Raw genomic sequence first — 223,471 nt, forward strand, 5'->3', positions numbered from 1 at the left:
TCACGAACTGTCGCGACTGGTTCCCCGCGAGACCGGGGAGCATGGGAAAACCCGTCCCGGGCCACGACGTCGCAGTCATCGATCCGGACAGCGGCGACCCCGTCGAACCGGGAGAAATCGGGGAAATAGCCGTTCGACGGGGCGACGATCCCGTGATCTTCGAATCGTACTGGAACGCGCCCGAGAAGACGGCGGCGGTGACCCTCGAAGACGGCCCGGGCGGCGGTGTCTGGCACCGCACCGGCGATCTGGCCGAGCGGGACTCCGCCGAGGAAACCTCGGCTGATCCCCGAGAAGCGACGAGCGCTTCTCGGGACGAGGACGGCTACATCTGGTTCGTCTCGCGCGATGACGACCTCATCATCACGAGCGGCTACCGCGTCGCGCCCCGGGAGGTCGAGGAGGCGATCCTCGAGCACGCGGCCGTCGAACAGGTCGGCGTCGTCGGGATCCCCGACGAAACCCGCGGCGAGATCATCAAAGCGGTCGTCCAGCCGGTCGCGGGGGAGACGGGATCGGACGAGTTACGGACTGAGATCCGCGATCACGTCCGTGAAACGGTCGCGGCGTACGAGTACCCGCGCGAAATCGAATTCGTCGACGAACTACCGACGACCACGACGGGGAAAATTCGGCGGACGGAACTGATCTGAGTCGCTCCTCGAGTGTCGTGCCGGGTCGGCGCGTCTTATTCGCTGTCGGGCGAGTAGTTCGGCGCTTCGTCGGTGATCACGACGTCGTGAGCGTGGCTCTCGGCCTGTCCGGCCGGGGAGACGCGGACGAACTCGGAGCGCTCCTTGAAGTCGGGAATCGTCTCCGCGCCCACGTAGCCCATGCCCGACTGCATGCCGCCCGCGAGCTGGTGGAGTTCGGACTTGAGAGTGCCCTTGTACGGCGTCGCCGCCTCGACGCCCTCGGGGACGTACTCGTCTTCCTCCTCGGGCTCGTCCTTGAGGTATCGGTCGCCGTCGCCGGACTTCATCGCGCCGACCGAGCCCATGCCGCGGTACTGCTTGTACTTCTTGCCGTTCATCGTGACGACGCGGCCCGGTGCCTCGTCGGTGCCGGCGAAGTAGGAGCCGAGCATGACCGCGTCCGCGCCGGCGGCGACCGCCTTGATCGCGTCGCCGGAGTACCGAATACCGCCGTCCGCGATCACCGGCACGTCGTGTTCGGCGGCGACGTCCGCGACCTGTGCGACGGCCGTGATCTGGGGCATGCCGGAGCCGGAGACGATGCGCGTGGTGCAGATCGATCCCGGGCCGATGCCGACCTTGAGACCGTCCGCGAAGTCGACGAGGTCCTCGGCGGCCTCTCGAGTGCCGATGTTACCCACGACGACGTCCGCGTCGACGGACTCCTTGATCTCGCGAGCGCCCTCGATGACGTTCAGATTGTGCGCGTGTGCGGTGTCGATGAAGAGAACGTCCGCGCCGGCCTCGTCGGCGGCCTCGGCGCGCTCTTGCTCGAACGGGCTGACGGCGACGCCACAGCGCAGCCGGCCGTCCTCGTCGCGGACGGCCTCTTTGTACTCGCGGCGCTGGAGGATGCCCTGCATCGTGACCAGTCCCACGAGGAGGTTCTCGTCGTCGACGACCGGAACGCGCTCGATCTTGTGGTCGTACATCAACTCGAACGCGTCGCGCGAGTCGACGTTCTCGGGGGCCGTGATGACCTCGTCGGTCATCGCTTCGGTGACCGGGTCGTCCTCGTTGACCTCGAGGTGGGGCCGGATGTCGGTGCTCGAGATGATCCCCAGGACTTCGCCGTTGGTGTTGACGACGGGTGCGCCGCCGACGCCCTGCCGGGCCATCAGCTCGTCGACCTCGCGGACGGACATCTCGGGGTCGGCGGTAACGACCGAATCCAGCGGGATGATGAGTTCGTCGGCGCTCTTGACGCGGCCGATCTCCTCGACCATCCCGTCGATGTTCATGTTCCGGTGGAGGACGCCGAGGCCGCCGTGGCGGGCCATCGCAATCGCCATGTCGCTCTCGGTGACGGTGTCCATCGCCGCCGAGAGGATGGGGACGGAGACCTCGACGTTTTTCGAGACGCGGGACGTGAGGTCTGCGTCGTCGGGTTCGACGCGGCTCTCCTTGGGACGGAGAAGGACGTCATCGAACGTTAGCGCTTCCGGTACCTGCAGTTTCGAAGAATAGGGCTCGTGCTCTGGAACGTCGTTCGCCATGTAAACCGTCCGGACCCCCGGGCAAAAAGCGTTGCGAGATATATCCGGGTGTCAACGGTTGTCGAGGCTGTCAACGGGCGATTCGTCCGGCCGCGCTGGGAGCCCCGTCGGTCTCGATTCGGGTCCGATCGACCGCCGTGCGGTCGCTTCCGGCTCGTCGTCCGTGCTCGTCCTCGAGCCGGCGGCGTCCCCGCGACCGTTTCCGATTGTATGAGAGTCTCCCCAGGTGCCAGTTCTCGAGCGGACCACCGCGGCGAGTGCCCACATCCGGACCAGATCTGTGCATTTCCGTTCAGATCTGCCCGCTACTGACGGAACGCTACCGAGTCGTGAAATGCAGTCCCACGCAACGTTTATTGACAGTCCTCCCATCTATCCGGGTATGTTCGCTGTGAGTGCAGCCACCGCCCGAACCGCAGGCCGGACGAGTTCCGACTCCGTCGCCACGCAGTTCGGGAATTTTACAGGCAAACTCACAGCACGAGGCCCCAAACCCGACGCGATCGACTGGTGTGCGGACCGGTCGGTACGGGACCGCCCCGAATATCGCCCACAGGCCTCGGGTCACGGCCATCGGCCCTGACCGATGAGTACGTCACGACATCCGGTCGCGCTCCAGATGGAGCGCATCGTCGGCGGTGACGCCAAGCTCCTCGCGCTGGTGATGATGCTGCCGTTAGTCGACGGCGTCTTCCCCGCGTTGATTCTGGCCGGAGCGCTCAACGAGCCGCTGGACGCGATTCAGGTCGGACTGCTGATCTTCGGCGGGAGCGCCACCGTCGCGGTGATTCTGGCGGACATGAACGGCACGCCCCGCGAACAGGCGACCGTCGTCCTGCTCGTCGGGATCCCGCTGATACTGCTCGCGGCGGTCCAGGCCGCGTTCGCGCCGGCGATCGGCAGCGTCCTCGACGACGCCATCATCACCCGATTCGCGGCGCTGGTCATCCTCGCCATCGCGGCCAAGACCGCCAGCGCGACGATCGGCGAGTACCTCCCCAACCCCGTCGTCATCATCGGACTGGGGCTGGTCGCGAGCGTCGACCCCTCCGGAGCGACGTTCTCGGTGATGACCGATCCCGTCCTCGTGGCCAACGCGACGCTGGCCGCGGCCGTCGGGGTCGGCTTCGCGCTGACCATCGCGCTGACCGGGCCGTATCTGCGGGAGTACATGGACATCGACCGGTTCCGCTTCGGCAGCGCCGTCGCGCTCGGCCTGCTGCCGCTGTCCCTGCTCGGGATGGCCTTCGGACAGGCCCCGCTGGCCGCCCTGATCGTCGCCGCCCTGTTCGCCGTCGACTTCCCGTTCCGGGGCTCCGACGACGCCGACTCGAGCACCGATTCGGGCGCCGACGCGACCGACGCGGCCGCCCAGATGGGTGCGGTGACCGACGGCGGTGACGGGCAGGACTCGAGCGAGTCGTCGGCCACGGAGCGCGAGGACGAACCGAACGCGTATCCAGGCGACGACGGGACGGACACCGCGGGGCGGGCCCCGTGGCTGTAGTGCGATTCCGGTCTGAATCGAAACCACTTTACGGTGCATGGCCCAACGGAGACTCGAGGGGTCGTGGCCAAGCCAGGCATGGCGGCTGACTCCAGAGGCAACGCGCCCGGGACGACACTCCAGACTGATATACTGATCGGGCACCTGATCAGTGCTCGTGTGATGACCCTCTGGAGTTCCGAGGCGCACCGGAGATATCAGTAGATCGGGGGTTCAAATCCCTCCGACCCCACTTCCTCATCGATTGATTCATAACCCATAGACAGGGGTGGGTTTCTTATAACTGAACCCCTGCGTCAGGTCTGATATTTCAGTCGTGGAGGTTACGGTGGTCAGCTCTGTCTGGCAGTTCTGCTGTAGGTAGGATGGTGAAAGTGATGAAAATACCCAATTAATTTATATGTATTGCTAAGTCATCGTCCACGCAGCGACTCGCTTGACCTCGCTTTCGGCGATTTCGGGCCCGCCGTCGTCGCTCGAGGGAGCAGACCAGGACCAATCAGCTTCGTCGTTCGTATGCGGTTCGAAGTCGGCCGGCGGGATACCTTTCAGCGGCCGCGGGTCGACGTCTTTCAGTTTGCCGCCGGTGATCCGCTCGGCGATGAGTGCCTTCCCCTTGTCGTTGCGATCGGGCTTCTTGAGGATCGTACCGACACGCCACAGGAGCGGATGAATGGAACTCTCGTCGTGGCCGATATAGACGAGTGCACCGTTGTACTTACGAATCTTGAACACGAGCGGCCCCATCAGCTTCCGGACCTTCTGTCCGTCTGCGCCGGTCCCGCTCGCGTTCGTCGAGAACTCGTTGCCGATGGCACTGTCTATATAAGGAAAACCGCGCGACTGAGAGACGATGGAGGTTCGGTATTGGCTGTGAAATCACTATCCATAGCCTGACACAACGAGACACTGTTTCATGAGCGGTGAAAATTCAGCTGTCTCAGCTCACTTCTAACAATGAGTGACTATCAACACTATCTTTATGACTCGCAGCAGATGGTAACGAGCCATTCTATACCGGAATTGCTTAACTAGACAGTGCCTTGCTGACTTATCTAACGATTTGATAGACCTTCCCAGAGAGTAACCTGAAAATAGAAAGCGGCAGTATAGCGTACTATCGTGGGGTCTGACAAGCCGTGATGGGAAGAAGACCGCCTTCGAGAACTATACGTCGAATAGGAAATGTCGTTGGCCGGTATCACCACGGAGGCAGCTGCCAACACGCGAGCAAAAAACGGCGAGTCAGACTGCGGTCCCCTGAAATTAGAATGGTCCCGGACGACTTGCAGCGGTGTTCACGAGGTCCTCGGCCGCTCTCACAGCGCCGTCACCACCACTATGCCCGCCGAGAACAGCCGCATAGTATGCGTTCTCACCGGGGGCAAGCCTGAGACCGCTGACCGCATAGCTGAGATAATTTTCGTCATCACGTTCCGTAATCGCCAGTTCAGGCGCAGTCGCCCCATTCAGTTGGCCATACACCAGTCCCTGCTCATCGTCAAACAGCGTCACGAAGGGTGTCTCATCCCGAAGGGGGAACGTTCGCCACCGACCGACCTCCGTGAACGCGAGCGTTCCACTCCCACTGACGTGGAACTGTGGCGTGGTTACTGGCTCTGCAAGTTCAAGAAAAGCGGCCGGGCGCCAGCCGCGATGAATATTGGCCGGTGGTTGATTCATCACCACTCGGTCAGACCCAGTATTTTCGAGCGTTGTCTCGATAATCACGAACGGATCATCGGGATAGAGCTTCACTACCTGTGTGATTCTGACGACACGACGCTCATCGAACGAAAAGACCCGGTCAAGCAGATAGCCATCCCAATTCGACGCTGACCGCGGTTGTGTGACGGTTGTACGATCGTGTTCGAGGACTTCGTCATCAGGGGCGACTGATCTGATTCGTGCCGAACGGTCGCCGAGTAACTCTCTGTCAGCGTCGTCCAACCTGAACGACGAGAGGTACACACGTGAATCGCGATCCCGCTGATCGAACGTCACGGTGACTTCCGGATTCGAGATAATCGCAATCTCACCATCGTCACTCGGGGGCTCTTCTTCATCGGTGTCATCGGTGTCCGGTTCCTCGTCTGCAATCGTTAGCGACCCGCCATTATACCAGTCTGTCACCGTTTCTCCAATTGGAATCGTGACGGTTTCGGACGCTACATCGCTGCCGCCGAAATATTGGCTGTTAATCGTGATGTCTGCTTCGTACTCGTCTTCGGAGTCTGGGTTGAGAGCGCCTGAATAGACGATCGCAAGCTGATCGCCTTCCTCGAGCGTGGGCTGGTCCCCAAGAATCGTCCCAAAACAGTTCTGTCGAAGCTCGAGGGTCCCTGTTTCTGGGAGTCCAGTGTCGAATTCTTCGTCAACGACCAGTGGTGGGTGGGTTCCGCCGCGGTCAATACCAAGTTCGAGACTTCTGCCCTTAACGTTCTCCACGTCAAATCCCGAGCCAAACGGCAGATCCACGAACGGCCCATAGCAACTGGTTGTCGGCCCTCGTAAGAAGACATTGCGCTTATGCATAATCCAGAAACTTTCCCACTCACGCCCAGCAAGATTCGAGCCCACCTCGAAGAGGACGGCGTGTTGTGAGCTGGCGCCCGGTGTATTAGGGTCGACACCAATCGTCGCCTGTGCATGTTGCAGCGCGTCTGCAGCTTCATCGCCCGGTTCCTCTTGGAGTGTGGGTCGTGTTGCACCGCTAGGGTCTGAGAGGACTGTGACACCACCGCCAGCCGCTAATCTGCGTAACATCGTTCGTCTTGTAGTGTGATCCTCCGTAGCGTATCTCTGGGCCATCTGTCTGTTGTGTCAGTCTCAGTGTGGTCGGTAGTCGGGGTTGGTCTCGAACGCCAGTCTCCCGACTGCTGTCTGCTGGTTTGATACCCGGGTAGTCTGTCGGCTCCAGACAGCTTTGTCCTATCCGCCTTCGCCCCACGAGGCGATCAAAGTCTTCCTATTGTGGTATGTTATCACCTGCCATATCGAGAACTTCACCAATTCCACCTATCAAACTTTTTGTTCTACTAACATGCTGACGGTCACTGAGAGCAACGAGTCACACAGGTCCCACCCGAGTCAAAAGAGAGGCCTCCTGCAGTTCCACTGGTCCGCGAGCGACTGTGGATTTCGCTCGTGCTTTCCGGTTCACTGACACCTGTTAGAACTCGGCACTGTCTAGTTCAGCACCTCCTCGACTGGTGTTCGGCCATTAAGCACTTGATTCGGCCGGTCGTGGTTGTAGTAGTGTTTAAACCGTCTCAACCAGTAGCGAGCGCTGGCTGGACTGCCCCGGAAGAACGAGTGAAAGCGGTCAATCCGCACTGAGACCCTCCGACCCCACCTTCTCCTCAAACGGACCCAAACCCGCATACGTGAGAGTGTTACTTATAACGAACATCCCCTCCCCCGTCATTGAGTCTTCAGTAGTTCAGGTTCTGATCGCTGGAGGAATACTGACTGATGAGGGCTTACAGCGCAGGTGTTAGTGCTCGAGAAGGGAGGCACGCTCGCGCCAGAGCAGCATGACACCCATCCCGAATACGATCGATTCCCCGAAGAGCACAGCGTAATCGGTGGGAGTCCAGCCGTTCCACCACATGTAGCACCCAGCCACTGTCAATCCGAAGCCAATGGCTATTAGCAATTGCTTATCCATGTCTGGTCGAGAGGCCGGCTCATTTTACTATTCTTTCGGCGTCCAGGAACACGAGAGAGACGGGCAGTGATCAATCAGACGGTCGCGATGAGTCGCTGCGAGAACGCAGCGGCACGTCGTCGCGTCTATCCAGCGACGCCGAATGCTCGTTCCAACAGTAATGGCAATAAATAATCGAGCACACATGTGCCGTCTCGAGACCGATCATCGGTCGCGACGAACCACGGGCCGGGGACACTGCGTCCTCACTCGTTCTCGCACACTACTTTGTTCTCCGTGACTGATACAGTAATATTTATCAACGCATTCGATAGTTGTGTGCACGAATATGTCATCAGTTCATAGCAGTACGGAGACCCGCCACTACGCGCCGACAGTCAACGTCTCGAAAGTTGCGGGGATCGCGACCGCGCTCGTCGCGGTAAACATCCTGTTGATACTGGCGGGCAGTTACACGCCGCTCGCGGACCTCGGACTCGTTCTCTTCTCGAACTACTTCATCGGAATCGGCACCTTCGCCGCCACGATCGGTGGCGGCTTCTGGGTGTCGAACAAGGGCATCGAAGCGGGGAACGTCCCGATCGCGGGCGCCGGCGTCACGCTGATCCAGTTCGGCTATACGCTTCTCGGCTCCGCGATCCTCGTGCTTGTACCGTCCGCGCTTCAGGTTCCGGCCCTCGCCATCACGACGGTCATCACGGGGCTCCTCACGGCCGGTATCGTGGTCGTCGTCTACCGCACCGACCGATCGTTCGCGCGCTGGCAGACCTATTCCAGAGGCCTGTTCATCGCCGGATTCGCCGCGGGTGCCGTCGGGTTCTTCCTCAATCCTATGCTCATGGTCTTCGCCTCCGTCCTGTTTTTCCTCGGGTTCGTCGCGGATCTGGCGTACGAGATCTGGGCCGTCAAGGAGAGCAGGTACGCGAGTCCGATCCGGAACGCCATCGGCATCTACGTCGCCGTGATGGGCGTCTTCATCCACATCCTGCGGTTGGTGCTGTACGTCCTCTCGCTGCTCAATAACTAACTCGGCAGTCACTCTCCTCGAGCGGGTCTTCCCGCCGTCGACTTCGACGCCGTTCCGACGAGCGAGTCGCGGTCGCTTCGCGACAGTTCGGGCAGCGATGCGTTTCGGTCCGGTATCGGTGAGGTGGCTACTGCCTCCGAACGAGACGGGTACGGTGAGCTAAGTCTTAGCGGAGCGAGCAGATTCGCGGCGGCCGAGACCGAGCGGCTTCGAGACGGCGCAGTCGCTCGTGGGCGGCTCGACCGAACACGCGTTTCAGGTCCACTCCCTGTCGATATCGTTGAACTCGTGCCAGACGGCGACCAGCGACAGCAGGAAGAGTCCGACGAGGGCGGCAAGCCCGACGGTTCGCATCCAGCCGCCCATTCCGGCCACGACGAAGCCGCCGAACCACGCGACGATCAGGCTTCCGAGGCCGACGACCGCGATAATCAGGATCAGGAGGCGATCAGTGAATTCACTCATACGCGGCCGTTCACACGTGACTCCGATAAGCGGCCAGCCTGAATGAGCCAGACCGACGCGGTCAGTGCGGCACGGGAGACCGAAGACGATCAGTCGTCGCTCTCGAGTGACGGTGCGGACTCGGCTTCGCTGACTGCGGGGACGGTAAACGAGAACGTCGCGCCCTCGCCGACGACGGAGTCGACCCAGAGATCGCCGCCGTGGCGCTCGACGATGCGCTCACAGAGCGCGAGCCCGATACCGGTCCCGTCGTACTCTTCGCGGCCGTGGAGGCGCTGGAACACCTCGAAGATCCGGTCCTGTTCCTCGGGCGCGATCCCGATCCCGTCGTCGCGAATCGAAACGACCCACTCGTCGCCGTCACGGTCTGCCGAGACGTGGACCGCTGGGGGGTCGTCGCCGCTGTAGGTGATCGCGTTCGAGAGCAGGTTCTGGAACACCTGGCGCAACTGGTCCGCGTCGCCCTCGACGCGCGGCAGTTCGTCCGCGGTAACCGTCGCATCGGTCTCCTCGATCTGGAGCCACAGATCCTCGAGGACGTCCTCGAAGACCGCCTCGAGCGCCACGGGCTCGAGCGGATCGCCGCGGGTCTCGACCCGCGAGTACTCGAGGAGGGCGTCGATCATGTCCCGCATGCGCTCGGCCCCGTCGACGGCGTAGGCGATGAACTCCTTGCCGTCCGCATCGAGGGCGTCGCCGTACCGCCGTTCGATCAACTGGAGGTAGCTCGAGACCATCCGCAGCGGTTCCTGGAGGTCGTGGGAGGCGGCGTAGGCGAACTGCTCTAACCGCTCGTTCGATTCCTCTAACTTCGCGACGAGTTCCTCGAGTCGCCGTTCGCGTTCGACCTGCTCGGTGACGTCCTGGACCAAGCTCAGGCCGGCGGCGGTCTCGCCCGCGGCGGTCCGGAGCGGTGCGGCCCACACGCGCCAGTTTCGGCCGCCGAACTCGGTCGTAGTGCTGCCGGTCTCGCCGTCCTCGACGGCGGCCCGAAACAGCGGCTCGAGATCGGCGACCGTTTTCTCGGGAAAGACGGCCGGCATCCGGCTCCCCTCGAGGCGGTCCGCGCCGGGGAGTCCATCGCCGAGGACCGCGCCCCGCGTCAGCGTGTACCGGAGGTTCTCGTCGTAGACGCCGACCGCGCCGTTCGGGAAGTTCTCCGCGAGGGTTCGGTACCGCCGCTCGGATCGCTCGAGGGCGCGTTCGCGCTCCGTGCGCTCGGTGATGTCTTCGGCGATACCGACGATTCGGGTGACGTCGCGGTCGTCGTCGTGAACCAGCGCTGCGCGAGCGCGTAGCCAGCGTACCTCGCCGTCGGGCGTGACGATCCGGAACTCCTCGTCGAACCCGTCCTCGGACAGGTCCTCGTAGGCCGTCATGACGCGCTCGCGGTCGTCCGGATGGATGCCCTCGACGAACGCGAGCGCGTCGTCGTACAAGTCGTCGCGATCGCGTCCGAAGATCTCCTCGTAGGCGGGGTTGACGTAGAGGATCTCCCGCGGCTCGGGCATCGTGATCCAGACGATGTCCTCGAGGTTGTCGGCGAGCATCCGGAACCGCGCTTCGCTCTCGCGGAGGTCACGTTCGATCCGTTTGCGGTCGGTGATGTCCTGGACCATGACCATGCCCGCGAAGATCTCGCCGTCGTCGTTTCGGACGGGGAGAGTGTGGGCCCACACGTCGCGACCGAAGGCTCGATACTCGAACGTGTTCGACTCGCCCTCGAACGCCGCTTGGAAGTGGGGCTCGATCTCCGCGACGAGGTCGGCCGGATACCGGTCGGCGAGGGTGGAGCCGACCACCTCCTCTTCGTCCCCGATATCGAGGTCGTCGAACGCCTCGCCGCCGGCGACGATGTACTCGAGGTCCTCGTCGTACAGGCCGACCGCACCGTCCGGGAAGTGGTCGATCAGCGTCCGGTAGCGCTGCTCCGATTCCTCGAGCCTGCGTCGCTGTTCCTTCCGGTCTGTGATATCGCGGACGACGCCGATCTGTTTCGTGTCCCCGTCTCCGGCCCGAAGCGTCGCGAAGGTCCCCTCCGTGGGAACCCGTTCCCCGTCCGCTCGCTCGATCATCGCCTCCATGGTCGGGTTCGCCTCACCGTCCATCGCCGCCCGCCGGGCCGCGGACCGTTCGACCGTTGCTTCGTCGACGACGAGCGAAGCGTGTTCGCCGACGAGTTCCTCGCGGGAGTAGCCGGTCAGGTCCGCGTAGGCGTCGTTGACCATCGTAAACCGACCGTCCTCGTCTTTGACGTAGATGCCGTCGTTGATCGTCTCGACGATCGCTTCGTACTTGGCCAACTCTCGCTCCCGTTCCTTTCGGTCCGTGATCTCGCGGGCAACGGCCATCCCGGCCGAGACGTCGCCGCGCTCGTCCGTGATCGGAACCGTCCGAACGAGCCACACTCGATCGTCGAACTCGAGTTCGACCGACCGCTCCGCTCCCTCGAGTGCCGCCCGGAAGGCGGGCTCGAGCGCGTCGGCGGTGTCGTCGGGCACGACGTCTCGGACGTATCTGCCCTCGATGTCTGCCGGATCGACGGGGAGGGCCGCGAACCCCTGCCCGGCGGCCAGCGTGTACTCGAGGTCGTGATCGAACAGCGTGACGATTCCGTTTGGGTAGGACTCCGCGAGCGTGCGGTAGCGTCGCTCCGATTCCGCGAGGTCGCGTTCGCGCTCCTTGCGGTCGGTCACGTCCTGAACGATGCCGTCGAAGTACACCTCCCCGTCTTCCTCGGTTCGGATCGCGGTCACGGAGATCCAGATCGACTCGCCGTCGAGCGTCTCCTGTTTCAGTTCCACGTCTCGAACGATCCCGTCCCGTGAGAGTCGCCGACTGAGTTCCCGGCGCCGGGACGGCTCCGGATACAGGTCGCTGACGGCGTGCGTTTCTAACTCGTCGGGGGAGTCGGCGTCGAATATCTCCGCCAGGGCGTCGTTGCTCTCGACGAACTCACCGTCCGGACCGGGCGTGTTTCGGTAGACTCCGACGGGGAGGTTTTCGACGATCCGCTCGTATCGCTCGAGTTTCCGTTCGCGCTCCGTCCGTTCGGTGATGTCGCGGACGAGACCGAGGACGCCGCGGTGCTCACCGTCGACTGCGAACGACTCCAGTCGCAGTTCACACGCGAGCCGTTCGCCGATCGCCGTTCGAACGGTCGTCTCGAGGGTCGTGACGCCATCGGCCTCGCGGCAGTCACGGAGCGCATCGCGAAACTCGTCGCCGTCGGCGTCGACGAGTACCGACGCGTGTTCGCCGAGTAGATCGCCGCGATCGTATCCCAATCGGTCGAGGAGGACGTCGTTGATCGCGACGACGCGGCCGTCGGTATCGAGCTGGTAGAGACCGTCGTCGAGGAGGTCGGTGAGCGTCCGATACCGCTGGAGCGTCACCGCTTCGTCGCCGTCCTCGAGAACGGTCGTTCCAGTCACTGCGCCCCGGTCACTCATGGGAGGGGCAATGTCTCTTCACTCGCATAAACCTCCCGACGCTCGCGGGATCCGCTCTCTCCGACGAGGGCCCGGACGAACGGTTCGGTCTCGGATCCGAACCCGGTCGACGCGTCTCTCGAGGCCAGTGAAGTTACCAGATGGGAGATACGATCGACGCCCTGATATAGGTGGCGCTCACTACGATTCGAGTATGAGCCGAACACGACCCGCGGACAGTTCGTCGGTGTTAGTCGAACGAACGGCCGGGCTGTCGGCGGCACTGGGCGCGTTCGTCATGGTATCGACGGCCGTCTTCACGATCACGGGAACGCTGGGCATTCACAACGTCCTCGTCGGTGCGCTGGTCGCGGTCCTCGCGTCGGTCCACGCGTATCGAACCGGCGAGCAGCGGTCGCCGAGTATCGTCCTTGCGGCGATCCTCGCGATACTCGGTATCTGGATCGCGATCGCGCCGACGGTCGCGTTCGGCGTCGACCGGACGCTGGTGCTCGGGCTCAACGGCGTCGCCGGCGCACTCATCGCGGTTCTGTCGCTTGCCGGCGTCTACGGCACCGTCAAGACGTCGAACGCGAATACGACCGCCGCGTAACGTCGCTCCCGCTTTCGTTCCGATTCCGTTCCGTTTCCGTTTTTCGCGTCGTCTCCTCGTCATCGCGTAGCGCCCGCACCGGTACCCGTTCGAGCGACCGTTCGCCCGCCAAGCGTGCCTAAACGACGAAGAAGACGCCGATCGCGACGAGAATGAAAGCGGCTTTCAGACAGACGTTGACGACGATCACTTTCGCCCCGAACTCTGCCCCCCAGATGCCGAACTGGAACGGGATCGAGCGCTTGACCGTCCCGATCGTCAGCGAGACGAGGCTGCCGACCAGCAGCGTAATCACTGCCTCGTCCGGGGTCAGCACGTCGCCGATCAGGGGCGCGACGGTGATCGCACCGGTCGTCGGATCCACCAGCGAGACGAGGATCACCGGCACCGCTGCGCCCGGCAGCCCCAGCAGGCCGGCGATCGGCTCGAGGAGTGCCCCCGGGTCGTCGATTCCGACCGACGCGAACCCGGCGAGGATCCGCTCCGAGCGGGCGAGCGCGACGAAGACCAGCGAGTAGACCACTGCCAGTCGGGGGACGATCGATCGCAGGCGCTCGAGGGTGCTCTCTCCCGCGGTTCGGAACTTCTCTCGGTTCGTTCGGTCTTCCTCGTCGGGCGCATCGGGCTCGACGACGCTGCGGTCGTACTCGTAGCCCCGTAGGAGGAGGGAACCGGCGAGCAGACCGACGAGCGTGATCGCGAGCGAGATGCCGGCGCGAGCGCCGACGTACATGAGGCCGACCTGCAGCCCCAGGATCGGCACGAGGACGGGGCCGTAGTAGGTGAAGATGTGCTGGACGAAGCCGAAGAACGTGTTGATGACCACGGCGATCAGCGTGGCGCGGTCGTCGAGGAGCGCTTCCTCGCGGAACTCCGCGAGCATCCCGTAGCCCGCCGTCACCGAGACCGTGTTCGTGAGGACGGCGGTCCCGACCTCCGGCGGCAGGTTCGCGGGCTCCGTGAGGTAGCGGCCCGCGCGGGCGATGACCGCGACGAGTCCGTACTCGACGGCGAGGTTCGCGAGTCCGACGCCCGCGCCGATCAGGAGCGCGATCGTCAGCACGCGCGGGAGCGCCTCCTCGAGCAGCACGGAGAGGATCGACTGCACGGCGACCCGTTCGCATTCCTGAGAGAAATGGTCGTCGAAGCGCCCGACGGAAACGGACCGCCGCGGCGAGCCACGTTCGTATCAAAACTCGAAACGGTCGGGTGGCTTTTCCCGCTTCCGGTCGACGGGACGGCCATGAGCGACAGCGATGTCCACGTAGCTGCACTCTGTGGCAGCCTCCGCGCGGAGAGTCACACGCGGACCGCCCTCGAGGGCGTCCTCGCCGCCGCCGAGCAGGCCGGCGCGACCACCGAGTTACTCGATCTCCGCGAGTACGAGTTGCCGATCTTCGACGCGGACCGCGACCGCGAAGACGCGGGCGACGCCGAGCAGCTGGCGGCTCGCGTCCGTGCGGCCGACACGATCATCCTCGGTTCGCCGATGTACCACGGCTCCTACGCCTCGCCGCTCAAGACGGCGATCGACTACTGCGGGTTCGACGAGTTCGCGGACGAGACCGTCGGGCTGCTGGCGGTCTCGGGCGGGGCCTTCCCCGTGACGACCTTAGAGCACATGCGCTCGGTCTGTCGGGCGCTGAACGCGTGGGTGATCCCCCACGAGGCGGCGATTCCGAACGCGAGCGCCGCCTTCGAGGACGGCGAGTTCGTCGATCCGAAACTCGAGAAACGGGTGCGGACGCTGGGCCGGCGAGCGGTCCAGTACGCGTCGATCGAGCCGGATCCGGACTCCTTCGAGAGCGATCAGAACGTGGGTGCACAGGGGAAGTGATCGCTTCGGCGGTACCGGAGAGCTGACTCAGGGATCGAGAATCCGCTGGAATCGGTGCTGGTGGGCGAGAAAGGCCACGAATCCGAAGACGAGGACGCCGATATGCAGGGCGACGATCTCGACGACGACCGTCGTGAACCCGAGCGAGAGCGGCGGCGACGAGAGCACCCAGTCGGTGAACCAGGTCGTCGCGAGCAGGGCCGATGCGCCGGCGGCCATCAACAGCCCCGAAATCGCTGCCGTGACCGTCGTCCCGTCGTTCGATCGCTTCGCTCGCAGTCGAAACACGCGTCGCTCGAGGACGAACTGTGCAGTGAGGACGCCCGCGAGAACGGTCGTTCCGACGACGACACCAATGCTTCCGCCGATCAGTTCGGCGACGAGCAGCCAGAGGACCCAGCCCGTCGTTAGCACGACCGCCGCACCGAGCCGGTGGGGTTCCAAGAGGTCGCCGAGGTCGCTGACCGTCGCACCGAAGACTCCCGCTCTGAGCAGCGACCCACAGAAGAGGATTCCGAGTCCCGCGAGTGCGGTCGATGTCGTCCGCGAGCCGACGACGAGGCCGAACCAGAGCCCGACGCCGACCGTCTCGACGGCCGCGGCCGAGAGCGCGGCGGTGACGCCGACGACGCGCCGTCGCGTCGTTCGGCCGAGCACCTCTGGCTGGCGGATGACACTCATACTGTGCCTCCTTTCGGTCGGATCCCTTTCGTTATGGAAGGCGTTCTCTCGATCGAGCCGCGAACGGCTGCGCCGATGCGATCTTATACCACGGGTAGATCCCGATTTATCGATCGCGACAGCGCCCCGCCCGAGAAGGCGGTCATCGTCACGGACCGCCGACCGCTGAGACTCGGCGCGCGTCCGCGGCGGCGCGGCGAGTTCACGTTCCGAAATCGGTCGCTCCGCGATCAGTCGTCGGTTGAAAACCCAACCGGCCGCAATCCGTCCCGTGAGACCTGTCATTCGGATCATTACTACGAGTCGCGGTTTTCGGTCGAGATCGCCGGTCGCTCGCAGACGGCCGGTCTGTCCGGTAGTAGACGGTAGTTATACGCCGCGTCGCGGCGATTAATTTTCGAATAATCCGCGTCGAGGTCGGATCGCTATCGGAAACGGTGAATAGAACTATGTACGGTGGTGTGGTCGTGGCGGATTATGCCCGAGATGGAACAACAAGACAAAACGTTGTCCGAGCTCATCGTCAAGGAAGCAGTCAACAGAGGAATGGAGTCGCCGATGCGCGAGTCGATCCTCGAGGCCGTCGAGGAGGCGGAGGGCTCCCGCTCCGGCGGTCGGCTCCCGCTCGCGGGGGCGCTGTTCGGCCTCGGCGCGGCCGTCGGCTTTCTGGTGGGACGGCAGTCGCCCGAACTCGAGGAGTCGCCGATCGAGGACTTGGAGGAGCCGGAGATTATCGAAGACGTCATGGAAACGGCGGAGGAAACGACCGAGACGACACCCGAAATGACCAGTGAATCCGAGGAGACCGAAGGCGGATCCGGCTCGCGACTACCGAAACTCCTTCTGGCAGTCGGTGCCGTCGTGGGGGCCGTGGTCCTCCGCCGTCGCCTCTCGTCCGGCGAGGAAGAGGAGTGGGAACCGATCGAGGAGTTCGAACCGGCGACGAGCGGAGAGAGCGACGAGGAGGAGGCGGAGGAGGCCGAAGCCGAAGAGACGGACGAAGAAACCGAGGAGTGAGCGATCCCCGTCCGTCGGTTCCCGTGACCGCGACCGTGTTCGGACCGATTCTCTCCGTTTTCGCGTCCCCGCAGTGTACGCACCGACGCGACGGCCGCTCGTCTCCGTACTGACGGCCTCGAGTCGCCGCCCTGACGAAGGAGATAAGGGAGCCACGCCGACAGTGTGAGCCAATGGAGACGACCCACCGCGTGTTCGTCGGTGACTCTCGCGATCTCTCGGCGGTCGACGACGAATCCGTCGAACTCGTCGTGACCTCCCCGCCGTATCCGATGATCGAAATGTGGGACGACCTCTTTACGGAGCTCGATCCCGCAATCGGCGACGCGCTGGCGGCCGGGGACGGCTACGACGCCTTTGAAGCGATGCACGCCCAGCTCGAGCGCGTCTGGGACGAACTCGAGCGCGTCCTGGTCGACGGCGGGATCGCTTGTATCAACGTCGGCGACGCGACCCGGTCGGTCGACGGGAGCTTCCGGGTCTACCCGAATCACGCGCGCGTGCTCGAGTCGTTCGAGGAGCGAGGGTTCGAGCCGCTCCCGGACGTGCTCTGGCGCAAGCCGGCCAACAGCGCGGCCAAGTTCATGGGGAGCGGGATGATCCCGCCCAACGCCTACGTCACGCTGGAGCACGAGTACATTCTGGTGTTCCGCAAGGGAGCCGAGAGCCGTGAGTTCGAGCCCCGTGCGGATCGACGCTACGAGGCCGCCTACTTCTGGGAGGAACGCAACCGCTGGTTCACGGACGTCTGGACCGACGTGACCGGCGAGCTACAGTCGATCGACGAGCCGGCCGACGACGAACTCCGCGAGCGGTCGGCGGCCTACCCGCTCGAGATTCCCTATCGCCTGATCTGTATGTACTCGGCCTACGGTGACACCGTCCTCGACCCGTTCTGGGGCACGGGGACGACGACGCTGGCAGCGATGTGCGCCGGTCGGAGCTCGGTCGGGTCCGAACTCGAGGACGCCTTCCTCGACGTGTTCGACGACGGTGTCGACGAGGTCCCGGCGCTGTCGCGCTCGGTCGGACGCGCGCGCCTCGAGCGCCATCGGGAGTTCGTCGAGCACCGACGCGACGAGGGGAAGGGGTTCGAGTACGAGGCCGACTACTACGAGACGCCGGTCGTCACCAAGATGGAACGCGGCATCCGACTGCGCGAGGTGAGTGCGGTCGACGAAATCGACGACGGTTACCGAGTCGACCACGCGCCGCTCGCCCTCGAGTGAGTCGGACCGCGGCACTCGGTTCCCGCGTCGGTTCGGCGCGCGAGACCGGCGTTCCGATCGCCGGCTGAAATCGACGCGAACTTTTTACCCGTTCCCGCCTACCCAGCAGTATGGCCCGCGGTCTCGAGGACGCCGAGACGACCCAGGTACGCGCCCTCGCCGTCGGTTCGTCCGAGTGGATCCGGACGGCGACGGCGGGGCTCGCCGACGAGTCAGTCACCGTGACGGACTCGGTCTCGACCGTCTCCGACCTCAGCGACGAACGGCTCGACACGGCCGACTGCGTCCTGACCGACGACCGGGACGTTCTCGGCGTCGTCGACGAGACGTATCCGGTCGTCTACGCCGTCGATCCGGCCCGAAACGAGTCGATCGACGACCTTCGCGGCGATCCCGAGGTGATCGCCAAGACGACGATCCAGGAGCCGCGGCTCCTGGCTCAGCGGCTTCAGCGGGCCGTCGAGTTCGCTGCGATGCAGCGATCGACGACCCGGCAGACGGAGTGGTACCAGACACTGATCGAACACTCGTCGGACCTCCTGCTCGTCGTCGACGCTAACGGTGAGATCACGTACATCAGTCCGGCAGTCGAGCGCGTCGGGGGATTCGATCCGGACGATCTCTGCGGAACCGACATCCTCGAGTACGTCCATCCCGACGACAGTCAGTCGGTGGCCGACTCGTTCGACGCCATCTGTGAGGCCGACTGCGGAACGACGCGGACCATCGAGTACACGTGTCGACACTCCGATGGCTACTGGTACGTCCACGAGGCCGTGCTGACGAACCGACTCGAGGACGGGATCGTCGACGGCGTCGTCGCATCGATTCAGGATATCACCGAGCACCACCGCATCGAACAGGAGTTGGACGAGTCGTTCAAACGAGTCACCGACGCGTTTTACGCCCTCGACGCGGACTGGCGCTTTACGTACGTCAACGACCGTGCGCTCGAGCAACTCGATGTCACCCGACCCGATCTGCTCGGCCAACGGATTCTCGACGTGTTCCCGGAGATGAAGGGAACGGTGTTCCAGCGGGAGGCGATCGAGGCGATGGAGCGACAGGAGCCCCGAACGGCCGAAGGGTATCTCGAGCGCTACGACGCCTGGATCGAGGCTCGCATCTATCCGTCGCCGTCGGGCATCTCCGTCTACTGGCAGGACGTGACCGAGCGCGTCGAACGCGAGCGGGACCTGGCCGACCGGACGGAGCGCTTGCAGACGTTAGTCGAGAACGCCCCGGTCGTCCTGTTCGTCCTCGACGACGAGGGAACCTTCACGCTCTCGGAGGGCCGCGGCCTCGCGAACCTCGGCTTCGATTCCGACGAGATCACCGGTCGGTCGGTCTTCGACGTGTTAGCGGACTACCCCGACGCCCGCGCGGACGCGAGAGCGGCCCTCGAGGGGGAGACTGTCCACTCGCAGCGGCTGCTCGGGGACCGAGTCTTCGAAGCGTGGTATCGGCCGATTTCGGACGAGAACGGGGCCATCGATCGGGTTATCGGCGTCGCGAACGACGTCACCGAACGGGTTCGGTATCAGGAGGCGCTCAACGCGTTACACGAGGCGACCACCCACCTATTGACCGTCGAATCGAAAGCGGACGCCTGCGAGTACATCGTCGACGTCGCGACCGACGTGCTGGATATAGACAGCGTCCTCTACCGGTTCGACGACCGGGAGAACGAACTCGTTCCGGCGGCGCATTCGCCGGCCCTCGAGTCGACGCTCGGCTCCCCGCCGCGGCTCCGGCCGAACGACGGCATCGCCTGGGAGACGTTCGTCACCGGTGAATCGGCCGTCTACGACGATATCGGCAACGAGGCCGCCCTCTCTGACGAGTCGACGGCCGCTCGGAGCGGCCTCTACGTCCCGCTGGGAGAGCATGGGGTTCTGGTCGCCCTCTCGACCGATGCGGGCGAGTACGACGAGGACACCATCGAGCTCGCCCGGCTGTTCGCGGCGACAGCGGAAGCCGCGCTCGATCGAATCGGCCGGACCCGCCGGCTGCACGACCGCGAGCGCGAACTCGAGCGACAGAATCGAAACCTCGAGCGGCTCAACGACGCCAACGAGGTCCGCCAGGATATCGAGCAACTCCTCCTGCTAGCCGACTCCCGGACCGAGATCGAGCGCGGTGTTCCCGAGCGCCTCGCCGACCTCGAGTCGTGTTCGCTGGCCTGGATCGGCGAACCGGACCCCAGCGGGAACGAACTCCGGTCGCGGTCTCGCGCCGGGTCCGACCGGGGCTATCTCGACGCGGTGACAGTGACGACGGTCGACGAGTCGGCCGCCGAACCGACGGGACGGGCGGCTCGCACGCGAGACCCGGTCTACGTCGATAACGTCGCCGAGTCGGTCCACGACGGCGAGTGGCGAGGCGATGCGCTGTCGCGAAACTTCCAGTCCGTGTACGCAGTCCCGCTCGTCTACGACGGGTTCCTCTACGGCGTCCTGTCGATCTACGGCGAGGAACGAGACGCGTTCGACGAGGCGCTTCGGTCGATGCTGGCGGAACTCGGCGAAACGATCGCCTACGCGGTCGACGCCGTCAAACGGAAGAACGCGCTCGTGGACGACGACTACACCGAAGTCGAACTCGAGGTCGCGGCCGACGCGACCCTCTGTCGGCTCGCGGACGTCCTCGACGGATCGCTCACGTACGAGGGCGCGACGAGGCGGGCGGACGGGTCACAGATCGTGTTCGTCGCTGCCGAGGGACCGACGGACGAGTCCGTCGCGACCATCGACCATGGGACGATCGACGGAATCGCCGCGGTGTCGACGATCGCCGAACACGACGGCGAGACGCTCCTCCAGGTGCGGCTGACCGAGCCCTTCCTCGGGCCCATCGTCGAGACCCACGGGGCGCGGTTACGAGCGTTCGGCGCGGACCCCTCGGGCGGTCGCGCACTCATCGACGTCCCGGACACCGCCGAGGTCCGCGACGTCCTCTCCGATATCGCCCGGAGCGGCCCGGCGGTGTCGATGGTCGCCCGACGCGAACAGCCCACGGAGGGGCCGCCGGCACTCGGCGGCCCCGCGCGCACTGCCTTGCTCGAGCGGTTCACCGATCGACAGCGCGAAGTCGTTCAGACGGCCTACCACGGGGGGTTCTTCGAGTGGCCGCGACGGGCGAACGGCGAGGAAATCGCGTCGTCGCTCGATATCTCCGCGCCCGCGTTTCACAAACACGTCCGGTCTGCGGAGCGGAAGCTCTTCGCGGCGCTGTTCGATGGGGCGACCGCTACGGACGTTAACTGATTAACCATCCGTTCTAGTGACCGTTATACAGTTAACGATTAGGCTCTTTGCAACCACCCGTGAACGGAGGAGTAGCTTCCCACGGACGTACTGGGGGTACGTACAATCAATGACAGAGATGAGTTCACGATCGCCGTCACCCGCGATGGGAGATCACTACGCCGTGCAGTACGATCGACTCGACGACGAACCGCTGAGCGTTGCCGTAGCGGACGCCGTCGCAACATTCCGGAACGAAGCCGTCACCGAACTCGAGCCGCTCCATTACTCGATCAACGCCGACGCGCTCGAGCGGCTGTTCGAACCGCGAGCGGACGGACTTCGGTCCGGCGGGTCGGTAACGTTCGAGTACAGTAACTGTCTGGTGACGGTCACTGCAGACGGCGAGATCCGCGTCGAATCGGCCTGAGGATCGGCTTCTCGATATCGGCCTGCAATACGGTTACTGTTCCGCTTTTTGGGACGCTCCCGGAGAGCCAGTTCCGAGGACGGCATCCCACAAACGTAAGCGGGTTGGCATCGAACCGGTATCCATGACCACTCGACTCCTCGTCCCGACCGATGGGAGCGACGCCGCGACGGCGGCGCTGGAGCACGCGCTGGATATCGCCGCCGACCGGGACGCGACGGTCCACTTGCTCTACGTCGCGGACACGAACGAGCCGAGTCTGACCCGGCTCGGCACCGAGGTCGTCGACGTCCTCGAGCGGGAGGGCGACGAAATCCTCGACGACGCCGCCGCGATGGCGGCGGATCGGGACGTATCCGTCACGACGGACGTCGTTCAGGGGGACCCGCGAACCGTGATCGCCGATTACGCCACCGCCGATGAGTTCGATCTCGTCGTGATGGGCGCCCACGGGCGACGCGGCATCAGCGAATACGTCCTCGGCAGCACCACGGACTGCGTCGTCAACCAGTGTTCGGTCCCCGTGGTGACCGTTCGTGCGGCCGAGGACGCGACGCGGACGTATCCCTACGCCGACGTGCTCGTTCCGACGGACGGGAGCGATCACGCGGGAGCGGCGCTGGAGCTGGGAGCGACGATCGCCGACCGACACGACGCGACGTTACATCTGCTGTCCGTCGTCGACGAACTCCCGGAGGTGTTCGACGCGGAGTCGACACAGCTCCCCGAGCAACTCGAGGAGAACGTCCAGGCGGTCCTCGACGAGGCCGAGGCGACCGCCCGGCGAGCGGGCGTCGACGATATCAGGACCACCATTCGAGCCGGCTCGGTCTCGCGGGAGATCACGTCGTACACCGACGAGGAGGGGATCGACCTCGTAGTGATGGGGACCCACGGTCACACCGGCCTCGATCGCCACCTCCTCGGGAGCTTCACCGAGCGCGTGATCCGGACGTCATCGGTCCCCGTCCTCACCACGAGAGCGGCCGACGTAGACGACTGAACGGACAGGTAGACGGCTCTCGCCGACCCGACTGGTCGATGAACGCGACTGTCAGGAACTGCAAACGACGAACAATGCTACCTCGGACGGCGGGAGAGTAGGTAGTGAGATGATTGCCCGATCACGCGCCTCGCTCGCTCGCGCCGGCTCGCTCCTCTCGCGAAATCGGCTCCGAGTCGCGTTTCTCGTCGTAATCGTCCTCTCGGCGGCCGTGGTCGCCAATGCGTCCACGAACAGCCTCTCGACGGCGTCGGCCGAGGACGTTCCGGACGCACCGCCGACGGAGAATCACACGGTCGTGACCGAGTCGGGTCGTGCCGGGACGATCACTGCCTACGCCCCCGACGGTGAGGTACTCTATTACAACAACACGCGGACGAAGTATTTCGACGTCGATCCCGTCGAGGGAGAGCCGCTGACCGTCGAGTACACCGCGACGGACACGATTCACTCCGAGGGACCGACCTGTTCCGATCCGCCGTGTGCGCTGAACGTCATCGAACGCGCGAACCTCTCGACCGGCGAGGTCGAGGTGGTCTACGAGCGCTACGACTACAAGGAGACCGCCGGCGAGTGGCACGACGCGGATCGCATCAACGAGACCCACGTCGTCGTCGCGGACATCGTCGCAGATCAGGTGTTCGTCGTGAACACCGAGACCGAAGTCGTCGAGTGGCTCTGGGACGCCCAGAGCGACTTCCCCGTCGAGGGCGGCGGCGCGTACCCCGGCGACTGGGCGCACATCAACGACGTCGAGTACATCGAGGACGGCGAGATGGAGGGCCGAATCATGGCCAGCCTGCGCAATCAGGATCAGGTCGTCTTCCTCGACCGACAGGAGGGGTTACTCGAGGACTGGACGCTCGGCGCGGAAGACGAGTACGACATCCAATACGAACAGCACAATCCCGATTACATTCCCGAGAGCCGGGGCGGGCCGGCCGTCGTCGTCGCGGACTCCGAGAACGGCCGCGTTCAGGAGTTCCAGCGCGAGGACGGCGCGTGGACCCGCAGCTGGGAGTGGTCCGACGACCGGATGCAGTGGCCGCGAGACGCCGACCGGCTGCCGAACGGGAACACGCTCGTCACCGACACGCACGGCAACCGCGTTATGGAGATCAACGAGTCCGGCGATATCGTCTGGCAGGTCGAATCCACGCTCCCCTACGAGGCCGAACGCCTCGAGACCGGTGACGAGAGCGCGGGCGGGCACAGTGCCCGGGAACTCGGCCTCGAGTCGCGGACGGCGGCCGAGAGCGACGACGAGGGCGGGGACCTGTTCGGGTTCGACCCGCTCGGATTCGTCGGTGATCTCATCCAGTCGATTCTGCCCCACCGAATCTACAACGGGCTCCTCTTCGCGACGCCGGTCTGGATCGGTCCGTCGGAGTTCGCGGCGATCGCCATCGCGCTCCTGACGGGACTGCTCTGGGCCGGTCTGGAATTCAAGTGGCAGCTCCGGGACGCCGGGGTCAGGTTCCGACTGCCCGTCTATCGGGAGGGCGGGGACTGAATTCGACGGCCGGCGTCGGAGCGTCCTTTCGGTGGTCTCGTCCGACCGTTCGCTGCGGGATGAACGGTACGTGCAGGAGGCACACGTATCGCGGATTTCGGACGACTCCCTTCCCGACGAGATGACCAAGGCGGCCTCGATAGGGGCGCTAGTAGCGATATGCACACCTCAATAGCTCTCCTAGGAAGGTATTTCAGCCGATTCAGTCGTTCTTCGGGTATGGGCCAACCGATGGAGCGAGCAGCGGGGAGAGAGCGGAAATCGGGACGCACCGCGACCGGTACCGATCGCGCCGTGCTGGGCGACCGACGACGGGCGTGTATCCTCTCTCACCTCGTGAATATGGAGGAATCGACGGCGGAACGGTCGGAGTTAGCGGAGGAAGTGCGTCGCGATGAGCTGAAGAATCCCGACGAGAGCGAGCAGCCGACCAGAGAATCGATCGAAATCGACCTGCATCACAACCAGCTACCGCGTCTCGAAGACGCGGGATTTATCGAGTATCACCGCCGTCAGGGGACGGTCCGGTACGATGGATTGCCTGATCAGCGGCTACTCGAACGCACCTCCCTCGAGGGGATCTCACACTGATCGTCACACGATGGCCACGTTCGCCACGTTCGATACGCACGTCTACTCCGGTCATTTCGTCCGTCTCTCTCGAGAAATCGCGGCTGACTCGCGTTCTCCGAGCTCTCAGGCGCGTTTTCGACGCTTTCAGACGAGGAGATGGCCGCCGAGCAGGTAGAGGGCGGCGAGGATCGACTGGAACGACAGCGAGCCGACCGCCGACAGCACGAGAAACGAGCGGCGGTCCATCTCCGACAGGCCGGCGGGGACAGTGAGCAGCCCCCGGACGACCAGCATCGTATTGCTCACCGCCACGGCAAGTGAGCCCCAGCGGTCGAACCAGCCGTCGAAGCGCTCGAGTCGCGACTCGGTGATCGGAAACCAGCGCTTCCGGAGGACGTACTCCCGACCGGCCCGTCTGACGAGCCAGAACAGGAGGAGCTGTCCGACCGTCGTCCCGACGACCGCGAGGGCGACGATCGCGACCGCCTCGGCGACCGACGAACCGATCAGCGCCAGCGCGGCCGGCACGACGAGTTCGCTCGGCATGAATCGCAACAGCATCGCTCCCTCGAGGACGCAGATCCCGAACAACACGGCGAAGCCGACCTCGGACGTGAACAGCGACTCGAGCCAGGGCGGCGTCTCTGTGAGTTGGAGCGGGACCATCGATGATCGATTCGTCTCGAAGGTGACTCCGTTCGGCGACTGAAATCGTGGGCTTGCAGGTGCAGCACGCGTAAGTACCCGCGCTCGCAGATTCGCTCGAGCGACGATTGCGGCGGGGAGTCGGTGACCGAATCTCTGCGGGCCACAAGCTATATTTTACTCTTCGCCGAGTGTCGAACCAATGGAGGGAGGGCGGATTCTCTTTCTGACGGTAGCGTTCGCGACACACGCTGTCGTCGGCGTCGCGCTCGCTCGCGGATTCACCGGCGTCGGTCCGCGAACGGGAGCGTGGCTGGGGATCGTCTTTGGGCTCCTCCCGGACGCGGACTTCCTCTTTCCGGCCGACTGGGGGTGGCCGTTCGTTCACCGCGGGCTCACGCACTCGCCGCTGTTCGCGCTGACGGTCGTCGCGGGCGTGTACGCAGTGGCGGTCGGGACGGCTGGCAGACGAGGACGCCGATATGCAGGCGTTCGTCGAACGCGGGCAACCGCGCTCGCCGCAGCGGTGGCGATCGGGTCCCACCTCCTCATCGACTCGCTGTCGCCGATGGGAATCCAGTGGCTGTTCCCGATCAGGACGGCGTGGAGTCCCGGCCTCGACGTCCACGGCGTGATCGCGACGACCCTGCTCTGGTCGGTCTCGCTGGCTATTCTCGCGCGGCGGACGGACGATCTGGACGGCGTCAGCGAGTGGGCTCGAGACGATGACTCCGCTCGTCACCCGTCGAAGTAATACGTCGGCTGCGTTCGACGCTCGAACCGGCGGCGTCACGGGAGCGGCCGATAGACCGCCACCAGTAACGCCCCTGTCAACGCCGTCGAGCCGGCGAGCAGGAACACCCGATTGACCCGCTCGTTCTTCGATTTGAACCAGTCGAGGGTCACGTGGACCCGCGAGACGGGCGCGAACGGGCTGATCCCCATCGGCGTTACGACGTCCCCCGCGAGGTGGGCGAGGATGCCGCAGGTCCCCACGACGAATCCGAAATCGAAACCGAACCCGCCACCGGAGCCGAAACTCGAGCGGGCGACGAGCGCCGTCCCGGCACCGGCCACCAGTCCGATCAGGAGGGCGAACCAGACGGTGTGGGTCGGTCCGCGGTGCTCGATCCACGGGAGCCCCTGATCGAAGTCGGGGAGGGTCGCTGCGGCGAGCGCGAGGACCGCACCCCAGAGGGCCGCCTCGAACGAGTAGCCGGCGCTGACGAGCGGGACGAAGGGAGCGTACAGGAGTGCGTTGAATCCGGCGTGGCCGTCTCGGTACATCGCGTTCGGGTAGTCGTTCGCGTTCGGGTGGCTGGCGGGTTAACTGCTCGGGATCGAGGGCACCTGCTCGGACCGGCCCGCCTCACTTGACGGTCCGAATGCCGAACGCCGACACGGACGCACCGCCGATGAGGATCGGCATCCAGTAGACCGCGCCTCTGAAGAGCAGGACGGCCGCCGTGACGGCCGATGCCGCGACCCCCGTCGTCGGGACGAGCAGCGTGACGAACGCCGCCTCGATCCCGCCGAGTCCGCCCGGGAGCGGGGCCGCACCGGCGATGTTCGCGAGCGGAATCGCGAACAGGAGAACGTACACCGGGACGCTGTACCCCAGCGCGGCGAACGCCGCCAGCAGCGCCGCGGTCTGGAAGAGCCAGCCGCACAGCGAGAGGCCGATGATCGCGCCGAGCCGCCACCGGTTCGTCGCGATCCGCTCGATGTTCTCGAAGAACCGGCCCATTCGGTCCGCGAGGTCGTCCTCGAGCGTCTCCGAATCGAATCGCTCGAGGCCGAGTCGACCGATGCGGGGCGCGATGATGGCCGGGAGCCGCTCGATGATCGCGTCCCGGTACCGCCAGACGAGCCCCATCGCGAGCAAGATTGCGCTGATCAGCACGACGGCCGATCCGACGGCCGTCTCGAGGCGGTCGCCGATGGCGGCGGTGGTCGCGTAGTAGCCGACGCCGACGAAGACGAGCGAGATCGAGGGGATGACGTTGAGGACGTCGACGCTCGCGATCCCGACGAGTCCGGTCTCGTAGCGCGAGTCGGAGACCTTCGAGATGAGCAGCGCCGCGATCGGTTCGCCGCCGGCCTGACCGAACGGGGTGACGTTGTTGGCGAAGACGGCCCCGGCGTAGACGAAAAACGACTTGACGAGCGGAATTTCGACGCCGAGCGTGGCGAGGACGGTTCGGAGCATCAGGCTCCAGGCGGCCAGCCAGCAGAGTGCCAGACCGAACGTCACCGCGACGAGAGAGAGGTCGGCCGAGAGCAACGAGTCGAGAATCGGGCGCGCACCGACGATGAAGAAGAGGACGGCGAGGACCGCGATCGCTCCGAAGCCACCGATAAGAAACGCGCGCCGGTTTCGCTCGTCCATGGCTGGTATGAATCGTCAGGCGACTTGAAACGTCTGATTGCTATCAGCACCGACCGTCGAGCGGATATCGCTGTCGACTCGCCGTCGGCCGATAGCTCTGCCCCTTGCGGTCGAATCGGGAACTGGGCGAGTGGGGACCGTTCACACCGACGAACCCGATACTGCGGTCTCGAGGCGAGGGATCGAAGCCGACCGCTGAGTCCGATCGATAACCGATTTCGACCGTCGAACCCGGATCAATGATCCACTACGACAGTGTGTAGTCGGTTTCCGCCGTGTACCCGCTCCATAACAAATTGCGGACCGTCCGAGTAACGCAGTAGTTCCATGACCGAGCTCGCGCTCCCGGCAGCGCCGTCGCTACGCTTCGACGACGATACGCATTCGCGGTCGACGGCTCGCGGAAGCACGGCGGGCCGGCGGCGAGACGAGACGGCTCCGTCGAACGTCCTCTTCGTCGTCCTGGACACGGTCCGGAAGGATCACCTCGGACCGTACGGGTACGACCGGGAGACGACGCCCGCCCTCTCCCGGTTCGCCGAGGAAGCGACCGTCTTCGAATCGGCGGTCGCGCCCGCGCCGTGGACGCTGCCGGTCCACGCCTCGCTGTTCACCGGCCTCTATCCGAGCCAGCACGGGGCCGATCAGGGGAGTCCGTACCTCGACGACGTCACGACCCTCGCGTCGGTCCTGTCGGCCGCGGGGTACGATACGGCGTGTTACTCCTCGAACGCCTGGATCACCCCCTACACCAGCCTCACCGACGGCTTCGGCGAGCACGACTCGTTTTTCGAGGCCCTCCCTCGAGACGTGCTCTCCGGGCCGCTGGCGAGCGCGTGGCAGGCCGTCAACGACAACGACTACCTCCGCGAGATGGCGTCGCGGCTCGTCAGACTCGGGGCGATGGCACACGAGCGACTGGCCAGCGGCGAGGGAGCCGACACGAAGACGCCGTCGGTCATCGATCGGACGAGGTCCTTCGTCGACGACAGCGAGAGCGACCGCGGCTGGTTCGCGTTCGTGAACCTGATGGACGCCCACTTGCCCTACTATCCGCCCGACGAGTACCGCGAGGCGTTCGCTCCCGGCGTCGACCCGGACGCCGTCTGCCAGAACTCGAAGGAGTACAACGCCGGCGTCCGGGACATCGACGACGAGGAGTGGGACGACATTCGGGGGCTGTACGACGCCGAAATCGCCCACATGGACGCCGAACTCGGTCGCTTGTTCGACTGGCTGCGCGCGACCGACCAGTGGGACGAGACGACCGTCGTCGTCTGTGCGGACCACGGTGAACTCCACGGCGAGCACGACCTCTACGGCCACGAGTTCGCGCTCTACGACGAACTGATCAACGTCCCGCTGCTGGTGAAACACCCCGACCTCGAGGCCGGGCGGCGAGACGATCTCGTCGAGTTGCTCGACCTCTATCACACGACCCTGGACGCGCTGGCCGTCGATCCCGACGCCGCGGTCGGGACGGGGACGGAGAACGGACCCGTCGCCCGCGACCCGACGCGCTCGCTACTCTCGAGCGAGTACAGGGCCTTCGACGGGGTCGCGGAGCCGGATCCCGGTCAACGGGCCGTTCTGGGTGGCAGTGACGAGACCGATTACGCGTTCGTGGAGTACGCCCAGCCGGTCATCGAACTCCACCACCTGGAGCAGAAGGCCAGCGAGGCCGGGACCACGCTCCCGGCGGATCACCGGGCCTACTCGCGGCTCCGGGCCGCCCGCAGCACCGACGCCAAGTACGTCCGTGCAGATCTCGTCGCGGACGAAGGGTACCGGCTCGACGACGATCCGCGCGAGGAGTCAGCGATCGATCCGGCGGACGACGACGTCGTGGCCGCGACCGAACGGGCGCTCGCCCGGTTCGAGGACACCGTCGGCGGCGCGTGGGACGATCCGAGCGAGACGGCCGCCGACGACGCGGACGCCTTAGCCGAAGCCGACGAGGCGACTCAGGATCGGTTGCGCGAACTCGGCTATCTCGAGTGAGTCACCGCATCGACCCGCTGGCGGAAACGGGCGCCAGAGCGGATAGATCCGGTCGATCGGGGCGGTGACGGTGACTTTCAAGAACCAATAAGAATACAGGGGTCGAATCGAAAGGTAGCCCAACGAATGGACGACCAGCACTTCCTCGAGTCGGAGTGGGACTACTGTCTGGTGCTGGATGCGTGCCGGTACGACGTGTTCAGCGACGTGTACGACGAGTACCTCGACGGGACCTTAGAGAAGCGCTGGAGTACGGGGTCCTCGACGCCGGAGTGGGCGTATCGGACCTTTACCGGCGAGCACGATATCGCGTACTTCTCGGGGAACCCCTTCATCAACGATCTCGGCATTCCGCTGAACGAACTCAAGTGGGGAGCGAGTTGCGACTACGAGTGGTCGGCGTCCGACCACATCAGCGATGTCTTCGACGTCTGGAAGTCCGGCTGGGACGACGATCTCGGAACGGTGCCGCCCGAGAGTCTGGCGGAGGCGTTCCGAAACAATCCCGAGGCCGTCGAGGGAGCCGAGCGGACGGTGATTCACTACATGCAGCCCCACGCTCCCTATCTCTCTCGCGGAAAGGGCCAGAAGCTCAAGCAGATCCAGAAGGGGATCCGCAAACAGGAGGAGGCCGAAAAGGGCACCGATGGCGGTGACGACGGCGGTGCGCTCTCGTCGCTGGGCGACTCGATCCGGCCGAAAGTCGAAAACACGCTCGAGGGCAGCGAACTCGCCCAGAAGGCGGGACTTTGGCTCGAACTCGATCCGGCCGATCTCGTCAAGAACGGGACGCGAGAGGCAGCGCTGGAACTGTACGAGGAGAACCTCCGGATCGCACTCGAGTCCGTCGCCGATCTGGTCGAGGAGTTGGACGGTCGCGTCGTCGTGACCGCCGATCACGGGGAGGCGTTCGGCGAGGAGGGCGTCTGGGAACACCACATCGAAACGCACATCCCGGCGCTCATGGAGGTACCGTGGCTCGAAGTCGCGTAGCTCCCGCGCGTTCGGATGGAGACGGCGTGTGCCGGTCCGAACCGGGACGCTCGAGCATCGGGCGGTAACCACAGTCGGTCAGGGACTCCGCCATGAAGATCAGCCACTACTTCGAGTTCGAGGACCACGTCACCGGCGGGATTCACGAGTCCGTCGTCCACCAGCGGAAGATGCTGGACCGACTTGATGTGGAGTATACCGTCGAGCCGACGCTCGACGCCGACGTGTTCCACTGCAATCTCATGGGGCCGCGGTCCGTCTGGTACGCGACGCGGGCCCGTTCTCGAGGCGTGCCCGTCGTCGCGAACACGCACGTGACCGCGGAGGACTTCGGGGACAGTTTCCGGTTTACCAACGCCCTCGCGAAACCGCTGCGGCCCTACCTCCGGTGGGCTTACGGGCTGGCCGACGCCCTGGTCTGCCCGTCGGAATACAACCGACGGCTGATCGAAACCTATACCGACGCGCCGACGACGGTCATCTCGAACGGCGTCGACCGCGAGAAACTCGAGGGGTTCGAGTCGCTCGAGGCCGAGTACCGCGAGCGGTACGATCTCAGCCCGCCGACCGTCTTCCTCGTCGGCCACGTTATCAAGCGCAAGGGCCTCGAGACGTTCGTCGAACTGGCACGCCGACTGCCGGAGCTTGACTTCGCGTGGTTCGGCCCGTTGGACCTCTCTCTGAAGGGGCGGGAGACGACGGCGCTGATCGAGGACTCCCCGGACAACTGTACGTTCACCGGCTTCGTCGACGACATCCGCGGTGCGTACGCGGCGGGCGACATCTTCTGTTTCCCCACGCACGAGGAAAACGAGGGGATCGCGCTCTTGGAGGCGATGACCGCCGGCAAACCCCTCCTCGTCCGAGACATCGAGACGTTCTCGTGGCTCGAGGACGGCGAGGACTGCCTGAAGGTGGCCGACTCCGGCGTTCGCGGGTTCGTGGACGCACTGGAGCGACTCAGAGAGCCGACACTCCGGAACCGGCTCGGAACGAACGCGGCCCGTCGGAGCGAGGAATTCTCGCTGTCGACGGTCGCGAACCGATATCAGTCGCTGTACGAGGAGGTGGCCTGAATGAAAATCGGATTCTTTACGGACAGTTATTTCCCCGAGATAGACGGCGTAACGTATACGATCAAGCTCTGGCGCGAGGAGTTAGAACGGAAAGGCCACGAGGTATACGTCGTTTATCCCGACGGCGACTACGAGCCCGGCGATCGCGAGTACCCCGTCAGCTCGCTGCCGAACCCGTTCTACGCCGGCTATCGGATCCCGCTCACCAGACGCACGTCGACGCTTCCCGAACTCGACGTCGTCCACTGTCACGGCCCCGCACCCATCGGCATTCTCGGCCGGTACTACGCCTGGAAACACGACCTCCCGACGATATACACGCATCACACGCCCCTCGAGGAGTACTTCCACCAGAGCATCAAGCTCGAGTCGGTCGCGGGACTGCTCTCGAAGCTGTACGTCCCCTGCGAGAACGCCTTCCTCCGGAGTTTCGACGTCGTGACCGCCTCGACGGAGCGGATCGAGCGCGACGTCGAACACGTCCAGTTGCCGGTCGGGATCGACATGGACTTCTTCCAGTCGACCGAGGAGGACTGGTATCCCGACCGGACGGTGATCGGCTACAGCGGCCGGCTCAGCATGGAGAAAAACGTCAACGAGATCCTCCGGGCCGCCGAGGAGCTGCCGGAGTACGACTTCGTCATCGTCGGCGAGGGCCCCTACCGCGACTCCCTCGAACGGAACGCACCGGACAACGTCGAACTCCGCGATTTCCTCCCCCGCGAGGAGCTCCCGATCTTCTACTCCTCGATCGACGCCTTCGTCACCGCCTCGACCGCCGACACCCTCGGGCTCTCGACGCTCGAGGCCAACGCCTGTGGAACCCCCGTCGCGGCCACCGACGCGCCGCCGTTCGACCGGACGATCGGTCCCGACAACGGCGAACGGTTCGCGTACGGCGACCTCGACTCGATGGTCGAGGCCATCGAGACCTGTCTGTCGACCGACCGCGAGACCAGAGCGGCCGTCGAACGCTACTCGGTCGAGTACACGATGACGCACCTCGAACAGTTGTATCACAACGTGCCGCTCTCGAAGGACGAGGCCGCGACGGACGTCGAGAGCCCGTGGCGGTTCTCCGAAGAAGAGCGGAGCTGAACCGATTCCCGACGACAGCTGCGTCCGGCCAGTTCGATGGCCCTCACCGGAACGTCACCGTCGCTCGGAAGACCGCGCCAGAGAAGCGACGCACCGGCTGTGCCGGCCCGCCGCAGCTACGAGGGCGCTGGCCGACGTATATTCGTCGCACTTCGTCGTGGTATCGAGTAACCCATGTCCCGACGGAACTCCGCGTTCGATCCGACGCACGTCTTGGTCGTGACCGGCGATCAGGCGGCCGAGATTCGCGCGACGAACGCCGCACTCGATGCGGTTCTCGATCACGCGGACACCGTCGGCATCTGGATCGAGGAAGCGCAGTTGGACGACGACCACCCGGCCCTCGTCGCGTCCCTGTGCGACGCGTTCACTCGCGTGAACGGTGAACGACCGCGTCCCGATCACTTCACGGGAACCGTCGACGACGTCAGGAGCAGCCTCTCGGAGTTACTGTCGACGACTTCCTTCCACCGATTCGTCTCGCTCACGCGTCTGGACGCGTCTCGAGACGGCTGCCGACTGTTCACCTACGTTCCGGACCATCGCACCTTCGAGGTGGATGCGTCCGTCAGTCCCGGTCTCGACGCTGCGATTCGCGCCAGTATCGAAACCGAATCCGCAGCACTTCTTCCGGCCGGAACGCTCGCCGACTGGGACGCTGACGGCCGACACTACGAGCTCTCGCCGCCGCACCTCTGTCTCGAGGGCGACGGCTGCCACGCGCTGACGAACGTATCCGGCGTCGACCTCAACGACGAACGCCGCGAGATACGCCTCGAGTGGGAGACCGATTCGGATTCGATCGTCTCCAAAGTAATCACCAAACTCGGCCCCGAGAGACCGAGTCGGTTTCGGTTCGATTCGGCCGACCGGTACGAAGACGTCGCGAGCGCGTTCGACGAACTCAGCACCGAACTCGAGTGGTAGCACTCGCGTTCGTCGGTCCGGCAGATGCCCGATGTACACCCGCGGAGCCGCGCGCGGTCCGACCGTCTCCCTCCGCGCCGCTGATTGGGCTCCGTCGTAGTGTTCCTCACGCCCGGCCGACCGGTCGGAAACGGAGAATTTCACGAACAGCGCCCCTGACGAGGGAGACGAGAAGGCCTATAACCGATACGGGCGGGGTGCCAGATAGCTCATCGAACGGGACCGACCCGTCCGTTTCCACGATGTCAACTCGAACACTCATCGCCGGGGGTGACCGGCTATCGATCGACGAACGCTGATCGCGCTGGGGGCGTTGGCTCTCGTCCTCGTCGCACTGGTCTTCGGTTCGACGGCGGCCCCCTCGTCATCTTCCGCTGACCCCGAAATCGATCGACAGGACCAACTGGTGGCCGTCGACGAGGATTCGTCGCTGTGGCCGTACACGAGCCGCACGACGGGGTTCGAGGAGCGCACGCTCGCGATCAACGTCGTTGTCGCCGGCGATCCGGCGGAGACGCGTCGCCACCTCGAGGAGCGGAGCCGCGGCGAGTGGAACGAGACCGCGCCGGAACAGGAGGACGTCAGCGCACCGGGTGACGACGAGGCCGTCGGCACGGCGACGGCGTGGGGCAGCGCCGACGGTTCGACCCGGTATGTCTACGTCGCGACCGACGACGATCCGACCGGCGGGGTGTGGCTCGACGAGAGCTACCAGTTACACGACGGCGACTACCTCGGCTCCCGTCACCATATCCGGGCCTACGCGTCCCCCGACGAGGACGACGAGTGGACGGCGATTCAGGCCCATCGGGAACACTGGGACTGGTTTCGGCTCAGCCACACGGTCAGCGGCGTCGAGGACTCACAGCGACACGTCGAACGCGAGTTCATGGACCGCCGCTACGTGTCCGCCGTCTCGCGCGACCATTTGGGGAACGATCGCGGCTTCGATTCCGACGGCTGGGTGACGACCATCGATCTCGACGGCGACGACGACCCGCCGTTTCGTCTCGCGATCGCGGGACTCCTTCCGGGTGCGATGCTCGCGGGCCGCGTCGCGACGCGGACCGCTCCTCGAGCGCTCGGGTCCCCGCGGGTCCGGCACGCGCTCCTGTTGGCCGGGTCGCTGATCGGCCTCTCGCTGTTCGTCCGGTTCGGCGCGATCGCCGTCGAGGCGCGACTCGGCGATCTCGATCCGCGGATCGTCGCGGGCGCGTTCTACCCGCTGATCGCCGTCGGACTGCCGACCTGTACGTACTACTTCGCGCGCCCGCTCGACCGGCCGACGGCCTTCGCCGCCGGCGCGGTCGGCTTCGCGACGGCGATCCTGCTCGATTACACCCTGCTCGGCGTGACGCGGCTGCCCGTCAACGCCGTCGTCCATCGGTTCTCGACGGCGATCGCGCTCGGCTTCATCGCCGTCGGCGCGTCGCACGCGGAACGGATCGATCCGGACGATCACGGCTTCGTCCGAATGGGGGCGCTGCTCTGGGGCGTGACGCTCCTCGTACCGCTGCTTCGGTTCCTGTAGCGCCGCTCCGATCGGGATCACTCGAAATCACTCGAAATCGTCCGGACTCACGTAGGGGCGCGACCACGGCGTCGTCGCCTGCGTGTAGCCGACGACGCCCACGAACGTGACGGCGTAGCACAGCCACCGCGGCACGCCGAATCCCTGGATCCAGAGCGTCATCACCAGCGCCCAGGCCACCAGCACCGCCGTATCGCGGCAGATCCGCTCTCCGTTGTGTCGACAGTACGCGAACAAGCGGCGGCGTCGCGACTCGAGGACCGGTCGATCGTCCCGCTCGACCTCGGGTTCGTCCCCGATATCCGTTACGAGGTGATCGGTCTCCGTGCGACTCACTGCTGTGGCAGTGGTTCGGGAGCGGTCGAATACGCCTTTCGGTTCGTCGGACCTCGGAGACAGCACGCTCTCGTCACCGAACCTGTCTTTCACGGTACAGCCCCGTCCGAGAATTGAACCAGAACGACCTCCATACGGGACGCCCTCTCTCCGCACGTGATGGAATACATCGAACGCCTGCTCGTCGTCGGACTGGTCGCGCTCCTGCTGGTCGGTGCCGTCGGACCGGCCGCCGCTCACGAGAGCCAGACTGTCGCCGGGAACGACGTGACCTTCGGCGGCGCGGACGAACCGCTGATCACCGGCGAGCGGATGTGGCTCGAGTTCGAGATCGTCGACGCGGAGTCGGGCGAACCGGTCGAGAACCTGTCCGAGAACCTGACCGTCTCGGTCCAAACTGGCGACCACGAGAAGCGAGCTCTCGAGGTCAGTGAAAAACACGGCGAACCGGTCGTGTACGAAGCGCCGGTCGTCTTCACCGACGCGGGCGACTACGTCGTCCACTTGGAAGGGACCATCGACGGGGAAGACGTGCACACGCACTTCGAGAAGACGGTTCACGACCGGTCCGACCTCGAGTATCCCGCTGACGACTCCCAGTCCAGCGTCGACGGCGACGAGTCACAGTCCGACGAGAACGAAACGCAGGCGGCCGGCCTCGTATCGGGCACCACCGTCGCCGTTGCCGTCGGTGCAGTCGGGCTCGCCACGGCGGGCGTGACGATGCTCCTGCGCCGACGATAACGCCGACGCGGCCCGTCCGTCCGCGGCGTCTGTCAGTGCTGCTTCGAACCCCGGCCGGCGGGCGGTCGACGGTCTGGTAGCGTCCGTGCACAGTCAGTTAGCAATTATATGAGTCGCTCCACTCTAGTACCGATATGAGCGATCCGTTCGTCGTCGTCGGCGGTGACGCGGCGGGAATGTCCGCGGCGAGCAAGGCCAGACGCGACGATCCCGACCGCGATATCGTCGTCTTCGAGAAGGGCGAGTGGGTGTCCTATGGCGCGTGCGGGCTCCCCTACTACGTCAAAGGGGAGATTCAGTCGCTCGAGGACCTCGTCTCGGTCACGCCCGAGGAGTTCCGCGAGGAGCGCGACATCGATCTCCGGACGGGCCACGAGGTCGTCGAGATCGACACCGACGAGCGGACGGTCACCGCCGAGGGCGACTCCGGACGTGTCGTCCAGCCGTACGGCCACCTGCTGATCGCGACGGGTTCGGAGGCCGTGGTCCCGCCGATCGACGGTACCGACCGCGAGGGCGTGTACACGCTCGGCTCGATGAGCGACGGGAAGGAACTGCGCGAGTACGTCGCCCGCGCCCGCGACGGCGAGGACCTCCAGCAGCCCGATCGGGGGCCGGCCTGTCGGTATCTCGAGGACTGTACCGGTCCAGTCGCGGTCGTCGGCGGCGGCTACATCGGCATCGAGATGGCCGAGGCCCTCGCGGCGAACGGGTTCGAGGTGAACCTCTTCCAGCGCGGCGACCGCGTCCTGAAAGGGTTCAGCGACGAAACGAGCGAGTACGTCGCCGATCACCTCCGAGAGGAGGACGTCGCGCTCCATCTCGATGCCGAGGTCCGGGAACTGTCGGGCGGAGAGCGGGTCGAGGCGGTCGTCACGGCCGACGGCCGAATCGAGGTCGAGATGGTGCTGATCGGAACCGGCGTTCGGCCTCGAACGGAGCTCGCCGAGGCGGCCGGGATCGAACTCGGCGAAACCGGGGCGATCGCGACCGACGCCTATCGCGAGACGAGCGCGCCCGACGTCTACGCGGCGGGCGACTGCGCCGAGGCCACCCACGTCGTCACGGGCGAGCCGGCGTACGTTCCGCTGGCGCTGACCGCCAATCGACACGGCCGCGCGGTCGGACAGACGGTCACCGGGACCCCGACCGAGGGCGGCGATATTGCCGGTACGGCGGCGGTCAAGGCCTTCGACGTCGAAGCCGCCCGAACCGGCATTCTGGACCCCGACGAGGCCCGCGCGGCCGGGTTCGATCCGGTGACCGAGACAGTGACGGCGAAATCGCGGGCGGGTTACTACCCCGACGGCGGGAACGTGACGATCACGCTGACCGCCGACCGCGACTCCGAGCGCGTCCTCGGCGCGAGCCTCGTCAGCGAGTACGGCGAGGGTGCAGTCCACCGCAGTCACGCGATCGTCGCCGCGCTTTCGGAGGGGGCCACCGTCGCAGACCTGGAGAACTACGATCTCGCGTACGCGCCGCCGTTCAATACCACGTGGGATCCGATCCTGGTCGCCGCAAAGGTGCTCGCCGAATCGGTACGGGAGACCGAGTCCGATCCGTGACCGCCTCGCTATCCGACCGCCGACGGCGCTCGAGGGGAGCGACGAGACGGGATCGGGAACTACCAAGTAGCTCTCCGACGACGGATCAAACCCTCATGACTGCCGACGACATCGAACCGCTCGCGGAGGTCGATCGACCGTGACCGACGGTCGTCTGTCACGCGCCAAGACACGGATCGGGGACCGTCTCGAGGGGCTTCGCTGGTGGGTTGCCTTACGAGTCGGCGGCGCGCCGCGATGTGCAGAGTGCGGCGACGAGGCGGCGTGGATCGCCGAAGCGGAGGCAGAACCGCGCTGTTTCAAGCACATTCCGAGCGAGGGAATGGACGCGATCCGGGATGTCGAACCCGAGGATTGCTTCACCGATTGGGACGAGGCGTCCGCCGACGCCTGATCGCGCTCAGGGCCTCCTCGAGGTGAACGCCGTCGCGACGGCGTCGACGTTCGTCCGGTCGGCTCCGAAGGACCATTCGCGACCGGCGTCGATGGGATTCGACCGACCCGACAGTAACGACGCAACCGATTCACACACTGATCGCACAGCCATCGTGCGATCGGGAGCGCAGTGACTATCAGTGGATCCTGTCGCCAGGCGCTACGCTCGGCTCGAGGTACCGCACTCTCGATCCGTGCCATTCGTGCCGTGGACTGCTCGCCGAAGACACGGCGGGATTCGACCACTCGACGGTCCGATGGCTGTTCTGAACGCCGTTACCGGTAGTTTCGAAATGGCTGGCTCGAGCCATTAATTCAAAACATTAATTATAGGATGATTGTAACTCTGTGAGGAATGCAACGACGAACGCTGTTAGCGGGGGGCGGGACCGTACTCTCGGCGCTGGTCGCTGGCTGTGCGGCCGACGAGATCGAGAATATCGATGGTGGGACGCGCGATAACCCGAGTGAAAGCGACGGAGAGTTTCTCGGATCGGCAGATCTGGAAATCGTCGATCACGAGATGGTCCTCGACGAGGAGGGATACGGTACGGACGTCTACGTAGAGGCGACGGTCGAAAACAACGGTTCGACCCCGAGTGGAGACGTCGATCTCCGGGTCGATTGGTACGATTCTGATGGGAATTATCTCGACAACGATACGGCCCAATTGACGTCACTCGGAGACGGCGAACGGTGGGTGGCCCGCGTGTACAACCTCCTCACGGACGAGGCGGATATCGACGACTACGAACTCGAGGGCGAATTCAGTGAAGACGCCTACGAGCCGACCGATGAGTTGTCCCTCGTCGGGAGTTCGATGAACGTCGTGGACGAGGAGTTCGGAGATGGCGAGTTGAACGTTCGGGGAGAGGTCAGCAACGACAGCGATGCCGCACAGAGTTATGTCGAGGCCGTCGCGAAGATATACGACGACGACGGGAACGTCTTGGGCGACGACCGGACGAACATCACCGACCTTCCCGGCGGGGAGACGTGGGCGTTCACCATCGACTACTTCTCGCGAGACGTGGACAATCGCGCCGGCGAGGCCGCCGATCACGAGATCCTGATCAAAGACTCGCCGTGGTAACGGCCGTACTGCCGGTTTAATCGCGGTCTCGATCGGGTCATCCCGTTCTGTCGCTCTCTCGACTCGAGATATGGATGGAAAGCATGCTCGGGTGGGCTCCGAACCGCGGAAATACTCGCTTCGCTCGTCTTTCCCGCCTTGCGTCGCTCACGGAAGACCGCCGGGTTCGGAGCGGATCGGACATGCTTCTCGGCATTGTCACTCGTCTTCGACTCGTGACGTTCGTGAGAAGCATGCCCGGGGAGGGATCCACACCCGATCTTTACATGCCCATACTTATAGTATAAGTTATGACCTCGAATCCGGGCCAGTCGATCAAACGCCTCCGAGAGCGGATCGACGAGATCCAGGACATGAGCGAGGCCGACGCTGAGGCCCTTCGCCGTATGTCCGATCGAATCCGCATCCTCGGCCCATCGAAGTACAGCGACTTCGCTCACGAAAAGTACCTCATGCGAGCAGTGAAGATGGCTCAGGAGGTCGGTGGTCTCGCCGACGCTCTCGAGGACCGCGATGCCGCCGAACGTCTCGTCGCCTGGATCAACACCGAGAAGGCCAACTCGCCGGAGACCAACAAAGACTACCGCGTCACCCTCCGGCAGTTCGGGAAACTCGCTAGCGACGACGACGTTGACGAAATCCCCGAGAGCCTCGAGTGGGTCCCAGGCGGCTATCCCAGCAACTACGATCCCGCACCGGACCCCGGCGACATGCTCCGCTGGGAAGAGGACATCCTCCCGATGATCGATGCCTGTTCGAACCTCCGCGATCGCGCGCTGATCGCGCTGGCCTGGGACCTCGGCCCGCGGCCGTACGAACTGTTCGACCTCACGCCGAAGCAGATCTCCGACCACAAGTACGGGCTCCAGGTCACTGTCGACGGTAAGCAGGGGCGGCGATCGCCCGTCCTGATCCCGTCGGTCCCCTACGTCAACCGATGGCTTGAGATCCATCCCGGCAGTGGGAGTGATCCGCTCTGGTGCAGGCTCAACGGTGGCGGGGAGATCACGAACAACCGCGTCCGCGACATCCTGAAAGAGAAGGCCCGAAAGGCTGGCGTCGATCGGCCGGTTACGCCCTCGAACTTCCGGAAGTCCTCGGCGTCGCACCTCGCAAGTCAGGGAATCTCCCAAGCTCACCTCGAGGACCATCACGGCTGGACGCGTGGTTCGGACATCGCTGCACGCTACGTCTCGGTATTCGCCGACGCGAACGATCGCGAAATCGCGAAGGCTCACGGGATCGACGTCCAGGAGGACGAGCACGACGACCTCGCACCGCTCGCGTGTCCCCGATGCGACCGGGAGACGCCCCGCGAAAACGATGTCTGTGTCTGGTGTGGGCAGGCTCTCTCCCAGCGGGCGATCGACGAGGAAGACGAGCTCGAGCGCCGGTGGATGGAAAGTGCCGGTGAGGTCGCCGAACTCGAGGACCTCACCCTCGATGACATCATGGAGGCGAAGGACGCCGTTGACGACAACGCGGCGCTTCGACAGCTGCTCCTCGGCGACGACTGAAGACGACGCCAGCATCTACTTGTCACCTCCGTCGACAAGTTCGAGGACGCGCTCGATATCGTCCGAAATAGGGAGGTCGGCCTCGGCGATCCGTTCGAACAGGTCCTGCTTTTCTTCGACAGTCTCTCTCGCTTCGGTCTCGGGATCGGAGGTTTTGCTCTGACTCATAGGTCGGTCACCTGGGATCGGATGTACTGCTGTTCAGTTCGTGAACGGTCCTCCAACGGGATGCAGGTCACGAGTCGCCCGTTGGGCTCGGCCAGCAGGATCATCTCCGTGACCTCGTGGAGCCGCGCACACTCTGCTGGCGGCTTCGCGCTAGGGTAGTCGACCGGAATGGCCTCGAGCCACGCGATCTGTGGGTTCAGCTGCGGCCGGTCTGACCGTTTGGACCACTGCTCTGGGAAGTGCTCGTCGACGAAGATCTCCTCGTAGCGTGGCGTCGGCGTCACGTCGACGTCGGTCTCGACGACGCTCATGGGAACATCACCACGAGTGCGAAGGCGACGCCGAGAGTGAGCGCGCAAGCGGTCGCGAACGCGAGCAACCCGGTCGGGGTCAGCTGACCGCGATCGCCCCCACCACACTCGCGTGTGAAATCGTCTGCCACGGGCCCGCGGACGGACGTACTCCCGCGTCCTGTGTCAGCGACCATCCGGATGTCGCTGTTCTTCGCGACGCGGTGGAGGACCGACGCCCGCCAGGCGTTGCCGGTCGCCGCCCGCAGCGCCGCCTTGGCCTGCGGGTTATCGACCTCGTCCTGGAGCGCCTTGAGCTCCGAGCAGATGTCGTCGATCGTCTCGACGATCTCGCGCTCGCCAACCAGGAGGCCGCCGTCCGCAGCCTCGGTGATCGTCACGCGGCGCTCGATCGAACTGCCGTCGTCGACGGCCTCGCCACAGAACGGGCAGTAGTTGGCGGCGGCCGTGAACTGCTTCTCGCAGTCCTTACAGGTCCGCTCGTAGCTCATGGCGACCCACCTCGGTTGAGGTCAACGTCGTCGCGATCGTGGACCTCTTCGCAGACGCCACACGAGATGCCGTCGACGCCACGTTCGTTCTTGATCGCAGAGTGACCGCACGGGAGCAGTCCGTCGCGATCGGTTCCCTCGAGGACGTCGTGGATCTGCTGGTAGGCGTCGGGTTTGGTCTCCCAGAGACAGCGGGGCTTCTTCCACTTCGAAGAGGTAACCCGCTTGACGGACGTAACGATCTCCTTGTTCTCGAGACCGATGAGCTGGTTCGCGAGTTCGTCTGGGATCTGCTCGGCTAACCAGTGTTCACCAGGCTCTGGGAGCTCTGCGAGCAGGGTGGCGTTCCGGCGGATGAACGGCAACTGGTTATCGGGTGCGTTGCCGCGAGGGACACCTCCGGCACTCATGCCGCCTCACCCTCCGTGGTCGCGACCTCGGGCTCGGCGGCCTCGTCGTCCTGCGCTGCTTTCTTCTTCGCGATCAGCGTGTTGCACTTCCCGACGAGGATCTGTCGGGTGATCTCGTGCTCTTCGTGCTCGACGCGGACGATCTCTCGAAGCCGGTCGACCTCGGCGCGGGCCAGTAGCCCGTGCCACGAGAGGAGGTCCTCGTTGTCGACCGCGCGGGCGATCGCCGCTTCGACGTCGTCCTTGCTGACACCGTCGAGCTTCCGTCCGTGGTGGACAAGGTTCCCTCGAGAGCCCCAGCGGGAGTCCGTCCCGGCGGGATACTCGTGAACGTTCTCGAGCACCCACTGGTCGACGTCGACGGAGCCGCCGTCGGCTCGAAGCTCGCTCGCCGTCGCGAACTCGCCACCGTCGGGGACGGTCTCGTCCTTGTCGGCCTCGAGGGCGGCCTCGCAGTCGTCGCAGGTGTGCTCGTCGCCGAGCCGTCGCGGATCGTCGCGAACATCGGTAACTGGCGTCTCAAGGATCTCCCCGCACGCGGAGACGTGACGCGTCCCCTCGAAGCACATCGAGGCGTGCCAGTCGCCGTTGAGGTCCTGGATCCAGCAGACGATACCCGCGTCAGCGTCGAAGTGATCCGACGGCAGGCCGAGGCGATCCTCGAGCTCGTCCATCTTGCACTGCTGGCAGAGGTAGTCGCGGTTGCCGCAGGTCGGACAGCTACTCATCGTCATCACCCGCCGGTTCGGCGATCAGGAGGTCGTCGTCACCGTCGTCGACGAGGATCAGGTCAGGATCGGCCGTGAACGAGTCCGCGACCGAGCGATCGACCTTCCCGATGACGTCGTAGTAGACGGTCATGCTTCCGCCCCACTCTCCTCGAGCGTCACCTGTTCGGCCTCCTGCTCCTCGTCGACTTCGACGTCGTCGGCGAACGTCGCGATCGGGAGGATCTCCTCGTCGACGAACCGACCGAGTTCCTCCGGCGGCATCTCGGCGGGTTCCCAGATCGCGAGGTAGCCGCTGGCGTAGATGACCAGCCGGATGTGGGTCTCGTGCCAGAACGTCGTCAGCGCGACGCCGACGTCGGCGTTCACGGCTTTGGATTTGAGCGCGCCGTGGCCCCACTCGATCGAGACGTCGTCGAGGTTGGACTCATGGGTGGCCATCTCGACGGTCCACTCACGATTGGCGTCGCGCTGGTTGCGCACGAACTCCCAGGGCTTGAGTCGGACCGGCGCGATCTCCGGGCCGGCGAACCGCGAGAAGTCGTTGAACGGCCAGTCGGGCTCGTGATCGAGATCGCTCGAGTGCGTTCGCTCGGCGAGGATCCAGCCCTCGCCGTCGACGTCGGCGACCCACTCGCTTGCGACTCGGCGGGTGACCTTGCGAGTCTCGGTCTCGATCTCGTGGCCGTCCAGGAGGACGCGCTCTTCCTCCTGGGGGACTTCGCCGGCGACGAGTCCTGACTGGATCGTCAGGTCGTCACCGAGGTAGGTCTGGGTCTCCTCGACCTCGAGAGCGCGTCCCGTCTGATCATGGTGAGACTCGAGGGGATCGGCGGCGGGTTCGGCGAGGAACGCGAGCTGACCAGCGATCATCGGCCGTTATCTCCGTCGAACCCGATCGCGACAACGTGGTTGCTCGCGATCCACTCGTCATCGCCGTCGCCGGTCGCGAGGTAGCGGTGTGCGCCGAGCATCGGACCGCCCTCGAGTAAGTCGGGCGTCTCCGCGCGGGCTTCGGCGTCGTCGAACTGCTGGGCGATCTCGAGGTGGCGGACGAGCATGGCCGCCTCGTCGACCTTGCCATCCTCGAGGCGCTCGAGGGAGCCGCGGACAGCTCCGGGCAGGGTCGTGTTGGTACTATCTGATCCGTCAGCGTTTTCGTCGTGGTCTCTGTTTGTAGTCATGGCTGCAGATAGTGCGGGAGGTGATCTCCTCCCGCGTGGTCTCTGTTTGTAGCCCGCGGACAGCCGGAGCGCGATAGTTGGTACCTGGCGCGCTCCGGCGGTGGCCGCGAGTAACTGATCCTCTGTTGAACCCGATACACACTAAAAGTGATCCGCGTCGTTTCGAAACAGCCGCGTCGCGGAGTAATTGGCTGCTACCGGTGGTACTGTCCGGTGTAGCCGCCGCATTACGATGTCCATGTACCGCGTCTGTGATCATGCGTATCAGGGTTTGTTGCGGGCCGGGTGCTGGTGACACCCGGCTCATTCTTGTTTAATTCGTAGCCTGTGCTCCGTCGACCGAGTCATCGTTTGCTTGGCCTGATCGGCGGTCTTGACGCTCGAGATATTCCTCGATCGCCTCTCGGATGATCTCTGAGCGGCTCACCGAGTTGCCTGGTTCGCTACGCTCGTAGGCAATTTCGTCGACGTCCTCGATCATTTCGTCCGGGATGCTTACCCCTGGAGATGCCATCATCACCATGTTACCAGCGTACCAGCATAAAGGTTTGGTAGCTCACCAGACTGTTTAGACCACTAGCATTTATGGTACCAAGCTACCAATCCGGTAGTATGGCAAATACTGGGATTACTGTTCCCGACGAGCTGCTCGAGGACTTCGACGACAAAGTCTTCGAGATGAAGGCCGAGGGAGAGATCGATCGCGATGCTTCGAGGAGCGAGGTTATTCGCACCCTCATGGAGGAGTGGGTAGAGGGAAACTCGACGTCCGATTCGACGGCAACGATGGCGACAGCTAACTAATTCGGACCTGTGAAGTCAGAATTTGGCTAAAGTGTATCGGACAAGATCACTAGGTTAACTACTTTTCAAGCTTGTGATTGACACGCGTTATGGCACCTCGCTCAGATTTATATATGAGTCTGTAGCACAATAGTCTATGTCAGAGGGGGAGGCGATAAGTCTCAAAGTTGTTGAAGAAGTAGCTGACCGGGAAGAAATAGACCCGGCAGAACTTCAGCCACCACTACACACCGTGATTGATACAGAGGCTCTAGATACCTTATTTCGATCTACACCCACTACAGCCAGGGGAGACGGAACAATCGAATTTGAATACCGGGGCTACAAGATCCAAGTTGATGGTTCTGGAGAAGTGCAGATAGGCGAACAACTTTCGTTCACTGAGCGATCCGAGCCGTGCACACAGCGGGCTAAAGACACGGTCAACGACTAGTCTGACGGCTGTTTTGGTAGATCATCCGGGGGCCAACCTTCTAATTCCTCAGCAGCGTCAAACAGCTGGATTACATCACCGTCATCGATGAGTGATATGCTGTTCTCATCCCAGTTAACGTCAATAACGCCCTTCTCTTGTAGCATCGGAAAATGGGTATGAACCAATCGGACATGTGCACGCTCAACGTGGGTATCACTAATTTTCTCGGGAGAGACTTGATGTCTCCTAATGGCTACCTGCTGCGAAATTTCCTCTACACTGGCCACTTCATCCTGTTCTAATAACTCTTGGAGTACAAGTTGGCGATCGGCGCTGGCGAGAATACGAAATGCCTCTATCTGGTTCATTTCCACTTGTACTTGGAACCATGGGTCTAGTGATGAAAACTACGTGGTCTAATCATGATGGTATACTTGCGAACACCGAGTGTTCGATTAAGACAGTCCTCGATTCAGTAAGTACGTGTGCATATTGACTGTCATCTCTGCTCTACACATGGCTGAACATAGTCGAGGTACCACGTCATTCAAAGATGACTGTGAACAATCTCACAGCGCAACTGGTGGGTCAAGAATGGGGTCTGCGTCAATAATGGCTGACAGCTGGGGTTGCAACTGATCAAACTGGAGAGTTGGCTCCACCAGTTGGCGTTCCTGATCGTATTCAACAAGCGATTGGTCTTCTAACTTCGGGATATGCACGTGGTGCAGTTCCACCTGAATCTGCATCGATTCTTCTTTGGAAATCTCTCTCAGCGGTGTGTGGTGATTGTGTTTAATGATTGCCTTCGTGAGATCGTTCACCGTTAGCGACCGCTTCTCACTTGCGAGTACTGCAAGGATGATGCGACGGTGTTGATCTTGACACAATTCGAGAAGCGTATCGAACTCGGTAGCAGGCCCAACCATGGATGGATAAATAAGCCCCTTGCGGAAGAGGAGAAGGGCTGTATAGTACTACTTTCGACAGTGGCGTCTAGATCTTCCGGGTTGATGAATTAGTCTTTATCCTCGTCTGGATGGCTGATCGTCAACGTACTGGTAATGAGATTGTTGTATGCGGCGCGGAATCGGTTTGAAAGTGTCTGTTGAGCAACCCCCATTTGTTCCGCCAGTTCCCTCATCGTTACTGCGCGTGGAACCTCATAGTAGCCTGCTTCGAGCGCAGTTACCAGTGTCTCCCGTTGCGTCGGCGTGAGATCGTACTGGGCGCTCGCCATCGGTTGTTCCTGTTCTTGGGTTCGATTAAGTTCGAATGAAATACTATTCTCATTACAGTATTTTTGAAATTCCGAGAGAGCGTCCTGACTGTCGAATCGAATTCGCAATTCCCAGTCTTCCGCTTTGCCGATTGCTTGCATGAGTGTCGCGCCGAGTTCAACGTATGCATAGATGAGGGTCTCGACGTTTGCCGTCCACTCGGCCCGATACAATCTCGCACCCTCTACTTCGTCGATAACAGCGATGTTTGTCACGGATTCATCGTCCTGAAACGCATCTTCGAACTCTGTGTGATCACCACCGCTCACCCAGAAATAAGGCATAATCCGATCTTCCATCGTCGCCACGACCTGTTCGATCTCGACGATCATCTGCGGAGCAGCTGTGAGTGCGTGGTTCAGTGCGAAATCGTCTGATTTGACGGAAAACTCGGCGATAATACTCATACCGCTGGTTGGTGGTCAAGCACAATAAGTCACAATCAGAATATCGTGTTCCTGTGCTATCCATATGGAGTGTTCAGTCCATCACCTATACTTGCCGTGAGTTGTACGGGTATTTCTGAATAAAGAAAACGTGCTACTATCTACTGATAGGCTAAGGAGTCGCCGTAGATGCAGCACCGGTTAGTCTTCTCGTATAACTGCCAACCGAAACTGCTCAAACGATCGAATGAGCTCAACGAACTCACTGGGATCAACCGGCTTTTCGAGGACTGCATCTTCGTCCGCATCATGATCAAGATCACGCGATTCAATCAGGTCTTCATCCATCCCCGTCAGGACGATCACTGTTGTCTGATCCAGTTCGGGGTGATGTTTGATTTCGTGTAGAACATCTTCACCGTCCACTTTCGGCAGTTTCAGATCGAGCAGCACAATATCCGGTCGAGAAGCGTCCTCGTACTCTCCTCGTTGATTAATGAAGTCGAGTGCTTCTTGGCCATCAGTAACGGTGGTAAGTGTGTTTCCGATATTGCCGTCTGAGAAGGCTTCTTCGATGAGGCGAATATCACCGGGATTGTCTTCTACTAGCAGTATGACCGCCTCCGATGACCCATCTCCCATCTTATAATGGTCTGAGTTAGCGGGGTATAAGAGATCCGGCGGGGTGAGTCGTAGACAAGTTGCTGTAGTGAAGTCCATAAGATTCGGCATCTGAATACCGCGTTTTACCGAGTCAATTACCCCAGTTCCACAGCCTCTCGAGGGTTGAACTCGACAGGTGCTTCTAATTCCGGATCGACCGCTTCGTACCGCTTCGCGTTCGTTTCGCCAGGCATTCTGATCAAGCTGTAGTCGGCCATTTTGTCAAGATAGTTCCAGGCCTGCCGCCAACTCACAGGATTGATTCCCTGCCCTTCGAAGATCTCGCTTTTGAATTGCCAGTAGGTCGTTTTCATCTCGCTCCCGGAGATCGGCCCGATCACGCGCACGAGCTCGTAGAGCCGCTGGTGAGGCAGTGGCAGCGACCGGAGGTTCGCCTTCCGGATCTTCCGCTTTGCTCGCTCGAAGGCATCCGCGACGTCCTCGTCGTGGAAGTGATCGTGCTTCCGCTCGAGGGCCAGCTCCGCAGCGGACAATACCGACTTGATCGCCCACCGTGCAACACCACCGGTCTCGTCGGCGATCCATTCAAGGTCACCGTTCCGAGTTGGGTCGCCCTCGAGGCCGTGCTCGACGCGGGGCTGGAGAATGTCGACGAGTTCGTCGACGCCGTACTTCCGAAACTCGATTTGAGAGTCACCACGGAAGTGAGACCGGAAGTCACGATCGACGCGGTTGAGCCACTCGACCTGCTGGTGGGCGATCGCGACCACGGAGACGCCGTCGACGGCGAACAGATCCTCGAGGACGTCCAGGTCAGGGATGACGTCGGCCTCGTCGAGTACGAGCACGTAGGGGCCATCGCCGACGGCTGTCGCGAGTCCGTCGACGAGCTCGTCACGGGGCTGGTTGCGATGCACTACCCCACTATTGGAGTGTTCGGTGACCGCTTCGTGGATGATCCCGTTGCGAGTCTTCCCTGAGCACTCGACGACAGTTGACTCGAGCCCCCACTGCTGCTGGAGTTTGCGAAGCATCCACCTGGCCGACGCGGTCTTCCCGACGCCGCTCGGGCCATGGATTAGCACGTCTTCCGCTCGCCGGCCGTATCCCGTCGGCTTGAGCGCCCTCGAGAGCGCGTTTAACTCCGTATTCCGATGGAGGATGGGGGTAGGGTAGTCATCTCTGAAGACGTACCGAGACTCAATCATAACGGACCGTTTCGATGGGTGTCATAAAAGCCGTAATGGGCGGCGTTTCGAAACACCAGTCGTTGATCACAATGGCGAGAAGATAATTCACGCAGTATATCAGGTATGCCCAAACATTACTACCTCGGAGCCATTAGTAATGAATAATGATCAAGGATGGGGCAAGACAACCACGATTCCAACGGTAGCAACCTTTCCCTTGACGCATGCCTCGAGTTACTGGCAAACCGGCAGCGCCGGGCAATTATCGAGTTTTTCCTTGATTCAGAGACAGACCATGTCCCGATAGATGAGCTCATTTCCACAATTTTGGACGAGGAAGTAAGCGCTACAGGAGAGCGTCCTGGCCACGATTCTGTTGCAGCCACATTGTACCATGTCCATTTGCCGAAATTTACTGATGCTGGTATTTTGGAATATGACACCCGAAACCTCGATGTTCGATATCATGGAGATGATCGGGTTGAAAAATTGTACGAAGCAATTCAAGAGTTCGAGTGAGAAGCCACTGACCTAATACAATATACATAATTAATATTATAATAATAAAATGTTTTATAGATATCGGCCATCCACGATGATTATGGACTGCGTCAACACTTGTTCACAAGAGAGTTCAGTAGTTGTTGATATAATACAAACTGTTTCCTCTAAGGAGGATTGTGATCCCAGCGAGCTACCCCCGCTGAATGACTCAATTGATTCTGATGCGCTCGGTCGTCTTGCCACGGCGGATACGACTATTCACTTCACGTATTGCGGACACGAGATAACAATCGAAAACAGCGAGGTGACTGTTGCAACATGAGTTCCCATAAACAGTGATCTCGATATCGTCAACAGTGGGTTCTACTCCATGATCGGACCAGGAACGCGCCCTGAGGTTGGACCGTCGTGATCGCGCAATCAGCGCTGGCCAGCGTCCAGAGAACGCTCGGCGAGACGCGGTCTTCCCGACGCCGCTCGGACCGTGGATTAACACGTCCTCCGCTCGCCGGCCGTATCCGGTCGGCTTGAACGCCCTCAGGAGCGCGTTTAACTCCGTATTCCGGTGGAGGATGGGGTAGGGTAGTCATCTCTGAAGACGTACCGGGACTCAATCATAACAGACCCTTTCGATGGGTGTCATAAAAGCCGTAATGGGCAGCGTTTCGAAACAGCTGAGGAAGTCATAGAACGTTCCCACGCCACCTCTCTGCAACTACCCGACGAACGGTAAATACAGGTGAAGTACTTAGCGCAGGTGAATTGCATAGTAACACTGAGTCCGACATTTTATATTGGTTTCATAGCAAACCCACGGGAGAACATTATAGTGTTCCCCGGAGTGAAGTGGATATGCGGATTGTCCTAAACCAGTCAACGGAAACGATCCATAAACCGTCACATCACACCACTTTTCAGCCGACAGCCTGTGGCGCACTCAGACATGTCTCAGACGACCATATTTATGTGACTACCGAGGAAGAGATCGAGGCCAATCACAAGATGGATCATTGTGGGCGTTGCTTTGAGGATGCAGGTGGATATTAGCAGAAAGTCGTACTCAAGCCGCTGGTTGAAGTAGAAGATACTCGCCTCTCTCAACGGTGATGTGAAAGTTACTGAAGACGAATTTGACTGTCCCATCCTGCTGTGACTTACACAGGTCATCCAACATGTCTGGATCTATTGTCTCATATAATGGGGTTAAATTGCAAGGATCGCACTCTTTTAGTGAACTTACAGCACGAATAGTCGCTATACTCACTGATTCTCCTTCCGGAATTTCATACTCTACTATCACATGATCTTCCGGGAGTGAGTGTGGACTGTCCGGGGGCATATTCTGAGTTACTCGGATAATCCTTACACCTGAAGTGGGGTGGTCCTGTCGGGTGCGCTCGCAGGCGTATCGGTCCAAACCACCGGCTACAATCCCTGTGAGTGGATTTTTCTTTTCACTTGAGAGTCTCATCTGGGGGTGTGATCCATCCCGGCTTACTCTGTACTGTCCACCAAGTGCTACGATAACTCCTTCGCCTAAACTGAGCGACCACTACCGTCGCAAATCGAGCCGAATCTCGTGGTGCATTCGCGTTGTATATTCAGCACGGCTCTGCCAACATCTCCGATAGCTAATAGAAATACCAGCGTTAGACACGCACCTGTACTTGCCAGTCAGCACACTGTATGGATATTCCCATTTCACAGATATTATCGCACTTTCCTGATCATTAATCACAAAGAGATTTTTCTCCAACTCATTTAGAACTAAGATCGTTGGTAATTTTGTAAGTTAGAGCCAAAATTCCAAGAATAATTCCGCTCCCTATGCCTAATAAAAACGGCGATTTTTTAGGAACAGAGGCATATATTTCTACTCTCTCCATCGTCACATTGGGTTGGACTACTGACACAGCCCCATATATTCCTCTGAACTATATTGTTATCCAATAAGTATTGTTAATATATCGCTGTGTGAACACATAGGAATTCTATTATATCCAACTTATCTTCTATAGTGAGCATGGTTTTGACCAAGGCTTGAATGAGTTCAGTGTGTCCTGAAAATTCGCCTAAAGAGGCGTTTTCAGATTATACTACACTACCACACCCTGTCTGGATGTATCGGTTGGCTCACCGGAATAGGGGTGAAAACAACTCCATGAGACTAGTTCTATGACACCTCCACAGCTGCGAAAACAGGAATGGACTACTCGCCGATCGCGACGCCGTCCGCACACTCGAGGGCGACGTCCTCGACGCGTTCGCACCCGGTCTCACGCCACTGGCAGCCGTTCCACTCGAGGGTCACCCGCAACCAGCCACCGTCGGACCGTGGCCGGAACGAGACCTTCCGCGGCGGGCCGCCGGTCGGTCGGTGTCGGATGTCAATCGCGCCGTCAGTCATTGCCGTCCTCCAGGGACTCGGCGATCGCTCGGCAGCGCTCGGCGACCTTCTCCTCGGTCAGTGGTCGATCGAAGTGGAGCGTCATCGCGACCTCGTCACCGCTGGCCGCCATCTACTCGAGCACCTCCTCGGCGCGGACCTCAAGCGCATCGCGCAACTCGTCGGCCGCGGTGTCGGTGTGGCGGGCGATATCGCCTTCGAGATCGTCACCGTACCGGTGGGTAATATTCAGTTCGTGGAGGCAGTGGGCGATCGTCCCGAACGTCTCGTCTGAGACCAACTGCTCGGCCTGGGTGCCATTCGGATCCTCGCCGTTCGTGAACTCGTCGGCGTACGTCCCAGCCGCCTCGCGGATCTGTGAGAGTTGCGCCATCACTCGCTCACCTCGCTGTCGTCGCGATCGTGGATCGGATTCTCAAGCACCAGCTTCGACCGCGGGTAGGGGTACCGCTGGAGCCCGTCGACGTCTTTCGTCGTCCGATCGAGGAACTCGACCTGGTAGACGTCCTCGTCAGGGTCGCAGTCGTTGTACTCCGCGACTGTCTCGTCACTGTTGGGCAACGAGTACTCGCTGGCAGTGTTGCTGCTCAAGCGGACGACGAGCATCTTCGGCCCATCCGATTCGCCGCGTTCGCTGACGTGGTCACCGACGTGCAACAGTGGACGGTCGCGTTCCTCCTGGAGCTTTGCAGGCTGGTTGACCGTCGACGCATGACCGTTCTCCTCGCCACTACCGTCGGCTCGGAGATCGGGCCCGGCGACCGCCTCGGCGATCTGGCGCTGGCGGATGTCCTCCTGGCCCTCGCGCTCGAGCTGATCGCCGCGGAGACTCTCGTGCTTCTTGCTCGCCGCCATCGTTAGAGTTCCTCCTCAAGGATGTCCTGCGCTTCGTCGGCCGCCGAGACCGGACGTTCGGCCCACCCGCCACACTCCTCGTCGACGAACTGGATCCAGCGGCGGAGATCGTCACCGCCGGCACCGTTCGAGGCGAGCACGATGCCCTCCACGTGGAGGATTGGCTCTCGCAGCGAGAACACCGGTACGCCACCGGAGTCGTCCCGATCGGCCTCGTCCTTCGTGACGACGATGCGCTCGAGCTTGCGGTCGACGTGGTGATGGCGCCCGCGGTTGTCTTCGCCGATGTAGCCGTAGTTCCACGAGCGGCGCTCGAGGACGACGTCGTCGGTCTGTGCCTGTCCGTCAGTCGTAACGGTTTCATCCGTTGGCTGTTGTACGCTCATATGCTGGTTTCCTTCCAGCACGGGAGGTCGGTGCTGTAACACCGGCCTCAGAGTTTTCCGAGGCATCCCGTGCTCATCCTATAGTAGTACACTTGCGCTTGTAAAGATTGCGGTTGTCAATAGCGGTCGTAGATGGACGGCCGAAACTATTTCCCGAGACGCCGTCGAACGTTGCACTTGTAAATGGCGGTGAGAAACCAGAGTGGTGTGACTCTTACACCCGACGACCTGAACGATCTCGACAAGCAAATCGTCGAGTACCTCGCCACAGAGGGCCGTGCGTCACCGACGCTGTTCATGCGCGCAGAGGATATCGACACCTCGAGACAGTGGGTCTCGAGCCGATTTACCCGGCTGGCCGAACACGAACACATCCAGGACCTCTACGAGACTGGGATCTACGAACTCGTCGAGGATCCTCGAGAGGGCAGCGATGACTGACTCCGAGACCTCGGACAGCGTCCGGACGTGGTCGTGCCCGTCGCCCGATGACTGCGACTTCACTGCCGGCGGCGCGGCTGAACTGGCCGATCACGTCAACACCGAGCACGCCGGCGAGTACCACCGAGACGACTGGCCGGATACCTCTGTTGCCCAGGAAGAACAAGATCTGGACGAAGACGACAGCGACGAATCGACCGACGAATAGATAGGGCCGTTATCGGCCATTTTGGACGGTAACAGGGCTGTATTCCTGCTATCGATCCAACAGAACTAATTGGTTACAGTACTGAGATGCTGATGGCGAGGGGTGGGGGATCCGGCCGAAACATCCACTACCAGATCGCTCCGAGACATACCTCTCGCCACTCCTGAGATCGGCCCACTGAACGTCCGTTGGCCCGGTTTCAGGCCCCACCCAATTGACACACCACTTGAGGGATGGAGGTTCCGACGTTGGCCTCTGGCCGGCGCTTCTGAAGATCACTCTGCCTTTCTCCAAAATCGATCAGTATTGCTGGGGTCGATGGCTTTATCACCTTTAACTCAAAATCTCTCCTGTCCGGGTAACTCACATCCAAAACTCACATCCAAGTTGGTAGCACAACTTTCACCAACCCGGACACTTCCTAATTGAGATTAGCAGCGGATAGTTGCTATACCACACTATGTTGAGGTTCCCACATAGGATGATACGGCCTCTTCTTCAAGAGCAAAAAACGATAGGCAGCAGTAACTGGCTTAGTTATCTTGTTTGTGGTTAGTTCTATCTGATCTATCTTCGAGGAGTTCCGGCATCCATGCGGCAAATCCATGGTCACGTCCGTTGGTCCACATTGCCGTTTCTTCTTTAACACCTGGAAGGTCACTGTTTTCAACGCCACTCACAAGGGCTGCTTGCTTGTCCACCAGTACCAACTGACCTGGCCACTTCTGCCCGACCTTCTGTGTCTCTTGCAAACTCTCTGTCACTATGATGGAGGCATCTGGAATAGCCTGCTGAACACGGTTTTGCACTGAGCTAGACGGTACTTCTACGATAACTGTGATATCACGATCACAGGCTGCTGCCAATCGGTCAAGAGTGGCCTGCTCAAACATCGTTTCATCAGCAATGATAAAATGGACGTGCTCGTCTGCGTTGTCAATAAGATCAACTAGCCGGTCCGTCACGTGGCCAGCATCGGCGATTGCCCAGACACCTTTCTCCTCCTGCGTCTTGGTCGACTCAACTCGGTCTAAGGCCGCATCTGCCGCTTCAATACTGGAATTATAGTCTTCACGTAGTCTATCAAATGCTTGTTCTTTCGAAATAGCCCGGAACTCCCGCGGTTCGGATTGCTGTATGTCCACTAGCCCACGCCGATGGAGTCGATCAACTGTATCATAAACCCTTGACCGGGGAATATCTGAAATCTGACTTATTTCCTTTGCAGTTCCCTGTGCAATACGAGTAAGCGCAACAAAACATCTCGCTTCGTACTCGGTTAACCCTAACTGCTCTAATGCTGAGATAGCAGGTTCTTCGTTGGACATGAACGACCAAGTGCCCTCAAACAGTTAACCCATTGGTGAACCCGTTCTGACTTCGGAGGACATCTTGGCGTTGATTTCAAAGTCTGTTTTCGAAACCATCTCTAAATACCTATGTGGACTAAACGGAAGGCCAATCCCAGTTCAGATATAATGGAATGTAATTACCATAAGTAATCCTTATATCACACCTGCGTTTTATGGTACATGATACCAAACTAAGACTATGCTTCTGCAAGAACATCAATCGACACGACAGGACTTACCCGGGTGATGTCGATCTCCAATAGAAACGAAGGGTGTGGGAGCGTGTGACAGGACTTGACCACCAGGCCCTTCACTGTCAACATTTATGTTGTGTTACTTAATTCTGGGTTCGTCCTACATCAAGCGATAGGTGAGTTATTTAGACCGAATACGATATTCTGATCGGAACTACCTGCAAAGAAGGACAGCGGTTTCCTATGTCGGTGTACTGACTGAGCATGTACTACGAGATTCTTTAAGATAGTATAAGGCACAGACAGAGATAGTCTTCAAAGTCCACACTGGTAATTATTAGCACAGAGGCCGTTTACTAAGTGTATATATGGCAACAATCGCTAAGTTCCAAATCCCCGCTAGTGATACAGCGCTCGGAGCTACATTTGAAGATATCCCCTCACTCGTCTGTGAAATGGAACAGGCGATCGCAATAGACGATTTTGGAATTTGGTTAAGCGGAGCAGACATCTCAGCAATTAACTCTGCGCTTGAGGCAGATTCGACTGTTACTGTACATTCGGTCATCAGAAGTGCCGATGAGAGTTGGCTATACAATATCAGATTCTCAGATGAAATCATAGGCATGATCTCTCTCATCGTTGAAGAGGGAGGAACAGCACTCAAAGCGAGAGCAAAAAATGGAAGATGGACTGTCGAGTTACGTTTTCCTACTCGAGAGGATGTCAGTCAAGTCTATGAGCAGTTGAGAGGGCGTGATGTTCAGGTCGATGTTGTACAAATCCAGCCATTCTCAAAGGACACTGCTGATGAGATTAGATTGACTCCCGCACAGTCTGAAGCCCTCCTTGCTGCGATCCAACATGGCTACTTTGAGATACCACGTGAAATATCACAGGAGGAACTTGCAACTGAACTTGAAATATCGCACCAAGCACTTTCTGAACGATTTCGTCGTGGATTCCGTACACTCGCTACTACAGAAATCAAAACCGCTGAAAAAGATAGACAGCAATCTATAGGTTCTATTTATTAACAATGTATACACTGGATAGACTATAGCTCGTAGCGTTAGGGTGCTTGTCCTACATCTAACGATCAGAATGTCTGGTTGAGGTTGTGAGTGAGACGGCTGAGGGCGAGTTCAGGGAATTGCTTCCACCAATGCTGAGAATAGGGGCGCATCGTATTTCCGTTTGAGACGAGAGCCCATCGTCTCGTTCTGACCTTCGTCGCTAAATTCGGGATCGGGGAGTGTACTCAGAGATGGTTTCTTCGAGGAAAGCCACAAAAACGCCCGGATGGGCACAGGGTAACGGCCGCCGGGCGGTGGGACAAGATGAGATCGAGGTGGATGTTGGTTGGATCGTCCATGTCGCGCAGAGAACGCGACAGTGAATATGTTCGCCGGATCCCTTATCAACCCCTCCCGATTCCAGCATACTCGGAATCGGCACCTACTAATCTCTAAATCCTATTTGCGACACTCCTTAGATCTCATTCTCAGCCGAAGGGGGATTGGGAAAGGTTGCCTCCGGAAGGGGAGAGGAATGGGGGGATCGGAGGCAGTTGGTTGTTTTTGGGTATTGCTATTAACTATTTTGGGTAGTGTTGATTGCCCAATAGGTTGATAGCATATTGGTTCCAAGACGCAGTTGGCGAGGGATGGGGAGATCCGGTCGTCTATCCGCTACCAGATCCGCTCCGAGACATACCTCTCGCCATACCTGAGATCGGTTCATCAAACGCCATGATATCCAGATTTCAGGCCCACCCTGATTGACACACCACCTGAGGGGATGGGGTTCCGACGTCGGCCTCTGGCCGGCGCTTCTCGAGATACCAAATTACGTTGGAGACACCGGTATCAGTATACCGACGATATGTAGAAGTACGGCAGGGCGCCACATCATCACCTGCGCCATACACGCACACTGCTCTGCCAGCGTACCTTCATAACCCACCCAACACCCTATCTTTTACGAGCAGCTGTATCCAGTAGCGCCGAGCTTGATGTTTATATACGAAGCCGCGGCCAACGCCAGCGATGCTCTCTGACCGACAGCAAGACCTCCTGGTCGCCGTCGCATTGACCGAGTTCAGCATTCACTACGAGCAAGCTGATCCCGAACTCTCGAGAGAAGCCTGGCAGCTGGCCGCGGATCACCTCGTCGATCACGATGTCGAGCCCGCCGAGGTCGTCGCCACAGTTTAGATTTCACCCCATATTTCTATATTTACAATTTGTATATGAATGCTACATACTGATGTTTTCTATAAATATATTAGAAGTCAACCTTTATACTCGTTCAGTCTAACCTGTCGGTATGGAAGACTTAGAAGGAAAGCTACAGTCAATAGGTGCTACCAGAGTGTTTTTGGCCATCCTTTTGGCTGCAGCTGTCGGACTAGCGGCGGTCGGTCTTCCGGCCGTCTATGGGGGAACGACAACAACTGCTCAGGCACACGCTTCGTCTGAACCCTCCCCCTACGTCGAATCGTACGAAGATATTTCTCAAGCAGAGTTGGCACAAGAAGAGTCGGGACTCGACCCAGCCGACGATGTATATCTCCGTGACGATGGCAGTGCGGTCCTTCACTATCAAAACGACTCTGATGTCAACCGGGTCGAGGTAGGAATGGACGCGAGCGAGGGCCTCATGCGGATGCTTGTTGTCGACGATATTGAGAATGAAAGTGAGGAGTTAGAGAAGGCGAACTTCTCGGCAGTCCTCGATAATAATGGCTTCTCCAGTGAGGGGTCGTTCATTATGAAGCAACCGGACGAACTCGACGATCTCGAGGTTGATGTGTCCGGCCAGATCACTGACGAGACAAATCAATTCAACGCGAGTGCGAGTGGCTCATTCCAGAGCGAGGCTACAAGTACATCCGCAGCCGCCACAGAAGGGAAGATCACAGCCACTGCAGATCGGCTAGAAACGAGCGGACAGATCTCCGTTGACGGTGCAACTAGCGGCACTTCGACTGAGAAGGGTACATCATTAGCAGTCTCACTGACCGATACAGAGGAAGGATACACAGCCGATGTTCAGCAAGAACGTACGGTCTACAATTGGTCGGCCAGTCAGTGGGACACTCGTGAACAGGCAAAACAGACGCTCAATCAACAGTATGGCGCTCTCGCTGCGGATCTTGGTGGCACAAGCGAGATCACAATTTCGAACTATGACTTCGAAGAACAGAGTTCAGGTCAATACCGACTCAATATCGAGTTTACCGTCGAATACATCGGTATTGATGACGGGATCGAACAGCAGTTGACCGACCAATTAGTGAACGATCCCGAAACCGATCTGAGCCAATCAGAGGCCGAAAAGATTGCGACTAGCGTTACTGATCTCGAGATCGAAACCTTCGAATTCGCCCTAAGCGAGAATAGCAGTTCGATGGATGCCGGTTGGAACATCGCCCTTGCGAACTATGACGAACTCACGCTCGCGATGGTTGATTTAGCCGAAGCAAGTTCCACGGGCACCGAGACATCGCAAAGTGACCTCGAGAATGCTCGGACAGCTATCGAAGCACAACAGGCAGCAGATCTCGAGTGGACTCTCGAATGGGATACAGCTGCCGAACAGACGTTGAACCAGGGAATACAATTTGACGCCGAAATCACGAGTACTACCGAAAACTGGGGTGCATATATTGACGAGCTCCAGGCTAACGATATTGAGACCCCGAAAAACATTGACTTCGAGCTAACTGCTAATACCGACGGAGAGAACCTCTCAGTTGATGCACAGTTTGATGTCGAAGCTAAAGATTTGGCCAGCCAGTCCATTAAGTCGTTAGCAACGTCTGTCCAGAGTGGACCAACGAGTACGACCGGATCCTCGAGCGCTAACGAGTTTATAACCGCATTGTCTGAATCCGAACTCGAGGTTGCTCGCATCGATGCGAACATCGGTAACGGTGAGGTGCGTGTCGAAGGTGGGGCGAAGTTCGAGAACATGAGCAAGATGATGGATTCCCTTAGTGGAGCGCTCCCTATTGGGGGGGTAGCGACAGAACAAGGTGATGATTCCGTATCGATGTACGTCTACGTCGACGATATGGGCGACATTGACACCGAGTCGGCGACAAAATCGGACCTTGAGCACCTCAGTGTGGTTAATTCTGAAACGACCATTCATGAGGCTGGTAAATGGGACAAAGACTTCCCCCAGCCAGCTTCCGATGAAATAAGAGAGTACCTGAATGTGGAGAACGAAAGTAGCGACAGTGATGGTGGAGAGCAAAATAGCGGTGCTGATCTTCCCTATACAAATGAAAGCGGTATCGTTGATGAAGATGGATTCAACGCTGCTGTCAGCGATTTCCTGAGTGGTGAACTCAAAGGCGATTACAACTTCAATGAACTCGTCTCGGCATACCTCTCGGGTGAACCACTAGAATAATACCGCATATATCTATCAATAATTTTCTAACCGGCTTCTCCTCTAATTGTGAGCACTAAAGCCAGCAGGACTGAGTCAAAGGTTTATATCAGAAGCCGCGGCTAACGTCGGCGATGCTATCCAACCGACAGCGAGACCTCCTGGTCGCCGTCGCACTGACCGAGTTCAGCGTCCACTACGAAGCCGCTGATCCCGAACTCTCGGAAGAAGCCTGGCAGCTGGCCGCCGATCGCCTCGTTGAGCACGATGTCGAGCCCGCCGAAGCGGTCGGGGAACTCGAGATTGGATGAGGGTGTCATAGAATAGTTCGCACGCCCCTCCGCGACTACTGATGAACGGTAAGTACAGGTGAAGGCGTTACCAGAGTAGCTATTGATCTATCCAATGGCTGTTAAAAATCGCGTGCTAAATACAGAGGATAGATTCAGAGCAGTGGCTCCCGTCAGCGGTGTCCTAAGGAGATCCTCACCTGACGCGAGACAGGGGCTGGATTCCGGAAGGAGAGCAACCCGCTATCTCGTGATATCCAATCCACGACCGGTTCCGGACCCGGTCAATACACGATGAATTTTTCCTACCCGAGATGCATTACCGGTCATATGAGCGATCAAGCCGGTACTACAGAGGGCGGGTTTTGGGCGGACGCTACCGGCGAGCGCGCGCTCGATCGTTACTCGAAGCTGGTCAATATGGTAGACGACGGGATCTACCAACTCGATGCCGAGGGGCGGTTCGTCGCTGTCAACGACACCATTGTCGAGGTTACCGGCTACTCCCGGGAGGAGCTTCTCAACGAGTACGCGTCGCTTGTGCTCGCCGACGAGGACGTCAGTCGTCTCCAGCGCGAAATCGACCGACGGCTCACCGACGACGACCGCCGGGACGATCCGATCGAATTCACGGCCCGGACAGCTGACGGCGACGCGATCCCGTGTGAACTGGAGTTACACCTACTCGTCGAGGACGGCGCGTTTCAGGGGTCCATAGGAGTCGTACGCGACATCACCGAACGCAGGCAGGTAGAACGCGACCTCCAACAGGAACGTGATCTCCTCGAGGGGGTCGTGGAAACCAGCCCCGTGGGGATCGCGGTTGTCGACGCCGACGGCAAGGTAACGTTCGCCAACGAGCACGCCGAGGAAATTTACGGTCGCTCTCGCGACGAACTCAGCCAGTTCTCCCACGACGACCCTCGCTTGGACCTCGTCGACGAGAACAGCGAGCCAGTCGAGAGGGGGGAAATGCCGTTCGACCGCGTAGTCACACAGGAAGAGGCGATACACGATCAGATCCTCGGCCTTCGCAGACCCTCTAGTGACCGCGTCTGGGTGTCAGTCAACGGCGCCCCGCAATGGAACGAAGACGATGAACTCGAACGGGCCGTGTTCGCCTTCGAGGATGTCACCGAGCAACGGGAGAACGAACGCGAGCTTGAAAAGAGCGAGCGGCGGTACCGGACGCTCATTGAAAACTTCCCGAACGGAGCGGTGGGTATGTTCGATGAGAACATGCGGTACACCGCCGTTGGCGGACAGCTCCTGAAAAGTCTCGATATAGAGCCGGAGGACCGAATCGGGAGCACTATCCACGAACTCCATCCGGACGTCCTCGTCGAACAGATCGAGCCGTACTTCGCGGGGGCACTCGATGGAGAAGCCGATTCCTTCGAGATCGAGTTCGGGGGCCGACACCTCCACGCGCACGCTCTCCCCGTCAGAGACGCCACAGACGAGGTATTCGCCGGCATGGTCGTCGTCAGGGACGTCACCGAGCGCAAAGAATACAAACGCGAGATCGAGCGGCACAACGAACAACTCGAGACCATGTTCGAGGTGCTCCCGGTCGGTGTCGTCGTCGCAGAGGCCGACGGGCAGATCGTCGAGGCCAACGAGAACGCACACGACATCTGGGGCGGGGACGTATTCGACGCAGATTCTGTCGCCGAGTACGAACAGTACCCAGTGAGATGGGCCGAATCGGGTGACCGGGTCGAGCCTGAGGAGATGACCCTGGCTCGCGTGATCAACGGCGAAGAGGTGGGCGAACCCGAAATCTTCGAGATCGAGACTGCTGATGGCGAGCGCCGCCTCGTCGAAGCGGAGGGCATGCCGATCCGAGACGAGAACGGCGAGGTAGATCGCGGCGTCATCACCTTGAGCGACGTCACCGAGCGCATGGAGGCCCAGCGCCAACTCGAGGAATCTGAACGTCTCTACCGAACGCTCGCCGAGCACTTCCCGAACGGTGTCGTTGGCGTCTACGACCACGACCTTCGGTACACGCTGGCGGCGGGCGAGAAGGCCGGCGACCCAGCGCCCAGCGCAGAGGAGGGCCTGGGGACGCGAATGCCGGATCTCTACCCCGACGACGCCGTGGCCGACCTCGAACCGCTGTTCCGGGCCGCTATCGAGGACGGCGAAAGCGGGAGTATTGAAACCCAGGTTGTCGGTCGGCACTGGCGAGTGTGGGCCATGCCGCTACGGGACGGTGACGGCGATATCTTCGCCGGTCTGAGCTTCGCCCAAGATATCACCGAGCGCAAGCAGCGTGAACGCGAACTCGAACGGACGCTCGGCTTACTCGAGCGGACCGAGCGTATCGCGGACGTCGGCGGGTGGGAGATCGACCCGAAGACCCAGGACGTGTTCTGGACCGACAACATCTTCGAACTGCTAGAGGTGCCCGGCGACGAGGAACCGCCGCTGGACGAGGCGCTGGACATGTACCACGAGGAGGACAGGCCGCGGGTCGAGGCGGCCATCGAGGACGCGCTCGCCTCTGGCAATCCCTTCGACATCGAGGTACGGCTCCGGACCGCGGCCAGCAGTGAGGTGCGCTGGCTCCGGCTACAGGGAGTCCCGGAAACTGCCGACGGCGAGGTCGTCTCGTTCCGCGGTGCGGCCCAGGACATCACCGAGCGCAAACAGCGCGAACAACAACTCGAAAAGCTGATCGAGAGACTCGAAGAATCGAATGAGCGCCTCGAACAGTTCGCCTACGCCGCATCGCACGACCTGCAAGAACCCCTGCGGATGGTGTCGAGCTACCTGCAGCTGATCGAACAGCGCTACGGGGACGCCCTTGACGAGGACGGCGAGGAATTCCTCGAGTTCGCGGTTGACGGCGCGGATCGGATGCGCAACATGATCGAGGGACTCCTCCAGTACTCCCGAGTCGAGACACAGGGCGACGACTTCGCGCCCGTCGATCTGGACGATGTTATCGCAGACGTCCACAACGATCTCCAGGTCCGGATCGAGGAGAACGACGCCGAGATAACCGCCGACGCGTTACCCGTCGTGGAGGGGGACGGCGGACAGTTACGCCAGGTGTTCCAGAACCTGCTTGACAACGCCATCGAGTATAGCAGCGACGGACCGCCCCGGGTTAATATCTCGGCCGAACGAAACGAGGGCCAGTGGGTTGTCTCGGTTAGCGACGAGGGGATCGGTATCGACCCATCCGACACCGACCGCGTCTTCGAGGTGTTCCAGAGCCTCCACGCGAATGACGAGCACACGGGGACGGGAATCGGCCTCGCGCTGTGCGAGCGCATCATCGAGCGCCACGGTGGCGAGATATGGGTCGAGTCCGAGCCCGGCGAGGGAGCGACGTTTTCCTTTACACTCCCTGCGGCGAGTGACCAGAAGAGATAGGTTCGCTTTACCACCCGGTTTAATTTATTGGTTTGATACCGCCCACAGTGATGTGTACGCGCCCTGTACTCCGTACACTCCTGTGGACTTAGTCCGTATCTGATAGAATCCTCGTTGGTCAGTGCGCACACCTACGTATCGGTTGGTTCTCCGAAATCGGAATGAAAACAGCTCCATGAGAATCGTACTATGACACCCTCATTGGATAGCTATCGCTAAGCGTCAAATCACCTTGAAAAGACCTCAAAAGGCCGCCCGGATGGGCGCAGGGGGATGGCCGCCGGACGGTATGGACAAGATCGGGATGGGTTGGGTGCTGGTTGGATCGTGTCGCGCGGTGGGGAACGCGACAGTGAATATGTTCACCCTGACCCATATCAACCCCGCTCCGATTCCAAGTATGTTGGAATCGTCCTCTTTCTGTAGCGAGGATCCTCTCCCTTCCAAGAGTGGCTCGCGAAGAACAGCGCCGACCTCGAGTTCATCTGGCCAGAGCGGTTTATCTTTCTTTGATTTTCTCCCTACTACACCATATCCAATGATTCCCCACTCTGTGTTATCGCTAAATTCGCGGTCTGTCCGAAAAAGGACAACATCTCCGATCGATAATTCGTCATACCGGGCTTCTAGACCTTCTCGCATTCCCCACAAGTTATGGCGATAGGCTGTGAGCCAATTCTCGGGATTTCCCATTGCTTGTTTGAACGTCAGATTCGCATTAGCGGTAGACAACATCTGTCCACCGGTAGAATCAGCTCTATCTGACATTATACTAGTCCGAGAAGCAGACAATGGTGATTAGTTTTCCGACACATGCTTGCATGCCCCTAAGGGGGCAGGGCAATTGCGCGGCGCGCAGAGCGCGCGCCGCGCTAGCGAAAAGTCAGACTGGCCGATTCGAGACGGTACAACGGTGCTGCTCCAGCAGTAGGAGAGGATAGGACCTCGATAGCGAGTGTTGTCGAGTCCGCTTAGGAGGGAAGAGAATAGACTATGGCCGAGCGGTAAGTACAGGGACCGCATGTACCGCAATGACTATCGATCTCTCTGAAATCAATCAAAAACGCGGTACAAGACTTAGAGAATGTATTTATCACAGGAACAAATTTTCCCCAACCTAATTCAAATGAACCCACTGTTAGATAACTGGATATTCGGAGCGTGCTTCGTGCGTTCGAACGCCTGGGAAATCTCCTTCGCGGACTACGTGGGCGACCTGCGTAGTACGCGTTTGAATCTGGTAGTAGGTTAGCTAAGCATGAGCGGTCCCATTGAGAGAGTCTGTTTGGCGAGCGTCGCGAGCCGCAGGATGTAGGATGTGAACAGGAGAAATGGCAGCACTGAGATGGCAAACGCGGCGCTAACAACCCAGAGAACGCTCTCGATGCCGAGGAACGTGCCGGTGAACGTTGCCAGATCGACGAAGACGACCATCCCCCCAGAGACGGTGAGTGCAATCACTGCGGCATACAGGATGGCTCGTGAGAGTTTTACCAGCGCCCACTGGATGTAGAGATCCTTGATGTATTCGCGGACCACCCCGTACATCGTGAGCGCCTCGAGCAAATTTCTGAACGCGCTTCGTTCCTCGTCGGTGAGGGAATCTTCGTACTCCATCCCGAGCCGGCGAACGTCGTGCATCTTCCGATCGTAGTTGTAATCGAGCGCGGGCGATACGACGCCGAAGGTGCCGAAATCCGTGTCTTCGAGGAGGTTGCGTGCGTGATCGGCGTTCTCCAACAGGTCGGTGACGTACTCGTCCACTTTCTCGTAGACCTCCTTGTTTTCAGTCTCGGAGAGCGTGTCTCGCAGTGTCTTTGCTCGCTGTTCGCTCGTTTCGATAAGCGCATGGAGGTAGGCCGCTGGGTCGCCGGGTGTCGTCATCCCGAGGAGGCTGTCGGTGTTCTGGCGGAAATCCATCGTCGTGTCCATCCGACTACGCTGGCTCCCGAGCGAACCGATCTCCTGGGAGAGGACGAGCTGATTGATCGAGACGACGAGCGTCGTTCCCGTGATGATCGCGCCGACGAGACCGGCGAATACCGTCTCGACCATGTCGCTCGACTGCATGGTCGAGTGCAACGATACCGGCTTCATCACGCCCCAGATCATAAACACGAGGAAGATCAGGAAAGCGAGCCCACCGGCGACGACCCACCGGTTGGCCCCGATCAGCAACCAGAACCAGTACTTGTTGACGTCCGTCCGCTCACGTAACGTGTTGTCCGTCGAGAGGTCATTCATGAGAAACTGGACGTTTGAACAGCAGTAGTTTCGTGCCGCCACCGTCGTAGCTGATCGTCTCTGCGAGTTCCCAGCCCTCTGCACCGAGGCGGTTGAGTTCGTCTGTTGGATCGACTGTCTCTCGCTTGGTCAATCCCTTTGGCGGTTCGAGTGTCTTGTATTCCCATTGCTGGTGCATTTCGGTACCCATGAGTTGATATCAGCACTCACGGTGATGACTCTGCTGACAGGCTGTTTCTCGTCGTGTAATGATTGAGAACGGAGCGGTGTGCTCATGCATTGTCGTCTATACTGCCTGGGGTTGTACGCCGACAGAATCCGAATTCCCGAATATGCACACGAGACGCGACTCGTCATGTGCATATCTCGAGTCGATCTCGTTTGAGACGGTATTCTTCTATGGATAGTAGACACGTTTCTCCGATTTGGGGCCGAAATAGCCCGCTCAGTGAGTCGAAAAAGCTAGGATTTCGGGGGTCGTGTGTACGAGTATACGAATCAGAACCGACAGTGACTATGCGTACCGCCGAGACGCCATCGAACGCGCAGCCGACTTCTACGACTGTAACAAGACGAAAGCCGTGGTGAGTGCTTGTGACGACGTTCCGAAGGTCGACGCACTCGTGCTCGGTAGTACTATTTCTGATTGAGATCCAGAGCAGCAATCAGCCTTTTGAACTATCAGCCGAGATGGGTAGTTATGGAATGCCCCTCATGTGGGGACGAAATAGAAGAGGGCAGCGAGTTCTGTCGCTTCTGTGGCGAGGAACTACCTGCGGTCCCCGATGATTTCGACTTGAAGACCGAACTTCAGTCGATGGATGATTACGAGTTCGAACACTTCGTCGCCGGTCTCTGGGAAAAGATGGGCTGGGATTGCGAGGTTTCGACAGCGTCGAACGACAAGGGAATCGACGTCCGAGCTCGAAAAACGGACCCATATGAACAAAAAGCACTGATTCAGGCGAAGCGCTATGGTGAGGGCAACAAGGTCGGTAGTCCCGATATCCAGCAGTACTCGAGCCTCAAGCATCAGGAACCCAACGTCGACAAAGTGATCATGGTGACGACGTCGTCGTACTCGAGAAACGCCGAGGAGTTAGCTAGCGACCTCAACGTAAAGCTGATTGGTGGTGACGATCTCGTTGACCTGGTTGATCAAGAAGGGGCCGAGGAACTGATCTCTGAGTATATCGATATTGAAACCGAGATTCCCGAACCGGATATCGAAGAGGAGAACGATAGTGCTGTACTGGAAGATAGTCAAAGAACAAGACCGACAGCGCCATCTGGGTTAGAAACAGAGACAACCGCGACTCATACGGACAATAGTGATGTGCAGCTACCGGAAACCATCTGGTTAAAGGGTATTATCGGCTGTACAATCGGATTATGGATCGCAGGTATGGGGATGGGAACACTTCCGACAATAGTTGTCGATCCATTGTTATTCATCAGTTGGATTGGACTTCCAATCTGTCTCTATAAGGATTCACAAGCGACCCTCAAAGCTACGGAATGGCCACAGCGGCGGAAGTACTATATCGGAATTGCTGTTCTACCAGGCTTTGGCCTCTTTATTGGCCCGGTATATCTGCTTGTTCGGTACGCAGTACACAAGGGATACAGTAGCAGTCAACAGACTATATCCCGCAATACAACTGCTAAAAAAGATAGTACTTCCGACAGAAAGAGTACGTCGACGGATCTCAGTGGTGTCGCTGCTAGATTAGGAGTTAACCATTATACAGATGCGACCGACCATGTAAAGAAGTTTAAACGTGAGGGCAAACATGACGCTGCTGAGGAGCTACTACTTTGGTGTATAGACCAGGCAGAAGCTGAAGCAAGAGCAAAGAATTACTCGACACCACCGAAGTGGTACTACGAACACCTTGGAATTATTTACCGAAAAGATGGTCGCTATGAGGATGAGCGTGCCCTTCTTGAGCGGTATATGTCTGTCTGCAGTAGTCTTGGTGGTGAGCCCCGGAAGGAACTCGTCGACCGACTTGAGCGCTCACAGGAGATGGCGGCGAAGTAGCAAACCCCAGCGACGACAGTATTGTCACGAATTTAGACATCTATATTGATATGAATCAACGGAAGCTACTCCTCGGAACCGGCACAACACTCTCGTAGCATTTCAAGTCACCACCGTCGATCACTTCATTTCGACCTTACAAGGGTTCGTCTGAAACCATATCGGAATTCCGGCTCTGAAGCCACTATTGGATGCTTACACAAATTGATCTCCGTCGACCCTGAATAGTCTAACTAGCCCAGGGGGTCGATGATTGGCCCCTTTAGTGGCGATGATGATAGGACGACGATGAGGACAAACTGACGGAGACATCGTCGACGATCGAGACGAAGTGCAGCGTTGATCACGACCAGCGTCGCGGCGACGCGAGCAGCGGGACGTCGTCACCCAGCCCTCGAGCAGCGGTCTCCCCTTGATCTACGAGCGTAACAATATCACCGATGGACGGGCAGGACCTCGAACACGTTATCGGCGTAATCACAGTTCCAGAAACAGTACTCGATACCGAAGACTGAGATAATCAACCTAAGATGGGATCACAGGCCAGGTGGCTCTGATAGGATAGCGTATTTACAATCGTGCTTTTGATCTCCAAGGATGAATCAGGCGAATAGAATAGGATCCTCGAGTTCATAGAAAATGAAGAAGTACATACAGGGACGCATCTAGCCAGAAAAATAGTCAATACGCTACTCTACCTTGGTCAAGATACGGTGACACCTGAATGGAGGAGACTAAACTAAGTGAGTTTGAGGAATTGAACCGACCGAAAATAGATCAGCATCAGGTCGGCTTCAAGATTGGAAAGCGTAGTGTTCCAAATGATGCCCCAGACCGGTGGGGAGATGATTTTGCGCTTGTCGCAGCGGATGTTCTACCGCGGATGCGCCCTGGACCACGCCTAGATTACCGTGCGGAAGTAGCTTATCGCTTCCAGAAACATGATCATGAGCCTCCGAAACGCCGGAAAGGAAAACGATACCGGACGGAAGCAGAATCTCGTCTCGATCGGGCCTTCACTAAGGTTGCAGAAGAGTATGACAAGACCGAACCTACAATTCGAGAGGCTTGCACACGTCCATATGAGGAGGATTCACCCACTGAAGAGTTCCGCCAACATTGTATTACGATCATGGATCGGCTTTCTTCTGGCCAATAGCCCTGAGACACACTGAATTATCACAGTAATCACGCCTGACCTATCTCCCCGCTCGTAACGCCGATATTCTTATCACGAAACCGTCCAGTAGGGCTGATATGAATCGACGAGCGCTGTTGGTGGGATCCGGAGCCGCGGTCTCGACGACCGTCGCCGGATGTGCGAGCGATCAGACCAAAGACGAAACCGGGAGTGGGAACGGCAACAGCAGCGAGGACGACGGTGGCTTCGAGCATACTGGCATCGAACCAGGACCGCCGAAGATCGATGACGTCGGCCTCGTTAGCGAATGGGAGGAATACGGCGATCTCACGAGCAACGCGATCGAGACCGGAACGCTGGATGCGAATCAAGTCGTCGTAGCATTCCGGTACAACGTCTATTCCCACGATGGCGAGGTCCAGTACACGACACAGGCCAAACTCTACGGACCTGACGGCAGCCGCGTTGACCGATCTTCCCGAGAAATCGAGGAGCTGACTGGGGAGGACGGGTGGATGAAGCCCGAGGTGGCAGCTCGTTTCCAACCAGAAGACGACTGGTCGGCTGGCGAGTACGAGGCCGAGATCATCATGCGCGACGAGATCCTCGACGAAGTTGGCGACCCGGGAACGGGAACCTTCGAACTCGAGTAGGGGCTCACTTCTCCGCGAGTTCCAGACCAACTCGCCAGCGGTAGTCCTGATAACCGCCGTGTGAGAGCGACCAGCCCTGCACGAAGTACTGTCCCGGCTCGATACTCGCCCCCGTCGGCGCTGTGATCGTTACAGTCTGCTTGCCGTCGCTGGAGTCCTCGAGACGATCCGGGCCGTCGGGGACCATCCGCTCGACGATCGCGTCAGGTACAGTCCCCGTATCTGCGAGCAACGCTGCCTGCTCGTCGGTCAGCCGTAGCGGGAGCGTGGTGGTCCCGCCTGATGTCGTCCCGGAGCGTGAGATCTGCCCGACCTGCCTGTCCTCGAGGGCGACCGTGCCGCGATCGGTGTCGATCGACCAGGACTCACCAGCCTCGTCGACGGGATCGAACATCGGGTCGCGATCAGAGAGCCGATGGAACGTCAGCGTGAGCTCAAAACGATCGGCAGCAACCTGCTCTTCCTCGTAGCTATTGACGTACCACTCCGATCCAGCTTGGAATGGGGGCTGCTCCGAGTCAGGTGCCTCGACGATCGTCGGAGAGTCACGGCCGGCGGAGTCGATCGCGCGGAACTGGCCGCCGTAGCCGATCTGGATGCCGAGGTCGCCGGCACGGTCGTACTGCCGCCAGTGGCCAATGTCGTCACGTGTCGCCTCAAACGACAGCGAGAGTGTTTTTGGCGTAAGCTCGGGCTCGGTCGCTTGGATCATCCGGCGACCGATCGCCCAGCCGGCGAAGTCGAATCGGACGATCGCGCTGCCAGTGCCGGTCGCCACGACCGTGCGATCGGACGTCGCAGTTCGCGAGACCGTCGCGCCGCCGGTGCCGGACGCCAACAGAGACCGATCCGCCGTAGCTGTCCGCGAGATCGTCGCACTTCCGGTCCCACTGGCCGTTGTCGATCGCGCGCCCGTCCACTCGCGTGAGACGGTCGCCGAGCCTGATCCGGTGGCGGTGACCGTCCGGTCGAACCGAACTAAGATGCTGGTCGAATCGCTATCGTCGTTGCTCGAGGTGGTCGCAGTCTTCGATCCGTGGTCACCGACTTCGGTCGGCCACTCGAGGATGATCGTCGTCGACGTGCTCGCATCCAGGCTGACCGTTTGCGAGTCCTCGAGTGTCCCCCCGATCTCGAGCGTGATCTCTTGCTCGCCGGCCTTCCCGCCTTGGTTATCGATCTGCGTGTCGACCGTCAGCGTCTCGGTCTCGTCGATAGGACTGTTCGTCGACGAGATCGTGACGACGAAGTCCGCCGATGGTGCGTTGTGGACGTAGGTGTTGAGGTCCGATGCACCGGTATAGGCGATGTTATCGGTTCCTGGGGCCCAGGTGACTGAGTTGACGTAGGCGTAGCTTCCGCTTGCTTCAGTGAGTGTCACATCCAGCGTCCAATCGCTCGTCAGATGGACGTAGGTGTTGCTATCGTAGGAGCCGTACGCGAGATAGCTCGCATCTGGGGACCAAGCCACCGAAGTGACTCTACCCGTCGCCTGGGAGAGAGGACTGTTGGCTATCGGCGACCAGTCGCTTGTCGCGTGGATGTAGACGTTTTCATCATCTGACCCGTACGCGACATAATTCGCGTTTGGTTCCCAATCAATACTACGGACGATCCCAGTCGCCGCAGAGAGGGGGCTATCAGCTATTGGCAACCAGTCGTTCGTCGTGTGGACGTGAACGCTGTTCCCGCTAGTACCATATGAGATATAACTACTATCCGCCGACCAGGCGACCGTGTAGACACTATTTCCAGCTTGGGAGAGTGGGCTGTTGCCTATCGGCGACCAGTCGCTCGTAGCATGGATGTAGACGTTATTGTCAGCTGACCCGTATGCAATGTAATTTCCGTCTGGTGACCAGTCCACTCCATAGACGTTACTTCCAGCTTGCGACAGCGTCTGTGAAAGCCCCCAATCAGAGACAGAATGGATGTAGACGTTATCGTCACGTGATGCGTATGCAATATATGAACTGTCGGGAGCCCAGCCGATATCTTCGATAGAGCTGCCTGCCGCCGACAGGGTCGTCGCCAGCGACCAGTCACTCGTCGAGTGGACGTAGACGTTTCCGTCGTACTCCCCATATGCGAGGTAGGACCCGTTCGGGGACCAAGAGGTCGCGTAGCTCGTGCTGTTCGCCTCGGAAAGCGTCTGCGAGAGGGACCAGTCGGTCGACCCATGGCCGAATCGCAATCGAACGCCCGGACTCTCCCACGGCCCCTCTGGATCGGTCGTCTTGACTCGAACGGATGTCGTCACTGACTGCTGATCCCGGAGGTTCAGCGTCGTTGAGCCAATCTCGAGTAGCTGGCCTTTGACCGCCTCGACAGGCGGTTCATCCATGTCCGAGACCAGAAACTCGACTGCCGTGTCGCTGGCGTCGTCTGCGAGATCCCAGCGGTTGCTATCGAAGATATTCTCGGCAGCATGGTCCGGTAACTTGTCCCAGTTGGGATGCTGCTCGAGGACCCAGTCGCCGAACGCGGTCCGATCGAATCGCAGGTCAGCATCGAAGATGAGGCCGTCCTCGGCAGCTTCGACGAACTCGTAGTGTTCAGTGGCGACCTCGAAGATGAACGTGTTGCGTGGCTCTCCATCACTGGTGTCCAGAAACGTCTCCGTGTGCTGGTTGCCGGGATCAACGAGATCCTCCGGATTCTCGAGCATGGATCTACTGCGTCGGTAGTTCGACGGTGTAGGTCACTGTCCCTTCGTCGGTATCCGAGCCGATCGTGACGGCTGCAGCCTGCAGCGATCCGTTGATCTCACCTTGGAGTGGCCCGTCGTGCATCGTTGTCGTCGACGAGGAACTCAGATGTAGTTCAGCACGCTCAAGCGTGACCGGAGCCGCGATATCGCTGTCCGACCCCGAGAGTGTGATCGTGAGATCAGTCGGGTTCGCACTCGCGTCGCCCCAGCTGGCGCGACTGTCGTTGTGGATATCGATACGAGTCTCCTCGTTGCCTGCATCGTCGATCAGTGCGACGTGTGTCCAGCCGTTCATCGATGTGATGTACTGTCTGAGGTCGGTGAATCCTGCTGCGTTGAAGTTTGACATGGGTCTATCTCTGGGTTAGTTCGTACGTCCTCTGCGGAACAGCTCCGACGAGAGGATGAGGTTCAGTTCGCCTCGGTCAGCGGGTTCGGCCGTGATTGTATTCGATCCCGCTTGGAGTTCCCCAGTGAGGTCGACCGTCTCGTCCCAGCTTGAGGTATCGTCGCCGGCGATCGTCGCCACCGAGGTCCCGTTGACCGTGATCGTGACGTCCGACGGATAATATTCTGTATTCTCAAAAGTCGTCGTCACGCCAGGCTTGAACGCCGCCTCGCTCGACGTCGTATCTTCGTTGACACCGCCGTTAGTCGTTGTACTGTCGACACCGTGGACGTGCTGGCCATCGGCCCAGTAGCCTGCCGCGACTGCAACGTCGAGCGATCCGTATTCGGATGTGAAGTTCGTCTGCGCCTCTAACGAGTAGCTATCGCCGTTCGCGTTCTCAGGGGCCTCGAGCGCCGGGAACGGGACGGGCGCCTCGGTGATCTCACGTGCACGGATGCCGTCGGAGTCTGGATAGTAGTCGTCCGACGAATCGTTCTTTAGACGGATGGAGAGGCTTCGAATCCCCATTCCGCTGGGACTATTCGTCGGTGTCAGCGCGCAGACAACCGCCACCTCGGACGTATCAACCCCGAACGAACCGCTGGTTGGGACGCTCCCGATAGTCGACCAGTTGTCGTCGAGTGTCTGTGGCGAACTGTAGCCAGCCCGGCCAGTCGCGACAACCGTCTGGTAGTCGCTGTTGTTCGAACTGGTCGTGTCGACACCGTGTGCATGGCGCCAGCTGAACGCGTGCTCGTGACCGACGCTTTCGACCGGCGACCGCCATGCGCGGCCCTGAACCGTCAGCTCGACGCGTTGCTCGTCGACGATATCGTCTGGCCACGCTGGGATCTCGAGCGTCTGGGGCGTGCCACTTTCTGCTGGATTCCACCCACTCGTGGCTTGGGATCGGTCGACAAAGCCCTGATACCCGCGGTTGAACTTCTGGAGGTCCGTGTTGCGCTTCGCGTCGCCTTGGTTCGACGATCGCGTCCGGGAGCGGTTCGACAGTGTGACCTCCTGGACGCGACCCTGCTCGTCCCAGCGCGTCGTCAGCGAGACAACGCGGAGCGAGCGGGAGACGTTCTCCTCGGGGTAGTCGACCGAGACCGAGTCGCCGAGCTCGAGGTCAACGCCGAAGACAGTCGCCTGGACCTCGATCGCCCGCGGCTCACCATCGTACTCATCGACCTGGGTCTGGGCCAGTTGCTGGAGTCGGTCCTGGTCGATGATCTCCTTGTCCTCGACGCGCCGCCAGACAGGGCGCTTGCCGGCAGAGTAGTCGGAGACGACCGCCTCTGCCATCCGCTGGTCCGGACCGTCCTGCGCACCGAGTGCGAGGACGTGCGTGACCTCCTCGCGGATGTCGAGAGTCTTGGTGAACCCGTCGCCGATGTTGCTTTCGGCGGGTCCGAGGACGACGCCGCCGCGATCACTCCCGCGCCGGTCGAGGTAGTCGACCGTCCAGTCGGGGTTGTACCGGATCTCCGCGCCGGTGGCCTTCCGCTGGTCACGGATCTGCTTGCTCCTCGAGGCGTGGCTCGCCGAGTAGGAGATCGCCGAGGCGACCGTCTCGACTGTTCCGGCCGACAGCGTGTCGACCGCCGTGATCGCGTCGGAGACGATCGTACTGTCGGCGACGTTCTGATACGTCAGGTTCGCCGGCGTCGGCTCAGCATCGTTGGCGTCGGTCTCCGGACTCGAGAGTTGGACCGAGACCGTCCCGGCCTCGCTCCGCGAGTCCTCGAAGCGACCGCCGAAGACATCGACGCCGTCGACGTCGAGGAACAGTCGGTCGTTTCGCTCGTCGAGGTCGGCCTCGACGTCGTTCCAGTCCGAGCGATATACCGTCGCTTCGGCTCGTGCCTGTTCGTCTAGATCTTCGGTCCGCGACGCCCGGATGGCGTCGAGTTCCGAGACTGTGCCGTCGGTGTGTTCGATTCGTAGTGTGAGCATCTCTAAGAATTAGCGTTCGACTGCCCGCCACCGATCCTCGTCGCGGAACTCGACCTCGGTGCCGGCCTCGGCGGCGACTTCTCCGAGTCGGTGCCGGATCGACCGGAGCTCCGCGATCAGGTCGTCAGTCCGGTCGGCCGACTGGAGCGCCTTCTCCATGTTGCTCCCAACGTCGCCGACTGCGAGCGCGTTGCCCCGTTGGACGTCGGCAGTCTGGTCCTGGGAGAGAACCATCTCTGGTGCGTGGAGCTTTGCCCAGCCGGTCTTTTCGATCATCCCGCCGGTTGAGAGGCCGTATCCGGGGCCAGTGCCATCGTCACCGGAAATGTGATCGTCGCGAGATGGGCCAGAGTTGCCCGACCGCTCATCCTCTTCGCGAGGATCGTCGAGTCCATAACCGGGGCTGGTCCCATCATTCCCCTCGAGGTGGTCGTCTCTATCTGGCCCTTCTGTCCCCGTGCCACCTGTGATGTTTTCGTCAGGGTCGTCAAGGTCGACCGTCCCGTCGTCATCGTCGTCGCTTCCACTGCTACCACCATCGCCAGGGCTTGGCCAGTCGATGTCGAGGTTTCCGTTAAACGCTTTCTTGACGATCTCAGGGGGCTCGGGCCAGTCGATATTGACCTCGAGAGCCTCGGTGATCGCATCGGAGATCGTCTGGAACGCAGACTTGACCTTCTCCTTCGCAGTGCTTTTGACCCACGTTGCCAGGCCGTTGAGCTTCGCTTTTGCATCACCGATGAGTGAGTCCTCCCCAGTTCCAGTGAGGTAGGCGATGCTGTTCTTGATGCCTTCGGTGACCGTCTCAAACGCACCCGCTATCAGGGATTTCCCCGTTTGCTTGAGCCACGAGACGGAATCGTTTATCATGTCCTTGACGATACTATTCCCGATGAGCCAGTTGTAGACTGCTAAGAATGGCGCTTTGATCGCACTGGCGATAAGACCGAGAGCGCCGTTGAGAAGGCTAACTGCGGGGCCTTTGAGCCACTCAGCGATTTCGTTAAACGTCCGTTGAAGGAACCCGGCGATCGAGTTCCAGGCCCCTCTCCAGTCTCCCGATAGGAGATCGAGGAAGACGTTGACTGCCGTCAAGAACGCATCCAGCTTGATCGTATAGAGTGTTTCAAGAGTGCCGAAAACACCCCGCAGAAGCGTGATTATATCGTTCCCAAACAGTTCCCACGCTCCTTGGATGGTGTTCAGCGTCGGCCTGATCACATATCTCCAGAGGGTGTTGAAGGCGGTCCGTGCGTTCGCGACGATCCCGTCTGGTCCCGACAGATGCTGCTGCCAGAGATCAGACGCATTGCGGATATATGGCTGGATCCCACTGTCGAACGCCACCGAAACGAAATCAGTGATGATCTCTTCGACAAGGCCGAGCGACTCTTCGACCTCTGTCTGGATCGACGAGAACGTCTCTGAGAAATCACTGTCGGCGTCAGTGAGCGGGCCAACAAGTTGGTTTTTGACTGCCTCGTCGAACGTCCCCAGAACGCCCGTGACAGCGGAGATCTCGAGCTCACTTGTCTCGCGAATCTCGCTGAACGACGTCTTGACGATGGTCTCGACAGACCCGAAGGTAGTCCGGGCCGTCCGCTCTATCTCATCTCCATGCGTTTTCCAGATGCGTCCAGTCGACCGGAGAGCGCTCTTGACACCGCTTTCGACAGCACCGGCCCTGTCGGCGGCGATACTCGAGACTTCTCCGTAGCCGCTCTCGACAGCACCCAGAACATCATCGCCGTGCGTGGTCCACAGCTCCGTCGCACCCTCGACAGCTTCGGTGACCGTGCCGTCGAGTATCTCGGCGATCGCCCCGGCGCCCTCCTGGAACGCTTCCGATCCAGTGACGAACTCGTTGATCGACTCGACAGCGCCGGTGATCAGATCGATCACGCTGGCAAGCGGCGGCAGCAGTGTGTTGAGGAGGATCGTCCCCATCTTCGTGATCGGGGGGATCGCGTTGACCACCGCAGCGCCGAACGTCTTGAGTTCCGGCGCGAGCTCACGCGTGACCTGAAGCATCCCCTCGAAGGCGCTGCCACCGTTGTCGGTGAGGTAGCCGATGAGGTTGCGCAGCGGCGGCAGTGCGTTCCGTGCGAGATCCATCATCGCCCCCGCCACCTGCGGGATGACGTCCATCGCGAGATCGCCGTACTCGACCATCGCATCCCGGAACTGGTCGACCGGCCCGATCGCCTCGAGGATCCGCTCGACGAGCGTCGGGAGCGCCTCGACGGCGTCGACGAGCAGCGGACCGAAGACGTTACCCAGCGGCTGGATCAGTTCCCTGATCTCCGTCTTCGCCTCGCCGAACGCCGTCTTGAGTTCCTCCATGTGCGTGACGGCGCCGACCGCGGCGAGGCCGCCGAAGGCAGCTGCGAGACTCCCGACCCCTGCGGCCAGCGTGCCGGCGACGGCGATCAACGGGAAGATCGTCGTCGACAGCGCTGCGAGTGCGGCCGTCGTCCCAGTGGTGACTGCGCCGAGCGTGAGGAGCGCACCCGAGAGCGTCCCAGTCGAAACCGTGAGACCGCCGAACCGGACGCCCGCGGACGTCGCTGCACGACCAGCGCTGGACATCTCGTCTTCGACCTCATCGGCTCGGCTCTGCAGGACCTGGAGTGCACTCGAGGTGTCGATCGCCTGATCTCCGAGCCGCTCCGAGCTCTGACGGGCTGTTTCGACAGACGAGACGTAGTCGGAACTGTCGGCCGTTACTTCGGCGTGTAATGGGTTAGCTGGCATAAATCTCTGAAAATAGATCCGACGTCGATCAGGCGGTCACACCGAGATCGTCGAACATCTCACGTCTGGCCTGCTGCTGGCCGCGCTGGAGATCACGCTTCCGTGACGACATCCGAGTTCCGGTGCGCTGCTGAGACTGCTGGGACTGGCGTTCGCGGACGATGTACCCCAACTGGAGACGGGCCAGTTCCTGCTGGCTGTACTGGCTGATGTCCATGAACGTCAGCCCGCACTCGGCATGCAACCACGCGTCAAAACTCGCGCGGAGCTCCGCCCGGCTCAGGCCTGATTTCCCTCGGTCGCTCCCTGGGCCGCTTCCTCGAGGGCCTCGACGAAGACGTCAGGGTCGCCGGCGTCGAACAGCGTCGCCAGCACGGCGTTGCCCAGGGCGTCAGTGACGGCCGGGCGGACGTCGTCCCAGGAGTCGGCGCCGAAGTCTTCGGGCTCGTGGACGGCGAACTCGTCGAGTAGTTCGGCGGTCAGCTCATCGGAGAGTTCCTCGGGTTCGTCCTCGAGCCGTTTCGTCCACTCGTTACGCTGGCCAGTTGTCGCGGGATAGATCTCGACCTCGTACGCCTGGTCGTGGATCTCGACCGTCTCCGTGGTGGCGAGGAGTTCGCCATCGCTATCTCGCTCGTGTGACGCTTCCGTGATCGACGGGGTAGTGTCTTGGTCAGTCATGGGTTAGTTCGCGGAGAGGCTGATCGCCGGGTCTCCGCTCGCAGAGAACGTCTCGCTGATCGATGCGACGGCCTGGTCGGCTTCGACGGTACGGCTGGCGGAATCAGTCTCCGTCGTGTTGTGGAACGTGACCGTTCCACCGGACAGTTCGTGTTCGATATTCTTCTGGACCTTCTGCAGCGCCTCCATCATCGACTTATGGCTGATGTACGGACCAGCCGCGTCGGCGTCGACGCTGGCGGCGCGGTTACCAGCGTCGAGCGCTGGTGCTCGCGTGGTCTGCAACGCCTGGGTATTGATGTTGTTCTCGACCGTCCAGGACGCCGAGTTGATCCGAGCGCGGACGGGCTCGCCGGCAGGACGTTCGAAGCGATCGCCGACGAAGAACTCGAAGCTCGAGCCGATTGCACTTGCGTGACTGCCGGCACCGAGTGCGGGAACACCACGGTCGCCGTCGACGGGTTGGTCATCATCCGAGTACTCGAGACCGCCGGTGATCTCGCAGAGCGTCGTCCCAGATCCGTCCGAGACGGTGACGTCTCCTTCGGGGTTGTCTGCCAGCCAGATTGCGTCGATGTCCTCGAAGGTCGAAGTGGTCGTGACAGCCGTGTCGCCCGTAAGCGAGATCGTTTCGGTTGTAGCGGCTCCTTCGTCCTCGATGGTGATCTCCATCGTGTCGTTCGCCGAGGTGGAGACGATATCGAGGGTCGTCCCTGCGCTCGGCTGGTGGATCTTGTACGACCGCGCCTTCCGCGCGGTCAGTGAGAGTTCCATCAGGATCGGCTGGTCCCCACTCGGATCGAGCGTGGCGGAGGCCGAGTCGACGCCAGCGCCACGGACGACGGAGTACTCGCGGACGCCAGCGCCGTCGTTGCCGCCGCCGTACTCGCGACGTCCCACACAGAGGAGCGTTCCGAGCAGTTCGTTGAAGTCGTCGCGAAGGATCCCGTACGCCGATGCATCGACTGGATTTCCGGACCCGTCGACGGGGAACTGCTGGAGATCGTAGCCGACGGTCGCCGACGGTTCCTCCGGGCCCCGGTTGTGGTCGACCGCGTCGGCAGTCCCGACGGAGTCTTGCCGAGCGACCGTCACACCGGGGTCCATTTCGAACGTCCGGATGACGTCGCTGAACAGATTGTATTCGGGATCGGTTGGTACTGCGCCGGGCGAGGGTTCCGCAACCCACTCGTAGCGCCCGGGTAGCTGGCCAGACTCGCTGGTCGTGCCGCTTTGTGATTCGCTTAGACTCATTCGTTATCTGTCTCTGTTGGGCTGATGTCGTCGTAGTGCTCCACGAGCCGCTCGCCGACCTCCTGGACGACGTTCGCCTTGCCGCCCGCCGAGAACTCGACGCCCGGCGGGTCGTAGTGGTCGTCCATGAGATCGGCGTCGTAGAGACTCCGGAGCTGCTGGTTGTCTGTCTGGATCCACATGGTTGGTCAGAAGTGAGAGGCGGTCACGGCAGCCGAGACCACGAGTAGATCACCACGCACTGCTCGATCATCACCGACGGCGTCGCATCGTAGTCGTTCGGGGCATCCGCGCCCCGGTAGCTGCCGAGTCCGTTGAACTCGGTGTCGGTGTGGGTGGCGTTCCGGAGGCAGACGTCCTCGACCTCGTTGATGAGTTCGTCAACGAGGTCCTCGGCGTCGACCGGATCGTACTGGCTGGAGTCGCCAGTGTAGCCCTCGCCGTGTGCTTCCGCACGTGCCGTGACGAGCAGCTGGCCCGACCGATCCTGTCCGGGCCCGTTCGTAGTCACGAAGTTGTAGCCCGTGCCACCGGGCGCGGTTTCGTTGGTCCGCTGGACCGTAATCGATGGGTAGGTCTCGCCGACGTCCTCGAAGGACTCGCCGATCGCGACGAACGCCTCGTTTCCAGGGTCGGCGGAGGGATCGTAGCCGACAGCGCCCGCTGGCTCCCAGTCGGGGAGCAGTGCATCGTCGATGAAGACCTGTTCGGCGCTTTCGGAGAGTCGTGTCTTTGTCATCGGTTAAACCTCCACGGCCTCGAGTTCGAGCGTGCCGTTGTGCTGGTCGACGACTGTCTGTAACTCGTACATCGTCTGGTCAGCAGCGTCCAGAATGCGAACCGGGGCGCTGGTTTCCTCACCCCAGCCGGTCCACTGCTGACCGGTGTCGTCCCGGACGCGCACGATGACGTCGATCTCCGATGTCGTCCCCGAACGGTCCCGGTCACTGTCCGCCGACGGCGAGTCGACACGGGCGTCGTACGCCGCGTTGGGGAGATCGGGGTAGGACACGCTCCAGCCGTCGCCCTGGTCATAGGAGACCGAGGGTTCGTACACCTCGATCGTCGTGTTGTGGAGCGTGCTCGAGTGGACGCGACGGAGCGCGTTCTTGACGGTGTCTCGGGTCATTCGAAGTCCTCCGGATTGAGATCGACGTTGGCCTGTGCCGCCACATCCGCCTGCCCCTTCAGTTCGCTTTCTGACCGGACAGTGGCCACGCTGGCCCGCATCGCGTTCGTATCAATCAGACCTTTTTCTTTGATGATCTGTTTTACTCGCCGCTCGAGGGCGAACGCTACCGTCTTGACGAGTTCCTTCGGGCCGTCGATCTGCGACACCGTCTTCTTCGTGTTGTCTCGAACGAACGCTGAGAGATCCTGCTCGGCCTCTGCCAACGCTGGCCGGAAGAAGGGCTTTGGATCCATCTTCGAGGTGCCGTATTCCAAGTAGACGGCATAATTCACCGCAGACCCGACGTGCCACTTCCCGCCGTCACCAGCCCACTTATCACGCTCCTCACGGAGCTGGCGCTGGTGCTCCTCGAGGCCTTTGATATCGAAATCGAAGCTGGTCATGACGAGAACACGAAGTGGTCTCCTGACTCGCCGTCTTCACCGCCGCCAAGCTGGCCAGTCGGATCGAGATCCTGCGCGCGCTGGCCGTGGGTCGTTGCGTCCAGCCCCTTGCCAGTCTTGCCGGCGAAACTCACGTTGCCGTCGCTCTCACCGGCGCTATCGACCTGCCGTTCTGGGCCGGTTGCGACACCGTGTGCGGCCAGTCGAGTCACGACCAGGTCCTTGAGCGAGTCGTCGATGGACTCGTTGCCGATCACTGCCTCGTACTCGGCCGTGGCCTCCTCGATGAACGCCTGGATGTCGCTGTCAGAGAGGTCCGTGGACTCGAGAACGCGCTTGACGTCAGATGGGTCTGGCATGGATTATGGGCCCTCCCGAGACAAGATGTCTCATCAGTTCTCGAGGTGTTCCTCGATCGCGTCAGTCGCACCGTCGCGATCCTGGCCCGAGGCCTCGGCCTCGAGCACGGCTTGGAGTTCGTCTTCCGAGAACTCCTGGTCTTCGAGTTCCGTTTCGAGTTCGGCGATCGTGTACTCGGTAGGGTCGACCGGGAGGTCGGTGGGTTCCGTCTCGGTAGATTCTGCTCCCTGACCCTCGACGGGTCCTGCGTACTCGAGGTTCACATACCGGTCGGCGAGCCGGGTTGCGACACCTTCGTCCTCGACGATCGCCGCACCACCGTCGAACGATAGCTCCCCGTCAGGGAGTTCTCCCAGCGTGAGAGTCCCGTCGTAGTCCTCGTTGTGAGTCGTCTGCACCTCATGATACACCATGAGTCAGGTCACCCCTGAACGCGGACAGCGGCCTCGCTGCGCTTGGTCGTCCAGCCGTAGGCGGCCTTGATCTTCATCTTGATGGCGTCGGCGTCGAAGTCGGTCTTCTGGTCGGTGTCGACCGGCTGCCACTCGCCCTCGAAGCCGAACTCGTCGGAGTCGACGATGATTGCGTCGTTGCCACCGATCGAGACGTTGTTCGAGAACATGAACCGGATGCCAGCGAACTCGCCGAGTTCGCCGTTCTGGACAGCCTCGTCACCGAGATCCGTCCCACGATCAGCCAAGTAGTTCACCAGCGACTCCTTGCCAGACGGGCCGACCAGCGCCATATCGGCGGTGAAGCCGTCTTCACCGCGGTTGGAGAGTTCGGTCGCGCCGGCGTTGATGTCCTGGAAGCTCAGCGTCCCGTCGCCATCGCCGACTGCGCTGCCGGTTGGTGCAGCGGCGTCGAGGACCGAGAACGCGGCCCGGTCGAGCTTCTTGGACATGTTCTTCGCGTGGCCTTCGGTGTGGTCCTGGACGAGGTCGAACACGTTGTCGTTGATGTCCTCCTCGGGGATCTTCGACCCCTTCTTGAAGATCCGTCGAGAGACCACGGGACGACCGTACTCTTCACGGTCGTAGGTGACGTCCGCGCCGGGCTCGACCTCTTCGGGCAGGCCGAGTTCCTCAGCTGGGACTGGGATCTCGTACTCTTCGCCGGCGCCGTCAGGCACCGTCTCGTCCATGAAGAACTCACGGACGACGGTCTGTGCTTCGACGCGTTCCGCAGCGACTTCGCGGACGGTCGTCGGGTCAACGATCTGATTGACGTTAGGGAGTGCCATTTGTTATCTCTGTAGAATGTTGGTAGTCAGTTACCGCTCGATCTCACACGTCGACGTGAGCGTAGCCCGACGGGATGTCCGGGATCCCGCTCGGCGCTGCGCCCTCGGCGTACATCGTCATGATGCCCTTAGCCGAGGAGCCGCTGGCGAGCTGGCCTTCGGTTCCAGACGAGCCCAGTTCGACGCCAGCGCCGACACCGGCAGCGACGTTTGCGACGACGGGACCACTGTAGGTGACCTTGACAGTGTCACCTGCCTCGTAGCCATCGCCGTTGTTGTAGCCGACGACGCCGTAGACGACCGGGTCATTCGTCCCGTCAGCCGTGACAAGTTCGCCGTTGGCGTCGAGTGCGACGGCGTCGCCAGCTGAGAGTGCCTCAGCAGCGGTGCGCGTCTCCGTGTGCTGGGCGTCGCCCTTGTGGGACTGCCCGGGGTTCAGACTCATGCTCCACCTCCAGTGATGTCCTCGAGTTCAGCACGCACACGTTCCTCCTCCTTCTCCGCGAGTGCGCCATCCTTGTCCTCGAGATCGTCGAGACGCGCCTCGAGTTCGGCCTTGCGCTCCTGGTCGGCCGCCGAGAGGTTCGCCTCGACGTCGGATCCGCCACCCGATCGGACGACCGGGGTTGATTCCCCGTCGTCGCCGAAGTCGGCCTCGTCGACCTTCTCGGACAGTTCGGCCAGCGTGTACCGTTCTGCTAGTTCGTCCTCGTCGAAGACGGTGTCCGCCTCCGCGAGCGCAGCCGCGTACTGCTCTCGGGCGGCCTCGTTCTGCTCACGAAGGTCTTCAGCCTCGTCTTCGAGTTCAGCGATCTCGTCTTCTTTCTCCTCGAGTTCGTCCTCCTTCGCTGCGAGGTCTGCTTCGAGGGACTCGATCTCTTCCTCTTTCTCGTCGACGCGCTCGAGGAGCGCCTCAACATTGGGGTTGTCGTCGTTGTTGTCGTCAGTCATAGTTGACTCTGTAGAATCGTCGCCCAGGACCTCGCCCGACGGGTCATCGGGCCCGGGCACATCCGCAGTCGCCGCCAGCACTGCACCAGCGTCGAGATCATCTGCCAGCGCCGCCATCTCCGCCTCTTCGTCATCGACCGAGAGCTTCTCCGGATCGATCGGCGGCGTCCGAAACGCATCGTTCAGCGCCCGGAGTTTCTCGTACAGCTCTTCGCGGGACGCTCTCCCACGAGGGCCGACACTGTAGGCCGCAGCGACGTTGCCCCGGCGCAGGTAGCCGTCCGAATCGACTACCGGGTACGACGAGGCCGATTTCGTGTCGCCGTCGAACAGAAAGTACTGCTCGAAGTCGTCCGTCGGGAGTTCACTCTTGTCGAGCTTCCCGTCCCGCGTTCCGCGGAACCGGACGCCGCCGGCGGACTGGTAGGAGTTGAGTGCTGCCTCGACGTCGACGTCCTCGCCGTCGATGGCCGCCTCGAGATCGCTCGCGGAGAGCGCTGCGACAGCCGGATTGCCGTCCGCCGATCCGGGCGCCGTGTAGTTCGCCTCACTGGCCCCTTTCTCGGTCGTCGCGAGACCCGTGTACTCGTAGTCCCGCATGATCGCCGCGCCCGTCTGCGTATGCTCGTCGACCTTGCTGGGGTTGCCCGCCTCGATCGAGACCTCGCGACGTCCCGAAGACAGCTCCTCGGCGATCGTCGAATCGTCAAGGCCGGCCTCGTAGACGACGCCGAGCCCCGGCTGGTACGCCGACCGGAGGACTTCACCGACCTCTTCGCGCTCCCCGTCACCGTGGACCTTGTAGACGGTCTGGCCCTCGAGGGAGGGTGCCGCTTTCTTGAGTTCGCGGGCTGGCCAGTACTTCGAGCCGTTGAGACCGCGGGTGAGCTCGTCCTCTCCGTGTGCGACGCCGTGAACGATGTGGTCGTACTCTTCGTCATCACTATCAGCGAGGTGGGCGATTCGACTCGGGGTGGTTGCTGTCGTAGACATGTTATGTGATCACCGGTTGGATGGTACAACGGCAGTTGGGGTGGGCCGGCGGACGGATCGGGTACTCGCCAGCAAGGTAGTCCGGGTCATCCGAGCCGGGCTCGAACTCGAAGGTCCCCGACCGCATCTCGTCGATCGTGTACTCGCGACCGTCGAGACTCGAGCAGATCGGACAGACATCATCGTCACCAGCGTCTGCCCACTCGCCGTGGCGAACCGTATCTGCACCAGCACGCTCGTACCGGTCGAGCGTTGCCTCCGTGTGCGAGTTGATGACCTCGGTTCGGGCGAGTGTGTTTAGCCGAGACCGGGTCTCCGACTCGAGTTTCTCATCGAGACGCCGCGCCATCGTGCGCGGGTTCTCGCCCGCTTCAAGGCCATCGGCGAGCTCCTCGCGCACCGTTTGCGCCATCTCATCCGTGATGTCCTCGAGGTTCGAGAACGCCCGCCGGTAGAGATCGCGGAGTTGGCGCTGCGGAACGGGCAGTTGGATGATCGCTTCGATCTCCTGAGCGTCGACGTCCGCACCCTCCTGTTGGAGGCGACCGGTGGCCTGCTGCCACGCCCGCAGATAGCCCGACCGCAGGAACTCGCCCGTCCAGTGTTCACCAGCCTTGATCTCTTCGAGCGGAACGGGATCCAGAACCTCGTCCTCGAGGACGGTCCGGAACCACTCCACGAACCGGTCAGTGAGCTCGTCTGGAGAGACTCGCGGGAAGTTCTCGCGTTCCTCCGCGAGCTCACCTTCGTCTTGGCGTTCGGCGAGGTGAAGTGCATCGTTCTCCGCGACGGTCGCCTCAACGAGATCCCGGACAGTCGCCGACCGGTCTTGGACAGCCTCGAGGAACTGTTCCTCGATATCCTCGACCCCCGACGGCTGTGCGAGCTGTGCTGTCGACGCCGGCTGACTGCAGCACGCCGCCAGTCCCGTCGGGTTCGGTGTGGCACTCATGTGTTCTCCCCGTCGCCGTTGTCCTGGTCATCAACGACGTCGACGAACGTCTCCCGAACGCGGGGATCTGCCTCGTCCAGCGCTGCCATCTCTGCTTCCGTCCCGTCCCCAAGGATCTCGTCGGCGTCCATGTCCAGCAGCGTCCCAACGATCTTGCGCTGCGGGAGGATCACATCGGCCCCGCCCCTCGTCCCCGCTGCTTCCGAGAGGCCCGTCATGAGCGTCTTGAACGCCTCGGGGTCGAACTCCTCATCGCGGAGTGGCGACGATGTTTCCTCCGGCCGGAGCCGGAGCTTCGGCGTGACGTCGAGTTCTTTGTCAGCGTGGGCGTCGCCGAGGAGGAACTCCTTAGCCTTCAGCCGGAGCACCGTCTCGAAATCCGACTCGAGCCGCCGACGCTCGCGTTTGACATCCTCGCAGTAGTCGGCCCGCTGCTCGGTCGTGATGTCGCGGTTGATGTCGCCTGCAAACCCGACACGGTAGAGTGGCGTCGGCATGGCTGCCAGCACGAACTCGATTTCCTGCTGGATCGTGCTGACCGCGTCGGGGACTGAGCCCTCGATCTCCTTGATCTCGACCGGGACGTTCGTCCCCGAGACGGTCTCAGGGCTGTTGATGTCGAGATCGTTGCGGAGCTTCTTGGCGACCTCTTCGTCGTTCGTCTCGACCTTCGCGATGATGTTCGCGAACGCCGTGTTGAGGATCGCCTGATCGATGTGCTCGAGCTTGTTGTAGACGGCCTGGGCCCGATCGACCACAGGAGCGGAATCGGGACGACCGAACAGCTCGCCCGTATCAGCGTCGTACGGTGATACCGTGACGTCGTCAAGTGCGAACGGGATCTCGTCACGCTCATCGGTGCCGTAGACGTCGTCGAACTGGGCGAGTGCAGCCGTCTTGCCAGCTGGCGTCTTCGGTGCGGTCTCTCGCCCATGGTCAGAGAGGTCCTGGACGGCGACGGACTCGAACTCGTTCGGGTTATCGTCGGGCCGGAGGACGATCCCCTTCCCCTCCCGGGTGTAGGCCGTCATCGTCTCAGCCTTGATCGGACGGAGTGCGAGGATACGGTCCCGCTTCCGAGGGTCGTCGTACGCGTGCTCGACGACGGCCGTCCCGCGGCGACCACGGCGGTCCTTGATCACGGCCTCGAGCAGATCAGAGATGTCGGCATCGAAGTCCCAGCCGTCGACGTAGCAGTTGGCGAGCCACATCTCCAGCGCTGCATCGAGATCCTCCCCACGGTAGGCTTCGTTCGGGTAGTCCGAGGAGACCGTCGGGACGTCCACGTTGTCTGACTCCGTGTCGATCACGACCGAGGCGCCGGGTTCGGTGACGTCGCTCGCGAAGTTCTGGATCGGGACCCGAATCAGCGGGTTCTCGCGGTAGGCGTCCCGCCACTTCTTGATCTCTTCTCGGTCGGGCTCGTCACTGTGCTCGCGCCGTCCGATGACGATCGGCCGTTCGTCTCGAGCCTGAGGGCTCGGATCGCCGTCCTGTGATGGCGCGAGGAGTGCCCGCGCCGCAGCGCCGAACCGTTCTCGAACCGTCGTTGATGTGTCTTCTATCATATGTGTTAGAACACCACCGCGTTATCCGCTGAGAACTCGTCCGGGGTGCATTCGGCCGCCCACGCTGCCATCATCGCACCGTCGAGCAGGTCCGGCGATCGGCCGAGTCGCTCCTTGACAGCGTCCTTTGAGTTGACCGTCACGACCTCGGCGCCGTTCTCGCCACGGCTGCCGAGTGTGCGAGTATCGAACTCGATGCTCCGAGCGCCGGCAACCAGCTCCTCGCGAAGATCACCGTCACTGTACGCGAGCTCGTCGGGAAGCTTCCGACCAACCGCAGCGAGCGCCTCCGCCCGTTGGGACTTGTAGTTGATCAACCCGTACGGATTGTCGTCCTCAGTCCCGTCCGTCAGCGGTTTCTTGTCGGAACCGAAGCGGTAGAGGTTCGGGAGACGATCGTCGAGATAGTCGGCCAACCCGGACCCCTCACCGACGGCGTCAATGGCAACTGCGTGGTGACGGTCGCCACCGAGGCGAGAGTCGGCCATGAGCTCATCTTCCTGCGTCGGGTAGTCCGTGCCTCGAGAGGTGTAGCGAACTGTCCAGTTCCCAGTTGACCAGAGCGTGATGAGGACAGTGCGATCGCCCGACCGGGCCACGTCGATCCCGCTGCCAAGTGGATACCCGCGACCGGCGGTGATCGCCGTGTCGTAGGCCTCTTTCGCATCGGCTGCATCGTAGGGACGATGCTTGCTGGCGGTATCTGGTGGCATGACGCCAGCACGCCGGCGATACCAGCGCGTGTCGAGATCGTCGCGACGCTCGTGTGCAGTACGGGCCTTCTCGAGGCCGGGCCAGTCCTCGCCGTTGAAGCTCTTCCAGTCGTCCTGGATCTTCCCGAGCGTCGCGAGACCGTCGATCATTGGGCCGTCGACGGCGCCGGTCTCGACCTGGACGTTGTGGCTCTCGAACGAGGAGAGCTGAACAGTCTTCCACGTTGGATCGTCCATCAGATCCGAGGTGATGTTCGTCTCGTCGACGGGCGGGTTCGAGATCGCGATGAGTCGGTCCCGATCGTCCGTGACCAGGCTCGTCATCGCGTCGATGACGTCCCCATCGATCGCCTTCTTGTCGGCCTCCTCGATGATCCCAAGCGTGTACGCAGTGTGGACACCCTCGAGCTCGCCAGCGTCCTCCGGGCTGGCGGCCTCGAAGTAGTGCTCGGGCTCGCCATCGATCTCGATTCGTGGGGGTTGCTGTTTGTACTCCCCAGGGAGGCCAACGCCCTGCAGCGCGTTGTCGTGGAGCGCCTCGATCGGCTTGCAGAACGTCCGCTTGAGCTTCGCGTACGTTCCACTGGTACCGAACGCGATGGCAGGGTACTTCGTGAGCAGCCAGATGTTGACGATCGCCGCGAGGATGTAGGACTTCCCGAGACCGTTTGCGGTAACGACGACGACCTTCTCGTTGTTGACGAGCGTCCGGCAGATGCGTTGCTGGGCCCTGGTCACGGTGACGCCGAGGTAGTCCTCGATCGCATCCTCGAGCCACGTCTCGTCGCCACGCTGGGCACGGCGAGCATAGTGCTCGGGTGGCTGTACCGACGGTCTACTGGCGTCGGGACTGGATAGTGTACTACTCATCGTCCTCACCGTAGGCAGATTTCAAACTCTCGAGAAGCGCACCCTCGAGGTCGGTGTTCAGGTTGATGTCGGTCTCGTAGATGCCGAGGACATCCGCCTTCTCGCGGAGGTGCTCCGCTGCTTCCTGACGAGCGTAACTCCGGCCGACGCGATCGGGCTGATCACGCCGGAGACCGACGACTGCTTTCCGGTACTCGGGTCGGCGACCGCGCTCGGCGCCGGCGGGGTACGTCTCCCCCGGCTCGATGTGCCGGATGTCGTCGGTGAACGCGATCGGGACATCACGTTCACTTGCCCACTCGGGCCGCCGATCGTCGTCAGTCGGGATCTGCTCCCAGTCGGAGACACGGAGCTCGTCATCGCCCTCGTAGACCTCCATCTTCGGGACCATCGCGATGACCGGCTCGTCGTCGACGGCGAGTTCGTCGTGATCCTCGAGGGCCTGCTGGTACAGTTCCTCGAAGCGCTCGGCCGCTTGGAGCCGGACGTTCGCGTTCCGTTCCTCAATCGCCTGGATGACCTCCTCCTTTGGCTTCTCGTTGAGGTAGTCCCTGATCGTCGAGAGAGTGTAGTCACCGATCCCCTCGCGTTCGAAGCGGTCTCGAATCTCGTTTGGAGAGAGGTTGTCGAGATAGTGCCACTTGAGGGCGAGGTTCACACGGCGGTCACGGTTGGACATGAGGGTAAGAGTGTCGCGCAGCGTCGCGGTGGGACTTATACTTTAAGTACGAATTGCGGTGCCCGGACCGCTGCTCAGATCGGTTGGTGATTATGTGTCAGTTCCTCGAGTTAGACGTCTCGGGAACACAGTACTGGAGGAGGAATTCAGGCATGGTCAGTCGGCCTCCTGTGGATCCTCGTCGACGACGTCCTGAGCGGCCTCGCCGATCTCCTCGACACTGCGTTGGATGTCGTCGGCGAAGATCCAGACGAGTGTGACGCTCAGAGAATACGCTGCCCAGGACAGCGTCGGGCCGCCGGCGACAACCGTTTCGACAGTCTTGGTCAGGCCGAGCAGCGGGAGCGTCGGGCTCGAGGCGAGTTGCGTCGTCAGGCGCTTTACGCGCTGGCGAGTCTGTCCGCCGATCGAGAGCATGGTTACTCCTTGCCGTCGCGCCGGCTGCGCATCTCTTCGAATTCGACGAAGTCCTCGCGGACCAGCCACCACTCAACGACCTTCGGGCCGCTGATGATGACTGCCGCGATTAGAAGTGCGAGGACAGGTTCGGCACCTTCGGCGATCGCGTATCCTGCGAGGGCGAGAGCCCCTAAGGAGACGACCTGATCGAGTACTCTCCACATTTTTACTGAAATCCCCCAGGCCGCTCGGCAGGCGTGATCGACCTTCCGGTTGTGTTCTCGAAGCGATTCCCTGTATCGTGACTCAGACTTTTGCGTAGACATGACATCTCTCATCGGAGTTTCTCGAAGGCGACGATCGCCACGCCGACGCCGACGAACCACCAGGGCTCGCGGCGGATCGTTCTCCGGGCGATCGGCGACCAGATCAGCGCCAGTCCGAAGGCAGCCCCGAGGATCGCGCCGTGGGCCTCGTTGATCGTGACGTCGTCGAGCAGCGGCAGTCGAACGAGTGTCCGGTCACCGGCTCGGAGGCGGTCCTCGAGGGTTGCTGGCTGCATAGTGTGGAAAAGACGTCCGTGATCGGAGTCGAACCGATCCCGCACTCGAGTGGTGTGTCAATCGTATCCTGCCGTGTACCCCCACCAAAGGAACATGACAAGAGACGCGAGCACGGCCCGCCTACAGGACGGACACGTCGTGAAAGCAGTGCGCCGGGTCCCGTGGTGACGCGGGAAGCCTTCCCGGCCTGATCCCGGCGCGGTCGGGGCGGCCCGTTGCCGAGCGATAATCGCGGGATGGTACCCGCCCCGAAGCGAGGAGGTCAGCGGGAGCGATGACAGTCCCCTTCGGCCCGACGCAGTGGGGAGTGGGAAGCGCCGGGCCACATCGGGGACGTCATCGAGGTCGGACAGATGCTCGGCCGGTCGAGATCGTAGTGCCGTCGGCGTCGACGACGATCTCCGAGTGCTGGTTCGCCCAGGTCGGTGTCCATCTGACTTCGTCGACGACGCCCTCGAGGCGACGGCCGGCGAAGCGGACCTCGACCGGGACGCCCTCGTCGATCGGGTGGACCGTCATGGGACGACCTCGAGTTCGGTCGGTTTGACGCCTTCACCGATGTCGCCGCCAAACGCCCGGTTGTAGACTGTCGCAACGCGTTCGCGGATCTCGCCACCGACGAAGCGGCCGTCGCCGTAGCAGTCGTTGACGCACTTCGGGAGTGAGCCCCGGAGCGCGTCATACCACTGCAGTTGGCCACCGCAGTTCGGACAGACCTGATCGGCGTGGGCGTGCATCCAGTCGGTAGGCTCATCCTCCCGATCGAGGCGCTCGGCCAGCGCGAACCAGACCCACTCGTCGCGAGTACTGGATTCGCCGTCGGCCTCTGCTTTGAGCTTCCGGAGGTGGGTGGCGACGCGTCGGTACAGTTGGGCGACGCGGTCCTCGTCGATCCACCGCGTTCCGAAGTGCCGTTCGTGGCACTCCCGGAAGCGACTCATCAGCGCGATCTTGCTCGAGCATCGCGAGCCGGTTGTGAGGATGTACGAGTCATCGCCGTAGGCGTTGTCACCGGTCGAGTAGCGGAGTTCTTGGCCGTCCTCGGTGACGATTGTATCCTCCGAGAGCGACGCACCGGACTCTGGACAGAAGGCGTGTGTACCGTGCATAAGAAGACACTCTCCGCTGGTGGCCCCCGGTTCACCCGCCCCGATGGCGTCCCCAGTTTGGGCTTGCTATCAGGTATGGTTACAGATCAACTTAAGTGAACAGATAGATCGCTGCTTTTCCGGAATTATCCGTGGATAGTCACGTGATTTCTCTTATTAGGTGGATTTGACCGACTGTTCCTAAACCTCTATCTAAGTGTCTATTCTAGCATCTTTCAGAACTGTATATTGCACTGTAATTATCAAACCAGATTAAAGAGTCTGTAGTCAAGACCACTGCCATGGCTCGGCTCAAGGATCAGATCAAAGATCTACTGACTATTGACTATGAAAGAAGGGTGAAAGAATTGATTATATTCACTGATGTTTGGGATGTTGGCTTCATATTATTGGGATTAGCAATAATTTCGGCCATGTTTATTACCCCCGTTGTTACTGCTCAAAGAGTCCTTGTTATCGTGACTATGGGATATTCATTTCTGGTATTCAATCAAATGAAGCAGGAGCGATTTACAAATGAATATCCAGGTACCCTTTCTGTTAGGCCTCATTTCGGATTAGATGATGATAGGAATGATTTCCGTTTTGGAATGAAAAACTTCGGTAACGGCCCCGCCATCAATCTCAGAGGTTGTGTTATTGCACGAGAGGAAAACGGGGAAGATGCTCTTGATATTTGGAGAGATAATAAGAGTGAGTTCATTTGGACATTCTCATCAAGAGATCACCATCTCAGTTTGCTAGAGGGTGAACTCTTACCGCTGACAACAACTGCAGAAAATTTTCCCGAAAATCAAATTGATCTCATTAACGACATTTGGAATAGCGATGGGGAGATAAAAGAAATATATGATGGGAAACAACTCGAATTTCATTATACATTCGAGTCTAATAGGGGAATAGAGTATCCACAAGACTGGTATCAGCCTTCAAAAATGGATATGGAGACCGTGATTTCGAAATCATCGGATCCAAGAATAGTGGAATTTGAAGAGATGGATAACCGGTGTAAGTCGAAGAGAACCCTCGAAATTGGGCAATGATTTCTTTCGATACACTACTGTTCCGTGCGTCTATATTGTCCCTTTCTCGCGTCATGAGGGTGCGTCTCGATCTCGATAACACCCTTGTCTTCAAGTAGCCGACCAGAGTCTCGGATCGACTTCTTTGAGAGACCAGTGCAGTCGACGATCTCCTCAACGGTCATTGGTCTGTCCTCAAGGGCGAGGTAGACGAGTCGGGCAGCGGGCGGTTCATCGGCGACGTCTTTCGGGAGTTGTTCAGGCATCGGGATCACCTCGCTCGAAGTCGATCGCGACGACGCCGTTGGCCTCGAGGATCGTCATGTCCAGGCGGAGCGCGTCCGACCGGCAGATGTACGCGCTCCGATCGGCGCCGTCGATGACCGTGATCATGTCGTCGAACGGCCGGAACTCTTCGTGACCGTCGGGACTCAGCGAGTGCGCCTCGAGCTCGACCCAGCCCCGCGGGATCTCTCGGGCCATGTCGATCGAGATGACGAGGACGCCATCGCGAGGCTCGTTGCCCAGCTGCTCGAAGCGGTCGCGTGCCTCCTCGAGTGTCTCGATCGAGGCCGGACCGTCGACGGTCGCGACGTCGTCGTGCTCGAGGGCGTTTTGCCAGACCTCGAGGGTGTCTTCGAAGACGCTCATGCCGTCTCACCTCGGACTGCGCCACGGACCTTTCGCGAATCGGCCTTCGAGCAGTCGAAGCAGAGCATGTTGTGCGGATGATCGTGGCCGCGATCGACCGCGTAGAGTTCCCGTTCGACGGCTGTGGGATCGAACGTTTCACCGCAGTAGGTGACGCCAAGAAGGCTCTCGACGCAGTAGCCGTTGTGACCGTTATCGAGGTTCACCACGTAGCCGGTCGTCACGAGTTGTCACCCCCTTCGCTTCGCGTAGAGTTCTCAGACTGTGAGAGTGGCTGATCAGTTCTTAGGTCAACTGAACGCAGAGCGGTATATTCAGAAATTGTTGTTGTACAAACAATTACTTCCAATTGGTTCTGGTACGCTTTACCGGCCCCACAAAACAGGAGTTTCACTCCACCTTCACTCTCAGGGGCCGGAAGCGTATTTCGTGACCAGCTATCCCTTAAATTGGGATACTGGTACGTTTTCCAATCGTGGTAGTTGATTAGACTGCTGAAGTCACTCATCGGTTGGGCCACCCCCATCGTGTTCAGTGCCCGGTTGTAGTGATCGAATTCCAATGTCTGTATAAAGGTGCTGTGTATACAGCACCTCTCCACAACCGGATCCAGCCCCTCTCGTAGAGTAGCGGTCATCAACCGTTTCACTGACCCAACCACGTGACGGTTCGATGACCGCCGTTCCTTCATCACTAACAGTGCATTCAGTACCCGTCTGTAGTGATCGCTCTCTTCTATCAAATTTAGGACGGATATTAGGACGATGTGCCCCTTTTTCCGACCGAGTCCCCTGACTAGAGACGCGGCTGCCGGCTCTTTGGCCCAACCACAGTCCGGTAGTCCGCATCCATTCATTATTCCTACCGTGATCAGTCTCTGTGCCGCGTGACCGGACGAATTTGGATATCTCGTAAATGTTTGATGACCGAGCCTCCCAGTTATACGGCTGGATTCCCTGGATGACTCTGTGGGAGCGTAAACCGGGGTTGGGACGGTGATACAACTCCCACGCTAATTTAGGAACACCATTTCGTTCAGTACCGCCCGTGTACTTACCGCTCATCGTCGTCACCTCGCAGATGGTCGACCCGTTGATTCGCGATGTTGAGTCGGAGCGCCCCGCTGCGTGTCGTCCGTTCCGATCGGTCATGGTACTCGCGGATTTTACGCTCGAGGTCGTCCGCGTCGTCGACCCCTAAGTAGCGTCGCTCGTGTTCGCCCGAGTCGTCGACGAACCGGAAGAGGTCGTCCCGAGACGTGGCCGCCGCGATCGCCGACCGGACTCGGTTGGGGTGTTCGTCCGGGTAGTTCCAGGAGACGCTCGCAACGACTGGGGCTTCGTGGATCAGCGGGGGTTGGACGCCACCCGTGTTGTGCTTGACGTAGCCGACGACCGAGTCGTAGATCTCCTTCGCTGTGGCATCCGTGTCCTGCTTACTCATCGTCGATCGCCTCCGTTTTCAGTTCGTGTTCGCGTTCATCGATCGCCTCGAGGACGATGTCCCGACCGCCGAACTCGCGGATCTCCACGGCCCGGTACGCCGAGAGTAGGCCCTGGTCCTGGATGCCGCGGATCCGAGCCACCGGGAGGTAGTGCTCCGACGACGAGAGGAACCGGGCAGGATCCTTGCCCATGTCCGCGGCGATGTTCGGATACTGCGGCCGGTCCGAGAGCGCCGCCTGTTTCGGGACGCTCATGTTTTCTTGACCACTCCGTTGACGACATAGATCTCGCCACGAGCCTCGAGCTGATCGGTGACGTCCTCGACGAACTCCCGGTCGGCGTCCATCGCTTCCGTGACCGCATCGATCAGTTCCGTTCGTTCGCTGTTACTCTCCTCGAGCCGCGAGAGGAGAGCGTTCCGTGCATCGCGTGTCTGTGTTGGTACGTTCATCCCAGATTGGTTGGTTCGACAGATGCAGGTTCGCCAAGGGACTTGTTGGCCGCAAATCGGCGGCCAAGATCAGCAATCGCGACGCTTCGCGACGCTTCAGCCGATTTACCCTCAGCTAACCGTTTGTTACTTACACAACTACACTTGTACTGGACAACAGCGAAATTTAGGGAGGTGGGATCCCGCTGTGGAAGAAAATCATCCCTGATCCCCTCCTGCTCTGTTGTCACCAACAAGTCGCTTGGCGAGATCGTCTCGCTCCAAGTTGGCTTCGACGGCACGGGCGAGTGACTTCGAGATGTCCGATCTCGATACCGTCAGCGCTTGTGTCCCGTCTTTCGTGGTTTCGCGGAAGCACGGCCATTCCTCGCCAAGATCTGCCCAACCGTCTTTGACGGTCTGCCACTTGAGCTCGGTCTCTGGGCGGGCCATCTCTCTGACCTGGGTCGTCGTGATGGGGCGGTCTCGTGCAGGCCCACCCATCGCGGCCCGACGAACCAATTCGTTCCGCGTGAGTCGCTTTGCTCGTTCGACCTTCGACTCGCCGTCGGGATCGTGCCCAGCGCTCGCGACAACCATCGCTTGCTCGGCGATCGCCTCGAGCTCGTCAACGCGTTCGCGAAGCTGTTCGTTCTCGGCCTCGAGTTCGGCGATCCGCTCTTCGTGGTCTTCGGTCGTCGCCTCAAGGTCAACGATGTCCTCGAACAGGTGATCGACGCGGTCCTTGAGCTTCCCGAGGAACTCCCGAGCCTCTTCCGGAGAGTGAGGAATCGCGCTCATGCGACCACCCCCAGCTGCTCTGCCGCCGCATCGAGGTCCTCAAGAGAGATCGAGCCGAAGCCAGCGTCGAACGCTTCCCACAGAGCGGCGTTGGTCAGTTCCTCGAGGTCGTCGCGATCGTCGACGTCGTACCGCTCAGCACAGACGTCGGCGGTTACTTCGGGCTCGAGACGGACCGTCGCCTCGTCGAGACGCTCTTCCCAGACCGCTTCAGACATGGCGAAACACCTCGTGAGCGTCGAAGATCAGGCGACAGTATGGACACTCCCGACGGGATGGCTCGTGTTCGAGCCGTGTCGGCTCGCCGAGGATCCGACCGCACTCCGGACACGTCGGGAGCTGGTCGAAGTAGTCACTCTCGGCGCTCACGCTCCGACACCTCCGCTATTCGATGATAAATCAGATGACGCTGTAGAAACTGGAACTGATGTCTTCGGGGCTTCTACGCCGTTAGTCTGCGGTATAGACTGCCCACTACAGGGGGTTCTTACGTGGGCATGTAAAGAATTTGATGAGTGCCCGGGGAGGGCTCCGAACCCTCGATCTCCGCATGTCCCAGGTTCGAGGCTCGGCAGTCCTCGAGGGACACGGAGGCTTCCAAGGCGAAACCGCACCGAATCTCTGAACCCTATGAGTGCGGCGCTATGTCCAGCTAAGCCACCCGGGCTCGATTACGAGTAGTGGGGTGTGTTTCTTTAAGCTTTGTATTCGGAGTCGCCGTGCAACGCGGACCCACGGATTTATCACATGGTATTACGAAATCGGCTGCATGAGCGTTCCCGGTATCGTCCAGTCTACTCTCGATGGCGAGGAGATCGCGGCGCGCGTCTCTCTTGGCAGCGACGACGAGCTCTTCATCACTCCCACGAGGACGATCGTCTATCGCGCCGACGGACTCCTGAGCGACGAATCGGCAGACGAATTCCCTCACGATGCCGACCGGCTGACCATCTCCGAGGGCCGACGCAAGACGAAGTTCACGCTCGAGTACGCCCTCGACGGCGAGCGGTCCTTCACCGTGCCCGGCGGAAAGACCGACGATGTGCTCCACCCCGTTCTCGCCGGCGTGTTGACCGGGAACGGGATCACCGATCCGGGCGAGACGGTCGTCAAGACCTACCGATTCAGCGAGTTGACGCTCATCATCACGAGCGATCGACTCGTCAAGCACATCGGCGGTGCGGTCTGGGACGGGGATTACGAGGAGTATCACTTCGGTGACGTGACCAATCTGGACTTCGAGGACGGGAGCGTCGCCACGCAGATCGTCCTCACCGCCGACGGTCGACCGCAGCGGATCAAGGCACCGAACGAGCAGGCGAACGACCTCCGGGAACGGCTCAAGCGGGCGCTGTTCGACTACCACGACGTCGGCTCGCTCGAGGAACTCAACGAGGCGGTCGGCGAGGACGAGGAATCGACGGCCAGTGAGGGGGCGGTCGACTTCGGCGGCGGCGTGGATCCGCTCGATGCTGACCCACCGGAACCCGATGATCACGACGTGAGCACCGAGCCGACGACCGGGACGGGATCGACCGATCCGCTCGCGAGCGATAGCAGGGACGATACCGCGACCGCCGATACCGGTTCGGCGACGGCGAGAGCCGCCGGGAGCGATAGTCAATCGACCCAGTCGACGTCGGGGGCGGCGTCGGCGACCGACGATCGCGCACCCGATCGCGACGGCACGGCGGACGTCGCGGAGGCAGAGACGGGATCGGTTTTCGAGGCCGCCGATACGAATGCGTCGCCCGCTGGCGATGCCGTCGCGGCGGACTCCGAACCAGACGGGGCGACGGTCACGGCCGAGACCGATCCCGAACTCCTCGAGCGACTCGACGCGCTCGAGGCCGCGGTCGACCGCCAGAGCGAACTCATCGAGCGACAACAGCAGACGATCGAGCAGTTGATCGCGGAACTCCGGCAGGGTCGGTAACGCTAGCCGTCCCGGCCGGTCACTTTTCGAATACACGAGGAGCCGAAGGGGCCGAGTTCGCCGGCCTCGAGATCGATGAAGTGGCCCGTCGAGAGCCCGGAGCCACAGCGTCGACAGGAGAACTCGCCTTCCTTCGTGATGACGTCCCGCTCGAAGCGGACGTACCGGCGACTCTTCGGCCGGATGATCCCGTCGTCGCGCTCGATGATCCCGCGGAGTTCGGCCTCGTCGAGGATCGTCCGCGTCACCGTCGGATCGGACGTGACCGTCTCGATCCGGTCGACGGCGTCGGCGAGCGAGAGCGATTCGTGCTCGAGGCGAGCGAGCAGCGCCAGGCCGAGCGCGACGCGGTCGTCGTCGGCCTCGAGGACGGGGTCGCCGTCGGATCCGTCGCCTCCGTTCCGATCACCGTCGTGAGCCATCGGTCTGTGCTGTCGGCTCGGTGCGAATAAACGTTGTCGCTCTCGCGGTCGATCGAGGTGACTCCGAGAGAAAAGAACGCCGACGGCCGTTCCCACGCCGTGGGAATCCGCCGGCCGTTGATACCTTCGCTCCACTCCTATCCAAGCGAAGGCATCACACGGCCGGAGCATGACTCCGGCGGAGAGAGACCAATGAGTCAGACGACCGTCGATACGGCTGCCGAGGGATCGACCCGGAACGGAGAGCGCGAGATCACCCCCGAGCGGCGGGGGTCGGAGTGTCCGGAATGTACAGGCTCGATCCGCCGCGACGAGGAACACGGCGAACGAGCGTGTACGGAGTGCGGGCTCGTCCTCGACGCGGACGCGATCGATTACGGCCCCGAGTGGCGGCACCTCGACGACGACGGAGAGGACCGACGACGGGTCGGTCCGCCGATGTCGTCGATCAGACACGATAAGGGTCTGAGTACGACGATCGGCTGGCGAGACGAGGACGCGTACGGCAACCGGGTTTCGGAACGTAAGCGCGAACGGCTCCAGCGGTTGCGGACCTGGAACGAGCGGTTCACCTCGAAGAACGCACAGGAACGGAACCTGAAGCAGGCCTTCGGCGAGATCGAACGCATGGCGTCGGCGCTCGGCCTGCCGGAGCCGTGTCGCGAAACCGCCGGCGTCCTGTACCGTCGCGCCGTCGAGGAGGAGCTACTTCCCGGACGATCGATCGAGGCGATGGCGACCGCCTGTCTGTACGCGGCCGCTCGGCGACACGGCACCCCCCGAACGCTCGTCGCATTCGAATCGGTGAGCCGCGTCGAGAAGCTCCCAGTCCAGCGCGCGTATCGGTATCTCTCGAGCGAGCTCGGATTACGGATCGAACCCGCCGATCCGATTCACTACCTCCCCCAGTACGTGTCGGCGCTCGCGGTCAGCGACGACGCCGAGCGGCTGGCTCGGGAGATCCTCGAGGCGGCCAAGGCCCGCGACCTCCACAGCGGGCGGAGTCCGGCCGGGCTGGCGGCGGCGGCGATCTACGGTGCGGCGCGGCTGACGAACGAACGAGTCACGCAGGCGACCGTCGGCGAGGAGACCGGCGTCAGTTCGGTGACGGTCAGGAACCGGTATCGAGAGCTCTTGGACGCCTACGAAGAGGTTCGGGACCGTAGATGAGCCGCGAGGAACTCGAACGGTCGATTCTCGAGGTGCTCGCCGACGAGGGTCCGTCCTACGTCGTCGATCTCGCCGCGGCGATCGACGAACACCCGGTCGCGGTCGATCACGCCTGCGAACGGCTCCGCGATGAGGAAGCGGTTCGATCGATCGGCTGCCGGCGGTACGAGGTCACTGCCGCCGGGAATCGACGACTCGACGTGCGACCGGCGACCGGCGGCGCAGATAGCCGGCCGGAGACGGAAGGACGGATCTGATATCACCGCGACTGCGGGCGGCAGTAGTCAGGATACGTATACCGGTCGTCGTGTTCCAGTGGATCGCCGTGTCGCCGTCCGATCGGACGGAATCCCGCCGTGAGATTTGTTTTCGTTCGATTCCGGTCCGAGCTCAGTCCTCGTAGCCGGCGTACTCCATGAGGTCGGCGAAGACGTCGGTGTCCATCGCATCGCGGTAGACGATGCCGTTGACCATTCCGCCGGGATAGGACTCCCCGTTCATCGCGTGACTGACCTTGTGGCAGTGCATGAGGTAGATGCCGGGGTCGGCATTGGCCTCGAACTCGACGGTGTGCCGTTCCGCGGGCGCGATGTTCGTGACGTCCTGTTCGTACTGGGCCGCCTCGGGGATCTGCCCGCCGTCTTTCTCGACGAGGCGGAACCGGTGGTTGTGCGTGTGCATCGGGTGGGACATGTAGCCCGCGTTGACCATGTGAAGGCGGACGGTGTCGCCGTGGTCGACGATGATCGGCGATCCCTCTTCGGGGTGGAGCGTCCGCGGGAGGCTCTTCCCGTTGATCGTGAACACGTCGGGGTTGCGGTTGCGAGGACTGTAGTCGACGTCTTCGCCCGCGATCTGCCGGTTCACGCGGGAGTCCCAGTCCTTTAGGGTGAAGAAATACTCCTTGTCCGCGGGCTCGTATCCCTTTGGATCGACGCGGAAGATGCCGTACATCCCCATGTCGATGTGTCGGTGGGTCTGGTAGTGACAGTGGTAGAGGTGGGTCCCCGGGACGTTCGCCGGAATCGTGTAGGTGTGTTTCTCGCCGGGGTTGACCGTGATGCCCGTCGTCGTGGGCACGCCGTCGTTCTCCCAGGTCTTCTGTGCGCCGTGGAAGTGCAGCGTGTGGGGGTGGTCGTTGCCCGTGTTGTCGAGCGTCACCTCGATATCGTTGCCCTCGGTCGTCCGGAGGATCGGCCCGGGAACGCTCGGTTGTCCGTCGTCTGCCTTGAACGCCCAGACCTGCGGGAGTTCCACCGGACCGCCCATCGAATCCATCGGATGGACGGCGTGCTGGGCCGTCACCGACTGCAGCGTCACGCTGCCGCCCTGCTCGTCGACCTGGACGACCTCCGGAGCGCTCGTCCACGGGAGTTCGGGTTCCGACGAGTCCGACGCCCCCTCGGACGACTCAGCCGGCTGCGTGTCCTGCTTGGTTCCCTGACTCGTACAACCGGCCAGGCCGGTCAGTGCCGCTACCCCGCCGGTCGCAGCAACGAATTCGCGTCGCGATAGCCCCAGTCCGGGAGCGCCGATTCGATCACTCATGACAACTGGTCCTAAGAAGAGCCGACGTATAACGGGGCGAGCCGGTTCTTACGAATCGGGAAGTCCCGAGAACATGTTCTCCGTTACTACTTAAACGACCCCGCATGCGACCACTGACAGCGAGGCTCAAACGGGGCGGATTCCGATGCGAGAATCGACGGCGTCTATCGGTATGGTTCACATCGAGGACACTATACCCGGTCGGTGTAGCGGTACTCTCTCGAGACCGTGTCCGGGTAATGAACTCGAGTATGCCCGTGCCAGCCCGACATTGGCTCCCCGAACCGGTTCGTCCTCAGGTACAAGTCCGCGACCCGTCTCCATTTCGGTATGCCCGACGTCACGTCCATCGACGGTCTCGAGGAAGCGCCCCACGCCGAGGTGTTCGAAGAACACAGCCCCCGAACGGTCCGCTTGCAACTCGCGGCGGACGAGCGCGTTCCCGAACACCGCCATCCGGAGTCGAACGTCGTTCTATACGTCCACAGCGGTGCCATCGAACTCACGCTCGGCGACGAGGTCTACGATCTCGAGCCGGGGGACGTCGTTCAGTTCGACGGCGATCAGGACGTCTCTCCCTACGCGGTCGACGACAGTACGGCGCTGGTCGTCTTCGCGCCGAAAGAAGCGTCGTAGCGCGCCGGCCGATCAGCCCACCGTCGTCGCGACGCCTTTCGTCTGCCGGTAATCGCTCGCGAGCACCGCCTCAAGCTTCGAGACGATGGCGTCGCGGTCGCCGTCGACCCACTCGACCGGTTCCTGAATCGGGACTACCATGAATCCCCGCCCGCGGATGTCGCGGGCGTGGAGCGACGCCATGTCGAGGTCGAACCGACGGCGTTGGGTCGTGTACTCCCGGAGGACGTGATCGGTCGCGCGAGCGCCGACCGGCAGCAGGATGTGAGCGTTGATCGCCCGGAGTTCGGCGTCGAAGAAGCGCTCGAGGTCGGCGTACTCCTCGTCGGTCGGTGACCGTCCCGCCGGGAGCGCGCACATGTGAACGTAGCTCCAGAAGCAGTTCTCGAGGACGGGCCCGTCCTGCGGTCCGCTCGCGAAGCCGAGTTCACGAAAGACCGCTTGGATCCCGAGTCCGTCTTCGGTTTCGGTGAACGGAACGCCGGTGGTTTCGCCGCCGTGGACGCCGGGATAGTCGCCGACAACGTGGAAGTCGGCGTTGGCGTCACCGTAGCCGAAGACGGCCGCCCGGTCGCCGGGGTCGGAGCGGTCGAACGGCGGTCGCAGCCCGAACGGATTACTCGTCCTGTCGGTGACGTTTTGCACGCACGGAGGGAAGCGATCCGTGATCAAAACTCCGACGGTCGCGGCGGACCGACCGGAGCGTCCCGTCCTCGCTTCGCTCGGCCGGTCGTTCGGGGCAGTGAAGTGAATGGCGGTGGGTTTATAATTCACCTCGCAGTTCATGTTACACATGTATCAGGTGGGGCACTACGGTGGTGCACTCCTGGCGTACGCGCCGGTCGGCACCGCCGTTTCACTGGTGGGTCACGCGGAGGTCGCGATCGTCAGCGGCCTCGTCTGCGTGGGTCTGTCGACGCTTCCCGACTGCGATCACCGACTGCCGCTGATCGACCACCGCGGTCCGACCCACACGGCCCCGTTCGCGCTGCTCGTCGGTGCCGGACTCGCCGCCCTGGCCGCCGTCCTCGTCGATGCCCCCTCCGCGTTCGCCGACGCGGGCTTCGTCTCCCTCGCGTTTCTCGTCGGCGTCGTCTCGATCGGCTCCCACCTCCTCGTCGACGCACTGACGCCGATGGGAATCCGGCCGTTCTGGCCGCTCTCGCGCCGGCGCTACTCCGCCGACCTGACGACGGCGGCGAACCCGATCGCCAACTACGGGCTGTTCGGTCTCGGTCTCGTCGCTGTCCTCACCGGGACCGCGCTCGTCGTCACGCTCGGCTGAGTCTCACCTGCGAGTTCGGCCGAATCGAATCTCGGCGGCCCGGCGCTACCGCGAGAGCGCGTCGGCCGTCCCGCTCGAGGCACTTTCGCCGCGAGTGAGCGCGAGTCCGGCGACGAACGTCACGAAGAGCGCGGCGGCGGCCACGAGATAGGGGACCTCGAGCGCCGGGTTGACCGCCTGACGGCCGAAAAAGAGGACACCGATTACGAGCGGCGGTGCCGCGAGCAACGGCGCGAGGGCACGACCGGTAAAGCGACGGCGACCGACCATCGTCGCGACGATGGCCGCACCCAACAGCGTCAGCGTTACGCCGTACTGTGCCATCTGCATCGTCGGCGAGTACGTGGAGATTTCGGAGCCGACGACCGGACTGAGGACGACGTGTGCGGGCAGCGCGACGATTCCGAGCGCGAGCGCGCCAGTGACGTGCGTTCCCGTCAGTCGCGGTGCCCAGACCAGAACGGTGGCGACGAGGAACAGCGTGAAGATGAGGACGGCCGTCCAGAAGTGCAGCGAGAGGATGTTCATCGTGTACTGCTGGACGGTTTCGCGGCCGAGCGCGACCTGAATCGGTGTCAGCACCATCCCGAGGACGACCAGTCCGGCGATGCGGCGGTCGACGTCGGGCAGTCGCCAGGCCGCGAGCGCGGAGCCGATGATAGCGAAGCCGGCGAACATCGCCACGAAGCGGTGGAACCACTCGTAGAAACTCGGCAGACTCCCCGGCAACAAGTTGTACGGCCCGGCGTCGCACTGCGGCCAGTTGGCCTCACAGGCCAGCCCGGAGCCCGTCGCCTTCGCCGCGATACCGAGCAAGATCGTCGCCGCGACCAGGATGAGCGTCGCACTCAGTAGGTGGGGAAAACCGAACCGATCGATCAGCGACCGAAACCTCGAGTCGGGCGTGTGATTATCGTACGACACGGGCGTTCTGTCGGAGGTTGGGACGGCCCGTACTTATGTTGACCGAGTTATGCAGTGTGACGGGAATCGCGACCTCGTCGCCCTCGCGGACGGTCGTATCGCAGGCAGTGCTCGAGTGACGGGTGGCCCAGAGAAAAAATACCACACGAGGCGGGTGCGTGTCTCTATTCGACGATGAAGCCGCTCGCCAGTTCCAGGACCTCCGAGCGGGATCGCGGCTGGTCGAAGGCCATCGGGAAGCCGATTTCGCCGTTCAGTTCCCGCAGGAACGAGGCGTGTCGTGCCTCGACGCTGTGGATGCTGAGCGCCGGTGGGACGAGTTCGACCGTTTCGATATACGGTGCCGCCCCGGCGTACGCCGAGACGCCGACGTCCTCGAGCGTGGCGGCAGTGGCGATGAACTCCGCCGGGTCTTGCACGGCCGTTCCGAAGTCGAACTCCGGACTCTGGACCGGGTCCCCGCCCAGCGACTCTATCGTCTGTCGGAGGGTTTCCACGTGCGTTATTTCGTGGTCTCGAACGACGCGGAGCCGGTTCATGACCTGATCCTGAATCGGCCCCCACCCCTCGAACTGCTGTTCGAGGGCCGCCTCGTCGATGTTGCGAATGCCGCGCGTGTAGAACACCGCTTCCAGGTACTCCAGCGTGAGCGCGTAATTGAGGATCTCAATGTCGTTTTCGAATTCGTTAGGGACCGCTTCAGGCGGTGCATCCGCCGGCTCGTCTCGGACTGCATCGTCGTCGGTTCCGTCGTGTTGATCGCCGCCCGCCGCCGCGGTTCCGACGGCACCCGTTGCCAATGCTCCGGCGAGCCCACCGAGGACGGGTCGCCGACCGAGGTCGAATCGATCTGAATTGTCGTCAGTCATATTGTGGGTAGTACCCGTCTCCGACTTCCGCGAATCAGCGCTAAACATCGGGGAATCGTTTCGGTGTCCAACGTACACTTTCGTATTCAGATTTATTTTCCCGTTAGGCAGAGTATTTATGTGGAGTGAATGGGAGAAATAGGCCGTCTCGGGTCCGCTGAGATCCCCTCTATCTTGCGGAGGTCGTGGCGACGTGACCGTCTGAAAGTTGTCCGTACTCTGGTCAGTCGGATGGGTGACACTTGTAGCGAAGCGATAGGACCCCTGTAGACCGGCTGAAGGGCCAGTTCGTCACGATTCGGAGGACGGTACCGACTGCGCGATGAGCGGTGAGTCGAACCCATCGGTGCCACGCGAGTTCGAAACGACCGCGAGTAAGAGAGACGTACGGCCGCCGAACCGATCCCGGCAGACGGTCGATCACGGACGTTCCCCTCGATAGTCACGACGATCGACGACTCGGCGTTCGCCGCTTTCAAGACCCGCCCTCGCCAGCACCTGACATGGACAAACGCGAGCGACTCGAGGCCACCCTCGAGTCTCACGATCTCGATTCGGTCTGGTTCGCCCGGCCGAACTCGTTTGCGTGGCTCACCGGCGGGAATAGCGTCATCGACCGCGAGAGCGAGACCGGCGTCGCTGCGGTGGGGTACGACGGCGACGACGTGACCCTCGTGACGAACTCTATCGAAGCCGACCGCATCGTCACGGAGGAACTTCCCGACCTCGAGGCGAGCGAGGTCTCGGTGGAGCAGTTCCCCTGGTACGCGTCGTCGCTGGCCGAGGCTGTCGCCGACTCCGTCGGGAGCGACGAGCGAGCCGCCGCCGATATTGACGTCCCCGGCCTCGAGCGCGTCGATCCGACGCCGTTGCGCCAGCCGCTGACCGAGTGCGATCGCGAGCGGTACCGCGAGCTCGGCGAACAGACGGCGGCCGCCGTCGAGTCCGTCTGTCGGGAACTACAGTCCGGCGATACGGAACACGAGGTCGCGTCGGCGCTGCGGATCGCCCTCTCCGCTCGAGAGATCGAGGCCCCCGTCGTGCTCGTCGGCGGCTCGGAGCGGGTCCAGCAATATCGCCACTACACCCCGACCGAGGCCGAACTCGGCGACTACGCGCTCGTCTCCGTCACCGCCGAGCGGGCCGGCCTCCACGCGAGCTGTACCCGGACCGTCGCGTTCGATCCCCCGTCGTGGCTGACGGAGCGCCACGAGGCTGCGGCTCGCGTCGAAACGACGGCGCTCGCGGCGACGCGAGCCGCGGCCGCGAACGGCGACGACGGGGGCGACAGCGCCGGAACCGCCGGCGACGTCTTCGCCGCCGTCCAGGACGCCTACGGCGCGGTCGGCTACGAGGGCGAGTGGGAGAACCACCATCAGGGCGGTGCGGCCGGGTTCGCCGGGCGAGAGTGGATCGCCACGCCGGGCCACGACGCGCCGGTCGAAGCGCCGATGGCCTACGCGTGGAACCCGACGGTACAGGGCGCGAAAAGCGAAGATACGGTGCTCGTCACTGACGACGACAGCGAGGTGCTGACGACCACGGGGCGCTGGCCGACGACGACCGTCGACGCGGTCGAGTACGATCTCGAGCTCGAGCGACACGGTATCCTCGAACTCGACGAGTGACGAAAACGGACGACTGACGCGGCCTACTCGTCGTCCGGTCGCGCGTCGGAATCGTCGCCGTCGCCGTCCGCTTCCTCCTCGTCGACCGTATCGATCTGCATGTCGTCCTCGAACTCGATGACGTCGGCGTCGTCGTCGGTGTCGGGCTCCTCGTCCGGTTTGGATTCGTCGCCCCTCGTCGGTGCCGTGTCGTCGACGGTGATCTTGACCGGTTCGACGTCGTCGTCGAACTCGGTGCTGGGCTCGCGTTCGGCCTCGCGGTCGAGGACCCGATCGAGCGTGAAGATGGTGTTCAGTTCCCGCTGGACCTGATCGACGACGCCGCCGACGAGGTCACTGGGCTGGATCGCCGTGTACTCGTAGGGGTTGTTTCCGGCACCCTCGTTCGCCCGTTTCTCTCGGGTGACGCGCTCCTCCTCGTGGAGTTCCGCGAGCGCCTCGCGGACGGTGCTGGGATAGAGGCCGGTCCCCTTCGCGACCTCCTCGGAGGTGCTGCCGGGGTTCGCCAACAGGTACACGTAGATCTTCGCGCGGGTCTCCGTGTCCAGGATCCATGAGAGCAGGTCGACGATCCGCTGGTCGAGCTCCTCGACGGTCGGGCTGCGACCCACGGTGTCCCCGTCGTGGTCGACGAACTCGTCCGGTCCCTCGAGCGATTCGTCTCGATCGTCCGTACCGTCGACCGGGCCCTCGTCAGTGTCATCGGAACTCATGTGTCTACTCGTACAGGATGAGGCCTCGAGCGGAGTTAAACCTTTGTGGGGTGGTGACGGTATCGGAGCGATCGACTCGGTCGATCGAGGACGGTCGGTGAGAATCAGCGTTCGTGTTCCAAGCGCAGCGATTCGCACAGCGCGTCGGGCCCCTCGTCCTCGAGCAGGCGGCGCTGTCGATCCGCGCCGCTCTCCCGCTCGTAGACGTCTCTGATGCCGTCGATGCCCAACCGCTCGCACTCCCGGTCGACGAGTTCGCCGAGGTCGACGGTTCCCTCGAGGTCGCGGTCAATGAACGAGGCGTTCTGACCGTAGCGGATGGCCCGCCACTTGTTCTCGTCGAGCAGTTCCCGGCGGTGGCGGTGGCCGTTCGTACCGTCCTCGTACGCCTCCGCGAGGGCCTCGACGAGCGCGTGAGCGTACTCGACGAACGCGAGCACGATCTCGGGGTCCGCCTGGCCGTCCGGGGTGCGGAGTTCGACGGTACCGTGGGCCGTGTGCGGGCGGACGTCGTACCAGAGTTCGCCGCGGTCGTTGATCGACTCGGTCTCGAGCATCCGCCGCTCGAACCGGTCGAACGCCTCGAAGTCCTCGAAGTAGGTCGGCATGCCTGTGTTCGGCAGCGCCTCGAAGATCTTCGCGCGGGCGGACTGGAGGCCCGTGTCGAACCCGTTCCAGTACGGCGAGTTCGCCGACAGCGCGAGCATGATCGGTACGTACCACCGCAGTTCGTTGGCGATCCAGACCGCCTTGTCGGCGTCGTCGACGCCGACGTGAACGTGGACCCCCGCGGTCGTGTTCCGGTGCTGGGGGTACTGAATGCGGTCGAGTTGCGAGCGGTACCGGGGTTTCTCCGCGTGCTCGAGTTCGCGCCACTTCGCGAGCGGGTGGAGGCCGGCGGCGGCGATGTGGTAGCCGTGAGCCTCGGCGTGCTCGACCAGCGCCTTCCGGATCTCGAGCAGCGAGTCGCGGGCGTCGTCGGGAGTCTCGATCAGCGGCGTCTGGGTCTCGATGACGAACTTGAACAGTTCGTGGTCCAGGCGGCCCTCGAGGATCTCGGGGGGGTCGTGTTCGTAGACGAGTTCGTCGGTCCCGCTGGTGGGGCGACCGTCGTCGTCGACGACGAAACACTCCTCCTCGATCCCCAGCGTACCCATGCGCGTAAACGATTCTCGCGACCCGCGTTCCATCGTGACGTGCTTTCGTCGCCGATAGTAAATACGGTTTGGAGTCGGAACCGCTCGTCCGAACCCCGGATCGATTGCCGTTCGCGGACGATCCGGCCGGTTATGCGGGCGTCTACCGGACACTGCGTCTCGAAACCCGTTCGTACTGACGAGCGCTCGACACAGTCTATTTCCCGCTGGGTCCGTACTCGCGTTCGGTATCTCTGACGTCGAACGGGAGCGTTCGGCCGCGGCGATCGGTTTCGGAATCGCGACATCGGATACCCCTCACGCGGCGGGGGACACGATTAGCGCCCGAGTCTCGAGCGGTCCGCGGCTCTTTCACCCGGCACGGCTTCGTCTTCGTCGGCACCCTTTCGACTCCCGGATTCGATCGGTTCGAGTTCGCGAAATACGCCGGTGTCGTCACGCCATCCGTCTCTACAGTCGTGTCGGTCTCCGGTGCTCCTCTGAGCGACCGCTCGAGAGTCGGCCGACCGATCGGTGTCGCGATTCCCGTCGCGCGACGCCGCCGATCCCGATTTCGCCCCTGCCGCGACAGTCATCGCGATACTCTGTTCGACCGAGGCCGACTCGATCGTTCCTATGTATGCCATATTATAATCACAATCCGGTTGTACCACCCACGAAAGATAATCGAGAATTCGGCGGTCGGAGGGCGAGATACGAACGGCTGTAAACGCTGTACCGCGGATCGATGGGTATTTTCCGACGGAGCCGACAATCCAAGATAGCCGCGAAATGGACGCACAAATCATCGAACTTCTGAAACGGGACGGTCCCCTCCACACGGGGACCATCGCCGAACGAACCGATGCTCACCCCTACCGGATCGAACAGTGTTGTACGCGCCTGTTCCGACGGGGATACGTTACGACCGAGAGCTGTGGAGTGTATCGACTCACGCCGAGCGGTCGTCGGTATCTGGGAGCCGGCGGTTCCCCGAGTCCGGCCGATTGATCGCCCGCCGGACCGGGAGCGTCCCGCGAGGAGATCGGAGACCCAGTTGTCGAGCGGTCGTGGATAACGACACCGACGGATTACTTCAGTCGCGCGACGATCTCGGGGTGGTCCGCGGCGGTCATCGGACCCCACGTCGGTGGCGTTCAGGACGCGACCGTTTCGGACTCGGGCTCGAGGCCCGCCTCGTCCTCGCGGAGCTTGAACTTCTGGATCTTGCCGCTGGGGTTCTTGGGGAGTTCGTCGACGAAGTAGTAGGTTCGGGGCCGCTTGAAGTCGGCGAGCCGGTCGCTCTCGAGGACGAACGAGTCGAGGTCGGTCGCGTCGACGTCCTCGCCGGCGACGACGTAGGCGACGACCTGTTCGCCCCACTCGTCGTCGGGTTCGCCGACGACGGCCGCCTCTTCGACGGCGTCGTGTGCGAACAGCGCGTCCTCGACCTCGGCGGGGTAGACGTTCTCGCCGCCGGAGACGATCATGTCGTCCTTCCGGTCGACGACGTAGAGGTAGCCGTCGTCGTCGCGGTAGCCCAGATCGCCCGTGTAGTACCAGGTCGTCCCGTCGGCCTCGCGCAGCGACTCCGCGGTCGCCTCGGGACGGTTCCAGTACTCCCGCATCGTACACGGGCTGGCGAGCAGGATTTCGCCGATCTCACCGTCCTCGACCTCCCGGTCCGGCTCCGCGTCGGGTTCGACGATGCGAAGGCGGTGATTGAGTCCGGGCAGTCCGGCCGATCCCTGTTTCGGGAGCTGGTCGGCCGCCGACTGGAAGACGGCGGCGGGCCCGAGTTCGGTCATCCCGTACGCCTGGACGTAGTCCTCGCAGAGGTGTTCCATGCAGTTCTCGAGTACCTGTTCGGGCATCGGGGCCGCGCCGTAGAGTCCGAGCCGGAGCGAGGAGACGTCGGCGGCCGACTCGGCGGCGGTCATCGAGAGCGCGTTCCAGGCCGTCGGAGCCGCGAAGAGGACCGTCACGCCGTGGTCCTCGACCGCCTCAAGCACCGCCTCGGGTTCGAACTCGTGATGGATGACGTTCGCCGCGCCGCGATGGACTCGCGCGAACAGGTTACAGTGGAGTTCGGCGCAGTGATACAGCGGCATCATCGACAGCCCGACGTCGTCGCGGGTGAGGTTCATCTCCGCGATACACAGGAGGTTGTGTTCCACCATGTTCCGGTGCTCGTGGACGACCCCCTTCGGCCGGCCCGTCGTCCCCGACGTGTATATGAAGGCGTACACGTCGTCCTCGTCGACGCGAACGTCCGGTCGGTCGGCCGAGCCCGACTCGAGCAGCTCGTAGAATCCCGTCGCGTACTCGGGTCCCTCCTCGCGGTCGTCGTCGATATAGACGTACTCCGAGACTGTCTCGAGGCTCGGGCGGGCCCCCTCGACCGCCTCCCGCGTGTCGGACTCGAAGAGCACCATCTTGGCCTCGGCGTCGTTGACGATGTACTCGATCTCGCCCGACGGCAACCGGAAGTTCAGCGGGGTGAAGACGGCACCGATCTTCGCGCACGCGTAGACGGTGAGCGCCATCTCCGACCCGTTGTACAGCACCGTCGCGACCCTGTCTCCCGTCTCGATGCCGGCCTCGAGCAGGGCGTTGGCCAGCCGATTCACCCGCTCGTCGAACTCGGCGTAGGTCCACCGCTGGTCCTTGCGCGGATAGATTATCGCGTCGCGCTCGGGATGGCGATCGACCGTCCCCTCGAGGGTGTCGCCTATCGTGGGATGTTCTGACATACCGCGACAATCTACTACGGAGTAGTTTATATTTGTTATTGGACCAATTACCGTTCGCCATTGCGGCTCGACGGAATACTGTCGGTGTGTTCGACTCGGCGATGGACGCGAGCGGTGCCCCGAACCGTGTTTCGACGCCGACTGTGGGGAGCCACCGCTCGAGCCCCTCCGAACGACGCGATCTATCGAGCGGCGACGCAGCGTCCGGTTCGCCACGACTTGCTCTCCGCGACCGATCCGAAGGTGCTGTTACGTCGGATCGACGGCGACCACGTCCTCCGTGGAGTTGAAGTGGACGCGTCGCTCCGCGTCGACGGTGAGACTCACGCGCGCGAGTTCGAAGTTCTCCGGGCGTTCGACACGGACGACCGAGTGTCGCGCGGTGAGATCGTCCGTCCGTTCGTACGGCGTCGTGTGACACCCGTGGAGACGGACGCCGCGGTCGGTCGCCTCCGCGCGCTTCCAGTGGTGGGTGACCGATCCCGAGCCGTAGCCGGACTCGACGACGAGCAGGACATTCTCCGCGAAGTCGATCGCGTCGATAGGTTCTTCGGGTTCCTCGCCGCTGCCGTCGCCGCCGTCGTCGCCACCGAGTTCGAAGACCTCGCGGACCTCCGCCGCGCTCGTGAGGGCGCGAACGGCGTACGCGTCGGTCTCGGCGTCGACGTTCGATAGCAAGAGATCGGCCCGCGGAGCCGACACCATCTGGAACTCGAGGTCGGAGTCCGCCGACATGTTCTCACAGAGAGACAGTTGGTTCCACTCGTCGCGGTCGTTGGGTTGCTCCTTGATCTCGTACGGCGGCTCGTCCACGCGAGGGTCTTCGGGAATCGCGGTCGTCGGTTCCGAATCGCCGTTGCCGTTCCCGTTCCCATTTCCGCTCTCGCTCTCGTCATCGGCCTGGAGACAGCCGGCCGATGCGATCGTTGTGAGAGCGGTGCCGGCGAGGAACCGTCGTCGATCGATTCTCATCCCTTCTTCCCTACAGCGGGATTTTGTAAAGTTCTTCTAGTGGGTGAAAGACGCACTTGAGCTACGGAGCCGCCGCGATTCCTCGTTTCCGGACGGGACAGTGTGCTCGACCGCCGTCCCCGTCGTACGAGTCCCGACTCCGGGACGTCCTGACGCCGCGCTCTCTCGGCTGTCACGGGGTCGATCGACGCTCTCGAGAGTTCCACTGGTGGACACCTCACACGCCGGTACCGTCTCGAACGCTACTGGGCTCGGTGACTCCCTCGAGACGCTCCCTCAGAAGAACGATATTACGCTACTGATGGTGGTCGGAATAGCTCTCTTACCCCGTGCGTCCGTTACGGCGAATTCGGATGTTTCTAGTCTCGAAACGCTCGAACGAAACTCCCGATTTTTGTCGAACTGTGACGGGACCATCGATGGGTATGATGCCACGTACAAGAACCGTCGGCGTCGCAGTCATCGCGGCGCTCGTCCTCCTCTCGGGGGCGAGCATCGCGTTCGCCGCGACCGACGCCGGAACGGCCCAAGACAACGAGACGGAGAACGAAACGGCGACAGTGACGTTCGAGAACCAGACGTCGAACGGGACGGCGGTCGTAGTCAATAACACGACGCTACCCGAGGGCGGCTTCGCCGTCATCCACGCGGCCGTACCCGTCGACGGGGACAACATGACGGATAACGCCACCGACGACGAGAACGGAGACAACGCGACGGCGGACGAGAACGAGACCGTCACCAACATGTCCGAGGAGTACGAGGCCGGTGAAGTTCTGGGTAACTCCACCCACTTAGAGTCCGGCGACCACGAAAACGTGACCGTCGAACTCAACAAGTCCCTCGAGGAGAGCCAAGTCCTGATCGCGATGGCCCATCAGGACACCAACGACAATCAGACGTACGACTTCCCCGAGGCCGACGACCCGTATATCACTGACGGCGAGCCAGTGATCGACGACGCGCTGATCACGCTCGAGGACGAGATGAACGAGACGGCCGCGAACGAGACGATGGATGACGATATGGAGGACAACGAGTCGGAGCCGTAGCGACCGCTGTCCGCTTTTTCTACCAGTTCGTGCGTCTCGAGTGATCGTCTCAGGTGATCCGCTCGCCATCGTCGGCGACCGCGAGCGCGCAGTCGTCACAGAGCCACCAGCCGATCAGCGGATCGCATTCGGGGATCACCGTTCCGCAGTCGGGACACCGCGGGGGCTCCGTACTTCGGCCCCTCGTCATCCGTCGTTGATTTCTCGAGTCGGTGTGCCGTCGGTGCGGTCGACAATGATGAGTCCGCAGGCATCGGCGAGGTATTCGATGCGCGCCCGTAGGAGAGCCCAGCCGGCGTCGGTGGTCTCGTACACACGGCCCCGAGATTCTAATTGTCTCGACTCATTGAGTGGGTGATTTTGACCCTACACTGGAGACCCGTGTCTGCTCGCTCGAGAAGAGATCCGTTTCAAATAGTGGATAGCCGAGATATGCACACGGGAGTTCACATCTCGTGTGCATATTCGAGGATCAGATTCTGTCGGTGTACGACCCCAGGCAGTTGAGCCAGAGTGGCACTTCACCACCTTCTATTCACAGAGTGATTAGCCGAACGCCCTGATAACTACACGTGCGGACATACCGCTGAGTTACCTTGTCAGCAATCCTCACAACCGAGTGTTTATACTGTGCTAAACGCGCATGGCACACATGACCGGGAGCGGCACTGTCGAACGGATTTTTATCGCACCTGAAGCCGAAGCGGAGATGGAAGAACAGACCGGTGTTGAAGCAGTTGCTGGAAAGGGACTCCGAGGTGATCGCTACTTTAGCGAGATAGAGACGGGAACCTTCGTCGAGTGGGTGCCAGATGAGGAACGCCACGATGGGTACGATCTCACGTTGATTGAGCAAGAGGCTGTCACAGCAATCGAACGTGAAGCGGGAATCGAACTCGCACCGGGAGAACACCGACGAAACATCGAAACCCGTGATGTCGCACTCAATCATCTCGTTGGGCAACGATTCCGCGTCGGTGACGCCATCTGTCGAGGGGATCGGCTGTGTGAACCGTGTAATCATCTTCAGCGCATCACTCAGGACGGCGTATTGCAGGCACTCACTCACCGAGGTGGGCTCCGAGCGGACATTCTCGAAGATGGGATGATTCGCCCCGGAGATGTCATCGAACCGCTCGAATAATCTGCACTCGCACGTTTAGAAATAGTTAGTACTCCCGCTTGCGGCTGCTAGATCTGGTGGACAATCGACCCGCTTGCGGATCGAGACGGTCGAGAGGAAAGGGGAACGTGCGTCTACGGTAGCGCCTTCCGGAGGTCCTCGCAGAGGTCATCGGCGTCTTCGAGGCCAACGGATACCCGGACCAACGTCTCGGGAATCTCCGCTGACTCCTCACTACGACTGAACTCGTCGGGGATCATTAGTGACGGGACCTCAACAAGGCTCTCGATCCCACCGAGACTAGCTCCCGGCGTGAATACCTCAAGCCCCTCGATGAACGCCTCAAGTTCAATGAGTGTGCCGTCAAACTCGAAGGACAGCATCCCGCTGTACCCCGACATCTGCTCACTCGCAAGCTCGTGTTGCGGGTGGCTCTCAAGACCCGGATAGTGGACACGAGCGACCCGATCGTGGCTCTCGAGGAACCGGGCAACCGCCATCGCGTTCTTCTCGTGATGTTCCATCCGCGCGGGCAGCGTCTTGATGCCTCGGGCAACGAGATAGCAGTCGAACGGCGAAAGCATATTCCCAAGCCCAACCCGCTGCGCGAACGCTAATTGCTCGAAAACCCCACTGTCGTCGGTGATAACGGCACCGCCGATCGAGTCGGAGTGTCCGTTGAGATACTTGGTGGTGCTGTGAACGACCACATCAGCACCCAGTTCGAGTGGGGATTGGTAGTACGGACTCGCAAAGGTACTGTCCACGCCGAACAGAGCATCATGGTCATCGGCGATGTCGGCTATCGTTTGGATATCACACAACCTAATCAAGGGGTTTGACGGTGTTTCTGCCCAGATCAAGTCAGTGTCCGCGTTGACTGCATCGGCGACGTTGTCGGGGTCACGGGCGTCAACAAAGTCAATGTCAACGCCAAGATGTCCGGCCATGTGTTCGGTGAGCAGTTTTTCGGTTCCGCTATAGGTGGTGTCCGAGGAGACGACGTGGCCTCCCGGGGGGACCAGCGATAGCATCGTCGTCGATGTGGCGGCCATCCCGGAGGCGAACGCCAATCCATGCTCACCGCCTTCGAGGCGGGCTAACTGCGCTTCGAGGGCTGCCCGTGTCGGATTGCTCTCGCGCGAATAGTCGTGTTCATTGGCATCCTCCCCGCTGGCCCACTCGAACGTAGTCGAAAGGTGGATCGGCGGGACGACGTCGTTCGTTCCATTTCTGTGAGGATGCGTTTCGGTTTCAGCTGCGCCGACTGCGATGGTTGCGAATCGATTCCTGTCGGACTGGCTATTGTGTCGTGTCATCAGAGACTCACCATGAGATCCACTCGAACCCAATTTAGAGGGGTGTTCATAGGAATGTTCTCAGTTGCGAAGAATAGGTGTGAAGTTCCCGGCGAGAGTGGTCAGAAACCCAGATCCCACTTAGTGAATGTTGAAGATTCTTGTTGACGTGCTGGACTCAGGTGCTGATCAATGACGACTGAGGCGACGGGAAGAATACTCGCCATATGATGTTGGGCCGCAACAGCGCTGTGGGCGGCTGCTCTAACCGGAGCACACGGTTGAAGGCCTCACTCAATACTTTGTCGGAGTGAGCCTGGCGGGTGAGACGCCCCATGTACCAGCCGAACAGATCGGTGCCGGGGGGCTTTGGGCCGGTCGTCTGCGGATAAGCAAAATCGGACCCGACCCCCAATCTCCAGACGGTGTTGATGACCTCGGCCGTCCGCTCGAAGAATCGGGGGCCGAGGTTCTTACCTCCGCCATCGGCGAGGCAATGATGGAGAACCAGAGCATCGAGTGCTGCAACCGACATCCCTTGTCCGTAGACCGGATTGAAGCTAGCGAGTGCATCACCGGTAACGACTAAGCCACTCGGGAATTCGTCGAGTTGCTCGTAGTGTCGCCAGCGACTCGTCGGGTACGGATAATGGTGAATTTCATCGGAGACCCACGATTGGGATTTCACTAACTCACCCAATTCGTCCATAGGAAGGCTCTCAGCGAACTCGACGAACTCCTCTTCGTCTGTCGGGGCGACGTCACCGTGGACGCCGATCATAATCACGTCCCAGCGGTTCCCCTCAATGGGATTGATTGCACTTCCCCTCGTGCGAGGTGCGCGGGGAAAGGCAGCGAACCCCCGACGGTCATCCGGTGGTCGCTCGATCTGAATTGAACTGTAAGTCAGGTCAACCTCTACCTCGTCGACGGGCGGCGCTTCGTAGCCGTGATCATTCAGCCACTGTGGCGTACGGCTCGTCCGGCCGGTGGCATCGACAACGAGATCAGCGGTGAGCGTCGTCTCCGCGTCGTGCTCATCACGGAACGTCACGCCAGTTACTGTCGTTTCGCTATCATCGAGGAGATAATTGACGAACTGGCATCCATCTCGCAAGGAAACGTTCTCAATTCGAGTTATGTGCCAGCGCACCACCCATTCGAGGAGGGCCCGGCTCGAACCGTACATCGGGAGTCGGCTCTCCGGAGTGGCGGCGAACCCTCCCTTCTCATACGACTTCATTTCGGTGCTGCCATCGATCAACAGGCCGCCTTCCGAGAGTAGTTTTTCGCCGAAGCCGGGAAAGAAGTCCTCTAAAGTGGCTCGCCCTGCCTCTTGCATGAGGTGTGGATGACTCGTTTGGGGCGCTCCGTCGCGTGTAATCGGTTCGTCGGACAGCGAATCACGCTCGATGACCACCACTTCTTCGAATCCATCGGCGAGCACTCGGGCCGCACAAAGGCCGGCCATACTCCCACCGACCACTACCGCTCGGTCGCCGATGGACGAAACCTGCTCTGGGTCGTACCGATCTACAGTTGCGAGGGTCATAGATTGAGCTCTCCGTTTTGGGTATCCTTATCGTCACGTCTAACGATGCTTTCACGGTCTGCGTCGAGGGCGGTGTTATGGAACTCTTCATGTTCCTCGACGGCATAATGATAGGCTTTGAACTTCTCTACTTCAATATCGATCGGCACCGATGCGTCCATGATCTCCTTCACAGTTATGAGTGAGGACCGACGGTGAACGTGTGTTTGGCCTAACTCATTGTGGTGTTTATAAGTACCGTTCGTCAATGACGATAGTATGCCGAATGAGTCTGTCCTGCGCCCGGCGAAGGCGTTCAGAAACTGATGGTGCGGATACGCCGAGTTCAGCTCCGATCTCCTCTAAGGAGCCAGTTCGAGGAATTTCGAAATAGCCTGCTTCATGGGCAGCAAGCAACGTTTCGCGCTGCTTTTGCGTGAGTCCATATCTGTCGTCGGCCTCGGGTGGGGCTTCGAATATCTGGTCCAACTGCAACTCAATATCGTACTTTTCACATGCGCCGTGGAATTCGGCGAGTGTCTCACGGTCGGCAAATCGGGCATGGGATCGGAACCCCGTCGGCGTGATCGTCGTATTGATTGGGACGATCTCCAATTGAACGAACTCAGTGTAGCTGGTTGGCGATTGGTCAGATAACTCCACGCGATAGAGACGTCGATTCCCTCTCGTTCCGAGAATACTGTACGTCGCCACCATCGCTTCGTCAAGCGCCGTTTCCAGTGTATCGAATGTCTCGCTTTCTGCCCAGAAAATGACTACCAGCCGGCTGTGCTCGGAGGCCAGAATATCCTCAACTCGAAGAACTGAGTCTGAAGCAGTAGCGGCAACCGTTGTTAGCGGGATTTCCTCTGAGAACAGCTCGAACTTGACATCGAGAGTCATTGGTATTCGAGAGAAGAGCAAGCCTCTTCAGTTATAAAAGTGCCTGCGTGATACGAGATGTTCGATTCATGCGACACAAGCATCCGCGACCGTTATGTTCGAATGGGTCGTCGGGCTTTAGCTTCATTTATTACGGTTATTTCCGGTCTCTTCCGCGAGTGGGACTGTAAATGAGAACGTTGTTCCCTCACCGGGGCTGGACTCAACCCCGATCTCCCCGCCATGACGCTCAACGATCCTACGACAGAAGGCAAGCCCGATTCCCGTGCCAGAAGTGTTCGCCGACGATTTCTGATTCTTCGTAACCCTTGATTCGTTCGGCCCCCTCGTTCCAGCTAATGACGGTGCCGTCGGAATCAAGCATGAAGATGGCGTAGTCTTCGACCGCATCGACGAAGGCGGTGAACTCTTCTCGATCGGGCTGTCGACCGACTGCCGTGCTCCCATCTGTACGCCATCAGACCCGTGTCGCACTGTCGATCTGTTTCGACCGCAATTTATCGCGCTCTGCAAGTTTCGTTAAAACGTTCCGTGCGGTAGGACGAGGACAGTCCAGCGTAGTAGCAACTTCGTCGGCAGTAACTGGCGTGCATGGGTGGTCCACCTGTGTAAAAAGTTCCCAGACATCCTCCCGAGTTACATCCGGTGTTGACCCAGCCATAGCGTCTAGCATGAGGGAGAATCTACAAATGGTTGGTGTTCGCAAAGACCCACATTCCGTTCCATTCGCATGCGGTACTTACCGCTCGGCCATAGCCTAACCACTCCCTCCTAAGTGGATTCGACAACACTCATTATCGAGGACCCATCCTCTCCTACTGGTGGAGCAGCACCGTTGTACCGTCTTGAATCGGCCGACCTGACTTTTCGCTAGCGCGGCGCGCAGAGCGCGCGCCGCGCAATTGCCTTGCCCCCTTAGGGGCACCACAGATTGCGTGCGATCGCGCCGATAATTATTGCAATTACTACATCCGATCGGCCCAGTGCACCCAGACCGAATTGTGGTGAATCTCGATCAAAGCGGCCGCGCGATGATCCCGAGATGGTCCGCATGATAGCTCTCGAGCCGTCGCGTCTCCACAATCTCGTACCCCTCCTCCAGTTCCTCTCGAACGTCCTCGAACACGGCAGTCGGTTCTCGAGTCACGTCCTCACTCCGCGCCTTCACAGCCAGTAATAGCCGCCCGTCGTCGGCCAGGAACTGCCGGTTCTCGAGCGCTACGCGGGCCTGCCCGCGGGTCGCCACGTCTTGGACGATCACGTCCACGTCCGACTCCACGACGTGGGCGTAGCTCTCTGGCTTCCGGGCGTCTTTCAGCAGCGGAAAGAGCCGCTCGCGGCTCTCGGCGGCCTCGAGCAGGTCTCGGACCGGCCGCGCGGCGAACTCGACGGCATAGGTCGGGCCAGCGAAATCCGCGACGTGGCTCACCGTCGTCCCGCTCGCGGCACCCAGATAGAGCACGGTTTCACCGCCCGCGAGCCCGGTGTTCATCCCCAGCTCGAGCATCGCGCCGAGCTTGGATCGGTTCGGGTTCCAGGCGCGCCATTCGCCGTCCGTCGGCTCGCCGTAGACGGGCTCGCCTCGAGTCGCGAGTCGCTCGGTCCCGTCGAATTCGCGGCGCTCGACACCTGCGGGAAGGGCCTCACTCATCGGCGGCACCTCCGTCGGTCGCGGTGTCGTCGTCCGTCGTCCGGGCCTGAATCGTCTCGATCCGCTCGGCCAGTTCCGCCTCGAGTTCGGGCTTTACCTCCCCCGAGTAGTGATCGACGCGGGCGGCGATAGCGAGTTTGCCCGCCACCGCACGCGCCGCGGAGCCCCGGTTCTCGGGGTGGGTCCCCCGCACCGCGTCGTGCGTGTAGATGATCCCGTGTTTGGGCGACGGCGCGTGTCCCCGCAGGTGGGCGAACAGCGCGTCTTCCGCGCCCAGCACCTGCACCGTCCCACTGGGTTTCTTCGCGAGGTCCTCCAGGCCGCCGGCCAGCGCGATCAGCCGGGCCGCGAGGACGGGCTCGGCCAGCGTCGAGAGGTTCGGCGCGACGGTCGGGGTCTGGCGTTCGACGAACTCTCGCAGGTCGTCGGCCTCGTCGGCGAGGTCGGCGACCCGTTCCGCGAGCGACCGGATCGCGGGCTCCTCGAGTCCGTCGTCGGTCTCTCCGCGTGCGATCGCTCTGGCGTACGCCACGCCGGTCCCCGCCTCGGGATCGACGGTCCCGGCCCACTCCGCGAGCCGCTCGGCGAGTTCGTTGGCCGTCCGATTACAGTCGTCCATCGCCCGGATCGCGTGGACCAGTTGTCGGTCGTCGGCCCGCTCGCGTTCGGTCACCGCCGCTCGAGTCGCCGCGGTCGTCGCCTCGCGGAGGGCGTCGTAGTACGCGTCCTCGTCGTCGGCGAACCCCGACTCGACCGCGCGGGCGGGCCAGTCGTCCGGCTCGGCGGCCCGTCCCGTTCGGATCGACTCGGCGGCTCCGTCGGTGTCGCCCGATTCCACGTCCGCAAACCAGCCCGATTTCGCGGGGTCGGTCCCGTCGCTCATTGTCTGGCGTTTGTCCCCCGGCTTGTATATGCGTTCCCGAAGCGGTCTTCCCGGTCTCGAGACAGCGCAGCTATTCCTTCGGGCGGTCATCCGTCAGTAGCGCTTGCTCGACGAGCGCGTCCGTCGCCCGTCGGATGCGCTGGGACAGCGCGCTGTCGCTGATCTCGACGGTGTCGGCGAGTTCGGTGAGCGTCGCCCGTCGCGGGACCTCGAAATACCCCTCTCGATACGCCGTCAGCAACGCGTCGCGCTGTTCGGCCGAAAGCGTCGGTTCTTCATCCGGAAGCGTGGGATTATAGATGTGACGCAGCGTCACGGGAATGTCGTTCTCGGTCAGCGCCACGTTGAACGCCGACAACTCCTCGTGAGACGAAAAGCGCAACCGGAAGTCCCAGGTGTCGGCGGTTCCGGTGGCCTCGAGAACTTTCGCACGCGCGTCGATGAGCGCCTGGATGAGGCCGTTGATGTCCGGCCCCCAGTGGACCTCGAACAGCGTCCGGTCCTCGGCGGACGTGAGCTGCTCGACCGTCTCCGTCTCGGAATGCTCGCGCAACATCGTCTCGATCTCGGACGGATCGTCGCCGGAGATCCAGAACAGCGGGATAATAGCCTCCTGAAGCGGGACGATTCGCTCGAGTTCGATTTCGAGCTCCGGAACGTTGTCCAAGACGCGGCCGAGCGGGAACGCGTCCGCCGGAACGGTGATATCGGCGATGACGGTCATCGGTTCGTCTCCTGCCGGCACATCACACTGATCATGGTATTGTGACGGTATCGCCTTTCGAGGCCGAACACCAAAACGCTCCGGGCGCGATCGTCGCCGTTCGATCTCGAAGTGCGCCCCGCTCGTCCGTGGCTCTTCGAAGTTCGACACCGCAGCCGGCGGGTAGCGACGTTCGAATCGACACTGAAGGCAACCCTTGTGGCCGTGCCCGATATACGTTCTCCGGAGAGGAGACCCATGACGACGCCAACCGAACCAACGACGGCAGACGCGATGGGTACTGCCGAACGCGTTCCGAGAGAACAACTCGGAGAACGGATCCGAAACGTCGACCGAGACTGGAGCACGCAACGGGAGCGAGACCGATCGGCGAACGGTCCGTCGCGAGTCCTAGTCCCGTTCGACGCCTCCGAACCCGCTTGCAGCGCGCTCGAGTACGCCTTCGAGCTGTTTCCGGACGTCGATGTCACCGCGTTACTGATCGTCGAGGATTCGACGATCGCCTACATTCCGGACCTGTCGACCGGCCCGTACGCGGGTACCGAGCGCGACCTCCTCGAGGGCGTTCCGACGGAACTCGAGCGCGCGATCGAAATCGCCGAGAGCCGCGACGAACGCCTCCGAACGGCGGGACGGGTCGGACCGCCGACCCAGGGGATTCTCGAGTACCTGGAGCGCGAATCCGTCGATCACGTCGTCATCGGAAGTCACTGCCGGTCCGGCCTCGCTCGGGTCCTCCGGGGTAGCGTCGCCGAGAGCGTCGTCCGTCGCTCGCCGGTACCGGTCACCGTGATCCGATCCGGATCCGAGTGGGGTGACTGACCGTGCCGACTGTGACCTGCAGTGAGGGAATCCACCGTCGAGAACGGACGGAGATCGAGTCGACGCGTGTCGAATCGGCGACCCGCGAGGTGGACCGATGGAAGTGACCGAGGAACGGCAGAAAGGCGTCGCGATCTGCGGACGCTGTCGGAGGGTCTACTCCGTGTGGATCCGTCCCGACGGTCGGGTGTATCCGATCAGTTCGCACAACGGCTGTTCGTGCGACGAGCGCAACAGACGGATCGTCGACGACGTGTAACCGAGCGTCGCCTGGAATGCCGAACTGGGTCGGTCACACGCCGAAGGTCGCCCGCAGCATGTCGCGAGTTCCGGGACCCAGGCCGACGGCGACGACGGTGATCATGAGCAGGATGGCGTAGCGGGGGCTGTCCTCGAAGACCGTCTCGTCGAAGATCCAGATGACGAAGACGGCGGCGGCGACTTTCACGAGCAGGAACGGCCAGGCCGAACCGGTAACGGCGACGATATTGGCCGGTAGTACGTCCGCCGTTGTGTTCGCGATCGCCCGATTGATCGGGTGTTTCGGGACGAGGTTGGCCGGCAGTCCGAGGTTCGTCGCCCAGTCGAGTCCGATGACGTTCGCGACCCCGTCGACCGCATGGGCCCAGATGACGACGATCCCCATCGACTCGGTACCGCGGTTCAGTTCGGGGGCGAAGCGCTCGAGTGCGACCCACGTGATCGCCGTCGTGAGCGTTGCACCGACGAGGATCACGAGCGGAATAAGCGGGTGGAAATCCGCGTAGGGTTCCGTCGCGGCGACGTACGCCAGATATGCGATCGTGATCGTCAGCGCGGCCGTCCCGATGCCAGCCAGCGGGTACTCGTAACCCGAGACGTAGTCGTTGCGATCGAGCCAGATAGAGAATACCACTGCAAAGAGGGCGATGAAGAAGACGGTAAAGTAGATCAGCGGGCTGATGATGAACCCGGACCACGGTAGCTGGATGGCCATCTCGCCGGTCGTTTCGAAGGCCGTCGCGTTGACGTCCTCGACGACCCGCAGTGCGCCGCCGAAGAGCATGAACGGGAACAGAGCGAAAAAGCCCGCGCGATAGCGTTCGATCTCGAGGCGGCGAATGAGAAAGATGATCCCGACCAGCAACAGGACTAGCGTCGGGATATAGCCGGCGTAGGAGACGAACGTGTAGCCGGGCTCGGCGGTCGGTCCAGCACCGGAGCCGGCCTCGCTGCAGGGTATCTCCTCGCCGCCGGCCCAGGCGACACAGGTCCAACTGTGGGCGTCCGCGACGACTGGCCCCCAGAAGTACTGCCAGATGAACTCGACGTACACCCGCTGGGGGAACAGGACCGCACCGAGGACCACTGCGGCGGCGAGCGTCGCGACGGTCGCGGCCCAGACACGCTCGGCCCCGAACCGGTCGATGAAGTCGTCCATACCCGAATCCGATAGTGGTGGCCGCTTACCGTTTCCGGTTTCAACGCGCGGGACTATCCCGTTGACTGACCGCGAATCGCAGTCTCTCAGCCGTCGATCTCGCGGGCGGCAGCGAGTAACTCGTCGTGAATCCCGCCGTTCGAGGCCACCAAGCCGGTACTGTCGTGTCGCCACCGATCTCCCTCGAGGTCGGTGACGACCCCGCCGGCCGCGCGGACCAGCTGCACGCCGGCGACGGTGTCCCACGGGTTCGCCCGTAGGTTCGTCATCGTCCCCTCGAGCGCGCCGGCGGCGACCATCGCGAGCTCGAGCTGGGCGCAGCCGTACCGCCGCATGTCGCCGAATCGCTCGACGACCGCGCGGGTGGCCGCGGCGTACTGGTCGCGCTGGTCGAAGTCCCACCAGAAGGTCGGACAGACGGTGGCGGCCTCGGGGTCGGTTCGGTCGCTGACGGAGAGCGGCTCGTCGTTGCGATACGCGCCGTCCGGGCCGACGCGGTACGTGTCCGAAAGGGCGGGACAATCCGTTGCAGCGCCGACCGGCTCGCCGTCCACGACGGCCGCGACGGCGGTACCGAAGGCACGGGATTCGTTGACGTAGTTGTTCGTGCCGTCGATGGGGTCGACGATCCAGGCCGGTCCCGTCGCCGGGACCTCCTTTAGGGCGTCCTCCTCTTCGCCGACGATCGGATCGTCCGGGAACTCCGTCCGGATGGTCTCGATGACGGTCTCCTGTGCGTCTCGATCGACCTGCGTCACGACGTCGGTCTTCCCGTCTTTCTCTTCGACTGTGAGGTCGGTTCGAAACGAGTCCGCGGCGACGGCAGCGCCCTCGGCGGCTGCGAGCGCCGCGAGGGCGGCTCGATCGCGATCTGCTGTCTCGTCGTTCATACCTCGCCTTCGGCGGCGGGGACTGAAAAGAGATCGTCTCGTTCGCGTCGGTCGGTCTTCGGATAGATATCGAACGATATCGGATTCGATTCGAGAGATATGTTAGTATCCGGACGTTCGTGTGAAAACAAATTCAATTTTGCCATAATATACTTGTATCGGTACTCTCCATCTCGACTGTATGTTTCTCCGCCCTTCCGGGACCGGACGGCGAGTGCGGGCCGGTCTCGTTCTCGGTTTGCTCTTGTTCGTCGTCTGCGGTCTCATCGCGACGCCGGTCTCGACTGCTCCGGGTCCTGCCGTCAGTGAGGAACCGCCCACCGGTACCGCCGCTGAGAGCGGTATTTCGATCGATTCCGCGCTCGAGAGCGACACCGACTCGGAGACCGTCGACGTAATCGTTCGCCTCTCGGAAGCGAACGTCGCCGCGGCAGCGACGCGCGAGCGGACGACGGCCCGCCTCAAGCGACACGCCGAGCGGACGCAGGGACCGGTCGTGTCCTACGCGCGGTCGACCGAGGGCGTGACGGTTCGCAATCGGTTCTGGGTGACCAACGCCGTCCTGCTGTCGGTCGATACCAACCGCGTCGACCTTGAGTCGTTCGGTCGCTTCGACGAGGTCTCGACGCTGCACACGAACTTCGAAGTGGAAGTCGACGGAGCGGCGGCGACCGGGACGGCGGGGACGGGTTCGAACGGTAGTTCGTCGACCGAATCGACGACGACGAGGGCGACCGGGACGACCGACGGTCTCGACCAGATCAACGCTCCCGCGGTCTGGGACGAGTACGAAACGAACGGGACCGGCGCGAAAGTCGCGGTGCTCGATACGGGAGTCGACGCGGCCCATCCCGATATCGATCTCTACACCACTGATCCGTCGGACCCCACGTATCCCGGCGGGTGGGTCGAGTTCGATAGTGACGGAAACGTGGTGCCCGGTTCGACGCCGCGGGACTTCGGCGATCACGGCACCCACGTTAGCGGTACGGCCGCGGGCGGAGCCGCCAGTGGAACACATATCGGCGTCGCCCCCGGTGCCGATCTGATTCACGGGGCAGTCTTCACGGACTGCGATACGACGTGTCACGGGACGTACTCGCAGCTCTTGGAAGGGATGCAGTGGGCGATCGATCGGGACGCCGACGTCGTGAGCATGAGCCTGGGCGTCAGGGATTACGAGGAGCGATTCATCGAGCCGGTTCGAAACGCCCAAGCGGCGGGCACGGTCGTCGTATCGTCCGTCGGGAACAGCGGTGAGGGGACGAGCGGCTCCCCGGCGAACGTCTACGAAACGTTCGCGATCGGCGCGTCGACCCGATCCGGCGACATCGCGGAGTTCTCGGGCGGCGAGACCATCGTGACGGACGACGCCTGGTCCTCGCGGCCAGCCGACTGGCCGGACGCGTACACGGTCCCCGACGTCGCCGCGCCCGGGCTATGGGTCAACAGTTCGGCACCGAACGGCGGCTACCAGCGCAAGTCCGGAACGAGCATGGCAGCGCCCCACGTCGCGGGATCCGTCGCGTTGCTGCGATCGGTCGACGGGGAGTTGCGGCCCGGCGAGATCACGACCGCGCTCGAGGAGACGGCTCGAAAGCCGGACGGGGCGGACCCCGGACAGGACACCCGGTACGGCCACGGAATCGTCGACGTGAAAGGGGCGGCCGATGCGATCTCGACAGCGACGGTTACCGGAACCGTGACCGGCGGGGACGGCGACCCTATCGACGGCGCTACCGTCTCGGTCGACGGCGGCAGATGGACCGCGACGACCGACGGGAACGGACACTACGAACTGCGGGTCGCTCCCGGCGACCGGACGGTGACCGTCGCGGCTGCCAGCCACTATACGACCACTGAGACGCTCGAACTGTCTCGGAACGAGTCGGTGACCCGCGACGTATCGCTGGTTCCCACTGACTTCGTCGAGGGTCTCGCCGAGCAGGACCGTCCCAATCCCATCGAAGCCAATGGCTCCGTGACGACGACGTTCGACGTTACGGGGATCGATGCGCTCACAATAACGCCGACCGAGAACGCGACGATCGAGCCCGACGCACTCGAGTTCGCGGTCGACGGGACGCGCTTCGGGCCGAACGAGACCGTCACGTTCGAGCCGGCGGTCACTGACGACCGGTTTACCGTCACGACTCGCGTCGCGGCCGACCGGAACGGAACGCTCGAGTTCGACTACGAGTTCGGCCGCAGCGGGGAAACGCAGACGGTCAGTCCGGGCCCCACCCGGGTCGTCCCGGAATTCTACGACGTCGGCGTCGTCGCCGATCCCGGCGATGCCGCTGCCGAACGACTGCGGGCCGACCTCACTGACGAGTTACCGATCGCGTACCGGCCGACCCGAATCAATACCACCGACGCCGTGACCGCCGCCGAGTCCGGCGAATACGACGTCTTCGTCGCCCTCGAGCTGCCTGCAAACGGCGGCAATCGCACTACTCGGACGACTCGCGCGAACCTGACCGAGGCGTTCGTCGACGCGACGGCGGCGAACGACACCGGCGTGCTCTATCTCGGTGACGGCGTCGGCGACGACGCGCTGGCTCGACTCGCGACCGACACGTCCGTTGTCGACCGTCTCGAGACGCCGGGTCACGACGGACCGGACGAGGTGGTCCTCGAGCGGAATCACCCGCTCTTCGACGGCGTCGCGTTCCGTACCGACGCCGTCGCCGTGCGGGAGAACGCGACGAACCGAACGTGGTTCGACGCGGGCGAGACGCGGACGCTCGCGTCGGCGACCGACGACGGTGTCCTCGCCGACGGGACGGCTCTCGCGATCGACAGGCCCGACGACCGAATCGCGCTCGGCGTCACGCCGCAGACGGGACGGCTGACCGATGACGGACGGAGGATCGTGACTAACGCGGTCGAGTATCTCGGAGCGGGGCGATTCCACGTGCGCGACGACCTCGAGACGTACGGCGTCAGCAACGGATCCGCGGAGACGGCGACGTTCGCCGTCCCCGAGACGGGGACCGTCACCGTCGCTCTCGCTAACGGGACGACCGTCGAGTCAGCGAACGTCTCCCTCGCGGTGAACGGCAGCGATGTCGCTCCGGGCGACGAGATCGCGGTCGACCGAGACGCGGTCGCAGAGGGGATCGCGGTCGACGTGACCGTCGCCGACGGCGTGACCGGGACCGTCCGGCTCGCGGCCACCTTCGAGAACGAGACCGTGACGACGTCGCCGACCCGATTCGAGCGCGAGCCGCCGGCACGATACGCGGGAACCGTCGCCGTCAACGGCAAGCCGGCGCGGGACGGCCTCACCGTCCGGGCCGCGCACAACGGGACCGTCGTCGCGGAAACGGCGACGGAGAGCGGCCGGTTCGGTGTTCCGACCGCGGACGGTGGCGGTGGTGCATTCGAGGTGAACGCGTCGACCGTGCCGGAGAACGCGACGCTGACCCTTGCACTCGAGAACGCGACGACGAACGCGTCACCGACGTGGTCCGCTGGCGGGGAAACGAGAACGGACCTCGCTCTCGCGTACGACGACCCGTTCGATCGGACGACCGTCTCCGCCCATCGATGGACGTCGACCGGAGCGGCGAGTCCCGTCTCGATCGCGTTCGACGGCGAGACGGCGCAGTACTTCACCGATCGAACGTGGCTCGGTGAGTACGAGACCGTTCCCGCGGACCGCTGGAACGCGACTCGCACCTACGGGCCTGCCGACGAGGGCGTCGTTACGGTGAGCGCGCAGCTCACGGACCTGGCCGGCGAGACTCGAACGATATCGACGCGGACTCTCGTCATCGACGGCGAGATCGCATCGATCGACGGCCGGATCGGTCTCTCCGCGAGCGAGGGGACGCAGACCGACGGGAACGAGACCGACCTCGACGGCTCGGTCCTCCTGACGCCGGCCCACGGCAACTGGACCGATCGGCGATCGGTCGAGAACGGGACGTTCGAAGCCGCGACCGAGGCTACCGCGTTCACGCATGCCGTCTTCCTCGAGGCGTCGGGCGACTACCCGCGATATCGAACGCTCTTCGATCGCACGGTCGACGACAACGAGACCGTCGTCACCGAACTCGCCGAGGGCCACGAACTCGAGGTCGAGGTGACGAACTCGAGCGGTGTCGGCATTCCGAACGCGTCGGTCGCGGTCACCCCGGTCGGCGCGGCCGAGCGGGAGACGGCGGTCGTCACGCGTGAGACGACGACCGACGAATCGGGGCAGTGGACGGGTCCGAACGGTGACGGTCTGGGTGCGACGGTCGACGGACCGGTGACGGTCACGGTTACGCCGCCCGACGACGCCGGCTACGCCGAGGAACCGTCCGTCCGGACACTCACTGTCGACGAGCCGAGGACCGCCTCGTTCGAGTTGGCGGACCGAGCCGACGGTGATCGCGCCGGCGGCGACAACGAGAGTAGCGACGACGATACTGACAACGGGAGCGGCGATAGAGAGAGGAGCGCTGACGATGGGAGTACCGGTGGCAGTGGCAGTGGAGCGAGTAGCGGTGGAGGCGGTGGCAGCAGTGCGAGCGGTGGTAGTAGTGGCGGCGGAGCGAGTAGCGGCGGTAGCGGTAGCAGTGGTGGTGGTAGCATCGGTGGCGGGAGCGCCGCTCCCAGTGAGGACGGCGACCCGGCGAGCGATGAAATGCGGTTCACGTCGACGACGGGCGACGACGGCCGTGCACTGCTCGAGGCCAGCGGATCCCGGCGCAACCGCTCGGCCGAGACGTCGCTCACCGGCGTCGACGCGGACGGCGTCGCGTTCGAGCGTGTCGCGATCGTTCCGGCGACGAATCGGTCGAGCTACGCGTTCGCCCTGCGCCCCGGCCACCGCGGCAACGTCTCCCACCGCGACGGTGCGGTGGCCTACGCCGACTTCGACCACGACGACATCGCGGCGACGATCGGCTCGCTGACGATCGAGTTCACCGTCGCCGACGAGGCGATTCCGGACGGCACGGCCCCAGAGGACGTCGTCGTCGCGGCGTCCCGTGACGGGAGCTGGCGTGCGGTCGAGACGACCTACGACGCCGAAACGGGGACGCACTCTGCGACCGTTTCGGGTCTGCCTGCACTCGCGATCGGCGTCGACGGCGCTTCGCCCGAGTTCGCGGTCGTCGACTCGAGCCTCGAGCCGACCGAGACGCGAGCCGGGAGCCCGGTGGCGATCGAGGCGACGGTCGAGAACGTCGGTGCCGTCGCCGGGACCGACGACGTCACGATCGCCGCCGACGGTGCTCCCCTCGTCACCGAGCGGGTCGGTCTCGGTCCCGGAGAGCGGGAGACGATCGCAGTCGAAGCGACGTTCGACGCGTCCGCGACCATTACGGCGGCCGGATCGACGCTGGGGAACGTGACCGTCACCGACGACGCGGTCGCTGACGAACCGACGACCGGCGAGGGCACCTCCAACGACTCGACGGCCGACGGCTCCGCGACTGATAGCGCGGCGACGGACGAGGCGAGCGAGGAGTCGACGGCCGACAGCGTGGCGGCGGACGACTCGAGTTCCGCGTCCGACGACATTCCCGGCTTCGGCGGCCTCGTCGCCGTCAGTGCCATCGCGACGGTCCTGTTCGTCCGCGCTCGGTTCTCGGACTTCGACCGGTAACCGGTCGCGAATCGGCTGGGGAGACGTGGTAATTCCCCGTCGTCAGTGTCAGCCGGACACTCGTCGTCGTTCCCCTCCGTGACTATTCGATTGAGCCCGAGCCCCGACCTAGTCGGTTCGATCGCGCTCGATGAGCACGGGCGGCACCGAACAGCCACAGGGACTGGCCGATGCCGTCATGGGCCCGGAGACGGTGACGAAGCCGACCGGGTTGCCACAGCGCGGACAGTCGGGCGGCGACCACGAGTCGTCGCAGCCGTCGTCGTTCGCGTCGGGGTCGCTACGCATCCCGACCACGACTCGCTCTCCGCCGTGACGCCGAAATCGAAGCCGACGCTGGTCGTGTCGTACGATTCTGCGCTCGTGCGGGACGTTTATATCTCGGTAAAATGAACGTAATCATGGCAACCGAATCCCTGAGTGGGTTTGGAAGCCAGTCTCGGGTGTTCCCGCACCCGGGGCATTCGCGTGCTGCCCTCATTCTGAAGACCGACTTCCAGTCTAACAGTTGATCTATTGTCCCGTATATCTACTGCCGACTTCGCGGAGAATACCGACTCATACGTGAGAACGATCAGATGTCCGTGAGTCAGTGGCGCGTGCATACGAATCACGCGCCCACGCATTGACGAGCCAGTCGCTGATCGCAGTGGGACGGCATCAGAAGTTTGCGAGGGCAAGACGCTCCGTCTTGCCGCGCACTGTGGTCAGTGCGAGGGGAGGGGATCGAACCCACGAACTCCTACGAGAGCGGATCTTGAGTCCGCCGCCGTTGACCGCTTGGCTACCCTCGCACGCAGTTGCAGCTGAGGCTCTCATCGCGGTTAAATCGTCCGATTCCCATCTCGAGTCAGCCCTCGTGCGTCGGTCTGACGCGTCACCGACGGATGCAATCCATTATTCGAGCCACCGTCCTCGAGATCGGTCACGGCTCGTATCGCCGGACCAGTTCCGCGACGAACCAGAGTTTCAGTCCCATCGTCGCCGCGGTCGCGACGATCGTCGCGATCGGCCGCCGTTCGTACACGACGGAGACGTTGTACGCGAAGACGGGGAGCTGAACGAGGTTCAGCACCTGCGGGAAGCCGAGCCCGAAAAACGAGTTTCCCCGCTCGCTCCCTGCCGTTCGGCGCGGACGACGATGGACATCCAGTTGTCCGACGTCGACTCGGGTTCTGGAAACAGCAGTGGATTGACGAGGAGAAACAGTCCCGTTAGTGCGACCAGTCGCCACCGCCGGGCGAAGCCGGCGGCGATCAACACCGGATACGCGAGCAGCCGAGTCCACTCGCTCTTCGGGTTCGAATGCCGGTCCCAGACCGCGTCGGTAGCATATCTGCCTCTCGGCGGCCCCGCAGCAAAGCGATTCGGCTCCCGCACGAATGGCCGACGGCGCTCGAGCGCTCGGGGCGACGGGCCGGACTCGAGGCGATCAGGCCGTCTGATTCTCGAGGTCGGCCGCCGTGTACCGCCGATCACAGTTCAGACACTGGTAACCGCCCTCGATGTGGCCGTAGAGGCGTTCCCCGCAGTGCTGACAGCGGCCGTAAGGGTGAGCCATCTAGGCTGTATGACGGACTGAAACGGCATAAATTGGGTGCCTACAAACGATAGGGAGCGCATAACCGACGGAATTACCCGCGCGACGACCCTTCCCTCGGTTATGAACGATCACCCGCGACTCCGTCGTCGAGCCGCCGTCGGGAATCCGATGGGGCGGACCCCGTCCGCGGGTCGCTGGGACCACGCCGCGCTGTGCCGGGCGACCGTCCGCAGCGTTCGGCCGTTCGACGACGGCGCGGTCCGCGAGTCAGACGACCGTTTCGAGACGGATCGCTCGAGCGTCACTGATCCCTGCGAGCGTCACAGTGCCCATGGATGAGCATACCCGGGACCACACCGTCGGTCCGCCGACTTCGGGGAACCCGACCGGCTGGTGTCGAGAGCGAGCCGAATCGAACGGGTGGAACCACGGAACGCTTCGTCGAGCCGTGGTTCACGGCGTTGCGCTCTTCAATTCCGGTGCGTTCCACGAATCGCACGATTGCTTCGAAGCGGAATGGTATAACTACGGGCGCGGAACCACGGAGAGCGCGTTTCTGCACGGAATGGTGCAGGTCGCGGCGGGAGCCTACAAACACTTCGATTTCGAGAACGACGACGGGATGCGGAGCCTCTTCGAGACGGCGCGACAGTACCTACGGGACGTTCCGGACGACTACTACGGGATCGACGTCCGCGACGTCCGAACGACGATCACGAACGCACTGAACGATCCGACAGCGGTGCACGGCTGGCAGATCGAACTCGATGGAAACCGACCGGAAGCCACGGAGATCGATTTCGAGTACGTCCGAGCGCTCGAGTGAACGCCGACGGTCAGCGCGCGACTAGACGGTGAAGCCGAAGTTGAAGTCGTCCTGCCACTGTGACCGTTCGCCCTGGAATTTCGTCTCCCCGCGGTGGCGGTTGCCGACCCACAGGACGTTCTCGAGCGTCGTGCCGGCGTCGCTCATCACGAGCCCGTCGAAGAGCGAACTCTCGATGTTGTGAGCCCGACCGCTCTCGCCGAACCGAAGACTCGCGCCGTCCGGCTCTATCTGACTGTTCTGTAAGACGAGTCGATCGACGTCAGTGTCCGTTCGACGGCGGGTGCCAACCACTCGGACCATCGACGAGGAGTACGCCGACCGACTTGAGAACTGAGCGGACCGCGTCGTGATACGTCACGGCTGACAGGTCCGTCCCGATCGGGTCGCCGACGCCGCCCATAGTGGGTGACGTTGGCACGGTCGTAGTCGATTGATCACGACCGCTGACCGTTCGGTGCTGTGAGAGACCGAATCGCCTTTCACGCCGCGGCCCAACTATCACGTAATGAGAGTCGCACAGCTCGGGTCGGGAACGCCGGAGGTCGCAGTCGTCGCGGGCGTCCACGGGGACGAACCCTGTGGCGTCCGTGCCGTCGAGCGATTACTCGACGAACGCCCGACCGTCAATCGTCCCGTCAAGCTCATCGTCGCCAACGAGGCGGCGCTGGAACGACAGGTTCGCTTTCTCGACGAGGATCTCAATCGCGCGTTCCCTGGCGATCCAGACGCCAAGACGCACGAAGGACGGCTCGCGGCCGAACTCGTCTCGGAACTCGAGGGCTGTCTGACCTTCTCGATGCACTCCACGCAGAGCCACGCCGACCCCTTCGCGATCGTCAACGGGGTCAGCGAGACGGCGAAGGAAATCGTCCCGCAACTGCCCGTGGCAGCGATGGTCGAGACGAGCAACTTCGCGGAGGGACGGCTCTTCTCCGCCGTCGACACCGTCGAAGTCGAGTGTGGTCTGCAGGGCTCGGAGACGGCTGCCCAAAACGCCGACCGACTGACTCGCGCCTTCCTCACCGCAGTCGGCGCGTTACCCGGCGATACCGTCCACCGCGAACTCCCCGTCTATCGGCTCACCGACGTCATTCGGAAGGGGCAGGCCGATACCTACGAGGTCTTCGTCGAGAACTTCACGGAAGTCGAGGCGGGGGCTCCGTTCGCCGCCGCCGACGGCGACGAACAGGTCGCCGACGAACCGTTCTACCCCGTCCTCATGTCCTCGAACGGCTATCGAGACGTCTTCGGCTACGCCGCGGAGAAACTCGACGTCCTCGAGACGCCGACTGCAGCGGACTGACGGTTCGTCCCTGCGGTCTGACTCCCTCTTCCGTTTCCCGCGTGACCCCAGTTGCGGTCCGCTGTCGACGCACCCGGACTCGGGAGTGTGGATGACACAAGGCATATCCCCACCACCGCCGTACCAAGGGATATGGAGTTCCCACCGAACCAGGGTCTCGACCAGGAGGAAGTCAACGAGCAGGTCACCGAAGCCATCGAAGAGAACGAGGTCGTCCTCTTCATGAAGGGAACCGAGCTCATGCCCCAGTGTGGCTACTCCCGCAAGGCGCTCGGCCTGATCGACCAGTACCGCGACGACTACGAGACCGTCGACGTCCTCGAGTCGCTCGACGAGTTCCGGGCGGCGCTCAACGAGGAGAGCGGCTGGGAGACTATCCCACAGACGTTCGTCGACGGCGAGTTCGTCGGCGGCTCCGACATTCTCGAGGAACTCGAGGAACGCGACGAACTCGAAGCGAAACTCACCGACGAATAGTCGTCGCGACTGCGACATTAATTTATCTTCGTTGATATTTCACGGATTTAATAGCAGGTCATATAAGTCACGCGCTCGTACTAACGGATCACGACTATCGCCGTACACACCTTCCCACAATGTCAACAGAGGAATCCAGACACGTTTATCGGCTGCATTCGACGCTCGAACTGCCCCTCGAAGACCTTCGCGACCACATCGATGATGCGACCTTCCCCGAGGGAATCACCGACGTCGAGATCACACGGCGAAACAATACGTTGATCCTCAAAGCCGTCGCCGAGGATCAGTCAGTTAGCAAGTATACGCCGACGGCACAGCTCAAGGCCAGCGTTACCGAAAACCGGGTCTACGAGGAGGACCCCGACGAGCGCCGCCAGAAGTCCTTCAGTTGGGACGAGGAAGAGGAAGAAGAGATCGAGTCCGAACTCGTCGAGTTCGCCGCGTTCAAGGGCGACCGCGAGACCGTCCTCCAGAACTCGCTGTTGCAGTACCAGATGTTCCTCGTCCTCTGTGGAATCGCGGAAGCCGCCGAGAAAGGAACCCTGACGGCGATCTCGGATCGCGGCGGAGACCTCGAGGCGACCCGGATCGTCGACGGCGAACCCCGGCCGGCCGACATCGAAGTCGTCGAAGGCCCGCGCGACCACGGCTCGGGTCAGGGCGGCGTCAACTGGCGGGACAACAAGTTCATCACTGACTGAACGTCCCGAGAACGAACGGTCGACCGAGAGACGCTTCGACGAGGAGCGGCTGCCCTTCTGAGCCGCTATCGATTCGAGACAGTCTCCGCCAGGCCGAATGGGGTATTTGCTTCTCGCAGCCGTACGGGTAGTGCCGTGAAATCTCTCACCAGTCGACGGCGATTCCTGACGGTTGCAGCCGTCGGCGCGACGGCGGGATTCGCCGGGTCCGCATCGCGCTCGGCCGCCACACGCCCCCAGTCGTCCGCTGCTATCGACCGCCTGCCGGAGACGGTCGGTCTCGAGACAGTGATCGACGGACTCGAGTCGCCACTGGCCGTCGAATTCGCCGCCGCGGGCGATCGACGATACGTTGCGGAGCGAGACGGTCGTATTTACGTTCACGAGGCTGACGGGCTCCGCGACGATCCGTTTCTCGACTTGCGCGAGACGGTCGTGACCGATGGCGAACGGGGACTACTGGGCCTGACGTTGCATCCCGACTTCGCCGAGAATCGCCGGCTGTTCGTCCACTACAGCGCTCCGCGCCGATCGGGAACGCCGGCAGACTTCGACCACACGGGAGTGATCGCGACGTTCGAGGCGAGCGACGACGGCGAGCGGGCGAAACGGGACTCCGAACGCGTCGTTCTCGAGATTCCGCAACCGACGAACTACCACAACGGCGGTGACATGGCGTTCGGACCGGACGGCTATTTTCACGTCGGCATCGGTGCCGGCGGAGGCGGTGGCGGTGGCGGGCAGGACGTGACTCGAGATTTCTTGGGGAGTGTCCTGCGTCTCGATGTCGACGAGCGAACGGCCGAACAGGGGTACGCCGTCCCGGACACTAATCCACTGGTCGGTCGAACGGGACTCGACGAGTACTACGCGTGGGGCTTTCGGAACCCCTGGCGGTTATCGTTCGACGACGGCGACCTGTTCGTCGCGGACGTCGGCGAGAACGACTACGAGGAAGTTAACCTCGTGGAGAAGGGCGGGAACTACGGCTGGAACATCAAGGAGGGAACGCACTGCTATACCGAAGCCGATTGTCCCGACGAGACGCCCGAGCGGGTCCGAGGTGGGGAACCGCTCCGAGATCCGATCATCGAGTATCCGCGCGAGGCCGCGGAAACGGGTGTGAGCGGCGTTTCAGTCATCGGTGGCTACGTGTACAGGGGTACTGCACTGTCGGCGCTGAACGACGCCTATGTCTTCGGCGATTTCCTGGCAGCGGGACGGTTGTTCGCCGCCACCCGCCCCGAGGACGGGAACGGACTGTGGCCAACCACCGTCCTCGAGATCGACGACGGGGTACGACTCGAGCGCATCCTCTCGTTCGGTCGTGACGACGACGGAGAGGTGTACGTACTCGGAACGAGCGGCGACGGTGGTGGCCTCTACCGCGTGGTCCCCGCTGCGTGACCACCGCGCCGTCTTCCCGGATGACCGTTCGAGCACATCCGCGGAGACCGCCCGGCGATAGACGTTTGTAATCTCGATAGCGAACGTCGACTATGGACCAGCCGGGACCGTACGCGCTCCTCGGCCGCCTCGCCGTGGCAGCCTTCGTGATGATCGCACCGACGCTTTGCTTTCTGGGACTGGTCAGGGGACTCGAGCGGTTACGCGACGACGATATCATCAACGAGTGGGCCCAGCGGCGAGGCGGAGAGGGCCCTCACGACGATATCGACCACGACGTCCTCGCCGTGCTGGCGGACGAGATGGGCGTCGAGGCCGCCGACTCGTCGACGGTTCGGTGCCCCGCGTGCGGAGCGCCGAATCGGCCGAGCATGACGTACTGTCACGGCTGTCAGAACCGGTTGTCGTCGTGAGATCTGGCTTCCCAGTCGCTCGGCCGGCGGAGCGTACCGTCACTCGAGCCGGTCTTCCCACTCCGCGGTGGTCATCGACTCGCCGGTGACGCCGTCGGGGCCCTGCGCCGCGAGCAGCGCGGCGGCGTCGTCCATCACGTCGGGTTGCAGGATCTCCGCGCGCTCGTCCTCGGGGAGGTGGTCCCAGATCTGTGTGTTGACTCGCCCGCCGGGATCGATCGCGTTGACGTTGATTCCTTCATCTTCGACCTCGAGCGCGACCGCTCGGGTGAACCCCTCGAGGCCCCACTTCGACGTGACGTACGGCGCGGCGTTGGGGACCGCATACCTGCCGAGCCCCGAGGAGACGTTGAGGACGTTGCCCGAGTCCCGATCGGCCTCTACCATCGCCTCGAGCACCCGCTTCGTGAACAGATAGACGCCTTTGATGTTGATCTCCATGACGCGGTCCCACTCGTCCTCGTCCGTCTCGAGGAGAGAACCGCGGTCGTCGCCGAAGTGTTCCCCCGGAACGCCGGCGTTGTTGATCAGCGCGTCGGGGGTCCCGAAGCGATCGATCGTCGACCGGACGACGTCGTCGACGGCGTCGGCGTCGCGAACGTCCGCCGGCGCGACCAGCGTCTCGCCGTCGGCCTCGTCGGCGACGGCCGCGAGGGCGTCCTCGCTTCGGGCTACGAGGACGACGTTCGCACCGCGTTCCGAGAGGTGCAGCGCCATCGAACGGCCCAGTCCCTTGCTCGCGCCGGTCACGATGACGGTCTCGTCGCGTAGATCAGTCATACGAGCCACCCTTTCGGAGCCATCGAGTAATACGTTCGCTAGCCGGCCGACCGTGCCGATCGAATCGAGGCTCGGTGACCGGTCGGTCGCGTCCGCCTCAATCGCTACTGATCGGTCGAGCCCGCCGGACATCCCGCTCGAGGCGCTCGGCGTGCTCGAGTCGGAGTCGGCGCGCCTCTGCGGCGGTAACGGTCCCCTGACCGCCGATCTCGTGCGTTATCGGCTCGTAGGCCGCCACGTCGAACCCCATCCGCTCGAGATAGGCCCGGACGTCGTCCGACGCCAATCCCTCCCGGATCGCGGCGTTGACGTACTCGATGACGGCGTTGAACTCCGGCAGAACGATCTCGTCGTCGGTCACGCGTCCGGTTTCGCCCTCGATGCGAACGTCGGCCTCGCAGAGGCGCTCGACGGTCTCGGCGATCCGATCGGCCAGTCCGACGACCTGACTCGGGAGGGCCGTGTCGGGCGAGCGCCACTCGACGGTCGAAAACGTCTCCCGGAGCTGCACGGGCGTCCAGACGGCGCTCTCGGGATCGAAGTTCGACTGGATCGTCGCCCGGTCGACGCCCGCGTCGATCGCCGCCGTCACGAAGTCCTCGTATCGCCGCTCGAGTCGACGGGTCCACTCGTCGACGTCGTCGGCGTAGGGCCAGAGCCGGCCCTGATGGGGGACGCCGTCGTAGGCCATCCAGCGGTACAGCTTCGATCGCGCGCCGACGGCCAAGTTCCGACCCCGAAAGTACGGCGAGGAGTTGACCAGTGCCAGCGCCGGATCGAGCGCGATGAGGGCGTTCAACTGGTCGATCTCGCGACCCGGTTGCTGTTCGACGTGGATGTGGGTTCCCGCACAGTGGCGAACGTACTCGAAGTCTTCGCCGATGACCTGCTCCTGGACGCGCGTCCTGTCGCTGGCGCGATCCCTGACCTCGTCGTGATTGACCGGTGTCGCGAGCGGGACGAGTCCCCTGTTGAGCTCCTCGGCTCGCTCCAGGACGCTCTCGATCCGATCGAAGAGTTCCTCGCGGAGCTCCGCCGTCGTCTCACAGGGCGTCGTTTTGATCTCGAGCAGTGGTTCGACGAACTCCCGTTCGGCTCCCGGTGACGCCTCGACGAGCGCTCCTGGCTCGACCAGTCGCCCCTCGTCGTCGATGACCCAGTACTCGACTTCGATGCTCCGCCGTATCGGTTCAGATTCGTGTGTTGACACGGTTTCCTCGGTCGCGGGGTAGACGCAGGCGGTCCGCTCGTCCGCCGATCGTTATCGCCGCTCCGTTCTTTGATACTCGTTCACACTCCACTCTCTCGAGATCCGATAAGAGCGTTTCGCGACCGGAAATATTCGCGTCCACCCATTCGGAGCGGGCTCGAGGGGCCGAACGATGCAGATCGTCGCCGGTATGAGTGCGAAAATTGCCGGAACCTCCGACGCTTCGTCCCGCCGTTATGCGGGCAGGAGTTCCGCTGCCCGGCGAGGGCGATGCGATACGTGCTATCCGCTGTAGATGCGGTGTGACACCCGAACTGATCCGACGACGCTGGGTCCGTGATGCCGACAGGCCTTTCCGCCGACCCAAAGGATTTACACCTCCTAATTATATCTAATTACGAGATGGCCGAGAACTTTCCCGACTACGTAGACGTCGATTATTCCGACGGCGAAGGCGAAGACCCCGCCGACTATCCGCACATCCAGGACAAGATCGAGAAGGCGATCGAGGTCACCCGCGAGGGCTTAGAGGAGTACGAGAACCCGGCGGTCATGTGGACCGGCGGCAAGGACTCGACGCTCACTCTCTACTTCATCAAGGAGGTCGCCGACCGCTTCGATCTCGAGGTGCCCCCCGCGGTCTTCATCGACCACTACCAGCACTTCGACGAGATCCACGACTTCGTCGACCACTGGGCCGACGAGTGGGACCTCGAGGTCATCTACGCGCGCAACGAGGACGTCGGCGAGTACGTCGACGAACACGGTCTCGAGCCCGGCGACGACATCGACATCTCGGAGCTCTCCGAACACAACCAGCACCACGTCGAGGACATCCTCGAGTACGAGGAAGACGAGTTCCCGTTCCTGCTGGACACCTACGTCGGCAACCACCTGCTGAAGACGGTCGCCCTCAACGACGCGCTCGAGGAGTACGACATCGACGGCGTCATCTCCGGCGTCCGCTGGGACGAACAGGAGGCCCGCGCCGACGAGACGTTCTTCTCGCCGCGTCACGACCCCGACATCTACCCGCCCCACGACCGCATCCAGCCCATCCTGCAGTTCGACGAGGCCGCCGTCTGGGAGGCCTTCTGGAACTTCGTGGTGCCGGACACGGTCGAGAACTTCCCCGAGGAGGGCTACGTCCCCGAGGCCGACGACGACCTTCCCGAGGGCGTCGAGCAGTCCGACGTCCCGATCTCGCCGAAGTACTTCGCCGGCTTCCGCTCGCTCGGCAGTGAGATCAGCACCGAAAAGAACACCGAGGACCCCGCTTGGCTGCAGGACCTCGAGGGAACGACCGAGCGCGCCGGCCGCGCCCAGGACAAGGAGGACCTGATGGAGCGACTGCGCGATCTGGGTTACATGTAGGCCGACCGCCGTCGACTGCCGTCTCGTATACGAACGATCGATTGTTTCGATTGGATCCGCTCGAGGATCAGTAGCGGTGACTCGGTGCTGACTTTCGTTGCGATGCTATTCTATTCCGTCAGTCCGTGGGGTTCCGATAGCCGATACCGAGCGCTCAGTCCGTTTCTACCGGCCCGCCGCGCGGTACTCGCCGTGTTTGACGCCGAGTACGAGCATGATCAGCCCGAACGCGATCATCGACGGCGCGACCATCGTCAGCACGGTCCCTGTGCCCATCATCGGTGCGGCGAGCAACCCGCCGACGCCGAGTGCGATCACGACGAGAAACGCCACTGCCGTCTTCGCGAGGTCGAACTTCATATGCGGTCGTTAGGAGGGGAACTCCTAATGGTACCGGGAATCGGCAGTCCGTTCACGACCGTTGGTCGGAAAAGAAACGTCGGCTATTCCGAGGGTCGAACGAGGTTCGCCAGCGTGACGACGCTCCCGAGGAACCAGCCCACCGGGAACGAAAGTCCGAACCACATTCCGGCGTAGGCGGCTCCCTCGAGGGTGAAGGCACTGCGGAGGGAGTCGTTCAGGCCGCCGACGAACAACACGTTGTCGAGCACCCAGACGGCGAGGTCGTAGCTGGGATCGAGGACGTAGGGATGTAGCGACGGCGTCACGAGCGCGGCGACGACGGGCGGGAGGAACAGCGCCGTCATCGCGAACGGGTACGCGAGGGCGACCGTGGTTCCGCGGCCGCCGAACTTCGAGCACGTCGCCGCGAGGGCGGTCGAGACCGTCGCGACGCCGCTCGCGGCCGCGACCGCGAGGACCGCGTCGAGGGGGATCTCGACCTGTTCCATGTAGGACATCGCACCCCAGGCGACCGTCAGCAGTCCCCAGCCGAGCAGTGCGATGCCCGTAACGCCGACGATGCCGAGACGGGTCCGCGTCGAGTCGAGTTTCGCCGCGTAGTAGCGGGTTCCGAGGCCGATGACAGTAAGCGGATAGAGGACGAGCAAGCCGATGACGCCGAGGACGCTCCAACTGTGATAGCTGATCTTCTGAGGGAGCGTCTCGGGTTCCCACTTGCCCATGACGGAGTGGCCGCGGCCACGCTGCCGGGGGAAGACGATCTCCATCCAGGCCCCGTGTAACCGCCGAACGTCGGCTCTCACCGCACCGACGAGCCCACCACCGCCACCGCTTCGCGAGCGGGTAGACATACGCGAGCCAAAAAGCCGATGTACCGTAAACTTTCCTGCTTTTTCTTCGCCGTCGACAGGTCCGTTGATCCCCGTTCAGGTTCGTCTCTCGCGCCGAATAGAGTCGTCGGCCGGGCTCGAGCCGACGCCGCGGTTCGGTCCGGGAAGCACTCTCGCCGATCAGTTCCAGGGCGCGAAGCCGGGATCGATTTCGCGACTCGTCTCGTCGATCGCGTCGATCCGGTTGATATCCTCGCGGTCGAGATCCACCGTCAGCGACTCCCAGTTATCGCTGATGTGCACTTCACCGGTCGCTTTCGGAATCGCGGTGACGCCCTTCTCGCGCGCCCAGGCGAGACTGACCTGTGCCTCGCTGGCGTCGTGTTTCTCCGCGACCGTCTGAATTTCCGGCTGCTGGAAGACCTGTCCGCGCGCCAGCGGCGAGTAGCCCACGACCTCGATATCGTAGTTCTCACAGGCTTCTCGGATCTCTTCCTGTGGCAGCAGCGGATGTAACTCGACCTGGTTCGCGAAGATCGGCGCGTCACAGACGTCGACGGCCTCCTCGAGGTGTTCGGGCTGGAAGTTGCTCACCCCGACGTTCTCGATCAGGCCCTCGTCGGAGAGCTCCGAGAAGGCCGACAGCGTCTCCTCGGCGTCGTACTCCCCGGACGGCCAGTGGACGTACAGCAGGTCGACGGAGTCGACACCGAGGCGATCGAGACTGTCTCGAGTCGTCTCGAGGACGTCGTCGTGGGCGAGATTGGAGTACCAGACCTTGGTCGCGAGGAAGACGTCCTCGCGATCGACGTCGGCCCGTGCGATGCCCTCGCCGACGGCCGCCTCGTTGTCGTAGGCTTGGGCGGTGTCGATGTGTCGATAGCCCGTCTCGAGCGCCGTTCGGACGCTCTCGGCGCATTGCTCGGCGTCGTCGTTCTGCCAGGTACCGAGCCCGAGCATCGGCATGCCGTTTGCGGTCGGACACGTTCCGGGCGCAACAGTTTCGGCGTCTTCCGTTCCCATGTTCGGGGCAAGGGACAGAACGCGAAAAGGAGTTGCGTTTGCAGTAGCGCATTCCGGAACAACGGCGAGCGAATCGGTGGCGGGCTCACAGTGACGTCGAGCCGCTCGCGATGAAACTCGTCGGCTGCGAACGCGACGCGGATTCGCGTCGCTCCGAACGAGAGTAAAACATTTCAGGTATTACAAGAAAGAAATGGCGTGGACAGAGATACGGGTCGCGTCGTCCTGATCGCCCTCCTGTGCTGTCTCGCCGTCGTGCTCGCGGCGGCGACGTTACCGTCGATGGTCGAGAACGGTGGGGGCGGCGGCGGGTTCGGCGGTGCCGACGGCGGCGGCAGCGATACCGACGAACCGGACGACCCCTCCGATGTCGACGCCAATCCCGAGATGGACAGCGCCCTCAACGTCTCGGGGCTGTGCGTCGCGTTCCTCGACTCGGAGTTGGGGTTCCTCGGACTCGTTTTCGGGGCGGTCGGCGTCGCCGCGCTGGCGACGCGGTCGTACGATGCCAGACTGACGATCATGCTCTCGATCGCGTTGCTCCCGCTCGTCGTGCTCGTCTTCGCCGTCCTCACCGGCGGCTGTGGGACACTGGCCATCGAGCCGCCGGCTCCCCCGGCCGATGTGCAGCCCCCTACGTCAGAGAACGAATCCAGCGGCCCGCTCGGCGGCGACGGCGACGGGCCAGTTTCCGGGCCGACCCTGCCCTCGCTGCTCGTGCTGACTGTCCTGTTGGTGACGATCGTCGGGGCGTTCGCGGCGCTGTTTTACGGCGGCGACGGCGAGAGTCGAGACACGGCGGAATCGGCCGCTGAACCGGACGACACCGTTCGACGGGACGCTCTCGGCCGCGCGGCCGGGCAGGCCGCCGACCGGCTCGAGTCGGGCGACGACTTCGAGAACGACATCTATCGGGCGTGGCGCGAGATGACGGAGCCGCTCGCGGTCGACCGTCCCGACTCGAGCACCCCTGGAGAGTTCGCGGCCGCGGCGCGGGACGCGGGGCTGGATCCGTCCCACGTCGACGAGTTGCGGACGATGTTCGAGGACGTCCGCTACGGCGACCGCCCCGTCACGGACGACCGCGAGCGCCGCGCCGTCGAGCTACTGCGGCGGATCGAAGCGGCCTACGGAGACGACCACGACCTCGAGAACGGAGACACACGATGAACGACTCCCTATGAACAAGTACGCAATAGTCGGCGTCGGCCTGGTCCTAATCGGCCTGGCGTTCGTGGCAGTCCCGGAACTGACCGCTCCCTTCGGCCTCGGCGAGTCGATCGTGTCCGTGGTCGGCGTGATCGCGCTCTTGCAGGGGCTTCGAACGGTACAGGCTCGCCGACACACCGACGTTACGCAGACCGAACTCCCGGCCCCAGAACGGCCACAGGAGCTGCTGACCCCCGGCGAGGAGATCGACGCGGCGATCGAATCGGGACGCGTAGCGTACAGTCGAGAGGGGAAACAACTCCGTGAGCGGCTCGAGCGGGCCGCCACCGACGCGCTGGTGCTCGAGAGGGGCCTGACCGAGGACGAGGCTCGAGCGGCGCTCGAAAACGGGACCTGGACGGACGACCCGCTGGCGGCGGCGCAGTTCACGACGACCATCCCCGATTGGGCGCCGTGGCACGTTCGGTTTCGAGAGACGGTACGTCGCGACCGCCCCCGCCGCGCCGGACGTGCCGCAGCCGAAATCGCCCGAATTGCGGAGGTGACCGACGACGAATGACGGGACGTGACGACGACGGACGATCGACTGACGCCCGAAACGAGCGATTCGATGGCGGCGAGGCCGCCGCTATCGATACCGATACTCGTTCCGAAACCGGTACCGACGCCGGCACCGGTCGTCCAGACGACGGTCCCGAATCCGACACCGACGCCGTTACTAGCCACGACACTGACGCTGGGTCTGGTTCCGACACTGACGTCGATACCGAACCCGGAACCGACGGCGATACCGCGGACGCCGAGGATTCGGTCGTCGTCGACTCGAGTACCCACGAGACGAACCGCTTGGCCGGCATCGCCGCCGTCGCCTCGCTGTTCGGTGGCGTCGGCGCAATCGTCACGTCGCCGGCGCTGTTGCTGGCGTCGGTCGTCGGCATCGCGTACGCGGCCTACGCTCGAGTCGGTCGGCCGCCGACCCCGACGCTCTCGATCGCACGCGAACTCGAGGACGGCGACCTCGAACCGGGCGAGTCCGTTCGCGTGACGGTGCGCGTCCGCAACGACGGGGACGAGATCCTCCCGGATCTCCGTTTCGTCGACGGCGTCCCGGCGGAACTCGTTGTCACCGACGAATCCCCGAGACACGGGACCGCACTCCGGCCGGGCGAGACGGAGACGTTCTCCTACGCGGTGACCGCTCGACAGGGCGCCCATGCGTTCGAACCGGTGTCCGTCGTCGCGCGAGGGTTCACCGGTGCCGTCGAGCGAGTCCAGCGGATCCGCGTCGACACCGAACTCCGCTGTCCGCCCGCCGAGACGGAGACCGCCCTCCCGTTGCGGTCGCTGACGCTGCCGCTGACCGGTCGCGTCGAGACCGACGTCGGCGGCGAGGGCCTCGAGTTCCACGCGACGAGGGAGTACCGCCGCGGCGACCCCCTCTCGCGGATCGACTGGAACCGCCGGGCTCGCGGCGAGGATCTCGCGACGATAACGTTTCGCGAGGAGCGGTCGGCGACGGTGATGCTCGCCGTGGATACGCGCACGGACGCGTACCGTCGGCCCGACGAAACGGGCCGCAACGCGGTCGATCGCGGCATCGAGGCGGCCATCGCCGTACTCGACGCGCTGGACGCGGGCGGAAACAGCGTCGGTCTCGCCAGTTTCGGGCCGCACCAGCGGTGGCTGTCGCCGGGGTCGGGCCCCGACCATCGGGCGAGGGCCCGCCAACTGCTCGCGACCGATCCGGCGTTCGGGCTGTCCCCGCCGGAGTCGTCGAAATCGATGCTGTACGTCCAGCGTCAGCGGTTCCGATCGCGGATGCCGTCCGATTCGCAGGTGGTCCTCTTCACGCCGCTGTGTGACGACGACGTCGTTCGCATCGCGCAGTTGCTCGAGGCCGACGGCCATCTCGTGACGGTCGTCAGTCCCGATCCGACGGGGCGGGAGACGCCCGGCGAACGACTCGCGGCGGTCGAGCGAACGGTCCGCGTCTCGACGCTCAGAGGGGCGGGCATCAGGGTCGTCGACTGGCCGGCGGACGAATCGCTGGCGGCGACGCTCGAGCGCAGCCGACGGCGGTGGTCGGCGTGAGCGCCGACGTCGACGCGGTCGATCCCGACCACCGGCCCGCGATCCTGACCGGTGGGCTCTCGATCGTCGCGTTGTTCCTCGGAGTGATCTCGAGCGCCCTCTACTCCCCGTTCGTGCTCGCTGGCGGTACCGCCGCGCTGCTGATCGTCGGTGCCGGACTCTGGACGGGCTCGCGTCGGGCGGTCACGGTTGGCTGTGGTGTCGCACTCGCAGGGCTGCTCGCGGGCGGAATCCAGGGCGTTCCCCCGATACCGATGCTCGCGAGCGTCACCGCGACCGTGCTGGCCTGGGACGCCGGCCATCACGCGATCGGGATCGGAGAGCAGCTCGGACGGGAGGCGGCGACGGCCAGAGCGGAACTCCCCCACGTCGGCGCGACGGTCCTCGTCGGGCTGGTCGCCGCCATCGGGAGCTACGCGGTCTTCATCGCCGGTCCCAGCGGGCAGCCGGTCGCGGCCGTGATCGCCATGCTGTTCGGGGCGTTGCTCCTGCTGGCGGCGTTACAGCGCTAATCGGTTCTGCGACGGGAGTGGCGACGCCGGTTACCGGTCGCTCGAGACCCGTCGGAGCGGACGCTCGCTACTCGAGCGTCGGGACGGGAACCGAATCGAGCACCTCGTCGACGATCGCCGTCTTCGAAGCCCCGTCGACCGACGCGTCTGGGGTGAGAACGAGCCGATGGGCCAGCACGGGACCGGCCACGCGTTTGACGTCGTCGGGCGTCACGTAGTCGCGGCCGGCGACGACGGCGCGGGCCCGCGTCGCCTCGAGCAGGCGCTGGGTGCCCCGCGGCGAGACCCCGACGTCGATCTGGCTTCGAGTGCGCGTCCCGCGGGCGATCGCGGCGATATAGGACACGAGATCGTCGTCGACCCGGACCGATTCGGGGACTTCCCGGAGCGCGCGGACGCGGTCGCCGTCCAGCACCGGGTCGATGCTCGGACTCCGTTCGGTGCGGCCGAGTCGCCGCTGTAACAGCTCTCGTTCGCCGTCCTCGTCGGGATAGCCGATCGACTGTTTCACCAAGAAGCGATCGACTTGAGCCTCCGGCAGCGGGAAGGTGCCGGCCTGCTCGACGGGGTTCTGCGTCGCGATCACGAAAAACGGCTGCGGCAACTGATGCGTGTCGCCGTCGACGGTGACCTGGCCTTCCGCCATCGCCTCGAGCAGCGCAGCCTGGGTCTTCGGCGGCGCGCGGTTGATCTCGTCCGCGAGGACGACGTTCGCGAAGATCGGTCCCTCGGTGAAATCGAAGGTGCCCACCGACTCGTCGAACACGTGAGTTCCGGTCACGTCGGCCGGCAGCAGGTCCGGCGTGAACTGAATCCGGGAGAACGACAGCCCCAGCGCCGACGCCAGACTGTTCGCGGTCAGCGTCTTTCCGGTTCCGGGCACGTCCTCTAAGAGCACGTGACCGCGCGAGAGGACACCGAGCAGGACGGTCTCGAGGAACTCCCGGTCCGCGATGACGGTCTCGCCGACGGCGTCCAAGACGGCGTCACACTCCGCGCGGGCGTCGGTAATATCCATGCCCTACCCATACCGATACTTACATATAAACGACGGTGATCGATCGAGACCGCACTGCTATCGGTCAGCCCGACTCGCGCTCCCGAACGATGGGCCTGAACCGACCGATGCCGCCTCTGTCCCACCGCTCGACGCGGGAACCACGAGCGGCGGCTGAACGCGGTCGACTCGTCGCCGAAAGAGCGGAGCGAAACCGGACTCGATCGGTCCTGCCGGTCGACTATAGTAGCCACTGAAAGTCAGGGCACATCTGATCGTACGACAGCGTTGTGATCAGTATGTAAATCGTTTCAGTGGCTACTATACTCCGCGACGACGGCTTCGAGACGCTCCTGCGCCTCGGGGAACATGACGTTGTTCTCCTTGTGGATGTACAGATGCATGTCCTCCTCGAGGAGCTGCAGCCGGTCGAGCATGCTGCGATAGCTCGGACACGCATCCTCGGGGATCGCGTAGTCGTCGGTCAGCGAACGGAGCCGCTCGAGGTGGGCCGCGGCCGCGTCGTGTTCGTCCTCGAGGTGACCGATCGCCTTGCGGATCCGCGCCTCCTCGTCGGGCGTCAGCGACGGCTCGCCGTCGAGCCGTTCGAGTTCGGGGAAGACGTTCTCCTCCTCGTCCTCGATGTGGTGGGTGGCCTCGTCGGCGAGGTCGAGAAACGTCGATTCGACCTCGCGGAGTTCCGGATGGGCGTCGCCGTGGACGCGGACTACCTTTCGAACGGTTCGCTCGAGCGACGGCAACTCGTCGCGGAGGTAGTCGTGGTGGGTTTCGACGATGTCGTCAACGAGCGCCGATATCGAGTCCCGGTCGCTCGTTTCGCCGGCGTCTCCCGATCGGGCCTCGCGCAGTTTCTCGCGGACCGTCGCAACCTCGAGGTCGGCGTCGGCACAGGCCCGCGCGAGCGAGGCGTCGCCGCCACAGCAGTAGTCGATCCCGACGGACTCGAACACCGACGCGAATTCGGGATTGTCTCTGACGAGCGCACCGAGTCGCCGCTCCGGATCGATTTCGACGGTCATCGAGTCCGAGTGACGTCGGCGTGAGGTTCGAACGCGGTACCGTTTCGATCGACGCCGCCTGGCGCCTTCGGTGAAGCGTCGTCGCCGTCCGCCGGGCGTTTCGGTCTGCCGAAGCTCATGCGGTCGGAGAAAGCGACGCCGCGGCGAAGGACCTTCTCCCGAACCTGATCGGGTCGACCGTCGCGTCCTCGAGACGGCCGTTCGCGCGGGCCTGTGCCGACGCCGACCGCGTGGGCGATCTCCGTCGACTACTCGTAGAGGTGGGCCCACGGTCGCTCGCGCTCGAGCGCCGCGCTGGCCGTGAGGACGTCGTCGTCCCCGAACCGGGAGCCGACGAGTTGGAGGCCGACGGGATGGCCCCCGTCTGTCAGTCCGGCGGGCGCCGAGGCGACCGGGTGACTCGTCCAGTTGAACGGCCACGTGAGCGGCCACTCCCACGCGTCGGACTCGAGGTCCTCGCGCAGCCCGACGTCCGCTCGCGACAGCGTCGGCGTCACGAGGACGTCGTACTCGGCGAGGACGTCCTGCACGGCGTCGAAGACGCCAGTTCGAACGACGCCCGAGCGGGCGAGGTCTTCGGGCCCGTGCTGTTCGGCGATGTGGAGCATCGCGAGCAGGCTGTCCGACACCTCCTCGGGACGGTCCCGGAGGTCGATCCCGTGCTCCTCGTCGACGAGCGCCGCGGTCTCGAGGATCGACGTCATGTACGTCGCCATCACCGCCTCCTGCAGCTCGGCCATCGAGTAGCCGTGGCCGATCTCGATCTCGTCGACGGTCGCGCCGGCGTCCGCGAACGCGCCGACGGCGTCCTCGACGACCGCTCGCACCTCGTCGGTGATCGGAAAGACGTCGAGATCGGGGCTGTACGCGATCCGGTAGTCGTCGATCGACCGCTCGACGGCCCCGCGGTAGTCGATCTCCACGGGGACGCTCGAGGGATCGGCCGAGTGGGGGCCACTCGTGATCTCGAGCATGAGCGCGGCGTCCTCAACGGTTCGGGTCATCGGTCCCTTAGTGACGTGCTGGGTCTTTCGGCCGAAGGCGCTCGGCCGACCGTCGTCGGGCACCAACCCGAAGGTCGGTTTGAAGCCGTAAACCCCGCAGGCGGCCGCCGGAATCCGGAGCGAGCCGCCGGCGTCGCTGCCCGTTGCGAGCGGCGTCATTCCGGCGGCGAGTGCGGCCGCGGAGCCGCCGGAGGAGCCGCCGGCGTTGAGTGACGTATCGATCGGCGATGCCGTCGGTCCGACGAGTTCGTTGTCCGTCGTCCCCTTGTGCCCGAATTCGGGCGTATTGGTCTTCCCGATCACGACGGCGCCCGCGTCCTCGAGGCGCTCGACGATCGCCGATGTTTCGTCGGCGACGTTGTCCGCGAACAGCGCCGAGCCGTACGTGTGCCGCACCCCTTCCTTGAGCGCGCCGAGGTCCTTCAGTGCCAGCGGGACGCCGTGGAGCGGACCGATATCGTCGCCGTCCCGAAGTGCCCGGTCGGCCTCGGCGGCAGCCTCGCGGGCCGCCTCGTCGCAGACCGTCACGAAGGCGTTGATTTCGTCGTCGTCGCGGTCGATTCGCTCGAGGTGTGCCTCGAGGGCTTCGGTCGCGGTCGCGTCCCCGGTCCGAATCGCTGCCGCGAGTTCCGTCGCGGACAGCGCCGTGAGTTCCGTCTCCTCGGACATACCAGTAGCACCCGGCCGAAGTGTGATATAAGTTGTCGCGGTTCTCACGGCTCGCCGCCGCTTCTCCGAGACGAGGCGGCCGACGAGCGAGTCCGTCGTTCGGGAGAAGTGGGGATACCGCGGAAATTATTGATCACTGTGACGGATCGGTCACCGTCTCATCGGATAATACGACGCATACGTTCCTTTGAACGTTCTGTCGGCGGATCACAGAACGCTCGTGCGCAACAAACCCCGGTTCGGTTACGAATGCGGAATACTTATCCGTATATCTCGGTACCATTTGGTCGTAATGGCAAACGGCACGGTTGACTTCTTCAACGACACTGGCGGCTACGGATTCATCGAGACTGAGGACGCGGACGAGGACGTATTCTTCCACATGGAAGACGTCGGCGGCGAGGACCTCACGGAAGGGACGGAGATCGAATTCGACATCGAACAGGCCCCCAAGGGCCCGCGCGCGACGAACGTCGTTCGCGAGTAACAACGGGTTTGCAACGTCGTCGGAAGGCGACGTAACTGAACTCGCTTCTTCGACCATCGACTCGAGAGCGCCCGCTCCGGACACGCACGCGTCGAGCGATCGACGCGATATCACTGCTCGACGCGTTTCCGGTGACGACGCTCGAGAGAACGAGTCGCGATCGGGCGGCGATCGCTACTGATACATCCGCAGCGGCTGGGCCTGCGAACTCTCATCCTGACCGATCTGTTGCATCTGCTGGGCGAACTGCTCTCGCTTCTCTCGGATCTCCGCCGCGCGGTCGAGCAGTTCCTGTACGTCGACCTCGACGTCGGCGAGCCGACAGATGCCCTCCTCGAGGAGGACGCTCGCGGATTCGGGATCCGGGAACTGCGGGCTCGATTCGACGACGAGACCGACGCTGTCGTAGTCGCGCTGTGCGGCGCGGTTGATGAGCGCCCCCGTCGGTCCCGTGACGACGCCGTCTTCGGGCGGCGCGTCGATGTCGTGGCTCTCGAGTCGCTCGCCGGCGTCTCCGGTCCCGATGCCGTAGACGTCGGGTTCGTCCTCGCGCTCGGCGGGCAGCCCGCTGAGGTAGAGCGGAAGCGCGTCCTGCGCGACGATCCACTCGGTCAGACACTCGGCGACGGAGCCGACGGCATCAGAAGAGATCGGGACGTCGCTGCGAAGCGCGATAACGTCGTGCTCCTCGCTTGCGTAGAGCCGGACCGGCGGCTCTGCCGTTCGGTTGCCGCCGCGGTAGACGCCGACGCGAGGCAGCCCATCGCAATCGACGCTGGCGTAGTAGCGCATGTCGAGTTCCTCGATGAGGTGGTCGGTCGCGATCTTCCCGACGAGTCCGAGACCCGGAAACCCCTCGACGAGGACCGGCTCCTCGAGGTCGATCTCGGGGCCCTGCTGGCGGATTTGTGCCATACGCGAGACGTCTGTCGGCGCCCCCATAAAATCGAGGGCGGCGGCTACCGGGAGAATCCCCGTCGATCCGGCCGCGCCCGGCGCTTCGAAACGCACAAACGCGGGGCGTGCGAATCCGCGGCCGATGGAGCCACTCGAGCGGTATCGACCGATCATCGACGACTTCGACGCCTTCCTCGCGGCCTGCGAGCGGCCGCTCGGCAACGCCGTTCGCGTCAATACGATCAAGGCCACCGTCGAACGGACGCTCGCGGCCCTCGACGAGGCGGGCCTCGACTACGAGCAGGCCGACTGGAACCCGCGCGTCATCGACCTCGAGACCGATTCGCCGGGATCGACCTGGACCGCCTTTCACGGCTTCACGCACGGCCAAGAGGAGGTCTCGGCGGTGCCGCCGGTCGTCCTCGACCCCGAACCCGGCGAACGGGTCTGGGACTGCTGTGCCGCCCCCGGCGGGAAGGCGACTCAGATCGCGGCGCTGATGGACGACCGCGGAACGGTCGTCGCGAACGACAACAACCTCGGGCGCATCTCGGCGCTGCGGTTCAACGCCGAGCGACTCGGCGCGACCAGCCTCGCGGTCACGAACGCCGACGCGCGCAACTACTCGCTCGAGCGCTTCGACTTCGACGAGTTCGACCGTGCTCTCGTCGACGCTCCCTGTTCCTGCGAGGGGACGATCCGGAAGAACCCCGACGCGCTGGACAACTGGTCCGAGGGCCACATCTCCTCCGTCGCGGGCGTCCAGAAGGGGATCATCCGGCGATCGATCCAGGCCACCCGCGAGGGCGGGACTGTCGTCTACTCGACCTGCACTTTCGCGCCCGAGGAGAACGAGGCTATTGTCCAGCACGCGCTGGACACCGAGTCCTGTCGCGTCGTCGACTTCGATCTCGACCTCGAGCACTCGCCGGGACTGACCGAATGGGACGGCGACGAATTCGACTCCAGCCTCGAGAACGCGGCTCGAATCTATCCCCACCACAACGACACCGGCGGCTTCTTCGTCGCGAAACTGGAGGTGACCGCGTAATGGCCGACGGAAACGACGGCCAGCGGTTCGATCGGCTCCCCGCGACGCCGGCGGAGCGAACCGTCGAGGGCCGCGTCAGCCGCGAGGAAGTCGTCGACTACTTCGACGATCGGTTCGGCGTCCCGCCCGAAACGTTCGACGACTACACCTTCTGGGAGAAGGGGGCCGGCAAGATCTGGATCTACGGCGGCGAGGCACCGACGCCGCTGGAGATCGAAGCGATCGGGATGACCTGTCTCCGCACGCGACAGGAACACTGGAAGCCGACGACGGACTTCGTTCAGCGCTTTGGCGGTCACGCGACCGAGTGCGTTATCGACCTCGATCGCGAGCGAGCGCGGCGGTTCGCGGCCGGCGAGGATCAGGAACTCGAGCGATGGGACGGCGACTGGGGGTATCTGATCGCCGCCCACGAGGTCGGGGTCGGGCCGGAGGGCCGACCAGTACGAGACGGCGAAGCCGTCGAGCGAGGCGAGTCCGAAGCGATCGGCGTCGGCCTCTACGTCCACGGCGAACTCCGCTCGATGGTGCCGAAGGGACGACAGCGGGACCTCGAGTCGTAGCGATACCCGGTCGTCGGTCTACCGGGTCAGTTCGAGACGCTCGAGAGCGCTGCCATTCCGACACCGTTCGGTACGGGTGAAGCTGGTATCGAGTAACAGCGACTCTCGATCACGGTTCGAACGGAAGGTTTCCGAGGAACTCGTCGCTCTGGTAATCGAGGTGATCCAGCCGCGGACCGAGCAGTTCGCGGATGAGGACGACCAAGGGATTGGTCTTCCCGTCACCGATCATCGCGATCTCCCTTTTGGTCCCGTCGGCGTCTTCGTCCCATAGACCGACGGCGACCGTCTCCCGATCGGCGACGACGAGTCGACTCACCTTGGGGTAGCTCGACTGCTCGTACAACCAGTCCAGTTGCGGGTCCCATATCGTCGCTTCCGGAAGGTGATCCCGAAAGAACTCCCGAGCCGCTCGGTTTTTGGTTCCGGCGTGGAACGCGACGCCGCGCTCGATGGCGCGCTCTGCGTGCGGGAGACACGCCTCGTCGAGTAACTCGTCGGAGGCGTAGATCAGAAACAGTTCGTCCGTGGCTCTGTCGGCCAGTTTCCGGCAGTAGTCGTATACGTCCTCGTGCCCCTCGAGTCGCCCGACGGCGCTTTCATCCGTTCCGCGTCCCGTTCCGAACCGTGAGAACAGTTCGTCGAAGAGGTCGACGTCCATCCATTCGGCGTCGGCTACCGAGGTGGTCCCCTCGGTGACGACGTTTTCGTCGCGGTCGTACTCGATCAGTCCCGCTTCGTCGAGTCGGGGGAGGACCTTGTGATGAAGCGAGATGACCGTTCGCTCGAGTTCCGCCCCGTCCTCCGAACCGAGCCGTTCGGCGATTTCGGTCACGGAGAGTCCGTGAGACGCGTCATCGAGCACGGTTACGACTGCACGATTAGTGGCGTCCGTCAGTAGTCGAATGAGTTCCTCGTCCCGCGAATCCATTATCCGTGAATATCACCGAGAGGTAATAAGGAGACGGCCTCAGTTCGTATACACGGTTCTCGAATTGTAATGCATCAATTTTCGTTGGGGCTCTCGTCTTTCACCCACGGATATCAGTCGGACGACCCGATCGGATCCGCATCGGCTGCTCCGGTCACCATTCGGTGAGCGCGCCGGTCCCGTGGAACCACACCAGAATCACGAGGAACGCGCCGACGCCCGTCAGCGCGAACGCCCCACCGACGTAGAACACCGACGCCATACCGATCTCGTACATGAGCCAGCCGCCGAGCAGGGGCGCGACGACGCTCCCCGGCCGCCAGACGAGTTCGCGAATGCCGAAACTCGAGGCGACGCCGCCGTCTTCGGTCCCCTCGTCGGCGAACAGCGCCATGCTCGCTGGTTCGCGGAAACTGTCGGCGATTCCGAGCAGCCCGGAGAGCACGACGAGCGGGACGAACCCCGGCGAGACGCCGCCCAAGGGAGAGAGCCGACCGGGGACCGTCTCGAGCGGGATCCAGGCGGGGAACGCCGTCCCCGCGACGGCCGCCGGAACCGCGACGACGAGTTCAGACGGCGACCCGAGTGCGGTACCGACCGCCGGCGCGAACGGAATGCACAACGCGATCAGCCCGTACGCCGCCCCGCCGGCGAAGACGAACAGCGCGCGGCCGTAGCCGTCCGAGAGCCGACCCGTGAACGGCTGACAGCACATGTTGGTGAACTTCTCGGCGACGACGGTCAGCGAGACCGCGAGGCCGCCGTATGCCAGTCCACCCTGTGCCGCCGAAACGCCCGCGAAGATCGGGACCCACGTTCGAACGAGCGTGACCGAAAACGCGTACTGGAACCGAAAGCTCGAGAGGGTGAGGAGACGCCGGTTGAGCGCGAGGTCGGCGAACGGAAACCCACTGACGCGGGTCTCGTCGGCCTCGAGGTACCGAATCGTGCCGAGCCACGCGACGAGTATGATACAGACGATGACGGTGAAGATCGGCCCGAACCCGACCGCCTCGTAGAGCGTGCCCGCACTGAGGCTGCCGACGATCGACGCGGCGAAGTTCGCCGCGTTCGCCTTGCCGATGTAGTTCGCCCGAGCGCCGACGTCGGCGAGCTGGCCGACGAGCGATAGCGTCATCAGACCGGAGCCGGTGACGACGACCCCCTGTAGCGCTCGGATGGCGATAAAGGAGGCGCTCGAGTCGACGATCGGAAACAGCGCGTAGACACCGACGCCGGCCCCGAGGACGGCGAGTAAGACGAGTCGCTTGTCGAAGCGATCGCCGGCCCACGCCAGCGGGATGACGGCGACGGTCTGGGCGAAGGTAAAGCCAGTCGTGTAGAGCCCGACGACGAGGCCGGCGCTGACCGTCAACCCGAGGACCGTCGTTCCGGTCGGCTCGAGCGTCGTGATGTAGTACGGCAACAGCGTGATGAGCGTGATGAACCCGAACCCTTCCGCGAACCGAGCGAGATAGAGCGACCAGAACTGGAGACGGTCCTCGTTCACGGCGCTCCTTTCTGCGGTACCGGAAAACCGGTTTCGAAACGAATGTTGCCGATGGCCGGCGCTGTCACTGAGGATGCGATGACCGGCGCTATGGGATCGACGGACGACGGAGGAAGACGAGTCTTACGCGAGCGTCTCGCCGAGCGCCTCGAGTGCGGCCTCGCGGACCGCGTCGCGTTCGCCGGGCAGGAACTCGACGTGACCGTCCTTGCCGCCGACGACGCTGACGCCGCCGTTCGGAACCGCCTCGGCGATGTGATCGCCGAGGTCGCGGACGTTCACGGGTTCGGTCGCGCGGACGTGGAGTTCGTCGTCGCCGACGCCGAGCGTGACGTAGGGCGGGTCAGATCGGTCGCGTTCGCTGCGGTGGAGCGCGTCCAGCAGCAGGATCGTCGTCGGGAAGTTGTACCGATGCGTGAAGGCGTCCGTATCGAGCACGGAGACGGTGACGCCGTCGACGCCCTGCACCGTGAGGTTTTCGCGCGCCGTCTCGAGTTCGGTCTCGAGCTTGTCGCGGAACTGTTCGGAGACGTGGGCCGCGAGATCGCCGTCTCGAGGCCGCGCCGACTCGTCGTCGTCACCGAACAGCAGGTCGATAACGAGTTCGCGCTTGTCCTTGTAGGACTGGTAGTAGGCCTCGAGCGCGACGGCTTCGCGGCGCTCGGAGACGCCGGTCTCGTCGTAGCCGGCCTCGGTCGCGAGCTCGAGGTAGTCCTCGGGCGTGTCCTCCCAGTAGCTGACCGCGGGGAGGTGTTCGAGGTCGTCGCGAACGTCGTCGTTGACGTGGGCGGCGACGTTGGTCGCCAGCGCAGTCGAGGTGACGTCGGCGACATCAGCGCCGGCGAGCGACGGGGCGACGGCGACGTCGACGGCGTCGGCGACTTCCTCGTCGGCACGGCTGTCGTCGATGACGAGCGAATCGGCATCGTACAGCGAGAGGAACTCGTAGCCGTCGGTGGACTCGATCGTCGAGCCGGCGTCGACGAGGACGACGAGCGGGAGTTGCTCGCCGTGACGGTCGCGGGCCTCGAGCATCGAGGTGACGTCGCTGGTGGCGGCGTCCATGTCGTAGACGCGGCCGTCGAGCGGGCGGCGCTCGAAGTAGTGGTACTCCGCGTCCTCGCGGGTGTGCTTCTCGCGGATCAGCGGGAGCACGGCGCGTTCGATGGCGGCACCGGCGACGTAGCCGTCGGCGGTCGCGCCGTGTCGGACGACGACCGGTCGCGCTTCCATGACGGCGCGGCGGATAGCGGTCGCCGCGTCGGCGATGTTGTCCTCGACGGCCGCCACCGCGTCGTGATCGGCCAGCAGCGAGACGTCGGCCGGGCGGGCCTCGCGTTCGATCGCGCTCTCGAGGCGATCGACGACGGTCTCGCGCGCCTCGCCCTCGAGGATATCGAGGGATTCGGTCTCGACCTGCAGGTCGCCGTGGTGGTGTTCGACTTCGCCCTCCAGGGCGACGACGTCGTCGAGTTCGACGTCGGGGTAGGCGCGAACGCCGGCCTCCTCGAACGCCGCACACTCGACGGTCCCGGTCTCGTCGCGCAGTTCGAAGACGGTCGGGCCGCTGGTCTGGCGAACGCCGGTGATCTCGCCCTCGAGGCGGACGACGCTGCCGACCTGATTCTCGATTGCTTCGATGGTCGTTCGCTTGAGCGCGGGTTCGGACTCGGCGTCCGGTTCGGCGTCGGCCGCGTCGTCGGTGGCCGGCGTCGAGGCGGCCGCGGACTCGGTCGCAACGGAGCCGCTACTCGTGGCGGTGCCGGCGGTCTCCGCGACCGCGGGCTGCTCGTCGACGGAGTCCGTCTCCGTTTTGGACGCCGGTTCGGACTCGGTCTCCTCGGCGGCAGCCTGCAGTTCGCCGGCCTTCGCCGCTCGGTCGTCGGTGAGCTCCTCGCTCTCGTCGCTCGTCGCGGTCGAGGGCTCGTCGGGCGTGGCGGTTTCGTTCGTCGTTTCGGCGGACGACTCGTCGGCGTCGGCGTCGTCTTCGAACTCCTCGGGCTGGAACTCGTCGTCGCCCGTCTCGATCAGTTTGCCGCGGAACTCGCGTTCGCGCTGGCGGATCGACCAGCCGAGGTCGACGTTGCCGTTGTCTCGAACGTCGAGCACCTGGACGAAGACGTCGTCCCCTGGCTCCCAGTCGAGACTTTCGAGTCGTTGGTCGAGTTCGCTTCGATGCAACAGGCCGGTGACGTGGTCTCCGATGTCGACGAAGACACCGAAGTCGGCGTAGCCGTCGACGGTTCCCCGGTAGTAGCGACCGGGTGTGAGCTGCGAGGCAGACGTGCCGCGAAATTCGAAAACAGCATCCTCCTCGTGGCTCTCACAGATCTCGCCGTCAACGGGTGTGCCGCAGATGATACAGTTACCCATCTACTCGGACCAAGCGGTTTCGCCCTAAAACGGTTGTCGAAATGCGTTCGCGATGCGAGTCACGGTTACAACTGCGATACAGCCCCGCCGTCAGTCGAAAACGGGCGAATCGTCCTCGAGCGCCTCGATATCGTCGACGAGCTTCCGGACGTCCTCCGGAAACAGCGAAACCTGCACTTCGTTGTCGTCCTCGTCCTCGAAGACGAGTTTGATGCGCTTGTCGCCGAACTCCCTGGCCTCGGCAGAGTCCACGTCGAACAGTTTGACCGTCGCTTCCTTGTTGTTCGGTCCGACGTTCTTGATTGCACCGTCGTTCAACTCTACCATGAACTCCTCGAGCGTGAGTGCGAGCATAGTCGCCGTACGGCCCCCGGGTAAAAAACGCCACGGCATCGCCGCCCAGTGCGGTGACGCCCCGCGGAACGCCGCGGGACTCCGCAGTGGTGGGGTGCCGGATGGGTGGTAGTGAACCCGCTGGCGATCGCGACGGAACGGACGATCGCGCTGAACCGGCGACCGACCGGGATGCGACCCCAGACCGCATGCGTGGTGTGTCAGTTCGCTTGCGGCTTCCTATCCTTGCGAGACCGAACGTATAAGTATTGGTGATAGTACACGTTCTCCGCCGGCCGTAAAGCGGTCGTTGCGGGCCGGGCGGGACGAGCGGGAGTCCGCGAGCGGCGGAGAGGCATCCGCTGCTACCGACCCCGTCGGGCCTCGCCCACTTTTATTGTGTCTTCGCACGAATCGAGCAGTCGCTATGGAACTCACTTGGCACGGCCACTCGACGTGGTACGTCACCGTTGGGGAGACCGACCTACTGATCGATCCGTTCTTCGACAATCCGAAGACCGACCTCGAGCCGGCCGATATCGAGACGCCGGACTACGTCCTGTTGACGCACGGCCACGCGGACCACATCGCGCACGCGGGCGAGTTTTCGGACGCGACGCTGGTCGCGACGCCGGAGATCGTCTCCTACTGCGAAGACGAGTTCGGCTACGACGACGCCGTCGGGGGGATGGGGATGAACCTCGGCGGAACCGTCGAGTGCGGCGACGCCTACGTCACGATGACCCGCGCCGACCACACGAACGGGATCATGACCGAAAACGACGCGAGCGGCGGGATGCCCGCCGGCTTCGTCGTCTCGGACACTAAACCGACGCAGGTCAGCGACGAGGAGTCGACGACGTTCTACAATGCGGGCGACACGTCCCTCATGACCGAGATGCGCGAGGTCATCGGGCCGTATCTCGAGCCCGACGCCGCCGCGGTGCCGATCGGCGACCACTTCACGATGGGGCCGATGCAGGCCGCCATCGCCGTCGACTGGCTCGACGTCGACCACGCTTTCCCCCAACACTACGACACCTTCCCGCCGATCGAGCAGGATCCCGAGGACTTCGCCAGCGAGGTTCGCGGAACCGGCAGCGACGCCGAGGTCCACACGCTCGAGGCCGACGAGCCGTTCGAACTCGAGTCCTGAACGCCTGAACGGACGGAAGGGGGGAGGGGGGGGAACGTCGACGACCGAATCGATCACCGGCTCTCTTTTCTCGCCGTCGCGGACGACGCGGGCGCTCAGTCGTCGTCGCTCGCGCGATACTGAGACCCGTTGCCACCGATTCGGTAGCGGGTCTCGAGCGGATAGCGCTCGCGGCGGGCGAGTAGCAGGTGGAGCCCCGCGCCGGCGGCGAGCAGCCCGAAGTTCCAGAACGGCGACCCGTAGTAGATCACGTCGATGATCACCGGCTCCGAGTAGAGGGGCCAGAACGGCGAGAGCGGCGGCGCGATATCGGGGGCGGAGAGGAGATCGGCGAAGAGATGGCTGATGCCGCCGACGGTCAGTCCCGCCGTCGCGAAGACGAAGACGGTCTCGTTCGTGATTTCGGTGCTCCGGATCCTTCGATTGGCGTTGAACCAGTCGGTGAGGTATCGGGCGGCGACGGTTCCGGCGAGAACGCTCATCAGGACGACGAACAGGACGGTGTGGGTCACCCCGTGGTGGGTGATCGGGAGCACGTGCCGAAGTGCCAGGTCCGTATCGGGGAGCATCGCCGTCGCTACCGCGAAGGCCGTGAACCCGAGCGCACCGCGTCGGCCCCATACCATCCACGCCGGTGCGGCGAACAACAGCGCCATTCCGAGATGACCGGTAACGTCGACCATCGAGCACTCGAGCTATCGCAGCCGTCGAACGAGTCGGAGGAACAACGAAACGGCCGTTCCGATACCGGGGATTCGGGACGAAAGCGCGGCCGCGGCGAGGAGGAGGAGACCGCTCTTTCGACGCCCGCGTCGGAACGCCATCACGGCGTCGATCACCGTCGAAATGATGCTGAGCTTCTTCGCCGAGTTCCTGTTGAGAGTTGCCATAGTCCGTTCACGACCGTTGCGTCGCGACCGACAAATCGGCCCTCGCTGCAGACGCAGGGTGTCGACGCAATCGTCGCGTGCTACGGCCGTATTCGGCCGTGAGCGCGGCCTCGAGAGCGGTTCCCGAGCCGGAGACGCACGAACGGCGATCGGCACCAAACGTTTACAGCACCGCTCGTGGACGACTCGACTGCGATGGCGAAACAGGTCACCACGGTTTCCGACGAGGGGTACAGTGCATCGAACGAGATTCGGGACTTCGAGACGACGATCGACGCCAACGGGGAGGAGGCCCCCGACACGCTCGAGACTCTACTCGCCGCCTACGGCTCCTGTTACGTACCGGCGCTGCGCGTCGGCGGTCAGCAGCGCGGGGCCGACGACCTCGGGCGGATCGAGATCGAGACGAGCGGCGAACTCAACGACGACGACAAACTCGAGTCGGTCCAGTTCGACATCCGCGTCGAGGCGGACGTGGACGACGACACCGGCGACGAGATCATCGAGCGCGCCTTCGAACTCTGCAAGGTCCACGACGCGCTGAAGGACAGCCTGCACGCGGACACGAGTTTCGAGGGCGACGCGTTCTGAGATCGGCGACGCCGGAGCCACAGTCCGCGGCGCTCGCGATGGATTCGGGTGCTTCCGTGCGTTTTTCGATTATCCGACACGCCCGATCGAGTATCCGCCAGTGACGATCACCGGTTCGATCGCAACGTGTTAGAAATATCCACTTTCGGGCGCTCATGCAGCCAAAACGAACATACCCGCAGAGCGCATCGGACCGGAATACGATGCGACGAGCCGCGCTGGTCGTCGCGGTCGCCGGCCTGCTCGTCCTCGCGGGCTGTAGCAGCGGGATCGACGATATCGGCGGTCCCGACGGCACCGACGGGAGTTCTCCGAGCGACGTCAGCGGCGATCTCGAGATCCACCACATCGACGTCGGGCAGGCGGATTCGACGCTCATCGTCACGCCGTCGAACGAGACGATCCTGATCGACACGGGCGACTACCGCGACGACGGGGCGACCGTCATCGACTATCTCCGGGCCCACGACATCGAGCGCGTCGACCACCTCGTGGCGACTCACGGCCACGCCGACCACATCGGCGGCCATCCCGAGGTCATCGAATATCTCGAGGAGGAGGGCGACGGGGTCGGTGCGGCCTACGACTCCGGCGTGCCGCACACGACCGCGACCTACGATAGCTATCTCGACGCGATCGAGGAGTACGACGTGCGACTCTTCGAGGTCGCGGCCGGCGATACGCTGCCCCTCGAGGACGAGTCGCTCGCGGCCACCGTTCTGAACCCGCCCGAGAACGGGGGCGACGACGTCGACGCCAACGGCGTCGTGCTCGCGCTCGCGTTCGGCGACTTCTCGTACCTGACGACCGGCGATATCGAGGCCGGCACCGAACGCCGATTGGCCGAGGAGTACGGCGACGAACTCGGGGCCGACGCCTATCAGGCGGGCCACCACGGCTCGTCGACCTCCTCGAGCGGGCCGTTCCTCGATGCGGTCGACCCGAACACTGCGATCGTCTCGAGCGCTCTCGACTCCCGGTACGGTCACCCCCACGACGAGGTCCTGCAGGCCTTCGCCGACCGCGGGATCGAGACCTACTGGACCGGCGTCCACGGCGATATCGTGCTGACGACCGACGGAACCGAGAGCGCGATCGAGACGGAACGCGACGGCCCGACCGACCCGGACGCGCTGCTCGAGCGGAAGCGAGAGGCGCAGTCGGCGCTCGAGCGACCGCCGCTCGAGGAGGGGGAGCGCTCGCCGACTGCCGTCGATCGTCCGTCGATCGACGGCGGCGAACCACCGGGCGACGGCGGCCGACCGGCGATCGCCGGTGCGGACGTGTGAGTCGAGTTGTGGCGATTGCGACCGATCTGCGCCACACGCCGTCCGGGTGACTTTTAGCGACGCCGCGCCGACGGGAACTAGATGCTGACGAAGGACCTGCTCCGCGTCTCGCGGGCCGGTGGCGGCTACCATCCCCAGTTCGCAGACCGGAGCCACCGCCCGCTCGCGGCCCGCGTCATCGGCACGTATCAGGGTCACGTCGGCGAACCACGCGCCGCCCTCGAGACCGCGCTCACCGACCTCGAGCACGACGCCGAGGACTTCAAACTCGCGCGCGGCCTCTCGGCGCTGCTCGAGCGCGAGGCGACGTTCGAGACCGACGCGGCGGTCGAACCCGAACGCGCCCGGCGGGCCGCGTTCGAGGCCGCCGAGGCGGTCGGCGTCGTCACCGAGGACGAGCGAGCGATGGCGCTCATCCGCGCGAGCGAATCGCTCGACGTCTCGGCCGACGACCTCGAGACCGCCCTCTACGCCGATCTCGAGGAGCGCCAGATCCTGTCGGCGGTCGAACCCCGCTGGGATCCCGACGGGCTGGTCGCCCAGTACAACCTCTCGCTGGCACAGACGGCCCTGTTCGACGCGACCGAGCTGCGAGTCCGCTCGAGCGATCCGAAAGCGCTGATCTCGGCGATCAAGCGTCTGCGATTGATGTACGAGATCAGACGGCTCGATAGCGAGGCGACGGACGGGGGGTCAGAAATTTCGGACCGCGAGGTCGTCGTCACCGGCCCGACCCACCTCTTTCGCGCGACGCGGCGGTACGGGACCCGCTTCGCTCGACTCCTCCGAACGGTCGCGAAGAGCGAGCGGTGGTCGCTCGCGGCGACGATCGACGACCGCGGGACCGAACGGACGCTCTCGCTCTCCCACGAGGATCCGATCCGCGTTCCCGACGCCGAACCGGTGGCCGACGTCTCGTTCGACAGCGGCGTCGAAGCCGACTTCGCCGCCCGGTTCTCGACTCTCGACCTCGAGTGGGATCTCGTCCGCGAGCCGGAACCGCTCGCGACAGGAACGCGGGTAATGATTCCGGACTTCGCCTTCGAGTACGAGCACGGCGATTTCCGCCTCTTCTTCGAGATTATGGGGTTTTGGACGCCAGAATACGTCGAGAAGAAACTCTCGCAGCTGTCTGACCTCGAGGACGTAGACATGCTCGTCGCCGTCGACGAATCGCTGGGCGTGGGCGAGGAAATCGCCGCTCGCGACCACCGGGCGATTCCCTACTCGGGGACGGTCCGAGTCAAAGACGTCGCCGACGTCCTCCGGGAGTACGAACGGCAGTTGGTCGCCGAGAGCGCGGCCGCGCTTCCCGACGCGCTCCGGCCGGACGAGGCCGTTATCACGCTGGAGACGCTGGCGGCGCGCCACGGCGTGAGCGCGGACGCGCTCGCGGACAAGACTTTCCCCGAGCACGACCGGGTCGGGCGGACGCTGATTCGGCCCGCCGTGCTCGACGCGCTCGCCGACGAAATCGAATCCGGCATGGACCTCGCTGACGCCGAAGCGATCCTCGAGGACCACGAAATCTCCGACTCGAGTGCAGTCCTCTCGCGGCTCGACTATCGCGTTGAATGGGACGGACTGGCCGGCGGGACGATCACCGAACGAGAGTGACCGCTACTCGGTGGTAGCGTCGACCGACCGCCGGCGAGTCCTCCCCCGCTGCGCGAGCCGAACCTGCGCTGCTTCGGACGCGGTATCCAACGTGCTTTGCAGGCAGGCTTATACGTATAACGTTCCAGTAATCATACAGTGTCTCCCACCCCCTCCAGCGATCCCGTCTCTCTCTTGCTCGTCGAGGACAACCCCGGCGACGTTCGACTCATCGAGGAGGCCTTCAAATCGGCGGGGTTCGAAACGACGTTTCACACGGTCACCGACGGTGACGCCGCGCTCGAGTTCCTGCAAAACCGAGCCGCGACCGAGTCCGGCCCCGACATCGACCTCGTCTTACTGGACCTGAACCTGCCCAGAACGAGCGGGTTCGAAGTCCTCGAGACGATCAAGAACGATCCGGAACTGACGTCGTTGCCGGTGCTCGTGCTCACCAGTTCAGAGGCGACCGAAGACATCGTCAGGAGCTACGAACTGTGTGCCAACGCGTACCTCACGAAGCCGACCGACCCCGGCGAGTTCGCCGACATCGGTCGCGCGGTCGAAGCGTTCTGGTTCGACGAGGCGACGCTGCCGCCGGTCCCCTCGTAAGGTCTCTCTCCGGCACCCGGTAGGTGCGTACAACGCGGGGAACTCCGCTTTCCGTTTCACGTCTGTCCCTCATCCTCGGCGATCGCGCTCGAGCGTCCGCAACCGTTCGATCCGCGCCTCGGTCGGCGGGTGCGTCGGGGGTCGCCACGCGAGCGCTCGATGAACGCTCGTTTTTACCGGGGCGACGATCCGCTCGCGGAGCCACGTTTTCGCGCGCTCGCCGACCCGATCCAGGTATCCCGCTCCGTCGTCCGGCCCCTCCTCCTCCACTGTCTCCGCCGAGAACTGGTTGACGAACCATCGGTCGAACCAGTTCTCCTCGTCATCATCGTCTCGCTCGAACGACAACGCCCGTGACACGATCCCGAGCGTCGCACTCGCCTGGAGTCGAGCATCCCGCGTCGGGCGCTCGCTCTCGAGCGTCTCGAGTGCGCTCGCCAACGCGGCCGGGTCGCCAGTGAGTTCGCTCGCGCCGCGGTCGGCGGCGTACTCGCGCGTCTTCGCGAACAGCCCGAGCGCGATCGCGTTCACGCCGAGCAATCCCCGAGCGACGGCACTCACAACGAGGTATACCACCATGAGCGCGAGAATCGGGACTGCGAGGACGGCGAGACCGATGCCGGTGAACAGGGCCACTACCGCCATCCCCCAGAGCGTGCTCCGGAGCTTCCGCTCGCGCTCGAGCAACCGATCGCCGATCGCGACGGTCGCGGCGACGGCGGTAACGACCGGGAGGTCACGGTTCGCGACGTGGGCGACCTCGTGGGCGAGGGCCGCCTCGAGTTCGTCGTCGTCGAGTCGCTCGAGCAGGCCTGTGGTGACGACGATCGTCGGCGATCGGAGGGACCCGACGGTCAAGCAGCCCGGTTCGTCTCGATCGGCGACGGCCACCGATGGGATCGGGACGGCCGCCTGCGCCGCGAGACGTCGGACCCGCCCATCGACGTTTCGCCGACGCTCACTGTCGAGTTCGTCCGGGTCGAGTCCGGCGATAACGGTTCGCGAGCCGTATCGCGCTTGCAGGGCGACGAGACCGACCGCGCCGAGGAGGACCGCTCCGATAGTGAGCGGGAGACCGAACTCGGTCGACGTCGACCACCCGCTCGCAGCCGAAACGCGGCGGACGCTCCAGGCGAACACCGAGAGGACGAGCCCGTTGACGATCACCACCAGCGCGAGTGCGCCAGCGATTCGAATCCGGAGCCGTCTGTCCGGCGAGAGCGGCATGTCAATCCGTTCACTACGCATTTCTAACAAATTTTCGGACGACACCGGCCTGCGGTCACGGAGTGGTCGATTCGGCTCCGAGACCCGTCTAGGGAATTCCGTCCACCGCGCGGGTCGGTCCCGTCGTTCGGTAGCCGACCGACCGAGGCGGACGATCGCAGTCGTCGACACCTTGGACCGATAACGTATTTCCGACCCCGGCGCGAAGCGATCGTATGGATGCGATCGAGGGGAGCGGTCGCGAACGCACCGGGGAGACGCCGAGGAACCGCCTTCGCGAGAACGCGTCCGGCATCGCGTCGCTACTCGTAACGGCCATCTGGCTCGGTGCGATGTTCACCGACCAGGGGTGGTGGCTCGCGGCGTTGCTCGTTGGCTACGTCGCCGTCGTGCCGTTAGTCGCGATCCTGTTCGACGAAGACCCGGACGCGGGCGACCGGGAGTGGGACGACTCGAGCGCGGACGAGACGGAGCGGGAATCCGAACCGACGAGCGACGCCGCCACCGACACCGACGCGCGCGATGCGCTCGAGACGCTGCGCGAACGCTACGCCGCGGGCGAGTTGACCGACGCACAGTTCGAACGCAAGCTCAAGCGACTGCTGGACACGGAGACGCTCGAGGACGCACGGGCGCGGACTCGAGAGCGAAATCGGACGGACCGGACCGCCGACCGAGAACGGGACCGGGACCGGAACCGGGATCGAGAGCCCGAGTTCGAGCGCTGAGTCCTAGTCGTCGGTTGGCTCGGCCTCGTCGGAGCGCTCGCTGCGTTCGAGTCGCTCCGGTCGCTCGGGCCGCTCGATCGCCGACGGGTCGGGCCAGGTGACGCTGCCGAGGAAGGGGATGCCGATCCGCTCGGCGGCGCGGGCGATCATGTGCGCGCCCGTGGGAACCGTCAGGAAGAGGAAGACGATCCCGATGAGCGCGGTCAGCCCCTCCGAGCCGGGACCGAACTCGACGAAGCCGGCCAGGAAGATCGCGGCGGTGCCGAGCGTCGTGGGCTTGCTCGTGGCGTGCATCCGGTTGTAGACGTTGGGCAGCCGCAACAGGCCGATCGTGCCGACGAGTAGGAAGAAGACGCCGACGACGATCAGCGCGATGATGACGGCGGTGTGAATCATTCGATCACCTCGCCTTCGGTGACGAACTTGGCGACGGCGACGGTCGCGATGAAGCCGATGATCGCGAGCACGAGGCTCACGGTGATGAACAGTCCCCGTCCGGTCAGGAGGGCGAACAGGACCGCGATCGCCACGACGTTCGTCGCGATGGCGTCTAAGGCGACCACGCGGTCCGGGTTCGTCGGTCCGCGGATCACGCGGTAGCCACAGAGAACACAGAGTCCGCTAACGAGGACCAACGCGACTCTGATCGCCGTCTCGAGGACGGCCGGGGTTGACTCAGTCATCGCCGACACCTCCCGATTGGCGATCCGGCCCCCTGTCTCTTTCCCCGCCTGAGACGACGATTTCCGGCGGCGGATCCGACGGCGATGCCTCCTCGTCGAATAGCTCGAGGGCGTAGTCCTCCCAGTTTCGAATCGGTTCGGCGATCGCCTCGGGGTCGCGGCCGTTGACGCCGTGGACGTACAGTGCGTTGGTTTCCTCGTCGTAGTCCAGCGTCACCGTGCCGGGCGTGATCGTGATGCTGTTGGCGATGATCGTGATCGCGACGTCGGACTCGACCCGCAGCGGCACCAGGATCACTTCGGGCTCGATCGGCATCCCGGGCGAGAGCACCCGGTAGGCGACGTCGACGTTCGCCCGCAGGAGTTCCCAGGTGAACGCACCGAGATAGAGTCCGGCGTAGGGGAGCGCCCGAATCCCGCGTCCGAGATCAACGTGTTTGCCGTACAGCCGCCGGAAGACGTACGCCACCGGTAGGCCGACGACCAGTCCCGCGAGGAAGCCGCGGACGAGCGAGAGGGGGGTGAGCGGCTGTCCAACGACGAACACCCACAGGACCGCGAAGACGACGCCGACGACCGGCCAGGTCCGCACTCGCATCAGTGGTCACCCCCGTTCGAGCCGCCCAGTTCGCTCGCCGACTGTGGATCGACGGCGTCGACGTAGCCCTCGGTATCGAGCGCGGCCTCGGCGGCGGTCTCCGCGAACTGGTAGACGGGCTCGAAGCCGATACCGACCGCGATAATCGCGACCGCGAGGGCGACGAGGATCGCGACTTGGACGGAATCGACGGTCGCCGCTTCGACGGCGTCCGTCCGCGCCCCCCAGAAGCTCTGATTCCACAGCCGGGTCGCGTAGGCGATCGTCAACAGCGACCCGACGAGCAGGAGGACGAGGACGGATCCCGCCTCCGCTCGAGCGGCGGCGTCGAAGACGAGGAACTTGCCGAAGAAGCCCGACAGCGGCGGAATGCCGACGAGCGCGAGCGAGCCGACGAACACGGCGATCGCCAGTGGCGGCGACCGCCTGGCCAGTCCGCCGAGGTCGGCGAAGCGGCTCGTTCCCGTCGCGGACCTGACCGTTCCGACGGCGAGAAAGAGCAGTCCCTTCGCCAGCGTGTGGTTGAGCGCGTACACCAGCGCGGCGATGATCGCGAACTTGCGCAGCCCCGGGCCGGCTGCCGTCGCCGCGATCGCGACCGGGATAGCGATGAACCCGACCTGGCCGATGCTCGAGTAGGCGAAGACGCCCTCCATGGAGTCGCGGCCGACGGCCCCGATACCGCCCAAGAGGATGCTGCCGGCCGCCATGACGAACAGCGCCGCGCCGACGAACGGCAGCGGCGAGTCGCCCGCGATCGCGACGTCCAGGAACGGAAGCGGCAGATCGACGGCGATCTCCGCACCGGCGAAGATCGTAAAGGAGAGTCGGATGATGGCGTAGATTCCGACCTTTTTCGTCGCACCGGCGAGCAGGGCCGTGATCTGTGGTGGTGCGGCCCGGTAGGCGGTCGGGATCCAGAACTGGAAGGGGACGAGGCCGGCCTTGATCGCGAACACCGACAGCAACAGGCCCAGCAGGCCGACGACGGGGACGGGTTCGAGCCCGTAGGCCGCCGGGTCGGCGAGTCGCTGGGCCAGATCGGCCATGTTGAGCGTGCCGGTCGTCGCGTAGATACCGCCGACGCCGAGCAGGAAGACGGCGCTGGCCAGCAGATTGAGCGTGACGTACCAGAATGCGGCGCGGGTGTGCTGGGGGCCGCCGCTGTAGGCGACGAAGACGTAGCTGGCCATCAGCATCACCTCGAACCAGACGAAGAGGTTGAACAGATCGCCGGTGAGGAAAGCGCCGGTGACGCCCAGCGCGAGGAAGTGAAAGAGCGGGAAGTAGTAGCTGCGGCCCTCGCCGCCGGGGAGGTGTCTGGTCGAGAAGACGAGCGACGCGATCCCGAGGATCGCGACCATGGTGAGCATGAACGCCGACAGACCGTCGGCGACGAGCGTGATGCCGAAGGGGGCCGGCCAGTCGCCGACCTGATACGTTGCGATCCCCGGCGCGTCCGGCGCGAGGACGATATACCAGTCGATCGCCGCGACCGCGATCGCGTAGCCCGCGCCGCCGGCGAGGCTGACGGCCGCTCGAGCCCGCGGTCGTTGGCCGAGCAGCAGCGTGCCGACGGCCGCGACGAGGACGACCAGCATCGGTGCGATCACGAGCGCCGATTCCGTGCCGACGGGCGTCGCCGTCATCGGCGGTCACCCGTTGCCGTCAGTGTTCGTGGTTGGGTAGTCATCAGCACCGTCGTCACCGTTGTCATCGGCGTCATCATCGTCGCTGTCGCCGTCGTCATTCGCGATCACCGAGTTCCGTGACGTCGAGCGTGTCGTGTTCCTCGTAGACCCGATACGACAGCACGAGCGCGAACGCGGTCATCCCGAACCCGATCACGATCGCGGTCAACACGAGCGCCTGTACCAGCGGGTCGGCCGTCTGCGGGACGTGATCGCCGTGGCCGGCGAGGATCGGCACCGAGTCCGCGGTCGCCGGCGCGATCCCGCCCATCGCCAGCAGGTAGACGTTCGCGGCCTGACTGATGATCGCCAGCCCCCAGACGACTCGGATCAGGTCCCGCCGTAAGAGGAGGAAGGTCCCGAGGGCGAACAGCGCGCCGACCGTGGCCGCGAGCGCGACCCCGGTCATTCGGCTCCCACCACCGAGAGGATCGTGAGAAGGCCACCGACGACCACGCAATAGACCCCGAAGTCGAACGCCAGCGCGCTCGCGACCTCGAGGTGATCGTAGATCGGGATCCCCTCCAGAATCACGAACGTCTGCGTGAGGAACGGCTCGCCGAACAGCAGCGGTGCGAGCCCGCTGGCGACGGCGATCGCGAAGCCGTACGCGAAGAGGCGGCGATACGCCAGCACGACGCGATCCCGCGAGCGTTCCTTGCCGGGGTCGACGTCGCGTCCGAGGACTCCTCGCTCTAAGAAGTCCAGCCCGAAGGCCATGTAGACGATCGCGAAGGCCGTCACCGTGAGAACGCCGCCGATGAACCCGCCGCCGGGGAGGTTGTGTCCCTCGAAGAACAGCGAGATCGCGACGACCAGAACGATCGGGACGATCACTCGAGCGGTCGTACGCATGATGACCGTCGTCATTCGTCGTCACCCCCGGCGGATCCGCCGCCGTCGCGACGGGTTCCGGCCGGTCCGTTGTCCGTCAGCTCGCCGCCGGGTAGTTCGTCGTCGGCCGGCGTATCAGTGAGTGCGTCGCCCTCGTCGCGACCTCGCATGACGATCAGTGTCAGAATCGAGATCGCGGCGAGCGCGACCACGGCGAGTTCGCCGAGTGTGTCGAAGCCCCGGAAGTCGACGAGGGTCACGTTGACGATGTTCGTTCCGCCGCCCTGGGGAACGGCCTGCTCGGCGTAGGCGCGGGCGATCTCGCTCGAGCCGTCGGGGCGCGCGCCGGTCGTGACCAGCACCGTCACGAACGCGGTCGCGCCGACGGCGACGGAGAGGACGGCGTCGCGGGCGATCTTCCCGACCTCGATCTCGTAGTGTTCGGGGATCTCCTCGATCACGAGCAGGAAGATCACGAGCACGAGCGTCTCGACAACGAGCTGGGTCAGGGCGAGGTCGGGCGCGCTCGCGAGGATGTAGAAGATGGCGACCATGAACCCGAGGATCGAGAGTGTGAGGACGCCGGCGATGTGTGACTCGGAGGTGACGACGGCGACGCCGCCGATCACCGCGACGAGCAAGACGAGCGCGATGGCCATCGAGACCTCGAGGCCGAGTTCGGTCGGTGCGATGGCACCGGCCGCGACGAACCCGGTGAGAGCGAGCGCACAGGTCGCCGCGAGGGTCCACGTCGCGTAGGTCCGGAGCATGCCGTTGTGAACCGTTTCGGCGAACGCCCGTCCCTCGTCACTGAGACCGTCGACGACGGTATCGTACCACCAGTTCGCCCCGATCGGCGGCACCGCCCGTGGAACCGACCGAATCCCGTCGTGGAGCCGGCCGTAGGCCGGATACGCGACGAGTCCGACGCCGATCGTGACGGCGCTCATCCCCAGCGCGGGCGAGTACGACGTCGGGATGCCGGTGTGCATCTCGTGGGGGTCGACCGCCGTCGCCTCGAGGCCGGACTGGACGATGGCGTCGACGGCGAGTTGGGGGTCGACGCTGACAACCGCGGCGAGCAGCGCCAGCACGGTCGGCGGGATGAGGAGCGTGACGGGCGGACGGTGGACGTGGCCGAGCGCGTCGGGCCGGTCGCCGAAGAACAGCGAGAGGAATCGCAGCGAGTAGAGGACGGTGAAGATGCTTCCGAAGACGGCGACGGCGGGGTAGAGCCATCCTAGCAGACCGATATCGTGGTGGTGGCTCGCCTCGACGGCGGCCTCGAAGAGCAGTTCCTTCGAGTAGAAGCCGTTGAACGGCGGGATACCAGCCATGCTGAGCGCGACGACGGTCGTGATCGCCGCGGTCACCGGCAGATCGTGACGGAGCCCGCCGAGTTCGTCGATCTCTCGAGTGCCCGCTTCGTGGGCGACGATGCCGGCGACGAGGAACAGCGCGGCCTTGAACAGCGCGTGATTGAGCAGGTGGAAGACGCCGGTCTCAGCGCCGTAGACCGACGTGAAGCCGAACCCGGCGATCATCAGCCCGAGGTGACTCGCCGTCGAGTAGGCGAGCAGTTCCTTGATGTCCGTCGACGCGACGGCCATGATCGCACAGACGGTCATCGTCGTCAGGCCGAGCGTCGCGAAGAGAAACAGCCACTCGGCGCTCACGAGCATGGGGCGGACGCGCCCGATAAAGTAGACGCCGACCTTGACCATCGTCGCGGAGTGGAGGAAGGCCGAAACGGGCGTCGGGGCCGCCATCGCGTTCGGGAGCCAGAAGTGGAGCGGGACCTGCGCGGACTTGGTTCCCGCGCCGATCGCGAGCAGCCCCAGGACCGGCAGGAACAGCCCTCGCTCTCGCAGGGCGGATTGCATCGTCTCGGGACTCTCGAGCATCGCGGCGAGATTGAACGCGGCTCCGGGACCGAGGATATCGCTCGCGACCAGCGAGAGCAAGAGGAGGCCGACGAGCAGGAAGAGGCCGCCGCCGACAGTGATGAACATGGCCATCCGGGCGGCGTACTGTGAGGAGTCGTCGGCGGTGTAGTAGCCGATCAGGACGAACGACGCAAGACTGGTGAGTTCCCAGAAGAGGAAGATCGCGACCAGGTCGGCGGCGAGCGCGACGCCGACGATCGATCCCATGAAGGCGAGCAGGGCGGCGTAGTACCTGACCAGCCCCGACTCACCGTGCATGTACGCGGGCGAGTAGGTGAAGATGAGCGCACCGATTCCACACGCCAGCATCGCGAACAGCAGCGCCCAGCCGTCCACGTAGAACCGGAGCGCGATGTCGAGAGCGGGGACCCACTCGATCCCGACGGCCCCCTCTTCCCCGTACTGGGTCGCGAGGAGGCCGAACGAGGTGAGCGCCACGACGGTCCCGACGAATCCGGTTCCCTCTCCGAGGACGCGAAAGACTACCGGCGTGAGTGCTGCGACGACGAACGGTAACGCGACCGCGGCGATGACCATCGCCAGGTCGGGTGACATTCGGTACGCCGACGGTAGGGCGAGACCGCCCTTAAACGATTACCTTTCGGAAGCCGCGACTGTGTACGGAATCGACGGCGCGATCGTCCTCCGGGATCGGTGGGTCTCTGTCCCGGTCCGAGAGTCCGACACGCTTATTCGCGAACGGCGACGAAACACGTGTAGTGAGTACCGAGACGCCAGAACCGACCGAAACCGAAGCGTTCGAGCGGGTCTGTGAGACGCTCGTCGAACGGATCCTCGCCGGCGACGTCGAGCGCGACGAGGTCGAGAAGGCCAAGCTCGAGGCCTGTTCGGAACACTCGGCGCCCAAGGTGCCGAAGAACTCCGAGCTGCTGGATTACGCGCCCGAGGAGCACCGGGAGGACTTAGAGACCGTGCTCCAGCGCAAGCCGGTCCGGACGGCCTCCGGCGTCTCGCCGGTCGCGATCATGACGTCGCCCGAGCGGTGTCCCCACGGCAAGTGTCTCTACTGTCCCGGCGGCCCCGACTCCGAGTTCTCGTCGTCACAGAGCTATACGGGCGAGGAGCCCGCGGCCGCCCGCGGGGTCCAGAACGACTACGATCCCTACGGACAGGTGACGCTCCGGCTTGAGCAACTGCGCCAGATCGGCCACCCCGTCGACAAGGTCGAGCTCATCCTGATGGGCGGGACGATGACCGCCCGCAGCCACGACTATCAGGAGTGGTTCGTCAAGCGCGCGCTCGAGGCGATGAACGACTACGACGTCGACAAGGAGCCCGAACCGGCTCAGGGCGTCAGCTTCGCCGAGGATCCCGAGGAGTACGAGTTCGAGTACCTCGAGGACGTCATCGCGGAGAACGAGACCGCGGACATCCGCAACATCGGGACGACCTTCGAGACGAAGCCGGACTGGTGTGACCCGGAGCAGATCGATCGGATGCTCGACCTCGGCGGGACGAAAGTCGAGGTCGGCGTCCAGACGACCTACGAGCGGGTCAACCGCGATATGCACCGCGGCCACGGCGTTCAGGAGTCGATCGACGCTAACCAGCGATTGCGGGACTCGGCGTTCAAGGTCGGCTTCCACATGATGCCGGGCCAGCCCGGCATGTCGAAGGAGATGTGTCTCGAGGACTTCCGGCGGCTCTTCGAACAGGAACAGTGGAAGCCCGACTACCTGAAGATCTACCCGACGCTCGTGGTGCGGGGCACCGCGACCTACGACTGGTGGCACAAAGACGAGTACGAGCCGCTGTCGAACGATGAGGCCGCGGATCTAGTCGCGGAGATCAAGGACATGATCCCCCGATACACGCGGCTCCAGCGCGTCCAGCGGGACATCCCGGCGGACTTCATCGACGCCGGCGTCTGGAAGTCGAACCTCCGACAGCTCGCCCGCAAGCGCATGGACGAGCACGGCTGGACGTGTGACTGCATCCGCTGTCGCGAGGCCGGGATGCACGACGAGGAACCCGACGATGTCGAACTCGACGTGATGACCTACGAGGCCTGCGGCGGCACGGAGCACTTCATTTCCTTCGAGGACTTCGAGAAGGACCTGCTGGTCGGCTTCTGCCGACTCCGGTTCCCGAACGATCCCGTTCGGCCGGAGCTCGAGAACACGGCGCTGATCCGAGAGCTCCACGTCTACGGATCGGAGGTGTCGATGGGTGACGAGGGCGAGACCGACCAGCACCAGCATCAGGGCTACGGCCGCAGACTGATGAACCGCGCCGAGGAACTCGCGGCCGACGCCGGCTACGACAAACTGAGCGTGATCTCCGGTATCGGCGCGCGGGAGTACTACCGGAACAAACTCGGCTATCATCAGGACGGCCCCTACGTCAGCAAGCGCCTGTGAATCGCCACGAGTTGCGTTCTCTGTAGCAACCGCGGCCCCTCGGACATCGATCCGATGAGACGGGCGGTGGACGATCTGTCGCTTCCTGATACTCCGTGTCCGGTTTGTCGTCAGGGTATTTGCAGTATTATGTCCCTATTAGATTGAAAAAATTTATACTGTTAGTCGCGGTAGTATCTCGCGCCGATCACCGTCGGCACGCTGTCGACTCCCCCACTCCGACAGCACCACACTGCACTGTCCCGTTTGAGCGCGCCGCGACGGCCGTTCGATCCCTTGGAACGGCCGTCGCGGTGCGCTCGTCGTCCGGATCCCTTTTGCGCTCTCGGTTTCGCCGCAAAGCGGCGGCTCAGATCGAACGGCAGTTGAACGTGTGGCAGCGCTGTCCGTGGCTGAACCGGACACAATCTCGCGAGGCGCTCTCCTCAGTGAGTCGCGGTCCGACGCAGGTATCCCGCGCGGACCTCATAAGCGAGGAACGCGAGGAAGAAGCCGACACCGAGATTCCAGATGAGGCGCCGTTCCGGTTCGGTCCCGTTGAATCCGAACAGCGCGCACAGGCCGGCGCTGATCAGCAGGGCCGCTCGGATCCGTGTCGACGACGGCAGCTCGTCGTCACCGGTGGCCGCGAGGGAGAGCTGCGGTCCGAGAACCGGGATCACGATCAGTACGACGACCGCGTAGATCGGCCCCTCGAGTCCGAGGGCCGCACCGAGCAGAAACGCGGCGAGACAGAGAGCGAACGCGGCGGCGATGACGCTTTTTTCCCGGGAGACCATGGCATAGTATAATAGTATTCACCAATCTTTCTTTCGTGTTCTCGAGCGCTGTACGAGATTTCGCCTGCCGTCCGACTCAGACCGCGAGGACGGTATCGACGACGAGCATGATCGCGAACCCGACGACGAACGCCGCCGTCGCAGTGTCGGCGTAGCCGTGGCCGTGACTCGAGGGGATAAGTTCCCGGAAGACGACGGCGATCATCGCGCCGGCGGCGAAGCCGGCGGCGACGGGGAAGAGTCCGGAGACGACCGCGACGAGCGAGAAGCCAATGGCCGCGGCGATCGGTTCCGGAACGCCGCCCGAGAGGGTGGTATAGAGGAGCGTCTTGGGTGCGGAGACGCCCGCCCGAACGGCGGGGACCGCCATCGCGAACCCGTCGGGAACGTTCTGGACGGCGATCGCCGTCGCGATGGCGAGTCCGAGCGCTGTTTCGCCGCTGGCGAACGCGATGCCGACGGCCAGCCCCTCGGGGACGTTGTGGATGGTGACGGTGCCGCCGACGAGAGCGGCCCGTCGGAGGTCGTCGCCACCGTCGCGGATCGGTTCGGTGACGGCTCTCTCCTCGACCGACGGTAAGTCACCGGCGGGATCGAGTTCTCTCGTCCCTTCGACGCGTTCCCCGCGGAACAGGAGATGGAGGTGGGGGAAGACGGCGTTGACGGCGAGGAGGAAGCCGCCGCCCCCGAGGATACCGGCGACGACCTCGAGCGGCGACCCCATCTCGAGGCCGGGCAGGACGAGCGCGAAGACGGCAGCGCCGACCATGATTCCCGCCGCGAGTCCGAGCGAGCCGTCGTAGACGCGGTGGCTGATCCGGTCGGTGAGCAAGAGCGGAAGCGCGCCGATCCCCGTCGTACAGCCCGCGATCGTGGCGACGAGGATGACTTCGCCGAAGGGTGACATATCGTTCCCTTCGCCGCCGCTTCGAAAACGCTTGCGATCGGGGGAGACGCTGCCGGGCGCGAACGCTCAGTCGATGGAAACTTCGAGCTCGAGCAGGCCGAGATGGGCGGGTGCGCCGCCGCCGTTCGTCCGGAACTCCTCGGGCGTAGAGTTGACGACGTTGTAGAAATCGGACTGACTGGTGGGGACGAGCGTACTGCCGTCGTCGCGCTTGAGGAACGCCGGGGTGTCCGTGCCCTCGATGAGTTCGAGCTGTTCCTGCCAGTCCTCGTCGGCGTAGATGAAGGTGCCGAAGGAGAACCGGCCCGCGGCGAGGGCGTCGTGTTTCGACATGAACAGCCCGGCCTCTTCGGCGTTGTACTCCTCGTCGCTCACCCAGGCGATCGCCGCGATCCCCTCGGACTCGAGCAGGTAGAAGTCCCAGGAGAGCGTCGCGTCGAACACCGCCCAGACGCTGCGGGGGCCGACGGTGTGGAGTTCGACGCTGAACGCGGGCCGCAGTCGATCTCCTTCCGGTTCCGGGACGAAGGTGGCGTCGTAGCCCGGCGATCTGATGCCGCGGTCGTGGTAGACGACCCCGTCCATGTCGACATCCGCATCGATCCGGTCGACGATCCCGCTGACCGTCGCACCGCCTTGCTGCTCGAGGTGCTCGAGGAAGTCCGGGAACTGGGAGACGTTTTCCCACGGTTGGTCGTCGCCCGCGCTCATACGGCTCGCCCTCCCCGGGGGCCGCGCGATCGGTCTCGATGTCCGTCACGCGATACCGACTCGGCCGATTTGCAGGTGGCGTCACCGATAGCGTCGTTCATGGCTCCTACTGGGTGCCGGCGCGGATTAGGCTTTCCGACCTCCGACAGCGCCTGCTTTGCGAGTCAGCACCGATGGAGTCGGGCCATCTACTGACTCTCGAATTCTCCGGACCGATCTGACGACAGCCATAGATAGTCGGAAGGCACGATCCTCCCTCGCGACGCGATCGAACCGGAATCAGGGCGCTGGCGTCGGAGCGACACGTCTTTTTGACCGGACCGGCCACTTTCGGGTATGGATCCAAAGCGGGAGCTGACAAGCGTCGACCTCGCCGCCCTCGTCGGGGAATTCGGTGCCTACGAGGGGGCAAAGGTCGACAAAGCGTACCTCTACGGCGACGACCTCGTCCGGCTCAAGATGCGGGACTTCGATCGGGGCCGCATGGAACTGATCCTCGAGGTCGGCGAGGTCAAGCGGGCGCACACGGTCGCCCCCGAACGGGTTCCCGACGCCCCCGGCCGACCGCCGCAGTTCGCGATGATGCTCCGCAATCGGCTCTCCGGGGCCGACTTCGCCGGTGTCGAGCAGTACGAGTTCGACCGCATCCTCGAGTTCGTTTTCGAGCGCGACGACGGGACGACCCGGATTATCGTCGAACTGTTCGGCCAGGGCAACGTTGCGGTCACCGACGGCGAGTACGAGGTGATCGACTGCCTCGAGACCGTCCGCCTGAAGTCCCGGACCGTCGTCCCGGGCTCGCGCTACGAGTTCCCCGACACCCGGACGAACCCGCTGACCGTCTCGCGGGAGGCGTTCGACCACGAGATGGACGACTCCGATACGGACGTGGTTCGGACGCTCGCGACCCAACTGAACTTCGGCGGGCTCTACGCCGAGGAGGTGTGTACCCGCGCCGGCGTCGAGAAGGGGATGGACATCGACGACGCCGACGAGGACGTCTACGATCGGCTCTACGAGACGATCGAGCGCCTCGCGCTCGACATCCGGAACGGTAACTTCGATCCGCGGCTCTATCTCGAGACCGAGGACGAGGACGGCGACGATGCGGACGGTGACGAGGCGAACGGCGGGAGCGACGACCGCGTCGTCGACGTCACGCCGTTCCCGCTCGAGGAGCACGACGACCTCGATGGCGAACCCTACGACTCGTTCCTCTCCGCGCTGGACGACTACTTCTTCCGGCTGGAACTCGCGGAGGAAGAAGAGCCCGATCCGACCGATCAGCGGCCCGACTTCGAGTCGGAGATCGCCAAACACGAGCGCATTATCGAGCAACAGCAGGGGGCGATCGAGGGGTTCGAGGAGGAGGCCGACGCGCTGCGAGAGCAGGCCGAACTGCTCTACGCGGAGTACGGACTGGTCGACGATATCCTCTCGACGATTCAGGGGGCCCGCGAACGCGATCGCTCGTGGGAGGACATCAGAGAGCGATTCGAGGAGGGGGCCGAGCAGGGCATCGACGCCGCCGAGGCGGTCGTCGAGGTCGACGGCAGCGACGGGACGGTCACGGTCGAAATCGACGACGAACGGATCGATCTCGACGCCCAGCAGGGCGTCGAGCAGAACGCCGACCGGCTCTACACCGAGGCCAAGCGCGTCGAGGAGAAGAAAGAGGGCGCACTCGCGGCCATCGAGAACACCCGCGAAGACTTAGCGGACGCCGAGCGCCGCCGCGACGAGTGGGAGGCCGACGAGAGCGGCGGTGGGGACGGAGACGAGGACGACGAGGACGAGTCGGACCTCCCGCGCGACTGGCTCTCGGAACCGTCCATTCCGATCCGCGAGAACGAGCCCTGGTTCGACCGCTTCCGCTGGTTCCACACCAGCGACGGCTACCTCGTGATCGGCGGCCGCAACGCCGACCAGAACGAGGAGCTGGTAAAAAAATACCTCGAGCCCGGGGACAAGGTCCTCCACACGCAGGCCCACGGCGGTCCCGTCACCGTGTTGAAGGCGACCGACCCCAGCGAGGCCTCCTCGAGCGATATCGAACTGCCCGAATCGAGCGTCGAGGAGGCCGCTCAGTTTGCCGTCTCCTACTCGTCGGTCTGGAAGGACGGCCGCTACGCGGGCGACGTCTACGCCGTCGACTCCGATCAGGTCTCGAAGACCCCCGAGAGCGGCGAGTACCTGGAGAAGGGCGGGTTCGCGATTCGGGGCGACCGGACCTACTACCGAGACACGGCGGTCGGCGCGGCGGTCGGAATTCAGTGCGAGCCGTACACGCGAGTCATCGGCGGCCCGCCGTCGGCCATCGAAGACACGGCGGTGACGACGATCGAACTCGAGCCCGGGCGGTACGCCCAGGCCGACGCGGCCAAGCGGCTCTACCGCCGGTTCCGCGAGCGGTTCGAGGACGAGACGTTCGTCCGGAAGATCGCGAGCCCCGACCGGATTCAGCACTTCATGCCGCCGGGCGGGAGCCGAATCAAAGACGAGTAAACCGCGGCCCAGCAGCGGACGAGTGAACCGCGATTCGGTGACGACTGTCGCGGACCGGTGAGATCCGTTCGAACCGTCGTTTTCCGTCCGCTCGTCGGTCCGGCCGCGACCCCGATATGTACGGCTCAACGTTCTTCGGTGTCTCCGGACTAGCGCGGTCGATGATGCTCCCACTCGAGACGCTCGCGCCCGCCGTCCTCGGCGGACTCGACGGACCGGTCATCATCGGCTGGGGTATCGTCGCCGCGCTGGTGATCACCGTCGGGTTCGTCGTCTTTCTGGCGCTCGGGCCCGGGACGCAGCCGTATCAGGCGGAGAACGCCGAACCGACGCCGACGGACGATAGCGGTATCCGCGACGCCGCGGAGGATCGATCCGATTCCCGGAGCGAGTCCGGCTCCGACTGACGGGGACCGCAGGTCGGTCGCGGTCGGTCGATCACGACCGCCGGGCTCGAGCCGCGAGCGGGCTGCACCTGCCGGGCTCACAACTACACGGCGGATCGTGGACGCGACGACCATGGTGGACATCGATACCGACACCGATACCGAACCCGAACTCGGCACCGCGACCATCGTCTACGAAACGCCCGGCGAAACCGACGAACGAGCCACGGTCGACAACGATCGGATCGCCTACTTTCAGGATCACTGGCTGTTCGCGTACGGGACCGACGAGGACGGCAACGACGTCGTCCGCCGGGTCCCCAAGGAGCGCGTCCACTACGTCGAGCGCTCCGTCGAGGAGATCGAGGCGACCTTCGAGTCGGGCCTCGAGAAAGCGAAGGGGAAACTCGAGGAACTCAGGGACTGATCGTCGTCCGCGACTGCCTTCTATCGCCCGAACTGTGGGCCTCGACCGCGTACTACTCCCCTTTCTCCGTTTGCGCGGCGTTATCGATGGTGTCGCCGAATCGGTCTCGGAGCGGTTCGCCCGGGTCGGTGAACGGCTCGGTACTGCCGTCCTCGAGCGCGTCGAGACAGTCCTCGACGGTGTACGTGCGGTCGCCGTCCGAGCAGGGTGCGACGCACCGGAGATCATCGTCCTCGTAGACGGCGACGCAGATCGTCGGTACCTGAATTTCGGCGACGGGGCGGTGACCGAGCATCGATTCGGTCTCGTGCCGTTCGAACGCCGGGCGGAGCGTGTACCCCTCGCGGTCGGCCCAGGACTCGAACGCGTCGACGGTGAGCGACACCGACGGCCCGGCATCACTGAGTCTCTCGAGTGCGGGTCGCACCGACGTCCACGTCTCGACGCGCACGTCGGCCGCGATCGCTCGCTTCTCGAGACGCCGCGCTCGCGCAACGATCTCTCTGAGCGGTTCCACGACGGCCGCGGACGCGTTGTTTCGGAGAAACACCTCGATCCGAACCGTCTCGGTGGAAGCTGTGTTTGCGTCGATCATTATCGCTGTCCGGTGGGGGCCACACTCATCGGAGCCATCGGTCAGGAGTATAAAGCTAACAACGTCCGGTCGACGTCGACTGTCGGGTGCCGCGTCAGATCCGTCACCGTATTGCGATCGAGTGTCTCGGTGACCCGAACCGGGTCGTGGTTGTCACCCGTTTTTTCTGTACGGTCGAACGTGCGTCGTCCCGACATGTCGATTGAGCGCCCTGACGGCGGACTGACCGTGGCCGGCGTCGGAGCGCGGTCTTCGTTTCCGACGAACCGATGGCTCGCTATGCTCGCCGTCTCCGGGAGACTGGGTATCGTCGTCGAAGCGTCCGTGAGAATCGAGTCCGCCGCGCGATGTCACCGCCGTTTCGCGGCCGAGTCGTCCATGTGCATCTCGTGAATCGAGATCCGGCTGTCGGCGGCGTCGTCGAACTCGGTCGTCGGGGTGGTCGGCCGTTCCGACTCGAGACGCTCACCGTCGCGGTCGGCGTCGCGGGTCGCTTGGCGCTCGGCCGCGTCGTAGGACGACCCCATCGCGATCAGGAACCCGACCATCGCGGTGACGAGCGCGACGACGCCGATCGCGACGGCACCGATCGACGCTACCACGCCCGAGAGGACCTGTCCGGAGACCAGCAGCGAGGCCGCCGTCACGGCCGCGATCAACGTGAGTAGTCGCGCGAGCCGACCGGTATCCAGCCCGCGGTAGCTCTTCTCACCGGTCGTATCGAACAAGACCCCCAAGATCCCCTCGTAGGAATCGTCGGTCCGGGCGTTGCCGAGGGAGTGGGTCGACTGTGCGACCCACACGCCGGCGGTGAAGTTGAGGAACGCGACGAACGAGACGAGACCGATCTGTCCGTCGACGAACAGTCCCGTCGCGATCGCACCCGCAAACGTCACCGCCATGATGGCGTGGGTGACGAGCGATCGGGTACCGAAGTCTTCGAGCCGGGAGAGATATCCGAGGTTCATACCTGATAGCGGAGCGCACCGGGGATAGCCTCGGTCCCTAACTATGTTTATTGTGGACAAGTAACACGAATTTTACCTTTCGCCGACGTGTTTCGTCCGTCTCCTCGTCGCGCGTCACCAGAGCAGTCATCGCGTCGCTGAACGGGCGCGCACCGATCGCAGTCCACTTACCGCCACCCCGCGAACGAACGCGCATGCAGATCAAAGACCGGGAGCAGGTCGAGGGCGGCCGCGAGCGGGTCACGGTCGTCCCCGAGAGCGTCGACGACCTCTGGCACCTGCAGTACGTCCTCGAGCCCGGCGACCGCGTCGCGGGCGATACGACTCGGCGAATCCAGCGCAACGACGACCAGATGCGGGACACGGGCGGCGAACGCGAGCACATGTGGGTCGCCATCGCCGTCGACGATGTCGAGTTCCACAAGTTCGCCAACCGGCTGCGGGTCGGCGGCGAGATCGTCGCCTCGTCCCGCGAGGACCAGTTGAACTTCCACCACACGCTCAACGTCGAGCCGCGCGACGAGATTTCGATCGAGAAGCGGTTCAAGCCCGATCAGGAGGCCCGCCTCGAGGAGGCCGAGGAGGCCACCGAGAACCCGGACGTCGCGATCGCGACCGTCGAGGAGGGACAGGCCCACGTCCACACGGTCGCCCAGTACGGCACCGAGGAGCGGGCGACGATCACTGGCACGACCGGCAAGGGCGAGTACGCCCGCGGCCGCTCGGAGCTGTTCGAAGAGCTCGCGACGGTCCTCAAACGCCTCGAGGTCGACGCGATCATCCTCGCCGGCCCGGGCTTTACGAAGCAAGACGCGTACAAGCACTTAGAGGAGAACGAGCCCGAGGTCGCCGAGTTGATCACGATGGTCGACACGGCGGCCGTCGGCGACCGCGGCGTCCACGAGGTGCTCAAGCGGGGCGCGGTCGCGGACGTCCAGGAGGAGACCCGCATCGAGAGCGAGGCCGAGTACATCGACGAGCTCACGCGGCGTATCGCCGACGGTGCCAAGGCGGCGTACGGCCCCGAACAGGTGAAAAAGGCAGCCGAGTTCGGCGCGATCGAACGCCTGCTCGTGCTCGACGATCGACTACAGAAGGAGCGCGGTCCCGACGGCGAGTGGGCGATCAGCGTCGACGAGATCGTCCGCACGACCGAGCAGAAAGGCGGCGACGTGACTGTTTTCTCGAGCGAGTTCCCGCCAGGTCAGCAGCTCTCGAACCTCGGCGGCATCGCGGCGCTGTTGCGATATCGCCTCGAGTGAGCGCGACGCGCTGCCGGTGGCCAGCGGCGCTCACTCGACGCGCATCTCGTCGCTGGCCTCGATCAGTTGGATGAGCACGGAGGCGAACAGCGAGCCCGAACTCCAGATCGCCGTCTCGCCGTCCTCGCCGCCGAGGACGCTCAACAGGATGCTATCGTCGTCGGCGATGACGATCCGCCCGGACCGCTCGTCGTCCGTCCGGTGGGCCGGCGGGCGCTCGACGGTGACGCCCTCGACGTCGGCGAACCGTTCCTGGACGGCCTCGGTTCGACTGACGACGACGACCGTGACGCCGGCCGCGACGCGCTCCGCGAGCGTCCGTTCGATCGGCGTCGTGACGAGTTCCGGAAGGCGGGTCCCGAAGACGATCCGGTCCTCGGCCTGCGAGAGAATATCGACCGTCCGATCGGCGACGCGGTCCCGGCCGCGAACCGTCCAGATGTCCTCTTGGGTTTCCTCGCCGTCCGGTTCCTTTCTGACGGTTTCGACGTACTCGAACGCCCGATCCTGCTCGCGCTCGAACTGTTCTCGGAGCGTCTCTCGAGCCTCCTCGACGCTGACCGGCCGGTACCGGATCGGGTTCGACTGCTGGACCTCGAGCAGGCCGCGGTCCTCCAAGCTTTCCGCGACGCTGTAGACCTGCGAGCGCGGCACGTCCGCGATGTCGGCGACGTCCCTGGCCGTGCCTGCGCTCAGCCGATGGAGCGCGATGAATACCTTGGCCTCGTAGCTGGTGAGGCCGAGCTGTTCGAAGGCGTCGACAGCCTCGGTTTCGTCGCCGCTCATTCGTCGTCACCCCGGTCGGGCTCGACCCCGCCGTCGCTGGCAGTGGGCGTCACCGTCCGCGCACCCGACGCGTCGAAGGAGACATCCGGTCCGAAGTACCGCGTCCAGAGGACCAGCAGCGTCGGGAGCACGACGACGCTGGCGAGGAACGCGTAGGTGATCGTCAGCCCGGTGATGATCCCGAACTGCCGCAGCGCGGGGAGGATCGCGAAGGCGAGCGTCCCGAAGCCGCCGACGGTCGTCGCGGCGCTGCCGAGCAGCGCCCCGCCGGTTCCGGTGACGGTCGTCCGCAGCGCCGACCAGACGTTGCCCTGGCGCTCGAGCTCGAGCGTGTAGCGGGCACTGACGTGGATGCTGTAGGCGACCCCGAGCCCGACGGTGAGGCTCGTGATCATCCCCGTCAGGACGTTGAAGGGCATGCCGATGAGGTACATCGTCCCCAGAATCCAGCTGACAGAGAACGCGACCGGCAGGAGGGTCACGGCACCCAGCGAGGCGCTGTTACCCGTCAGCCGGTAGGCGACGGTGAGGAACAGGAATACCGCCACGAGCGTGATAATCAGGCTCTCGAGGACGGTATCGAGCAGGTCCTGTTCGACGATGTAGCTGACGATGGGATCGCCGGTCGCGATGGCGCTCCAGCGGTCGTCGCTGCCGTCCTCGATCCCGCCGGCGACATCGCGCATTTCGCTGGTCGTCTCGGCGGACGTGGCGTCCCCTTGGACGGCGATGACCATCCGGGTCGACTGGTACTCACCGCTGTCAGTCCGGTGGACGACTTGACTCGCACTCTCCGCGTCGATCTCGAAGAGTTGGTCGTACAGTGCCGAGACGTTCTCGTCGGGAACGCCGTCGTCGTCGGTATCTGCAGCAGTGAACGACTCGTTGAAGGACTCGTTCTGTCCCGCGACCCGCTCCATCGTCGAGAGCGGGTCCTGTATGTCGGCCTCGCCGGTCGCGAGCGTGTACGCGACGCCGCTGTCGGCGGCGCTCTCCCGGGCGTCGTCGATTTCGTCGAGTACTGCGGGATCAGTGACGTTCCCCTCGACGAGTATCTGCGCCTGCCGGTCCTGGCGCTGGAAGTGCTCGTTGACGTACTCGAGGTCGTCTTTCGCGTGGTACTCGCCGGGAGCCATCCCGCCGGGAAGCTTCTGAGTCCACTCCGGGGGGCTGTCCGCGAGGAAGTCTTCCTCCTGGAAACTGGTGTCGACCTGCGTCGCGCCGTACGCGCCGCCGACGGTGAGCAGGGCGACGAGGAGGATGATGACCAGCGGAATCCGACGGGCGGCGGCCGAACCGACCGTCAGGATTTCGCTGAAGGGGCCACCCCCGGTTCCGAACGCGCGCTTTCGCCGATCGATCCCCCGAGCCTCGAGTAACTCGTCGATCTCGACCTTGGCGGCGGGGATCAGCGCGCCGAAGACGATCAGCGCGGCGACGATCCCGACGGAGCTGACGATGCCGAACTCCCGAATGGGGGCGATCGGGCTGACGAGGTTCGAGAGGAAGCCGATGACGGTCGTGGCCGTCACCCAGACGAGGGCGGCTCCGACGCCGGCCAGTGCGGTCGTCATCGAGCCGCGGACGGTTCCGCTGGTACCGTCGGTCTCGCGCTGTTCGCGATGTCGCATGAAGACGTGAATCGCGTAGTCGATCGAGAGCCCGATCAGGAGGACCGGTACCGCGACGAACATCTGGTTGAACGCGATGCCCGCCCAGCCCATGAAGCCGAACGTCCAGACGAGGACGGCGACGATGCCGACGACTCCGAGGACGATGTCAAGCGGGTCGCGGTACGCGACCAACAGTGCGGCGACGACGAACAGCAGGGCCAGCGGGCCGACGATGGCGAGGCTGTCGCCCATCGAGCGGTCGATCTCGTCGGTAATCAGCCCGCCGCCGAAGACGAGGTAGTCCTGCGTCTGCGTCTCCGCCAACTCGCGGATGTCGAGCTGGCTGTCGATGATCCGCTCGCTGACTGCGCCACCGCCCATCCCCTCGGCACTATCGCCGTCGGTCGCCTGAGTCACCGAGGTCATCCGGGCTTCGGCCGTGGTACTGCCCGGATCGTACGACGTCGGCATCAACGCGATCGCGAAGTTATCGTCGGAGTCGTTCGACGAAAGCGTCTCCTCGAGGGTTCGCTCGTACTCCTCGTCGCTCAGATCCTCGAGGGCCGCGATCTGCTCGTCGAGGGGCGGCTGCTCCTCGCTCTGCAACGCCGCGTACTCCGCTTCGAGGACGCCGGCCGTTCCGTTCCGATAGACGCCCTCGAGTCGCTCGGTGAGTCGCTGGTACTCGGGATCCTCGGTCGGATTCTCGGTCGCCGAGCGGATCTCGAAGCGCTGCGATTCGATTTCTCGAGCCTGCCGGACGGCCGACTCGTACTGGGCCGTCTGATTCGCGGTGAGTCCGTCGGTCGCGTTCTCGACGACGGCATCGAACTGCGCCTCGAGCTCGGCCGACCGAGCCCGATACTCGGACTGATTGATCGACCCGTTCTCGGACGACGCGTTCAACTGTTCGTACTGGCGCTGGAGCCCGACCGTCTCGTTGAGACCCGACTCGAGTCGCGCGCTCGTCTCGTTCAGTTCGGCCGCCTCCTCGCTTCTGATCGCGGAGATCGCGACGAGGTTCTCGACGCCGGTGATCGACTGATTCTCGGCGAGCGTCGAATTGACCGACTCGTTCGCCCGCAGTTCCTGCTGGAACTCGAGCGACGAGAGCAACGACTCTCTCGTGAGCACGTTATCGCCGCGTGCGATCACCTGGACGCGGGTCGTGTTTTCCTCCTGCTCGCTCGTGAAGTTCTCGTCGATGCGCTCGAGGGCTTTCGCCTCCTCGGATTCGCCCTCGAACTGGGAGAGCGAGGAGTCGTCGTCGACCATCGGCATTCCGGCTCCGACGAGTGCCGTCGAGAGCACGAGAACGACGAGTACGATACGTGTATGCGACGTGATGGCGTCCGCGAGCCGGTCGGGAACGCTCATTCGGTCACCTCGTCGGTCGTCCGCCACGAATCAGAGGGACACATTCTGTTGTTATGATCCTACAAACGCGATCGCATATACCTGTTTGGAACGCCTCTCAGTGAGGCATAAAATCCAATGAGAGTGCGTCACGAAGCCAATATAGCCACCGCTGTGGTTGATCGATATCGGTCGGACGGCGACGACTCGAGCGCGGATTCCACCGCCACTCGTCGCGGTACTATTCGATGGAGACCGTCTTGAGGTCCTCGGCGAACCGAACGTCGCCGTCGTAGTGAGCGCCGATCGACTCGAGCATCTCGTCGTGGCGGCCCTCGGTGTGGGGGTAGAGGTGAGTCAGGTAGACGCGTCCGATTTCGCGACCGGCGAGCGCCCGGCCGAGCGTGTCCGGCGTCGGATGATTCGAGACGTCGACGTCGTCGGGGAACGAGCAGTCGTGGGCCAGAATCGCCGAGCCCTCCGCGAAGTTCGCCAGTCCGGAAAACGCCTCGCTGTCACCGCTGAAGGTGAAGAGATCGCCGAATCGGTAGGCCAGACAGGGGAGCGAGTGACGCGTCTCGTAGGCCGAGACGTCGAAGCCGGCGACGGAGAACTCGCCGGCGACCACCTCCCTGACCTGTAACTCGATCTTGTCCTGCATGTACTCGTGGACCGAGAGCAGGTCGTCGATCAGCGCCTTCGTCCCCTGCGGGCCGACGATCTCGAGGTGGTCCTCGCCGGCGAGCCAGCGGGCTTTCATCAGCGGCAGCAGGTCGGCGACGTGATCGAGGTGGTGGTGGGTCAGGAGGACGGTCGAGACGTTCTCGTAGCCGACGCCGGACTGCTGGAGCCGCTGGAGCGCGCCGGCACCGCAGTCCAGCAGCAGCGTCCGGCCGTCGTCCTGCACGAGGATCCCCGCCTGAAAGCGTTCGCCGGTGGGCATCGCGCTGCCCGTGCCGAGAAAGGTAACGCGCATACGCGGCTTTGGAACGGCCGTCCCGATAACAGTTGTTATGGATCCGATCCGTCTGTCAGCAGTGCGCTCCGGTCGCTTCCCGTGCGATCGCCCTCGTAACTTTATATGGCTGGTTTCCCAAGTCGGAGCATGCGATTTTCTCACACACTACTGTCGGGTGAGCCCACGTGACAGGGTCGACCGACGACCTGCAATCCGTCTCGCTCGGAACCACAGGAGCCGATCTCGTCGTCGCGAACGGACGCGTACTGTTACCCGAACCCGGCGACCTGTACGACCGCGATGTCGTGGTCGCGGACGGCCGGATCGCAGCCGTCACCACCGACGCGAGCGACGTTACAGGGCCGGATACCGCGGTCGTCGACGCCGAGGGAAAGGTCGTCACACCCGGTTTCGTCAACGCACACGTCCACGTCGACTCGTTTCAGCCCTTCGAGCGGGCGTACCACCGGGTGCTCGCGACCGGAACCACGGCCGTCGTCACCGAGACCTGCGAGTTCGGGAGCTGTTTCGGCGCGGCCGGCGTCCGACAGCTCCTCGAGGCGACGAGCGAGCTGCCGATTCGGGTCTTCGGTACCGTGCCGCCACAGGCGTTCTTTGACGCGTTCTCCGTCGGCTACGACGGGTTCGACGACGCCGATCGCGAGGAACTGGCCGACCTGCTGGCGGACGACCATATCGTCGGCGTCGGCGAGATCCCCTGGGTACAGGTCGTCGGGCGGTCCTCCCCGGTCGAGTCGCTCGCGACGCGGGCTCGAGAACGCGGCGCGACGGTGAGCGGCCACGGGGCGGGCTGTTCCGGCCGCCGACTGGCCGCCTTCGCCGCGACGATCACCGACGACCACGAGATGGTCTCGAGCGATGAGGTCGCCGACCGCCTCGAGAACGGGATCCACGCGATCGGCCGCTACGGCACGTTCCGCGACGATATCGACGCGCTCGCCGACGCGTACGACCGGTTCGGAGCGGCCGAACTCTCCCTGTCGACGGACTGGATCTGGCCGACGGACATCGTCGACGAGGGGTACATGGACGCCGTCGTCCGGCGAGCGATCGAGGCGGGCATCGAGCCGGTCGACGCCGTCCGAATGGCCACGCTCAACCCGGCCCGTCACTTCGATCTGCCCGGCGTGGGGTCGCTGTCGCCCGGATCGCGCGCCGATATCGTCGTTCTCGACGACCTCGAGACCGTCGACGTCGAGACGGTGATCAGCGGCGGTGACGTCGTCGTCGACGGCGGGACACCGGTCGTCGAGCCCCGATCACGCGCGTATCCCGACTGGTTCCGCGACTCCCTGTCGCTGACGGTGGACGAGGCGGCGCTCCGAACGCCGACGACCGAGGGCGCTGACGGGACCGTGCGGGCGATCCACTGTGAGGGCGGGACGGTGACCAGCGAGACGACCGTCGACCCGGCGACCGCGGACGGTCAGTTCGTCGCGACGCCGGACCGCGACGCGCTCAAGGTCGCGCTCTTCGATCGCTCACCGGGCGATACCGGCGACGGGTTCACCGGATTTCTCTCGGGGTTCGGACTCGAGACGGGCGCGGTCGCCACGTCTCACACGTGGCAGACGCCCGGCGTGATCGCCGTCGGTGCCGACGAGGACGCGATGAGACGAGCGATCGACGACGTGGTCGACATGGGCGGCGGCTGGGTCGTCCGCGACGGGGAGACGACGCGGACCGCCTTCCCGACGCCGATCGGTGCCCGGTGTGCGGACGTCGATATCTCCGAGAGCGCCGAACGGCTGGCCGACGTGACCGCGACGCTCCGCGACCTGGGCTCGGATCTCGAGGAGCCGGCCCTCATCCTGCAGGCGCTGGCGTTCACGGGCGTTCCGTCGCTCAGACTGTCCTTTTCCGGATACGAGGACGTGTTCGCGCGGGAAACCGTCGGCCTCGATCCGACGGACTAGAGGAGGCGTTCGGCTCCCGCAGCACGCTCCCCGCGCCGGTCTGCCGCGGGGCGAATAGCTAACTCGCCGGCGGCCGACCCGGCCCGTATGCGCGCTGCAGTACTCGAGGCCTACGGCGAACCGCTCTCGATCGAGACGGTCGATCCGCCGCCGCTCGAGCCCCACGGCGTCGCGGTCGACGTCGAGGCCTGTGGCATCTGCCGGAGCGACTGGCACGCCTGGCAGGGCCACGGCGAGTGGGCGGACGATCGGGTGCCGCTCGGTCAGATCCTCGGCCACGAGCCGGCGGGCCGGATCGTCGAGGTCGGTGATCGCGTCGAGACGCTCGCGGTCGGTGATCGGGTCGTGATCCCGTTCAATCTCGGCGAGGGATCGTGCTACCAGTGCCGGAACGGGCACGGGAACGTGTGCGAGGACGGCTACGCGCTGGGGTTCGAACCGACCGTGCCCGGCGCGTTCGCCGAACGGGTCCACGTGCCTCACGCCGAGTTCAACGTCACGGCGCTCCCCGAGGGCGTCTCGGCGACCGAGGCAGCCGCGCTCGGCTGCCGATACGTCACCGCCTACCACGCGCTTGCCCACCGGGCCGACGTCGGGGGCGGTGACTGGGTCGCCGTCCACGGCTGCGGCGGACTCGGGTTGGCGGCCGTCCAGCTCGCGATCGCGCTCGGGGCCAGGGTGGTCGCGGTCGACGTCCGCGAGGAGCCGCTCTCGATGGCGACCGATCTCGGGGCCGACGCGACGATCGACGCGTCCGATACGGCGTCCGTTCCCGACGAAATCGAGGCCGTTACCGACAGAGGCGCACACGTCTCCGTCGACGCGCTCGGCCGCGCGGAGACCTGCCGGAACAGCCTCGACTGTCTCCGCGTCCGAGGCACCCACGTCCAGATCGGGCTGACGACCGACGCCGAGCGCGGCGAGGTGGCGCTCCCGATCGACGAGCTCACCCGATGGGACGTGACCGTCGTCGGCTCGCGCGGGATGCCGCCCTCGCGGTACGACGAACTCCTGCGGCTGCTCGAGGCCGGCCGCCTCGAGCCCGAGCGCCTGGTGACGCGTCGGGTGGCCCTCGACGACGTCTCGGATCGACTCGCCGCGATGACCGAGTACGGGACGAGCGGCATCGAGGTCGTGACCGAGTTCTGAGCGCCGAACGCCCGTAGGAGGCCCGTATCCGCCTCGGTTCAGCGATGGGGAGCGACGCAGCGTGGAGCGCCTACCGGGGCAGCGATCGCGCCGAACTCGCCCCGTGGGAGCCCGGCGACCGATCGGCGGATTTATCGCCGTCTCGCGCCGAGCGACGGATACGAATCGCATCCATGACTGTCGTTCTCGCCGGCGTCGGCGCTGACAGCACGAACGTCGGCGCGCTGGCACCCCTCTACGACGACGGCCGCTTCGAGTACGTGCCGATCCCGGAGAAAACGCGGGAGACGGCCGAGTCCGAAACGCTCGGTTCGTGGGAGCTGCGCGCTGGCGACGGCACTGCGGCTGACCTGACCACTCGTCTCACACCCCAACCGGTCCACGACGGGACCGAGACCGTCACCGGCGAGGCGCTCGAGTCCTGGCCCCTCCACCGCGATCCGAACTTCGAGGCGCTGACGTACGGCGAACACCGGACCAGCGGCTACGTCTCGCGGTTGCGCGCGCTCGAGCCGGGCGACGTCGTCGGGTTCTACGCGGGCCTGCGACGGCCCGACGGGGACCGCGCGCACCGCTACCTGATCGGGTACTTCACCGTCGACGAGGTGGCCGTCGTCGGCCCCGAGACGCCGCCGGCCGAGCGCGAGGCGATACTCGAGGCCCACTCGGCGAACGCCCACGCGAAACGCGCCCGGGACGGCGAGCTCTATCTCGAGAAGCCGGTCGTCATCGTCGACGGCCGTGAGCCCGGCGGTCTCTTCGAGCGCGATCCGATCCGGCTCAGCGACTACTACGTCAAGGAGGGGAACGAACGGGCGCAGTACTACCTTCGCGAGGAAATCGCGTCCGAGTGGGACGTTCGGGCCGGCGGCGCGAACATGATGTACAAGCCGGCCTACCGGTGTGGACTCTCGGGCGCTGCGTTCCGGGATCTGGTCGGTCTCCCCGGCGATCGCCCGGCCCCGCGGGACGGTCGCGTCTGAAGACTCGAGCCGTTATTCGACCGGATCGATATCGGCGTCTTCGAGCCGTGAGACGAACGGTTCGACCTCGTCGAAATTCGGTCCGATCGTCACGTCGTTCGCCGACCGATCGTAGTCGACGACGCCGTCCGCCGCCAGCCGCGGGAGGTGGTCGTGCACGAGTGTGACGTGGGCCTGTCGACGGGACTCGTGATGGCGGTCGCCGCCGTCGTTCGACGATGCGAGGTGAGCAGTCAGTTCCCGAACGGTCGCCTGCTCGACGTCAGAGAGGTACCACAGGAGAGACCGCTGCGTCGTATCCGAGAGGATGGTGAAGACGGTATCCATCTCGAGGATTCCGGACTGGGATTGTGCCATACGCGACGCTCGCTCCCGACCGGAACAGCAGTTCTCCCTCCATACGTAGGCCTTCGCTGTAGCCGCGGTTTCGACGGTCGACCCGTGATACGGTCCGGACTCAGCCCTGCGAAGCGAATTACCGCCGGCTATCGTGTGGATACACGGCCCGAAGCTTGAAACGTTCCGGATTCGACCCTCAGACCGGTGACCGAACGTGCTTGACAGATCGGTGATCGCTCGATCACCGGCTGCCATCGCCGCGAGCTATGCAGCGATCGGTACGCTCTGGATTCTCGGTTCCGACGCTCTCGTCTATCTCGTCGTCCGACGCCTGGGTGTCGCGATCTCGGTCCAGATGGTCAAGGGCTGGGTGTTCGTCGTCGGTTCGTCGATCGTCCTCTACGGTCTGGTGTCGTACGGCCAGCGCGACCTCGAGCGGACCAACGAGCAACTCGATCGCGCGCTCCAGCAGACGAGCATCCTCCAGCGGATCATCCGGCACAATCTCCGCAACACCTGCAACATCATCCGCGGCAACGCGGAACTGCTCGCCGCCGATCTCGCCGTCGACAGCGAGGGAGCAGACCGAGTCGAGACCATTACGACTCAGACGGATCGGCTCATCGAACTGAGCGAGAAGACTCACCTCCTCCGGGACGCACTCGTCGCCGATTCGACGACGATGAAGCAGGTCACCCTCTCGAAACTCCTCGAGTTACGGGTCGAGAAGGCTCGAATCCGGTATCCCGACGCGGCGATTCGAACCGAGATTCCGGCCGAGATCTGCCGCGAGACCGATCCGCGACTCGAGACGGCGATCGACGAACTCCTCGAGAACGCGGTCGAGCACAACGACGCGGCCGAGCCGGCCGTGGAGGTAGCCATGCGATCGGGCGACGACGGGCGCGTGATAATCGGCATTAGCGATACGGGTCCCGGGATGCCGGACATCGAGCGAACCGTCTTCGAGGAGGGGGTCGAGACGCCGCTGGCGCACTCGGAGGGCGTCGGCCTCTGGGTCACGCAGATGATTCTGACGCAACTCGGCGGGACGCTCGCGATCGGGGACAACGTGCCCCAAGGAACGACGGTCGAGTTGGTAATTCCATAGTCGGTCAGGAGGGCGACCGGGGAGCGCTCGTCGCGAAGCGGGACCCAGTTCCGCATCGATCGGTTTGATGTACCAACACGTCAAACGGGACAGCCAGTGAGGGCTTCCGACGAACCGACGCCGCGACACGACCACGTCGAGCGTCACGCGACGCCCGGGCCGCGAAACTCGCTGGCCCACTGGACCGCCGCTCGCAACCCGCTTCGGGTCGCGATCAACTACGTCGTCGTCTGGCTCGTCCGGATCTCGCCCAGCCTCAGACTCAAGCGCTGGCTCCTCCGCCGGATCGGCGTCACGGTCGGCGAGGGCGTTTCCTGGGGGCTCGAGGCCACGCCGGACGTCTTCTGGCCGGATCTGATCACCGTCGAGGCGGACGCAATCGTCGGCTACGACGCGACGCTTCTCTGTCACGAGTTCTTACAGGACGAGTACCGGACGGGCGAGGTCGTCGTCGGCGAGCAGGCGATGATCGGGGCCGGTGCGATTGTCCTCCCGGGCGTCGAGATCGGCGAGGGGGCCAGCGTCGCGGCGAACTCCCTCGTGACGCGCGATGTCCCGCCCGGAACGACGGTCGCGGGCGTCCCGGCCCGGCGGATGAGCGAGGAGAGCGACGACGAGGAGGGAATCTCGCCGGCGACGTAACGGATTCCCGTCGGTGACGTGACGGACTCCGTCTCGGTCGACTGGCCGCGGTCTCCTCAGTACACCTCCCGTCCACCTTCGTTCAACCGATGTAATTATAGAAAGCAGAATTATTATATCACCGTGAACGAATCCCCGTCCATGTCGTACTGTCACGACTGTGACGAGGAATTCGAACCGGGGACGATCCTCTGTCCGGAGTGCGGATCGAAACTGGCTGGGGGAAGCGACGGCACGGAATCGTCGTCCGGGTGGTCGAGCGACGGTTCTGCGGCTGACGACGCCGAGTGGTCGAGTGACGATTCCACGGCTGACGATACCGGGTGGTCGAACGACGGATCCGCGAGTACCGACGCGGCGTCCGGCTGGTCGAGCGACGACTCGAGCGGGGGAGAAGCCGGCTGGTCGAGCGGCGACTCCGCGGGGAGCAGCGGGGCAACGACAATTCAGCAGAATCCGATTCCAACGGCGTCGGAATCGGGGAGCAGCGACCCGTCGGAGCCGCGATACCACGATACGGATATCTTCGAGTTCTCGTTTGCGTTCCCGCTCGGGAAGGGCGGCAAGCCGTTACTGATCGACTCCGCCCTCGTCCTCTTCTCGTTTCTCCTCGTGACGCTGCCCTTCACCTACGGCTACTCCTACCGAGTCGGCCGCGCGGCGGCGCGGGGCGACGGCGAGGTCCCGTCGTTCGACGACTGGGGCGGGCTGGGAAGGGACGGACTGCTCCTCATCGGCGTCTACCTCGGCGTCGTGATCGGGCTCGGTGCGGTGACGGCCGCGTTCGTCGGCGCGATCGCTGCGGTCGGGGAGTCCTCGTCGCTCGTGTTGCCACTCATCGGAATCGCGACGCTGATCCTCTTGGCAGGCGTCTACGTCGCCGGCGCGATCGTCCCGGTACTGATCGGAACCGGTAGCGTCAGAGAAACGTTTTCGAACGGCCGCATCCTCGAGTTCGCGTTCTCGATCCACTATCTCAAGGGAGTGGTGCTCCTGTTGGTGTTCTCGACCGTGCTGTCGATCGCGGTCTGGATCGTCGCGGTGGTCCTCGTAATCACCGTCGTCGGTATCTTCCTGTTGATCCCGCTGTACTTCGTACTCTCGGCGTACATCGCGAACCTCACGTTCGCCATGTGGGGATATATCTACAACGACGCGGCGTCGGCCGGCGACGTCGAACCCGTTGAGCCCGACGCACCGCTGGGCCTGCAATAGCGGCCCGGCCCCGCCCTGCTCGAGTAGCGACGAACGCACGACCGGCCCATTTTAAGACGTGACCGACCGCGAGACAGCGGTTCCGATCGCACTGATCGGGACCACGATACGCTGACAAACGCGGTTCAGAAGAGAAAGAGACCTACAGCGACGACCAGGACTTCCGCGCTTCGTTCCAGGAAGTGATGTCGGCGATCCAGCGGGCGGCGATCATCTTCTTCAGGTTCTGTGCCGGGCGGCCGCCGAAGGTATCGACGGGCAGGGAAATCCCGAAGGCCGGCTTGACGTCGTGGGCGACCGCCTTTTCGCCGACGGAGATGACGGTCCCCTTGTCCTCGTGTTCCCAGGTCCGGAGCGGCCGGTTCTCGATCGCACGCGCGATGTTCTCGCCGGCGACGTCCGCGGCCTGCCAGGCGGCCTGTGCCGTCGGCGGTGCGGGCCGGTCGCCCTGGTCGATGATCGCCGAGTCACCGATCGCGAACACGCGCTCGTCGGAGGTCTGGAAGTTCGCGCCGGTGTTGACGCGGTTGTGTTCCTTCTCGAGGTCGGCATCGTCCATCGCGTCCCGGCCGGTGATGCCGCCGGTCCAGACGAGGACGTCGTAGTCGAGGGGTTCGCCCTCGTCGAACTCGATGTGGTCCGCGGTGGCCTCGGTGATCGGGTCGTCCGTGTGAATCTGGACGCCGGCTTCCTCGAGCAGGTCGCGCAGGGCCTGCTGGATCTCCGGATCGTTTCCGGGGAAGATCTCCTCGAGCGCCTCGACCAGGTGGATCTCGATGGGTGCGCGGTGTTCGTCGCGGAACTCGGCGATCTCGCCGGCGGTCTGGATACCGGAGAGGCCGGCACCGCCGATAACGACCTGTGCGGGCTCGCCGCGAGTCGCGTCCCGGCTGGCCTCGCTCACGGCCTCGTGAATCTCGAGAGCGTCGTCCAGGCTCTTCAGAGTCAGGGAGTGGTCCTCGAGACCGGGGATACCGTAGTAGGCGGTCTGGCTGCCGAGGCCGACGAGGACGTAATCGTATTCGACATCCTCGCCGTCCGCGAGTTCGACGAGCTGCTCGTCGACATCGAGACCGGTGACCTCGTCCTGAATGAAGCGGGTCGACGGGTCGGCGATCTGATTGACCGGGAACGTGATATCGGACCGAACGTCCGGATCCCGAATGACGCGGTGTGATTCGTGAAGTACGAGGTGATAGTCGACGTCTGCGATCCAGGTTATCCGCGCGTTGCCCCCGAGCTCCGACTGGAGCTTGTTGATTGCACCGGTACCGGCGTATCCAGCACCAAGCACGACGACGTTCTCAGTCATATCCCACACTGGGAAACACTATGATACAAAGCTGTTGAAACAGGAACCAGTGTGTTCACGGTTCTCATTCCGCCGGTCGGTCGCGAACTCGCGGTGAACTCGTCGTCGCACCGCTCAGAGGATCCGCTCGCCGAACGCGCTCGCCGTCAGTTCCGCCGCCAGCGTCGCCGTTTCGTTCGCTTCGTCCAAGATCGGATTCACCTCGACGACGTCCATCGATCGGAGAAGTCCCTCGGCCTCGTCGCGTCGGGAGAGCGCCTCGAGCGCGGCGTGGGCTTCCCGGTAGGTGACGCCACCGCGAACGGGGGTACCGACCCCCGGTGCCGTCTTCGGGTCGAGCCAGTCGAGGTCGAGGCTGACGTGGACGCCGTCGGTGCCGTCGGTCGCGACCGCGAGGGCGTCGTCGACGACCGCGGAAACCCCCTGCTGGTCGATATCGGACATGGTAAAGGCGGTCATGTCGCTCTCTCTGATCAGTTCGCGCTCGCGGTCGTCGATGCTCCGGAGGCCGACGTACGCGATCGACGACTCCCGGAGTCCGGGCGCAGGTGCCCATTCCGTCTCGCCGAACGCGCCGCGGCCGAGGGCCGCGGCCAGTGGCATTCCGTGGACGTTTCCGCTGGGAGACGTCTCGGGCGTATTGAGGTCGGCGTGAGCGTCGAACCAGATCGTACCGAGCTCGGCGTCGCGCGCCGAACCGCCGAGCGAGCCGATCGCGACCGAGTGGTCCCCGCCCAGAACGAGTGGGAACTCCCCGTCCGCGAGCGTCGCGGCGACCTGATCGCTCACCCGTTGACAGACGTCCTCGACCTCTCGGAGGAACTTCGCGTTCCCCCGGCTGGGCTGGTCGGCATCGGGATCTCGCTCTTCCGCTCGCGGCATCGTCAGGTCGCCGTCGTCGACCGGTTCGACACCCGCCCGCTCGAGGCCTTCGGCCAGATCGGCGTACCGAATCGCGGACGGCCCCATGTCGACGCCGCGGCGGTTCGCCCCGTAGTCCATCGGCGCACCGATGATTCTGACGGTCCGTTCCATACGTTCGATACGCGGTCGCTCCGTTTGGTCGTGGCGGTCGCAGCGCGGTCTCCCCGGCGACAGGTTTAGGGTTAGACCCGTCTAAATTCGGCACAGCATGATGCTGAGCGACGTGATGGAAGACTACCTCAAAGCGATCTACCAGCTCCAGCGCGAGACCGACGATCGGATCAAGACCTCCGAGATCGCTGACGAGCTGGACGTCACGTCGCCGACGGTCACCAGCATGCTCGACAAACTCGAGGAACGGGAACTGGTCGACCGCGAGAAGTATCGCGGCGTGACCCTGACCGACGAGGGTGAGACCGTCGCCCTCGAGATCGTCCGCCACCACCGACTGCTCGAGGCCTACCTCACCGAGCACCTCGATTACGACTGGTCGGAGGTCCACGCGGAGGCCGACCGACTCGAACACCACATCAGCGAGGACTTCGAGGCGCGCGTCGCCGACGCCCTCGGCGAACCGGACGTCGACCCGCACGGGTCGCCGATTCCGAGCGCCGATCTCGAGCCCCCCACGCGGCCCGACGGGAACTCGATCGCCGCGTTCGAAGCGGGCACCGTCGTGACCGTCGCCGAGGTCGCCGACCGTGATCCGGACGTCCTCTCCTATCTCGCCGACCACGGCGTCGAACCCGGCGTCGAACTCGAAATCCTTGAGGTCGCGCCCTTCGGGATGGTGACCGCGCGCTCGAGCGAGGCCGACGAACCCGTCTCACTGCCGGAATCGGTCGCGAACCACGTCTGGGTCGCAGCGCCCGCGGAACCCGGGCCGTAGCCGGTGCCCGTCTGCACTTCCGGCAGGGCGGCATACGCCCGAACGAGTTCGGCCGCGGTCACTGAACCGGTAGAAGACGGGGGTGAATGCGAAAACGCGACGCGCTCCGCAGAAACCGAAGAGAAACACCTTCCCGTACCCGACGCAAACGTCGCAACACTGGCGAAACTATCCGGCAGACCCGCCGGGTTTAAGGAATCCAAATACGAATAAATACCTATGTCATCCATCGAACTCACACCGAGTCAGAAGAAAATCCTCCGCGCGCTCACGAACCTCCACAAGGAGACCGAAGATGCCATCAAAGGCGAGGACATCGCCGAACAGGTCGACCGCAATCCGGGGACGATCCGCAACCAGATGCAGAGTCTCAAAGCCCTCCAACTGGTCGAGGGCGTACCGGGGCCGAAAGGCGGCTACAAACCGACGGCCGCCGCCTACGAGGCGCTCGAGATCCAGCAGATGGACGAGCCCGCGGCGGTTCCGATGCAACACGAGGGCGAACCGATCGACGACACGATCATCGAGGAGATCGACCTCTCGAGCGTCCACCATCCGGAACTCTGCCGCGCGGAGATCCACATTCAGGGCACGCTCAGCAACATTCACGAGGACGACTCCGTCACCGTCGGCCCGACGCCGCTCTCGAAACTCCTCATCGAAGGGACGGTCGACGGGAAAGACGACACGAACAACATCCTCATCCTGCGCATCGACGACATGATCGCGCCCGCCGAAGAACCGGCCCACTGATCGGACGATCGGCCGGGTTCTCTCCATCTTCTAGTCTTCGCTCTCACGGTCGTCGAACGAGTCGACCGCCGGCCTCGAGTGGTGGCGTCCGAACGGAACGCGTTACTCGGCTCCGGTTTCGGCTGCCTCGGGGGCCTCGTCGTCGGTCGTCGCCGACGCCGGAATGTCGTCGACCGCAGCGACCGCGTCGCCGTCTTCGACCTCCATGACGATCACGCCCATCGTGTTCCGGCCGACGGTCGAAATCTCGTCGACGCGGGTCCGGACGATCTGGCCCCGCTCGCTCATCATCACGAGCTGATCGTCGTCGGAGACCGCCTTGACGGCCGTCACGGGACCGTTTCGCTCGCCGGTCTTGATGTCGATCAGTCCCTTCCCGTACCGGGACTGCGTGCGATACTCGGAGAGCAGCGTCCGCTTGCCGTAGCCGTTCTCCGTGACCGTCAACAGCGCCTGTTCGTCGCCCTCGTCGGTCGCGACCAGCCCTGCTACAGCGTCGTCTTCTTGCAGTTTAATGCCGTTAACGCCGCGGGCGTTCCGCCCCATCGAACGGACTTCGTCCTCGTCGAAGCGGATGGTCATCCCGCCCTCGGTCGCGATGACGAGGTCCTGCGAGCCGTCGGTGACCTCGACGTCGACGAGCTCGTCACCCTCCTCGAGATCGGCGGCGATGATCCCCGTCGAGAGGATGTTGTCGAACTCCTCGCCGGCGGTGCGCTTGACGTAGCCGTTCCGGGTGGCCATCGTCACGAACTCGTCGTCGCCGAAGGCGTCGGTGTCGACGATGGCCGTGATGTCCTCGCCGGGGTCGAGATCGAGGATGTTGACCGCGGACTTCCCGCGCGCGGTCCGGCCCATCTCCGGGATCTCGTAGGTCTTGAGCCGGTAGACCTCGCCCTGATTCGTAAAGCAGAGCAGGTAGTCGTGAGTATTAGCCCGGAAGACAGTCGAGACGCGGTCGTCTTCCTTGACGTCAGCGCCGATGATGCCCTTGCCGCCGCGACCCTGGGGATCGAAGTTCTCGATCGGCATCCGCTTGACGTAGTCGTCCTCCGTCATGACGACGAAGACCTCCTCTTCGGGGATGAGGTCCTCGTGCGTGACCGTTCCCTGATCTTCGATGATCGAGGTCCGGCGGTCGTCGCCGTACTCGTCTTTGATCTCGCGGAGTTCGTCCTTGATCACCGAGAGGAGTTCCGACTCGCTCTCGAGGATCGCGGTCAGTCGCTCGATTTCGGCCTGGACGTCCTCGTACTCCTCGTTGATCTCGGCGGCTTCCATCGAGGTGAGGCTGCCGAGTTGCATTCGGACGATGTGGGTCGCCTGCTCTTCCGAGAACTCGTAGGCCTCCTGTAGCGCCGCTTTCGCGGCCGATCGGTCCTCGCTGTTGCGGATCAGTTCGACGACGTCCTCGGCGTTCTCGACGGCCGTCAGCCGGCCCTCGAGGATGTGGGCGCGGTCCTCGGCCTCCTCGAGATCGTACTCGCTGCGCCGACGGACGACCTCGCGGCGGTGGGAGATGTACTCCGCTAAGGTCTCCTTGAGCGAGAGCACTCGCGGTTGGCCGTCGACCAGCGCGAGGTTGATGACGCCGAACGTTCGCTCTAAGTGATTCTCGAGCAGTTTGTTTTTGACGACCTCGGCGTTCGCGCCGCGCTTGAGTTCGACGACGATGCGGACGCCGTTGCGGTCGGACTCGTCGCGTAGGTCGGAGATGCCCTCGATCTCGCCCTCGTTGACGTCCTCGGCGATCCGCTCGACGAGGCGGGCCTTGTTGGCCTGGAAGGGGAGTTCGGTGATGACGATCCGCTCGCGGTTCGATTTCCACTCCTCGACCTCGAACTCGGCGCGGACGCGGATGCGGCCGCGGCCGGTCTTGTATGCCGAGTAGATGGCGTCCCTGCCGACGATATTCGCACCGGTCGGGAAGTCCGGGCCCTTGACGTGTTCCATCAGGTCGTCGACGGTCGCGTCGGGAGTATCGATCAGCTCGATCGTCGCGTCGATGACCTCGCCCAAGTTATGCGGCGGGATGTTCGTCGACATCCCGACTGCGATCCCCGAGGAACCGTTCACGAGGAGGTTCGGGAACGCCGCCGGGAGCACGTCCGGCTCTCGCAGGCGGTCGTCGTAGTTCGCCGAGAAGTCGACCGTGTCCTTGTCGATGTCCTCGAGTAACTCCTCAGCGACGGGGGCCATCCGCGCCTCAGTGTATCGGGGCGCGGCGGCCGGATCGCCGTCCATCGAGCCGAAGTTTCCCTGACCGTCGACCAGCGGATACCGCATCGAGAAGTCCTGGGCCAGCCGGACCAGGGTGTCGTAGATCGCGCTGTCGCCGTGGGGGTGGTAGTCACCCATCGTCTCCCCGACGATCGAGGAGGACTTGCGGTGGCTCGAGCCGCTCGAGACGCCCATCTCGTGCATCGCGTACAAGATGCGCCGGTGGACGGGCTTGAGCCCGTCGCGGGCGTCCGGGAGGGCGCGACCCGCGATGACGCTCATCGCGTAGTCGATATAACTCTGCTCCATCTCGTCTTCGATACGGACGTTTTCGACTGACCGTGCCTCTACGTCCGTCGGTTCGGGTACGTCTGAACTCATGTAGCTATCTGTTCTATATTATATGTCGATCCACTCGGCTTCGGGCGCGTGGTCCTTGATGAACTGCTTGCGGGGTTCGACGGCGTCGCCCATCAGGACGGAGAACATCTTGTCCGCCGCGGCCGCATCCTCGATCGTGATCTGCTTGAGGATGCGGTTGTCGGGGTTCATCGTCGTCTCCCAGAGCTGTTCGGGGTTCATCTCGCCAAGTCCCTTGAACCGCTGGACCTGCGAGGGGTTGCCGTTGCACTTCTCCTCGACGATCCGATCGCGTTCGGCCTCCGTCATCGCGTCGTAGGTCTCACCGCGATATCGGATGCGGTACAGCGGCGGCTGGGTCGCATAGACGTAGCCGCCCTCGAGCAGTGGCCGCATGTGCCGGTAGAAGAACGTCAACAGGAGCGTCCGGATGTGGGCCCCGTCGACGTCGGCGTCGGTCGCCATGATGATCTTCTTGTAGCGGACGTCGTCGACGTCGAACTCGTCGCCGATCCCCGCACCGATCGCGGTGATCATGTTCCGGATCTCGTCGTTCTCGAGGATGCGATCCAAGCGATGTTTCTCGACGTTCAGAATCTTCCCCTTGATCGGCAGGATGGCCTGGAAGTCCGGATTTCGGGCCTGTTTCGCGCTGCCGCCCGCGGAGTCACCCTCCGCGATGAACAGTTCGGCCTCCTCGGGGTCTTTGGTCTGGCAGTCCGCCAGCTTCCCGGGGAGGGAAGTGGACTCGAGGGCGGACTTCCGTCGCGTCAGCTCCTCGGCCTTCTGGGCGGCCATCCGGGCCTTCGCGGCCTCGACGGCCTTGGCGACGATGGCCTCGGCGGTGTCGGGGTGTTCCTCGAAGTAGGTGCCGAGTCCCTCGTGCATCGCGCTCTCGACGATCCCGCGAACTTCCGAGTTGCCGAGTTTGGTCTTCGTCTGGCCCTCGAACTGGGGATCGGGGTGTTTGATCGAGATGACCGCGGTGAGCCCCTCGCGGATGTCCTCGCCCGAGAGGTTGTTGTCGAGGTCGGAGAGCAGGTCGTTTTCGTTCGCGTAATCGTTGACCGTTCGCGTCAACGCGGTCTTGAACCCGGTGAGGTGGGTGCCGCCCTCGCGGGTATTGATGTTGTTCGCGAAGGCGTGGATCGATCCCTGCAGTTCCTGGGTGGCCTGCATCGCGACCTCGATCTGGATGTTCTGTTCTTCGTCCTCGAAGTAGATGACGTCCTCGTGCATCGCCGAGCGCGTCTCGTTCAGATAGTTGACGAACTCGCGGATGCCGCCTTCGTACTCGTAGGTCTCGGCGACGGGCTCACCCTCGTCGTCGTTCTTGCGCTCGTCGCGGAGCGTAATGCGGACGCCGGAGTTGAGGAAGGCCAGTTCCCGAAGCCGGTTCGACAGCGTCGAGAACGAGACCTCGCCCGTCTCGAAGATGCCCGTATCGGGCCAGAAACGGACCTGCGTGCCGGTCTCCTCGTCCGGCTTCATGTCGCGGACGCGCTCCATGTCGCCGACGGGTTCGCCGCCCTCGAACGCGTGGCGGAAGACGCCGCCGTCGCGTTTGACCTCGGCCTCGAGGCGCTCGGAGAGGGCGTTGACGACGCTGACGCCGACGCCGTGGAGGCCGCCGGAGACCTGATAGGACTTGTTGTCGAACTTGCCGCCGGCGTGGAGGACGGTCAGAATGACCTCGAGTGCGGGGCGGTCGTACTCTTCGTGTGTGTCGACGGGGATACCGCGGCCGTCGTCCGCGACGCTCACCGAGCCGTCCTCGTGGATGGAGACGGTGATGTCGTCGCAGTGGCCGGCCAGCGCCTCGTCGATCGAGTTGTCCACCACTTCGTAGACCAGATGGTGGAGTCCTCGAGAATCGGTAGAGCCGATGTACATCGCCGGTCGCTTTCGCACAGCCTCCAGGCCCTCTAAGACCTGAATCTGTCCGGCTCCGTACTCGCTTTCCTGGGACATGTAAAACCTGCTTTCGCATAGCGGTCCGGCCCTAATAAAAGTCACGTGTACGCGCGCGAGCGCGAGCAGGTAGCCCCGAACGAACGGCCCGAGGTGAGCCTAGATGACCGCGTCGAAGTCGTCGTGACCCTGGATGTCGACGCCCTCGTCCGTGACCTCGGCGAGGAAGACGCCGTTCCCGGAGCCGGTGTCGCGCTCGACGGCGCTCTTGATCGCGCGAGCCGCGACCGACTGCGCCTCGTCCAGCGAGAGGTCGTCCTCGTACTCCTGCTCGAGGAGCCCGTAGGCGAGTTGCATCCCGCTGCCGGTGACGGTGTAGTCGTCGGCCATGACGCCGCCGGCGGGGTCGATGCTGTAGACGTGGCTGCCCTCGCTGTCGACGCCGCCGAGGATGGGGTTGATCGCTCGGAACGGGCCGCCGCGGGCGAAGTTACCCGCGAGCGTCGCCAGCGCCTCGATGGGCATCGGCTCGCCGCGGCGCGACTCGTAGAGGTTGACCTCGGAGCGCAGCGTTCGGATGAACGACTGCGCGCCGCCGACCGAGCCGACCAGCGTCAGCGCACCCGTGGGGTGGATCTGCTCGACCTTCTGGACGTCCTTGTTCGAGACGAACCGCCCGCCGAGGCTGGCGCGCATGTCCGTCGCGATGACGACGCCGTCGTCGGTCGTGATGCCGATGGTCGTCGTCCCGGTCTTGTTGACGGTATCGCCGTTATCGTCGCCCCGGCTGCCGTCGGGGAGCGAACCCAGTTCGGGTTCGTACGGCGACGGGTCGTCGTTCCCCTGCGGGGTCGCCCCCTGATTCCAGTTATTCATCGCTCTCCTCCGGCTGGTCGATCTCCGTGACGATCGACTCGAGGCGGTCGGTCTCGACCGATCGGAACGATTCGTCGTCGGTCGTGACCGTCGCGACGTCGACGTCCTCGGCGTCGACGACTTCTTCCTCGGCGGCGCTGAGTGCACTCAGCGCGACTTCGATGCCGCCGTCGACGTCGAGATCCTCGCGGTAGTGCTCCTCGAGGTAGCCCTGGATGGTGTCGCGGTCGCCGCCGATGGCGGCCGCCTTCCACTCGTAGTCCGTCCCGGAGGGGTCGGTCTCGAACAGTTTCGGCTCGCCGTCGTCGATGCCGCCGACGAGGAGGGCGACGCCGAACGGGCGGGCACCGCCGGTCTGGGTGTACTCTTGGATGTGGTCAGTGACCGCTCGCGTCAGCGTCTCGACGCCGATCTGCTGGCCGTAGCGGAGCTGTTCGCCCTGTGCGCGGCGACGGGCGAGGTCGACGAGCTGGCGTGCGTCGGCGACGTGGCCGGCGCTCGCGACGCCGACGTGGTCGTCGGCCTTGTGGATCTTTTCGACGCTCTCGCGCTCCATGAGCGGTGAGTTGACCTGCCGGTTGGCGGCGAGGACGACGCCGTCGGGCGTGCGGAGACCGACGCTCGCGGTTCCGCGCTTGACGGCCTCGCGGGCGTACTCGACCTGGTAGAGGCGTCCGTCCGGGGAGAAAATGGTGATCCCCCGATCGTACGCCTGCTGATTGGATTGTCCTTGCATAGATTTCGGTCTTCACCTCTGGTAAGGGATAGAAATATATAGGCCTTCTTCTGAAGGCAACTTCGTCTGTGTGCGATCGTTCGCTCCTGACGCACATGAATCTAGTGCCAGCATGCACCGAGAACGTGGATTCGCGCGGAACGGTCACTCGAGGTCGACAGTGATTCCCGTTCGGGTGAGCGGGTCGCTCGAACGGTTGTCGACGGTCCGCCTCGGTGTAGGCTCTCGTTGTTCGCCCGCACAGATCCCAGAAACGGGACTCTCGCCCGTATTTCACGTATCGCGGCCCGGTAAATACGATATTACTCGACTCGCCATCTGAAGGGGTGTCTGCTATCTCAAGCTTTCCGCTCAACCGAATCCCAGTCCTTGCTTCTGGTACAGAATTCCGTACAAGAGTACACAGGTGACAGCGGATCGGCCGAGCTGCCTCGGGATCCACGGCCGTCCGTGGCTCGAGGGGCCGAGACACCTGCCGCTTTTCGGGAAACTACCACACATGGAAGAACACTGTACCGCGGTCGATGTCCCTGTCGAAACGGCGAACGAAACCCTTCTCCAACGCGGGCTCGGGCTCCACTTCACGGCGACGTTCGGGGCCGGGTCCGCTTCCGCGCTGAGAGAACCCGATGGGGGGTCCGGATTCGGCCCGTCGACGTCCCTCCCGCCGTCGGTCAGCGGTCAGCTGGCGGTGCACGAGCCGTCCGCTCGAGGCGCAGCGACCCTCGAATCCGCGCTCGAGTGTCGGGGTGATCGCGCATGAGCGGTGAGTCGGCCTCGGCGTCGGCGTTCGTCAAGGCCATTCCCGGCGGTGAAACGATACACGGTGCGCTCTACAGATACGGCCTGGGAATCATGTTCGCTGCGAACGTGTTCGGTGCGGGGTCGGTGTACATCCTCGCCGACACGGGCGCGAACTTCGCGTACTCCCTGTTGTGGGTGCTCCCGCTCGCGTTCCTCATCGATATCGCACTGCACGACATGAGTGCCCGCCTCGCCGTCGCCGACGAACCGCTCGCCGATTACATCGTCGACGCCGTTCCGATCGGGGGTCAACCGCTCCTCATCGGGGTTTCACTGATGTCCGCTCTGTGGGCCGTGTCGAACTACGCCGTCGCCGGAGCGGCGCTCGCCTGGCTCGTTCCGTTCTTCGACAACGTGATCGTCGGCATCGTGCTCGCAGCCGGGTTCGGCATCGCCATCGTGCAGATGAAGGTCTACGATCGGATCGAAGCAGTGATCGCCGTGATGGTGTTCGCCGTCTTCGGTTCGTACGGCCTGCTCCTCGCGGGGCTCGACGTTCCGTGGCAATCCGTAGCAGCGGGACTTCAGCCGGCGCTCGCGACCGATATCGGCTACCTCACTGCAGTCATCGCCCTGCTGGGGACGACGGTCTACTGGCCGAACTTCTTCATCCAGTCGAGCATCCAGCCGACGAAGGAGTGGTCGGACATCTGGGATTACCGCCGGGACAACGCCGCCGGGATCGCGACGACGCTCACCATCGGCAGCTTCGTGATGATCGTCTCGGCAGTCACCCTCTCCGAGGGGAACATGACGCTGACGGGCCCCGGTGTCCCGCTCGCGGAGATCATCGGTCACGGAGCGCTCGTCGTGTTCATGATCGCGGTGCTCTGTGCGACCATCACGTCGGCGACCGGGACGCTGTTCGGTGCCGGGTTCATCATTCCGCAGTCGCTCGGGCGACACACGGTCTTCGGTGATACCGCGTTCCGACGAACGGTCATCGCACTGGTCGTCCTCTCGGCCGCGACCGCCCTGCCGATGCTGCTCTACACGGGATTCGGTCCCGTCGAGATGGCGATCATCATGCCGGCCGTCAACGGCGCGATCGGGCTTCCCCTGACCGTCTTCGCGCTCATCGGAGCCGTGAACAAGTACTACGACATCGATTGGTACGAGAACCTCGGCTTCCTGGCCGCGGGGATCGTCCTGCTGATCGGGAGCCTGATGACGGTCCAGTCGCTCTACGAGACGATCATGGGCATCCTCTAATCCCGGATCCGCTCTCCGTGTCCCCGCTGTGTCGACTCCGATCGAGAGCGTCCCACTGCGGCCCGTTCGTTCGCTTTCGCGAGAGTGTATTCGACTATTTGATCGGTAGCTGACCCGAGAGGGCCGAGATCAGAAGAGTTAGTTCCAGTGCCACGGACCACTGGATACCTCCTCGATGCTCGAGTTGCCCTTCGAACTCTCGCTGGTCCTGTTGCTCGTCTCGATCGCCTTCTTCTCGGGGATCGGTATCACCACCATCGGCCCCGGGGGAATCTTCGTAACGATCGCGCTGTACTCGCTGACGCCGCTGGCCTCGAGCCAGGTCGCCGGCACCGCCCACGCCACGTTCGTCGTCACGGGGCTCGTCGGCAGCGCCGCCTACCTCCACTCCGGGGAGATGAACACCGGCGAGAGCCGCGCGATCGCGATCATCCTCAGCGGCTCGAGCGTCGTCGGCGCGCTCGTCGGCGCGTACGTGAACACCTTCGTTCCGCGCTCCGTGTTCGGACTCTTACTCGGCGGCGTCGCGATGGCCGTCGGTGGCATCATCCTCTACCGAGAGCGTCGGGGCTTTAGCCCGATTTACGACCTCGAGCCGCTGACTCGGTCCGGTCGACTCGTCTTGGCGGGGCTCGGGTTCGTCCTCGGCGTCTGTAGCGGTCTGTTGGGGATCGGCGGCCCCGTCCTGGCCGTCCCCGCGCTGGTACTCGTCGGCGTCCCCATGCTGCTCGCCGTGGCCGTCGCGCAGGTCCAGTCGATCTTCATCGCGACGTTCGCGGCGTCGGGCTACTTCCTCCAAGGGAACGTCCTCGTCCCGCTCGCGGTCGTCGTCGGGACGCCGCTGCTGCTCGGCGTCGTCGTCGGCTGGCGAGTCGCTCACGCGATCGATCCCGAGAAGCTGAAGGTCGCGCTGGGAGTCGTCCTGCTGGGCGTCGGACCCTATCTCGCTCTCTGAGACCGGCCCCGATCGGAACCAGACTGAAGGGCAGGGACGTTGATCTCGACGTATCTCATGCCATCGCGGATCCTGATCCCGTTCGACGACACCGAGCCCGCCCGCGACGCCCTCGAGTACGCGTTCGATCTGTTTCCCGACGGCGAGTACGTCGTCCTGATCGTCGTCGATACCGCGTCGCTGCCGTACATCCCGAACACCGCCGACGACGCCGAACCCAGCGACGAGACGCGGGAACTCTTGTCCGAAGCCGAGGAGGTGCTGTCGGCGGCCGAGGCCGTCGCCGATGACCGCGGCGTCGACGCCGACATCGAAACGCGAACGCGACTGGGAACGCCGGCTCAGGAGATCGTCGAGCACACCGAAAACGAACCGATCGACCACGTCGTCATCGGTAGCCACGGTCGGTCGGGTATCACGCGGATTCTCCTCGGGAGCGTCGCGGAGGTCGTCGTCAGAAACTCGCCCGTACCGGTCACGGTCGTTCGATGACGGCCCCGCCGTGACGGGGCTGTGACGGAACCGTCCTCGTTCCGCCTCCCGGCCCTGCAAGCACGGGCAGCGGACTCTTCCCGCCGAGAGACAGATCTCGAGTCGAGAGCCACATGAGCGATTACGACGGAACCGAGAACCCCGAGACACCCTGGCGGGGCGACGAAGACGGCGCGTCCGAACACGACGGCCGCGGGGACGAAGAACTGACGGGCCGCGATCGAACGCCCCACGAACCCAATCCGGACGAACGTGGCACGTGGCTCGCGGCGCTCGTGGGCCTGCTCGGGCTCGCTCTGCTCGTCGAGGCCGTCGTCCTCGACCTCGCCGCGAGCCAGTTCTGGAACGACGTCTTCGTGGGCGCGACGCTGTTCCTCGCCGGCGCGTACAACTACTACTCCCGATCGAACCGCGAGTTCGGGAGCCTCGGCGTCGCCTCGCTCGTCGCACTCCTCGGACTGTGGCTCGTCGCCGCCCCGTTCCTGCTCGGCACCGGATCGGGCGCGACGGAGACGGCGAGCGACGTCGGCTTCTGGACCGATATCGTCGTCGGCCTGCTCGCGTTCGGACTCGGTACTTACAGCGCCTATGCGATCCGCGACCGACGCCGGCGAGCGGACGTGCGCGGAACGGCGACCTGATTCGCCGCCCTCGAGAGCCTCGATCTTCCTGCCCAACGTCGTGACTGTGGCATACTCCGGCCCAATCCACTTATTCCGCGTTCTGGTATGGTGGTCCGATGCTTCCGCTCGTCGCGCTAGTGCTCGCTCTCGTCGGTATCGCGGTCGTTCTCGAGGTCGTGTCGTATCGGGCGCTCGAACGAATTCCCTCGGTCGCCACCGAAGAGTTCCCCGAGATCGATCGGGAATTACTCGGGAAGTTCAGCAGTTTCGATCCCGAACTGGGCTGGTGCCCCCAGCCGAACCGGGAGAAACAGAAAGATACGGGCGATCACCTCCCCGGCGAGGAGGTCCGCAGCGTCGTGACGTACTCGACCGACGAGTACGCGAGTCGGGTCTGCCCCGCGAGAGACCGCGACCCCGATGCGGACGTCACCGTCTCGACCTACGGCGACTCCTACTGTTTCTGCCGGGAGGTCGACAACGACGAGACCTTCCAGAACTACCTCGCGCAGGAACTGGACACCCACGTCGCAAACTACGGCGGCGGAAACTACGGCCTCGATCAGGCGCTCATGCGGCTCAAGCGCCAGTATCCCGAGGATCCGACCGACCACGTCTTCATGGTCGTCACCGCCTCCTCGATCGCTCGCATCCTGAGCGTCTGGAAACACTACCAGGAGTTCGGCAACATCTTAGCGGTCAAACCCCGGTACGTGCTGGAAGACGGTGAACTCGAGCGCGTCGACAGTCCCGTCGACGAGAAGGAAGACCTGCTCGACCTCGAGTCGAAGGCCGACTTCCTCCGGGAGTACGACTTTCACTACGAACACTGGTTCAAGCCCCACTTCGCGTCGCGACCCTACACCGCTGACTTCCTCGAGAAGGACGAACACGTCCGGTACGCGGCGTATACGGCCGGTAAGGAGCTCGAACGCCGTCTCGGCCGGTCGATTCCGGGGATCGACTTCGACTTAGAACAGACCCAGTCTGCACTGCGACTTGAACGGCCCCGCGTGCGCTATCACGAGCGACTGTTCGACACGCACGAGTATCTCTTCGACGCGCTCATCCAGGAGTTCGTCGACTACGCGAACGAGCAGGACTTCGAGCCGACCTTCGTGATGGTCCAGCAGCTCCGGTACGCGACGTACGAGTCCGAACACGGGCCGATCTACGGCGACCTGATGGAGCGACTCGACGAGCGCTACGACGAGCTGACGACGATCGACATGGCCACGCATCTCTCGCCCGACGACGGCGACGTCGAGTCGCTGTACGTCGAGCGCGGGGAAGGCGGCCACTACAGCCCCGAGACCAACGCGGAAATCGCGCAGGTGCTGGCCGAGGTCGTCGAGGAGCGGGCAGTCGTGGAATGAACCCGTTCTATCTCGTCGCCGGGATCGTCATTCTCGTCGCTGCGATCGTGGACATCATCTGGACGACCCTCTGGGTCGACGGCGGTTCCGGTCCCGTTTCCGGTCGGCTCACGACCGGCGTCTGGCACGGCCTCCGGACCGTCAGTAGGGATCACGACAGAGCGCTCAGTATCGCCGGACCGCTCATCCTCATCCTCACGCTCGCGATGTGGATCGGCCTCATCTGGCTCGGGTGGACGCTCGTCTTCGCCAGCTATCCTCACTCCCTCATCAGTACGCGCACCGGCGCAGTCGCCGACTGGTCGGGACGGTTCTACTACGTCGCCTACACCATGTTCACGGACGGCAACGGCGACTACACGCCCCTCGGTGACGTCTGGGAGATCGCCAGCGCGTTCACGACGGCCTCCGGAATGGCCTTCGTCACGCTCGGCGTCTCCTACATTCTCACCGTTCTCGGAGCCGTCTCGAATAAACGCTCCTTTGCCAGTACCGTCACGGGACTGGGAGAGCGAAGCGAAGCGCTCGTCCGATCGGGCTGGACCGGCGAGGACTTTCAGGGCCTCGATCTGGCCCTCGAGTCGCTCGCGTCGGATCTGAGCATGCTGGCCGAGCAGCACAAATCCTATCCGATCCTCCACTACTACCACAGCGAGCAGGCCGATCGAGCGTCGGCCGTCGCGGTTCCCGTCTTCGACGAGGCGCTCGCACTCTTTCGCTACGGCGTTCCGGACGACGCCAGCCCGGATCCCGCGATCATCGAGAACGGCCGCTCGAGCGCCGAGAGCTACATCGAGACGCTCGACGCCGCGTTCATCGAAGCCGCCGACGAGGTGCCGCCCTCGCCCGACCTCGATCGACTCCGGGAGGACGACATCCCGACCGTTTCCGACGCCGAGTTCGAGGCCGAACTCGAGGAGATGATCGAGCGCCGCCGGCACCTACTCGGCATCGTTCGCGGTGACGCCTGGGAGTGGCCGCCGGTCGGGGAGTGACCCCGACGGCGGTTTCTCGATCAGTTTTCGACCACGTTCGGGGAGTATTCAGCTCACACTGCGCGGAAACGCAGACCGGTATTCTTTGCGCTCCGGACCCACCCATATCCATGGAGGAGTACGATTTTCTCGTCATCGGTTCCGGATCAGGCCTCGACGTGGCGAACGCAGCGGCGAATCAGGGGCAGTCGGTCGCGGTCGTCGAGAAGGGACGGCTCGGCGGGACCTGCCTCAACCGCGGCTGTATCCCCTCGAAGCAACTGTTGTACCACGCCGACGTGATGGAGACGATCCAGCAGGCCGACGAGTTCGGGATCGACGCGACCGTGAACGACGTCCAGTTCGCCGACATCGTCCGGGAGGTCACCGAGGACGTCCACGGCAGTTCGGACTCGATCGAACGCGGACTCGCGTCGTCGGACCGGATCGATCTGTATCGGGCCGAAGGCCGATTCGTCGACGAGCGGACGCTCGAGCTCTCCGGCGGGGACCGGGACGGCGAGCGCCTCGCCGCGGACACCGTCCTCGTCGCGGCGGGGACGCGCCCGGCGATTCCGCCCATCGACGGCATCGAGACCGTCGACTACCTCACCAGCCGGGAGGCCCTCCAGTTAGAGACCCCGCCGGATCACCTCGTCATCGTCGGTGGCGGCTACATCGCCGCCGAACTGGGACAGTTCTTCGGCACGTTCGGCAGCGACGTGTCGATCGTCGGCCGGCGGCCGAATCTCCTCCCCGACGCCGACGAGGAAGTAGCGGCCGAGTTTACCGAACGGTACGAGGACCGGTTCGACGTGTACACCGGCTACGAGGCCACCGCGGCCATGCAGTCCGACGGATCGATCACCGTCGAGGCACGGCCCTTCCCGGAACCGGAGGGCGACGCGGCGAACGACGTCGATCCAGTCTCCGTTACCGGCGACGAACTGCTCGTCGCGGCCGGTCGGGTTCCGAACACGGACACGCTGAACGTCGAGACCGCCGGCATCGAAACCGATGCGGCCGGGTTCGTCGAGACCGACGAGTACCTGCGGACGACCGCCGACGGCGTCTGGGCGCTCGGCGACATCGTCGGCGAGTACCTGCTCAAACACAACGCGAATCACGAGGCGCGGGCCGTCGCGCGGAACCTGTTCGGCGACGAGCTCGAGCCGGTCGACTACTCCGCGATGCCCTTTGCCGTCTTCGCCTCGCCCGAGGTCGCCGGCGTTGGTCTCACCGAACAGGAACTGCGCGCCGCCGACCGCGAGTACGCCAAACGAACCTACCGCTACGAGGAGACCGCCCGCGGGAGCGCGATGAAAGCGGAGGGATTCGTCAAGCCGATCATCGATCTCGAGGGCGAGATTCTGGGCTGTCACATCATCGGCCCCGAGGCCTCGGATCTGATCCAGGAGGTCGTCGTCGCGATGACGGCCGGCTCCGGGACGGTTCGGGACATCCGGGAGTCGATTCACATCCACCCCGCGCTCTCGGAGGTCGTCCAGCGGGCGTTCTCCGGACAGTTCACTCGGGGCGGCGGGCACGACCACGGTCACTGAAAACGGCCTCCAGTGGATCGATACCCGCTCGCGCCTTGATTCGCGCGTGCGTTCATATCGCTGAAATATCGCGGCCGGCGACGGGTTTGTGCCCGCCACGCACGACCGCATTCCCCTTTTCTGAGCCCGCGGCGTACGACAGTCCGTAATGACGAACGCAGCGATCATCATTCTGGCAGGCACCGAATCTCACAGCGACACCGGGCGACTCGTCAACGGTCTCGAGGCGGCACGGGAGTTCGCCGAGAACGACGACGACGAACTGGAACTCATCTTCGACGGAGCCGGGACGCAGTGGATCCCGGAACTGGAAGACGAGGATCACGACTACCACGACCTCTATCAGTCCGTCAGCGACGAGGCCGCCGCCTGCGATCACTGTGCGGGCGCGTTCGGCGTCGACGAGGCGATCGACGACGCCGGCGTCGTCACCATCGACGAGAACGACGGCCACCCGAGTATCCGATCGCTAGTCGACGACGACTACGAGATCATCACCTTCTAATCGGGAGATAGAACCCGCCGGTTGCCCGTCACACGCCCGTCGAACCGTCACGGACCGCGGTGCGGAATCACTTTCACTCCGGTAGCACACACCTTTTAGCCTCCCCGTTAGTAAGGGTAGACGATGACGTCGTTCCAGTCGACACTCGGTGACGACGCGGGGATCGCCGAGGAGCTGGCCGAAAGCCAGCAGTCGATCTCCATCGCCGAGTTCTTCGAGAAGAACAAGCACATGCTCGGCTTCGACAGCGGCGCTCGAGGCCTCGTCACGGCCGTCAAGGAGGCCGTCGACAACGCCTTAGACGCCGCCGAGGAGTCGGGCATTCTCCCGGACATCTACGTCGAGATTCAGGAGGCCGGCGACTACTACCGCCTGATCGTCGAGGACAACGGTCCGGGACTCACGAAAGAATCGCTCCCGAAGGTTTTCGGGAAGCTCCTCTACGGCTCTCGCTTTCACGCACGCGAACAATCCCGCGGACAGCAGGGGATCGGTATCTCTGCCGCCGTTCTCTACGCCCAGCTGACCAGCGGGAAACCCGCCAAGATCACCAGCCGAACGCAGGGCTCGAGCGAGGCCGAGTACTTCGAGCTCATCGTCGATACCGACAGTAACGAGCCCGAAATCAGCGTCGAGGAGAAGACCACGTGGGACCGCCCCCACGGGACGCGCATCGAACTCGAGATGGAAGCCAACATGCGCGCCCGTCAGCAGCTCCACGACTACATCAAGCACACGGCGGTCGTCAACCCTCACGCCCGCCTCGAGCTGCGCGAGCCGCAGGAGCACTTCAAGTTCGAGCGCGCGACCGACCAGCTCCCGGAAGAGACCGAGGAGATCCGGCCCCACCCTCACGGCGTCGAACTCGGCACCGTGATGAAGATGCTCGCGGCGACGGACTCCCAGACGGTGTCGGGATTCGTCCAGGAGGAGTTCACCCGCGTCGGAAAGAAGACCGCCGACTCGATCATCGACGAGTTCCGCGACCGATACTACGGCCGCGAGATGCGCTGGCGACCGCCGGCGAGTCACGAGGAGATCGACCTCCACGCCGCAGTCGAGGACGCGACGGCGAACAAGGGTCCCGACGCGACGGCCGCGTTCGCCGAGGCTATCACCGAGGCGGTCGCGGACCGCGATCGCATCGCCCATCACGAACTGCTCGCAGCCGTGGAATCGGCCGCCGAGACGGTCGAAGACGACCACGGAACGACGTTCGGCGACACCGTCCGCGAGAACGCCGTCGAGGCCGTCTGGCTCGAGCTGGTCGACGCCGTGGAGGCGGCGGGTGACGCCGCCGCGGACGCAGCCGACAGCGAAGACGGGCCGGAGACCGAACCGGCGGTCGACGGTGACTCGCGGCTGGTCGCAGACCTCTACGACCTCGCCGACGACGCGACGAGCACCCGCAAGGACGACGAGGTCATCCACGCCTTCGCCGACCGGCTCGCGGCCAAGTTCGAGGACGAACTCGAGAGCGGCGACGAGGACGACGGGAATGTCCGTCACCGGCTCACCCGGAAGGAGCTTCGGACGCACGTCGACCGGGCCGCCGACCTCACTGAGGAGTACGACGACGTTTCCTTCGGCGAGACAGCCCGCGAGAACGTCGCCGACGCGATCTGGGGCGTGATGGCCACCGTGCCGGACGATCCGCCGCTCGTCCGGGAACTCGACGGCGACCGCGACGCGACCAGCAACCTCGTCGACGCGATGCGCGCGACCGACATCATGGCACCGCCGACGCGGTGTCTCGCGCCCATCTCCGAGGATCTCATCACCGCCGGCCTCGAGAAGGAGTTCGACGCCGACTTCTACGCCTCGGCGACGCGGGACGCCGGCGTCTCCGGCGGCGATCCGTTTATCGTCGAGGCCGGGATCGCCTACGGCGGCGACCTGCCGGCCGAAGGAACCGGTGAAGTCATGCGATTCGCGAATCGGGTACCGCTGGTCTACCAGCGCGGTGCCTGTGCGACGACGGACGTGGTCAAGTCGATCGGCTGGCGAAATTACGGGCTCGACCAGCCCGGCGGCTCCGGGCTGCCGAACGGACCGGTCGTGATCATGGTCCACGTCGCCTCGACCAACGTCCCCTTCACGAGCGAATCGAAAGACGCCGTCGCGAACGTCCCCGAGATCGAAGACGAGATCGAACTCGCGATCCGGGAGGCGGCCCGCGACCTCAAGAGCTACCTCAACAAGCGCCGGTCGATGCAAAAGCGCCGGAAGAAACAGAACGTTCTCGGGAAGATTCTCCCGGAGATGGCCACGAAGGTCGCCGAAGTCACCGACCGCGAGGAGCCCGACATCGACGATGCGATCGCGCGAATCATGAACAACGTCCTGGTCGAGCGCGACGTCGAAGCGAACGGCGACGGGAAGGCGGTCTCGGTCGTCGTCGAGAACAACTCGAGCACGAACGAGTCCCTCGAGATCACCGACATCGTCTCGGCCGAGCCCACCGATCTCTCCGACGGTGCGACCGTCGTCGAGATGGACGGCGAGTGGTTCGTCAAGTGGGAACCCGAGGTATCGAGCGACGACGAGGCGGCCCTCGAGTACGAGGTGCCGGACGATGCGACGTTTGATCTGGACGTCAAAGGCGTCGAAAGCGAGAAACTCACGGTGAAACAATGAGCGCAGACGATACCGAACAGGCACGAGAGCAGTTGATCGATCTCGCGGCGCAGTTCTACGACCAGTTCGAACTGGGCGAGATCCCCCACATGTCCGTGCCGACGCGGACGAAGAACAACATCGAGTACGACGAGGAGATGGACGTCTGGGTCTACGGCGACCGCGAGTCGACCCGGTCGGCAAACTCCGTCCGCGGGGCCCGCAAACTCCTGAAGGCGATCTACACCATCGAATTCCTCGCCGATCAACTCGAGGAGGACCGCTCCTCGACCCTGCGTGAACTCTACTACCTCTCGGAGAGCTGGGACAACGAGGAGGCCCAGTTCACCAGTCAGGACGAGTCGAACAGCATGGTCGAGGACTTGGAGATCGTCTCGGGAATCACCCGCGAGGACTTCCACATGCGCCCCGAGGAGTCGGGGGCGACGATCATGGGGCCGCTGTATCTGCGAGAGCAGACCCGCCGCGGCGAACGGAAGATCCACTGTCAGGAGGACGTCGGCGAGGGGGGCTATCAGATTCCGAACAACCCCGATACGATCGAGTTCCTCGACAGTGACGCCGACTTCATCCTCGCGGTGGAGACCGGTGGCATGCGCGACCGGCTCGTCGAGAACGGCTTCGACGAGGAGTACAACGCTCTCGTCGTCCACCTCAAGGGCCAGCCCGCGCGGGCGACTCGTCGGATCACCAAGCGCCTGCACGACGAACTCGATCTCCCCGTTACTGTCTTTACAGACGGTGACCCGTGGTCGTACCGCATCTACGGCTCCGTCGCCTACGGCTCGATCAAGTCCGCCCACCTCTCGGAGTATCTGGCGACGCCCGAGGCGGACTTCATCGGCATCCAGCCCGCCGACATCGTCGAGTACGAACTGCCGACCGACCCGCTCTCGGATTCGGACATCAACGCCTTAGAGAGCGAACTCGAGGACCCGCGCTTCCAGACCGACTACTGGGAGGAGCAGATCGAACTGCAACTCGACCTCGGGAAGAAGTCCGAACAGCAGTCACTGGCGTCTCACGGGCTTGACTTCGTGACGGACACCTACCTCCCCGAACGTCTCAGTGAGATGGGCGTCCTCTGAAATAATTCCGTCGGGCGCGATCGAGCGTCGTGAGCGATCGCGATCTCAGGCTCGGTCCGAGTCCGACTCTCGGTCCGACCGCGACGCCGTCGATGACGCGTCGACCGTCGGGTCCGTGACCGCCGTGCGATCGGCCGCGCCGGTCGCGGCCGACTCCGCGTTCGCACACCGCCGACAGTAGTAGTTTTGTCCGTCGGTGGCGGTCACCGGCACGCCGAGCACGCAAAACTCCTCGCGGTAGGTCCGCTCGAGCCCGCGGTCGATGGGGCCGGCACACGCGACACACGGGGTCTCCGGCCCGACGACGGGTCGTTCGTCTATCGTATGCGTTCGTCCGTTCGTCAGCACCGAGTGGCGGGCCTCGAGGCGGCGACTGACCGACGGGAGGACGCTCGTTCCCGCGACCGCGAGGAGGAGTCCGAGCGTCACCAAGACGAGACTCACCGCCGAGAGCCCCAGTTGGACGCCGAGCGCGACGGTCATCGCCGCCAGCAGCCACCCGACGGCTGCGGTCGCCCGCGGACGGAGCGTCGACGCGGCGGTGGCGTCGTTGGGTTCGTCGACGTCGACCCGCTCCGCTCGCACGACCATCCGCTCGGCGTCGTCGAAATAGCGGTACGCGCCGTAGAGGACGTTCCCGAGCCCCATCGTCCACCAGACGGTCACGAGCGCGACCACCAGGTGATCGGCGACGTCCCCGACCGTCCGTCGGACTACCACGGCGTGGTCGCCGCAGTCGCGCTCGAGTCGCCACCCCTCTCGCGAGGCGGCGGCGATTCGACGTTCGAGGCGGTCGCGGTCCGTCCGATCGGTCACAGTGCGGTCGATCGTCCGACTCGCGTCGCGGTTCGCGTCCGTTCGCGGTCGGCGTTCGGTACCCGACCGCGACGTCGATGTCGCCGATCGCGACCGCCCGCTCGAGCGACCGATCGCGACGCCGCAGTTCGGACAGTAGCGCATCGAGGGCTCGAGGGACGCTCCGCAGTCGGTGCAGTACGACGGGCCGGGTCGACCGCGGCCCCGGCGTCGAGAGCGGTCACCGCGCATAGTCGACACGTCGCCGACTGCGACACTAACTCTTTGGAGCCGTCGGAATTCCAACTCAGATGGTAGGGAGGTGTCGCCCAGTCGATCGCTCACGGTCCGCTGTTCGACGATCGGAACGCCTACGCGGTACCACCGTGGGTACCGAATCGAGAATGCGGAGACGGCGTTAGCCGATGATCCGAGCCGAACCGCCGCACCCATCGCCCCGAAGAGCAACACCAGAATCAGACTGACGACGTAGTAGGCGTGCCAAGCGCGCGAGGGGCGAAACGGTTCGGGAAGGTTCTTCTCGACGACGTACCAGTTGGCCGGGTAGAAGAAGATCTCGGTGACTGCGAGGACTGCAGCGACGTAGAGCAGCAGCGTCACCGGGACCTCGCCCAGCGCGAGGACCATCGCGCTGCTGACGGCGACGACGCCCTGTGACTGCAGGTGCAACCGGTTCCCGTCTGTGGCGGGTTCTATCCGCTAGACTGGTGACATGGCGAACGATAACGACAGCGAACAGCCGTTGCACAGTGAGCCAGACGAAGAAGCGATAGACGAGCCGACGACCACCAACGCACAGGAGGCCGACGAGGCCGCGTGGATGATGAAAGAGGGCGTCACGATCGGCCTGATCGCCATCGGTGCCATGGTGGTACTGGGCCTCGGCCTCCTGCAGGGGAGCGGTCTCGTTGATTTCTTCGCACCGATCGCGGAGACCGGGTTCGGACAGTGGGCGGCGTTCGCAGTGCTGATACTCGTCGGTATCGCGGTGTTCGCCTGGTCGCGGATGGGCGTCTGATCGCGTCTCGAGTCGGTGTCCCGACCGTCTCCGCCGCTCCCGTGACCGCCGGACGACCGCGACCGTCGCTCGAGCGACCGAACGGGTCTCGGCACGGTCGTCTCCGCTGTCTATTCGTCGAGAGCGACCGGGATACCGCGTCTCGCGACGTCGACGACGAACGCGTCCGCGTCGGCTTCGATCGCGGGGACGGTATCGTAGTGGACTGGAACCACGAGGTCGGGCTCGATCCGCTCGACCAGCGACGCGGCCCCGTGACGGTCCATCGTACACGTCCCTCCGATCGGCGGGAGAACGCAGTCGGCGTCGACGGCGTCGTGAACCGGAAGGACGTCGGTATCGCCGGGCCAGAACGCGGTGATGCCGTCGATCGTGACGCCGAAACCACATCCCCGTCCCTCGGGGTGATAGGGAATCCCGTCGTCCGTGTGCGGACCGGCGGGGTCGTTGTACGCCGGCGTCGTGAACAGGTCGAGCGGTCCGAGGACGAACGATTCGTCCGCGCGGACGCGTTCGACCGCGAACGGCAGGTCCGCCGGAGGCTCGGCGACGCCGTCGATCTCGCTCGCATCGATCGCCTCGTGGACGACGACCAACGCGTCCTCGCGCGCGACGCGTCGAATCGACTCGGGATCGTAGTGGTGGCCGTGGCTGACGAGAATCAGATCTCCGTCTCGAGGCTCGCGACCGTCCAGCACGCCGTATTCCTCGGGACCGGGATCCATATACACGACGACGCCGGTCTGGCCCTCGAGTCGGACCGTCGCGAGACCGAACCAGTCGACGGTTACCGCGTCGAATCGGATCGTCATCAGTGGTCCGTTCCCCGAGCGGGGTGAAAAGCGTTCGACTCGCGATCGATCACGTCCCGCATCTCGAGCGGCCTCAGGGGAGTCGAATCGAGTGCTCGAGCGTGCCGACGCCCTCGACTTCGATCTCGATCTCGTCGCCGTCGGAGAGCGGGCCGACGCCCTCGGGCGTTCCGGTCGCGATCACGTCGCCTGGCTCTAAGGTGAGATAGGTCGTGATCTCTGCGATCAGTTCGGGGATCGAGAAGATGAGCTGCTCGCGGGAGCCGTCCTGTTTCAGTTCGCCGTTGACGCGCGATCGGACGAACGCGTCGTCGGGAACCTCGTCGGGGGTCGCGAGCACCGGTCCGATCGGTGCGGCCCCGTCGAACGCCTTGCCGCGAATCCAGTTCTGCTCCCGATTCTGGTCCTCGCGGTTCGACACGTCGTTGAGGCAGGTAAAGCCCTCGACGACGTCCATCGCGTCGGCTTCGGGGACGTGGCGACACTGTTCGCCGATGACGACGCCGAGTTCGGCCTCGTAGTCGATCCGCTCTTTCCCGGCCGGCGCGGTGACGGTGTCGCCGTGACCAGCGAGCGCGTTCGGCGGCTTCAGGAAGAGCAGCGGTCGGTCGGGCAGGTCCGACCCCATCTCGTCGGCGTGGTCGGCGTAGTTGCGTCCGATACAGACGACCTTCGAGGGCTCCGACGGCGGCAACACGTCGATATCGTCGCTCGCGAGCGCGTAGCTCTCGTTCGCGAAGTGAACCGTCCCGTTCTCGTACTCGCCGCGGCGGACCGCACCGGCCGGATCGCGAAAGCGGACGTATTTCATGCTCGATGGAATGGTCGCAGGGGGTAAAAAGGATTGAGAAGGCGGTCAGTCCGGGGGCGTTCGAAACGCCGGCGAGCTAGACGTACGCCTCGAGCGCTTCGAAGGCCTCCCGCGCCGCGCTGTCGGGCTCGTCGGGGTAGGTGTAGAGCTCCAGCGTGGCGAAGCCGTCGTAGCCGACGTCCGCGAGCGCGTCGAAGATCGCGCGGAAATCGAGGTCGCCCTCGCCGGGGATTCGGTGGTAGTGTTTCCCCCGGCGGCCGCCGACGATGTCCTCGAGGTGGACGCCAGTGATCGAGCCGGCGCTGGCGCGGATGCTCTCCGGGACGTCCTCGCCGTAGACGGCGGCGTGGCCGACGTCGAGATTGACGCCGAGCGAGTCCCGGCCGATCTCGTCGATCAACGCGAGCACCTCGTCGGTGTTCTCGATCAGCAGTTCGGGTTCGAACTCGATGCCGACCTCGATATCGCGGGCCTCGGCGTAGTCGAGGATTTCGTGCAGCGACTCGCGGAGATAGTCGCGCGCCTCGTCGGGCATCGTTCCCGGCAGCGGGCGGCCGGTCGCCAGACAGACCGCCGGCGAGTCGACCGTCTCCGCGAGGTCGATCGCCCGTTTCGTGTACTCGACGCGCCACTCGCGGGCCTCGTCGTCGGCGCGGATCACGCTCGGCTCGAAGAAGGCCGACGGCGGCGCGTCGTCGTAGTAGCCCATCGCCGTGTTCGCGTTGATATTCGAGACGGCCAGGCCGGTGTCCGAGAGGGCCTCGAGAACGGCGTCGCGATCGGCGTCATCGAAGTCGGGGAAGTAGGCGTGGGGATCGTCGCCGAGCAGTTCGACGCCGGCGTAACCGTGGTCGGCGATTCGGCGGACGGCTTCGGGGAGGGAGCGGCGCGTGTACGCGTTCGTCGAAAAAGCGAGTTTGACCATCGGTCTGCGCCTCGTACACCGGACGGCCACTAATTCGTTGGCCCGTCATACTCGAAGCGCGCTCAGCGACCGGTCGTACGTCGTGCGCCACCGCAGCGTCACAGTGCGCCGCCACGCGTGGGTAGTCACGTCTGCCAACGTGGGTTAGTCACGTCACGTCGAAGACGCGAGCGAGGCCCACCGCGGGAACGAGAAAGACGGCGGCAGCGATCCCCCACTGGATCCCGACCACCGCGGCGAAGGCCGCGTCGAGTAACACGAGCCCGAGGACGCACGCCCCGACCGCCGGCCCGACGGTGCTCGGCACCGGATCGGCGTACGCGGCTCGCAGGGGTCGGCCGACCCACCAGCAGAACGCGGCGGCGAACGCGATTGCAGCTACCGTCTCGAGCGCGGCCGGACCGACGGCGACGAGAACCCAGCCGACGGCGAGCGCCGCTGCGCCCGCACCCAGAGCGGCGACCGCGACGGCCCCACGATTCCCGCCTTCGGTCTCTCGAGCGGCGATGAACGTGACGGCAGCGATGTAGCCGGTAACGACGGCGGGGACGGCGAGCAGTCGAACCGGTGCCCCGAGTACCACACCCCCGGCCGCGGTCGTGCCCAGCACGACGTTCAGCCCGCGCGTCGTCCCCATCGCGAGGAAACCGGCGGCGGTCCCCTTCAGGAGGCCGTCGTAGGCGACGATGGCGACGGCGACCAGCCCGGCGGCGACGGCGGCGGGGCCGCCCGCGACGGCGAACGCGATCCCGACCGCGAGAACCAGGAGCGCGAATCCGAGTCCGAACGCGGTGGGCCGAGAGACGCGACCGGACGGAATCGGACGTTCGGGCCGCTCTCGAGCGTCGACGGGCGCGTCGAAGGCGTCGTTGAGCGTCGTCCCAGCGGCGTAGAGGAGCACCGAACTGGCCGCGAGTCCCGCGACCGTGACCGGCAGCGGCTCGTGGCCGGCGGCGGCGACGAGCGCGGCCCCGAGGAGCACGTCCGGCGGCGCCGTAAAGAGGTTCGGCAGGCGGACCAGTTCGGCGTACGCGCCCGCGATGGCTCGGCCGCCGGTGTCCCGATCCGTCTCCTCGAGCGCGCCCGAGTCGCCGTCTCCGTCGGTTCCCGATCGGACGCCGCCGGCCACCCTACGCCCACCCGCGTTCCTCGAGGTAGTCCATCGCTTCCCGCGCGGTCTCGATCGGCGTCTCCTCGTAGGGGTAGAGTTCGACGGTGACGAAGCCGTCGTAGCCCCGTGTCTCGAGTTCGCCCAGGAAGGCGTCGATGTCCATCGCCCCGTCGCCGAGTCGGGTGTGCTCGTGGGTCCGGTCGGCGGGGATGTCCTCGAGGTGGTAGTGGCTCGTGTGGTCCCAGAGCGGTTCGACGAGTTCGGCCGGGTCCTCGCCGACGCAGTAGAAGTGGCCGGCGTCGAAGTTACAGCGCACGCGTGGCGAGTCGACGCGCTCGAGGAGGGCGAGGAACTCGTCTGCGGTCTCGATCAGCAGGTCGGGTTCGGGCTCGACGAGCAGGTCGACGTCGAGGTCCTCGGCCGTGGGGATGAGTTCCTCGAGACTGTCGACGAAGGTATCCATCGCCCACTCGCGGGACTTGCCCTCGGGAATCGGCCCGCCGGGTTCGATCGAGATGTAGGGGAGGCCGAGGTCGGCCGCGGTCTCGAGCGCCGCGAGGGTGTAGTCGATCCGTTTCCGTCGGTACTCCTCGTCCGGTTCGATATAGGAGGGGTGGTGAAAGCCCTCGATCGCGGTCAGCATGAAGGCGTTGCCGTTGCTGACGGCGATGTCGTTCCGCTCGAGGACTTTCTCGACGCGCTCGCGCTCGTCGTCGGTGCAGTCGGGCGGATAGAGGTGCGGCTCGTCGAGCAGCAGTTCGACGCCATCGTAGCCCGCGTCGGCGATGGCCTCGATCGCGTCCTCGAGTTGGTACTCCCGGAAGGCGTTGGTGGAGAAGCCGAACTGCATCGTCAGGCCTCGTAGTCGAAGTTCGGCGATTGGTCGAAGAACTCGTAGGGGTTCTCGAAGACCACTTTGCGGACCTCCTCGCGATCCCAGCCCCGGTCGAGCATCGTGTCGCGGGCCTTCGGCACCGCCAGCGGATCGGACGGATCCCAGTCGGCCGCGCTGTTGAAAATCATGTTGTCGGTGCCGTACTCCTCGAGCAGGTCGATCGCCGACTCGGTCTCGATCTTCCCGGGATAGAGCGTGAAGCCGATCCAGCAGTCCGTCCGCGTCGAGATGTCGATCGTGTTTTCGGTGTTGTGGTCGATGATGATCCGCTCCTGGGTGACGCCCATCTCCTCGATGATCTCGACGATGCGTTCGGTGCCCGACGGCTTGTCGGTGTGGGGCGTGTGAATGATGACCGGGAGTTCGCGCTCTTCGGCGATCTCGAGTTGCCGGCGGAACGCCCACTCCTCGTCGTCGGTGACCTGATCGAACCCGATCTCGCCGACGCCGACGACCGGGTCTCGGTCGAGGTACTCCGGAATCCGGTCGACGACCGCCTCGGCCATGTCGCGGTAGTTGGCTTCCTTCGGCTCGAGGCCGATCGTCACGTAGTGGTCCATGCCGGCGGCCCGGTCGGCGCGGTCGGTCTCGTGCTCGATGATCTGCTCGAAGTAATCGAAGAAAGAGCCGGCGTTGCGTTTGTCCTGACCGCTCCAGAACGCGGGCTCGATACAGCACTCGATACCCGCCCGCCGCGCTCGCCGGTAGTCGTCGGCCGAGCGCGAGACCATATGCATATGCGGATCGATAATTCGCATACAGGCCGTGCCACGAGTAAACGGTTTGGTGCTGCCGGTCGTTCGACCGACAAACTCGAGGTTGATGACGGGCCGTTGACTGGTCCCGGCGGCGGAATACGGTGTTACGACCGGGCAAAACCGTGTTACTTCCGCTA

At 63.6% G+C, this 223,471-nt stretch carries 231 protein-coding genes, 3 tRNA genes and 5 pseudogenes (1 of these 239 running past the window's edge); 97 read left to right on the forward strand and 142 right to left on the reverse strand.

Translation table 11 applies throughout. The annotated features are described in order from the left end of the window. Nucleotides 1–653: the 3' end of an acetate--CoA ligase gene (locus LDH66_RS00285; protein ID WP_226479086.1), read on the forward strand. It extends 1,063 nt beyond the left edge of the window; the window shows 653 of its 1,716 coding nt (coding positions 1,064–1,716); its start codon lies beyond the left edge, outside the window; its stop codon occupies nt 651–653. 35 nt (nt 654–688) lie between these two features. Here LDH66_RS00285 and guaB read toward each other — a convergent pair whose 3' ends face one another. Next, nucleotides 689–2,191: an IMP dehydrogenase gene (gene guaB, locus LDH66_RS00290; protein WP_226479087.1), complete on the reverse strand. Its 1,503-nt coding sequence runs from the start codon at nt 2,189–2,191 to the stop codon at nt 689–691. Between the two features lie 586 nt (nt 2,192–2,777). Here guaB and LDH66_RS00295 point away from each other — a divergent pair. After that, nucleotides 2,778–3,698, forward strand: coding sequence for a DUF5794 domain-containing protein (locus LDH66_RS00295; protein WP_226479088.1), 921 nt, complete (start codon nt 2,778–2,780; stop codon nt 3,696–3,698). A 57-nt stretch (nt 3,699–3,755) separates the two neighbouring features. Continuing rightward, nucleotides 3,756–3,930, forward strand: a tRNA-Trp gene (locus LDH66_RS00300). A 182-nt stretch (nt 3,931–4,112) separates the two neighbouring features. Here LDH66_RS00300 and LDH66_RS00305 read toward each other — a convergent pair. The 3 genes and pseudogenes from LDH66_RS00305 to LDH66_RS00315 form a co-directional block, all read right to left on the reverse strand. Then, nucleotides 4,113–4,511 (reverse strand): annotated as a pseudogene (locus LDH66_RS00305) (hypothetical protein); the annotation flags it as partial. 453 nt (nt 4,512–4,964) lie between these two features. Continuing rightward, a complete protein-coding gene (locus LDH66_RS00310; protein ID WP_226479089.1) occupies nt 4,965–6,509 on the reverse strand; it encodes a hypothetical protein in 1,545 nt (514 codons plus the stop codon). A gap of 378 nt (nt 6,510–6,887) precedes the next feature. Continuing rightward, nucleotides 6,888–7,040, reverse strand: a pseudogene (locus LDH66_RS00315) (IS6 family transposase); the annotation flags it as partial. 656 nt (nt 7,041–7,696) lie between these two features. On the opposite strand from LDH66_RS00315, the gene LDH66_RS00320 reads away from it, so the two are divergent. Next, nucleotides 7,697–8,395, forward strand: coding sequence for a Bax inhibitor-1 family protein (locus tag LDH66_RS00320; protein WP_226479090.1), 699 nt, complete (start codon nt 7,697–7,699; stop codon nt 8,393–8,395). Between the two features lie 255 nt (nt 8,396–8,650). On the opposite strand, the gene LDH66_RS00325 is transcribed toward LDH66_RS00320, so the two are convergent. Then, complete coding sequence (locus LDH66_RS00325; protein ID WP_226479091.1) at nt 8,651–8,860, reverse strand: hypothetical protein; 210 nt, start codon at nt 8,858–8,860, stop codon at nt 8,651–8,653. An 89-nt stretch (nt 8,861–8,949) separates the two neighbouring features. Further along, nucleotides 8,950–12,312: a PAS domain S-box protein gene (locus LDH66_RS00330; protein ID WP_226479092.1), complete on the reverse strand. Its 3,363-nt coding sequence runs from the start codon at nt 12,310–12,312 to the stop codon at nt 8,950–8,952. A gap of 193 nt (nt 12,313–12,505) precedes the next feature. On the opposite strand from LDH66_RS00330, the gene LDH66_RS00335 reads away from it, so the two are divergent. Further along, nucleotides 12,506–12,904 (forward strand): SPW repeat domain-containing protein, encoded by a 399-nt coding sequence (locus LDH66_RS00335; RefSeq protein WP_226479093.1) that lies wholly within the window; start codon nt 12,506–12,508, stop codon nt 12,902–12,904. 118 nt (nt 12,905–13,022) lie between these two features. Here LDH66_RS00335 and LDH66_RS00340 read toward each other — a convergent pair whose 3' ends face one another. Further along, the gene (locus LDH66_RS00340; protein ID WP_226479094.1) at nt 13,023–14,012 is read right to left on the reverse strand and encodes a nucleoside recognition protein; all 990 of its coding nucleotides are present in this window, start codon (nt 14,010–14,012) and stop codon (nt 13,023–13,025) included. Between the two features lie 135 nt (nt 14,013–14,147). Between LDH66_RS00340 and LDH66_RS00345 the strand changes: the two genes are divergently transcribed. After that, on the forward strand, nt 14,148–14,741 hold the full coding sequence (locus tag LDH66_RS00345; RefSeq protein ID WP_226479095.1) for an NADPH-dependent FMN reductase: 594 nt from the start codon (nt 14,148–14,150) through the stop codon (nt 14,739–14,741). A 27-nt stretch (nt 14,742–14,768) separates the two neighbouring features. Here LDH66_RS00345 and LDH66_RS00350 read toward each other — a convergent pair whose 3' ends face one another. Next, on the reverse strand, nt 14,769–15,422 hold the full coding sequence (locus tag LDH66_RS00350) for a hypothetical protein (protein WP_226479096.1): 654 nt from the start codon (nt 15,420–15,422) through the stop codon (nt 14,769–14,771). 477 nt (nt 15,423–15,899) lie between these two features. Here LDH66_RS00350 and LDH66_RS00355 point away from each other — a divergent pair, with 477 nt between their 5' ends. The 7 genes from LDH66_RS00355 (at nt 15,900) to LDH66_RS00385 (ending at nt 24,450) form a co-directional block, all read left to right on the forward strand. Beyond that, entirely contained in the window at nt 15,900–16,439 is a 540-nt protein-coding gene (locus LDH66_RS00355) for a hypothetical protein (RefSeq protein WP_226479097.1), read from the forward strand. A 173-nt stretch (nt 16,440–16,612) separates the two neighbouring features. Then, the gene (locus LDH66_RS00360) at nt 16,613–17,668 is read left to right on the forward strand and encodes a DNA-methyltransferase (RefSeq protein ID WP_226479098.1); all 1,056 of its coding nucleotides are present in this window, start codon (nt 16,613–16,615) and stop codon (nt 17,666–17,668) included. 110 nt (nt 17,669–17,778) lie between these two features. Beyond that, nucleotides 17,779–20,934, forward strand: a complete 3,156-nt coding sequence (locus LDH66_RS00365) for a PAS domain S-box protein (protein WP_226479099.1) — start codon at nt 17,779–17,781, stop codon at nt 20,932–20,934. Between the two features lie 145 nt (nt 20,935–21,079). After that, a complete protein-coding gene (locus LDH66_RS00370; RefSeq protein ID WP_425492877.1) occupies nt 21,080–21,343 on the forward strand; it encodes a HalOD1 output domain-containing protein in 264 nt (87 codons plus the stop codon). A gap of 124 nt (nt 21,344–21,467) precedes the next feature. After that, nucleotides 21,468–22,346 (forward strand): universal stress protein, encoded by an 879-nt coding sequence (locus LDH66_RS00375; RefSeq protein WP_226479101.1) that lies wholly within the window; start codon nt 21,468–21,470, stop codon nt 22,344–22,346. 109 nt (nt 22,347–22,455) lie between these two features. Beyond that, complete coding sequence (locus tag LDH66_RS00380; protein WP_226479102.1) at nt 22,456–23,859, forward strand: aryl-sulfate sulfotransferase; 1,404 nt, start codon at nt 22,456–22,458, stop codon at nt 23,857–23,859. A gap of 219 nt (nt 23,860–24,078) precedes the next feature. Then, nucleotides 24,079–24,450 (forward strand): DUF7344 domain-containing protein, encoded by a 372-nt coding sequence (locus tag LDH66_RS00385; RefSeq protein WP_226479103.1) that lies wholly within the window; start codon nt 24,079–24,081, stop codon nt 24,448–24,450. Nucleotides 24,451–24,576: 126 nt separating this feature from the next. On the opposite strand, the gene LDH66_RS00390 is transcribed toward LDH66_RS00385, so the two are convergent. Then, on the reverse strand, nt 24,577–25,098 hold the full coding sequence (locus LDH66_RS00390) for a DedA family protein (protein WP_226479104.1): 522 nt from the start codon (nt 25,096–25,098) through the stop codon (nt 24,577–24,579). 181 nt (nt 25,099–25,279) lie between these two features. Between LDH66_RS00390 and LDH66_RS00395 the strand changes: the two genes are divergently transcribed. Beyond that, nucleotides 25,280–25,831 carry a metal-dependent hydrolase gene (locus LDH66_RS00395; RefSeq protein WP_226479105.1) on the forward strand — a complete coding sequence of 184 codons (552 nt, stop codon included), beginning with the start codon at nt 25,280–25,282 and terminating at the stop codon, nt 25,829–25,831. A gap of 35 nt (nt 25,832–25,866) precedes the next feature. Here LDH66_RS00395 and LDH66_RS00400 read toward each other — a convergent pair whose 3' ends face one another. Both LDH66_RS00400 and LDH66_RS00405 read right to left on the reverse strand, forming a co-directional pair. Continuing rightward, nucleotides 25,867–26,364 carry a metal-dependent hydrolase gene (locus tag LDH66_RS00400; protein ID WP_226479106.1) on the reverse strand — a complete coding sequence of 166 codons (498 nt, stop codon included), beginning with the start codon at nt 26,362–26,364 and terminating at the stop codon, nt 25,867–25,869. An 82-nt stretch (nt 26,365–26,446) separates the two neighbouring features. Beyond that, on the reverse strand, nt 26,447–27,466 hold the full coding sequence (locus tag LDH66_RS00405) for a lysylphosphatidylglycerol synthase transmembrane domain-containing protein (protein ID WP_226479107.1): 1,020 nt from the start codon (nt 27,464–27,466) through the stop codon (nt 26,447–26,449). A gap of 327 nt (nt 27,467–27,793) precedes the next feature. On the opposite strand from LDH66_RS00405, the gene LDH66_RS00410 reads away from it, so the two are divergent. From LDH66_RS00410 to LDH66_RS00435, 6 genes are all read left to right on the forward strand, one after another. Then, entirely contained in the window at nt 27,794–29,467 is a 1,674-nt protein-coding gene (locus tag LDH66_RS00410; RefSeq protein ID WP_226479108.1) for a sulfatase, read from the forward strand. A 126-nt stretch (nt 29,468–29,593) separates the two neighbouring features. Beyond that, on the forward strand, nt 29,594–30,460 hold the full coding sequence (locus LDH66_RS00415; protein ID WP_226479109.1) for a hypothetical protein: 867 nt from the start codon (nt 29,594–29,596) through the stop codon (nt 30,458–30,460). A gap of 92 nt (nt 30,461–30,552) precedes the next feature. Then, nucleotides 30,553–31,536: a glycosyltransferase family 4 protein gene (locus LDH66_RS00420; RefSeq protein ID WP_226479110.1), complete on the forward strand. Its 984-nt coding sequence runs from the start codon at nt 30,553–30,555 to the stop codon at nt 31,534–31,536. Then, nucleotides 31,537–32,634: a glycosyltransferase gene (locus LDH66_RS00425; RefSeq protein WP_226479111.1), complete on the forward strand. Its 1,098-nt coding sequence runs from the start codon at nt 31,537–31,539 to the stop codon at nt 32,632–32,634. Between the two features lie 174 nt (nt 32,635–32,808). Continuing rightward, the gene (locus LDH66_RS00430; RefSeq protein WP_226479112.1) at nt 32,809–33,561 is read left to right on the forward strand and encodes a hypothetical protein; all 753 of its coding nucleotides are present in this window, start codon (nt 32,809–32,811) and stop codon (nt 33,559–33,561) included. A 313-nt stretch (nt 33,562–33,874) separates the two neighbouring features. Continuing rightward, entirely contained in the window at nt 33,875–35,092 is a 1,218-nt protein-coding gene (locus LDH66_RS00435; RefSeq protein WP_226479113.1) for a hypothetical protein, read from the forward strand. Nucleotides 35,093–35,119: 27 nt separating this feature from the next. Here the strand turns inward: LDH66_RS00435 and LDH66_RS00440 are convergent, their stop codons facing one another. Continuing rightward, nucleotides 35,120–35,428 (reverse strand): DUF8119 family protein, encoded by a 309-nt coding sequence (locus LDH66_RS00440; protein ID WP_226479114.1) that lies wholly within the window; start codon nt 35,426–35,428, stop codon nt 35,120–35,122. A 159-nt stretch (nt 35,429–35,587) separates the two neighbouring features. On the opposite strand from LDH66_RS00440, the gene LDH66_RS00445 reads away from it, so the two are divergent. The 5 genes from LDH66_RS00445 to LDH66_RS00465 all read left to right on the forward strand — a co-directional run bounded on the left by LDH66_RS00445 (nt 35,588) and on the right by LDH66_RS00465 (nt 40,785). After that, nucleotides 35,588–36,172, forward strand: a complete 585-nt coding sequence (locus LDH66_RS00445) for a FixH family protein (protein WP_226479115.1) — start codon at nt 35,588–35,590, stop codon at nt 36,170–36,172. Nucleotides 36,173–36,306: 134 nt separating this feature from the next. Further along, nucleotides 36,307–37,740, forward strand: coding sequence for an FAD-dependent oxidoreductase (locus tag LDH66_RS00450; protein ID WP_226479116.1), 1,434 nt, complete (start codon nt 36,307–36,309; stop codon nt 37,738–37,740). Between the two features lie 139 nt (nt 37,741–37,879). Continuing rightward, on the forward strand, nt 37,880–38,134 hold the full coding sequence (locus LDH66_RS00455) for a hypothetical protein (protein WP_226479117.1): 255 nt from the start codon (nt 37,880–37,882) through the stop codon (nt 38,132–38,134). Between the two features lie 396 nt (nt 38,135–38,530). Then, nucleotides 38,531–39,268, forward strand: coding sequence for an FxLYD domain-containing protein (locus tag LDH66_RS00460; RefSeq protein WP_226479118.1), 738 nt, complete (start codon nt 38,531–38,533; stop codon nt 39,266–39,268). Between the two features lie 290 nt (nt 39,269–39,558). Next, complete coding sequence (locus tag LDH66_RS00465) at nt 39,559–40,785, forward strand: site-specific integrase (RefSeq protein WP_226479119.1); 1,227 nt, start codon at nt 39,559–39,561, stop codon at nt 40,783–40,785. Nucleotides 40,786–40,800: 15 nt separating this feature from the next. Here the strand turns inward: LDH66_RS00465 and LDH66_RS00470 are convergent, their stop codons facing one another. The 9 genes from LDH66_RS00470 to LDH66_RS00510 all read right to left on the reverse strand — a co-directional run bounded on the left by LDH66_RS00470 (nt 40,801) and on the right by LDH66_RS00510 (nt 44,591). Further along, nucleotides 40,801–40,953: a hypothetical protein gene (locus LDH66_RS00470; RefSeq protein ID WP_226479120.1), complete on the reverse strand. Its 153-nt coding sequence runs from the start codon at nt 40,951–40,953 to the stop codon at nt 40,801–40,803. After that, nucleotides 40,950–41,264 carry a hypothetical protein gene (locus tag LDH66_RS00475; protein WP_226479121.1) on the reverse strand — a complete coding sequence of 105 codons (315 nt, stop codon included), beginning with the start codon at nt 41,262–41,264 and terminating at the stop codon, nt 40,950–40,952. Before LDH66_RS00475 ends, LDH66_RS00470 begins: the two co-directional genes overlap by 4 nt. Continuing rightward, the gene (locus tag LDH66_RS00480; RefSeq protein ID WP_226479122.1) at nt 41,261–41,755 is read right to left on the reverse strand and encodes a hypothetical protein; all 495 of its coding nucleotides are present in this window, start codon (nt 41,753–41,755) and stop codon (nt 41,261–41,263) included. Before LDH66_RS00480 ends, LDH66_RS00475 begins: the two co-directional genes overlap by 4 nt. Continuing rightward, a complete protein-coding gene (locus tag LDH66_RS00485; protein WP_226479123.1) occupies nt 41,752–42,165 on the reverse strand; it encodes a hypothetical protein in 414 nt (137 codons plus the stop codon). Before LDH66_RS00485 ends, LDH66_RS00480 begins: the two co-directional genes overlap by 4 nt. Then, entirely contained in the window at nt 42,162–42,893 is a 732-nt protein-coding gene (locus LDH66_RS00490; RefSeq protein ID WP_226479124.1) for a hypothetical protein, read from the reverse strand. Before LDH66_RS00490 ends, LDH66_RS00485 begins: the two co-directional genes overlap by 4 nt. Then, nucleotides 42,886–43,026, reverse strand: coding sequence for a hypothetical protein (locus tag LDH66_RS00495; protein WP_226479125.1), 141 nt, complete (start codon nt 43,024–43,026; stop codon nt 42,886–42,888). The genes LDH66_RS00490 and LDH66_RS00495 overlap by 8 nt, the downstream gene beginning before the upstream one ends. Further along, nucleotides 43,023–43,766 carry a hypothetical protein gene (locus tag LDH66_RS00500; RefSeq protein WP_226479126.1) on the reverse strand — a complete coding sequence of 248 codons (744 nt, stop codon included), beginning with the start codon at nt 43,764–43,766 and terminating at the stop codon, nt 43,023–43,025. The genes LDH66_RS00495 and LDH66_RS00500 overlap by 4 nt, the downstream gene beginning before the upstream one ends. Next, the gene (locus LDH66_RS00505; protein ID WP_226479127.1) at nt 43,763–44,077 is read right to left on the reverse strand and encodes a hypothetical protein; all 315 of its coding nucleotides are present in this window, start codon (nt 44,075–44,077) and stop codon (nt 43,763–43,765) included. The genes LDH66_RS00500 and LDH66_RS00505 overlap by 4 nt, the downstream gene beginning before the upstream one ends. A 313-nt stretch (nt 44,078–44,390) precedes the next feature. After that, nucleotides 44,391–44,591, reverse strand: coding sequence for a CopG family ribbon-helix-helix protein (locus tag LDH66_RS00510; protein WP_226479128.1), 201 nt, complete (start codon nt 44,589–44,591; stop codon nt 44,391–44,393). A 98-nt stretch (nt 44,592–44,689) separates the two neighbouring features. On the opposite strand from LDH66_RS00510, the gene LDH66_RS00515 reads away from it, so the two are divergent. After that, nucleotides 44,690–44,881, forward strand: coding sequence for a CopG family ribbon-helix-helix protein (locus LDH66_RS00515; protein WP_226479129.1), 192 nt, complete (start codon nt 44,690–44,692; stop codon nt 44,879–44,881). Nucleotides 44,882–45,017: 136 nt separating this feature from the next. Beyond that, complete coding sequence (gene ddfA, locus LDH66_RS00520) at nt 45,018–45,314, forward strand: DdfA family disk-determining factor (protein WP_226479130.1); 297 nt, start codon at nt 45,018–45,020, stop codon at nt 45,312–45,314. Here ddfA and LDH66_RS00525 read toward each other — a convergent pair. The 5 genes from LDH66_RS00525 to LDH66_RS00545 all read right to left on the reverse strand — a co-directional run bounded on the left by LDH66_RS00525 (nt 45,311) and on the right by LDH66_RS00545 (nt 48,794). Further along, nucleotides 45,311–45,664: a DUF7344 domain-containing protein gene (locus LDH66_RS00525; RefSeq protein WP_226480930.1), complete on the reverse strand. Its 354-nt coding sequence runs from the start codon at nt 45,662–45,664 to the stop codon at nt 45,311–45,313. The genes ddfA and LDH66_RS00525 overlap by 4 nt on opposite strands. Nucleotides 45,665–45,865: 201 nt before the next feature. Next, a complete protein-coding gene (locus LDH66_RS00530) occupies nt 45,866–46,225 on the reverse strand; it encodes a DUF7344 domain-containing protein (RefSeq protein ID WP_226479131.1) in 360 nt (119 codons plus the stop codon). An 89-nt stretch (nt 46,226–46,314) separates the two neighbouring features. Continuing rightward, complete coding sequence (locus LDH66_RS00535; protein ID WP_226479132.1) at nt 46,315–46,983, reverse strand: helix-turn-helix domain-containing protein; 669 nt, start codon at nt 46,981–46,983, stop codon at nt 46,315–46,317. Between the two features lie 180 nt (nt 46,984–47,163). Continuing rightward, nucleotides 47,164–47,604: a response regulator gene (locus LDH66_RS00540; protein WP_226479133.1), complete on the reverse strand. Its 441-nt coding sequence runs from the start codon at nt 47,602–47,604 to the stop codon at nt 47,164–47,166. 116 nt (nt 47,605–47,720) lie between these two features. Further along, nucleotides 47,721–48,794, reverse strand: coding sequence for a Cdc6/Cdc18 family protein (locus LDH66_RS00545; protein WP_226479134.1), 1,074 nt, complete (start codon nt 48,792–48,794; stop codon nt 47,721–47,723). A gap of 156 nt (nt 48,795–48,950) precedes the next feature. On the opposite strand from LDH66_RS00545, the gene LDH66_RS00550 reads away from it, so the two are divergent. After that, nucleotides 48,951–49,295 carry a DUF7344 domain-containing protein gene (locus tag LDH66_RS00550; RefSeq protein ID WP_226479135.1) on the forward strand — a complete coding sequence of 115 codons (345 nt, stop codon included), beginning with the start codon at nt 48,951–48,953 and terminating at the stop codon, nt 49,293–49,295. An 82-nt stretch (nt 49,296–49,377) separates the two neighbouring features. Further along, nucleotides 49,378–49,602: a HalOD1 output domain-containing protein gene (locus tag LDH66_RS00555; RefSeq protein WP_226479136.1), complete on the forward strand. Its 225-nt coding sequence runs from the start codon at nt 49,378–49,380 to the stop codon at nt 49,600–49,602. Between the two features lie 738 nt (nt 49,603–50,340). Here the strand turns inward: LDH66_RS00555 and LDH66_RS23190 are convergent. The 5 genes from LDH66_RS23190 to LDH66_RS00580 form a co-directional block, all read right to left on the reverse strand. Further along, on the reverse strand, nt 50,341–50,751 hold the full coding sequence (locus LDH66_RS23190) for a HalOD1 output domain-containing protein (protein WP_425492878.1): 411 nt from the start codon (nt 50,749–50,751) through the stop codon (nt 50,341–50,343). A 738-nt stretch (nt 50,752–51,489) separates the two neighbouring features. Continuing rightward, nucleotides 51,490–51,687: a hypothetical protein gene (locus tag LDH66_RS00565; RefSeq protein ID WP_226479138.1), complete on the reverse strand. Its 198-nt coding sequence runs from the start codon at nt 51,685–51,687 to the stop codon at nt 51,490–51,492. 112 nt (nt 51,688–51,799) lie between these two features. Further along, a complete protein-coding gene (locus tag LDH66_RS00570; RefSeq protein WP_226479139.1) occupies nt 51,800–52,060 on the reverse strand; it encodes a hypothetical protein in 261 nt (86 codons plus the stop codon). After that, nucleotides 52,060–52,542: a hypothetical protein gene (locus tag LDH66_RS00575; RefSeq protein WP_226479140.1), complete on the reverse strand. Its 483-nt coding sequence runs from the start codon at nt 52,540–52,542 to the stop codon at nt 52,060–52,062. Before LDH66_RS00575 ends, LDH66_RS00570 begins: the two co-directional genes overlap by 1 nt. A gap of 2 nt (nt 52,543–52,544) precedes the next feature. Continuing rightward, nucleotides 52,545–52,928, reverse strand: coding sequence for a hypothetical protein (locus tag LDH66_RS00580; RefSeq protein WP_226479141.1), 384 nt, complete (start codon nt 52,926–52,928; stop codon nt 52,545–52,547). Nucleotides 52,929–53,135: 207 nt separating this feature from the next. Here LDH66_RS00580 and LDH66_RS00585 point away from each other — a divergent pair, with 207 nt between their 5' ends. Beyond that, nucleotides 53,136–53,369 (forward strand): hypothetical protein, encoded by a 234-nt coding sequence (locus tag LDH66_RS00585; RefSeq protein ID WP_319004333.1) that lies wholly within the window; start codon nt 53,136–53,138, stop codon nt 53,367–53,369. Continuing rightward, nucleotides 53,362–53,577, forward strand: coding sequence for a hypothetical protein (locus LDH66_RS00590; RefSeq protein ID WP_226479143.1), 216 nt, complete (start codon nt 53,362–53,364; stop codon nt 53,575–53,577). Before LDH66_RS00585 ends, LDH66_RS00590 begins: the two co-directional genes overlap by 8 nt. Before the next feature lie 533 nt (nt 53,578–54,110). On the opposite strand, the gene LDH66_RS00595 is transcribed toward LDH66_RS00590, so the two are convergent. Further along, entirely contained in the window at nt 54,111–54,905 is a 795-nt protein-coding gene (locus tag LDH66_RS00595) for a TrmB family transcriptional regulator (RefSeq protein ID WP_226479144.1), read from the reverse strand. A gap of 586 nt (nt 54,906–55,491) precedes the next feature. On the opposite strand from LDH66_RS00595, the gene LDH66_RS00600 reads away from it, so the two are divergent. The 5 genes from LDH66_RS00600 to LDH66_RS00620 all read left to right on the forward strand — a co-directional run bounded on the left by LDH66_RS00600 (nt 55,492) and on the right by LDH66_RS00620 (nt 63,201). Further along, nucleotides 55,492–56,160 carry a helix-turn-helix domain-containing protein gene (locus tag LDH66_RS00600; protein WP_226479145.1) on the forward strand — a complete coding sequence of 223 codons (669 nt, stop codon included), beginning with the start codon at nt 55,492–55,494 and terminating at the stop codon, nt 56,158–56,160. Nucleotides 56,161–57,171: 1,011 nt separating this feature from the next. Continuing rightward, nucleotides 57,172–57,339 (forward strand): hypothetical protein, encoded by a 168-nt coding sequence (locus LDH66_RS00605; RefSeq protein WP_226479146.1) that lies wholly within the window; start codon nt 57,172–57,174, stop codon nt 57,337–57,339. Between the two features lie 112 nt (nt 57,340–57,451). After that, nucleotides 57,452–59,545, forward strand: coding sequence for a hypothetical protein (locus LDH66_RS00610; protein ID WP_226479147.1), 2,094 nt, complete (start codon nt 57,452–57,454; stop codon nt 59,543–59,545). Between the two features lie 113 nt (nt 59,546–59,658). After that, nucleotides 59,659–59,835: a hypothetical protein gene (locus LDH66_RS00615; protein WP_226479148.1), complete on the forward strand. Its 177-nt coding sequence runs from the start codon at nt 59,659–59,661 to the stop codon at nt 59,833–59,835. Nucleotides 59,836–60,144: 309 nt separating this feature from the next. Then, a complete protein-coding gene (locus tag LDH66_RS00620) occupies nt 60,145–63,201 on the forward strand; it encodes a PAS domain-containing sensor histidine kinase (protein ID WP_226479149.1) in 3,057 nt (1,018 codons plus the stop codon). Between the two features lie 1,248 nt (nt 63,202–64,449). Here the strand turns inward: LDH66_RS00620 and LDH66_RS00625 are convergent. Continuing rightward, nucleotides 64,450–65,445: a DUF7972 family membrane protein gene (locus LDH66_RS00625; RefSeq protein ID WP_226479150.1), complete on the reverse strand. Its 996-nt coding sequence runs from the start codon at nt 65,443–65,445 to the stop codon at nt 64,450–64,452. Further along, the gene (gene sp36, locus LDH66_RS00630; RefSeq protein ID WP_226479151.1) at nt 65,438–65,635 is read right to left on the reverse strand and encodes a Sp36 family protein; all 198 of its coding nucleotides are present in this window, start codon (nt 65,633–65,635) and stop codon (nt 65,438–65,440) included. Before sp36 ends, LDH66_RS00625 begins: the two co-directional genes overlap by 8 nt. Nucleotides 65,636–65,936: 301 nt before the next feature. Here sp36 and LDH66_RS23195 point away from each other — a divergent pair. The 4 genes and pseudogenes from LDH66_RS23195 to LDH66_RS00645 all read left to right on the forward strand — a co-directional run. Continuing rightward, a pseudogene (locus LDH66_RS23195) lies at nt 65,937–66,053 on the forward strand (DUF7692 domain-containing protein); the annotation flags it as partial. A gap of 92 nt (nt 66,054–66,145) precedes the next feature. Then, entirely contained in the window at nt 66,146–67,489 is a 1,344-nt protein-coding gene (locus LDH66_RS00635) for a restriction endonuclease (protein WP_226479152.1), read from the forward strand. A 724-nt stretch (nt 67,490–68,213) separates the two neighbouring features. Continuing rightward, nucleotides 68,214–68,648, forward strand: a complete 435-nt coding sequence (locus LDH66_RS00640; RefSeq protein ID WP_226479153.1) for a hypothetical protein — start codon at nt 68,214–68,216, stop codon at nt 68,646–68,648. A gap of 98 nt (nt 68,649–68,746) precedes the next feature. Further along, nucleotides 68,747–69,283 carry a hypothetical protein gene (locus LDH66_RS00645; RefSeq protein WP_226479154.1) on the forward strand — a complete coding sequence of 179 codons (537 nt, stop codon included), beginning with the start codon at nt 68,747–68,749 and terminating at the stop codon, nt 69,281–69,283. Between the two features lie 4 nt (nt 69,284–69,287). Here LDH66_RS00645 and LDH66_RS00650 read toward each other — a convergent pair whose 3' ends face one another. The 25 genes from LDH66_RS00650 to LDH66_RS00770 all read right to left on the reverse strand — a co-directional run bounded on the left by LDH66_RS00650 (nt 69,288) and on the right by LDH66_RS00770 (nt 91,004). Then, nucleotides 69,288–71,951 (reverse strand): WD40 domain-containing protein, encoded by a 2,664-nt coding sequence (locus LDH66_RS00650; RefSeq protein WP_226479155.1) that lies wholly within the window; start codon nt 71,949–71,951, stop codon nt 69,288–69,290. A gap of 4 nt (nt 71,952–71,955) precedes the next feature. Further along, nucleotides 71,956–72,342 (reverse strand): hypothetical protein, encoded by a 387-nt coding sequence (locus LDH66_RS00655; RefSeq protein WP_226479156.1) that lies wholly within the window; start codon nt 72,340–72,342, stop codon nt 71,956–71,958. A 15-nt stretch (nt 72,343–72,357) separates the two neighbouring features. Beyond that, nucleotides 72,358–74,340 carry a phage tail protein gene (locus LDH66_RS00660; RefSeq protein ID WP_226479157.1) on the reverse strand — a complete coding sequence of 661 codons (1,983 nt, stop codon included), beginning with the start codon at nt 74,338–74,340 and terminating at the stop codon, nt 72,358–72,360. Nucleotides 74,341–74,349: 9 nt separating this feature from the next. Next, nucleotides 74,350–76,929, reverse strand: coding sequence for a phage tail family protein (locus tag LDH66_RS00665; protein ID WP_226479158.1), 2,580 nt, complete (start codon nt 76,927–76,929; stop codon nt 74,350–74,352). 193 nt (nt 76,930–77,122) lie between these two features. After that, the gene (locus tag LDH66_RS00670) at nt 77,123–77,311 is read right to left on the reverse strand and encodes a hypothetical protein (protein WP_226479159.1); all 189 of its coding nucleotides are present in this window, start codon (nt 77,309–77,311) and stop codon (nt 77,123–77,125) included. 62 nt (nt 77,312–77,373) lie between these two features. Next, nucleotides 77,374–77,775: a hypothetical protein gene (locus tag LDH66_RS00675; RefSeq protein WP_226479160.1), complete on the reverse strand. Its 402-nt coding sequence runs from the start codon at nt 77,773–77,775 to the stop codon at nt 77,374–77,376. A 3-nt stretch (nt 77,776–77,778) separates the two neighbouring features. Then, nucleotides 77,779–79,029, reverse strand: coding sequence for a hypothetical protein (locus LDH66_RS00680; protein ID WP_226479161.1), 1,251 nt, complete (start codon nt 79,027–79,029; stop codon nt 77,779–77,781). Further along, nucleotides 79,026–79,211, reverse strand: coding sequence for a hypothetical protein (locus LDH66_RS00685; RefSeq protein WP_226479162.1), 186 nt, complete (start codon nt 79,209–79,211; stop codon nt 79,026–79,028). The genes LDH66_RS00680 and LDH66_RS00685 overlap by 4 nt, the downstream gene beginning before the upstream one ends. 23 nt (nt 79,212–79,234) lie before the next feature. Then, on the reverse strand, nt 79,235–79,768 hold the full coding sequence (locus LDH66_RS00690; protein WP_226479163.1) for a hypothetical protein: 534 nt from the start codon (nt 79,766–79,768) through the stop codon (nt 79,235–79,237). A 3-nt stretch (nt 79,769–79,771) separates the two neighbouring features. Continuing rightward, entirely contained in the window at nt 79,772–80,158 is a 387-nt protein-coding gene (locus tag LDH66_RS00695; protein WP_226479164.1) for a hypothetical protein, read from the reverse strand. Beyond that, the gene (locus LDH66_RS00700) at nt 80,155–80,604 is read right to left on the reverse strand and encodes an HK97-gp10 family putative phage morphogenesis protein (protein WP_226479165.1); all 450 of its coding nucleotides are present in this window, start codon (nt 80,602–80,604) and stop codon (nt 80,155–80,157) included. The genes LDH66_RS00695 and LDH66_RS00700 overlap by 4 nt, the downstream gene beginning before the upstream one ends. Continuing rightward, nucleotides 80,601–80,963 (reverse strand): DUF4054 domain-containing protein, encoded by a 363-nt coding sequence (locus LDH66_RS00705; RefSeq protein WP_226479166.1) that lies wholly within the window; start codon nt 80,961–80,963, stop codon nt 80,601–80,603. The genes LDH66_RS00700 and LDH66_RS00705 overlap by 4 nt, the downstream gene beginning before the upstream one ends. Nucleotides 80,964–80,996: 33 nt before the next feature. Beyond that, nucleotides 80,997–81,377 (reverse strand): hypothetical protein, encoded by a 381-nt coding sequence (locus tag LDH66_RS00710; RefSeq protein WP_226479167.1) that lies wholly within the window; start codon nt 81,375–81,377, stop codon nt 80,997–80,999. Nucleotides 81,378–81,385: 8 nt separating this feature from the next. Beyond that, complete coding sequence (locus tag LDH66_RS00715) at nt 81,386–82,207, reverse strand: phage major capsid protein (RefSeq protein WP_226479168.1); 822 nt, start codon at nt 82,205–82,207, stop codon at nt 81,386–81,388. Between the two features lie 43 nt (nt 82,208–82,250). Next, complete coding sequence (locus LDH66_RS00720) at nt 82,251–82,652, reverse strand: hypothetical protein (RefSeq protein ID WP_226479169.1); 402 nt, start codon at nt 82,650–82,652, stop codon at nt 82,251–82,253. Continuing rightward, nucleotides 82,649–84,151 (reverse strand): hypothetical protein, encoded by a 1,503-nt coding sequence (locus LDH66_RS00725; protein WP_226479170.1) that lies wholly within the window; start codon nt 84,149–84,151, stop codon nt 82,649–82,651. Before LDH66_RS00725 ends, LDH66_RS00720 begins: the two co-directional genes overlap by 4 nt. Before the next feature lies 1 nt (nt 84,152). Beyond that, complete coding sequence (locus LDH66_RS00730) at nt 84,153–85,103, reverse strand: phage head morphogenesis protein (protein ID WP_226479171.1); 951 nt, start codon at nt 85,101–85,103, stop codon at nt 84,153–84,155. Beyond that, entirely contained in the window at nt 85,100–86,671 is a 1,572-nt protein-coding gene (locus LDH66_RS00735) for a hypothetical protein (RefSeq protein WP_226479172.1), read from the reverse strand. Before LDH66_RS00735 ends, LDH66_RS00730 begins: the two co-directional genes overlap by 4 nt. 5 nt (nt 86,672–86,676) lie before the next feature. After that, nucleotides 86,677–88,254 carry a hypothetical protein gene (locus tag LDH66_RS00740; RefSeq protein ID WP_226479173.1) on the reverse strand — a complete coding sequence of 526 codons (1,578 nt, stop codon included), beginning with the start codon at nt 88,252–88,254 and terminating at the stop codon, nt 86,677–86,679. Next, nucleotides 88,247–88,912 carry a hypothetical protein gene (locus LDH66_RS00745; protein WP_226479174.1) on the reverse strand — a complete coding sequence of 222 codons (666 nt, stop codon included), beginning with the start codon at nt 88,910–88,912 and terminating at the stop codon, nt 88,247–88,249. The genes LDH66_RS00740 and LDH66_RS00745 overlap by 8 nt, the downstream gene beginning before the upstream one ends. 177 nt (nt 88,913–89,089) lie before the next feature. Next, nucleotides 89,090–89,350: a hypothetical protein gene (locus LDH66_RS00750; RefSeq protein WP_226479175.1), complete on the reverse strand. Its 261-nt coding sequence runs from the start codon at nt 89,348–89,350 to the stop codon at nt 89,090–89,092. A 2-nt stretch (nt 89,351–89,352) separates the two neighbouring features. After that, on the reverse strand, nt 89,353–89,670 hold the full coding sequence (locus LDH66_RS00755) for a hypothetical protein (RefSeq protein ID WP_226479176.1): 318 nt from the start codon (nt 89,668–89,670) through the stop codon (nt 89,353–89,355). Continuing rightward, entirely contained in the window at nt 89,667–89,894 is a 228-nt protein-coding gene (locus LDH66_RS00760; RefSeq protein ID WP_226479177.1) for a hypothetical protein, read from the reverse strand. Before LDH66_RS00760 ends, LDH66_RS00755 begins: the two co-directional genes overlap by 4 nt. Before the next feature lie 337 nt (nt 89,895–90,231). Continuing rightward, complete coding sequence (locus tag LDH66_RS00765) at nt 90,232–90,414, reverse strand: hypothetical protein (RefSeq protein ID WP_226479178.1); 183 nt, start codon at nt 90,412–90,414, stop codon at nt 90,232–90,234. Further along, the gene (locus tag LDH66_RS00770) at nt 90,411–91,004 is read right to left on the reverse strand and encodes a hypothetical protein (protein WP_226479179.1); all 594 of its coding nucleotides are present in this window, start codon (nt 91,002–91,004) and stop codon (nt 90,411–90,413) included. The genes LDH66_RS00765 and LDH66_RS00770 overlap by 4 nt, the downstream gene beginning before the upstream one ends. A 281-nt stretch (nt 91,005–91,285) precedes the next feature. Between LDH66_RS00770 and LDH66_RS00775 the strand changes: the two genes are divergently transcribed. Next, nucleotides 91,286–92,047 (forward strand): hypothetical protein, encoded by a 762-nt coding sequence (locus LDH66_RS00775; protein WP_226479180.1) that lies wholly within the window; start codon nt 91,286–91,288, stop codon nt 92,045–92,047. A 14-nt stretch (nt 92,048–92,061) separates the two neighbouring features. On the opposite strand, the gene LDH66_RS00780 is transcribed toward LDH66_RS00775, so the two are convergent. From LDH66_RS00780 to LDH66_RS00820, 9 genes are all read right to left on the reverse strand, one after another. Beyond that, on the reverse strand, nt 92,062–92,292 hold the full coding sequence (locus tag LDH66_RS00780) for a MarR family transcriptional regulator (RefSeq protein ID WP_226479181.1): 231 nt from the start codon (nt 92,290–92,292) through the stop codon (nt 92,062–92,064). After that, nucleotides 92,285–92,677 (reverse strand): hypothetical protein, encoded by a 393-nt coding sequence (locus tag LDH66_RS00785; protein WP_226479182.1) that lies wholly within the window; start codon nt 92,675–92,677, stop codon nt 92,285–92,287. The genes LDH66_RS00780 and LDH66_RS00785 overlap by 8 nt, the downstream gene beginning before the upstream one ends. After that, nucleotides 92,674–92,901, reverse strand: coding sequence for a hypothetical protein (locus LDH66_RS00790; RefSeq protein WP_226479183.1), 228 nt, complete (start codon nt 92,899–92,901; stop codon nt 92,674–92,676). Before LDH66_RS00790 ends, LDH66_RS00785 begins: the two co-directional genes overlap by 4 nt. An 829-nt stretch (nt 92,902–93,730) precedes the next feature. Then, on the reverse strand, nt 93,731–94,120 hold the full coding sequence (locus LDH66_RS00795) for a hypothetical protein (RefSeq protein WP_226479184.1): 390 nt from the start codon (nt 94,118–94,120) through the stop codon (nt 93,731–93,733). Next, a complete protein-coding gene (locus LDH66_RS00800) occupies nt 94,113–94,376 on the reverse strand; it encodes a DUF8129 domain-containing protein (RefSeq protein ID WP_226479185.1) in 264 nt (87 codons plus the stop codon). The genes LDH66_RS00795 and LDH66_RS00800 overlap by 8 nt, the downstream gene beginning before the upstream one ends. Further along, entirely contained in the window at nt 94,373–94,573 is a 201-nt protein-coding gene (locus LDH66_RS00805) for a hypothetical protein (RefSeq protein WP_226479186.1), read from the reverse strand. Before LDH66_RS00805 ends, LDH66_RS00800 begins: the two co-directional genes overlap by 4 nt. A gap of 198 nt (nt 94,574–94,771) precedes the next feature. Continuing rightward, nucleotides 94,772–95,353: a hypothetical protein gene (locus tag LDH66_RS00810; protein ID WP_226479187.1), complete on the reverse strand. Its 582-nt coding sequence runs from the start codon at nt 95,351–95,353 to the stop codon at nt 94,772–94,774. Next, nucleotides 95,350–95,571 (reverse strand): hypothetical protein, encoded by a 222-nt coding sequence (locus LDH66_RS00815; protein ID WP_226479188.1) that lies wholly within the window; start codon nt 95,569–95,571, stop codon nt 95,350–95,352. The genes LDH66_RS00810 and LDH66_RS00815 overlap by 4 nt, the downstream gene beginning before the upstream one ends. A gap of 298 nt (nt 95,572–95,869) precedes the next feature. Next, nucleotides 95,870–96,020 (reverse strand) — tRNA-Met (locus LDH66_RS00820). A gap of 102 nt (nt 96,021–96,122) precedes the next feature. Here LDH66_RS00820 and LDH66_RS00825 point away from each other — a divergent pair. Next, nucleotides 96,123–97,289 (forward strand): DUF7115 domain-containing protein, encoded by a 1,167-nt coding sequence (locus LDH66_RS00825; protein ID WP_226479189.1) that lies wholly within the window; start codon nt 96,123–96,125, stop codon nt 97,287–97,289. Nucleotides 97,290–97,291: 2 nt separating this feature from the next. On the opposite strand, the gene LDH66_RS00830 is transcribed toward LDH66_RS00825, so the two are convergent. Next, on the reverse strand, nt 97,292–97,711 hold the full coding sequence (locus LDH66_RS00830) for a DUF5830 family protein (protein ID WP_226479190.1): 420 nt from the start codon (nt 97,709–97,711) through the stop codon (nt 97,292–97,294). Nucleotides 97,712–97,903: 192 nt separating this feature from the next. Here LDH66_RS00830 and LDH66_RS00835 point away from each other — a divergent pair, with 192 nt between their 5' ends. After that, nucleotides 97,904–98,881, forward strand: coding sequence for a transcription initiation factor IIB (locus tag LDH66_RS00835; protein WP_226479191.1), 978 nt, complete (start codon nt 97,904–97,906; stop codon nt 98,879–98,881). Beyond that, the gene (locus LDH66_RS00840) at nt 98,878–99,138 is read left to right on the forward strand and encodes a MarR family transcriptional regulator (RefSeq protein WP_226479192.1); all 261 of its coding nucleotides are present in this window, start codon (nt 98,878–98,880) and stop codon (nt 99,136–99,138) included. Before LDH66_RS00835 ends, LDH66_RS00840 begins: the two co-directional genes overlap by 4 nt. 133 nt (nt 99,139–99,271) lie before the next feature. Here LDH66_RS00840 and LDH66_RS00845 read toward each other — a convergent pair whose 3' ends face one another. Next, a complete protein-coding gene (locus tag LDH66_RS00845) occupies nt 99,272–100,429 on the reverse strand; it encodes a multicopper oxidase domain-containing protein (RefSeq protein ID WP_226479193.1) in 1,158 nt (385 codons plus the stop codon). 330 nt (nt 100,430–100,759) lie between these two features. Between LDH66_RS00845 and LDH66_RS00850 the strand changes: the two genes are divergently transcribed. Then, on the forward strand, nt 100,760–101,065 hold the full coding sequence (locus LDH66_RS00850; protein ID WP_226479194.1) for a cupin domain-containing protein: 306 nt from the start codon (nt 100,760–100,762) through the stop codon (nt 101,063–101,065). A 12-nt stretch (nt 101,066–101,077) separates the two neighbouring features. Here the strand turns inward: LDH66_RS00850 and LDH66_RS00855 are convergent, their stop codons facing one another. Beyond that, on the reverse strand, nt 101,078–101,710 hold the full coding sequence (locus tag LDH66_RS00855; protein ID WP_226479195.1) for a uracil-DNA glycosylase family protein: 633 nt from the start codon (nt 101,708–101,710) through the stop codon (nt 101,078–101,080). A 148-nt stretch (nt 101,711–101,858) separates the two neighbouring features. Between LDH66_RS00855 and LDH66_RS00860 the strand changes: the two genes are divergently transcribed. Next, a complete protein-coding gene (locus LDH66_RS00860; RefSeq protein WP_226479196.1) occupies nt 101,859–102,350 on the forward strand; it encodes a metal-dependent hydrolase in 492 nt (163 codons plus the stop codon). 45 nt (nt 102,351–102,395) lie between these two features. On the opposite strand, the gene LDH66_RS00865 is transcribed toward LDH66_RS00860, so the two are convergent. Together LDH66_RS00865 and LDH66_RS00870 are read right to left on the reverse strand one after the other, a co-directional pair. After that, a complete protein-coding gene (locus LDH66_RS00865; RefSeq protein WP_226479197.1) occupies nt 102,396–103,274 on the reverse strand; it encodes a COX15/CtaA family protein in 879 nt (292 codons plus the stop codon). Nucleotides 103,275–103,438: 164 nt separating this feature from the next. Further along, a complete protein-coding gene (locus tag LDH66_RS00870) occupies nt 103,439–104,143 on the reverse strand; it encodes a ferritin-like domain-containing protein (RefSeq protein ID WP_226479198.1) in 705 nt (234 codons plus the stop codon). 503 nt (nt 104,144–104,646) lie between these two features. Here LDH66_RS00870 and LDH66_RS00875 point away from each other — a divergent pair. Further along, nucleotides 104,647–105,771: a M24 family metallopeptidase gene (locus LDH66_RS00875; protein ID WP_226479199.1), complete on the forward strand. Its 1,125-nt coding sequence runs from the start codon at nt 104,647–104,649 to the stop codon at nt 105,769–105,771. A 23-nt stretch (nt 105,772–105,794) separates the two neighbouring features. Here LDH66_RS00875 and LDH66_RS00880 read toward each other — a convergent pair whose 3' ends face one another. From LDH66_RS00880 to LDH66_RS00895, 4 genes are all read right to left on the reverse strand, one after another. Continuing rightward, nucleotides 105,795–106,484: a helix-turn-helix domain-containing protein gene (locus LDH66_RS00880; RefSeq protein ID WP_226479200.1), complete on the reverse strand. Its 690-nt coding sequence runs from the start codon at nt 106,482–106,484 to the stop codon at nt 105,795–105,797. A gap of 104 nt (nt 106,485–106,588) precedes the next feature. Further along, a complete protein-coding gene (locus LDH66_RS00885) occupies nt 106,589–107,674 on the reverse strand; it encodes a glutamate--cysteine ligase (protein WP_226479201.1) in 1,086 nt (361 codons plus the stop codon). A 1,103-nt stretch (nt 107,675–108,777) separates the two neighbouring features. Next, complete coding sequence (locus LDH66_RS00890) at nt 108,778–110,373, reverse strand: fatty acid--CoA ligase (protein ID WP_226479202.1); 1,596 nt, start codon at nt 110,371–110,373, stop codon at nt 108,778–108,780. A gap of 249 nt (nt 110,374–110,622) precedes the next feature. Further along, complete coding sequence (locus LDH66_RS00895; protein ID WP_226479203.1) at nt 110,623–111,345, reverse strand: hypothetical protein; 723 nt, start codon at nt 111,343–111,345, stop codon at nt 110,623–110,625. A gap of 419 nt (nt 111,346–111,764) precedes the next feature. Between LDH66_RS00895 and LDH66_RS00900 the strand changes: the two genes are divergently transcribed. Further along, nucleotides 111,765–112,397: a DUF7282 domain-containing protein gene (locus tag LDH66_RS00900; protein ID WP_226479204.1), complete on the forward strand. Its 633-nt coding sequence runs from the start codon at nt 111,765–111,767 to the stop codon at nt 112,395–112,397. Between the two features lie 49 nt (nt 112,398–112,446). Here LDH66_RS00900 and LDH66_RS00905 read toward each other — a convergent pair whose 3' ends face one another. Both LDH66_RS00905 and LDH66_RS22830 read right to left on the reverse strand, forming a co-directional pair. Next, nucleotides 112,447–112,587, reverse strand: a complete 141-nt coding sequence (locus LDH66_RS00905; protein WP_226479205.1) for a hypothetical protein — start codon at nt 112,585–112,587, stop codon at nt 112,447–112,449. Continuing rightward, a complete protein-coding gene (locus tag LDH66_RS22830) occupies nt 112,584–112,712 on the reverse strand; it encodes a hypothetical protein (RefSeq protein WP_264182106.1) in 129 nt (42 codons plus the stop codon). The genes LDH66_RS00905 and LDH66_RS22830 overlap by 4 nt, the downstream gene beginning before the upstream one ends. A 337-nt stretch (nt 112,713–113,049) precedes the next feature. Between LDH66_RS22830 and LDH66_RS00910 the strand changes: the two genes are divergently transcribed. Further along, nucleotides 113,050–113,541, forward strand: coding sequence for an MOSC domain-containing protein (locus tag LDH66_RS00910; RefSeq protein ID WP_226479206.1), 492 nt, complete (start codon nt 113,050–113,052; stop codon nt 113,539–113,541). Between the two features lie 113 nt (nt 113,542–113,654). Here LDH66_RS00910 and LDH66_RS00915 read toward each other — a convergent pair whose 3' ends face one another. The 9 genes and pseudogenes from LDH66_RS00915 to LDH66_RS00955 all read right to left on the reverse strand — a co-directional run bounded on the left by LDH66_RS00915 (nt 113,655) and on the right by LDH66_RS00955 (nt 120,510). Further along, complete coding sequence (locus LDH66_RS00915; protein WP_226479207.1) at nt 113,655–114,839, reverse strand: trans-sulfuration enzyme family protein; 1,185 nt, start codon at nt 114,837–114,839, stop codon at nt 113,655–113,657. A 157-nt stretch (nt 114,840–114,996) separates the two neighbouring features. Further along, entirely contained in the window at nt 114,997–116,370 is a 1,374-nt protein-coding gene (locus tag LDH66_RS00920; RefSeq protein ID WP_226479208.1) for an FAD-dependent oxidoreductase, read from the reverse strand. Next, nucleotides 116,367–116,543, reverse strand: a complete 177-nt coding sequence (locus LDH66_RS00925) for a hypothetical protein (protein WP_226479209.1) — start codon at nt 116,541–116,543, stop codon at nt 116,367–116,369. The genes LDH66_RS00920 and LDH66_RS00925 overlap by 4 nt, the downstream gene beginning before the upstream one ends. A 55-nt stretch (nt 116,544–116,598) precedes the next feature. Next, complete coding sequence (locus LDH66_RS00930; protein WP_226479210.1) at nt 116,599–117,252, reverse strand: helix-turn-helix domain-containing protein; 654 nt, start codon at nt 117,250–117,252, stop codon at nt 116,599–116,601. A gap of 123 nt (nt 117,253–117,375) precedes the next feature. Continuing rightward, nucleotides 117,376–117,525: pseudogene (locus tag LDH66_RS00935) on the reverse strand (ATP-binding protein); the annotation flags it as partial. Further along, nucleotides 117,491–117,616: a PAS domain S-box protein gene (locus LDH66_RS00940; protein ID WP_264182107.1), complete on the reverse strand. Its 126-nt coding sequence runs from the start codon at nt 117,614–117,616 to the stop codon at nt 117,491–117,493. The pseudogene LDH66_RS00935 and the gene LDH66_RS00940, both read right to left, overlap by 35 nt. Before the next feature lie 651 nt (nt 117,617–118,267). Beyond that, on the reverse strand, nt 118,268–118,903 hold the full coding sequence (locus LDH66_RS00945) for a fibrillarin-like rRNA/tRNA 2'-O-methyltransferase (protein WP_226479211.1): 636 nt from the start codon (nt 118,901–118,903) through the stop codon (nt 118,268–118,270). Further along, the gene (locus tag LDH66_RS00950; protein ID WP_226479212.1) at nt 118,896–119,786 is read right to left on the reverse strand and encodes an NOP5/NOP56 family protein; all 891 of its coding nucleotides are present in this window, start codon (nt 119,784–119,786) and stop codon (nt 118,896–118,898) included. Before LDH66_RS00950 ends, LDH66_RS00945 begins: the two co-directional genes overlap by 8 nt. A gap of 70 nt (nt 119,787–119,856) precedes the next feature. Further along, nucleotides 119,857–120,510: a helix-turn-helix domain-containing protein gene (locus LDH66_RS00955; protein ID WP_226479213.1), complete on the reverse strand. Its 654-nt coding sequence runs from the start codon at nt 120,508–120,510 to the stop codon at nt 119,857–119,859. A gap of 237 nt (nt 120,511–120,747) precedes the next feature. On the opposite strand from LDH66_RS00955, the gene LDH66_RS00960 reads away from it, so the two are divergent. Continuing rightward, nucleotides 120,748–121,332, forward strand: coding sequence for a universal stress protein (locus LDH66_RS00960; protein WP_226479214.1), 585 nt, complete (start codon nt 120,748–120,750; stop codon nt 121,330–121,332). Nucleotides 121,333–121,429: 97 nt separating this feature from the next. Next, nucleotides 121,430–121,591 (forward strand): hypothetical protein, encoded by a 162-nt coding sequence (locus LDH66_RS00965; protein WP_226479215.1) that lies wholly within the window; start codon nt 121,430–121,432, stop codon nt 121,589–121,591. Between the two features lie 33 nt (nt 121,592–121,624). Here LDH66_RS00965 and LDH66_RS00970 read toward each other — a convergent pair whose 3' ends face one another. Together LDH66_RS00970 and LDH66_RS00975 are read right to left on the reverse strand one after the other, a co-directional pair. Next, complete coding sequence (locus LDH66_RS00970) at nt 121,625–122,752, reverse strand: DUF63 family protein (RefSeq protein WP_226479216.1); 1,128 nt, start codon at nt 122,750–122,752, stop codon at nt 121,625–121,627. Between the two features lie 86 nt (nt 122,753–122,838). Beyond that, the gene (locus LDH66_RS00975; RefSeq protein WP_226479217.1) at nt 122,839–123,642 is read right to left on the reverse strand and encodes an inositol monophosphatase family protein; all 804 of its coding nucleotides are present in this window, start codon (nt 123,640–123,642) and stop codon (nt 122,839–122,841) included. 181 nt (nt 123,643–123,823) lie between these two features. Between LDH66_RS00975 and LDH66_RS00980 the strand changes: the two genes are divergently transcribed. Then, a complete protein-coding gene (locus LDH66_RS00980) occupies nt 123,824–129,244 on the forward strand; it encodes a S8 family serine peptidase (RefSeq protein WP_226479218.1) in 5,421 nt (1,806 codons plus the stop codon). A gap of 108 nt (nt 129,245–129,352) precedes the next feature. Here the strand turns inward: LDH66_RS00980 and LDH66_RS00985 are convergent, their stop codons facing one another. The 5 genes from LDH66_RS00985 to LDH66_RS22835 all read right to left on the reverse strand — a co-directional run bounded on the left by LDH66_RS00985 (nt 129,353) and on the right by LDH66_RS22835 (nt 130,805). Next, entirely contained in the window at nt 129,353–129,532 is a 180-nt protein-coding gene (locus LDH66_RS00985) for a hypothetical protein (protein WP_226479219.1), read from the reverse strand. A gap of 423 nt (nt 129,533–129,955) precedes the next feature. Further along, nucleotides 129,956–130,038, reverse strand: a tRNA-Leu gene (locus LDH66_RS00990). Nucleotides 130,039–130,169: 131 nt separating this feature from the next. Further along, a complete protein-coding gene (locus LDH66_RS00995; RefSeq protein WP_226479220.1) occupies nt 130,170–130,319 on the reverse strand; it encodes a hypothetical protein in 150 nt (49 codons plus the stop codon). Beyond that, entirely contained in the window at nt 130,313–130,723 is a 411-nt protein-coding gene (locus tag LDH66_RS23200; RefSeq protein ID WP_425492879.1) for a DUF6653 family protein, read from the reverse strand. The genes LDH66_RS00995 and LDH66_RS23200 overlap by 7 nt, the downstream gene beginning before the upstream one ends. Continuing rightward, nucleotides 130,677–130,805, reverse strand: coding sequence for a hypothetical protein (locus LDH66_RS22835; RefSeq protein ID WP_264182109.1), 129 nt, complete (start codon nt 130,803–130,805; stop codon nt 130,677–130,679). Before LDH66_RS22835 ends, LDH66_RS23200 begins: the two co-directional genes overlap by 47 nt. A 102-nt stretch (nt 130,806–130,907) precedes the next feature. Here LDH66_RS22835 and LDH66_RS01000 point away from each other — a divergent pair, with 102 nt between their 5' ends. Beyond that, the gene (locus LDH66_RS01000) at nt 130,908–131,126 is read left to right on the forward strand and encodes a hypothetical protein (RefSeq protein ID WP_226479221.1); all 219 of its coding nucleotides are present in this window, start codon (nt 130,908–130,910) and stop codon (nt 131,124–131,126) included. Further along, a complete protein-coding gene (locus LDH66_RS01005; RefSeq protein WP_226479222.1) occupies nt 131,119–131,613 on the forward strand; it encodes a DUF309 domain-containing protein in 495 nt (164 codons plus the stop codon). The genes LDH66_RS01000 and LDH66_RS01005 overlap by 8 nt, the downstream gene beginning before the upstream one ends. 21 nt (nt 131,614–131,634) lie before the next feature. On the opposite strand, the gene LDH66_RS01010 is transcribed toward LDH66_RS01005, so the two are convergent. Beyond that, nucleotides 131,635–131,916, reverse strand: coding sequence for a hypothetical protein (locus LDH66_RS01010; protein ID WP_226479223.1), 282 nt, complete (start codon nt 131,914–131,916; stop codon nt 131,635–131,637). Nucleotides 131,917–132,121: 205 nt separating this feature from the next. Here LDH66_RS01010 and LDH66_RS01015 point away from each other — a divergent pair, with 205 nt between their 5' ends. The 5 genes from LDH66_RS01015 to LDH66_RS01035 all read left to right on the forward strand — a co-directional run bounded on the left by LDH66_RS01015 (nt 132,122) and on the right by LDH66_RS01035 (nt 135,920). Continuing rightward, entirely contained in the window at nt 132,122–132,919 is a 798-nt protein-coding gene (locus LDH66_RS01015; RefSeq protein ID WP_226479224.1) for a M14 family metallopeptidase, read from the forward strand. A 132-nt stretch (nt 132,920–133,051) separates the two neighbouring features. After that, complete coding sequence (locus tag LDH66_RS01020; RefSeq protein WP_226479225.1) at nt 133,052–133,396, forward strand: glutaredoxin family protein; 345 nt, start codon at nt 133,052–133,054, stop codon at nt 133,394–133,396. 119 nt (nt 133,397–133,515) lie between these two features. Beyond that, on the forward strand, nt 133,516–134,100 hold the full coding sequence (locus tag LDH66_RS01025) for a DUF7110 family protein (RefSeq protein ID WP_222918866.1): 585 nt from the start codon (nt 133,516–133,518) through the stop codon (nt 134,098–134,100). A gap of 135 nt (nt 134,101–134,235) precedes the next feature. Continuing rightward, complete coding sequence (locus LDH66_RS01030) at nt 134,236–135,507, forward strand: PQQ-dependent sugar dehydrogenase (protein WP_226479226.1); 1,272 nt, start codon at nt 134,236–134,238, stop codon at nt 135,505–135,507. Between the two features lie 92 nt (nt 135,508–135,599). Beyond that, complete coding sequence (locus LDH66_RS01035; RefSeq protein ID WP_226479227.1) at nt 135,600–135,920, forward strand: zinc ribbon domain-containing protein; 321 nt, start codon at nt 135,600–135,602, stop codon at nt 135,918–135,920. A 39-nt stretch (nt 135,921–135,959) separates the two neighbouring features. Here the strand turns inward: LDH66_RS01035 and LDH66_RS01040 are convergent, their stop codons facing one another. Both LDH66_RS01040 and LDH66_RS01045 read right to left on the reverse strand, forming a co-directional pair. Continuing rightward, complete coding sequence (locus tag LDH66_RS01040) at nt 135,960–136,700, reverse strand: SDR family NAD(P)-dependent oxidoreductase (RefSeq protein WP_226479228.1); 741 nt, start codon at nt 136,698–136,700, stop codon at nt 135,960–135,962. Between the two features lie 97 nt (nt 136,701–136,797). Continuing rightward, nucleotides 136,798–137,910: a glutamate-cysteine ligase family protein gene (locus LDH66_RS01045; RefSeq protein WP_226479229.1), complete on the reverse strand. Its 1,113-nt coding sequence runs from the start codon at nt 137,908–137,910 to the stop codon at nt 136,798–136,800. Between the two features lie 402 nt (nt 137,911–138,312). On the opposite strand from LDH66_RS01045, the gene LDH66_RS01050 reads away from it, so the two are divergent. Beyond that, the gene (locus LDH66_RS01050; RefSeq protein ID WP_226479230.1) at nt 138,313–139,284 is read left to right on the forward strand and encodes a phosphoadenosine phosphosulfate reductase family protein; all 972 of its coding nucleotides are present in this window, start codon (nt 138,313–138,315) and stop codon (nt 139,282–139,284) included. 165 nt (nt 139,285–139,449) lie between these two features. Here LDH66_RS01050 and LDH66_RS01055 read toward each other — a convergent pair whose 3' ends face one another. The 3 genes from LDH66_RS01055 to LDH66_RS01065 form a co-directional block, all read right to left on the reverse strand. Then, on the reverse strand, nt 139,450–139,644 hold the full coding sequence (locus LDH66_RS01055) for a DUF7333 family protein (RefSeq protein ID WP_226479231.1): 195 nt from the start codon (nt 139,642–139,644) through the stop codon (nt 139,450–139,452). 83 nt (nt 139,645–139,727) lie between these two features. Then, nucleotides 139,728–140,498, reverse strand: a complete 771-nt coding sequence (locus LDH66_RS01060; RefSeq protein ID WP_226479232.1) for a hypothetical protein — start codon at nt 140,496–140,498, stop codon at nt 139,728–139,730. Nucleotides 140,499–140,657: 159 nt separating this feature from the next. After that, nucleotides 140,658–141,500, reverse strand: coding sequence for an aldo/keto reductase (locus LDH66_RS01065; RefSeq protein ID WP_226479233.1), 843 nt, complete (start codon nt 141,498–141,500; stop codon nt 140,658–140,660). A gap of 198 nt (nt 141,501–141,698) precedes the next feature. Here LDH66_RS01065 and LDH66_RS01070 point away from each other — a divergent pair, with 198 nt between their 5' ends. From LDH66_RS01070 to LDH66_RS01085, 4 genes are read left to right on the forward strand one after another with little or no spacing between them, the layout of a single operon-like run. Then, complete coding sequence (locus tag LDH66_RS01070; RefSeq protein WP_226479234.1) at nt 141,699–142,670, forward strand: DUF4129 domain-containing protein; 972 nt, start codon at nt 141,699–141,701, stop codon at nt 142,668–142,670. Nucleotides 142,671–142,680: 10 nt separating this feature from the next. After that, nucleotides 142,681–143,229: a DUF7269 family protein gene (locus LDH66_RS01075; protein WP_226479235.1), complete on the forward strand. Its 549-nt coding sequence runs from the start codon at nt 142,681–142,683 to the stop codon at nt 143,227–143,229. Next, nucleotides 143,226–144,761, forward strand: coding sequence for a DUF58 domain-containing protein (locus LDH66_RS01080; protein WP_226479236.1), 1,536 nt, complete (start codon nt 143,226–143,228; stop codon nt 144,759–144,761). Before LDH66_RS01075 ends, LDH66_RS01080 begins: the two co-directional genes overlap by 4 nt. Beyond that, entirely contained in the window at nt 144,758–145,273 is a 516-nt protein-coding gene (locus LDH66_RS01085; protein ID WP_226479237.1) for a DUF7519 family protein, read from the forward strand. The genes LDH66_RS01080 and LDH66_RS01085 overlap by 4 nt, the downstream gene beginning before the upstream one ends. A gap of 67 nt (nt 145,274–145,340) precedes the next feature. Here the strand turns inward: LDH66_RS01085 and LDH66_RS01090 are convergent, their stop codons facing one another. The 3 genes from LDH66_RS01090 to LDH66_RS01100 form a co-directional block, all read right to left on the reverse strand. After that, nucleotides 145,341–146,291: an AAA family ATPase gene (locus tag LDH66_RS01090; protein WP_226479238.1), complete on the reverse strand. Its 951-nt coding sequence runs from the start codon at nt 146,289–146,291 to the stop codon at nt 145,341–145,343. A gap of 290 nt (nt 146,292–146,581) precedes the next feature. Beyond that, nucleotides 146,582–147,310, reverse strand: a complete 729-nt coding sequence (gene ric / locus LDH66_RS01095; protein WP_226479239.1) for an iron-sulfur cluster repair di-iron protein — start codon at nt 147,308–147,310, stop codon at nt 146,582–146,584. Between the two features lie 248 nt (nt 147,311–147,558). After that, complete coding sequence (locus tag LDH66_RS01100) at nt 147,559–148,983, reverse strand: amidase (RefSeq protein WP_226479240.1); 1,425 nt, start codon at nt 148,981–148,983, stop codon at nt 147,559–147,561. 292 nt (nt 148,984–149,275) lie between these two features. Here LDH66_RS01100 and LDH66_RS01105 point away from each other — a divergent pair, with 292 nt between their 5' ends. Beyond that, entirely contained in the window at nt 149,276–149,470 is a 195-nt protein-coding gene (locus tag LDH66_RS01105; protein ID WP_005554594.1) for a cold-shock protein, read from the forward strand. Nucleotides 149,471–149,644: 174 nt separating this feature from the next. On the opposite strand, the gene LDH66_RS01110 is transcribed toward LDH66_RS01105, so the two are convergent. Further along, nucleotides 149,645–150,385: a proteasome assembly chaperone family protein gene (locus LDH66_RS01110; RefSeq protein ID WP_226479241.1), complete on the reverse strand. Its 741-nt coding sequence runs from the start codon at nt 150,383–150,385 to the stop codon at nt 149,645–149,647. A gap of 124 nt (nt 150,386–150,509) precedes the next feature. Here LDH66_RS01110 and LDH66_RS01115 point away from each other — a divergent pair, with 124 nt between their 5' ends. Together LDH66_RS01115 and LDH66_RS01120 are read left to right on the forward strand one after the other, a co-directional pair. Then, on the forward strand, nt 150,510–151,418 hold the full coding sequence (locus LDH66_RS01115) for an RsmB/NOP family class I SAM-dependent RNA methyltransferase (protein WP_226479242.1): 909 nt from the start codon (nt 150,510–150,512) through the stop codon (nt 151,416–151,418). Then, nucleotides 151,418–151,981 carry a DUF7122 family protein gene (locus LDH66_RS01120; RefSeq protein ID WP_226479243.1) on the forward strand — a complete coding sequence of 188 codons (564 nt, stop codon included), beginning with the start codon at nt 151,418–151,420 and terminating at the stop codon, nt 151,979–151,981. Before LDH66_RS01115 ends, LDH66_RS01120 begins: the two co-directional genes overlap by 1 nt. A gap of 109 nt (nt 151,982–152,090) precedes the next feature. Here the strand turns inward: LDH66_RS01120 and LDH66_RS01125 are convergent, their stop codons facing one another. The 4 genes from LDH66_RS01125 to LDH66_RS01140 form a co-directional block, all read right to left on the reverse strand. Continuing rightward, entirely contained in the window at nt 152,091–152,912 is an 822-nt protein-coding gene (locus LDH66_RS01125) for a DUF7344 domain-containing protein (RefSeq protein ID WP_226479244.1), read from the reverse strand. A gap of 154 nt (nt 152,913–153,066) precedes the next feature. Next, nucleotides 153,067–154,422, reverse strand: a complete 1,356-nt coding sequence (locus tag LDH66_RS01130; RefSeq protein ID WP_226479245.1) for an MFS transporter — start codon at nt 154,420–154,422, stop codon at nt 153,067–153,069. 123 nt (nt 154,423–154,545) lie between these two features. Further along, nucleotides 154,546–156,795 carry a DHH family phosphoesterase gene (locus LDH66_RS01135; RefSeq protein ID WP_226479246.1) on the reverse strand — a complete coding sequence of 750 codons (2,250 nt, stop codon included), beginning with the start codon at nt 156,793–156,795 and terminating at the stop codon, nt 154,546–154,548. Between the two features lie 90 nt (nt 156,796–156,885). After that, the gene (locus LDH66_RS01140) at nt 156,886–157,149 is read right to left on the reverse strand and encodes a hypothetical protein (RefSeq protein WP_226479247.1); all 264 of its coding nucleotides are present in this window, start codon (nt 157,147–157,149) and stop codon (nt 156,886–156,888) included. Between the two features lie 406 nt (nt 157,150–157,555). On the opposite strand from LDH66_RS01140, the gene LDH66_RS01145 reads away from it, so the two are divergent. Next, nucleotides 157,556–158,284 (forward strand): metal-dependent hydrolase, encoded by a 729-nt coding sequence (locus LDH66_RS01145; RefSeq protein WP_226479248.1) that lies wholly within the window; start codon nt 157,556–157,558, stop codon nt 158,282–158,284. 95 nt (nt 158,285–158,379) lie between these two features. Here the strand turns inward: LDH66_RS01145 and LDH66_RS01150 are convergent, their stop codons facing one another. Together LDH66_RS01150 and LDH66_RS01155 are read right to left on the reverse strand one after the other, a co-directional pair. Continuing rightward, a complete protein-coding gene (locus LDH66_RS01150; protein WP_226479249.1) occupies nt 158,380–158,967 on the reverse strand; it encodes a metal-dependent hydrolase in 588 nt (195 codons plus the stop codon). Between the two features lie 12 nt (nt 158,968–158,979). Beyond that, entirely contained in the window at nt 158,980–159,174 is a 195-nt protein-coding gene (locus LDH66_RS01155) for a hypothetical protein (protein WP_226479250.1), read from the reverse strand. 195 nt (nt 159,175–159,369) lie between these two features. On the opposite strand from LDH66_RS01155, the gene LDH66_RS01160 reads away from it, so the two are divergent. The 4 genes from LDH66_RS01160 to LDH66_RS01175 all read left to right on the forward strand — a co-directional run bounded on the left by LDH66_RS01160 (nt 159,370) and on the right by LDH66_RS01175 (nt 163,262). Continuing rightward, a complete protein-coding gene (locus LDH66_RS01160) occupies nt 159,370–159,765 on the forward strand; it encodes an OsmC family protein (RefSeq protein ID WP_226479251.1) in 396 nt (131 codons plus the stop codon). Between the two features lie 203 nt (nt 159,766–159,968). Next, nucleotides 159,969–161,054: a ComEC/Rec2 family competence protein gene (locus tag LDH66_RS01165; RefSeq protein ID WP_226479252.1), complete on the forward strand. Its 1,086-nt coding sequence runs from the start codon at nt 159,969–159,971 to the stop codon at nt 161,052–161,054. 81 nt (nt 161,055–161,135) lie between these two features. Continuing rightward, on the forward strand, nt 161,136–162,671 hold the full coding sequence (locus tag LDH66_RS01170; RefSeq protein ID WP_226479253.1) for a DUF790 family protein: 1,536 nt from the start codon (nt 161,136–161,138) through the stop codon (nt 162,669–162,671). Between the two features lie 138 nt (nt 162,672–162,809). Further along, the gene (locus LDH66_RS01175; protein WP_226479254.1) at nt 162,810–163,262 is read left to right on the forward strand and encodes a response regulator; all 453 of its coding nucleotides are present in this window, start codon (nt 162,810–162,812) and stop codon (nt 163,260–163,262) included. A 69-nt stretch (nt 163,263–163,331) separates the two neighbouring features. Here LDH66_RS01175 and LDH66_RS01180 read toward each other — a convergent pair whose 3' ends face one another. After that, nucleotides 163,332–164,489 carry a M48 family metallopeptidase gene (locus LDH66_RS01180; protein WP_226479255.1) on the reverse strand — a complete coding sequence of 386 codons (1,158 nt, stop codon included), beginning with the start codon at nt 164,487–164,489 and terminating at the stop codon, nt 163,332–163,334. A 215-nt stretch (nt 164,490–164,704) separates the two neighbouring features. Here LDH66_RS01180 and LDH66_RS01185 point away from each other — a divergent pair, with 215 nt between their 5' ends. Continuing rightward, on the forward strand, nt 164,705–165,217 hold the full coding sequence (locus LDH66_RS01185) for an SHOCT domain-containing protein (RefSeq protein ID WP_226479256.1): 513 nt from the start codon (nt 164,705–164,707) through the stop codon (nt 165,215–165,217). A gap of 3 nt (nt 165,218–165,220) precedes the next feature. Here LDH66_RS01185 and mnhG read toward each other — a convergent pair whose 3' ends face one another. The 7 genes from mnhG to mbhE all read right to left on the reverse strand — a co-directional run bounded on the left by mnhG (nt 165,221) and on the right by mbhE (nt 171,524). Continuing rightward, nucleotides 165,221–165,613, reverse strand: a complete 393-nt coding sequence (gene mnhG, locus LDH66_RS01190) for a monovalent cation/H(+) antiporter subunit G (RefSeq protein ID WP_226479257.1) — start codon at nt 165,611–165,613, stop codon at nt 165,221–165,223. Continuing rightward, the gene (locus tag LDH66_RS01195; RefSeq protein WP_226479258.1) at nt 165,610–165,900 is read right to left on the reverse strand and encodes an MrpF/PhaF family protein; all 291 of its coding nucleotides are present in this window, start codon (nt 165,898–165,900) and stop codon (nt 165,610–165,612) included. Before LDH66_RS01195 ends, mnhG begins: the two co-directional genes overlap by 4 nt. Continuing rightward, on the reverse strand, nt 165,893–166,498 hold the full coding sequence (locus LDH66_RS01200) for a Na+/H+ antiporter subunit E (protein WP_226479259.1): 606 nt from the start codon (nt 166,496–166,498) through the stop codon (nt 165,893–165,895). Before LDH66_RS01200 ends, LDH66_RS01195 begins: the two co-directional genes overlap by 8 nt. After that, nucleotides 166,498–168,147, reverse strand: coding sequence for a complex I subunit 5 family protein (locus LDH66_RS01205; RefSeq protein ID WP_226479260.1), 1,650 nt, complete (start codon nt 168,145–168,147; stop codon nt 166,498–166,500). The genes LDH66_RS01200 and LDH66_RS01205 overlap by 1 nt, the downstream gene beginning before the upstream one ends. Nucleotides 168,148–168,244: 97 nt before the next feature. Then, a complete protein-coding gene (locus LDH66_RS01210; RefSeq protein ID WP_226479261.1) occupies nt 168,245–168,598 on the reverse strand; it encodes a sodium:proton antiporter in 354 nt (117 codons plus the stop codon). Then, nucleotides 168,595–169,059: an MnhB domain-containing protein gene (locus tag LDH66_RS01215; protein WP_226479262.1), complete on the reverse strand. Its 465-nt coding sequence runs from the start codon at nt 169,057–169,059 to the stop codon at nt 168,595–168,597. The genes LDH66_RS01210 and LDH66_RS01215 overlap by 4 nt, the downstream gene beginning before the upstream one ends. Further along, a complete protein-coding gene (gene mbhE, locus LDH66_RS01220) occupies nt 169,056–171,524 on the reverse strand; it encodes a hydrogen gas-evolving membrane-bound hydrogenase subunit E (RefSeq protein WP_226479263.1) in 2,469 nt (822 codons plus the stop codon). The genes LDH66_RS01215 and mbhE overlap by 4 nt, the downstream gene beginning before the upstream one ends. A gap of 164 nt (nt 171,525–171,688) precedes the next feature. Here mbhE and LDH66_RS01225 point away from each other — a divergent pair, with 164 nt between their 5' ends. After that, nucleotides 171,689–173,350 (forward strand): tRNA uridine(34) 5-carboxymethylaminomethyl modification radical SAM/GNAT enzyme Elp3, encoded by a 1,662-nt coding sequence (locus LDH66_RS01225; protein WP_226479264.1) that lies wholly within the window; start codon nt 171,689–171,691, stop codon nt 173,348–173,350. A gap of 425 nt (nt 173,351–173,775) precedes the next feature. Here LDH66_RS01225 and LDH66_RS01230 read toward each other — a convergent pair whose 3' ends face one another. From LDH66_RS01230 to LDH66_RS01240, 3 genes are all read right to left on the reverse strand, one after another. Beyond that, nucleotides 173,776–174,129: a hypothetical protein gene (locus tag LDH66_RS01230; protein ID WP_226479265.1), complete on the reverse strand. Its 354-nt coding sequence runs from the start codon at nt 174,127–174,129 to the stop codon at nt 173,776–173,778. Nucleotides 174,130–174,205: 76 nt separating this feature from the next. Further along, the gene (locus LDH66_RS01235) at nt 174,206–175,036 is read right to left on the reverse strand and encodes a ZIP family metal transporter (RefSeq protein WP_226479266.1); all 831 of its coding nucleotides are present in this window, start codon (nt 175,034–175,036) and stop codon (nt 174,206–174,208) included. A 66-nt stretch (nt 175,037–175,102) separates the two neighbouring features. Further along, on the reverse strand, nt 175,103–175,747 hold the full coding sequence (locus LDH66_RS01240; protein WP_226479267.1) for a hypothetical protein: 645 nt from the start codon (nt 175,745–175,747) through the stop codon (nt 175,103–175,105). Nucleotides 175,748–176,083: 336 nt separating this feature from the next. Between LDH66_RS01240 and rqcH the strand changes: the two genes are divergently transcribed. From rqcH to LDH66_RS01255, 3 genes are all read left to right on the forward strand, one after another. Beyond that, nucleotides 176,084–178,252: a ribosome rescue protein RqcH gene (gene rqcH, locus LDH66_RS01245; RefSeq protein WP_226479268.1), complete on the forward strand. Its 2,169-nt coding sequence runs from the start codon at nt 176,084–176,086 to the stop codon at nt 178,250–178,252. A 161-nt stretch (nt 178,253–178,413) separates the two neighbouring features. Beyond that, nucleotides 178,414–178,659: a hypothetical protein gene (locus LDH66_RS01250; protein ID WP_226479269.1), complete on the forward strand. Its 246-nt coding sequence runs from the start codon at nt 178,414–178,416 to the stop codon at nt 178,657–178,659. 112 nt (nt 178,660–178,771) lie between these two features. Then, nucleotides 178,772–179,065, forward strand: coding sequence for a hypothetical protein (locus tag LDH66_RS01255; RefSeq protein WP_226479270.1), 294 nt, complete (start codon nt 178,772–178,774; stop codon nt 179,063–179,065). Between the two features lie 52 nt (nt 179,066–179,117). On the opposite strand, the gene LDH66_RS01260 is transcribed toward LDH66_RS01255, so the two are convergent. Together LDH66_RS01260 and LDH66_RS01265 are read right to left on the reverse strand one after the other, a co-directional pair. Continuing rightward, entirely contained in the window at nt 179,118–179,660 is a 543-nt protein-coding gene (locus LDH66_RS01260; RefSeq protein ID WP_226479271.1) for an HTH domain-containing protein, read from the reverse strand. A gap of 350 nt (nt 179,661–180,010) precedes the next feature. After that, a complete protein-coding gene (locus LDH66_RS01265; protein ID WP_226479272.1) occupies nt 180,011–180,628 on the reverse strand; it encodes a hypothetical protein in 618 nt (205 codons plus the stop codon). Nucleotides 180,629–180,822: 194 nt separating this feature from the next. On the opposite strand from LDH66_RS01265, the gene LDH66_RS01270 reads away from it, so the two are divergent. Beyond that, nucleotides 180,823–181,890, forward strand: a complete 1,068-nt coding sequence (locus LDH66_RS01270) for an mRNA surveillance protein pelota (protein WP_226479273.1) — start codon at nt 180,823–180,825, stop codon at nt 181,888–181,890. Between the two features lie 30 nt (nt 181,891–181,920). Here the strand turns inward: LDH66_RS01270 and LDH66_RS01275 are convergent, their stop codons facing one another. The 3 genes from LDH66_RS01275 to LDH66_RS01285 all read right to left on the reverse strand — a co-directional run bounded on the left by LDH66_RS01275 (nt 181,921) and on the right by LDH66_RS01285 (nt 186,621). After that, nucleotides 181,921–182,676, reverse strand: coding sequence for a TrmB family transcriptional regulator (locus LDH66_RS01275; RefSeq protein WP_226479274.1), 756 nt, complete (start codon nt 182,674–182,676; stop codon nt 181,921–181,923). Then, on the reverse strand, nt 182,673–185,666 hold the full coding sequence (locus LDH66_RS01280; protein WP_226479275.1) for an efflux RND transporter permease subunit: 2,994 nt from the start codon (nt 185,664–185,666) through the stop codon (nt 182,673–182,675). The genes LDH66_RS01275 and LDH66_RS01280 overlap by 4 nt, the downstream gene beginning before the upstream one ends. 220 nt (nt 185,667–185,886) lie before the next feature. Then, nucleotides 185,887–186,621 carry an MBL fold metallo-hydrolase gene (locus tag LDH66_RS01285; protein ID WP_226479276.1) on the reverse strand — a complete coding sequence of 245 codons (735 nt, stop codon included), beginning with the start codon at nt 186,619–186,621 and terminating at the stop codon, nt 185,887–185,889. 167 nt (nt 186,622–186,788) lie between these two features. On the opposite strand from LDH66_RS01285, the gene LDH66_RS01290 reads away from it, so the two are divergent. The 3 genes from LDH66_RS01290 to LDH66_RS01300 all read left to right on the forward strand — a co-directional run bounded on the left by LDH66_RS01290 (nt 186,789) and on the right by LDH66_RS01300 (nt 190,672). Then, nucleotides 186,789–188,540: an adenine deaminase C-terminal domain-containing protein gene (locus LDH66_RS01290; RefSeq protein WP_226479277.1), complete on the forward strand. Its 1,752-nt coding sequence runs from the start codon at nt 186,789–186,791 to the stop codon at nt 188,538–188,540. A gap of 87 nt (nt 188,541–188,627) precedes the next feature. Then, entirely contained in the window at nt 188,628–189,689 is a 1,062-nt protein-coding gene (locus LDH66_RS01295; protein ID WP_226479278.1) for a zinc-dependent alcohol dehydrogenase family protein, read from the forward strand. 173 nt (nt 189,690–189,862) lie between these two features. After that, nucleotides 189,863–190,672 carry an Nmad3 family putative nucleotide modification protein gene (locus tag LDH66_RS01300; RefSeq protein ID WP_226479279.1) on the forward strand — a complete coding sequence of 270 codons (810 nt, stop codon included), beginning with the start codon at nt 189,863–189,865 and terminating at the stop codon, nt 190,670–190,672. Between the two features lie 12 nt (nt 190,673–190,684). On the opposite strand, the gene LDH66_RS01305 is transcribed toward LDH66_RS01300, so the two are convergent. Beyond that, nucleotides 190,685–191,029: a DUF7344 domain-containing protein gene (locus tag LDH66_RS01305; RefSeq protein WP_226479280.1), complete on the reverse strand. Its 345-nt coding sequence runs from the start codon at nt 191,027–191,029 to the stop codon at nt 190,685–190,687. A gap of 196 nt (nt 191,030–191,225) precedes the next feature. Here LDH66_RS01305 and LDH66_RS23060 point away from each other — a divergent pair, with 196 nt between their 5' ends. The 3 genes from LDH66_RS23060 to LDH66_RS01320 all read left to right on the forward strand — a co-directional run bounded on the left by LDH66_RS23060 (nt 191,226) and on the right by LDH66_RS01320 (nt 193,979). Then, complete coding sequence (locus LDH66_RS23060; RefSeq protein ID WP_226479281.1) at nt 191,226–192,122, forward strand: sensor histidine kinase; 897 nt, start codon at nt 191,226–191,228, stop codon at nt 192,120–192,122. 96 nt (nt 192,123–192,218) lie between these two features. Then, entirely contained in the window at nt 192,219–192,764 is a 546-nt protein-coding gene (locus tag LDH66_RS23065; RefSeq protein WP_226479282.1) for an acyltransferase, read from the forward strand. A 141-nt stretch (nt 192,765–192,905) separates the two neighbouring features. Beyond that, nucleotides 192,906–193,979, forward strand: a complete 1,074-nt coding sequence (locus LDH66_RS01320; RefSeq protein WP_226479283.1) for a DUF4013 domain-containing protein — start codon at nt 192,906–192,908, stop codon at nt 193,977–193,979. Nucleotides 193,980–194,121: 142 nt separating this feature from the next. On the opposite strand, the gene LDH66_RS01325 is transcribed toward LDH66_RS01320, so the two are convergent. After that, nucleotides 194,122–195,291 (reverse strand): NAD(P)/FAD-dependent oxidoreductase, encoded by a 1,170-nt coding sequence (locus tag LDH66_RS01325; protein ID WP_226479284.1) that lies wholly within the window; start codon nt 195,289–195,291, stop codon nt 194,122–194,124. 114 nt (nt 195,292–195,405) lie between these two features. Further along, on the reverse strand, nt 195,406–196,326 hold the full coding sequence (gene rocF / locus LDH66_RS01330) for an arginase (protein WP_226479285.1): 921 nt from the start codon (nt 196,324–196,326) through the stop codon (nt 195,406–195,408). A gap of 97 nt (nt 196,327–196,423) precedes the next feature. Here rocF and LDH66_RS01335 point away from each other — a divergent pair, with 97 nt between their 5' ends. Further along, entirely contained in the window at nt 196,424–197,104 is a 681-nt protein-coding gene (locus tag LDH66_RS01335) for a metal-dependent transcriptional regulator (protein WP_226479286.1), read from the forward strand. A gap of 219 nt (nt 197,105–197,323) precedes the next feature. After that, entirely contained in the window at nt 197,324–197,857 is a 534-nt protein-coding gene (locus LDH66_RS01340) for an Rrf2 family transcriptional regulator (protein ID WP_226479287.1), read from the forward strand. Nucleotides 197,858–197,959: 102 nt separating this feature from the next. Here the strand turns inward: LDH66_RS01340 and gyrA are convergent, their stop codons facing one another. The 4 genes from gyrA to psmA form a co-directional block, all read right to left on the reverse strand. Then, nucleotides 197,960–200,458 (reverse strand): DNA gyrase subunit A, encoded by a 2,499-nt coding sequence (gene gyrA, locus LDH66_RS01345; RefSeq protein ID WP_226479288.1) that lies wholly within the window; start codon nt 200,456–200,458, stop codon nt 197,960–197,962. Between the two features lie 18 nt (nt 200,459–200,476). Continuing rightward, nucleotides 200,477–202,408, reverse strand: coding sequence for a DNA topoisomerase (ATP-hydrolyzing) subunit B (gene gyrB, locus LDH66_RS01350; RefSeq protein WP_226479289.1), 1,932 nt, complete (start codon nt 202,406–202,408; stop codon nt 200,477–200,479). Nucleotides 202,409–202,507: 99 nt separating this feature from the next. Then, a complete protein-coding gene (psmB, locus tag LDH66_RS01355) occupies nt 202,508–203,224 on the reverse strand; it encodes an archaeal proteasome endopeptidase complex subunit beta (protein WP_226479290.1) in 717 nt (238 codons plus the stop codon). Continuing rightward, on the reverse strand, nt 203,217–203,960 hold the full coding sequence (psmA, locus tag LDH66_RS01360) for an archaeal proteasome endopeptidase complex subunit alpha (protein ID WP_226479291.1): 744 nt from the start codon (nt 203,958–203,960) through the stop codon (nt 203,217–203,219). Before psmA ends, psmB begins: the two co-directional genes overlap by 8 nt. A gap of 759 nt (nt 203,961–204,719) precedes the next feature. Here psmA and LDH66_RS01365 point away from each other — a divergent pair. The 10 genes from LDH66_RS01365 (at nt 204,720) to LDH66_RS01410 (ending at nt 216,188) form a co-directional block, all read left to right on the forward strand. Continuing rightward, nucleotides 204,720–205,976: a divalent metal cation transporter gene (locus LDH66_RS01365; protein WP_226479292.1), complete on the forward strand. Its 1,257-nt coding sequence runs from the start codon at nt 204,720–204,722 to the stop codon at nt 205,974–205,976. A 175-nt stretch (nt 205,977–206,151) separates the two neighbouring features. Beyond that, nucleotides 206,152–206,931 carry a sulfite exporter TauE/SafE family protein gene (locus LDH66_RS01370; RefSeq protein WP_226479293.1) on the forward strand — a complete coding sequence of 260 codons (780 nt, stop codon included), beginning with the start codon at nt 206,152–206,154 and terminating at the stop codon, nt 206,929–206,931. A gap of 57 nt (nt 206,932–206,988) precedes the next feature. Then, nucleotides 206,989–207,423 (forward strand): universal stress protein, encoded by a 435-nt coding sequence (locus tag LDH66_RS01375; RefSeq protein WP_226479294.1) that lies wholly within the window; start codon nt 206,989–206,991, stop codon nt 207,421–207,423. A 113-nt stretch (nt 207,424–207,536) separates the two neighbouring features. Next, on the forward strand, nt 207,537–208,064 hold the full coding sequence (locus LDH66_RS01380; protein WP_226479295.1) for an SPW repeat domain-containing protein: 528 nt from the start codon (nt 207,537–207,539) through the stop codon (nt 208,062–208,064). Nucleotides 208,065–208,162: 98 nt separating this feature from the next. Beyond that, the gene (locus LDH66_RS01385) at nt 208,163–209,422 is read left to right on the forward strand and encodes a hypothetical protein (RefSeq protein ID WP_226479296.1); all 1,260 of its coding nucleotides are present in this window, start codon (nt 208,163–208,165) and stop codon (nt 209,420–209,422) included. Beyond that, complete coding sequence (locus tag LDH66_RS01390; RefSeq protein WP_226479297.1) at nt 209,419–210,417, forward strand: potassium channel family protein; 999 nt, start codon at nt 209,419–209,421, stop codon at nt 210,415–210,417. The genes LDH66_RS01385 and LDH66_RS01390 overlap by 4 nt, the downstream gene beginning before the upstream one ends. A 110-nt stretch (nt 210,418–210,527) precedes the next feature. Next, nucleotides 210,528–211,958: a dihydrolipoyl dehydrogenase gene (locus tag LDH66_RS01395; RefSeq protein WP_226479298.1), complete on the forward strand. Its 1,431-nt coding sequence runs from the start codon at nt 210,528–210,530 to the stop codon at nt 211,956–211,958. A gap of 148 nt (nt 211,959–212,106) precedes the next feature. Continuing rightward, a complete protein-coding gene (locus LDH66_RS01400) occupies nt 212,107–212,463 on the forward strand; it encodes a hypothetical protein (RefSeq protein WP_226479299.1) in 357 nt (118 codons plus the stop codon). Nucleotides 212,464–212,586: 123 nt separating this feature from the next. Continuing rightward, nucleotides 212,587–215,100 (forward strand): DNA topoisomerase VI subunit B, encoded by a 2,514-nt coding sequence (locus LDH66_RS01405; RefSeq protein ID WP_226479300.1) that lies wholly within the window; start codon nt 212,587–212,589, stop codon nt 215,098–215,100. Continuing rightward, nucleotides 215,097–216,188, forward strand: a complete 1,092-nt coding sequence (locus LDH66_RS01410) for a DNA topoisomerase IV subunit A (RefSeq protein WP_226479301.1) — start codon at nt 215,097–215,099, stop codon at nt 216,186–216,188. Before LDH66_RS01405 ends, LDH66_RS01410 begins: the two co-directional genes overlap by 4 nt. A gap of 45 nt (nt 216,189–216,233) precedes the next feature. Here LDH66_RS01410 and LDH66_RS23370 read toward each other — a convergent pair whose 3' ends face one another. After that, nucleotides 216,234–217,436, reverse strand: coding sequence for a zinc ribbon domain-containing protein (locus LDH66_RS23370; protein WP_319004348.1), 1,203 nt, complete (start codon nt 217,434–217,436; stop codon nt 216,234–216,236). Further along, nucleotides 217,413–217,655 (reverse strand): annotated as a pseudogene (locus LDH66_RS01420) (Nramp family divalent metal transporter); the annotation flags it as partial. The gene LDH66_RS23370 and the pseudogene LDH66_RS01420, both read right to left, overlap by 24 nt. A 61-nt stretch (nt 217,656–217,716) precedes the next feature. Here LDH66_RS01420 and LDH66_RS01425 point away from each other — a divergent pair. Then, the gene (locus tag LDH66_RS01425; protein ID WP_226479302.1) at nt 217,717–218,022 is read left to right on the forward strand and encodes a hypothetical protein; all 306 of its coding nucleotides are present in this window, start codon (nt 217,717–217,719) and stop codon (nt 218,020–218,022) included. 110 nt (nt 218,023–218,132) lie between these two features. On the opposite strand, the gene LDH66_RS01430 is transcribed toward LDH66_RS01425, so the two are convergent. From LDH66_RS01430 to LDH66_RS01455, 6 genes are all read right to left on the reverse strand, one after another. After that, nucleotides 218,133–218,834: an MBL fold metallo-hydrolase gene (locus tag LDH66_RS01430; RefSeq protein ID WP_226479303.1), complete on the reverse strand. Its 702-nt coding sequence runs from the start codon at nt 218,832–218,834 to the stop codon at nt 218,133–218,135. A 73-nt stretch (nt 218,835–218,907) separates the two neighbouring features. Next, nucleotides 218,908–219,645 (reverse strand): fumarylacetoacetate hydrolase family protein, encoded by a 738-nt coding sequence (locus LDH66_RS01435; protein ID WP_226479304.1) that lies wholly within the window; start codon nt 219,643–219,645, stop codon nt 218,908–218,910. A gap of 76 nt (nt 219,646–219,721) precedes the next feature. Continuing rightward, complete coding sequence (locus tag LDH66_RS01440; protein ID WP_226479305.1) at nt 219,722–220,570, reverse strand: sugar phosphate isomerase/epimerase family protein; 849 nt, start codon at nt 220,568–220,570, stop codon at nt 219,722–219,724. Between the two features lie 148 nt (nt 220,571–220,718). Further along, on the reverse strand, nt 220,719–221,699 hold the full coding sequence (locus LDH66_RS01445; RefSeq protein WP_226479306.1) for a UbiA family prenyltransferase: 981 nt from the start codon (nt 221,697–221,699) through the stop codon (nt 220,719–220,721). 1 nt (nt 221,700) lies between these two features. Next, nucleotides 221,701–222,531, reverse strand: a complete 831-nt coding sequence (locus LDH66_RS01450; protein WP_226479307.1) for a sugar phosphate isomerase/epimerase family protein — start codon at nt 222,529–222,531, stop codon at nt 221,701–221,703. A 2-nt stretch (nt 222,532–222,533) separates the two neighbouring features. After that, on the reverse strand, nt 222,534–223,334 hold the full coding sequence (locus LDH66_RS01455) for a TatD family hydrolase (protein ID WP_226479308.1): 801 nt from the start codon (nt 223,332–223,334) through the stop codon (nt 222,534–222,536). Nucleotides 223,335–223,471: the final 137 nt, after the last annotated feature.

The organism is Natrinema amylolyticum (assembly GCF_020515625.1).
Lineage (GTDB): Archaea > Halobacteriota > Halobacteria > Halobacteriales > Natrialbaceae > Natrinema > Natrinema amylolyticum.

Bases quoted from the DNA above. Each gene is read 5' to 3' on its own strand.
- guaB (WP_226479087.1), bottom strand. From the start codon at position 2,191: ATGGCGAACGACGTTCCAGAGCACGAGCCCTATTCTTCGAAACTGCAG.
- LDH66_RS00295 (WP_226479088.1), top strand. From the start codon at position 2,778: ATGAGTACGTCACGACATCCGGTCGCGCTCCAGATGGAGCGCATCGTC.
- LDH66_RS00310 (WP_226479089.1), bottom strand. From the start codon at position 6,509: ATGGCCCAGAGATACGCTACGGAGGATCACACTACAAGACGAACGATG.
- LDH66_RS00320 (WP_226479090.1), top strand. From the start codon at position 7,697: ATGTCATCAGTTCATAGCAGTACGGAGACCCGCCACTACGCGCCGACA.
- LDH66_RS00325 (WP_226479091.1), bottom strand. From the start codon at position 8,860: ATGAGTGAATTCACTGATCGCCTCCTGATCCTGATTATCGCGGTCGTC.
- LDH66_RS00330 (WP_226479092.1), bottom strand. From the start codon at position 12,312: ATGAGTGACCGGGGCGCAGTGACTGGAACGACCGTTCTCGAGGACGGC.
- LDH66_RS00335 (WP_226479093.1), top strand. From the start codon at position 12,506: ATGAGCCGAACACGACCCGCGGACAGTTCGTCGGTGTTAGTCGAACGA.
- LDH66_RS00345 (WP_226479095.1), top strand. From the start codon at position 14,148: ATGAGCGACAGCGATGTCCACGTAGCTGCACTCTGTGGCAGCCTCCGC.
- LDH66_RS00350 (WP_226479096.1), bottom strand. From the start codon at position 15,422: ATGAGTGTCATCCGCCAGCCAGAGGTGCTCGGCCGAACGACGCGACGG.
- LDH66_RS00355 (WP_226479097.1), top strand. From the start codon at position 15,900: ATGCCCGAGATGGAACAACAAGACAAAACGTTGTCCGAGCTCATCGTC.
- LDH66_RS00360 (WP_226479098.1), top strand. From the start codon at position 16,613: ATGGAGACGACCCACCGCGTGTTCGTCGGTGACTCTCGCGATCTCTCG.
- LDH66_RS00365 (WP_226479099.1), top strand. From the start codon at position 17,779: ATGGCCCGCGGTCTCGAGGACGCCGAGACGACCCAGGTACGCGCCCTC.
- LDH66_RS00370 (WP_425492877.1), top strand. From the start codon at position 21,080: ATGGGAGATCACTACGCCGTGCAGTACGATCGACTCGACGACGAACCG.
- LDH66_RS00375 (WP_226479101.1), top strand. From the start codon at position 21,468: ATGACCACTCGACTCCTCGTCCCGACCGATGGGAGCGACGCCGCGACG.
- LDH66_RS00380 (WP_226479102.1), top strand. From the start codon at position 22,456: ATGATTGCCCGATCACGCGCCTCGCTCGCTCGCGCCGGCTCGCTCCTC.
- LDH66_RS00385 (WP_226479103.1), top strand. From the start codon at position 24,079: ATGGGCCAACCGATGGAGCGAGCAGCGGGGAGAGAGCGGAAATCGGGA.
- LDH66_RS00390 (WP_226479104.1), bottom strand. From the start codon at position 25,098: ATGGTCCCGCTCCAACTCACAGAGACGCCGCCCTGGCTCGAGTCGCTG.
- LDH66_RS00395 (WP_226479105.1), top strand. From the start codon at position 25,280: ATGGAGGGAGGGCGGATTCTCTTTCTGACGGTAGCGTTCGCGACACAC.
- LDH66_RS00400 (WP_226479106.1), bottom strand. From the start codon at position 26,364: ATGTACCGAGACGGCCACGCCGGATTCAACGCACTCCTGTACGCTCCC.
- LDH66_RS00405 (WP_226479107.1), bottom strand. From the start codon at position 27,466: ATGGACGAGCGAAACCGGCGCGCGTTTCTTATCGGTGGCTTCGGAGCG.
- LDH66_RS00410 (WP_226479108.1), top strand. From the start codon at position 27,794: ATGACCGAGCTCGCGCTCCCGGCAGCGCCGTCGCTACGCTTCGACGAC.
- LDH66_RS00415 (WP_226479109.1), top strand. From the start codon at position 29,594: ATGGACGACCAGCACTTCCTCGAGTCGGAGTGGGACTACTGTCTGGTG.
- LDH66_RS00420 (WP_226479110.1), top strand. From the start codon at position 30,553: ATGAAGATCAGCCACTACTTCGAGTTCGAGGACCACGTCACCGGCGGG.
- LDH66_RS00425 (WP_226479111.1), top strand. From the start codon at position 31,537: ATGAAAATCGGATTCTTTACGGACAGTTATTTCCCCGAGATAGACGGC.
- LDH66_RS00430 (WP_226479112.1), top strand. From the start codon at position 32,809: ATGTCCCGACGGAACTCCGCGTTCGATCCGACGCACGTCTTGGTCGTG.
- LDH66_RS00445 (WP_226479115.1), top strand. From the start codon at position 35,588: ATGGAATACATCGAACGCCTGCTCGTCGTCGGACTGGTCGCGCTCCTG.
- LDH66_RS00450 (WP_226479116.1), top strand. From the start codon at position 36,307: ATGAGCGATCCGTTCGTCGTCGTCGGCGGTGACGCGGCGGGAATGTCC.
- LDH66_RS00460 (WP_226479118.1), top strand. From the start codon at position 38,531: ATGCAACGACGAACGCTGTTAGCGGGGGGCGGGACCGTACTCTCGGCG.
- LDH66_RS00465 (WP_226479119.1), top strand. From the start codon at position 39,559: ATGACCTCGAATCCGGGCCAGTCGATCAAACGCCTCCGAGAGCGGATC.
- LDH66_RS00470 (WP_226479120.1), bottom strand. From the start codon at position 40,953: ATGAGTCAGAGCAAAACCTCCGATCCCGAGACCGAAGCGAGAGAGACT.
- LDH66_RS00475 (WP_226479121.1), bottom strand. From the start codon at position 41,264: ATGAGCGTCGTCGAGACCGACGTCGACGTGACGCCGACGCCACGCTAC.
- LDH66_RS00480 (WP_226479122.1), bottom strand. From the start codon at position 41,755: ATGAGCTACGAGCGGACCTGTAAGGACTGCGAGAAGCAGTTCACGGCC.
- LDH66_RS00485 (WP_226479123.1), bottom strand. From the start codon at position 42,165: ATGAGTGCCGGAGGTGTCCCTCGCGGCAACGCACCCGATAACCAGTTG.
- LDH66_RS00490 (WP_226479124.1), bottom strand. From the start codon at position 42,893: ATGAGTAGCTGTCCGACCTGCGGCAACCGCGACTACCTCTGCCAGCAG.
- LDH66_RS00495 (WP_226479125.1), bottom strand. From the start codon at position 43,026: ATGACCGTCTACTACGACGTCATCGGGAAGGTCGATCGCTCGGTCGCG.
- LDH66_RS00500 (WP_226479126.1), bottom strand. From the start codon at position 43,766: ATGATCGCTGGTCAGCTCGCGTTCCTCGCCGAACCCGCCGCCGATCCC.
- LDH66_RS00505 (WP_226479127.1), bottom strand. From the start codon at position 44,077: ATGACTACAAACAGAGACCACGACGAAAACGCTGACGGATCAGATAGT.
- LDH66_RS00510 (WP_226479128.1), bottom strand. From the start codon at position 44,591: ATGGCATCTCCAGGGGTAAGCATCCCGGACGAAATGATCGAGGACGTC.
- LDH66_RS00515 (WP_226479129.1), top strand. From the start codon at position 44,690: ATGGCAAATACTGGGATTACTGTTCCCGACGAGCTGCTCGAGGACTTC.
- ddfA (WP_226479130.1), top strand. From the start codon at position 45,018: ATGTCAGAGGGGGAGGCGATAAGTCTCAAAGTTGTTGAAGAAGTAGCT.
- LDH66_RS00525 (WP_226480930.1), bottom strand. From the start codon at position 45,664: ATGAACCAGATAGAGGCATTTCGTATTCTCGCCAGCGCCGATCGCCAA.
- LDH66_RS00530 (WP_226479131.1), bottom strand. From the start codon at position 46,225: ATGGTTGGGCCTGCTACCGAGTTCGATACGCTTCTCGAATTGTGTCAA.
- LDH66_RS00535 (WP_226479132.1), bottom strand. From the start codon at position 46,983: ATGAGTATTATCGCCGAGTTTTCCGTCAAATCAGACGATTTCGCACTG.
- LDH66_RS00540 (WP_226479133.1), bottom strand. From the start codon at position 47,604: ATGGGAGATGGGTCATCGGAGGCGGTCATACTGCTAGTAGAAGACAAT.
- LDH66_RS00545 (WP_226479134.1), bottom strand. From the start codon at position 48,794: ATGATTGAGTCTCGGTACGTCTTCAGAGATGACTACCCTACCCCCATC.
- LDH66_RS00550 (WP_226479135.1), top strand. From the start codon at position 48,951: ATGGGGCAAGACAACCACGATTCCAACGGTAGCAACCTTTCCCTTGAC.
- LDH66_RS00555 (WP_226479136.1), top strand. From the start codon at position 49,378: ATGGACTGCGTCAACACTTGTTCACAAGAGAGTTCAGTAGTTGTTGAT.
- LDH66_RS23190 (WP_425492878.1), bottom strand. From the start codon at position 50,751: ATGAGACTCTCAAGTGAAAAGAAAAATCCACTCACAGGGATTGTAGCC.
- LDH66_RS00565 (WP_226479138.1), bottom strand. From the start codon at position 51,687: ATGACTGACGGCGCGATTGACATCCGACACCGACCGACCGGCGGCCCG.
- LDH66_RS00570 (WP_226479139.1), bottom strand. From the start codon at position 52,060: ATGGCGCAACTCTCACAGATCCGCGAGGCGGCTGGGACGTACGCCGAC.
- LDH66_RS00575 (WP_226479140.1), bottom strand. From the start codon at position 52,542: ATGGCGGCGAGCAAGAAGCACGAGAGTCTCCGCGGCGATCAGCTCGAG.
- LDH66_RS00580 (WP_226479141.1), bottom strand. From the start codon at position 52,928: ATGAGCGTACAACAGCCAACGGATGAAACCGTTACGACTGACGGACAG.
- LDH66_RS00590 (WP_226479143.1), top strand. From the start codon at position 53,362: ATGACTGACTCCGAGACCTCGGACAGCGTCCGGACGTGGTCGTGCCCG.
- LDH66_RS00595 (WP_226479144.1), bottom strand. From the start codon at position 54,905: ATGTCCAACGAAGAACCTGCTATCTCAGCATTAGAGCAGTTAGGGTTA.
- LDH66_RS00600 (WP_226479145.1), top strand. From the start codon at position 55,492: ATGGCAACAATCGCTAAGTTCCAAATCCCCGCTAGTGATACAGCGCTC.
- LDH66_RS00605 (WP_226479146.1), top strand. From the start codon at position 57,172: ATGCTCTCTGACCGACAGCAAGACCTCCTGGTCGCCGTCGCATTGACC.
- LDH66_RS00610 (WP_226479147.1), top strand. From the start codon at position 57,452: ATGGAAGACTTAGAAGGAAAGCTACAGTCAATAGGTGCTACCAGAGTG.
- LDH66_RS00615 (WP_226479148.1), top strand. From the start codon at position 59,659: ATGCTATCCAACCGACAGCGAGACCTCCTGGTCGCCGTCGCACTGACC.
- LDH66_RS00620 (WP_226479149.1), top strand. From the start codon at position 60,145: ATGAGCGATCAAGCCGGTACTACAGAGGGCGGGTTTTGGGCGGACGCT.
- LDH66_RS00625 (WP_226479150.1), bottom strand. From the start codon at position 65,445: ATGAATGACCTCTCGACGGACAACACGTTACGTGAGCGGACGGACGTC.
- sp36 (WP_226479151.1), bottom strand. From the start codon at position 65,635: ATGGGTACCGAAATGCACCAGCAATGGGAATACAAGACACTCGAACCG.
- LDH66_RS00635 (WP_226479152.1), top strand. From the start codon at position 66,146: ATGGAATGCCCCTCATGTGGGGACGAAATAGAAGAGGGCAGCGAGTTC.
- LDH66_RS00640 (WP_226479153.1), top strand. From the start codon at position 68,214: ATGGAGGAGACTAAACTAAGTGAGTTTGAGGAATTGAACCGACCGAAA.
- LDH66_RS00645 (WP_226479154.1), top strand. From the start codon at position 68,747: ATGAATCGACGAGCGCTGTTGGTGGGATCCGGAGCCGCGGTCTCGACG.
- LDH66_RS00650 (WP_226479155.1), bottom strand. From the start codon at position 71,951: ATGCTCGAGAATCCGGAGGATCTCGTTGATCCCGGCAACCAGCACACG.
- LDH66_RS00655 (WP_226479156.1), bottom strand. From the start codon at position 72,342: ATGTCAAACTTCAACGCAGCAGGATTCACCGACCTCAGACAGTACATC.
- LDH66_RS00660 (WP_226479157.1), bottom strand. From the start codon at position 74,340: ATGCTCACACTACGAATCGAACACACCGACGGCACAGTCTCGGAACTC.
- LDH66_RS00665 (WP_226479158.1), bottom strand. From the start codon at position 76,929: ATGTCCAGCGCTGGTCGTGCAGCGACGTCCGCGGGCGTCCGGTTCGGC.
- LDH66_RS00670 (WP_226479159.1), bottom strand. From the start codon at position 77,311: ATGGACATCAGCCAGTACAGCCAGCAGGAACTGGCCCGTCTCCAGTTG.
- LDH66_RS00675 (WP_226479160.1), bottom strand. From the start codon at position 77,775: ATGACTGACCAAGACACTACCCCGTCGATCACGGAAGCGTCACACGAG.
- LDH66_RS00680 (WP_226479161.1), bottom strand. From the start codon at position 79,029: ATGAGTCTAAGCGAATCACAAAGCGGCACGACCAGCGAGTCTGGCCAG.
- LDH66_RS00685 (WP_226479162.1), bottom strand. From the start codon at position 79,211: ATGTGGATCCAGACAGACAACCAGCAGCTCCGGAGTCTCTACGACGCC.
- LDH66_RS00690 (WP_226479163.1), bottom strand. From the start codon at position 79,768: ATGACAAAGACACGACTCTCCGAAAGCGCCGAACAGGTCTTCATCGAC.
- LDH66_RS00695 (WP_226479164.1), bottom strand. From the start codon at position 80,158: ATGACCCGAGACACCGTCAAGAACGCGCTCCGTCGCGTCCACTCGAGC.
- LDH66_RS00700 (WP_226479165.1), bottom strand. From the start codon at position 80,604: ATGACCAGCTTCGATTTCGATATCAAAGGCCTCGAGGAGCACCAGCGC.
- LDH66_RS00705 (WP_226479166.1), bottom strand. From the start codon at position 80,963: ATGCCAGACCCATCTGACGTCAAGCGCGTTCTCGAGTCCACGGACCTC.
- LDH66_RS00710 (WP_226479167.1), bottom strand. From the start codon at position 81,377: ATGGTGTATCATGAGGTGCAGACGACTCACAACGAGGACTACGACGGG.
- LDH66_RS00715 (WP_226479168.1), bottom strand. From the start codon at position 82,207: ATGGCACTCCCTAACGTCAATCAGATCGTTGACCCGACGACCGTCCGC.
- LDH66_RS00720 (WP_226479169.1), bottom strand. From the start codon at position 82,652: ATGAGTCTGAACCCCGGGCAGTCCCACAAGGGCGACGCCCAGCACACG.
- LDH66_RS00725 (WP_226479170.1), bottom strand. From the start codon at position 84,151: ATGTCTACGACAGCAACCACCCCGAGTCGAATCGCCCACCTCGCTGAT.
- LDH66_RS00730 (WP_226479171.1), bottom strand. From the start codon at position 85,103: ATGAGTGCCACACCGAACCCGACGGGACTGGCGGCGTGCTGCAGTCAG.
- LDH66_RS00735 (WP_226479172.1), bottom strand. From the start codon at position 86,671: ATGATAGAAGACACATCAACGACGGTTCGAGAACGGTTCGGCGCTGCG.
- LDH66_RS00740 (WP_226479173.1), bottom strand. From the start codon at position 88,254: ATGAGTAGTACACTATCCAGTCCCGACGCCAGTAGACCGTCGGTACAG.
- LDH66_RS00750 (WP_226479175.1), bottom strand. From the start codon at position 89,350: ATGCTCTCGATCGGCGGACAGACTCGCCAGCGCGTAAAGCGCCTGACG.
- LDH66_RS00755 (WP_226479176.1), bottom strand. From the start codon at position 89,670: ATGAGAGATGTCATGTCTACGCAAAAGTCTGAGTCACGATACAGGGAA.
- LDH66_RS00760 (WP_226479177.1), bottom strand. From the start codon at position 89,894: ATGCAGCCAGCAACCCTCGAGGACCGCCTCCGAGCCGGTGACCGGACA.
- LDH66_RS00765 (WP_226479178.1), bottom strand. From the start codon at position 90,414: ATGACGGTCCACCCGATCGACGAGGGCGTCCCGGTCGAGGTCCGCTTC.
- LDH66_RS00770 (WP_226479179.1), bottom strand. From the start codon at position 91,004: ATGCACGGTACACACGCCTTCTGTCCAGAGTCCGGTGCGTCGCTCTCG.
- LDH66_RS00775 (WP_226479180.1), top strand. From the start codon at position 91,286: ATGGCTCGGCTCAAGGATCAGATCAAAGATCTACTGACTATTGACTAT.
- LDH66_RS00780 (WP_226479181.1), bottom strand. From the start codon at position 92,292: ATGCCTGAACAACTCCCGAAAGACGTCGCCGATGAACCGCCCGCTGCC.
- LDH66_RS00785 (WP_226479182.1), bottom strand. From the start codon at position 92,677: ATGAGCGTCTTCGAAGACACCCTCGAGGTCTGGCAAAACGCCCTCGAG.
- LDH66_RS00795 (WP_226479184.1), bottom strand. From the start codon at position 94,120: ATGAGTAAGCAGGACACGGATGCCACAGCGAAGGAGATCTACGACTCG.
- LDH66_RS00800 (WP_226479185.1), bottom strand. From the start codon at position 94,376: ATGAGCGTCCCGAAACAGGCGGCGCTCTCGGACCGGCCGCAGTATCCG.
- LDH66_RS00805 (WP_226479186.1), bottom strand. From the start codon at position 94,573: ATGAACGTACCAACACAGACACGCGATGCACGGAACGCTCTCCTCTCG.
- LDH66_RS00810 (WP_226479187.1), bottom strand. From the start codon at position 95,353: ATGAGCGCGATTCCTCACTCTCCGGAAGAGGCTCGGGAGTTCCTCGGG.
- LDH66_RS00815 (WP_226479188.1), bottom strand. From the start codon at position 95,571: ATGTCTGAAGCGGTCTGGGAAGAGCGTCTCGACGAGGCGACGGTCCGT.
- LDH66_RS00825 (WP_226479189.1), top strand. From the start codon at position 96,123: ATGAGCGTTCCCGGTATCGTCCAGTCTACTCTCGATGGCGAGGAGATC.
- LDH66_RS00830 (WP_226479190.1), bottom strand. From the start codon at position 97,711: ATGGCTCACGACGGTGATCGGAACGGAGGCGACGGATCCGACGGCGAC.
- LDH66_RS00835 (WP_226479191.1), top strand. From the start codon at position 97,904: ATGAGTCAGACGACCGTCGATACGGCTGCCGAGGGATCGACCCGGAAC.
- LDH66_RS00840 (WP_226479192.1), top strand. From the start codon at position 98,878: ATGAGCCGCGAGGAACTCGAACGGTCGATTCTCGAGGTGCTCGCCGAC.
- LDH66_RS00845 (WP_226479193.1), bottom strand. From the start codon at position 100,429: ATGAGTGATCGAATCGGCGCTCCCGGACTGGGGCTATCGCGACGCGAA.
- LDH66_RS00850 (WP_226479194.1), top strand. From the start codon at position 100,760: ATGCCCGACGTCACGTCCATCGACGGTCTCGAGGAAGCGCCCCACGCC.
- LDH66_RS00860 (WP_226479196.1), top strand. From the start codon at position 101,859: ATGTATCAGGTGGGGCACTACGGTGGTGCACTCCTGGCGTACGCGCCG.
- LDH66_RS00870 (WP_226479198.1), bottom strand. From the start codon at position 104,143: ATGACTGACGACAATTCAGATCGATTCGACCTCGGTCGGCGACCCGTC.
- LDH66_RS00875 (WP_226479199.1), top strand. From the start codon at position 104,647: ATGGACAAACGCGAGCGACTCGAGGCCACCCTCGAGTCTCACGATCTC.
- LDH66_RS00880 (WP_226479200.1), bottom strand. From the start codon at position 106,484: ATGAGTTCCGATGACACTGACGAGGGCCCGGTCGACGGTACGGACGAT.
- LDH66_RS00885 (WP_226479201.1), bottom strand. From the start codon at position 107,674: ATGGAACGCGGGTCGCGAGAATCGTTTACGCGCATGGGTACGCTGGGG.
- LDH66_RS00890 (WP_226479202.1), bottom strand. From the start codon at position 110,373: ATGTCAGAACATCCCACGATAGGCGACACCCTCGAGGGGACGGTCGAT.
- LDH66_RS00895 (WP_226479203.1), bottom strand. From the start codon at position 111,345: ATGAGAATCGATCGACGACGGTTCCTCGCCGGCACCGCTCTCACAACG.
- LDH66_RS00900 (WP_226479204.1), top strand. From the start codon at position 111,765: ATGGGTATGATGCCACGTACAAGAACCGTCGGCGTCGCAGTCATCGCG.
- LDH66_RS00905 (WP_226479205.1), bottom strand. From the start codon at position 112,587: ATGACGAGGGGCCGAAGTACGGAGCCCCCGCGGTGTCCCGACTGCGGA.
- LDH66_RS00910 (WP_226479206.1), top strand. From the start codon at position 113,050: ATGACCGGGAGCGGCACTGTCGAACGGATTTTTATCGCACCTGAAGCC.
- LDH66_RS00915 (WP_226479207.1), bottom strand. From the start codon at position 114,839: ATGACACGACACAATAGCCAGTCCGACAGGAATCGATTCGCAACCATC.
- LDH66_RS00920 (WP_226479208.1), bottom strand. From the start codon at position 116,370: ATGACCCTCGCAACTGTAGATCGGTACGACCCAGAGCAGGTTTCGTCC.
- LDH66_RS00930 (WP_226479210.1), bottom strand. From the start codon at position 117,252: ATGACTCTCGATGTCAAGTTCGAGCTGTTCTCAGAGGAAATCCCGCTA.
- LDH66_RS00940 (WP_264182107.1), bottom strand. From the start codon at position 117,616: ATGCTTGATTCCGACGGCACCGTCATTAGCTGGAACGAGGGGGCCGAA.
- LDH66_RS00945 (WP_226479211.1), bottom strand. From the start codon at position 118,903: ATGAGTGAGGCCCTTCCCGCAGGTGTCGAGCGCCGCGAATTCGACGGG.
- LDH66_RS00950 (WP_226479212.1), bottom strand. From the start codon at position 119,786: ATGAGCGACGGGACCGACCCCGCGAAATCGGGCTGGTTTGCGGACGTG.
- LDH66_RS00955 (WP_226479213.1), bottom strand. From the start codon at position 120,510: ATGACCGTCATCGCCGATATCACCGTTCCGGCGGACGCGTTCCCGCTC.
- LDH66_RS00960 (WP_226479214.1), top strand. From the start codon at position 120,748: ATGACGACGCCAACCGAACCAACGACGGCAGACGCGATGGGTACTGCC.
- LDH66_RS00965 (WP_226479215.1), top strand. From the start codon at position 121,430: ATGGAAGTGACCGAGGAACGGCAGAAAGGCGTCGCGATCTGCGGACGC.
- LDH66_RS00970 (WP_226479216.1), bottom strand. From the start codon at position 122,752: ATGGACGACTTCATCGACCGGTTCGGGGCCGAGCGTGTCTGGGCCGCG.
- LDH66_RS00975 (WP_226479217.1), bottom strand. From the start codon at position 123,642: ATGAACGACGAGACAGCAGATCGCGATCGAGCCGCCCTCGCGGCGCTC.
- LDH66_RS00980 (WP_226479218.1), top strand. From the start codon at position 123,824: ATGTTTCTCCGCCCTTCCGGGACCGGACGGCGAGTGCGGGCCGGTCTC.
- LDH66_RS00985 (WP_226479219.1), bottom strand. From the start codon at position 129,532: ATGCGTAGCGACCCCGACGCGAACGACGACGGCTGCGACGACTCGTGG.
- LDH66_RS22835 (WP_264182109.1), bottom strand. From the start codon at position 130,805: ATGGCTCACCCTTACGGCCGCTGTCAGCACTGCGGGGAACGCCTCTAC.
- LDH66_RS01000 (WP_226479221.1), top strand. From the start codon at position 130,908: ATGAACGATCACCCGCGACTCCGTCGTCGAGCCGCCGTCGGGAATCCG.
- LDH66_RS01005 (WP_226479222.1), top strand. From the start codon at position 131,119: ATGGATGAGCATACCCGGGACCACACCGTCGGTCCGCCGACTTCGGGG.
- LDH66_RS01010 (WP_226479223.1), bottom strand. From the start codon at position 131,916: ATGGTCCGAGTGGTTGGCACCCGCCGTCGAACGGACACTGACGTCGAT.
- LDH66_RS01015 (WP_226479224.1), top strand. From the start codon at position 132,122: ATGAGAGTCGCACAGCTCGGGTCGGGAACGCCGGAGGTCGCAGTCGTC.
- LDH66_RS01020 (WP_226479225.1), top strand. From the start codon at position 133,052: ATGGAGTTCCCACCGAACCAGGGTCTCGACCAGGAGGAAGTCAACGAG.
- LDH66_RS01025 (WP_222918866.1), top strand. From the start codon at position 133,516: ATGTCAACAGAGGAATCCAGACACGTTTATCGGCTGCATTCGACGCTC.
- LDH66_RS01035 (WP_226479227.1), top strand. From the start codon at position 135,600: ATGGACCAGCCGGGACCGTACGCGCTCCTCGGCCGCCTCGCCGTGGCA.
- LDH66_RS01040 (WP_226479228.1), bottom strand. From the start codon at position 136,700: ATGACTGATCTACGCGACGAGACCGTCATCGTGACCGGCGCGAGCAAG.
- LDH66_RS01050 (WP_226479230.1), top strand. From the start codon at position 138,313: ATGGCCGAGAACTTTCCCGACTACGTAGACGTCGATTATTCCGACGGC.
- LDH66_RS01055 (WP_226479231.1), bottom strand. From the start codon at position 139,644: ATGAAGTTCGACCTCGCGAAGACGGCAGTGGCGTTTCTCGTCGTGATC.
- LDH66_RS01060 (WP_226479232.1), bottom strand. From the start codon at position 140,498: ATGTCTACCCGCTCGCGAAGCGGTGGCGGTGGTGGGCTCGTCGGTGCG.
- LDH66_RS01065 (WP_226479233.1), bottom strand. From the start codon at position 141,500: ATGGGAACGGAAGACGCCGAAACTGTTGCGCCCGGAACGTGTCCGACC.
- LDH66_RS01075 (WP_226479235.1), top strand. From the start codon at position 142,681: ATGAACAAGTACGCAATAGTCGGCGTCGGCCTGGTCCTAATCGGCCTG.
- LDH66_RS01080 (WP_226479236.1), top strand. From the start codon at position 143,226: ATGACGGGACGTGACGACGACGGACGATCGACTGACGCCCGAAACGAG.
- LDH66_RS01090 (WP_226479238.1), bottom strand. From the start codon at position 146,291: ATGGATATTACCGACGCCCGCGCGGAGTGTGACGCCGTCTTGGACGCC.
- ric (WP_226479239.1), bottom strand. From the start codon at position 147,310: ATGACCGTCGAAATCGATCCGGAGCGGCGACTCGGTGCGCTCGTCAGA.
- LDH66_RS01100 (WP_226479240.1), bottom strand. From the start codon at position 148,983: ATGTCCGAGGAGACGGAACTCACGGCGCTGTCCGCGACGGAACTCGCG.
- LDH66_RS01105 (WP_005554594.1), top strand. From the start codon at position 149,276: ATGGCAAACGGCACGGTTGACTTCTTCAACGACACTGGCGGCTACGGA.
- LDH66_RS01110 (WP_226479241.1), bottom strand. From the start codon at position 150,385: ATGGCACAAATCCGCCAGCAGGGCCCCGAGATCGACCTCGAGGAGCCG.
- LDH66_RS01115 (WP_226479242.1), top strand. From the start codon at position 150,510: ATGGAGCCACTCGAGCGGTATCGACCGATCATCGACGACTTCGACGCC.
- LDH66_RS01120 (WP_226479243.1), top strand. From the start codon at position 151,418: ATGGCCGACGGAAACGACGGCCAGCGGTTCGATCGGCTCCCCGCGACG.
- LDH66_RS01125 (WP_226479244.1), bottom strand. From the start codon at position 152,912: ATGGATTCGCGGGACGAGGAACTCATTCGACTACTGACGGACGCCACT.
- LDH66_RS01135 (WP_226479246.1), bottom strand. From the start codon at position 156,795: ATGGGTAACTGTATCATCTGCGGCACACCCGTTGACGGCGAGATCTGT.
- LDH66_RS01140 (WP_226479247.1), bottom strand. From the start codon at position 157,149: ATGCTCGCACTCACGCTCGAGGAGTTCATGGTAGAGTTGAACGACGGT.
- LDH66_RS01145 (WP_226479248.1), top strand. From the start codon at position 157,556: ATGGAACTCACTTGGCACGGCCACTCGACGTGGTACGTCACCGTTGGG.
- LDH66_RS01150 (WP_226479249.1), bottom strand. From the start codon at position 158,967: ATGGTCGACGTTACCGGTCATCTCGGAATGGCGCTGTTGTTCGCCGCA.
- LDH66_RS01155 (WP_226479250.1), bottom strand. From the start codon at position 159,174: ATGGCAACTCTCAACAGGAACTCGGCGAAGAAGCTCAGCATCATTTCG.
- LDH66_RS01160 (WP_226479251.1), top strand. From the start codon at position 159,370: ATGGCGAAACAGGTCACCACGGTTTCCGACGAGGGGTACAGTGCATCG.
- LDH66_RS01165 (WP_226479252.1), top strand. From the start codon at position 159,969: ATGCGACGAGCCGCGCTGGTCGTCGCGGTCGCCGGCCTGCTCGTCCTC.
- LDH66_RS01170 (WP_226479253.1), top strand. From the start codon at position 161,136: ATGCTGACGAAGGACCTGCTCCGCGTCTCGCGGGCCGGTGGCGGCTAC.
- LDH66_RS01180 (WP_226479255.1), bottom strand. From the start codon at position 164,489: ATGCCGCTCTCGCCGGACAGACGGCTCCGGATTCGAATCGCTGGCGCA.
- LDH66_RS01185 (WP_226479256.1), top strand. From the start codon at position 164,705: ATGGATGCGATCGAGGGGAGCGGTCGCGAACGCACCGGGGAGACGCCG.
- mnhG (WP_226479257.1), bottom strand. From the start codon at position 165,613: ATGATTCACACCGCCGTCATCATCGCGCTGATCGTCGTCGGCGTCTTC.
- LDH66_RS01195 (WP_226479258.1), bottom strand. From the start codon at position 165,900: ATGACTGAGTCAACCCCGGCCGTCCTCGAGACGGCGATCAGAGTCGCG.
- LDH66_RS01200 (WP_226479259.1), bottom strand. From the start codon at position 166,498: ATGCGAGTGCGGACCTGGCCGGTCGTCGGCGTCGTCTTCGCGGTCCTG.
- LDH66_RS01205 (WP_226479260.1), bottom strand. From the start codon at position 168,147: ATGACGGCGACGCCCGTCGGCACGGAATCGGCGCTCGTGATCGCACCG.
- LDH66_RS01210 (WP_226479261.1), bottom strand. From the start codon at position 168,598: ATGACCGGGGTCGCGCTCGCGGCCACGGTCGGCGCGCTGTTCGCCCTC.
- LDH66_RS01215 (WP_226479262.1), bottom strand. From the start codon at position 169,059: ATGACGACGGTCATCATGCGTACGACCGCTCGAGTGATCGTCCCGATC.
- mbhE (WP_226479263.1), bottom strand. From the start codon at position 171,524: ATGTCACCCGACCTGGCGATGGTCATCGCCGCGGTCGCGTTACCGTTC.
- LDH66_RS01230 (WP_226479265.1), bottom strand. From the start codon at position 174,129: ATGGTCTCCCGGGAAAAAAGCGTCATCGCCGCCGCGTTCGCTCTCTGT.
- LDH66_RS01235 (WP_226479266.1), bottom strand. From the start codon at position 175,036: ATGTCACCCTTCGGCGAAGTCATCCTCGTCGCCACGATCGCGGGCTGT.
- LDH66_RS01240 (WP_226479267.1), bottom strand. From the start codon at position 175,747: ATGAGCGCGGGCGACGACCAACCGTGGGAAAACGTCTCCCAGTTCCCG.
- rqcH (WP_226479268.1), top strand. From the start codon at position 176,084: ATGGATCCAAAGCGGGAGCTGACAAGCGTCGACCTCGCCGCCCTCGTC.
- LDH66_RS01250 (WP_226479269.1), top strand. From the start codon at position 178,414: ATGATGCTCCCACTCGAGACGCTCGCGCCCGCCGTCCTCGGCGGACTC.
- LDH66_RS01255 (WP_226479270.1), top strand. From the start codon at position 178,772: ATGGTGGACATCGATACCGACACCGATACCGAACCCGAACTCGGCACC.
- LDH66_RS01260 (WP_226479271.1), bottom strand. From the start codon at position 179,660: ATGATCGACGCAAACACAGCTTCCACCGAGACGGTTCGGATCGAGGTG.
- LDH66_RS01265 (WP_226479272.1), bottom strand. From the start codon at position 180,628: ATGAACCTCGGATATCTCTCCCGGCTCGAAGACTTCGGTACCCGATCG.
- LDH66_RS01270 (WP_226479273.1), top strand. From the start codon at position 180,823: ATGCAGATCAAAGACCGGGAGCAGGTCGAGGGCGGCCGCGAGCGGGTC.
- LDH66_RS01275 (WP_226479274.1), bottom strand. From the start codon at position 182,676: ATGAGCGGCGACGAAACCGAGGCTGTCGACGCCTTCGAACAGCTCGGC.
- LDH66_RS01280 (WP_226479275.1), bottom strand. From the start codon at position 185,666: ATGAGCGTTCCCGACCGGCTCGCGGACGCCATCACGTCGCATACACGT.
- LDH66_RS01285 (WP_226479276.1), bottom strand. From the start codon at position 186,621: ATGCGCGTTACCTTTCTCGGCACGGGCAGCGCGATGCCCACCGGCGAA.
- LDH66_RS01295 (WP_226479278.1), top strand. From the start codon at position 188,628: ATGCGCGCTGCAGTACTCGAGGCCTACGGCGAACCGCTCTCGATCGAG.
- LDH66_RS01300 (WP_226479279.1), top strand. From the start codon at position 189,863: ATGACTGTCGTTCTCGCCGGCGTCGGCGCTGACAGCACGAACGTCGGC.
- LDH66_RS01305 (WP_226479280.1), bottom strand. From the start codon at position 191,029: ATGGCACAATCCCAGTCCGGAATCCTCGAGATGGATACCGTCTTCACC.
- LDH66_RS01320 (WP_226479283.1), top strand. From the start codon at position 192,906: ATGTCGTACTGTCACGACTGTGACGAGGAATTCGAACCGGGGACGATC.
- LDH66_RS01325 (WP_226479284.1), bottom strand. From the start codon at position 195,291: ATGACTGAGAACGTCGTCGTGCTTGGTGCTGGATACGCCGGTACCGGT.
- rocF (WP_226479285.1), bottom strand. From the start codon at position 196,326: ATGGAACGGACCGTCAGAATCATCGGTGCGCCGATGGACTACGGGGCG.
- LDH66_RS01335 (WP_226479286.1), top strand. From the start codon at position 196,424: ATGATGCTGAGCGACGTGATGGAAGACTACCTCAAAGCGATCTACCAG.
- LDH66_RS01340 (WP_226479287.1), top strand. From the start codon at position 197,324: ATGTCATCCATCGAACTCACACCGAGTCAGAAGAAAATCCTCCGCGCG.
- gyrA (WP_226479288.1), bottom strand. From the start codon at position 200,458: ATGAGTTCAGACGTACCCGAACCGACGGACGTAGAGGCACGGTCAGTC.
- gyrB (WP_226479289.1), bottom strand. From the start codon at position 202,408: ATGTCCCAGGAAAGCGAGTACGGAGCCGGACAGATTCAGGTCTTAGAG.
- psmB (WP_226479290.1), bottom strand. From the start codon at position 203,224: ATGAATAACTGGAATCAGGGGGCGACCCCGCAGGGGAACGACGACCCG.
- psmA (WP_226479291.1), bottom strand. From the start codon at position 203,960: ATGCAAGGACAATCCAATCAGCAGGCGTACGATCGGGGGATCACCATT.
- LDH66_RS01365 (WP_226479292.1), top strand. From the start codon at position 204,720: ATGAGCGGTGAGTCGGCCTCGGCGTCGGCGTTCGTCAAGGCCATTCCC.
- LDH66_RS01370 (WP_226479293.1), top strand. From the start codon at position 206,152: ATGCTCGAGTTGCCCTTCGAACTCTCGCTGGTCCTGTTGCTCGTCTCG.
- LDH66_RS01375 (WP_226479294.1), top strand. From the start codon at position 206,989: ATGCCATCGCGGATCCTGATCCCGTTCGACGACACCGAGCCCGCCCGC.
- LDH66_RS01380 (WP_226479295.1), top strand. From the start codon at position 207,537: ATGAGCGATTACGACGGAACCGAGAACCCCGAGACACCCTGGCGGGGC.
- LDH66_RS01385 (WP_226479296.1), top strand. From the start codon at position 208,163: ATGCTTCCGCTCGTCGCGCTAGTGCTCGCTCTCGTCGGTATCGCGGTC.
- LDH66_RS01390 (WP_226479297.1), top strand. From the start codon at position 209,419: ATGAACCCGTTCTATCTCGTCGCCGGGATCGTCATTCTCGTCGCTGCG.
- LDH66_RS01395 (WP_226479298.1), top strand. From the start codon at position 210,528: ATGGAGGAGTACGATTTTCTCGTCATCGGTTCCGGATCAGGCCTCGAC.
- LDH66_RS01400 (WP_226479299.1), top strand. From the start codon at position 212,107: ATGACGAACGCAGCGATCATCATTCTGGCAGGCACCGAATCTCACAGC.
- LDH66_RS01405 (WP_226479300.1), top strand. From the start codon at position 212,587: ATGACGTCGTTCCAGTCGACACTCGGTGACGACGCGGGGATCGCCGAG.
- LDH66_RS01410 (WP_226479301.1), top strand. From the start codon at position 215,097: ATGAGCGCAGACGATACCGAACAGGCACGAGAGCAGTTGATCGATCTC.
- LDH66_RS23370 (WP_319004348.1), bottom strand. From the start codon at position 217,436: ATGGGTGCGGCGGTTCGGCTCGGATCATCGGCTAACGCCGTCTCCGCA.
- LDH66_RS01425 (WP_226479302.1), top strand. From the start codon at position 217,717: ATGGCGAACGATAACGACAGCGAACAGCCGTTGCACAGTGAGCCAGAC.
- LDH66_RS01430 (WP_226479303.1), bottom strand. From the start codon at position 218,834: ATGACGATCCGATTCGACGCGGTAACCGTCGACTGGTTCGGTCTCGCG.
- LDH66_RS01435 (WP_226479304.1), bottom strand. From the start codon at position 219,645: ATGAAATACGTCCGCTTTCGCGATCCGGCCGGTGCGGTCCGCCGCGGC.
- LDH66_RS01440 (WP_226479305.1), bottom strand. From the start codon at position 220,570: ATGGTCAAACTCGCTTTTTCGACGAACGCGTACACGCGCCGCTCCCTC.
- LDH66_RS01450 (WP_226479307.1), bottom strand. From the start codon at position 222,531: ATGCAGTTCGGCTTCTCCACCAACGCCTTCCGGGAGTACCAACTCGAG.
- LDH66_RS01455 (WP_226479308.1), bottom strand. From the start codon at position 223,334: ATGCGAATTATCGATCCGCATATGCATATGGTCTCGCGCTCGGCCGAC.